This window comes from Ensifer adhaerens (assembly GCF_002940685.1).
Classification (GTDB): Bacteria; Pseudomonadota; Alphaproteobacteria; order Rhizobiales; family Rhizobiaceae; genus Ensifer; species Ensifer adhaerens_E.
Window position 1 is genome coordinate 224,833 of sequence record NZ_PNFP01000005.1, and the last position, 191,780, is coordinate 416,612.

The 191,780-nt window shown below is 63.7% G+C and carries 172 protein-coding genes, 1 tRNA gene and 2 pseudogenes (1 of these 175 running past the window's edge); 88 read left to right on the top strand and 87 right to left on the bottom strand.

Annotated features, from left to right (window positions below):
• Together C1A35_RS12110 and C1A35_RS12115 are read left to right on the top strand one after the other, a co-directional pair.
• Positions 1-459 carry the 3' portion of a lytic murein transglycosylase gene (locus tag C1A35_RS12110; protein WP_104664562.1) on the top strand. It extends 762 nt beyond the left edge of the window, so only the last 459 of its 1,221 coding nucleotides appear in the window; its start codon lies off the left edge, out of view; the stop codon is at positions 457-459.
• A 136-nt stretch (positions 460-595) separates the two neighbouring features.
• Positions 596-1,846 (top strand): SGNH/GDSL hydrolase family protein, encoded by a 1,251-nt coding sequence (locus C1A35_RS12115; protein ID WP_234822854.1) that lies wholly within the window; start codon positions 596-598, stop codon positions 1,844-1,846.
• Between the two features lie 192 nt (positions 1,847-2,038).
• Here the strand turns inward: C1A35_RS12115 and C1A35_RS12120 are convergent, their stop codons facing one another.
• Positions 2,039-3,496, bottom strand: a complete 1,458-nt coding sequence (locus tag C1A35_RS12120) for a glutamate synthase subunit beta (protein ID WP_104664563.1) — start codon at positions 3,494-3,496, stop codon at positions 2,039-2,041.
• A 108-nt stretch (positions 3,497-3,604) separates the two neighbouring features.
• Positions 3,605-8,329: a glutamate synthase large subunit gene (gene gltB, locus C1A35_RS12125; protein WP_104664564.1), complete on the bottom strand. Its 4,725-nt coding sequence runs from the start codon at positions 8,327-8,329 to the stop codon at positions 3,605-3,607.
• Between the two features lie 554 nt (positions 8,330-8,883).
• Between gltB and C1A35_RS12130 the strand changes: the two genes are divergently transcribed.
• Positions 8,884-9,930, top strand: coding sequence for a threonine aldolase family protein (locus C1A35_RS12130; RefSeq protein WP_104664565.1), 1,047 nt, complete (start codon positions 8,884-8,886; stop codon positions 9,928-9,930).
• A gap of 72 nt (positions 9,931-10,002) precedes the next feature.
• On the opposite strand, the gene C1A35_RS12135 is transcribed toward C1A35_RS12130, so the two are convergent.
• The gene (locus C1A35_RS12135; protein WP_104664566.1) at positions 10,003-10,860 is read right to left on the bottom strand and encodes a LysR family transcriptional regulator; all 858 of its coding nucleotides are present in this window, start codon (positions 10,858-10,860) and stop codon (positions 10,003-10,005) included.
• Between the two features lie 96 nt (positions 10,861-10,956).
• Here C1A35_RS12135 and C1A35_RS12140 point away from each other — a divergent pair, with 96 nt between their 5' ends.
• Positions 10,957-11,949, top strand: coding sequence for a bile acid:sodium symporter family protein (locus C1A35_RS12140; protein ID WP_104664567.1), 993 nt, complete (start codon positions 10,957-10,959; stop codon positions 11,947-11,949).
• An 84-nt stretch (positions 11,950-12,033) separates the two neighbouring features.
• Here C1A35_RS12140 and C1A35_RS12145 read toward each other — a convergent pair whose 3' ends face one another.
• A complete protein-coding gene (locus C1A35_RS12145) occupies positions 12,034-12,495 on the bottom strand; it encodes an Hsp20 family protein (protein WP_104664568.1) in 462 nt (153 codons plus the stop codon).
• 387 nt (positions 12,496-12,882) lie between these two features.
• On the opposite strand from C1A35_RS12145, the gene C1A35_RS12150 reads away from it, so the two are divergent.
• Positions 12,883-13,848 carry an alpha/beta fold hydrolase gene (locus tag C1A35_RS12150; RefSeq protein ID WP_104664569.1) on the top strand — a complete coding sequence of 322 codons (966 nt, stop codon included), beginning with the start codon at positions 12,883-12,885 and terminating at the stop codon, positions 13,846-13,848.
• A 71-nt stretch (positions 13,849-13,919) separates the two neighbouring features.
• Here C1A35_RS12150 and hisN read toward each other — a convergent pair whose 3' ends face one another.
• Both hisN and C1A35_RS12160 read right to left on the bottom strand, forming a co-directional pair.
• Positions 13,920-14,693 (bottom strand): histidinol-phosphatase, encoded by a 774-nt coding sequence (hisN, locus tag C1A35_RS12155; RefSeq protein WP_104664570.1) that lies wholly within the window; start codon positions 14,691-14,693, stop codon positions 13,920-13,922.
• 480 nt (positions 14,694-15,173) lie between these two features.
• Positions 15,174-16,055 (bottom strand): N-formylglutamate amidohydrolase, encoded by an 882-nt coding sequence (locus C1A35_RS12160; protein ID WP_104664571.1) that lies wholly within the window; start codon positions 16,053-16,055, stop codon positions 15,174-15,176.
• A gap of 200 nt (positions 16,056-16,255) precedes the next feature.
• On the opposite strand from C1A35_RS12160, the gene cpdR1 reads away from it, so the two are divergent.
• From cpdR1 to C1A35_RS12175, 3 genes are all read left to right on the top strand, one after another.
• The gene (cpdR1, locus tag C1A35_RS12165; protein ID WP_034786813.1) at positions 16,256-16,621 is read left to right on the top strand and encodes a response regulator CpdR1; all 366 of its coding nucleotides are present in this window, start codon (positions 16,256-16,258) and stop codon (positions 16,619-16,621) included.
• Positions 16,622-16,881: 260 nt separating this feature from the next.
• Positions 16,882-16,956, top strand: a tRNA-Val gene (locus C1A35_RS12170).
• A gap of 579 nt (positions 16,957-17,535) precedes the next feature.
• Positions 17,536-18,228: an alpha/beta fold hydrolase gene (locus C1A35_RS12175; protein ID WP_104664572.1), complete on the top strand. Its 693-nt coding sequence runs from the start codon at positions 17,536-17,538 to the stop codon at positions 18,226-18,228.
• 90 nt (positions 18,229-18,318) lie between these two features.
• On the opposite strand, the gene C1A35_RS12180 is transcribed toward C1A35_RS12175, so the two are convergent.
• The 4 genes from C1A35_RS12180 to C1A35_RS12195 form a co-directional block, all read right to left on the bottom strand.
• Positions 18,319-18,594: a hypothetical protein gene (locus tag C1A35_RS12180; protein WP_104664573.1), complete on the bottom strand. Its 276-nt coding sequence runs from the start codon at positions 18,592-18,594 to the stop codon at positions 18,319-18,321.
• A 32-nt stretch (positions 18,595-18,626) separates the two neighbouring features.
• Positions 18,627-18,821, bottom strand: a complete 195-nt coding sequence (locus tag C1A35_RS12185) for a hypothetical protein (protein ID WP_158665055.1) — start codon at positions 18,819-18,821, stop codon at positions 18,627-18,629.
• A gap of 77 nt (positions 18,822-18,898) precedes the next feature.
• A complete protein-coding gene (gene dapA / locus C1A35_RS12190; protein WP_104664575.1) occupies positions 18,899-19,837 on the bottom strand; it encodes a 4-hydroxy-tetrahydrodipicolinate synthase in 939 nt (312 codons plus the stop codon).
• Positions 19,838-19,849: 12 nt separating this feature from the next.
• Positions 19,850-20,338 (bottom strand): hypothetical protein, encoded by a 489-nt coding sequence (locus tag C1A35_RS12195; protein ID WP_104664576.1) that lies wholly within the window; start codon positions 20,336-20,338, stop codon positions 19,850-19,852.
• A gap of 303 nt (positions 20,339-20,641) precedes the next feature.
• Between C1A35_RS12195 and ilvD the strand changes: the two genes are divergently transcribed.
• A complete protein-coding gene (gene ilvD, locus C1A35_RS12200; RefSeq protein WP_104664577.1) occupies positions 20,642-22,480 on the top strand; it encodes a dihydroxy-acid dehydratase in 1,839 nt (612 codons plus the stop codon).
• A gap of 159 nt (positions 22,481-22,639) precedes the next feature.
• A complete protein-coding gene (locus tag C1A35_RS12205; protein WP_104664578.1) occupies positions 22,640-23,068 on the top strand; it encodes a lipocalin-like domain-containing protein in 429 nt (142 codons plus the stop codon).
• 18 nt (positions 23,069-23,086) lie between these two features.
• Here the strand turns inward: C1A35_RS12205 and C1A35_RS12210 are convergent, their stop codons facing one another.
• Both C1A35_RS12210 and C1A35_RS12215 read right to left on the bottom strand, forming a co-directional pair.
• Entirely contained in the window at positions 23,087-23,491 is a 405-nt protein-coding gene (locus C1A35_RS12210; protein ID WP_104664579.1) for a GFA family protein, read from the bottom strand.
• 143 nt (positions 23,492-23,634) lie between these two features.
• A complete protein-coding gene (locus C1A35_RS12215) occupies positions 23,635-24,042 on the bottom strand; it encodes a GFA family protein (RefSeq protein ID WP_104664580.1) in 408 nt (135 codons plus the stop codon).
• A 96-nt stretch (positions 24,043-24,138) separates the two neighbouring features.
• Between C1A35_RS12215 and C1A35_RS12220 the strand changes: the two genes are divergently transcribed.
• Positions 24,139-24,612: a MarR family winged helix-turn-helix transcriptional regulator gene (locus tag C1A35_RS12220; RefSeq protein WP_104664581.1), complete on the top strand. Its 474-nt coding sequence runs from the start codon at positions 24,139-24,141 to the stop codon at positions 24,610-24,612.
• 11 nt (positions 24,613-24,623) lie between these two features.
• Here C1A35_RS12220 and C1A35_RS12225 read toward each other — a convergent pair whose 3' ends face one another.
• Positions 24,624-25,070 (bottom strand): MarR family winged helix-turn-helix transcriptional regulator, encoded by a 447-nt coding sequence (locus C1A35_RS12225; protein ID WP_104664582.1) that lies wholly within the window; start codon positions 25,068-25,070, stop codon positions 24,624-24,626.
• Positions 25,071-25,131: 61 nt separating this feature from the next.
• Between C1A35_RS12225 and C1A35_RS12230 the strand changes: the two genes are divergently transcribed.
• The 4 genes from C1A35_RS12230 (at position 25,132) to C1A35_RS12245 (ending at position 29,508) form a co-directional block, all read left to right on the top strand.
• Positions 25,132-25,860: a DUF899 domain-containing protein gene (locus C1A35_RS12230; protein ID WP_104664583.1), complete on the top strand. Its 729-nt coding sequence runs from the start codon at positions 25,132-25,134 to the stop codon at positions 25,858-25,860.
• A gap of 103 nt (positions 25,861-25,963) precedes the next feature.
• Entirely contained in the window at positions 25,964-26,440 is a 477-nt protein-coding gene (locus tag C1A35_RS12235) for a DUF1579 domain-containing protein (RefSeq protein ID WP_104664584.1), read from the top strand.
• A gap of 134 nt (positions 26,441-26,574) precedes the next feature.
• Complete coding sequence (locus tag C1A35_RS12240) at positions 26,575-27,342, top strand: VOC family protein (protein ID WP_104664585.1); 768 nt, start codon at positions 26,575-26,577, stop codon at positions 27,340-27,342.
• 348 nt (positions 27,343-27,690) lie between these two features.
• Positions 27,691-29,508, top strand: coding sequence for a GGDEF domain-containing protein (locus tag C1A35_RS12245; protein WP_104664586.1), 1,818 nt, complete (start codon positions 27,691-27,693; stop codon positions 29,506-29,508).
• Here C1A35_RS12245 and C1A35_RS12250 read toward each other — a convergent pair.
• Positions 29,480-30,391 carry a LysR family transcriptional regulator gene (locus C1A35_RS12250; protein WP_104664587.1) on the bottom strand — a complete coding sequence of 304 codons (912 nt, stop codon included), beginning with the start codon at positions 30,389-30,391 and terminating at the stop codon, positions 29,480-29,482. The genes C1A35_RS12245 and C1A35_RS12250 overlap by 29 nt on opposite strands.
• Before the next feature lie 132 nt (positions 30,392-30,523).
• On the opposite strand from C1A35_RS12250, the gene C1A35_RS12255 reads away from it, so the two are divergent.
• The 14 genes from C1A35_RS12255 to nudI all read left to right on the top strand — a co-directional run bounded on the left by C1A35_RS12255 (position 30,524) and on the right by nudI (position 52,745).
• The gene (locus C1A35_RS12255) at positions 30,524-31,558 is read left to right on the top strand and encodes an aldo/keto reductase (RefSeq protein ID WP_104664718.1); all 1,035 of its coding nucleotides are present in this window, start codon (positions 30,524-30,526) and stop codon (positions 31,556-31,558) included.
• Positions 31,559-31,720: 162 nt separating this feature from the next.
• The gene (locus C1A35_RS12260) at positions 31,721-35,047 is read left to right on the top strand and encodes a transglutaminase family protein (RefSeq protein WP_104664588.1); all 3,327 of its coding nucleotides are present in this window, start codon (positions 31,721-31,723) and stop codon (positions 35,045-35,047) included.
• Complete coding sequence (locus C1A35_RS12265; RefSeq protein ID WP_104664589.1) at positions 35,048-37,456, top strand: circularly permuted type 2 ATP-grasp protein; 2,409 nt, start codon at positions 35,048-35,050, stop codon at positions 37,454-37,456. It begins immediately after the preceding gene.
• Between the two features lie 2 nt (positions 37,457-37,458).
• The gene (locus C1A35_RS12270; RefSeq protein ID WP_104664590.1) at positions 37,459-38,337 is read left to right on the top strand and encodes a transglutaminase family protein; all 879 of its coding nucleotides are present in this window, start codon (positions 37,459-37,461) and stop codon (positions 38,335-38,337) included.
• Between the two features lie 179 nt (positions 38,338-38,516).
• Positions 38,517-39,749, top strand: coding sequence for a vWA domain-containing protein (locus tag C1A35_RS12275; protein WP_104664591.1), 1,233 nt, complete (start codon positions 38,517-38,519; stop codon positions 39,747-39,749).
• A gap of 205 nt (positions 39,750-39,954) precedes the next feature.
• Positions 39,955-42,420 carry a glycogen/starch/alpha-glucan family phosphorylase gene (locus C1A35_RS12280; RefSeq protein ID WP_104664592.1) on the top strand — a complete coding sequence of 822 codons (2,466 nt, stop codon included), beginning with the start codon at positions 39,955-39,957 and terminating at the stop codon, positions 42,418-42,420.
• Positions 42,417-44,627 (top strand): 1,4-alpha-glucan branching protein GlgB, encoded by a 2,211-nt coding sequence (glgB, locus tag C1A35_RS12285; protein WP_104664593.1) that lies wholly within the window; start codon positions 42,417-42,419, stop codon positions 44,625-44,627. The genes C1A35_RS12280 and glgB overlap by 4 nt, the downstream gene beginning before the upstream one ends.
• Positions 44,628-44,705: 78 nt before the next feature.
• Positions 44,706-45,968 carry a glucose-1-phosphate adenylyltransferase gene (gene glgC, locus C1A35_RS12290; RefSeq protein ID WP_077959708.1) on the top strand — a complete coding sequence of 421 codons (1,263 nt, stop codon included), beginning with the start codon at positions 44,706-44,708 and terminating at the stop codon, positions 45,966-45,968.
• Between the two features lie 7 nt (positions 45,969-45,975).
• Positions 45,976-47,418 (top strand): glycogen synthase GlgA, encoded by a 1,443-nt coding sequence (gene glgA / locus C1A35_RS12295; protein ID WP_104664594.1) that lies wholly within the window; start codon positions 45,976-45,978, stop codon positions 47,416-47,418.
• Between the two features lie 6 nt (positions 47,419-47,424).
• Entirely contained in the window at positions 47,425-49,053 is a 1,629-nt protein-coding gene (locus C1A35_RS12300) for an alpha-D-glucose phosphate-specific phosphoglucomutase (protein WP_104664595.1), read from the top strand.
• A 99-nt stretch (positions 49,054-49,152) separates the two neighbouring features.
• Positions 49,153-51,117, top strand: a complete 1,965-nt coding sequence (glgX, locus tag C1A35_RS12305) for a glycogen debranching protein GlgX (protein ID WP_104664719.1) — start codon at positions 49,153-49,155, stop codon at positions 51,115-51,117.
• A gap of 73 nt (positions 51,118-51,190) precedes the next feature.
• Positions 51,191-51,679, top strand: coding sequence for a MaoC family dehydratase (locus C1A35_RS12310; protein WP_104664596.1), 489 nt, complete (start codon positions 51,191-51,193; stop codon positions 51,677-51,679).
• Between the two features lie 23 nt (positions 51,680-51,702).
• Entirely contained in the window at positions 51,703-52,242 is a 540-nt protein-coding gene (locus C1A35_RS36705; protein WP_104664597.1) for a GNAT family N-acetyltransferase, read from the top strand.
• 68 nt (positions 52,243-52,310) lie between these two features.
• A complete protein-coding gene (gene nudI / locus C1A35_RS36710; RefSeq protein WP_104664598.1) occupies positions 52,311-52,745 on the top strand; it encodes a nucleoside triphosphatase NudI in 435 nt (144 codons plus the stop codon).
• 69 nt (positions 52,746-52,814) lie between these two features.
• Here nudI and soxG read toward each other — a convergent pair whose 3' ends face one another.
• The 5 genes from soxG to C1A35_RS35915 are packed head-to-tail and all read right to left on the bottom strand — an operon-like array spanning position 52,815 to position 58,203.
• Positions 52,815-53,366 carry a sarcosine oxidase subunit gamma family protein gene (soxG, locus tag C1A35_RS12325; protein ID WP_104664599.1) on the bottom strand — a complete coding sequence of 184 codons (552 nt, stop codon included), beginning with the start codon at positions 53,364-53,366 and terminating at the stop codon, positions 52,815-52,817.
• Positions 53,359-56,352 (bottom strand): sarcosine oxidase subunit alpha, encoded by a 2,994-nt coding sequence (locus C1A35_RS12330; RefSeq protein ID WP_104664600.1) that lies wholly within the window; start codon positions 56,350-56,352, stop codon positions 53,359-53,361. Before C1A35_RS12330 ends, soxG begins: the two co-directional genes overlap by 8 nt.
• Positions 56,349-56,669 carry a sarcosine oxidase subunit delta gene (locus C1A35_RS12335; RefSeq protein WP_104664601.1) on the bottom strand — a complete coding sequence of 107 codons (321 nt, stop codon included), beginning with the start codon at positions 56,667-56,669 and terminating at the stop codon, positions 56,349-56,351. Before C1A35_RS12335 ends, C1A35_RS12330 begins: the two co-directional genes overlap by 4 nt.
• 10 nt (positions 56,670-56,679) lie before the next feature.
• Positions 56,680-57,933, bottom strand: coding sequence for a sarcosine oxidase subunit beta family protein (locus C1A35_RS12340; RefSeq protein ID WP_104664602.1), 1,254 nt, complete (start codon positions 57,931-57,933; stop codon positions 56,680-56,682).
• A gap of 3 nt (positions 57,934-57,936) precedes the next feature.
• Entirely contained in the window at positions 57,937-58,203 is a 267-nt protein-coding gene (locus tag C1A35_RS35915) for a hypothetical protein (RefSeq protein ID WP_158665056.1), read from the bottom strand.
• A gap of 60 nt (positions 58,204-58,263) precedes the next feature.
• On the opposite strand from C1A35_RS35915, the gene rpsU reads away from it, so the two are divergent.
• From rpsU to C1A35_RS12360, 3 genes are all read left to right on the top strand, one after another.
• On the top strand, positions 58,264-58,476 hold the full coding sequence (rpsU, locus tag C1A35_RS12350; RefSeq protein WP_034786884.1) for a 30S ribosomal protein S21: 213 nt from the start codon (positions 58,264-58,266) through the stop codon (positions 58,474-58,476).
• Positions 58,477-58,739: 263 nt separating this feature from the next.
• On the top strand, positions 58,740-59,627 hold the full coding sequence (locus C1A35_RS12355; RefSeq protein WP_104664603.1) for a tetratricopeptide repeat protein: 888 nt from the start codon (positions 58,740-58,742) through the stop codon (positions 59,625-59,627).
• 146 nt (positions 59,628-59,773) lie between these two features.
• Entirely contained in the window at positions 59,774-60,250 is a 477-nt protein-coding gene (locus tag C1A35_RS12360) for a DUF992 domain-containing protein (RefSeq protein ID WP_104664604.1), read from the top strand.
• A 74-nt stretch (positions 60,251-60,324) separates the two neighbouring features.
• Here C1A35_RS12360 and C1A35_RS12365 read toward each other — a convergent pair whose 3' ends face one another.
• The 6 genes from C1A35_RS12365 to C1A35_RS12390 all read right to left on the bottom strand — a co-directional run bounded on the left by C1A35_RS12365 (position 60,325) and on the right by C1A35_RS12390 (position 67,447).
• Positions 60,325-61,725, bottom strand: coding sequence for an NAD(P)(+) transhydrogenase (Re/Si-specific) subunit beta (locus C1A35_RS12365; protein WP_104664605.1), 1,401 nt, complete (start codon positions 61,723-61,725; stop codon positions 60,325-60,327).
• A gap of 10 nt (positions 61,726-61,735) precedes the next feature.
• Positions 61,736-62,146: an NAD(P) transhydrogenase subunit alpha gene (locus C1A35_RS12370; protein WP_104664606.1), complete on the bottom strand. Its 411-nt coding sequence runs from the start codon at positions 62,144-62,146 to the stop codon at positions 61,736-61,738.
• A complete protein-coding gene (locus C1A35_RS12375) occupies positions 62,146-63,291 on the bottom strand; it encodes a Re/Si-specific NAD(P)(+) transhydrogenase subunit alpha (RefSeq protein WP_104664607.1) in 1,146 nt (381 codons plus the stop codon). Before C1A35_RS12375 ends, C1A35_RS12370 begins: the two co-directional genes overlap by 1 nt.
• A 386-nt stretch (positions 63,292-63,677) precedes the next feature.
• A complete protein-coding gene (locus C1A35_RS12380) occupies positions 63,678-63,902 on the bottom strand; it encodes an aa3-type cytochrome c oxidase subunit IV (RefSeq protein WP_077959693.1) in 225 nt (74 codons plus the stop codon).
• A 231-nt stretch (positions 63,903-64,133) separates the two neighbouring features.
• Complete coding sequence (locus C1A35_RS12385; RefSeq protein ID WP_234803923.1) at positions 64,134-64,856, bottom strand: N-acyl amino acid synthase FeeM domain-containing protein; 723 nt, start codon at positions 64,854-64,856, stop codon at positions 64,134-64,136.
• Between the two features lie 281 nt (positions 64,857-65,137).
• Complete coding sequence (locus C1A35_RS12390) at positions 65,138-67,447, bottom strand: putative bifunctional diguanylate cyclase/phosphodiesterase (RefSeq protein WP_104664608.1); 2,310 nt, start codon at positions 67,445-67,447, stop codon at positions 65,138-65,140.
• A gap of 429 nt (positions 67,448-67,876) precedes the next feature.
• Here C1A35_RS12390 and C1A35_RS12395 point away from each other — a divergent pair, with 429 nt between their 5' ends.
• On the top strand, positions 67,877-68,635 hold the full coding sequence (locus C1A35_RS12395; RefSeq protein ID WP_104664720.1) for a gamma-glutamyl-gamma-aminobutyrate hydrolase family protein: 759 nt from the start codon (positions 67,877-67,879) through the stop codon (positions 68,633-68,635).
• 8 nt (positions 68,636-68,643) lie between these two features.
• On the opposite strand, the gene C1A35_RS12400 is transcribed toward C1A35_RS12395, so the two are convergent.
• From C1A35_RS12400 to C1A35_RS12415, 5 genes are all read right to left on the bottom strand, one after another.
• Positions 68,644-68,985 carry an ankyrin repeat domain-containing protein gene (locus C1A35_RS12400; RefSeq protein ID WP_272939261.1) on the bottom strand — a complete coding sequence of 114 codons (342 nt, stop codon included), beginning with the start codon at positions 68,983-68,985 and terminating at the stop codon, positions 68,644-68,646.
• The gene (locus C1A35_RS37265; RefSeq protein ID WP_369126477.1) at positions 68,883-69,449 is read right to left on the bottom strand and encodes an ankyrin repeat domain-containing protein; all 567 of its coding nucleotides are present in this window, start codon (positions 69,447-69,449) and stop codon (positions 68,883-68,885) included. Before C1A35_RS37265 ends, C1A35_RS12400 begins: the two co-directional genes overlap by 103 nt.
• Before the next feature lie 11 nt (positions 69,450-69,460).
• Complete coding sequence (locus C1A35_RS12405) at positions 69,461-70,426, bottom strand: 2-hydroxyacid dehydrogenase (protein ID WP_104664610.1); 966 nt, start codon at positions 70,424-70,426, stop codon at positions 69,461-69,463.
• Positions 70,427-70,453: 27 nt separating this feature from the next.
• Positions 70,454-71,476 (bottom strand): LacI family DNA-binding transcriptional regulator, encoded by a 1,023-nt coding sequence (locus C1A35_RS12410; RefSeq protein WP_034786913.1) that lies wholly within the window; start codon positions 71,474-71,476, stop codon positions 70,454-70,456.
• A 168-nt stretch (positions 71,477-71,644) separates the two neighbouring features.
• Positions 71,645-72,142, bottom strand: coding sequence for a MarR family winged helix-turn-helix transcriptional regulator (locus C1A35_RS12415; protein ID WP_077959689.1), 498 nt, complete (start codon positions 72,140-72,142; stop codon positions 71,645-71,647).
• 114 nt (positions 72,143-72,256) lie between these two features.
• On the opposite strand from C1A35_RS12415, the gene C1A35_RS12420 reads away from it, so the two are divergent.
• From C1A35_RS12420 to C1A35_RS12430, 3 genes are all read left to right on the top strand, one after another.
• Positions 72,257-73,048 carry a creatininase family protein gene (locus C1A35_RS12420; protein WP_104664611.1) on the top strand — a complete coding sequence of 264 codons (792 nt, stop codon included), beginning with the start codon at positions 72,257-72,259 and terminating at the stop codon, positions 73,046-73,048.
• Positions 73,049-73,125: 77 nt separating this feature from the next.
• Positions 73,126-74,517: a hypothetical protein gene (locus C1A35_RS12425; RefSeq protein WP_104664612.1), complete on the top strand. Its 1,392-nt coding sequence runs from the start codon at positions 73,126-73,128 to the stop codon at positions 74,515-74,517.
• Between the two features lie 63 nt (positions 74,518-74,580).
• On the top strand, positions 74,581-75,459 hold the full coding sequence (locus C1A35_RS12430; protein WP_104664613.1) for a glycosyltransferase family 2 protein: 879 nt from the start codon (positions 74,581-74,583) through the stop codon (positions 75,457-75,459).
• A gap of 24 nt (positions 75,460-75,483) precedes the next feature.
• Here the strand turns inward: C1A35_RS12430 and C1A35_RS12435 are convergent, their stop codons facing one another.
• Complete coding sequence (locus C1A35_RS12435; RefSeq protein ID WP_104664614.1) at positions 75,484-76,578, bottom strand: glycosyltransferase family 4 protein; 1,095 nt, start codon at positions 76,576-76,578, stop codon at positions 75,484-75,486.
• Between the two features lie 183 nt (positions 76,579-76,761).
• Between C1A35_RS12435 and C1A35_RS12440 the strand changes: the two genes are divergently transcribed.
• The 4 genes from C1A35_RS12440 to C1A35_RS12455 all read left to right on the top strand — a co-directional run bounded on the left by C1A35_RS12440 (position 76,762) and on the right by C1A35_RS12455 (position 81,087).
• Positions 76,762-77,883 carry a CobW family GTP-binding protein gene (locus C1A35_RS12440; protein ID WP_104664615.1) on the top strand — a complete coding sequence of 374 codons (1,122 nt, stop codon included), beginning with the start codon at positions 76,762-76,764 and terminating at the stop codon, positions 77,881-77,883.
• Entirely contained in the window at positions 77,883-78,872 is a 990-nt protein-coding gene (locus C1A35_RS12445) for a WD40 repeat domain-containing protein (RefSeq protein ID WP_104664616.1), read from the top strand. The genes C1A35_RS12440 and C1A35_RS12445 overlap by 1 nt, the downstream gene beginning before the upstream one ends.
• A gap of 10 nt (positions 78,873-78,882) precedes the next feature.
• A complete protein-coding gene (gene cysE / locus C1A35_RS12450; protein ID WP_104664617.1) occupies positions 78,883-79,710 on the top strand; it encodes a serine O-acetyltransferase in 828 nt (275 codons plus the stop codon).
• A 168-nt stretch (positions 79,711-79,878) separates the two neighbouring features.
• Entirely contained in the window at positions 79,879-81,087 is a 1,209-nt protein-coding gene (locus tag C1A35_RS12455) for an MFS transporter (protein WP_104664618.1), read from the top strand.
• Between the two features lie 15 nt (positions 81,088-81,102).
• On the opposite strand, the gene C1A35_RS12460 is transcribed toward C1A35_RS12455, so the two are convergent.
• The 3 genes from C1A35_RS12460 to C1A35_RS12470 all read right to left on the bottom strand — a co-directional run bounded on the left by C1A35_RS12460 (position 81,103) and on the right by C1A35_RS12470 (position 84,167).
• Positions 81,103-82,290 (bottom strand): metal transporter, encoded by a 1,188-nt coding sequence (locus C1A35_RS12460; RefSeq protein ID WP_104664619.1) that lies wholly within the window; start codon positions 82,288-82,290, stop codon positions 81,103-81,105.
• On the bottom strand, positions 82,287-83,414 hold the full coding sequence (locus C1A35_RS12465; protein ID WP_104664620.1) for a multicopper oxidase domain-containing protein: 1,128 nt from the start codon (positions 83,412-83,414) through the stop codon (positions 82,287-82,289). Before C1A35_RS12465 ends, C1A35_RS12460 begins: the two co-directional genes overlap by 4 nt.
• 306 nt (positions 83,415-83,720) lie before the next feature.
• The gene (locus tag C1A35_RS12470; RefSeq protein WP_104664621.1) at positions 83,721-84,167 is read right to left on the bottom strand and encodes a glyoxalase superfamily protein; all 447 of its coding nucleotides are present in this window, start codon (positions 84,165-84,167) and stop codon (positions 83,721-83,723) included.
• 271 nt (positions 84,168-84,438) lie between these two features.
• Here C1A35_RS12470 and C1A35_RS12475 point away from each other — a divergent pair, with 271 nt between their 5' ends.
• The 3 genes from C1A35_RS12475 (at position 84,439) to C1A35_RS12485 (ending at position 86,184) form a co-directional block, all read left to right on the top strand.
• Positions 84,439-85,071, top strand: coding sequence for a LysE family translocator (locus C1A35_RS12475; protein ID WP_104664622.1), 633 nt, complete (start codon positions 84,439-84,441; stop codon positions 85,069-85,071).
• Position 85,072: 1 nt separating this feature from the next.
• A complete protein-coding gene (locus C1A35_RS12480) occupies positions 85,073-85,645 on the top strand; it encodes a hypothetical protein (protein ID WP_104664623.1) in 573 nt (190 codons plus the stop codon).
• A gap of 131 nt (positions 85,646-85,776) precedes the next feature.
• Positions 85,777-86,184, top strand: a complete 408-nt coding sequence (locus tag C1A35_RS12485; RefSeq protein WP_104664624.1) for a VOC family protein — start codon at positions 85,777-85,779, stop codon at positions 86,182-86,184.
• 6 nt (positions 86,185-86,190) lie between these two features.
• Here the strand turns inward: C1A35_RS12485 and C1A35_RS12490 are convergent, their stop codons facing one another.
• The 4 genes from C1A35_RS12490 to C1A35_RS12505 all read right to left on the bottom strand — a co-directional run bounded on the left by C1A35_RS12490 (position 86,191) and on the right by C1A35_RS12505 (position 89,526).
• Positions 86,191-86,817 carry a LysE family translocator gene (locus C1A35_RS12490; RefSeq protein WP_104664721.1) on the bottom strand — a complete coding sequence of 209 codons (627 nt, stop codon included), beginning with the start codon at positions 86,815-86,817 and terminating at the stop codon, positions 86,191-86,193.
• 192 nt (positions 86,818-87,009) lie between these two features.
• Complete coding sequence (locus C1A35_RS12495; RefSeq protein ID WP_104664625.1) at positions 87,010-87,600, bottom strand: GNAT family N-acetyltransferase; 591 nt, start codon at positions 87,598-87,600, stop codon at positions 87,010-87,012.
• 88 nt (positions 87,601-87,688) lie between these two features.
• Positions 87,689-88,828: an ornithine/lysine decarboxylase gene (odc2, locus tag C1A35_RS12500; protein WP_234822855.1), complete on the bottom strand. Its 1,140-nt coding sequence runs from the start codon at positions 88,826-88,828 to the stop codon at positions 87,689-87,691.
• A 488-nt stretch (positions 88,829-89,316) separates the two neighbouring features.
• Positions 89,317-89,526 (bottom strand): hypothetical protein, encoded by a 210-nt coding sequence (locus C1A35_RS12505; protein ID WP_104664626.1) that lies wholly within the window; start codon positions 89,524-89,526, stop codon positions 89,317-89,319.
• Between C1A35_RS12505 and C1A35_RS12510 the strand changes: the two genes are divergently transcribed.
• The 3 genes from C1A35_RS12510 (at position 89,525) to C1A35_RS12520 (ending at position 92,228) form a co-directional block, all read left to right on the top strand.
• Entirely contained in the window at positions 89,525-90,418 is an 894-nt protein-coding gene (locus C1A35_RS12510; protein WP_104664627.1) for a LysR family transcriptional regulator, read from the top strand. The genes C1A35_RS12505 and C1A35_RS12510 overlap by 2 nt on opposite strands.
• A 101-nt stretch (positions 90,419-90,519) precedes the next feature.
• Positions 90,520-91,164 carry a DUF1007 family protein gene (locus tag C1A35_RS12515; RefSeq protein WP_104664628.1) on the top strand — a complete coding sequence of 215 codons (645 nt, stop codon included), beginning with the start codon at positions 90,520-90,522 and terminating at the stop codon, positions 91,162-91,164.
• Positions 91,158-92,228 carry a nickel/cobalt transporter gene (locus tag C1A35_RS12520; protein ID WP_104664629.1) on the top strand — a complete coding sequence of 357 codons (1,071 nt, stop codon included), beginning with the start codon at positions 91,158-91,160 and terminating at the stop codon, positions 92,226-92,228. Before C1A35_RS12515 ends, C1A35_RS12520 begins: the two co-directional genes overlap by 7 nt.
• Before the next feature lie 25 nt (positions 92,229-92,253).
• Here the strand turns inward: C1A35_RS12520 and C1A35_RS12525 are convergent, their stop codons facing one another.
• From C1A35_RS12525 to C1A35_RS12540, 4 genes are all read right to left on the bottom strand, one after another.
• Positions 92,254-92,460 carry a hypothetical protein gene (locus C1A35_RS12525; protein WP_034786975.1) on the bottom strand — a complete coding sequence of 69 codons (207 nt, stop codon included), beginning with the start codon at positions 92,458-92,460 and terminating at the stop codon, positions 92,254-92,256.
• A 41-nt stretch (positions 92,461-92,501) separates the two neighbouring features.
• Positions 92,502-93,197, bottom strand: coding sequence for a GNAT family N-acetyltransferase (locus tag C1A35_RS12530; RefSeq protein ID WP_104664630.1), 696 nt, complete (start codon positions 93,195-93,197; stop codon positions 92,502-92,504).
• 120 nt (positions 93,198-93,317) lie between these two features.
• Positions 93,318-94,031, bottom strand: coding sequence for a tellurite resistance TerB family protein (locus C1A35_RS12535; protein WP_104664631.1), 714 nt, complete (start codon positions 94,029-94,031; stop codon positions 93,318-93,320).
• A gap of 204 nt (positions 94,032-94,235) precedes the next feature.
• Positions 94,236-94,874 carry a 2-dehydro-3-deoxy-phosphogluconate aldolase gene (locus C1A35_RS12540; protein ID WP_104664632.1) on the bottom strand — a complete coding sequence of 213 codons (639 nt, stop codon included), beginning with the start codon at positions 94,872-94,874 and terminating at the stop codon, positions 94,236-94,238.
• Between the two features lie 200 nt (positions 94,875-95,074).
• On the opposite strand from C1A35_RS12540, the gene C1A35_RS12545 reads away from it, so the two are divergent.
• From C1A35_RS12545 to trhO, 3 genes are all read left to right on the top strand, one after another.
• Positions 95,075-95,548, top strand: a complete 474-nt coding sequence (locus C1A35_RS12545; protein ID WP_104664633.1) for a CYTH domain-containing protein — start codon at positions 95,075-95,077, stop codon at positions 95,546-95,548.
• Positions 95,545-96,453, top strand: coding sequence for a CHAD domain-containing protein (locus tag C1A35_RS12550; protein ID WP_104664634.1), 909 nt, complete (start codon positions 95,545-95,547; stop codon positions 96,451-96,453). Before C1A35_RS12545 ends, C1A35_RS12550 begins: the two co-directional genes overlap by 4 nt.
• Before the next feature lie 97 nt (positions 96,454-96,550).
• On the top strand, positions 96,551-97,507 hold the full coding sequence (gene trhO / locus C1A35_RS12555) for an oxygen-dependent tRNA uridine(34) hydroxylase TrhO (RefSeq protein ID WP_104664635.1): 957 nt from the start codon (positions 96,551-96,553) through the stop codon (positions 97,505-97,507).
• Between the two features lie 4 nt (positions 97,508-97,511).
• Here trhO and C1A35_RS12560 read toward each other — a convergent pair whose 3' ends face one another.
• The 5 genes from C1A35_RS12560 to C1A35_RS12580 all read right to left on the bottom strand — a co-directional run bounded on the left by C1A35_RS12560 (position 97,512) and on the right by C1A35_RS12580 (position 101,175).
• Positions 97,512-97,961: a hypothetical protein gene (locus C1A35_RS12560; protein ID WP_104664636.1), complete on the bottom strand. Its 450-nt coding sequence runs from the start codon at positions 97,959-97,961 to the stop codon at positions 97,512-97,514.
• A gap of 143 nt (positions 97,962-98,104) precedes the next feature.
• Complete coding sequence (locus C1A35_RS12565) at positions 98,105-98,512, bottom strand: GFA family protein (RefSeq protein WP_234822856.1); 408 nt, start codon at positions 98,510-98,512, stop codon at positions 98,105-98,107.
• Positions 98,513-98,623: 111 nt separating this feature from the next.
• The gene (locus tag C1A35_RS12570; protein ID WP_104664637.1) at positions 98,624-99,400 is read right to left on the bottom strand and encodes a MetQ/NlpA family ABC transporter substrate-binding protein; all 777 of its coding nucleotides are present in this window, start codon (positions 99,398-99,400) and stop codon (positions 98,624-98,626) included.
• A gap of 37 nt (positions 99,401-99,437) precedes the next feature.
• A complete protein-coding gene (locus C1A35_RS12575) occupies positions 99,438-100,103 on the bottom strand; it encodes a methionine ABC transporter permease (protein WP_104664638.1) in 666 nt (221 codons plus the stop codon).
• Positions 100,093-101,175 carry a methionine ABC transporter ATP-binding protein gene (locus tag C1A35_RS12580; RefSeq protein ID WP_104664639.1) on the bottom strand — a complete coding sequence of 361 codons (1,083 nt, stop codon included), beginning with the start codon at positions 101,173-101,175 and terminating at the stop codon, positions 100,093-100,095. The genes C1A35_RS12575 and C1A35_RS12580 overlap by 11 nt, the downstream gene beginning before the upstream one ends.
• 416 nt (positions 101,176-101,591) lie before the next feature.
• On the opposite strand from C1A35_RS12580, the gene C1A35_RS12585 reads away from it, so the two are divergent.
• A complete protein-coding gene (locus tag C1A35_RS12585; protein WP_104664640.1) occupies positions 101,592-102,464 on the top strand; it encodes an NAD-dependent epimerase/dehydratase family protein in 873 nt (290 codons plus the stop codon).
• 54 nt (positions 102,465-102,518) lie between these two features.
• Here C1A35_RS12585 and C1A35_RS12590 read toward each other — a convergent pair whose 3' ends face one another.
• From C1A35_RS12590 to xylA, 4 genes are all read right to left on the bottom strand, one after another.
• Positions 102,519-103,886, bottom strand: coding sequence for a GH1 family beta-glucosidase (locus C1A35_RS12590; RefSeq protein WP_104664641.1), 1,368 nt, complete (start codon positions 103,884-103,886; stop codon positions 102,519-102,521).
• 148 nt (positions 103,887-104,034) lie between these two features.
• The gene (locus C1A35_RS12595) at positions 104,035-105,216 is read right to left on the bottom strand and encodes a Gfo/Idh/MocA family protein (protein WP_104664642.1); all 1,182 of its coding nucleotides are present in this window, start codon (positions 105,214-105,216) and stop codon (positions 104,035-104,037) included.
• 235 nt (positions 105,217-105,451) lie between these two features.
• Positions 105,452-106,504, bottom strand: a complete 1,053-nt coding sequence (locus tag C1A35_RS12600) for a sugar phosphate isomerase/epimerase family protein (RefSeq protein ID WP_104664643.1) — start codon at positions 106,502-106,504, stop codon at positions 105,452-105,454.
• Positions 106,505-106,830: 326 nt separating this feature from the next.
• A complete protein-coding gene (gene xylA, locus C1A35_RS12605; RefSeq protein ID WP_104664644.1) occupies positions 106,831-108,141 on the bottom strand; it encodes a xylose isomerase in 1,311 nt (436 codons plus the stop codon).
• A 142-nt stretch (positions 108,142-108,283) separates the two neighbouring features.
• On the opposite strand from xylA, the gene C1A35_RS12610 reads away from it, so the two are divergent.
• Entirely contained in the window at positions 108,284-108,646 is a 363-nt protein-coding gene (locus C1A35_RS12610) for a nuclear transport factor 2 family protein (RefSeq protein WP_104664724.1), read from the top strand.
• A gap of 35 nt (positions 108,647-108,681) precedes the next feature.
• Here the strand turns inward: C1A35_RS12610 and xylB are convergent, their stop codons facing one another.
• The 5 genes from xylB to C1A35_RS12635 form a co-directional block, all read right to left on the bottom strand.
• Positions 108,682-110,136, bottom strand: a complete 1,455-nt coding sequence (xylB, locus tag C1A35_RS12615; protein ID WP_104664645.1) for a xylulokinase — start codon at positions 110,134-110,136, stop codon at positions 108,682-108,684.
• 50 nt (positions 110,137-110,186) lie between these two features.
• Positions 110,187-111,224, bottom strand: a complete 1,038-nt coding sequence (locus C1A35_RS12620) for a LacI family DNA-binding transcriptional regulator (RefSeq protein ID WP_104664646.1) — start codon at positions 111,222-111,224, stop codon at positions 110,187-110,189.
• A 163-nt stretch (positions 111,225-111,387) separates the two neighbouring features.
• Positions 111,388-112,503, bottom strand: a complete 1,116-nt coding sequence (locus C1A35_RS12625; protein WP_104664647.1) for a metallophosphoesterase — start codon at positions 112,501-112,503, stop codon at positions 111,388-111,390.
• 84 nt (positions 112,504-112,587) lie between these two features.
• Positions 112,588-114,177, bottom strand: a complete 1,590-nt coding sequence (locus C1A35_RS12630; protein WP_104664648.1) for a DHA2 family efflux MFS transporter permease subunit — start codon at positions 114,175-114,177, stop codon at positions 112,588-112,590.
• A gap of 148 nt (positions 114,178-114,325) precedes the next feature.
• Positions 114,326-115,540 carry an HlyD family secretion protein gene (locus C1A35_RS12635; protein WP_104664649.1) on the bottom strand — a complete coding sequence of 405 codons (1,215 nt, stop codon included), beginning with the start codon at positions 115,538-115,540 and terminating at the stop codon, positions 114,326-114,328.
• Between the two features lie 158 nt (positions 115,541-115,698).
• Here C1A35_RS12635 and C1A35_RS12640 point away from each other — a divergent pair, with 158 nt between their 5' ends.
• The 3 genes from C1A35_RS12640 (at position 115,699) to C1A35_RS12650 (ending at position 118,261) form a co-directional block, all read left to right on the top strand.
• Positions 115,699-116,397, top strand: a complete 699-nt coding sequence (locus tag C1A35_RS12640; RefSeq protein ID WP_104664650.1) for a TetR/AcrR family transcriptional regulator — start codon at positions 115,699-115,701, stop codon at positions 116,395-116,397.
• Between the two features lie 111 nt (positions 116,398-116,508).
• On the top strand, positions 116,509-117,348 hold the full coding sequence (locus C1A35_RS12645) for an AraC family transcriptional regulator (RefSeq protein WP_104664651.1): 840 nt from the start codon (positions 116,509-116,511) through the stop codon (positions 117,346-117,348).
• A gap of 163 nt (positions 117,349-117,511) precedes the next feature.
• Positions 117,512-118,261, top strand: coding sequence for a TerC family protein (locus C1A35_RS12650; protein WP_104664652.1), 750 nt, complete (start codon positions 117,512-117,514; stop codon positions 118,259-118,261).
• A 235-nt stretch (positions 118,262-118,496) separates the two neighbouring features.
• On the opposite strand, the gene C1A35_RS12655 is transcribed toward C1A35_RS12650, so the two are convergent.
• Complete coding sequence (locus C1A35_RS12655; protein ID WP_104664653.1) at positions 118,497-118,877, bottom strand: VOC family protein; 381 nt, start codon at positions 118,875-118,877, stop codon at positions 118,497-118,499.
• Positions 118,878-119,103: 226 nt separating this feature from the next.
• Positions 119,104-119,451, bottom strand: a complete 348-nt coding sequence (locus C1A35_RS12660; protein ID WP_104664654.1) for an ArsR/SmtB family transcription factor — start codon at positions 119,449-119,451, stop codon at positions 119,104-119,106.
• Positions 119,452-119,708: 257 nt separating this feature from the next.
• On the opposite strand from C1A35_RS12660, the gene gltX reads away from it, so the two are divergent.
• On the top strand, positions 119,709-121,166 hold the full coding sequence (gltX, locus tag C1A35_RS12665; protein WP_104664655.1) for a glutamate--tRNA ligase: 1,458 nt from the start codon (positions 119,709-119,711) through the stop codon (positions 121,164-121,166).
• Between the two features lie 12 nt (positions 121,167-121,178).
• Positions 121,179-122,675: a lysine--tRNA ligase gene (gene lysS, locus C1A35_RS12670; protein ID WP_104664656.1), complete on the top strand. Its 1,497-nt coding sequence runs from the start codon at positions 121,179-121,181 to the stop codon at positions 122,673-122,675.
• A 101-nt stretch (positions 122,676-122,776) separates the two neighbouring features.
• Here the strand turns inward: lysS and C1A35_RS12675 are convergent, their stop codons facing one another.
• Positions 122,777-123,436, bottom strand: coding sequence for a hypothetical protein (locus C1A35_RS12675; protein ID WP_104664725.1), 660 nt, complete (start codon positions 123,434-123,436; stop codon positions 122,777-122,779).
• Between the two features lie 197 nt (positions 123,437-123,633).
• Positions 123,634-123,957: a hypothetical protein gene (locus C1A35_RS12680; RefSeq protein WP_104664657.1), complete on the bottom strand. Its 324-nt coding sequence runs from the start codon at positions 123,955-123,957 to the stop codon at positions 123,634-123,636.
• A 201-nt stretch (positions 123,958-124,158) separates the two neighbouring features.
• Between C1A35_RS12680 and C1A35_RS12685 the strand changes: the two genes are divergently transcribed.
• The 11 genes from C1A35_RS12685 (at position 124,159) to mnhG (ending at position 137,199) form a co-directional block, all read left to right on the top strand.
• Positions 124,159-125,112: a nucleoside hydrolase gene (locus tag C1A35_RS12685; protein WP_104664658.1), complete on the top strand. Its 954-nt coding sequence runs from the start codon at positions 124,159-124,161 to the stop codon at positions 125,110-125,112.
• 88 nt (positions 125,113-125,200) lie between these two features.
• Entirely contained in the window at positions 125,201-126,211 is a 1,011-nt protein-coding gene (locus tag C1A35_RS12690; protein WP_104664726.1) for a ligase-associated DNA damage response exonuclease, read from the top strand.
• Positions 126,212-126,214: 3 nt separating this feature from the next.
• A complete protein-coding gene (locus tag C1A35_RS12695) occupies positions 126,215-127,834 on the top strand; it encodes a cisplatin damage response ATP-dependent DNA ligase (RefSeq protein WP_104664659.1) in 1,620 nt (539 codons plus the stop codon).
• A 78-nt stretch (positions 127,835-127,912) separates the two neighbouring features.
• Positions 127,913-128,098, top strand: coding sequence for a DUF3008 family protein (locus C1A35_RS12700; RefSeq protein WP_104664660.1), 186 nt, complete (start codon positions 127,913-127,915; stop codon positions 128,096-128,098).
• A 134-nt stretch (positions 128,099-128,232) separates the two neighbouring features.
• Positions 128,233-130,872, top strand: coding sequence for a bifunctional diguanylate cyclase/phosphodiesterase (locus C1A35_RS12705; RefSeq protein WP_104664727.1), 2,640 nt, complete (start codon positions 128,233-128,235; stop codon positions 130,870-130,872).
• A 284-nt stretch (positions 130,873-131,156) separates the two neighbouring features.
• Positions 131,157-134,108, top strand: a complete 2,952-nt coding sequence (locus tag C1A35_RS12710; RefSeq protein ID WP_104664728.1) for a monovalent cation/H+ antiporter subunit A — start codon at positions 131,157-131,159, stop codon at positions 134,106-134,108.
• A complete protein-coding gene (locus C1A35_RS12715; protein ID WP_104664661.1) occupies positions 134,108-134,455 on the top strand; it encodes a Na+/H+ antiporter subunit C in 348 nt (115 codons plus the stop codon). Before C1A35_RS12710 ends, C1A35_RS12715 begins: the two co-directional genes overlap by 1 nt.
• Positions 134,448-136,064 carry a monovalent cation/H+ antiporter subunit D gene (locus C1A35_RS12720; protein ID WP_104664662.1) on the top strand — a complete coding sequence of 539 codons (1,617 nt, stop codon included), beginning with the start codon at positions 134,448-134,450 and terminating at the stop codon, positions 136,062-136,064. The genes C1A35_RS12715 and C1A35_RS12720 overlap by 8 nt, the downstream gene beginning before the upstream one ends.
• Before the next feature lie 3 nt (positions 136,065-136,067).
• Positions 136,068-136,553: a Na+/H+ antiporter subunit E gene (locus C1A35_RS12725; RefSeq protein ID WP_104664663.1), complete on the top strand. Its 486-nt coding sequence runs from the start codon at positions 136,068-136,070 to the stop codon at positions 136,551-136,553.
• Positions 136,550-136,831, top strand: coding sequence for a K+/H+ antiporter subunit F (locus tag C1A35_RS12730; RefSeq protein WP_034787089.1), 282 nt, complete (start codon positions 136,550-136,552; stop codon positions 136,829-136,831). The genes C1A35_RS12725 and C1A35_RS12730 overlap by 4 nt, the downstream gene beginning before the upstream one ends.
• Positions 136,828-137,199: a monovalent cation/H(+) antiporter subunit G gene (gene mnhG, locus C1A35_RS12735; protein WP_104664664.1), complete on the top strand. Its 372-nt coding sequence runs from the start codon at positions 136,828-136,830 to the stop codon at positions 137,197-137,199. Before C1A35_RS12730 ends, mnhG begins: the two co-directional genes overlap by 4 nt.
• A gap of 54 nt (positions 137,200-137,253) precedes the next feature.
• Here mnhG and cobM read toward each other — a convergent pair whose 3' ends face one another.
• A complete protein-coding gene (gene cobM, locus C1A35_RS12740; protein ID WP_104664665.1) occupies positions 137,254-138,015 on the bottom strand; it encodes a precorrin-4 C(11)-methyltransferase in 762 nt (253 codons plus the stop codon).
• Positions 138,016-138,031: 16 nt separating this feature from the next.
• Positions 138,032-139,273, bottom strand: coding sequence for a precorrin-6y C5,15-methyltransferase (decarboxylating) subunit CbiE (gene cbiE / locus C1A35_RS12745; RefSeq protein ID WP_104664666.1), 1,242 nt, complete (start codon positions 139,271-139,273; stop codon positions 138,032-138,034).
• Here cbiE and C1A35_RS12750 point away from each other — a divergent pair.
• Positions 139,242-140,027 carry a cobalt-precorrin-6A reductase gene (locus C1A35_RS12750; protein WP_104664729.1) on the top strand — a complete coding sequence of 262 codons (786 nt, stop codon included), beginning with the start codon at positions 139,242-139,244 and terminating at the stop codon, positions 140,025-140,027. The genes cbiE and C1A35_RS12750 overlap by 32 nt on opposite strands.
• On the opposite strand, the gene C1A35_RS12755 is transcribed toward C1A35_RS12750, so the two are convergent.
• From C1A35_RS12755 to ung, 6 genes are all read right to left on the bottom strand, one after another.
• Positions 140,006-140,770: a precorrin-3B C(17)-methyltransferase gene (locus C1A35_RS12755; RefSeq protein ID WP_104664667.1), complete on the bottom strand. Its 765-nt coding sequence runs from the start codon at positions 140,768-140,770 to the stop codon at positions 140,006-140,008. The two genes, C1A35_RS12750 and C1A35_RS12755, sit on opposite strands and share 22 nt — an antisense overlap.
• Positions 140,767-141,504, bottom strand: a complete 738-nt coding sequence (locus C1A35_RS12760; RefSeq protein ID WP_104664668.1) for a precorrin-2 C(20)-methyltransferase — start codon at positions 141,502-141,504, stop codon at positions 140,767-140,769. Before C1A35_RS12760 ends, C1A35_RS12755 begins: the two co-directional genes overlap by 4 nt.
• Positions 141,501-142,133, bottom strand: coding sequence for a precorrin-8X methylmutase (locus tag C1A35_RS12765; protein ID WP_077959631.1), 633 nt, complete (start codon positions 142,131-142,133; stop codon positions 141,501-141,503). Before C1A35_RS12765 ends, C1A35_RS12760 begins: the two co-directional genes overlap by 4 nt.
• Before the next feature lie 2 nt (positions 142,134-142,135).
• Positions 142,136-143,503: a precorrin-3B synthase gene (gene cobG, locus C1A35_RS12770; RefSeq protein ID WP_104664730.1), complete on the bottom strand. Its 1,368-nt coding sequence runs from the start codon at positions 143,501-143,503 to the stop codon at positions 142,136-142,138.
• Between the two features lie 110 nt (positions 143,504-143,613).
• Positions 143,614-144,384, bottom strand: coding sequence for a precorrin-6A synthase (deacetylating) (gene cobF / locus C1A35_RS12775; RefSeq protein ID WP_104664669.1), 771 nt, complete (start codon positions 144,382-144,384; stop codon positions 143,614-143,616).
• Between the two features lie 102 nt (positions 144,385-144,486).
• On the bottom strand, positions 144,487-145,191 hold the full coding sequence (gene ung, locus C1A35_RS12780; RefSeq protein WP_104664670.1) for a uracil-DNA glycosylase: 705 nt from the start codon (positions 145,189-145,191) through the stop codon (positions 144,487-144,489).
• 235 nt (positions 145,192-145,426) lie between these two features.
• Here ung and modA point away from each other — a divergent pair, with 235 nt between their 5' ends.
• The 3 genes from modA to modC all read left to right on the top strand — a co-directional run bounded on the left by modA (position 145,427) and on the right by modC (position 148,156).
• A complete protein-coding gene (gene modA / locus C1A35_RS12785) occupies positions 145,427-146,218 on the top strand; it encodes a molybdate ABC transporter substrate-binding protein (protein ID WP_104664671.1) in 792 nt (263 codons plus the stop codon).
• 166 nt (positions 146,219-146,384) lie between these two features.
• The gene (gene modB, locus C1A35_RS12790) at positions 146,385-147,086 is read left to right on the top strand and encodes a molybdate ABC transporter permease subunit (RefSeq protein ID WP_104664672.1); all 702 of its coding nucleotides are present in this window, start codon (positions 146,385-146,387) and stop codon (positions 147,084-147,086) included.
• Positions 147,083-148,156 carry a molybdenum ABC transporter ATP-binding protein gene (gene modC, locus C1A35_RS12795; RefSeq protein ID WP_104664673.1) on the top strand — a complete coding sequence of 358 codons (1,074 nt, stop codon included), beginning with the start codon at positions 147,083-147,085 and terminating at the stop codon, positions 148,154-148,156. The genes modB and modC overlap by 4 nt, the downstream gene beginning before the upstream one ends.
• A 100-nt stretch (positions 148,157-148,256) precedes the next feature.
• Here the strand turns inward: modC and C1A35_RS12800 are convergent, their stop codons facing one another.
• Positions 148,257-148,652 (bottom strand): winged helix-turn-helix domain-containing protein, encoded by a 396-nt coding sequence (locus tag C1A35_RS12800; protein WP_104664731.1) that lies wholly within the window; start codon positions 148,650-148,652, stop codon positions 148,257-148,259.
• A gap of 183 nt (positions 148,653-148,835) precedes the next feature.
• On the opposite strand from C1A35_RS12800, the gene C1A35_RS12805 reads away from it, so the two are divergent.
• The 7 genes and pseudogenes from C1A35_RS12805 (at position 148,836) to C1A35_RS12830 (ending at position 156,762) form a co-directional block, all read left to right on the top strand.
• Positions 148,836-150,167, top strand: coding sequence for an NAD(P)/FAD-dependent oxidoreductase (locus tag C1A35_RS12805; protein ID WP_104664674.1), 1,332 nt, complete (start codon positions 148,836-148,838; stop codon positions 150,165-150,167).
• Positions 150,168-150,495: 328 nt separating this feature from the next.
• Positions 150,496-151,728: a 3-methyl-2-oxobutanoate dehydrogenase (2-methylpropanoyl-transferring) subunit alpha gene (locus tag C1A35_RS12810; RefSeq protein WP_104664675.1), complete on the top strand. Its 1,233-nt coding sequence runs from the start codon at positions 150,496-150,498 to the stop codon at positions 151,726-151,728.
• 1 nt (position 151,729) lies between these two features.
• The gene (locus tag C1A35_RS12815) at positions 151,730-152,743 is read left to right on the top strand and encodes an alpha-ketoacid dehydrogenase subunit beta (protein WP_104664676.1); all 1,014 of its coding nucleotides are present in this window, start codon (positions 151,730-151,732) and stop codon (positions 152,741-152,743) included.
• 1 nt (position 152,744) lies between these two features.
• Positions 152,745-153,015 (top strand): annotated as a pseudogene (locus C1A35_RS37335) (biotin/lipoyl-containing protein); the annotation flags it as partial.
• A 158-nt stretch (positions 153,016-153,173) separates the two neighbouring features.
• A pseudogene (locus tag C1A35_RS12820) lies at positions 153,174-154,043 on the top strand (dihydrolipoamide acetyltransferase family protein); the annotation flags it as partial.
• Between the two features lie 7 nt (positions 154,044-154,050).
• Entirely contained in the window at positions 154,051-155,445 is a 1,395-nt protein-coding gene (gene lpdA, locus C1A35_RS12825; RefSeq protein WP_104664678.1) for a dihydrolipoyl dehydrogenase, read from the top strand.
• Positions 155,446-155,580: 135 nt separating this feature from the next.
• The gene (locus C1A35_RS12830; RefSeq protein ID WP_104664679.1) at positions 155,581-156,762 is read left to right on the top strand and encodes an acetyl-CoA C-acyltransferase; all 1,182 of its coding nucleotides are present in this window, start codon (positions 155,581-155,583) and stop codon (positions 156,760-156,762) included.
• Between the two features lie 99 nt (positions 156,763-156,861).
• Here the strand turns inward: C1A35_RS12830 and purU are convergent, their stop codons facing one another.
• From purU to hmgA, 5 genes are all read right to left on the bottom strand, one after another.
• A complete protein-coding gene (gene purU / locus C1A35_RS12835) occupies positions 156,862-157,746 on the bottom strand; it encodes a formyltetrahydrofolate deformylase (protein WP_065776187.1) in 885 nt (294 codons plus the stop codon).
• 198 nt (positions 157,747-157,944) lie between these two features.
• Positions 157,945-158,583, bottom strand: coding sequence for a maleylacetoacetate isomerase (gene maiA / locus C1A35_RS12840; protein ID WP_104664680.1), 639 nt, complete (start codon positions 158,581-158,583; stop codon positions 157,945-157,947).
• Between the two features lie 19 nt (positions 158,584-158,602).
• A complete protein-coding gene (locus C1A35_RS12845) occupies positions 158,603-159,619 on the bottom strand; it encodes a fumarylacetoacetate hydrolase family protein (RefSeq protein WP_104664681.1) in 1,017 nt (338 codons plus the stop codon).
• Positions 159,620-159,675: 56 nt separating this feature from the next.
• Positions 159,676-160,545 (bottom strand): MBL fold metallo-hydrolase, encoded by an 870-nt coding sequence (locus C1A35_RS12850; RefSeq protein ID WP_104664682.1) that lies wholly within the window; start codon positions 160,543-160,545, stop codon positions 159,676-159,678.
• Positions 160,542-161,909: a homogentisate 1,2-dioxygenase gene (gene hmgA / locus C1A35_RS12855; RefSeq protein WP_104664683.1), complete on the bottom strand. Its 1,368-nt coding sequence runs from the start codon at positions 161,907-161,909 to the stop codon at positions 160,542-160,544. Before hmgA ends, C1A35_RS12850 begins: the two co-directional genes overlap by 4 nt.
• A gap of 174 nt (positions 161,910-162,083) precedes the next feature.
• On the opposite strand from hmgA, the gene C1A35_RS12860 reads away from it, so the two are divergent.
• Entirely contained in the window at positions 162,084-162,548 is a 465-nt protein-coding gene (locus C1A35_RS12860; protein ID WP_104664684.1) for a MarR family winged helix-turn-helix transcriptional regulator, read from the top strand.
• A gap of 4 nt (positions 162,549-162,552) precedes the next feature.
• Here C1A35_RS12860 and C1A35_RS12865 read toward each other — a convergent pair whose 3' ends face one another.
• Positions 162,553-163,032 carry an Lrp/AsnC family transcriptional regulator gene (locus C1A35_RS12865; RefSeq protein WP_065797834.1) on the bottom strand — a complete coding sequence of 160 codons (480 nt, stop codon included), beginning with the start codon at positions 163,030-163,032 and terminating at the stop codon, positions 162,553-162,555.
• Between the two features lie 131 nt (positions 163,033-163,163).
• On the opposite strand from C1A35_RS12865, the gene hppD reads away from it, so the two are divergent.
• On the top strand, positions 163,164-164,276 hold the full coding sequence (gene hppD, locus C1A35_RS12870) for a 4-hydroxyphenylpyruvate dioxygenase (protein WP_104664685.1): 1,113 nt from the start codon (positions 163,164-163,166) through the stop codon (positions 164,274-164,276).
• Positions 164,277-164,427: 151 nt separating this feature from the next.
• On the opposite strand, the gene C1A35_RS12875 is transcribed toward hppD, so the two are convergent.
• The 7 genes from C1A35_RS12875 to C1A35_RS12905 all read right to left on the bottom strand — a co-directional run bounded on the left by C1A35_RS12875 (position 164,428) and on the right by C1A35_RS12905 (position 173,414).
• Positions 164,428-165,384: a glycoside hydrolase family 26 protein gene (locus C1A35_RS12875; protein ID WP_104664686.1), complete on the bottom strand. Its 957-nt coding sequence runs from the start codon at positions 165,382-165,384 to the stop codon at positions 164,428-164,430.
• A 23-nt stretch (positions 165,385-165,407) separates the two neighbouring features.
• The gene (locus C1A35_RS12880) at positions 165,408-165,923 is read right to left on the bottom strand and encodes a DUF995 domain-containing protein (RefSeq protein WP_234822857.1); all 516 of its coding nucleotides are present in this window, start codon (positions 165,921-165,923) and stop codon (positions 165,408-165,410) included.
• A 45-nt stretch (positions 165,924-165,968) separates the two neighbouring features.
• A complete protein-coding gene (locus tag C1A35_RS12885) occupies positions 165,969-167,900 on the bottom strand; it encodes a glycosyltransferase family 2 protein (RefSeq protein WP_104664732.1) in 1,932 nt (643 codons plus the stop codon).
• Between the two features lie 29 nt (positions 167,901-167,929).
• Entirely contained in the window at positions 167,930-168,913 is a 984-nt protein-coding gene (gene galE / locus C1A35_RS12890) for a UDP-glucose 4-epimerase GalE (protein WP_104664688.1), read from the bottom strand.
• 1 nt (position 168,914) lies between these two features.
• Positions 168,915-169,943 carry a UDP-glucuronic acid decarboxylase family protein gene (locus tag C1A35_RS12895; RefSeq protein ID WP_104664733.1) on the bottom strand — a complete coding sequence of 343 codons (1,029 nt, stop codon included), beginning with the start codon at positions 169,941-169,943 and terminating at the stop codon, positions 168,915-168,917.
• A 550-nt stretch (positions 169,944-170,493) separates the two neighbouring features.
• On the bottom strand, positions 170,494-171,294 hold the full coding sequence (locus tag C1A35_RS12900) for a helix-turn-helix transcriptional regulator (protein ID WP_104664689.1): 801 nt from the start codon (positions 171,292-171,294) through the stop codon (positions 170,494-170,496).
• A gap of 1,193 nt (positions 171,295-172,487) precedes the next feature.
• Positions 172,488-173,414, bottom strand: a complete 927-nt coding sequence (locus tag C1A35_RS12905) for a siderophore ABC transporter substrate-binding protein (protein ID WP_104664690.1) — start codon at positions 173,412-173,414, stop codon at positions 172,488-172,490.
• A 252-nt stretch (positions 173,415-173,666) separates the two neighbouring features.
• Between C1A35_RS12905 and C1A35_RS12910 the strand changes: the two genes are divergently transcribed.
• From C1A35_RS12910 to C1A35_RS12920, 3 genes are read left to right on the top strand one after another with little or no spacing between them, the layout of a single operon-like run.
• Positions 173,667-174,611, top strand: coding sequence for an ABC transporter permease (locus tag C1A35_RS12910; protein ID WP_104664691.1), 945 nt, complete (start codon positions 173,667-173,669; stop codon positions 174,609-174,611).
• Positions 174,601-175,569, top strand: a complete 969-nt coding sequence (locus C1A35_RS12915; protein ID WP_104664692.1) for an iron chelate uptake ABC transporter family permease subunit — start codon at positions 174,601-174,603, stop codon at positions 175,567-175,569. Before C1A35_RS12910 ends, C1A35_RS12915 begins: the two co-directional genes overlap by 11 nt.
• The gene (locus C1A35_RS12920) at positions 175,566-176,324 is read left to right on the top strand and encodes an iron ABC transporter ATP-binding protein (protein WP_077959605.1); all 759 of its coding nucleotides are present in this window, start codon (positions 175,566-175,568) and stop codon (positions 176,322-176,324) included. Before C1A35_RS12915 ends, C1A35_RS12920 begins: the two co-directional genes overlap by 4 nt.
• 98 nt (positions 176,325-176,422) lie before the next feature.
• Here the strand turns inward: C1A35_RS12920 and C1A35_RS12925 are convergent, their stop codons facing one another.
• Both C1A35_RS12925 and C1A35_RS12930 read right to left on the bottom strand, forming a co-directional pair.
• On the bottom strand, positions 176,423-179,521 hold the full coding sequence (locus tag C1A35_RS12925) for an efflux RND transporter permease subunit (RefSeq protein ID WP_104664693.1): 3,099 nt from the start codon (positions 179,519-179,521) through the stop codon (positions 176,423-176,425).
• Positions 179,518-180,675 (bottom strand): efflux RND transporter periplasmic adaptor subunit, encoded by a 1,158-nt coding sequence (locus C1A35_RS12930; RefSeq protein ID WP_104664694.1) that lies wholly within the window; start codon positions 180,673-180,675, stop codon positions 179,518-179,520. The genes C1A35_RS12925 and C1A35_RS12930 overlap by 4 nt, the downstream gene beginning before the upstream one ends.
• Before the next feature lie 269 nt (positions 180,676-180,944).
• Here C1A35_RS12930 and C1A35_RS12935 point away from each other — a divergent pair, with 269 nt between their 5' ends.
• Positions 180,945-181,544: a TetR/AcrR family transcriptional regulator gene (locus tag C1A35_RS12935; protein WP_104664695.1), complete on the top strand. Its 600-nt coding sequence runs from the start codon at positions 180,945-180,947 to the stop codon at positions 181,542-181,544.
• 102 nt (positions 181,545-181,646) lie between these two features.
• Here the strand turns inward: C1A35_RS12935 and C1A35_RS12940 are convergent, their stop codons facing one another.
• Positions 181,647-182,690, bottom strand: a complete 1,044-nt coding sequence (locus C1A35_RS12940) for a class I SAM-dependent methyltransferase (RefSeq protein WP_104664696.1) — start codon at positions 182,688-182,690, stop codon at positions 181,647-181,649.
• 313 nt (positions 182,691-183,003) lie between these two features.
• Here C1A35_RS12940 and C1A35_RS12945 point away from each other — a divergent pair, with 313 nt between their 5' ends.
• Entirely contained in the window at positions 183,004-185,004 is a 2,001-nt protein-coding gene (locus tag C1A35_RS12945; RefSeq protein WP_199772923.1) for a putative bifunctional diguanylate cyclase/phosphodiesterase, read from the top strand.
• A gap of 294 nt (positions 185,005-185,298) precedes the next feature.
• Positions 185,299-187,068, top strand: coding sequence for a hypothetical protein (locus C1A35_RS12950; protein ID WP_104664698.1), 1,770 nt, complete (start codon positions 185,299-185,301; stop codon positions 187,066-187,068).
• On the opposite strand, the gene C1A35_RS12955 is transcribed toward C1A35_RS12950, so the two are convergent.
• Positions 187,069-188,220 carry an AI-2E family transporter gene (locus C1A35_RS12955; protein ID WP_104664699.1) on the bottom strand — a complete coding sequence of 384 codons (1,152 nt, stop codon included), beginning with the start codon at positions 188,218-188,220 and terminating at the stop codon, positions 187,069-187,071.
• Positions 188,221-188,538: 318 nt separating this feature from the next.
• Between C1A35_RS12955 and C1A35_RS12960 the strand changes: the two genes are divergently transcribed.
• Both C1A35_RS12960 and C1A35_RS12965 read left to right on the top strand, forming a co-directional pair.
• Positions 188,539-189,918 (top strand): DUF3300 domain-containing protein, encoded by a 1,380-nt coding sequence (locus C1A35_RS12960; protein ID WP_104664700.1) that lies wholly within the window; start codon positions 188,539-188,541, stop codon positions 189,916-189,918.
• Between the two features lie 21 nt (positions 189,919-189,939).
• Positions 189,940-190,965 (top strand): DUF2950 domain-containing protein, encoded by a 1,026-nt coding sequence (locus C1A35_RS12965; RefSeq protein WP_199772924.1) that lies wholly within the window; start codon positions 189,940-189,942, stop codon positions 190,963-190,965.
• Between the two features lie 352 nt (positions 190,966-191,317).
• On the opposite strand, the gene C1A35_RS12970 is transcribed toward C1A35_RS12965, so the two are convergent.
• Entirely contained in the window at positions 191,318-191,509 is a 192-nt protein-coding gene (locus C1A35_RS12970) for a hypothetical protein (protein ID WP_104664701.1), read from the bottom strand.
• Positions 191,510-191,780: the final 271 nt, after the last annotated feature.

The window sequence follows — 191,780 nt, forward strand, 5'->3', positions numbered from 1 at the left end:
GCCGCGAAATACTCCGGCCAGACGAAGACGCTCAAGGAATGGGCGTCGCTCGGTTTTGCCCGGCCGAACGGCAAGGGCTTCCGCAACGGCAGCACGCGCGCCGAACTCAAGCTGCCGAGCGGTGGCAACGGCCCCGGCTTCCTGATGACCAAGAACTTCTTCGTCATCAAGCGCTACAACGCCTCGGATAGCTACGCGCTCGGCGTCGGCCTGCTCGCCGACCAGATCGCCGGCTACCAGGGCATGCAGCAGCGCTGGCCGCGCCCGGACGGATCGCTTGACATCAGCGAGAAGTTCGAGCTGCAGAACCGGTTGAAGGAGCTTGGCTACTACAGCGGCGAAGTCGACGGCAATTTCGGCTCCGGTTCGAAGGCTGCGATCCAGGCTTTCCAGTCGAAGAACGGACTGGCGCCGGATGGAGAACCGACGCAGATGCTGCTGCGGGCGCTCCGCAACTAGCAGGCTCGAAACGGTTTCACGATCCGAGTATCCGTGAGATACAATAGGCCAAGCGCGCTGCACCCCCCGTGCGGCGCGCTGAAACTTTCGAGCGGCAAGACCGCCCGGACGCGCGATGAACGGGGCAGAGAAGCAGATGATCAGCAGGCGCCGCAGGCAAATTGGCCGAACGCCGTTCGGGGTTGCCACGATCTGCATCGCGCTTATGGCGATGCTCACCGTCGGCCTATTTGCGAGCTTTGCCGAGGCGCAGGAGCGCGTTCAGCGCCGCACCTTGTTTCAGATGCTCTTCGGCGGCTTGACCCGCGAACGTCCGACCTACCAGGATCGCGACTATTATCCCGAACAGCCGCGCCCAAAGCGCCAGCGCCAGCCGCAGCAGAGACAGAAGGGCCAGGGCCAGCAGAAGCAGAAGCCGAAGGTTGCCGACACCCCTGCCCCGGCGCCGGTGGTGGTGGAGAAGGCGCCGGATGCCAAGAAGGTGCTCGTCGTCGGCGACTTCATGGCCGGCAGCCTCGGCGACGGCCTGAAGACGGCCTTCGAGATGACGCCCGGCATCACCATCGAGACGCGGGCGAACGGCTCATCCGGCCTCGTGCGCGAAGACTATTTCAACTGGCCGGGCACGCTGCCGGGCTATGTCGGCGAAGTAAAGCCGTCGGTCATCATCATCAGCCTCGGCGCCAACGATCGCCAGCAGATGCAGATCGGCAGCGCCAAGGAGAAATTCCGCTCCGACCTTTGGACGGAAGAATATCGCAAGCGCGTCAACGCGCTGGCCGCCCTTGCGCGCAAGGAGAAGCTGCCGGTTCTCTGGGTCGGCATGCCGCCGTTCCAGTCGGCCGCGATGACGGCCGACATGGTCACCTTCAACGGCATCTACCGCGAGGAGATCGAGAAGGTGGGCGGCCAGTTCGTCGACATCTGGGACGGCTTCGTCGACGAAGGCGGCAAGTTCGTGCTGACCGGCTCCGACATCAACGGCCAGCAGGTGCGCCTGCGCGGCGCCGACGGCGTCAACCTCACCAAGGCCGGCAAGCGCAAGCTCGCCTTCTATGTCGAAAAGGACATCCGCCGGCTGCTCGGCGATGCCGCCGCCACCGACAAGAACGTACCGGGCGCCGACGAACTCAAGGACCTGGTGGTGACGGCGCCGCTCGGCAACGAGGATATCGTCAAGACCCAGCCGATCGGGCTCACCGATCCGGCGCTCGATGGCGCCGCGTCCCTGCTCGGCAGCGCCGCACCGGACAAGGGCAACGGCAAGAGCCCGCGCGATCTCTTGGTGGGCAAGGGCGACGTCGCCACCGCCCCGGCCGGCCGCGTCGATGATTTCCGCCTGTCGAAGCCGAGTACGGTCATCAGCAACCCGGTGATCCGCAACTAGAGCATGTCGCGCAAAAGTGCGCAGCGATTTGCGATAACGACATGCGCCAAATCAATAACTTAAAGCGCACGGAGCCAATCTGAAAGATCGCGATGCGCTTTAGATCGACGGTCACCATTCGGCCGACTGACCCGGCCATGAAAAAAGCCCCGCATCGCTGCGGGGCTTTTTCATGCTTGGGAGTAAGCTTGTTTAGCGCGGCAGGGTGGTGGAGCCCATCAGCGCCTCGTCGATCGCGCGCGCCGCCTGGCGGCCCTCGCGGATCGCCCAGACGACGAGCGACTGGCCGCGGCGCACGTCTCCGGCGGTCCAGAGCTTGTCGAGCGAGGTCTTGTAGTCGCGCTCGTTGGCAACGACGTTGGTCGAGCCGCGGCGGTCGGTGTTGAGCGTCAGCTTGTCACCGAGGTCCTTGAGCACGCTGTTGGTGAAGGGCCCGCGGAAACCGATGGCGATGAAGGCGAGGTCCGCCTTGATGATGAACTCCGTACCGGCGACCGGCTTGCGGCGGTCGTCCACCTGGCAGCACTTCACGCCGGTGAGGTTGCCGTCCTCGTCGCCGATGAATTCGAGTGTCGCCACCTGGAACTCGCGGATGGCGCCTTCGGCCTGGCTGGAGGAGGTGCGCATCTTCGTCGCCCAGAACGGCCAGACGGCGAGCTTGTCTTCCTTTTCCGGCGGCTGCGGGCGGATGTCGAGCTGGGTCACCTTGACCGCGCCCTGGCGGAAAGCGGTGCCGACGCAGTCGGACGCGGTGTCGCCGCCGCCGACGACGACGATGTGCTTGCCGCCGGCAAGGATCGGCTGCGACGGCCAGCCGACGCTGTCGATGTTCTCGCGGCCGACGCGGCGGTTCTGCTGCACGAGGTACGGCATCGCGTCATGGACGCCGGCGAACTCGACGCCCGGGATGCCCGCGTCGCGCGGCGTCTCGGAGCCGCCGCAATAGAGCACGGCATCGTGATCGTCGAGCAGGCGCTGCATCGGCACGTCGACGCCGACATTGATGCCGCAGTGGAAGGTGACGCCTTCGCCCCGCATCTGATCGACGCGGCGGTCGATGAAGTTCTTCTCCATCTTGAAGTCCGGGATGCCGTAGCGCAGCAGGCCACCGGGCTTGGTCTCGCGCTCGTAGACGTGAACCTCGTGGCCGGCGCGGGCAAGCTGCTGGGCCGCCGCCATGCCGGCAGGGCCAGAGCCGATCACCGCGACCTTCTTGCCGGTTTTGGTGACGGCCGGCTGCGGCACGATGTAGCCCATCTCATAGGCCTTGTCGGCGATCGCCTGCTCGACGGTCTTGATCGCGACCGGCGTGTCTTCGAGGTTCAGCGTGCAGGCTTCCTCGCACGGCGCCGGGCAGACGCGGCCGGTGAACTCCGGGAAGTTGTTGGTCGAATGCAGGTTGCGGATCGCCTCGTCCCAGTTGCCGTTGTAGACGAGATCGTTCCAGTCCGGGATCTGGTTGTGCACCGGGCAGCCGGTCGGACCGTGGCAATAGGGGATGCCACAGTCCATGCAGCGAGCGGCCTGCTTCTGCACTTCCGGTTCTGACATCGGAATGGTGAATTCGCGAAAATGGCGGATGCGATCGGATGCCGGCTGGTACTTTGCCACTTGCCGGTCGATCTCGAGAAATCCAGTTACCTTACCCATCGTATCATCCTGAAAGCTTTGCGTCTGAACAGGCGCTTTTGACAAGCGCGCGTGAGGGGCCCCCGAACCGATCTGTGATGAACCGGGAGCCTTGGTCACCGGGGCCTCCTATTCGGCCGCCTCTGCCATTTTCATGCGTTCCATATCCTCGAGCGCACGGCGGTATTCGACCGGCATGACCTTGCGGAATTTCGGCCGGTAATCCGTCCAGTGATCGAGGATCTCCTTCGCCCGGGGCGAACCCGTATGGTGAAGGTGATTGGAGATGAGCTGGTAGAGCCGCTCCTCGTCGTGGCGCGTCATGTCGCCGGAGACATCCACCATGCCCTTGTGCATGATGTCGCCGCCGTGATGGTGCAGCTTCTCCAGCATATCGTCCTCTTCCGGAACCGGCTGCAGCTCGACCATCGCCATGTTGCAGCGACGGGCGAAATCGCCCTCCTCGTCGAGCACATAGGCGACACCGCCCGACATGCCGGCCGCGAAGTTGCGGCCCGTTCCGCCGAGCACGACGACGACACCGCCGGTCATGTATTCGCAGCCGTGGTCACCCACGCCCTCGACGACCGCCACTGCGCCGGAGTTGCGTACGGCGAAGCGCTCGCCGGCGACGCCGTTGAAGTAGCACTCGCCCGAAATCGCACCGTAGAGCACGGTGTTGCCGACGATGATCGATTGCTCAGGAACGATCGTCGCGTTTTCCGGCGGCCGGACGATGATGCGTCCGCCCGAGAGACCCTTGCCGACATAGTCGTTGCCGTCACCCACGAGGTCGAAGGTGATGCCGCGGGCGAGAAACGCGCCGAAGGACTGTCCCGCCGTGCCCTTGAGGGTCACGTGGATGGTGTCGTCCTTCAGGCCCTTGTGGCCCCAGCGCTTGGCAAGCGCACCGGCAAGCATCGCACCCGCCGAGCGGTCGACGTTCTTGATCTCGGCTTCGATCTTCACCGGAGCCTTGGTCTCAAGGGCTGTGGCTGCTTCCTTGATCAGCTTGCGATCGAGAATGTCGTCGATCGGGTGCTTCTGGCGCGTGGTCCAGTAGGTCTCTTCCTTCTTTGCTTCCACCTTGTGGAAGATCTTCGAGAAGTCGAGGCCGTTCGCCTTCCAGTGCGCAAGCGCACCGTCCTTTTCGAGCAGCTCGGACGCGCCGATGATCTCGTCGAGCTTCTTGACGCCGAGCGACGCCAGGATCTCGCGCACTTCTTCGGCGACGAAGAAGAAATAGTTGATCACGTGCTCGGCCGTGCCCTTGAAGCGCTTGCGCAGCACCGGATCCTGGGTGGCGACACCGACGGGACAGGTGTTGAGGTGGCACTTGCGCATCATGATGCAGCCGGCGGCGATCAACGGTGCGGTGGCGAAGCCGAACTCGTCGGCACCGAGCAGCGCCCCGATGATGACGTCGCGGCCGGTCTTCAGGCCACCGTCGACCTGAAGGGCGACGCGCGAACGCAGACCGTTCAGCACCAGCGTCTGCTGGGTCTCGGCCAGGCCGATTTCCCATGGGCTGCCGGCGTGCTTCAGCGAGGTCAGCGGCGAGGCGCCGGTGCCGCCGTCGAAGCCGGCAACGGTGATGTGGTCGGCACGCGCCTTGGCAACGCCGGCGGCAACCGTTCCGACGCCGACTTCCGAGACGAGCTTGACCGAGACGTCCGCTTCCGGATTGACGTTCTTCAGATCGTAGATCAGCTGCGCCAGGTCTTCGATCGAATAGATGTCGTGGTGCGGCGGCGGCGAGATCAGGCCGACACCGGGCGTCGAGTGGCGGGTCTTGGCAACCGTCGCATCGACCTTGTGGCCGGGCAGCTGGCCGCCTTCGCCGGGCTTGGCGCCTTGCGCCACCTTGATCTGCAGCATGTCTGCATTGACCAGGTACTCCGTGGTCACGCCGAAGCGGCCGGACGCGATCTGCTTGATCGCCGAGCGCTCGGGGTTAACAGAGCCATCCGGCAGCGGCAGGTAGCGGTCGCTTTCCTCGCCGCCCTCGCCGGTGTTCGATTTGCCGCCGATCCGGTTCATGGCGATGGCCAGCGTCGTGTGCGCCTCGCGGCTGATCGAACCGAAGGACATGGCACCGGTCGAAAAGCGCTTGACGATATCGGCAGCCGGTTCGACCTCGTCGACCGAGATCGGCTTGCGGCCGAGAGCCTCGGCGCCTTTCACCGTGAAGAGACCACGGATGGTGTTCATGCGCAGCGCCGAGTTGTTCACCATCTCGGCGAATTCGCGGTAGCGATCCTCAGCGTTGCCGCGCACGGCATGCTGCAGCGAGGCGATCGCGTCCGGCGTCCAGGCGTGGCTTTCGCCGCGCATGCGGTAGGCATACTCGCCGCCGATATCGAGCGTGTTGGCAAGAACCGGGTCGGCACCGAAGGCTGCCTTGTGACGGGCGACGGTTTCGTCGGCGATCTCTTCGAGGCCGATACCCTCGATCGTCGTTGCCGTGCCGAAGAAGAACTGGTCGACGAGCTTCGAGGACAGGCCGACCGCGTCGAAGATCTGCGCGCCGCAATAGGACTGGTAGGTCGAGATGCCCATCTTGGACATGACCTTCAGGATGCCCTTACCGACGGCCTTGATGTAGCGGTAGACCACCTCGCTGCCGTCGACTTCCTTGGGGAAGTCGCCGCGCTTGTGCATGTCGGTCAGCGTGTCGAAGGCGAGATAGGGATTGATCGCCTCGGCGCCATAGCCAGCGAGCAGGCAGAAGTGGTGCACTTCGCGCGGTTCGCCGGATTCGAGCACGATACCGACCGAAGTGCGCAGGCCCTTGCGGATCAGGTGGTGGTGCACGGCGGCGGTTGCGAGCAGCGCGGGAATAGCCACACGGTCCGGGCCGACCTGACGGTCCGAAAGCACGATGATGTTGTAGCCGCCCTTCACCGCCGCTTCCGCGCGCTCGCAGAGGCGGTCGAGCATTTCCGGCATGCCTTCGGCACCGCGCGAAATGTCATAGGTGAAGTCGAGCGTCTTGGTGTCGAAGCGATCCTCGGTGTGACCGATGGAGCGGATCTTTTCGAGATCGCCATTGGTGAGAATCGGTTGGCGCACCTCGAGCCGCTTGGCATGCGCCATGCCTTCGTGGTCGAGGATGTTCGGGCGCGGACCGATGAAGGAGACGAGGCTCATCACCAGCTCTTCGCGGATCGGGTCGATCGGCGGGTTGGTGACCTGCGCGAAGTTCTGCTTGAAATAGGTGTAGAGCAGCTTGCGCTTGTCCGACATCGCCGAAATCGGCGTGTCGGTGCCCATCGAGCCGATCGCTTCCTGGCCGGTCGTCGCCATCGGCGACATCAGGATCTTGGTGTCTTCAAGCGTGTAGCCGAAGGCCTGCTGGCGGTCGATCAGCGACACATCGCGACGAAGTGCGCGCGGCTCCACCGGCTTCAGCTCTTCAAGGATCAGCTGGGTGTCTTCGAGCCACTTGCTGTAGGGGTGCTTTTGCGCGAGCGAGGACTTCACCTCCTCGTCGGAAATGATGCGGCCCTGCTCCATGTCGATCAAGAGCATCTTGCCCGGCTGCAGGCGCCACTTCTTGACGATCTTGTCCTCATCGACCGGAAGCACGCCGGCTTCCGACGCGAGGATGACGCGATCGTCTGAGGTGACGATATAGCGGGCCGGACGCAGACCGTTGCGGTCGAGCGTCGCGCCGATCTGGCGACCGTCGGTAAAGGCAACGGCGGCCGGTCCGTCCCACGGCTCCATCAGTGCTGCATGGTATTCGTAGAACGCCTTGCGCTCCGGCGACATCAGCTGGTTGCCAGCCCAGGCCTCCGGGATCAGCATCATGACCGCATGCGACAGCGAATAGCCGCCCTGGACCAGGAATTCGAGCGCGTTGTCGAAACAGGCGGTGTCCGACTGGCCTTCGTAAGAGATCGGCCAGAGCTTGGAGATATCCTCGCCGAAGAGCGGCGAAGACACCGACGCCTGGCGCGCCGCCATCCAGTTGACGTTGCCGCGCAGCGTGTTGATTTCGCCGTTATGCGCCACCATCCGGTAAGGGTGCGCGAGCTTCCACGACGGGAAGGTGTTGGTCGAGAAGCGCTGGTGAACGAGCGCCACCGCACTTTCGAACCGCGGATCGGACAGGTCCTTGTAGTATGCGCCGACCTGATAGGCGAGGAACATGCCCTTGTAGACGATCGTCGAGGACGACAGCGACACGGGGTAGAAGTTGCTCTCCTCGCCCTTGTATTCGTCATAGATGCGGTTGGAGATCACCTTGCGCAGAGTAAAGAGACGGCGCTCGAACTCCGGATTCGTGGCGGCATCGCGACCGGCACCGACGAAGATCTGCACATGGCGCGGCTCGGTTGCAGCGATTTCCGGCGCCTTCGACAGCGAGGAATTGTCGACCGGCACGTCGCGGTAGCCGATCAGCACCTGGCCTTCTTCGGCAACGACGTCCTTGATCACCTGCTTGAAGTGTTCGACCAGCGCATCGTCCTGCGGCATGAAGATGTGACCGACGGCATACTCGCCGGCCTTCGGCAGGGTGATGCCTTGCTTGGCCATCTCCTCGCGGAAGAAACGGTCGGGAATCTGCACGAGGATGCCCGCACCGTCGCCCATCAGCGGGTCGGCGCCGACGGCACCGCGGTGCGTCAGGTTTTCGAGCATGAAGAGGCCGTCGCGCACGATCTGGTGCGACTTCTGGCCCTTCATATGGGCGACGAAGCCGACGCCGCAGGCGTCATGTTCGTTGCGCGGATCGTAGAGCCCCTGTTTTCGCGGCAGGCCAGTCGGGAATGCGGGCGTTTTTTCAGCCGTCGCAACGCCGTGTGCGAGGTTGAGCCCAGATTGCTGTGATGGCGAATGATCCGTCATCGTTTTCCCTCCTGTTGAACCCGGCACCGCCGGGCATGGCACCGCCCGCGCATGACTCTTCGTTGCGTGCAAAGGCACGCCAAAAAGCCGGGGCACTCATCGTCTCATGATCCTGATCAGGTCGCAAATAAGCACGGCATCATCAGGCATTGATGTCTGCGACCATCCTGACGGCGGGCGATAACAACCGGATGAAATCCGGCGAATCCCCCCGCTGCGCACGCCCGGTGCCATTTTTTTAGGCACTCGCGGCGATTGTTCCGGTCCCTAGACCGAAATAGGACAGCAAACCTGTCCTATTTCATGTGCTCTATGCCAGAAACCACCCCCCTCCGCAAGAGGCATATCAGCAAATAATAGAGAAGATTTTGCCGAACATTGCCGGAAATTTCCGGCTTTTATAATTTAATTACGGCTTGCGGGCGTTTTCTTCCTTTTGGTTTCAAACTGGTCTCCGGTTGGCCCTGAGGCCGCTGACCGTGATTGATCCGGCTATAAACTCGGCTAAGGTCGGCAAAAGCCGTCGAAATGACGGTGAAACAGGGTGAGAAGTGATGATTTTTTCGTCTGATAACTGGGCTGGCGCCCATCCCGCGATTGCCGAAAGCCTGATGGCGCATGCTGGCGGTTATGCGTCCGCCTATGGCACCAGCGAGCTTGACCGGAAGGTGGAAAAGAAGTTCGCGGAAATTTTCGAAAGGGACGTCGCCGTCTTCTTCGTCGGCACAGGCACCGCGGCCAATTCGCTGGCGCTTGCGAGCGCCCATCGCGCCGGTGGCGTCGCCTTCTGCCACCGCGAGGCCCACGTGATCGCCGACGAATGCGGCGCACCGGAATTCTTCTCGCACGGCTCCAGGCTGAAGCCCGTCGACGGTCCCCGCGGCAAGATGGACGCGGTACGGCTCGAAGCCGAAATCCGCCGCTACCCGCTCGACAATGTCCACGGCGGCCAGCCGGCGGCGGTATCGCTGACCCAGGCGACGGAAAGCGGCACGGTCTATTCGCTCGCCGAAATCGAGGCGATCGCGGCCGTGGCCAAGGGACACAAGCTGCCGCTGCACATGGACGGCGCCCGCTTCGCCAATGCGCTCGTCAGCCTGGGCGCGACGCCGGCAGAAATGACCTGGAAACGCGGCGTCGATCTCGTCTCCTTCGGCGGCACGAAGAACGGCTGCTGGTGCGCCGAGGCGCTCGTGCTTTTCGATCTCTCGAAGGCGCATGAGATGCATTTCCTGCGCAAGCGTGGAGCCCAGCTCTTCTCCAAGTCGCGCTTCGTCTCTGCCCAGTTCGACGCTTACTTTGCCGGTGATCTTTGGCTGAACCTCGCCCGCCACGCCAACGCCATGGCAGCGCGCCTGGCCGAAGGGATCGCCGCATCGAAGACGAGCCGGCTTGCCTGGCAGGCCGACGCCAACGAGGTCTTCGCCATTCTGAAGAAGGACGTGACCGCAAAGCTTCGGCAACAGGGTGCCGTCTTCTACGACTGGCCGGTGCCGCACGACCTCGACGGCAAGCTCGCGGACAACGAAGGTCTCTATCGCCTGGTCACCAGTTTTGCGACGAAGGTTGACGACGTCGACCAATTCGTTGCCGGCTGCTGACCTCTACCGGCAAGGCGCATTTTCCCCGCCAGCGGCTCCCGGTCAAGCCACGGCTGCGCCAGCCGTGGCCGCTCAGCCCTGTCCTTGCAGAGTCCCTAAGTTGGCGAGGATCTCGACCGAAAGCGCCGCACTCAGCTTTCGGTCGACGCCCTTGCTCGGCACCAGCACGAATTCCACGTCTTCGAGCGGCGGCAGCCAGCCGGCCGGGATTTCCTTCAGCCCAGCGGGCACCATGCTGCGCGGCTGCACCAGCACGCCCATGCCGGCGCGGGCAGCCGCCGTCAGGCCGCTGAGGCTGCCGCAGGTGCAGACGATACGCCACGGCAGGCGGTGCCGGTCGAGCACCTCGAGCGCAACGCTGCGGGTGATGCTCGGCGGTGGAAAGGCGATCAGCGGCAGCACCTTGTCGCGCTTGATCCTTTCGGGATCGCGGGCGAGCCAGACCAGCGGTTCGCGATAGACGAGCTCTCCCCTCACGTCGCCGAGCCTGCGCTTGGCGAGCACCAGGTCGATCTCGCCGTTGTCCTGCATCTGGTAGAGCACGCCGCTGAGCGCGACGGTGAGTTCCAGATCGACCGACGGATGGGCACGCACGAAATCTTCGAGCACAGCCGGCAGCCGGCTCATGACGAAATCCTCGGAAACCCCGAGCCTCAGGCGACCTCTGAGGCTGCTTTCGGCAAACAGCGCCCTGACCTCGCCATCGATCGCCAGCATCGAGCGCGCATGGGCAAGCAGCGCCTGCCCGTCCGCGGTCAGCGAAACGCGGTGGGTGTCGCGGTCGACGAGTATGCGCCCGAGCGAGGCCTCAAGCCTTTGAATATGCTGGCTGACCGTCGATTGCCCGAGCGAAAGCTTTTCCGCCGCAAGCGTGAAGCTGCCCATCTGTTCGAGGGCGACGAAACTGCGCAACTGCACGAGATCCAACATGGCTCATCTCATTTCATGATAACTGTTATTCCTTGCATCCTGCTTCACAATGAGCGATCCCGGCAAGACGTTTGATTGACGAGCCAGTGACCCGACATGCGCCGCTACCTTCCCGATACCTTCACGATCCTGCTTCTGGCGACGGTGCTGCTCGCTTCCGTACTGCCGATCCATGGCGAGGCAACCGAATGGTTCGGATTGGCGACGAAGGTGGCTGTCGGCATGGTCTTCTTCCTTCACGGCGCGCGCCTGTCGCGCGACGTGGTGATATCAGGCATCCTGCATTGGCGCTTGCACCTGACGATCCTTGCCTCGACCTTCGTGCTCTTCCCGCTGATCGGCCTTGCGATCGGCTTCTTGCCGGAATCGATCCTGCCGCAGTCGCTCTATACCGGCATTCTGTTTCTCTGCGTGCTGCCCTCGACAGTGCAGTCGTCGATCGCCTTCACCTCCATGGCCGGTGGCAATGTGCCGGCGGCGATCTGCTCGGCGTCGGCCTCCAACATTTTCGGGATGTTCCTGACGCCGCTGCTCGTCGGGTTGCTATTTTCCGCCGGCGGCCATGGCACCGTCACGCTCGATGCGGTCAAGCAGATTCTGTTGCAGCTGCTTGCCCCCTTCGTCATCGGCCAGATGCTGCAGCCTTTGATCGGCAACTGGATCCGCGCCCGCAAGGGACTGTTGGCGCCGGTCGATCGCGGCTCGATCCTGATGGTCGTCTACCTCGCCTTCAGCCAGGCGGTCACCTCCGGCCTGTGGCAGACGTTTTCTCTGACCGATCTCGGCGTGCTCGTCGTCATCGAAATCGTCATGCTGGCTATCGTGCTCGCCGTCACCATGTACGGCAGTCGCCTGCTCGGTTTCGACAAGGCCGATGAAATTGCCATCACTTTCTGCGGCTCGAAGAAGAGCCTTGCGAGCGGCGTTCCGATGGCGAGCGCTATCTTCGCCGGCCAGAACATCGGCGCCATCGTGCTGCCGGTCATGCTCTTCCACCAGATCCAGCTGATGGCCTGCGCGGTGATCGCCCAGCGTTATGCAGCAAGGAAAGCGGCGGCTTCCGCCGTGCCGGTACCGGCCCAGCCCTGATTGATCCGACAACAAAAAACGGCGCCCGTGAAAGACGCCGTTCTTTGTGGGAGGTCTGTTTCATGCCCTGTTCGGGCGTGATGTTTAGAGGGTCTGAGCCTCGATCTGCTTCGGCTGCGATGCGACCGACGCGATCTCGATCCGACGGGGCTTGGCAGCTTCCGGAATCTCGCGGGTAAGATCGATGTGCAGCAGGCCGTTCTTCAGCGAAGCGGACTTGATCTCCACGTGATCGGCGAGCTGGAAGCGGCGCTCGAAGGCGCGCTTGGCAATGCCGCGATGGAGAAACTGGCTTTCCTCACCCTTTTCATCCGCCTTTTCGCCCTTGACCGTCAGCGTGTGCTCACGGGCCTCGATCGAAAGCTCGCTCTCGTCAAAGCCGGCAACGGCCATGGTGATGCGATAGGCGTTCTCGCCGGTGCGCTCGATGTTGTAGGGCGGATAGGTCTGAGCTTCGCCCGGCTGGCCGAGGCTGTCGAGCATGGTGAACAGGCGGTCGAAGCCAACGGTGGAGCGGTAAAGGGGAGAGAAATCGAAGTGACGCATGGTGTCCTCCTTGGAGCAACGATTTGCGATGTCTGGTCGGCCACCCCATTCTGGCAGTGGCAGGACCGGTGAACGGACCCGTCTTCGGCGCCCGTGACCCTGATTTGGGGAGGCGATTTGACGACTTCAAGACGCCCCCGCCGACGATTTTTCCGTGAACCCGACATGAACGCCGGCTTCGGCTGCCGTTCAGCCGGGCGGGACTAAAACAAAATCCTGGGCCGCAAAGCCCAGGCTGAAGTGACATGTCCCTTCCCCTTCAGCGGCCGGAAACGGTGATCGTCCGGATTTCACCCACCGTTTCCGGCTTTTTTCTTTGACGGCGAAGACCCTCCCGCCTATCCCTGATGTTATCGATCAACCCGCTCACTTGGCCGCCACGACGTCATGACCTCGATCCTCCACGCGACACCGGACAATCCGATCCCGGACAATCATGTCGCTGGCTTTTTCGATGGCGTCGGCGGCCGCAAGATCCGCTATGCGATCTTCAAGACGAAACTGCCGGTGGCGCGCGGCACCGTCGTGCTCCTGCAGGGCCGTAACGAATCGATCGAGAAATATTTCGAGACGATTGCCGACCTGACGGCCGCCGGCCTCTGGGTCGCAACCTTCGACTGGCGCGGCCAGGCGGGCTCCGAGCGGCTGTTGCCGCACGCCGGACGCGGCTATGTCGATCACTTCTCCGACTATGAACGCGACCTCAGCACCTTCCTCGAACAGATCGTGCTGCCGGATACGCGCCTGCCCTTCTCGATCGTCGCCCATTCCATGGGCGCGCTGGTGGCACTATCCCTGGCGCCGATGCTCGCAAGCCGCATCGATCGGCTTGTCGTTCTGGCGCCCTTCGTCGGCCTCGGCGGTCAGGCGCTGGGCGAAAAGAGCATCGCGACGGTCGCCACCCTCATGCGCCTGGTTGGGCTCGGCGCGCTGCCGGCGCATCCCGACAAGGGCAACCGCCCCTTCGAAAACAACGTGCTGACGGCAGATCGCCGCCGCTATACCCGCAACATTGCGCTGACCGACGCTCATCCGGAACTGAGGCTTGGCCCGCCAACGGCGCGCTGGCTGAGCGAGGCATTCCGCGCCATGCGCCGGATCATTCGTCGCGAACATCTGACGCGCATCACCCTGCCGACGATCATTCTGGCGCCGACGGCCGATCGCCTGGTGCCGCATCTTGCTGTCGAGTGGCTGGCGCGCAACTTCCGCGCCGCGCAGATGATCCCCATCGACGGCGCCCGCCACGAGTTGCTGCACGAGGCCGACCGCTATCGCGCCCAGGCCATGGCGGCGATCCTCGCCTTCGTCATCCCCGAAGAAGGCGACGCGCGCGAAACCACCGCAGCCTGAAGCAAGCGGCGCTTCGCCAATCCCTAGATGTCATCGACCTCTTCGTCCGCCGCGCGACTGCGCCGGAGGCATCAGCCCTTGAGGATTTCCAGCGCCTGTGCGTGCAGTTCGGCGTTGCCGGCAGCGATAACCTCGCCGCCCATTTCCGCCGGGCCGCCCTGCCAGTTCGTGACGATGCCGCCGGCCTGCTCGATCAGCGGGATGAGCCCGCCGACATCGTAAGGCTTCAGCCCGCATTCGATTACCAGATCGACGTGACCGGCGGCGAGAAGCGCGAACGCGTAGCAATCGCAGCCGTAGCGGAAGAGCCGGACCTTGCCTTGCAGCGTCTCGTAACGGGTCTTGAGATCGCCGGCATAGAGATGCGGCGACGTGGTGAAAAGCACCGCGTCGTCAAGCGATCGGCAGGCGCGGGTCGAAAGCACCTGTTCGCCGCCGGGGCCGCGATAGATCGATTTCGTGCCGTCGGCAAAGTAGCGTTCGCCGGTGAACGGCTGATCCATCAACCCCATGACCGCTTCGCCGTTGCGATAGAGGCCCACCAGCGTGCCCCAGACCGGCAGGCCGGAGATGAAGGCGCGGGTGCCGTCGATCGGATCGATCACCCAGACATATTCGCGATCGAGACCGACATTGCCGTGCTCTTCGCCAAGGATGCCATGGTCCGGAAAATGCGCCTCGATCAGCGCCCGGATCGCCGCCTCCGCCGACTGGTCCGCTTCCGTTACCGGATCGAAGCCGCCTTCCAGCTTGTTGACGACGCTGGTGCCGATGCGGAAGCGCGGCAGGGTTTCCGCCTTGGCGGCATCGGCAAGACGATCGAAGAAGGCGCGGTCGGGCAACATGGCGATCTCTCAAGGAAGGAACAAAGGAAGAGCTTGTTCTGCATAGCCGATATTCGGCGAAAGGCAACGAGGTCCGACGAGCGCATGTCGCGCAAGAATGCGCAGCGGTCTTGCGATAACGACGTACGACAAATCAGGAACTTAAAGCGCATGGAGCGAATCTGAAGGATCGCCGCGCGCTTTAGCCATCCGGCTCCGGACGCCGCTATTGACCGATTCAATCGGTTCAGACTGCATTTGCGCGTGAAAATCTTTTGACGCAGCGCAAAAGTTTTCAGCGCTCCAACTTGACAATTGTGCAGTGCAATATTAAGGTTTGGGTACAGTCACCTGTGACTGTAAATACCCTCCTTGGGTGTTTCCTCCCTAGACTTGACCGCGCCGTTGGCGCGGTTTTTTTTGAAGCTCCCCGACACAAGAATGCGTAGCGCCTCCAGGATGTTGCTGGACGCCATCACGCGTGAATTCGCTGGGAAAAGGCTACTCGGCAGCCAGCGGGAGGTAAGCGCCATAGTCTTCGACATGGCGTGCAAGGGACCCGATGAAGGTCGTGAGGTCAGCGACCAGCGCACCGAAACCGGGCTTGCGCACCAGCGTCGTCTCGTCGACATAGAGCGCCCGGTTGATCTCGATCTGCAGCGCATGCAGCCCGCGCGTCGGACGTCCGTAGTGCTCGGTGATGAAACCGCCCGCATAGGGCTTGTTGCGCACGACGCTGTAGCCGAGTTGCTGCAGCAGATCGACCGCGGCGCGCGACAACTCGCCGGCGGCACTGGTGCCATAGCGGTCGCCGATGATGAAGTCGGGGCGCTGGGCGCTGCCCGGCAGATGCACGTTTCCGGGCATCGAATGGCAATCGATCAGCACCGAGAGACCGAACTGAACATGGGTGCGCGCGATCAGCTTGCGCAAGGTCGCGTGGTAGGGCTTGTAGATCGTCTCGATCCGCGTCAGCGCGTCCTCGACCGGAAAACGCCGGCGATAGATTTCCATGTTCTCGGCGACGAGCCGCGGGATCGTTCCGAGACCGCCGGCGACGCGCATCGAACTGATGTTGGCATGCGGCGGCAGCGGCCCCTCGAACATGCGCGGGTCGAGCTCGTAGGGTTCGCGGTTGACGTCGAGAAAGGCGCGCGGGAAATGCGCGAGCAGCATCGGCGCGCCGAGGAACGTCGCGTTCTGGAACAGCTCGTCGACATAATGGTCTTCCGACCGGCGTATAGAAAGCGCGTCAAGTCGTGACTGGTCGAGGAAGCTCTGGGGATAGCAGCGGCCGCTATGCGGCGAATTGAACACAAAGGGAATGCGCTGGATTGGAGGTTCCAGGACCTCGAACAGTTCCCTCTCCGCGATTTCCCCCATCTGAACCCTTTTTTACCATATGCGGTTCTTGCAATTGTCATCATGTTGCCAGTTGGCCCGCTCTGTGTCCATAGTGGCCAATCACAGCATTCAGGGGAATTGACGTCCCCCGTTCACGAGATATTTACCGCGTTGCGGTTTGGATAAAACGCCGCAATCTACGCGCAATGAACTGAATAAAGAGAAGCACGGCCCAATTCATGACTGCGAAAATCCTTCTTGCCGAAGACGACAACGATATGCGCCGATTCCTGGTGAAGGCGCTGGAAAAGGCCGGCTACAAGGTCATGTCCTATGACAATGGCGCCAGCGCTTACGACCGGCTTCGCGAAGAGCCCTTCTCGCTTCTCCTGACCGACATCGTCATGCCCGAGATGGACGGCATCGAACTGGCGCGTCGCGCCACCGAACTCGATCCGGACCTCAAGGTCATGTTCATCACCGGCTTTGCCGCCGTGGCGCTGAACCCGGACAGCAAGGCGCCGAAGGATGCCAAGGTGCTGTCCAAGCCCTTCCACCTGCGCGACCTCGTCGACGAGGTCAACAAGATGCTGGCTGCTGCCTGATCACGACAGTTTTCCACAGGCGCGCCCTTCCGCGACTGTACGGAATGCGACTTCGAACCGACCGCCGCGATCCACAAGGGATCTCTGGCGGTCTTTTCGTTTCAATGCCTTAGCGCAAACCCAGGAAATCCAGGGCTTTGCCGATGTCTCATCGACGCCGTCCAATGAGGAAAATCATCGGCTCGAAATTTCTGTCAAAAAACCTTCGAAAACCCTATTGACGCGGCAACGGCTTTTGTGGTCTATGCGCCACATCGGATGGGCGTGTAGCTCAGCGGGAGAGCACTACGTTGACATCGTAGGGGTCACAAGTTCGATCCTTGTCACGCCCACCATTCGAATTCAGAAGGCCTTTCGAGAAATCGAGAGGCCTTTTTCGTTTCCTCATTTCTTTCTGGCTGCAGCAACCGAACAGCATGCTTGAAGGAGCGTCGATCGAAACGCTGCGCGCCAAGTTGCCCACAGCCGACGCTCAGACTTTGGTCCGACGGGGGCCGGCAAAGGTCCGGGGCGCATTGTCGAATCGGCTTCGCGGTGACTTGATGCCGAAGCGCCCGGAAGCACAGCCCGCCTCCTGGGTGCAACCGGTCCCAGAGCGATGCCCCGTAGCCCCAATACGCCGCTCTGGGACCCCGCCTCCTCCTCATTCTGTCGCCATCGCCGCTATCCTGGTCGCCCGGTCTCCACGGACGCGTGGGGTTGGCCTTGCTGTCACGAATATTTGTGGCTTTCGTCATGGAAGGCACGCCTTCCCGCCCTAATTTGCATCTGCAATCTCAACGCCTTGCCGCGCGCCCGGCGCAAAGCAGAGGACCCCATCAGACAGACGACGGGCAGCATTCCTCGCGTGCCTCGCAACGAGCGCGTGAGATGCCGAACCGAGCACCTCTCCATTCGAGCGAAAGGAACTGATCATGCCGGCAGTCAAGAACATCGTGCTTGTGCACGGCGCCTGGGGCGACGCCTCCCATTGGCGTCACGTCATCCCGCCGCTGCATGCCAATGGATACAGAATTGCAGCGGTACAGAACCCGCTCACCTCACTTGCCGATGACGTCGAGCGCACCCGCAAGCTTGCCGAATCGCTCGAGGGTCCGACCCTGCTCGTCGGCCACTCGTATGGTGGTGCTGTGATCAGCGGCGCCGGTCATGCGGCCAACGTCGTCGGCCTCGTCTATGTCGCAGCCTTCGCGCCGGACGAAGGCGACAGCCTCGGCAGCATCTTTGCAAGGCGCGAGCCGCCGTCCGGGGCCGCCAGCATCCGTCCTGACCAGGACGGCTTTCTCTGGCTTGCACAGGACACGTTCCGTGAGAGTTTCGGACAGGACCTGAGCGAGACCGAGGCGCTGGTGATGGCGGTCGCCCAGAAGCCGATCGCCGGGCGTTGCTTCGAAGACAAGGCAGGCGCTCCGGCCTGGAAGACGAAACCGAGCTGGTATCAGGTCTCGCGCCACGACAACATGATCCCGCCTGAAACCGAGCAATGGATGGCCGAGCGCATCAAGGCGAAGAAGATCGTCACGCTCGACGCCAGCCACGCCTCGCTTGCGTCGCATGCCAAGGAGATCGTGACGCTGATCGACGAGGCGATCGCTTCACTCGGCTGAACGTCCGAGACCACCGGATCCTGACGAGAAAAAACCCGTCGGCGCCGAGCCGACGGGACTTCCTTCTTCAGCCTCAACCGGGATGAGGCGTCAGGCGTAGGCGCCGCGACGGCGCTGCCGCATGGATCGTGGCCCGCGTGAAAACGTATCGAGATCGATCGCTGCCCCTTCCGGCGCGCGGCACACCTCTTCCGGATGCCGGTCGCTCGCCTCGACGGCGAAGTGGATCGCGGCGCTTTCGTTGGTAAAGAGACCGCCGACCAGTCCCTTGCGATCGGACACGACCCACCAACCGTGCCGGTCGCGACCGACGACGAAACGTGCGCGCGCAAGAAAACCGCGGCGGATCTGCTGCATACTGCCCATGTGGAATGGTTCCTGTTGATGATCGGAAGGGGTTAGCCGGCGATCCACGGAATGGCGGCCTGGATGCCGTAGGCAAGACCGAGCACGATCCCGAGCCGAATACCGATACCGAGAAAGGCGTCGCGAACAGCCGTCTCGCTGCCACGATGGCTTTCGGCATGCTCGCCAGTTTGTGCCCGACGGCGCAGTTCGGCCTGGGCGGCAAGGTGAGGAAGGCGTGACATCATCTGTCTCCTTTGGTGTTCAGGGAAAAATCCGGCCAGGCCTGTTCAGGGCCGGAAGGTAGGTGCAGGCCGCCGCCCGTTCAGCTCGCGAGCGAGATACGCACGCTGCGGCCGATCAGGCTTTCGCCCCTGATTTCGGTGAGCGGTTCGAGCGCTGCGCGGATCTCGGCAGCCGTTTCGGGCGCAACACCCGTCAATGGCAGCCGAACATCCGGGCTCAGCGCACGCACCAGGTGCAGCGCGTATTTGATCGGTGCCGGATTGGTCTCGCGCTCCAGCGCCACAAACAACGGCCGCAGCCGTTCGTGGATGGCGATCGCCGCCGCCACATTGCCGGTCGCAATCGCCTGATGCATCGACACCATCAGCCGCGGAACCACATTCGACGCCACCGATATGCTGCCGTGGCCACCACAGAGATTGAACGGCAGCGCCGTCTGGTCATGACCCGAGAGCTGGCGGAGCCCGGTTTTCACCGCCGCCGGAGAAGAGAGGAAACGGCCGATGTCGCCGGTTGCATCCTTGATGCCGACAATGCCCGGAAGCGCCGCCAGCCGCTCGAGTGTCCGCGGCGCCAGATCGACGCCGACGCGCGACGGAACGTTGTAGACGATGATGGGAAGGTCCACCGCCCCGGCGACCGCCTCGAAGTGGCGATAGAGCCCCTCCTGCGACGGCTTGCTGTAGTAGGGCGTAACGACGAGCGCCGCATCGGCCCCAAGCGCCTTGGCTTCTGCCGTCAGTTCGATCGTCGTCGCGGTGCTGTTGGTGCCGGTTCCGGCGATGATCGGGATCTTCCGCTCCGCCACCTCGACGCAGCGTTCGATCACCAGGGCGCGTTCCGCCCGCGACAGCGTCGGCGCTTCGCCGGTCGTGCCGCAGGCAACGAGGCCGGAGATACCATGGCGGATCTGCCATTCGACCAGCGACATCAGGCCGACGACATCGACCTTGCCGTCGCGAAACGGCGTGACGAGCGCCGTGATCGCCCCGTCGAGGCGCAGCAAATTCTTGTTCATGGAAAGTGTCCTTCAGGTGGGAAGACGGCCGCAGCGCGCAGCGGCAAGCCGGTGGCCACGGCAGGAGCGCAGGAACGCGCCAAGGATCGCCGCCGCCAGATCGGCGTGCCGCGCTTTGAAGGTGATGCGGCCTGCTCCTGGCGGCTGGTAGCGCAGTGCGCAGGTCCACAGCCCGAACTCGTGGCTGAGCGTTCGAAGGCACAGCTTCGCCTCGGTTGCGGACGTCAGGTGGATGACGGCATCGACCAACGCATCGGCAGCCATCAGGTCACGGAAGCGACGCGACGGCCATTCGCCGGGCGCGATATCCGGCAGTTCGGCGATCACCCGCACCGCCTCCCAGACATGGTGCTCACGCAGGCGGCGAACCGCCGTCAGCCGCAGGAGCAAGGCATCCAGCGCATCGTAGGCACGCTCGTCACCATCAAGCGGCTCGTGCGCTGCCGAACTGGACGGGCCGCCGAGGGTATGAACGGAAAGGCTGAAATCGTGCAAAGACATGACACTCATCCGTATTCGATGGGTGAGAAGCTACCGCCGCCCGGCGTCCGGATTCGATTCCGACTTCAGTTGCCCGGCATAAGATTTCCGTAAAGCTCCCGGATTGCCGCTGTGCAAGGTGCCGCCGCGCCGTTAGATTGGCGCCGAAAGAGACGAAAACCGCACAAAATGCAGGCGCGCGGCGTCGAAATAATCTGACGCGAAAGATGACGTGCACGCAATTTTGCGCTAGTTAGCCCCTTCGGTGGCGATCCGGGATCGCCATTTCCCGAGCAATACCCCTTGTCCGTGAAGGAACATGCCATGCCTGCCTATCGCTCACGTACCACCACCCACGGCCGCAACATGGCCGGTGCCCGCGGCCTCTGGCGCGCGACGGGCATGAAGGACAGCGATTTTGGCAAGCCGATTATTGCGGTGGTAAACTCGTTCACCCAGTTCGTGCCCGGCCACGTGCACTTGAAGGATCTCGGCCAGCTCGTGGCCCGCGAGATCGAGGCTGCCGGCGGTGTCGCCAAGGAATTCAACACGATCGCCGTCGACGACGGTATCGCCATGGGTCACGACGGCATGCTTTATTCGCTGCCGTCGCGCGAAATCATCGCCGATAGCGTCGAGTACATGGTCAATGCCCATTGCGCCGACGCCATGGTCTGCATCTCCAACTGCGACAAGATCACCCCCGGCATGCTGATGGCGGCACTTCGCCTCAACATCCCCGCCGTCTTCGTTTCCGGCGGCCCGATGGAAGCCGGCAAGGTCGTTCTGCACGGCAAGACGCACGCGCTTGATCTCGTTGACGCCATGGTCGCTGCCGCCGACGACAACGTGTCGGACGAAGACGTCAAGGTCATCGAGCGCTCCGCCTGCCCGACCTGCGGTTCCTGCTCCGGCATGTTCACCGCCAACTCGATGAACTGTCTGACCGAAGCGCTCGGCCTGTCGCTGCCCGGCAACGGCTCGACGCTCGCCACCCACGCCGACCGCAAGCGCCTGTTCGTCGAAGCCGGCCACCTGGTCGTCGACATTGCCCGCCGCTACTACGAGCAGGAAGACGAAAGCGTGCTGCCGCGTAGCGTCGCCTCGAAGCAGGCGTTCGAGAACGCCATGGCGCTCGATATCGCCATGGGCGGCTCGACCAATACCGTGCTGCACATTCTCGCCGCCGCCCACGAGGGCGAAGTCGATTTCACCATGGCCGACATCGACCGACTGTCGCGCAAGGTGCCCTGCCTGTCGAAGGTGGCGCCGGCCAAGAGCGACGTGCACATGGAAGACGTGCACCGCGCCGGCGGCATCATGTCGATCCTCGGCGAACTCGAAAAGGGCGGCCTCATCAACCGCGATTGCCCGACGGTTCACAGCGCCACGATCGGCGAGGCCATCGACCGCTGGGACATCACCCGCACGTCGAGCGAGACGGTTCGCACCTTCTTCCGCGCAGCACCGGGCGGCATCCCGACCCAGGTCGCCTTCAGCCAGGAAGCCCGCTGGGACGAACTCGACACCGACCGTGAAAAGGGCGTCATCCGCTCGGTCGAGCATCCCTTCTCCAAGGATGGCGGCCTTGCGGTTCTCAAGGGCAACATCGCCATCGACGGCTGCATCGTGAAGACCGCCGGCGTCGATGAGAGCATCCTGAAGTTCTCGGGCCCGGCCCGCGTCTTTGAAAGCCAGGATGCGTCGGTCAAGGCGATCCTCGGCAACGAGATCAAGGCCGGCGACGTCGTGGTCATCCGCTACGAAGGCCCGAAGGGCGGCCCGGGCATGCAGGAAATGCTCTATCCGACGAGCTACCTGAAATCGAAGGGTCTCGGCAAGGCCTGCGCGCTGATCACCGACGGCCGCTTCTCCGGCGGCACCTCGGGTCTTTCGATCGGCCACGTTTCACCGGAAGCGGCAAACGGCGGCACGATCGGCCTCGTGCGCGAAGGCGACATGATCGACATCGACATTCCGAACCGCACCATCAGCCTGCGCGTCGACGAGGCGGAGCTTAGCCGCCGCCGCGCCGAGCAGGACGCCAAGGGCTGGAAGCCGACCGAACAGCGCAAGCGCAAGGTGACGACGGCGCTGAAGGCCTATGCCGCCTTCGCCACCTCCGCCGACCGCGGCGCGGTGCGTGACCTCGGCGAGCACTGACCAGCTACGTTCTGGCAGCGCCCGAGCGGCGCAGAAACAACGAAGGGCTCCCGCGCGTCGGGGGCCCTTTTCTTTGATCCCGTCCTAAGGATAGGTCCGGCTTTGCCGGACAGGAACCATCTGTTATTTTAGATTACCCTAAAATCACACAGGTGGATCATGGCGGACGAGTCTGGATTGCTCGGCACCTGGAAGATGCTTTCCTGGACGCGCGAGGTCGTCGCCACTGGCGAGGTCACCGATGCCATGGGCCCTGACCCCATCGGCTATCTCTCGTATTTTCCGGACGGCCGTATGACAGCCGTGGTGGTGAAACGCGATCGGCCGCCGCTCAAAGGACTCGTACCCTCTCACGACGAAAAGGCGGCACTGTTTGATTCCATGCTCGCCTATTCCGGCTCCTATTCGCTCAAGGACGGCCGGATCATCCATCATGTCGAGGCAAGCTGGAACCCGGCCTGGGGCGTCTCCGATCTGATCCGCCCCTTTGTCCTGCAAGGAGACAAGTTGGTGATCTACGGTGCGCCGGGCGTGGACCCGGCAACCGGCGAGGAGGTCATCTACCACCTCGAGTTTCGCAAGATGTAACCAGCTTAGCTATGGGTTTTAGAGGTGGCGCGTCTCCGCCGGTGCGTGGAACCAGTTGTTGTTGCGTCCGTCCATGTATTGCACCGGCGCCTCGGCCAGAACCGCCGGGTCGAGGTCGTCGAGACAGGCGACGTTGACCGAATAATAGGCGCCCCCGATTTCCTCGATATAGCCGTGACCGAAGGCGGCGACGCCGCAGGTCCTGCAGAAGCGGTGGTGCACGCTGTTGCTGCCGAACTGGTAGTCGGCGATGTCGGCCTCGTCGCACTGCAGCCGGAAGGAATCGGGCTTCACGATCGCTCCCCAATAGCGCCGTTTCCAGCAGATCGAGCAGTTGCATTTTCCGGTGCCGGCATCGAGGTCGATATCGGCCTCATAGCGGATGTTTCCGCAATGGCAGCTTCCTTTGTAGGTCAGTTTCATAGCCGTCGCTCCTGCTTTTCGGGGCCAGCCAGGCCCATATCGCCGTCACCCGGTTGACAATGTGCTGCCAGATGAAGCCCATGCAGTGCATGTGCCACATTGACAACATATTGTCAAATAAAAGCAAGATCCCGATGTGCCGGTCAGAGATGACGAAACGCGGCGGGGGTTTCATCCCACCGGTCGTTGCGGCCATCAAGATATTGCACCGACACCGCGGCGAGGACGGACGGATCGACATCGTCGAGGGTCGCGACATTGATGCTGCAATAGGCGCCGCCGAGTTCCTCGACGTATCCATGGCTATAGGAAACGACGCCGCAGGTCGGGCAGAAGCGATGATGGCCGACCTTGGCGCCGAACTGATAGAGCCCAACCTGGTCCTCCGTCGACAGGAGGCGAAAATCCTCCGGCCGAACCTGCGCACCCCAGTAGCGGGCCTTGGCACAGAACGAGCAGTTGCATCTTGTCGTCCCGTCATCAAGATCGAACGTCGCCTCGTATCGCACCTTGCCGCAATGGCAGCCGCCCGTGTAAGTCCTTCTCGCCATGCTCTCTTCTCCCTTGCTGAAATGACTTGCTCAAACGAACTCTAAATGACAACATGATGTCATATAGAACATCCACACAAAGGTGGTGCTGTCAATATGAAAGACCCTGACCGGACGCCCGCCGGCGACGCCTTTGCGGAGTTTGCCATATCCGTTCTGCGGCTTGCCGGCCCGCTGACGCAGGCGGGCGACGCGCTCGCCAAGCCTTCCGGACAGACGAGCGCCCGCTGGCAGGTGCTCGCCGCGGCAAACCACGCCCCGATGTCGGTTGCCGATGCCGCCCGCGCACTCGGCCTTGCGCGCCAGGGCGTGCAGCGCATTGCCGATCTGCTGGAGGCGGAAGGCCTGATCGCCTACAGGGACAACCCGACCCACCAGAGAGCAAAGCTCATGGTCCTGACTGCGACCGGCGAAACGGCGCTGCACGAAATCAAGGAGCGGCAGGCGAGCTGGGCGGACAGCCTTGGCGGGGCGCTGGGCGAAAGACGGCTGCGGCAGGCCTCCGCCCTGATCGCGGAGGTGATCGAGGTGCTCAAGGAGCGCCCATCGCCAGAGGCGCCGGAGGACTGACCCGGCGCCGGTCAAGCGAGGCTGAGGAGATCTGCGCGCAGGCGATCCGGGCCACCGTCACCGAGCACCGGATCGATCGCCGTATGCAGGTCCCGCCAGATCGGCACGGCACGCGCCAGCAGCGCCTGTCCCTCCGGCGTCAGCCGCAACCGCCGCGACCGCCGGTCGTCGGCATCCGGAAAACTCTCCACCAGGCTGCGCCGCTCCAGCGGCTTCAGGGCCGCCGTCAATGTCGTCCGGTCCATGGCCAGCAGCGATGCCACCGCGCCCATGTTTGGCGGCGCCGGGCGGTTGAGCGACATCATGAGGGAGAACTGTCCGTTGGTGATATCGAGCGGGCGCAGCGCCTCGTCGAAACGGCGGGCAAGGGCGCGAGCGGCGCGCTGCACATGCAGACAAAGACAAGTGTCCTTCACATGCAGGGTGGTATCGAACGAAACGAGCGGCATCTTTGACATGCCCGATTAATGTTGATATCAACATAAATAGTCAAGTGCAACGTTGGAAGGAGGAACGGGCATGAGACAGGACCACGCAGTGGTATCGCCTGGAGAGTGGCTGAAAGCGCGCAAAGATCTGCTTGCGCTGGAAAAGGAACACACCCATGCGCGCGACAGGGTCAATGCCGCCCGGCTGGCTTTGCCCTGGGTGAAGATGGAAAAGACCTACGTCTTCCACGCGCCGGCGGGCCCGAAGTCGCTGTCCGAGCTTTTCGACGGTCGCAGCCAGCTCATGGTCTACCATTTCATGTTCGGCCCCACCTGGGAGGCCGGCTGCCCGGGCTGCTCCTTCCTGGTCGATCACTTCGACGGCATGCTGTCGCACCTCAACCACCATGACGTGACGCTGATCGCCGCATCGAATGCGCCGCTGGCAAAAATCGAAGCCTACAGGAAACGCATGGGCTGGCACTTCCCTTGGGTCTCGGCGGAAGGCAACGGCTTCAACCACGATTTCCATGTCGCCTTTTCGGCGGACGAGCTTTCAAGCGGCAGGGTCGGCTACAACTTCACGGACATCGAAAGCGCCAATGCGCATGAGGAACTGCCCGGCCTCAGCGCCTTCCAGAAAGCCGAGGACGGCACGATCTACCACACCTACTCGTGCTATGCCCGCGGGCTCGAGGAACTGGTGGGTACGCTGATGCTGCTCGACCGTGCGCCGAAGGGCCGCAACGAGGACGGCACCATGAGCTTCGTCCGCCGTCACGACGAATACGATCGGGAACCCGGGCGCAAGGCGGGCTGACCTCGGCATTGTCGGCGGGCGGAACCTTTCGCCCGCGAGATCGTTTTGACAACGCTCGCATGCCGGGTCGATGACCTGCGCCCGGCTCCAAGAAGGAAATCCCGTGGAAGCAGAACCGGAAGAAGCGCACCGCTGGCTCGAACAATTGCTGGGCGACTGGCACATTCGCTCGGCCGGCTCCGACGGCAAGCCCGATGGCAGCGGCCCCTGGACCGAGCACGTCCGTTCGCTCGAAGGCATGTGGATCGTCTGCGAGGGTCAGGGAACGATGCCGGGCGGGAGTTTCGGCCGGACGCTGATGACCCTCGGCTACAATCCGCAGACGCGGCGCTACGTCGGCACCTGGGTCGGCTCGATGATGAGCCATATGTGGGTCTATGACGGTGAACTGGACCCAGACGGAACGTCCCTGTCCCTCTATTGCGAGGGGCCGGACTTCGAGAACGCCGGCAGGACCGCGCGCTATCGCGACGTCATCACCCTCGCCGGCCAATCCCGTCGCCTGCTGACGTCGCAGGTGCAGTCAGCGGACGGAAGCTGGAAAGGCATGATGACCGCGGAATACACGCGTCGGGATTGAAGGCGGGGCCCGGCCTGACCACGGCCCTCGGCTTTCCGTCCGCGCCCTCTGTGACCCTGACCCGAAGACAGTTCACTCGAACAGGAAACAAGCGGCACCAGATACGCCGCGCCAGACCAACCCGGAGGAAGGCAATGGCAGATCACGGCAAATTCGTTTGGTACGAACTGATGACCACCGACATGGCGGCCGCCGAAACGTTCTACAAGGACGTGGTCGGCTGGGACGCCAGCGATGCCGGCATGGCCGGCATCAGCTACACGCTGTTCAACGTCGGCGAGATCCCGGTGGCGGGACTGATGACGATGCCGGAAGGCGCGCTCGAAATGAAGGTGCCGCCGGCCTGGCTCGGCTATGTCGGCGTCGACGATGTCGATGCGACCGCCGCCAACATCGCCGCCAAGGGCGGCAAGGTGCACCGGGCGCCGGACGATATCCCGGGCATCGGGCGCTTTGCCGTCGTCACCGACCCGCACGGTGCAGTGTTCGCGATCTTCAAGGGCACGGGCGATCCGCCGCCGGTCACCGACCCGATGGCGCCCGGGCTGATCGGCTGGCACGAACTCGCCTCGGGCGATCTCGACACCGCCTTTCCCTTCTATTCCGAACTCTTTGGCTGGACGAAGGATCAGGGCATGGACATGGGCGAGATGGGCATCTACCAGATCTTCGCCCATGGCGGCGCCCCGATCGGTGGGATGATGACCAAGCCGAAGGAAGTGCCCGCGCCTTACTGGCTCTACTATATCAACGTGCCGGCCATCGATGCCGCCATCGAACGCATCAAGGCCGGCGGCGGTAAGATCGTGCTGGAGCCGATGGAAGTCCCCGGCGGGGCCTGGATCATTCAGGCGCTCGACCCGCAAGGCGCCCTCTTCGCACTGGTCGGAGCGAAGCGCTGAGGCCAGGCGGCAGCACAGATCACGTTGCCGTGAAGAGTTGCTGAAGTAAAATGACAGCAGACAAAGTCCAGGCCCGCTTTCCGCAAGAAAACGGGCCTGATTTGTTGCGATCATGGACCGGAAAGCGAACACCGAGGTGGCCAAAGCCGAGGCCTGCCGTGCGCCGGGCGCATCCCTCGGTTGCGGATTGGCCCCTAGTATTTCAGGGTATTTCAAGCTTATTTAACATCTTATACGATAACAGGGGTGGCAAGCACACTGATTTCGGATGGGTTTCTTGCCGGGGCAAGAATTTGTCGCGATTGTCGAGCAGACGAGCGGCGACATGAGTGGAGCAACTTCGCGCACATGAGCAACAAGGGCAGCAGCTATGCGTCCCCTCAAAAGGGCGCTGGGGAAGCGCGCACGGCCAAGGCCCTGCGACGCAAGCTGCAATGGCTGGTGGCCATCGTCGTTGCCTGCACGGGCATTCTTGCCACCGAAATCATCGCCGCATCCTATAGCGATTTTGTCATCGCGCGCCGCAACCTGACAGAGGTCATGGCTTTTTGCCGTGTGCTCGACGCCGCCAACTATCTGTCGGCCGAGCGCGGCCCCTCCAACGGCGTGCTTGGCATCGGGGTCGCGCCCGGGTCTCCGGTCGAGGCGCGCCTTGCAGAGTTCCGTGCCCGCAGCGATGCGGCACTTGCCCAGCTCACCGCCGACATCGACAATTCCAGCCGCTCGGAGCCTGCCGGCGCGCTTTCGCCTATCCTTGCCGAGGTCCATCGGCGGCTGACGCTTGCGCGGGCCGAGGTGGACCGTATTGCCGCACTCCCTCCCGAGAAGCGGAACCTTGCCGAAATCCAGGCGACGATCGAAGCGATGTTCGGCGTGATCGACGCGCTTCGCCCCGCGATCGACTGGAACGTTCAGCGCCTGACCAACACGGACCCGAACCTTGCCGGCATCGCCCTTGCAGCCCAGATGCTTTCCAATCTGCGTGAAGACGGCGGCCGGCTCGGCTCGCACGTCATGGCGCCGGTTGCCGTCGGTCAGCCGCTTGCGGCGAAGAACCTGGCCGACAGCGAACGCACGCGTGGCAGGCTGCAGGAAGTCTGGGCCATCGTCGGCAAGCCGGGCGCGCTTCCGGGTCTCGACCCGGTGAAGATCGGCGACCTCGCCAAGATCGACCGCGAGTTCTTCGGCGAAGGCTTCGCGATCATCGACGGCATCGTCGCCGTGGGCAAGCACTCTGGCGCTTACCCGATGACGGCCGAGCGACTGACCGACCTCTTCGTTCCGAAAATGAAGCCGCTCGAGGATCTGCGTCGCGCCTTCATGGATTCGACCGTCGAGCGCCTGTCCACCAACAAGACGCGGGCGTCGATCAAGCTCGCAGTCGCGAGCCTTGCGACATTCTCGCTCTTCCTGGTGCTGTTGATCTTGATGCGACGCGCCCGCTCGCTGGTCTTCGAACCCTTGCTGATCGCCCGCCACAGCATCATCGAGCTTGCAAACGATCGCCCGATCACGCGCCTTCAGGGCAAGGGCGGAGAAGGCGAGATGGGGCGCCTGTTCGATGCAATCGACATTCTGCGCCAGCGCCTCGACGAGCGCACCCTGCTGATGCAGCATCTGGAACGCCAGGCGGAAACGGACGAGCTGACCGGCCTGCTCAACCGCCGCGCCCTGGAACTCATCGGCGGCGCGGAAGAGGCGGCCGGCAAGGATCAGGACGCCTGTCTGATCCTGATGGACATCGACCACTTCAAGCAGATCAACGATACCCATGGGCACCTGATCGGCGACATCGTTCTTCAGGAAACCGCCCGCATTATCCGCAACTCCGTGCGCAACTCCGATCTTGTCGCCCGTTTCGGCGGCGAGGAGTTTGCCGTGATCACGCCCGGCGACAGCATCGAGTCCGCCCTTGCCCTTGCGGAAAGGATCAGGGTCAACCTGGCACGCGAGCCGATCGTCCTTGCCGACGGACAGGAGCTGAAGGTCACCGCCAGCTTCGGCGTGGCCGAAGGGCGCAGCGCGAACGGTGGCTGGAAGCACCTGATCGAACTCGCCGACACGCAGCTCTATCGCGCCAAATCCGAAGGTCGCAATCGGGTCTGCGGCCAACCGGACGAAGCGACCGGCACACCTTTCAAGGCGATGAAATCCGCCCGCGCGTAGCCAGGAAATCGAGCACCGCACGCATGCGCGCCGGCAGCGCCCCACCCTGCCCATGAAACACCGCGTGGAAGGATTCGGTGTCGCCCGGGTTCAGATGCTCGGCAACCGCCACCAGGCGGCCGCAACGGATATCCTCCTTGACCGTGAAGGCCGGCAGCCGCGCCAGGCCCACACCGGCGAGCGCGAGCTGGCGCAAGCCCTCGCCGTCGCTGACGCGAACCCGCTCCGTCGGCGCCAGCGTGACCGGCTCCCCGTTCGACATGAGCGGCCAGCCATCGACCGAACGCGCGTAGCTGTGGCTCAGCCTGTTCATCGCTTCGAGGTCGCCGACGCTCTCGGGGGCGCCGAACGGTTCGAGATAGGACGGCGCGCCGACGATCATCTTCGACGTGCTGCCGAGCTTGCGCGCAATCAGGCCCGACGACTTCAACGGGCCGGCACGCACGGCGATATCGGCCCGCTCCGTCATCAGGTCGACCACGGCGTCCGTCTGCAGAATATCGATCGAGACCGACGGAAAGGCCGAGAGAAACGCCGGCAGTACCGGCATCAGCACATGGGTCGCATAGGAAGCACTGACGTTCAGGCGCACCCGCCCTTCCGGCACCTCGCCAGCGCCCGCCTCGCGCTCCGCCTCGTCGATGTCGGCAAGGATGCGCACCGCCCGTTCGTAGAAGGCGCAGCCTTCCGCCGTCATCTGCAGCCGGCGTGTCGACCGGTTGACGAGCCGGACGCCGAGCCTTTCCTCCAGCCTCTGGACGAGTTTGCTGACGGCAGAGGGCGTCATGCAGAAGGCTGCGGCCGCGGCGGAGAAACCGCCGAGCTCCACCACCTTGGCAAAGACCGCCATCTCTCCCGAACGATTGATCGGCAATCGCGACATGTGACTTCAACTCACAAATGATGTTCTTTCATTCGGTCTACATCGCAAATGGCCGCAACACCACCTTCTCCTCATCGGCGCGTGGCCGACATCTGGTCTCGCAAAGGCAAAACCAACGAGGAGTTTGACGACATGGAATACAGACGGCTTGGATCATCCGGATTGAAGGTGCCGGCCTTGAGCTTTGGCGCAGGCACGTTCGGCGGCAAGGGGCCGCTCTTCAGCGCCTGGGGCAACAGCGACGAGACGGAAGCCCGGCGGCTGATCGACATCTCGCTGGACGCCGGCGTCAACCTCTTCGACACGGCCGACGTCTATTCCGACGGGGCGTCCGAGAGCGTGCTCGGCGCGGCGATCAAGGGACGGCGCGATGCCGTGCTTCTCTCCACCAAGATGGCATTGCCCATGGGCGACGGGCCGAATGACGCCGGCACGTCGCGCGCGCGTCTGGTCAAGGGTGTCGACAATGCCCTGAGGCGGCTCGGCACTGACTATATCGACCTGTTGCAACTGCACGCCTTCGACGCCGGAACGCCGGTCGAGGAAACCCTCTCGGCCCTCGACGGTCTCGTAACCGCCGGCAAGCTGCGCTACGTCGGCGCTTCCAACTTCGCCGGCTGGCAATTGATGAAGTCCCTGGCGGCCTCCGAAAAGCACGGCCTCGTGCGCCATGTCGCCCACCAGGTCTACTATTCGCTCGTCGGCCGCGACTACGAATGGGAATTGATGCCGCTTGCCGCCGACCAGGGCGTCGGCGCACTCGTCTGGAGCCCGCTTGGCTGGGGACGCCTGACCGGCAAGATCAGGCGCGGCAAGCCCTGGCCTGAAGGCAGCCGCCTGCACGACACTGCGGCCTTCGGCCCGCCGGTCGATGACGAGAAACTCTACGATGTCGTCGACGTGCTCGATCAACTCGCGGAGGAAACCGGCCGAACGGTCCCGCAGATCGCCATCAACTGGCTCTTGCAGCGCCCGACGGTGTCGAGCGTCATCATCGGCGCGCGCAACGAAGAACAGCTCCGCCAGAACCTCGGCGCCGTCGGCTGGTCGCTGTCTGCGGACCAGATCGCCCGCCTCGACGAGGCGAGCAAAACGACTCCGGCCTATCCCTACTTCCCCTACTATCGCCAGGAAGGTTTTGCGCGGATCAACCCACCGATTGTCTGAACGAGAACGGCCGATATTTCGCACGCCCGTCCGGGCGTGCGAAAGCGTTGTGGCGCCTCGATTTTCCCTGCGCTCTTTCGCGCTTGCTTTCTCGATTTGCATTGCACAAACTTCGTGACGATGGAGGGCGCAAGACCCGCCACGAAGGGGATCAAGTCCGGCATGTCGATCAAGGCCAGCATCTATCACCTGACCCACTATACCTATGACCGTCCCGTCAGGCTTTCGCCGCAGATCATCCGGCTGAAGCCCGCGGCCCATTCCAAGACCAAGGTCATCAGCCACTCGCTGAAGGTTTCGCCCGGCAATCATTTCGTCAACCTGCAGCAGGACCCGTACGGCAACTATCTCGCCCGTTTCGTCTTTCCCGATCCGGTCAGCGAATTGAAGATCGAGGTCGACCTCGTCGCCGACATGACGGTCTACAATCCCTTCGACTTCTTCGTCGAAGAGGAGGCCGAGCACTGGCCCTTCGCTTACCCCGAAGATCTGAGCGACGACCTGAAGATCTACATGACGCCGGAGGCGATGGGGCCGGCGCTCGCCGCTTTCATGGCGACGGTCGATCGCTCCCGCCAGCGCACCGTCGATATGGTCGTGGGCTTGAACGCGCGTCTTCAGCAGGAAATCGGCTACGTCATCCGAATGGAGCCGGGCGTACAGAGCCCGGAACAGACGTTGACGTCGGCTAGGGGATCCTGCCGCGATTCCAGCTGGCTGCTCGTGCAGATCCTGCGCAATCTTGGCTTGGCCGCCCGTTTCGTCTCCGGTTATCTCATCCAGCTCACACCAGACCTCAAGGCGCTCGACGGCCCCTCCGGCACCGACCATGACTTTACCGACCTGCATGCCTGGGCCGAGGTTTATCTGCCCGGCGCCGGTTGGGTCGGTCTCGACCCGACCTCGGGCCTGCTGACCGGCGAGAGCCACATTCCGCTTGCCGCCACGCCCCATTACCGCAACGCCGCCCCGATCTCCGGCGGCTTCTTCGGCGATCCCGAAACCCGCACCGACTTCGCCTTCGACATGAAGGTGAGGCGCGTCGCCGAGCATCCGCGCATCACCAAACCCTTCTCCGACGAGAGCTGGGAGGCGCTGAATGCGCTCGGCGAGACAGTCGATCGGGTGCTTGAGGAAAACGACATCCGCCTGACGATGGGCGGCGAGCCGACCTTCGTTTCCATCGACGACTTCGAATCCGAGGAATGGAACACTGGTGCCGTCGGTCCGACCAAGCGCGAGAAGGCGGATGCCTTGATCCGCCGTCTGCGCGAGCGCTTCGCGCCCGGTGGCTTCCTGCATTACGGCCAGGGCAAGTGGTATCCGGGCGAAAGCCTGCCGCGCTGGACCTTCTCGCTCTACTGGCGCAAGGACGGTCTGCCGATCTGGCGCCGGCCCGATCTCATCGCCGAGGAGGCAGGCCGCCACGACGTCACCGAGAAGGACGCCGAACGGCTGCTGAAGGCGATTGCCGGCGACTTGCAGGTGGACACTGACATGGTCGTTCCCGCCTTCGAAGACCCGGCCGAGTGGCTGCTGAAGGAGGCAAACCTCCCCGACAATGTCGACCCGGCCAATTCCAAGCTCAAGGATCCCGAAGAGCGCAGCCGCATGGCCCGCGTCTTCGAGCGCGGCCTGACGACGCCGACCGGCTACGTGCTGCCGGTGCAGGCCTGGAACGCCCGGGCTTCGGGACGACAATGGATGAGCGAGAAGTGGCAGACGCGCCGCGGCCGCATCTTCCTCGTTCCCGGTGACAGCCCCGTCGGCTATCGTCTGCCGCTCGGCGCCTTGCCCTATGTCGCGCCCTCCGCCTACCCCTATATCCATCCGGTCGACCCGACCGTCCTTAGAGACGACCTGCCGGACTTCTCCGAAGCGATCAGCCGGCCGCAGCAGGCGCGTTTCCAGCCCGCGCAGACGCCGGAAACACCGCTGCCGGCGGCACGCGACGAGATCGCCGGTCTGGTGCGGACGGCCATCAGCGTCGAGCCGCGCGACGGCCGGCTCTGCGTCTTCATGCCGCCGACGACGAGTATCGAGGAGTATCTCGACCTGATCGCGTCTGCGGAACGCGCAGCCGCCGCCATCGGCCTGCCCGTCCATATCGAGGGCTACGCGCCGCCGCAGGATGAGCGCATCAACGTCATCCGCGTGGCACCCGACCCGGGCGTGATCGAGGTCAACATCCATCCGGCCGCCCATTGGCGCGACTGCGTCGACATCACCACCGCAGTCTACGAGGAAGCGCGGCAGAGCCGGCTCGGCGCCGACAAGTTCATGATCGACGGGCGCCACACCGGCACCGGGGGCGGCAACCACGTGGTTGTCGGCGGCGCCAATCCGAACGACAGCCCGTTCCTGCGTCGCCCGGACCTGCTGAAGAGCATGGTGCTGCACTGGCAGCGCCACCCCTCGCTCTCCTACCTGTTCTCCGGCCTGTTCATCGGCCCGACGTCGCAGGCGCCGCGCATCGACGAAGCCCGCCACGACCAGCTCTATGAACTCGAGATCGCGCTCGCCCAGGTGCCGATGCCCGGTTCGGCGACACCACCGCCCCTGCCCTGGCTGATCGACCGGCTGTTCCGCAACCTGCTCGTCGACGTCACCGGCAACACCCACCGGGCGGAGATCTGCATCGACAAGCTGTTCTCGCCCGACGGCCCGACCGGTCGCCTCGGCCTCGTCGAGTTCCGCGGTTTCGAGATGCCGCCCAACGCCCGCATGTCGCTTGCCCAGCAATTGCTCGTGCGCGCCCTCATCGCCCGCTTCTGGAAACACCCTGTCGATGGCCGCTTCGTGCGCTGGGGCACGGCGCTGCACGACCGCTTCATGCTGCCGCACCACGTCTGGCAGGATTTTCTCGAAGTGCTCGCCGACCTCCGGGCGCATGGTTTCGACCTCAAGCGCGAATGGTTCGAGGCACAGCTCGAGTTCCGCTTCCCCTTCTGCGGCGAGGTGGAATACGAAGGCGCAAGGCTCGAAATCCGCCAGGCGCTCGAACCCTGGCATGTGATGGGCGAGCAGGGCGCGATCGGTGGCACGGTGCGCTATGTCGACAGCTCCGTCGAACGCCTGCAGGTCAAGCTCGATACCGCCAATCCCGAGCGTTACACGGTTGCCTGCAACGGCCGGCCGGTGCCGCTGACGCGCACCGGTTCGAACGGTACGGCGGTCGCCGGCGTGCGCTACAAGGCCTGGCAGCCGGCCTCGGGCCTGCATCCGGTGCTGCCGGTCAACACTCCCCTTACATTCGACATCTATGATACATGGTCGAATCGGGCGATTGGCGGATGCATCTACCATGTTGCCCATCCGGGTGGGCGCAACTACGACACGTTTCCGGTCAACGGCAACGAGGCGGAGGCGCGCCGCCTGGCGCGGTTCGAGCCCTGGGGCCACACAGCCGGCGGCTACCCGCTTCGCCCGGAATGCCCTTCGATGGAATTCCCGATGACGCTGGATCTCCGGCGTCCGCCAGGAGCGTAAATGCCGAAGAAGCAGACAGCGGCCGCGGACCATCCGGGCACCGACGACGACCCGGTCTTCGGCTACCGTGCCCTTCCGGGCATTGCCGACGAAATGCTCGACCAGGAGGGCAATGTCCGCCCGGTCTGGCAGCGGCTGCTTGCGACGCTTGGGCGGCTCGACGAGACCGAGCTTGCCAACCGCTTCGCGCGTGCCGATCGCTATCTGCGCGATGCCGGCGTCTTCTATCGGGTGTACGGCGCCAAGGAGAGTTCCGAGCGAAGCTGGCCGCTCTCCCACATCCCGGTCCTGATCGACGAGAAGGAATGGGCGCACGTCTCGCAAGGGCTCGTGCAGCGCGCCGAGCTTCTGGAAAAGGTGGTCGCCGACATCTACGGCGAGAACCGGCTGGTCGAGGAGGGACTGCTGCCGCCGGCGCTCGTCGCCTCCAATCCGGAATTCCTGCGCCCGCTCGTCGGTGTGAAGCCGGCCGACGGCCACTTCTTGCATTTCGTCTCCTTCGAGATCGGCCGTGGTCCTGACGGCAACTGGTGGGTCCTGTCCGACCGCACCGAGGCCCCCTCGGGTGCCGGCTTCGCGCTGGAGAACCGGGTGGCGACCACGCGCGCCTTCTCCAATCTCTATGCCGAAAGTCACGTCCACCGGCTGGCCGGCTTCTTCGGCGAGTTCCGCGACACGCTTCAAAGCCGCCGGCTGCATCCGGACGACCGCATCGCCGTTCTGTCGCCCGGCATCGCCAACGAGACCTATTTCGAGCATGCCTATATCGCCCGTTATCTGGGCTTCATGCTGCTCGAAGGCGAGGATCTGACCGTCGTCGGCGGCCGCGTGATGGTGCGCACCGTTGCCGGCCTCAAGCCGATCGGCGTGCTCTGGCGCCGCCTCGACGCCGCCTTTGCCGATCCGCTGGAGCTCAACCAGTCCTCGCACATCGGCACGCCCGGCATCGTCGAGGCGCTGCGGGCCGGTTCCGTCTCGATCGTCAATGCGCTCGGCTCCGGCATCGTCGAAACCCGCGCCTTCCTCGCCTTCATGCCGGCGATCTGCCGCCATCTGCTCGGCGAGGAGCAGAAACTGCCCTCGATCGCCACCTGGTGGTGCGGCCAGAGTGCCGAACGCCAGCAGGTCGCCGCCAATCTCGACCGTATGGTCATCGGCCCCGCCTACCAGACCCGCCCGTTCTTCGACGACAACGGCCAGTCCGTGCTCGGCCGCACGCTTGATGAAGAGGCACGGGCCTCGATCGCGGACTGGCTCGACGCCGAAGGCGGCAAGCTCGTCGGCCAGGAAGCCGTGACGCTTTCGACCACGCCGGCCTGGGTGCGCGGCCGGCTGGCCCCCCGGCCGATGAGCCTGCGCGTTTTTGCGGCACGCAGCCGTGACGGCTGGCACATCATGCCGGGCGGCTTTGCGCGCATCGGCTCCGGCGACGACGTCGCGGCGATCGCCATGCAGGCCGGCGGCACCGCCGCCGACGTCTGGATCGTCAGCGACCGGCCGGTCGAGCGCACGACGCTGCTTCCGGCCGAGGAGAGCTTTACCCGCAACATGCCGGGGAGCCTGCCGAGCCGGGCCGCCGACAATCTCTTCTGGCTCGGCCGCTACATCGAGCGCGCGGAAGGGGCGCTGCGCATCCTGCGCGCCTGGCATGGCCGCTTCGCCGAAACGGCGGATCCGGACCTGCCGCTCTTGAAGGATGTCAGCGACTATCTCTCCGCCCTCGACATCGATGCGCGCCAGCCGGTACCCGACAGCCTGCTTGCCAATATCTCCAGCGCCCTTTTCAGCGCCGGCAACATCCGCGACCGGTTCTCGCCGGATGGCTGGCTGGCGCTCAACGACCTCTCGCAGACGGCCCGCAAGTTCCACGCGACGGTGCAGGCCGGCGACGACGCGACCCGGGCGATCACCGTGCTCCTGCGCAAGCTTGCCGGCTTTGCCGGTCTCGTTCACGAAAACATGTACCGCTTCACCGGCTGGCGCTTCCTTTCGATCGGCCGTTACATCGAGCGCGGCCTGCACATGACGCGGCTGCTCGGCCACATGTCGGGGCCGGATGCGCCCGATGGCGCCTATGACATGCTGCTTGAAATCGGCGACAGCGTCATGACCCACCGCCGGCGCTACAATGTCAGCACTGCCGCCTTGACCGTCACCGACCTTTTGGCGCTCGACGCCCTCAATCCGCGCTCGGTGCTCTATCAGGTGAACGAGATCAAGACCGAGGTGGAACTGCTGCCGAATGCGCTCGTCAACGGCCAGATGTCGCCCTTCTATCGCGAAGCGATGCGCCTGCATTCGGGCCTGGCGGTGATGACCCCGGAAGCAATGAACCTCGACGTCTACAACCGGTTGGAACGAGACCTCGAAAACCTGTCCGACCTGCTCGCGCGAACCTATCTCGGCTAGCCATGCTCTACGATATCAGCCTGAAGATCACCTATGACTACGAAGTGCCAGTATCCGGCGGGCGCCACCTCGTGCGCGTGCTGCCGGCGACGCTGCCGGGCCGCCAGCGCCTCGTCGTCGGCTCGCTGAGCTGCCACCCGGCGCCGGCCGAGCGCACCGAGAGCATCGACTTCTTCGCCAACCCGTTTACGTCGATCCTCTTTCGCGCCTCCCATGCCGACCTGACGATCCGCATGCAGGCGCGCGTGCAGGTGGAGGCGCAAGCCTTGACCGCGGACTTTTCCCCTGACCTTGCCGGCCTGCCGGCCGAGCTTGCTGCCTGCTGGTCCGTCGATGCGGAGGCGCCGCATCACTTCGCCGGCCCGAGCCCGCTCTTGCCCGAGGCCGCCGACATTGCCGCCTACGCGCGCGACACCGCCACCGACACGATGACCGTGCGCCAGATCGCCGTGGCGCTGTGTGATCGCATCCATCGGGACTTCACCTATGACGGCGAGGCGACGACCGTGAACACGACGCCGGCAGAAGCGTTCAAGCTGAAACGCGGCGTCTGCCAGGATTTCGCCCATGTCATGATCGTGGCGCTCCGCAGTCTTGGCATCCCTGCCGGCTATGTTAGCGGTTTCCTAAGGACGATTCCCCCACCCGGAAAGGAACGCCTGGAAGGCGCCGATGCCATGCACGCCTGGGTGAGCGTCTGGTGCGGCACAACCGCTGGCTGGATCGAACTCGATCCGACCAACAACATTCCGGCTGGAACCGACCACATCGTCGTCGGCCATGGACGCGACTATGGCGACGTCGCACCCGTGATCGGGATCCTGAAGAGCTATGGCAGCCAGAAGACCAAGCAGGCGGTCGACGTCATTCCGGTACCGTGACCCGATTTGAGACAGCCCATTTCCCGTTTTCACACACGGCAATTGCCGCAGAACCCGCTGTAAGCACTGGTTTTCCCGAATTCCGTTAAAATTGCAGCGATTGGCGGAACGATATCGTAAGCCATCGCCGCTATTGATGCCCCCCAAGCTTGCAACGTGTTCCTCTGGGGTGTGCAAAGATGGGAAGACGATACACTGTAGGCCGGTCCTTCTTGGCTATGCTCAAGGACCGGGGTGGCAATTTCGGCATTATGGCAGCGCTCGCCGCGCCATTGGTATTGGGCGCTGGCGGCGTCGCCGTCGATTTGGCCAGCATGATGACCATGAAAACCCGCATGCAGGACGAAGCGGATGCCGCCGCGCTGGCGGCGGCATCGGCCCTGGTGACGATGACCTCGACGACGCCGGAGAAGGCCAAGGAGGACGCCACAAAAATCGCGCTGAACTTCCTTAAGGCACAATCTGCAGCCACTCCGACAGATGGCGTCAGCAAGAGCGCGGCCGCTGCAAGCGTGGGCGATACCGACACAGCAAACCGGGCAACGGTCGATATCGCCGAAAGCGCCAACGGCGCCACCGGCAAGATCTTCAAGGTGACCGTTCTCAACAAGCAAACGCTCCAGTTCAATGCGCTGACGCGCCTGCTTGGACAGGAATCGATCGCTATTGAAACCCGCGCCACTGCTGAAAGCGCTACCGAGAGCAAGAATGCGCTCTCCATGTATCTGGTGCTCGACCGGTCCGGTTCGATGGCCTGGAAAACCAATACGCCAAACACCGCGAAATCGTCCTGCCCGAACTACACGGAATCGAACTGGAGCAAGTATCCCAACCTGAAGGCAACCAGCCCCTGCTACGTGACGAAGATCGACGCGCTGAAGACCGCCGTCGGCGATCTGCTGAAGCAGTTGAACACCGCCGACCCGACTACGCTCTACGTCCGCACGGCAGCCGTTTCCTACAACTCCGCTCAGGACACAGCCGGCAACATGGCCTGGGGTACGTCTGGAACCTCGACCTACGTGAACGCCCTCGTTGCAACGGGCGGCACGGCATCCGGCAACGCGTTCAAGACGGCCTATAGCCGCGTAACCGCAACGACCGAAGACACGGCCCACAAGGCCAAGAACGGCCAGGTTCCGACGAAGTACATCGTATTCATGACCGACGGCGACAACAACAACACGAGCGACGACACGACGACGCTGGCCTGGTGCGATACGGCTCGCAAGAACAAAGTGCAGGTTTATACCGTCGCCTTCATGGCGCCCGACCGCGGCAAGTCGCTGCTCAAGGCCTGCGCCACGACCGAAGCCAACTACTTCCAGGCGGAAGAAGCCGCCGATCTGATCGCAGCCTTCAAGGCGATCGGCGAGCGGGCATCGGCCATGGCGACGCGCCTGACCAAGTAATGGAAAAGATCTGAGACCTACCACGCCGCCCGGTTCGCCGGGCGGCATTTTTCAGTTTCGCGGCGGTCGCAATCCACCGTTTGAGACAAGTCTAATCCATTTAAAAACATCTATTGCAAGCGCTTCGGATCGATGCATAAATTGCCTTTATCCCCGGTCGGGTCCGGCCTGCGATCTCCCAACGCAAAAGGGTAAAGACAGTTTCATGATGAACAGGCTCTCCACCAACGACGTGCCGCAGCCAGCCCCACGGTCGTCAGAACCCGGTCAGCTCGCCGTCGAAATCCTCGAACGCCTGAAGTACCGCATCGGCAAGGATCCGAAGGTCGCAAAGCCTCACGACTGGCTGACTGCGGCGATTCTCGTTGCGCGCGACCGCATCACCGACAAGTGGATGGACTCCACCCGGAAAACCTACGCGACCGGCGCCAAGCGTGTTTATTACCTCTCGCTCGAATTCCTCATCGGCCGGCTGATGCGCGATGCCATGACCAATATCGGCCTGATGGACGAGATGCGCGATGCGCTCGCTTCCCTCGGGGTCGATATCGACGTCGTCGCCCAGCTCGAGCCGGACGCAGCACTCGGCAATGGCGGCCTCGGCCGCCTTGCCGCCTGTTTCATGGAATCGATGGCGACCGTCGACGTGCCGGCCTATGGCTACGGCATCCGCTACATGCACGGCCTCTTCCGCCAGCAGATGGCGGACGGCTGGCAGGTGGAATTGCCGGAGACCTGGCTTGCCCACGGCAACCCCTGGGAATTCGAGCGGCGCGAAAGCTCCTACGAAATCGGCTTCGGCGGCGTGGTCGAAACCGCCAATATTGACGAGGAGATCCAGCGCTTCGTCTGGAAGCCGGCCGAGCGCGTAATCGCCACCGCCTTCGATACGCCCGCCGTCGGCTGGCGGGCCAAACGCGTCAACACGCTGCGCCTATGGACAGCCCAGCCGATCGATCCGATCCTGCTTGCCGCCTTCAACGCCGGCGACCACATCGGCGCCCTCAAGGAAAGCAACAAGGCGGAAAGCCTGACGCGCGTTCTTTATCCGGCCGACGCGACGCCGGCCGGCCAGGAACTGCGGCTGCGCCAGGAGTATTTCTTCTCCTCCGCCTCGCTGCAGGACATCCTGCGCCGCCACCTGCAACAGTATCCGGATTTCAACTCGCTGCCGGACGCGGTCGCCATCCAGCTCAACGACACCCATCCGGCCATCTCGGTCGCCGAACTGGTGCGACTCTTGACGGACCTGCACGGCCTCGATTTCGAACAGGCCTGGGACATCACCCGCCGCACGATCTCCTACACCAACCACACGCTTCTACCCGAGGCGCTCGAAAGCTGGCCGGTGCCGCTGATCGAGCGGCTGCTGCCGCGCCACATGCAGATCGTCTATGCGATCAACGCCAAGATCCTGATCGAGGCCCGCCGCCAGAAGGGCGCCACCGACGACGAGATCCGCAACATCTCGCTGATCGACGAAAGCGGCGAACGGCGGGTGCGCATGGGCAACCTCGCCTTCGTCGGCTCGCACTCGATCAACGGCGTTTCGGCGCTGCACACGGAGCTGATGAAGGAAACGGTCTTTGCCGACTTGCACAAGCTCTATCCGGACCGCATCAACAACAAGACCAACGGCATTACCCCGCGCCGCTGGCTGATGCAGTGCAATCCCGGGCTCTTCGGGCTGATCCGTGATGCGATCGGCGACGAGTTCATGGACAACACCGAGGCGCTGCAGGCGCTCGATGCCTTCGCCGACAAGCCCGATTTCCAGGAGCATTTCGCCGCCGTCAAGCGCGCCAACAAGGTGCGTCTTGCACAGCTCGTGCAGAGCCGGCTCGGCATCCGGCTCGATCCGTCGGCGATGTTCGACATCCAGATCAAGCGCATCCACGAATACAAGCGCCAGCTCCTCAACATCATCGAGGCGGTGGCGCTCTACGACCAGATCCGCTCGCATCCGGAGCTCGACTGGGTGCCGCGCGTCAAGCTCTTCGCCGGCAAGGCGGCGCCGAGCTATCACAATGCCAAGCTGATCATCAAGCTCGCCAACGACGTCGCCCGCGTCGTCAACAACGACCCGGCCGTGCGCGGCCTCTTGAAGATCGTCTTCGTGCCGAACTACAACGTCTCGCTCGCCGAGATCATGGTTCCGGCCGCCGATCTCTCCGAGCAGATCTCGACCGCCGGCATGGAAGCGTCCGGCACCGGCAACATGAAATTCGCGCTGAACGGCGCCTTGACGATCGGCACGCTCGACGGCGCCAATGTCGAGATGCGCGACTGGATCGGCGAGGAAAACATCAAGATCTTCGGCATGACCGCCGAGGAGGTGACCAAGGCACGCGCCGAGGGCCACAATCCGCGCGCGATCATTGAAGGTTCGCGCGAACTGTCGCAGGCGCTGCAGGCGATTGCCTCGGGCGTGTTCTCGCCCGATGACCGCAACCGCTTCTCGGGCCTCGTCGACGGCATCTACAATCACGACTGGTTCATGGTCGCGGCCGACTTCGAGGCCTATGCCAAGGCCCAGCGCGAGATCGACCAGCTCTGGACGACGCCGTCCGACTGGTATGCGCAGGCCATCCGCAACACGGCACGGATGGGCTGGTTCTCGTCCGATCGCACCATCCGGCAATATGCCGGGGAAATCTGGAGAGCCGGATGACGCCTTCGGCCGGCAAGGACCCGGAACCCGCAGCTTCAGGTCTGCTGTCAGCGCCGGAAATCGCGGCCATCCTTCAGGGCATGCATGACGACCCCTTCGCGGTTCTCGGCTTGCACCCCGCTGGCAAGGTCATCCTTGCCCGCTGCTTCGTCCCCGATGCCGAGACCGTGGCGGTCGAGACACTCGCCGGCAAGGAGCTGGGCACGCTTGAACGGCGCGACGATGCCGGCTTCTTCGAAGGCCCGGTCGCGCTGAAGAAACCCCAGCCGGTGCGCTACCGCGCCCGCAACGAGGGCGGCGAATGGGTCGTCGTCGATCCCTACAGCTTCGGGCCGGTGCTCGGGCCGATGGATGACTACTACATCCGCGAAGGGTCGCACCTCCGCTTGTTCGACAAGATGGGTGCGCATCCGATCCATCACGACGGTGCCGACGGCTATCACTTCGCCGTCTGGGCGCCGAACGCAAAGCGCGTCTCGGTCGTCGGGCAGTTCAACGACTGGGACGGCCGGCGCCACGTGATGCGGCTGCGGGCCGACACCGGCATCTGGGAAATCTTCATTCCCGGCGTCGAAGGCGGGCTTGCCTACAAATACGAGATCCTCGACCGCAACGGCACGCTGCTGCCGCTGAAGGCCGATCCCTTTGCCCGGCGCTCCGAGCTTCGCCCGAACACCGCCTCGATGACGACCCCGGAGATCGCCCAGACCTGGGAAGACGAGGCACATCGCAAGCATTGGGCCTCGGCCGACGCAAGACGGCAGCCGATCTCGATCTATGAGGTCCACGCCGGCTCCTGGCAGCGCCGCGACAATGGCGATATGCTCTCTTGGGACGAGCTTGCCGACCGGCTGATCCCCTACTGCGTCGACATGGGTTTTACCCATATCGAGTTCCTGCCGATCTCGGAATTCCCATTCGATCCGTCCTGGGGCTACCAGACAACGGGTCTCTACGCCCCGACCGCCCGCTTCGGCGAGCCGGAGGGCTTTGCCCGTTTCGTCAACGGCTGCCACAAGGTCGGCCTTGGCGTCATCCTCGACTGGGTGCCGGCGCATTTCCCGACCGACGAGCACGGGCTTCGCTGGTTCGACGGCACCGCCCTCTACGAGCACGAAGACCCGCGCCAGGGCTTCCACCCTGACTGGAACACGGCGATCTACAATTTCGGCCGCCAGGAAGTGCTGTCGTTCCTCGTCAACAACGCGCTCTATTGGGCCGAAAAATTCCACGTCGACGGCCTGCGCGTCGATGCGGTCGCCTCGATGCTCTATCTCGACTATTCGCGCAAGCACGGCGAGTGGGTGCCGAATGAGTATGGCGGCAACGAGAACTTCGAAGCTGTCCGCTTCCTGCAGACGATGAACACCCAGATCTACGGCCTGCATGGCGGCATCCTGACGATCGCCGAGGAATCGACCTCCTGGCCGAAGGTCTCCCACCCGGTCCATGCCGGGGGCCTTGGCTTCGGCTTCAAGTGGAACATGGGCTTCATGCACGACACGCTGCAATATCTGTCGCGTGAACCGGTACATCGCAAGTTCCATCACAACGACCTGACCTTCGGCCTGCTCTACGCCTTCAGCGAGAACTTCGTGCTGCCGCTCTCCCATGACGAAGTCGTGCACGGCAAGGGCTCGCTGATTGCCAAGATGGCCGGCGACGACTGGCAGAAGTTCGCCAATCTCCGCGCCTATTACACCTTCATGTGGGGCTACCCCGGCAAGAAGCTTTTGTTCATGGGTCAGGAATTCGCGCAATGGCGCGAATGGTCTGAGGACCGCGCGCTCGACTGGAACCTGCTCGAATACCACCTGCACGAGGGCATGCGGCGGCTGGTGCGTGACCTCAACGGCACCTACCGCGCCAAGCCCGCCCTCCATGCGCGTGACTGCGAGGGCGAAGGTTTCGAGTGGCTGCTGGCCGACGACCGCGACAACTCCATCTTTGCCTGGCTACGCAAGGCGCCCGGCGAGAAGCTCGTCGCCGTCATCACCAATTTCACCCCCGTCTACCGGGAGAGCTACGCCATTCCGCTGCCGGTCACGGGTCGCTGGAAGGAGATCCTCAACAGCGACGCGGAAATCTATGGAGGAAGCGGCAAGGGCAACGGCGGCGCCGTTTTTGCCGAGAAGAACAGCACGGGAGCGATAATGGCCAACATCACGCTGCCGCCTTTGGCGACGCTGATGCTGGAGCAAGAGTAACAGCTGAAAATCGAGGGCCGCAAGGCGTCGCCGAAAAGCCGCCTTGACGACCCCGAGGTCAATGTATGGGGAGGACAAATGGTGGAAAAGCGCACGCAACCTCTGGCACGTGATGCCATGGCCTATGTTCTCGCTGGCGGTCGCGGCAGTCGCCTGAAGGAACTGACCGACCGACGGGCGAAGCCGGCGGTCTACTTCGGCGGCAAGGCCCGTATCATCGACTTCGCGCTTTCGAATGCGCTCAACTCCGGTATCCGCCGCATCGGCGTCGCCACCCAGTACAAGGCGCATTCGCTGATCCGCCACCTGCAGCGCGGCTGGAACTTCTTCCGCCCCGAGCGAAACGAAAGCTTCGACATCCTGCCCGCCAGCCAGCGCGTTTCCGAGACGCAATGGTACGAAGGCACGGCCGACGCCGTCTACCAGAACATCGACATCATCGAGGACCATGGCGTCGAGTACATGGTGATCCTGGCCGGCGACCATATCTACAAGATGGACTACGAGTTGATGCTGCAGCAGCACGTCGATTCCGGCGCCGACGTCACCATCGGCTGCCTGGAAGTGCCGCGCATGGAAGCGACCGGCTTCGGCGTCATGCATGTCGACGAAAAGGACCGCATCATCGCCTTCGTCGAAAAACCCGCCGATCCGCCGGGCATTCCCGGCAATCCGGAGATGGCCCTCGCCTCGATGGGCATCTATGTCTTCCACACGAAGTTCCTGATGGATCTTCTGCGCCGCGACGCCGCCGATCCGAAATCGAGCCGCGACTTCGGCAAGGACATCATTCCCTACATCGTCGACAACGGCAAAGCGGTTGCGCACCGCTTCGCGCAGTCCTGCGTGCGCTCCGATTTCGAGCGTGAGGCCTACTGGCGCGACGTCGGCACGATCGATGCCTACTGGCAGGCCAATATCGACCTCACCCATGTGACGCCGGAACTCGACATCTACGACAGCACCTGGCCGATCTGGACCTTTGCCGAGATCAAGCCGCCGGCGAAATTCGTGCATGACGACGAGAACCGCCGCGGCTCCGCGACATCGTCGCTGATCTCAGGCGACTGCATCATCTCCGGCGCTGCGCTTAACCGCAGCCTGTTGTTCACAGGTGTCCGGGTAAATTCATATTCCCGTCTGGAGAATGCCGTAGTTCTTCCCGATGTGAAGATCGGTCGCCATGCGACGCTGCGCAACGTGGTCATCGACAGCCGTGTCGTGATCCCGGAGGGCCTCGTCGTCGGCGACGATCCGGAGCTAGACGCCAAGCGTTTCCGGCGCTCGGAAAACGGCGTCTGCCTGATCACGCAAACGATGATCGACAAGTTGGGAATGTAGGCACTTCATGAACGTCCTGTCCGTTGCGTCCGAAGTCTATCCGCTGATCAAGACCGGGGGGCTCGCCGATGTCGTCGGCGCGCTTCCGGCAGCGCTTTTGCCGCACGGCGTCAAGACCCGCACTCTGGTGCCCGGCTATCCGGCCGTGCTGCAGAAGCTCAAGAAGAAAAAGAAGGTCGGCAGTTTCGACAACCTGTTCGGCAAACCGGCCGCCATCCTTCAGGCAGAGATCGACGGGCTGGATCTGCTCGTCCTCGACCAACCGGCGCTCTATGCACGCGACGGCGGTCCTTATGTCGACGCGACCGGCCTCGATTACGCCGACAATTTCCGCCGTTTCGCAGCGCTTTCGCTGGCGGCCGCGGAGATTGCCGCCGGCGACATCGTCCCCGGCTGGAAACCCGATATCGTCCACGCCCATGACTGGCAGACGGCACTGACGCCGGTCTACATGCATTTCGGCCGCGCGGCCGGAACCCCGACGGTCATGACGATCCACAACATCGCCTTCCAGGGCCAGTTCGGCGCCTCGGTGTTCCCTGAGCTTGCCCTCCCTCCGGAAGCCTTCTCGATGCAGTTCGTCGAATATTATGGCGACGTCGGTTTCCTGAAGGGCGGCCTGCAGACTGCCGACGCCATTACCACCGTCAGCCCCTCCTATGCGCAGGAGATCCTGACGCCGGAATTCGGCATGGGTCTCGAAGGCCTGTTGAAGAGCCGCGTCGCCGACCTCTCGGGCATCGTCAACGGCATCGACGCCGACATCTGGGACCCTCAGACCGACCCGCATATCGCCCAGCATTTCACTGGCACGAGCCTGAAGCAGCGTGCCGGCAACCGGCGCGCGCTCGAGGAACGCTTCGGCCTTGAAAGGGGCAACGGCCCGATCTTCTGTATCGTCAGCCGGCTCACCTGGCAGAAGGGCATGGATCTGGTCGCCGAGGTGGCCGATGAAATCGTCGCCATGGGCGGCAAACTTGTCGTGCTCGGCTCCGGCGACGCGGCGCTCGAAGGCGCGCTGCTCGCCGCCGCATCCCGCCATCGCGGCCATATCGGCATGGTCACGGGCTACAACGAACCGCTGTCGCATCTGATGCAGGCAGGCTCGGACGCCATTCTCATCCCGTCGCGGTTCGAGCCCTGCGGGCTCACCCAGCTCTATGGCCTGCGCTACGGCTGCGTGCCGGTCGTCGCTCGCACCGGCGGCCTGGCCGATACGATCATCGATGCGAACGAAGCAGGGCTTGCGGCCAAGGTCGCCACCGGTTTCCAGTTCACCCCTGTCAATGCCGACGGGCTGCGGCTTGCGATCCGGCGCGTGCTGCGTGCATACAGCGAGCCCAAGGTCTGGTCGAAAATTCAGACCCAGGGCATGAAATCGGACGTTTCCTGGGCCACAAGTGCCGAGCGTTACGTCTCTCTCTATTCCGGACTTCTCGGGAAAGGTTAAGTCAGCATGACAAGAACGGTTACCACCACCCCCTACGGCGACCAGAAGCCTGGCACGTCAGGGCTGCGCAAGAAGGTCCCGGTCTTCCAGCAGAAGAACTATGCCGAGAACTTCATCCAGTCGATTTTCGATTCGCTTGAGGGCTTTCAGGGCGAAACGCTTGTCATCGGCGGCGACGGCCGCTTCTACAACCGTGAAGTCATCCAGATCGCCATCAAGATGGCAGCCGCCAACGGCTTCGGCCGCGTGCTCGTCGGCCGCGGCGGTATTCTGTCGACGCCGGCCGCCTCCAACGTTATCCGCAAGTACAAGGCATTCGGCGGCATCGTGCTTTCCGCCAGCCACAACCCCGGTGGCCCGACCGAGGATTTCGGCATCAAGTACAATATCGGCAATGGCGGACCGGCGCCGGAAAAGATTACCGACGCGATCTTCGCCCGCAGCAAGGTGATCGACAGCTACAAGATCTCCGACGCAGCCGACATCAATCTTGATGCCGAGGGCACGCAGGAACTCGACGGCATGACGATCACCGTCATCGATCCGGTCGCCGACTATGCCGAATTGATGGAAAGCCTGTTCGACTTTAACGCCATCCGCAAGATGATCTCGGGCGGCTTCCGCGTCGTTTTCGACGCGATGAGCGCCGTCACCGGCCCCTACGCCAAGGAGATCATCGAGAAGCGTCTCGGCGCGCCCAAGGGCTCGGTAATGAACTTCATACCGCTGCCGGATTTCGGCGGCCATCACCCGGATCCGAACCTCGTGCATGCCCGCGCGCTCTATGAGACGATGATGGCGCCGGACGCACCGGATTTCGGCGCCGCCTCCGACGGCGACGGCGACCGCAACCTCGTCATCGGCCGCGGCATCTTCATCACGCCGTCCGACAGCCTTGCGATGCTCGCCGCCAACGCACATCTGGCGCCCGGCTACGCCAAGGGCATCGCCGGCATCGCCCGCTCGATGCCGACCAGCGGTGCCGCCGACCGCGTCGCCGAGAAGCTCGGCATCGGCCTCTACGAGACGCCGACCGGGTGGAAGTTCTTCGGCAACCTGCTCGATGAGGGCGTGGCGACGATCTGCGGCGAGGAAAGCGCCGGCACCGGCTCCAACCACGTGCGCGAAAAGGACGGCCTCTGGGCCGTGCTGCTCTGGCTCAACATCCTTGCCGCGCGCAAGGAAAGCGCGCTCGACATCGTCCAGAAGCACTGGGCGACCTACGGCCGCAACTACTACTCGCGCCACGACTATGAAGAAGTCGACAGCGACGCCGCCAACGGCCTGATGGCGAACCTGCGCGAGCAGCTTGCGAGCCTGCCCGGCAAGTCCTTCGGCGCGCTCAAGGTCGAGACCGCTGACGACTTCGCCTACAACGACCCGGTCGACCACTCCGTCAGCAAGAACCAGGGCATCCGCATCCTGTTCGAAGGCGGCTCGCGCGTCGTATTCCGTCTCTCCGGCACCGGCACCTCGGGCGCGACCCTGCGCGTCTATATCGAGCGCTTCGAGCCGGACGCCGCACGTCACGGCATCGACACGCAGGAGGCGCTCGCCGACCTCATCGCCGTTGCCGACGAAATCGCCGCCATCAAGACCCGCACCGGCCGCACCGAGCCAAGCGTGATCACCTGAGATGCTGAACGATCGGGCCGCTTGATGCGGCCCTTTCTTTTTGCCGCTTACCCTCCTCTGCCCCGCCGGGCACATCCCAAGAACAAGAGGGCCGCCACGATGCCGACCACCGGACTGCCACGCCTGGGTGCAACCATCACGTCAGAAGGCACCGTGTTTGCGGTCTGGTCGCGAAACTCCGCCCGTATCGATCTCTGCCTGTTCGACAAGACTGGTGCCAAACAACTGCGCCAGCTGCCGATGGCGCGCAACGGCGACGTCCACAGCCTGACGGTCACCAACGCGCCGAAGGGAACACGCTACGGCTTTCGTGCCGACGGCGTCTATTCCCCCGACCACGGTCTCTGGTTCGATCCGTCCAAACTGCTGGTCGACCCCTATGCGGTTGAACTCGATCGGCCGTTCCAACATGATCCGCGCCTGACGATCTTTGGCGAGGACACCGCCGATCTGGTGCCGAAGGCAATCGTCACCGAGGTGAAAACAGCCAAGCTGAGGGCGCCCCGGTTCAAGGCTGGCGGCCTGGTCTATGAGATCGCCGTCAAGCCCTTCACCATTCTTCATCCTGATGTGCCGGAGGCCAAACGTGGCACGGTGGCAGCGCTGGCCGAACCTGTCATCATCGAACATCTGAAGCGCCTCGGCGTCTCGGCGGTGGAATTGATGCCGATCGTTGCCTGGATCGACGAGCGCCATCTGCCACCGCTGGGATTGAAGAATGGCTGGGGCTACAATCCGATCGCGCCCATGGCGCTCGATCCGCGTTTGGTCCCGGGCGGCATCAAGGAGTTGCGCAAAACCGTCGAGGCGCTGCGCAAGGAAGGCATCGGCGTCATCCTCGATCTCGTCTTCAACCACTCCGGCGAAAGCGATCGCTTCGGTACGACGTTGTCGATGCGTGGCCTCGACAACCTCACCTATTACCGCCATGTCACCGACCGGCCGGGCGAACTCATCAACGACACCGGTTGCGGCAACACGATCGCCTGCGACAACCCGGCGGTCGAGGCGCTGATCCTCGATAGCCTGCGCCATTTCGTGCGCGCCGCCGGCGTCGATGGTTTCCGCTTCGACCTCGCCTCGATCCTCGGCCGCGACATGGGTGGCTTCCATCGCGACGCCAGGCTCTTCCAGGCGATCGCAGCCGATCCGCTGCTTGCCGACCGGGTGCTGATCGCCGAGCCCTGGGACATTGGCCCCGGCGGCTACCAGCTCGGCAACTTCCCCGCCCCTTTCCTCGAGTGGAACGACCGCGCCCGCGACGACATGCGCATCTACTGGCGCGGCGATCGCCATTCGATCGGCGCGCTGGCGACAGCCCTTGCCGGCTCCTCAGGCAGTTTCGCCCGCTGGGGTGAAAGCGGCACGCGCACGGTCAACTTCATCGCCGCCCATGACGGCTTCACGCTTACCGATCTCGTCTCCTATGCCGGCAAGCACAACGAGGCCAACGGCGAGGAGAACCGTGACGGCCACAACGAGAATCACTCCTGGAACAACGGCGCCGAAGGGACGACCGCAGATCCGGAAATCATGGCGGCGCGCCGCCATGACGTGATGGCGCTGATCGGCACGCTGTTTGCCACCCGCGGCACGATCATGCTGACGGCGGGAGACGAAGGTGGCCGAAGCCAGCAGGGCAACAACAACGCCTACTGCCAGGACAACGCCATCACCTGGCTCGACTGGGCTGCGATGGACGACGAGATCGTCGCCCACACGGCCGCCCTTTCCGCCATGCGCACGCGCTTCAGCGTTTTCGACGAGACCGCGTTCCTGACAGGGAACGGTGATGTCGAGTGGTGCCGTCTCGACGGTCACCCGATGACCGTGGCCGACTGGGAGCATCCGGCAACGGACAATCTGATGATGGTGCTCGCCACCCGTGACCGCATCCAGAGACGGATGACGCGCCTTGCCGTCGTCATCAATCGCAGCCACGCGCCGCATCCCGTCAGGCCTCCTGACAGCATCGACGGAAAGTGGCAGCATGCGCTTGCGGGAACCACCATCCCGGACCATGTCGCGCCCCGCTCCGTCGCCTTCCTCGTCGAAGTTTTCTAAAGCTTTTCCGGCGCTTGCAGGTTGCAACGGGCAGGCCTATATCGTTTCGGGGGGCTTGTTTCGGGGCGTTCACATGCTTGAACACATTTCACTTTCTGAGATCAAAGTTCTGGTCGGCAAGGAGGTCGGCGTTTCCGACTGGATCACGGTCAGCCAGGAAACGATCGACAAGTTCGCCGAGGCGACCAGGGATTACCAGTACATCCACGTCGACCCGGTGCGGGCCGCTGCCGAAACGCCCTTCGGCGGCACGATCGCGCATGGCTTCCTGTCGCTCTCGCTGCTTTCGGCGATGAACTACAATTGCCTGCCGAAGATCCGCGAACAGACCATGGGCATCAACTACGGCTTCGAGAAGGTGCGCTTCATCGCGCCGGTGAAAAGCGGCGCCAGGGTGCGCGGCCACTTCACCATGGCCGACGCACGCTTCCGCGGCGCCAGCATGCTGATGATCACCTACGACGTCAGCGTCGAGATCGAAGGCGAACGCAAGCCGGCGCTGACGGCCACCTGGCAGACGATCATCCAGTTCGATCCCAAGGATCGGCCCGCCGATGCCTGACGCGGCTTGAGCGAACGGACCCCATGACAACAACAGTCATCGTCGAGCCGGCCGACGCGCGCTTCGTCAGCGATTTTGCCGGTTGCGATTTTTCCTTCGAGATCACGTCCGAGGCACTGCCGCCCTTCACCGGCCCCGGCCTTGGCGCCATCGCTTTCGTCGAGAGCTATATCAAGAGCTATCAGTCCGATCCGCAAGAGCTTGTGGACGCTGCCGCGGAACCGGATACCACCCTCCTTGCCGCACGCATCGACGGCAGGCTCGCCGGCTACATCGCGCTGTCGAAGGCATGGAACGGCTTTGCCGAGGTGGACGACATCACCGTCGACAAGGATGCACGTCGAGCCGGCGTCGCCCGGGCGCTCATGGATCGAGCCGTGGTATGGGCAAAGGACCGGGACCTGCCGGGGCTCCGGCTCGAAACCCAGTCGAACAATGTCGCCGCCTGCCGCTTCTACGAGCGCTACGGCTTCGAGCTTTCCGGCTACGATCGCCATCTCTATTCCGCGCTCACGCCCGGAACCCGCGAGATCGCGCTCTACTGGTATTTCCATTTCGTCTGAGAAAATCAAACAGGCGTCCGAAAGCCAACTCGGCTGTCGTGGTCGCCAGATCAGTTAAGGAGAGGCAAGTGCGCCAGCGTATCATCGTGTGCCCGCTCATTCAGAACCAAGGTGCTTACCTGCTCTGCAAGATGCCGCTCGATCGCGGCGTGTTTCCCGGACAATGGGCCCTTTCCGGCGGCGGCCTCGAGCCGGGGGAACGTCTCGAAGAAGGCCTGCGCCGTGAAATACGGGAAGAACTTGGCGACCGCCTGGAGATCGGAGCCATCAAGCCATGGACGTTCCGGGACGACATCAGGACAAAAACCTATGCCGATGGCTCAACCGAAGAGCTTCACATGATCTATCTGATCTTTGACTGCGAGGCCGAAAATCGCGACGTCACCCTCAACGACGAATTCGTCGAACATGCCTGGGTCGAACCGGAAGACCTTCGGGACTACGACCTGAACGAGGCGACGAGGCGCACGTTTCTGGAAAAAGGCATGCTGCTGGCCGAGTAATGGGAGCCAGCCTTTACCGGTAGTCTTGGAAGGCCGGGAAGCGCTTGCACGCACCCCCGGCCTTTTCATTTAGTGGCCGGCGTCGGCAGCACCTTCAGACAGCAGCCCGAAGACGAAGGGCGAGAACGACCGCCAGCACTCGACCCGGAACTGGTCTTCGGCCGTGCGGAAGAGGATGATCTCCGCCTTGCCGAAGATGGTGCGCGAGCAGGCTCCAACAGGAAAGATCGGCAGCGACAGATCCTGCGGGCAGCCGCTGTTGATGGCCACGTCCACGCCCGGACCGCTGACGATGACGGCAACGTTGCGATGCGAGATGTCGACCGCGGAATGCAGCGTGCCGCTGGAGGCGGCGGCCGCCATCAGGTCGGCTTCGCCTTCGTCGAACACCAGCCACTCGTCGGGTCCGATCCACAGTGCATGACGCTGGCCTGAGGACGCCGAGGTCTTCGGCCGCGTCGGCAGCGTTACGCCGAGTGCGGCCGAAAGTGCCGGCAGCGCGTCGGCGCCGGCCCGCAGCGAGATGCGCGTTGCCGCCGGTGCCGGCGTCAGGATCGCTTCGGCCGAGCCGCCGCGCGCGGTAAGCGCCGCCTTGCGGCTTGCAGTAACCTGGTCAGCCATGGAGGCGGCCCCCTTCCTTGTCAAAGAACACCATGTCGCTCACTTCGACAGCGATGGTGCGATCGGTCATCGGCACATAGAGCGTCTGTCCGAGACGCGCGCGGCCGCCGGCGACCATGGCGAGCGCGATCGAACGGCCGCAGTTTTCGGACCAGTAGGACGACGTCACGTGGCCGAGCATTGTCATCGGCTTCGGCTGGTTCGGATCGGCGACGATCTGTGCGCCCTCCTCCAGCACCACCTTCGGGTCCTTGGTGAGAAGACCCACAAGCTGCTTGCGGTCGTCCTTGACGAGATCCGGGCGCTTCAGGCCGCGGATGCCGACGAAGTCGGGCTTCTTCTTGGAAACCGCCCAGGAGAGGCCGGCATCGTCGGGCGTGAGCGTCCCATCGGTGTCCTGGCCGACGATGATGTAGCCCTTTTCGGCGCGCAGCACGTGCATGGTTTCCGTGCCGTAGGCGCAGGCGCCCATCGACTCGGCCCGTGCCCAGATCGCTTCCCAGACGGCCTGGCCGTAGTCGGCCGGGACGTTGACTTCGAAGCCGAGCTCGCCGGTGAACGACATGCGGAAGAGCCTTGTCGGCACGCCGCAGATCTTGCCCTCGGCAACGCTCATATGCGGGAAGGCCTCGTTCGAGAGGTCGATGCCTTCGACGAGCGGCGCAATGATCTCGCGCGCCTTCGGTCCCTGAACGGCGATGACCGCCCACTGTTCCGTCGTCGAGGTCAGCCACACCTTCAGATGCGGGAACTCGGTCTGCAGATAGTCTTCCATGTGGTTCATGACGCGCGGCGCACCGCCGGTGGTCGTCGTCACGTGGAAGCGATCCTCGGCCAGGCGGCCGACAACGCCGTCGTCATAGACGAAACCGTCGTCGCGCAGCATGATGCCGTAGCGGCAGCGGCCGGGCTTCAGGTTGTCCCAGGCGTTGGTGTACATCAGGTTCAGGAACTGCGCCGCATCCGGCCCGACCACTTCGATCTTGCCGAGCGTCGAGGCATCGAAGACACCGGCGACGTCACGCACCGTCTTGCATTCGCGGGCGACTGCCTCATGCATGCCTTCGCCGGAGCGCGGATAGAACCAGGCGCGCTTCCAGTTTCCGACATCCTCGAACTCGGCGCCATGCGCTTCTTCCCAGGCGTGCATCGGTGTCTTGCGCGCCGGATCGAAGAGGGGCCCACGCGAATGGTTGACGATGGCGCCGAAGGTCACCGGCGTATAGGGCTGGCGGAAGGTGGTGAGGCCCACCTGCGGGATGTCCTTTCCGAGCGCTTCCGCGGCGATCGCCAGGCCATGCATGTTGGAAAGCTTGCCTTGGTCGGAGGCCATGCCGTTGGTGGTAAAGCGCTTGATGTGCTCGATCGAGTGCATGCCTTCGCGCACCGCCAGGCGAATGTCCTTGGCGCAGACGTCGTGCTGGAAGTCGATGAAGGCCTTGACCGTCGTGTCCGGGCCGGCGCCCTCGGCAGCGCCGATCATGCCGCCGGTCCAGCCGAAGCGGTTTTCGCCTGACAGAGCCACCTGCGCACCGCCTTCGGCACCGGCCGCCCGTGCGGTCAGTTCGCCTGCGGCCAGCGCCTCGTCGATGGTGGCCTGCAGGTCGTCGGTGCCGTTGCAGGCGCCGATCGACAGGCAATCCTGCAGATAGGTGCCCGGCAGGAAGCGCTGCGTCGCCGCGTCGAATTTCACCTTGCCGCGCGACTGCGAGAACAGATGCACCGACGGCGTCCAGCCGGCCGAGACCAGCAGCGCGTCGACGGCGATCTTGCGCGCCGAGCCGCCGCCATTGCGGGCAACGCTGATCGAGTTGACCCTGAGCTTGCCGCCGGCCTTGATGACAGAGTGGCCGGTCAGCACTTCGATGCCGAGCTTGCGTGCTTCCGAGAGCACCGCCTCGCCGGGGTTCTCGCGGCAATCGACGATGACAGGAACCGAGACACCGGCACGCTTGAGGTCGAAGGCGGCTTCATAGGCCGAGTCATGGGCGGTGTAGACGCCGACCTTCGAGCCGACGGCAACGCCGAAATGGTTGAGGTAGGTGCGGCCGGCCGAAGCGAGCATGATGCCCGGACGGTCGTTGTTGGCAAACACCATGTGCCGCTCGATCTGGCCGTTGGCAAGGATCACCTTCTTGGCGCGCACCTGCCACAGCCGCTCGCGCGGCAGCGACTTGTCGAGCGCTGCGAGATGATCGGTCACCCGTTCGACCAGGCCGACGAAATTGTGGTTGTAGTAGCCAAAGCCGGTGGTGCGGGTGAGAAGCGTGACATTGTCCATGGCGGCAAGCGCCTTGGCGGTGTCCTGCGCCCAGTCCCAGCCGTCCTTGCCGTCGATCGTCGTGCCGCTTTCATAGCGAAGCGCGCCGCCGACTTCCGGCTGCTCGTCGCAGATGATCACCTTGGCGCCGGCCTTGGCCGCGGCAAGCGCTGCCGAAAGGCCTGCGACACCCGCTCCGATGACGAGCACGTCGCAATGGGCGTAGCGGCTGGCATAGTGATCCGGGTCGGCTTCCGTCGGCGCGACGCCGAGACCGGCGGCACGGCGGATGAAGGGCTCATAGATCGCGTGCCAGGCCGCCTTCGGCCACATGAAGGTCTTGTAGTAGAAACCGGCGGCAAAGAACGGCGACAGGAGATCGTTGAAACCGCCGACGTCGAAGGCGAGCGACGGCCAGCGGTTCTGCGATTCCACCTTCATGCCGTCGAAGACTTCCTGAACCGTTGCGCGCACGTTCGGCTGGCGCCGGGCGGCATCCCGCGACACGTCGATCAGCGCATTCGGCTCCTCGGCGCCGGCCGACAGGATGCCGCGCGGGCGGTGATACTTGAACGAGCGGCCGACGAGGTGAATGCCGTTGGCAAGCAGCGCCGAGGCGACCGTGTCGCCTTCGAGCGCCGTCAGCGTGCGGCCGTCGAAGGTAAAGCGCGCGGTGCGGGCGGGTGTCAGGCGGCCGACGCCTGGAATGCGATTGGCCCCCATCATTTCGCGGCTCCCTTGTTCTGCTCGCTCTGAAGAATGTCCGATATGTCCGGCTTCGGCTCACCGGCCTTGTAGGTGGTGTAGAAGCGGTCGCTGACCGTGTCGCGCGCGGCATTGAAGAAACGGCCGCAGCCGTGGATATGGCGCCAGCGTTCGAAGATCAGACCCTTCGGGTTCTGACGCAGGAAGAAGTACTCCTCGAACTCTTCGTCGGTGATGTCGGCGATGTTTTCCGGGCGGGCGATATGCGCGTCGCCGGCGCCGCGGAATTCGAGCTCGGAGCGCTCTTCCTCGCAATAGGGGCAGTAGATCAGAAGCATCTCGAAATCCTCAGTGCGCAACGGCGGCAGCAGCCGCCTCGTCGATGAGCCGGCCGGTGCGGAAGCGCTCCAGCGTCAGTCCTGCGGCGAGACGATGTGGTTCGCCCTTGGCGATCAGATGGGCGAAGAGGTGAGCCGAGCCAGGCGTTGCCTTGAAGCCGCCCGTACCCCAGCCGGCATTCAGGTAGAGGCCCGGTACCGGCGTGACGCCCTGGATCGGCGAGCGGTCCTGGGTGACATCGACGATGCCGCCCCACTGCCGCATCATCTTGACCCGGCGGAACATCGGGAAGAGCTCGCAGATCGCGTCCAGCGTATGGGTGATGATCTGCAGGCCGCCGGTCTGCGAATAGGAGTTGTACTGGTCGGTGCCGGCGCCGATGACGAACTCGCCCTTATCCGACTGCGAGATATAGGCATGCACCGAGTTCGACATGACGACACAGGGGAAGATCGGCTTCAGCGGCTCGGAGACCAGCGCCTGCAGCGGCTGGCTCTGCAACGGCACGCGCACGTCGGCCATCTGCATCAGTACCGAGCTGTGGCCCGCGGCGGAAATGCCAACCTTCTTCGCGCCGATATAGCCGCGATTGGTATCGACGCCGACCACCCGGCCGGTCTCGTCGCGGCGGATGCCGGTCACTTCGCAGTTCTGGATGATATGCACGCCGCGGTCGGAGGCGGCACGCGCATAGCCCCAGGCGACGGCGTCGTGGCGGGCCGTGCCGCCGCGGCGCTGCAGCGCTGCGCCGTTGATCGGGTAGCGCGCCGTCTTTGCGATATCGAGCGGCGGGCAATAGGCCTTGGCCTGCTCCGGCGTCAGCCATTCGTTGTCGATGCCGTAGAGACGGTTGGCATTGATATGGCGCTTGAACGACTGCTGGTCATGGATGTTGTGCGAGAGCATCATGACGCCGCGCGGCGAATACATGACGTTGTAGTTCAGATCCTGCGACAGGTTTTCCCAGAGCTTCAGCGAATGCTCGTAGATGTCCATGCTCTCTTCATAGAGATAGTTGGACCGGATGATCGTGGTGTTGCGGCCGGTATTGCCGCCGCCGATCCAGCCCTTTTCGAGCACCGCGACATTGGTGATGCCGTGTTCCTTGGCGAGATAATAGGCGGCACCCAGGCCGTGGCCGCCGCCGCCGATGATGATCGCATCATACTCCTTGCGCGGCTCAGGCGACGCCCAGTGCGGGCCCCATCCCTTGTGGCCGCGCAACGCCTCGCGCGCCACGGCGAAAACTGAATATTTGCGCATCGCCTAAACTCCATGAACCCCGGTAATCATTCTCTTGGGCGTTAGAAATCGCAAATCCGAGACCTGCGCAACGTTTCTTTTGCGACGCAATTGCGCGGACTTGCGCGCAGTTGCGACATGACCATGGATCGATTGAGCGGCAGACGCGAAGCAGCGCCAGGCCTGCATCTCAGGATTTTTCAGCGCCTCCTCATGTCGTCGCTGGACTTTCACCTGACGATCTGGTATCCGCTCACCTAATCGTAAAGCTTCCAGCTTAGCGAATGTCATTCTTTTGCCTCCGCACCTGACGGAGCTGCAAAACAACTCGAACTAAGGAACGGGATTCACGTGCAGGTACTTGTCCGCGATAACAATGTCGATCAGGCGCTCCGCGCTCTCAAGAAGAAGATGCAGCGCGAAGGCATTTTCCGCGAAATGAAGATGCGTGACTACTACGAAAAGCCGTCCCAGAAGCGCGCCCGCGAAAAGGCTGAAGCTGTTCGCCGCGTACGCAAGCTGGCACGCAAGCGTGCACAGCGCGAAGGCCTCCTGGCCCGCTGATTTGTCGTTTTTTCGACGCTATTCGATGTAAGTCGTGGCGGGGGCGAAATATCGCCACCGCCTTTTTTTGGTATGGACATCTTTTCCGCCGACAGGCTAGCGTGCTCGACGCTGCCAACGGCGGACGACCGACCGGAGTGTTTGGACCGGTGGTCTGCCACGGCCGACTTTGGCCCGGCTTGAGGAGCCCGCGGGGAGTTCAGCGGCTCCAGAAACGGAAAGCCGATGGCTTTCGAGACCTTGTCGATTTGAGGGATCAACCTTTGACACTTGCTGCCATGACTGCGGACGTCTCCGGTTTTAATGTCCATGAGGCGTCTCGCCGCCACCAGCGCAAGCCGCGGCTTGCCGCCATGCTGCTTCTCGGTTCGGCCCTTCTCATCGCCGGTTGCACGACCGATGGTCCGGACTCCGTCACCAACAAGGTTGAGCGCGAACAGGGATCGCAGGAAAACATCGCCTCGCTCTCGAGCGTGATCGCCTCCAATCCGAGCGATCCGGAAGGCTACAACGTCCGTGGATCGGCCTACGGCCGCGCTGGCGAATATCGCCGCGCCATTGCCGATTTCGACCAGGCGATCCAGCTGAACTCGCGCTTCTACCAGGCCTATGCCAACCGGGCGTTGGTTCACCGCAACATGGGCAACACCCAGGCAGCGCTTGCCGACTACAACATGGCGCTGCAGCTCAACGCCAACTATGACGTCGCCTATATCGGTCGCGGCAATCTCTATCGCCAGGCCGGCCAGCTCGATTCCGCCTTCAACGATTTCAACAAGGCGATCCAGCTCGACACGACCGATCCGCGCGCCTACCACAATCGCGGCCTGATCTATCAGGCGCGCAACCAGCACGGTCAGGCGATCGAGGACTTCTCCACCGCGATCTCGCTGTCGCCGAGTTCGCCCGAACCCTATAACGGCCGCGGCATTTCCTATGTCGCTCAAGGGGACGACGACAACGCGTTTTCCGACTTCAACACCGCGATCAACCTCAACGGCAAGGTTGCCGAGTCCTGGGCCAACCAGGCGCTGGTCTACGAGCGCAAGGGCGACAAGGCCAAGGCCTCGAAGTCCTATTCGCATGCGCTGCAGCTCGACCCGAAATACGAGCCGGCGCGCGCCGGCCTTGCCCGCGTCAAGGCGTCTTAACCGCTCCAATCCCTTATTGTGAACGCCCGCGATCGACCCGCGGGCGTTTTTGTTTGCGCAGGAGCGACCCGTTCTCTTACGCCGGCAACGGAACATTCCGGGCCATCGTCCGTTTGCCAACAGGCATCAAGAACGGAGACTGAGCCATGATCAAACGAACCCTCGTCACCGCGCTGGCGCTCGCCGCGCTTGCCACGGGCCCGGCCGCCGCGCAGAACTATGTCGCGCTCGGCCGCCTCGTCTGCGGCTCCGAAGGCGGCACCGGCATGATTGTGACCTCGACGAAAAACCTGATGTGCACCTTCACGCCCGCCAATGGCGCACCGAAGGCCGTCTACGCCGGCACGATCCGCAAGATCGGCATCGACATCGGCAAGACCGGCAAGAGCACCATGATCTGGGATGTCTTTGCCAAGACCGGCACGCCGATCAGCGAATTCGCCCTTGCCGGTGAGTATTACGGGGTCGGTGCCGATGCGAGCCTCGCCGTCGGCGGCGGCGCCAAGGTCATCGGCGGCGGCACCAACAAGGCCTTCATGCTGCAGCCGGTCAATGTCCAGGTCCAGGAAGGCGTGAACGTCGCGGTCGGCATCGACGAACTGACGCTGGCGCCCGCCGGCTGAGGCACGTTCAGGACCGCCCGAAACGAAAACGCCCGCCGGATGGCGGGCGTTTCAGCATTCTCTGTGTGATGGGTTCAGGCGTGCAGCGCCTTGACGATGTCTTCCGTCACCTTCTTGGCGTCGCCGAGCAGCATCATCGTGCCGTCCTTGTAGAACAGCGTGTTGTCGATGCCGGCATAGCCGGAGCCGAGCGAGCGCTTGACGAAGAGGCAGGTCTTGGCCTTGTCGACGTCGAGGATCGGCATGCCGTAGATCGGCGAGGACTTGTCGTCGCGCGCCGCCGGGTTGGTGACGTCGTTGGCGCCGATGACATAGGCGACATCGGCCTGCGCGAACTCGGAGTTGATGTCCTCGAGTTCGAACACTTCGTCGTAAGGCACGTTCGCTTCGGCGAGCAGAACGTTCATGTGGCCGGGCATGCGGCCCGCGACCGGATGGATCGCGTACTTGACCTCGACGCCGGCGGCCTTGAGCTGGTCGCCCATTTCGCGCAGCGCATGCTGCGCCTGGGCGACCGCCATGCCGTAGCCCGGCACGATGATCACCTTGGAGGCGTTCGCCATCAGGAAGGCCGCGTCATCAGCCGAGCCCTGCTTGACCGTGCGCTGGACACCGTCGTCGCCGCCGGCCACCGCCGTCTCGCCGCCAAAGCCGCCGAGGATGACCGAGATGAACGAGCGGTTCATGCCCTTGCACATGATGTAGGAGAGGATCGCACCGGAGGAGCCGACGAGCGCACCGGTGATGATCAGCGCCAGATTGCCGAGCGTGAAGCCGATACCGGCTGCCGCCCAACCCGAATAGGAGTTGAGCATCGAGACCACCACCGGCATGTCGGCGCCGCCGATCGGGATGATGATCAGCACGCCGAGAACCAGCGACAGCGCAACGATCAGCCAGAACACCGTGGTGCTCTGGGTGAACACCAGCATGACCACCAGCACGACGAGCGCGATCGCGAGCCCCGCATTGATGGCGTGACGGCCCGCAAGCATGATCGGCTTGCCGGACATGCGGCCGTCGAGCTTCAGGAAGGCGATGACCGAGCCGGTGAAGGTGATCGCACCGATGGCGACGCCGAGCGACATTTCCACCAGCGCCTGCGCATGGATGTCGCCGATCGTGCCGATGCCAAAGCTTTCCGGCGCATACATGGCGGCAGCCGCCACCATGACGGCGGCAAGACCAACCAGCGAGTGGAAGGCTGCGACGAGCTGCGGCATCGAGGTCATGGCGATGCGGCGCGCAATCACCGCGCCGATACCGCCGCCGATGGCAAGGCCGAGCACGATCAGCATCAGGCCGCCGAAGCTCGGCTTGGCGAGCAGCAGCGTCGTGACGATGGCGATGCCCATGCCGACCATGCCGTAGGTGTTGCCCTTGCGGCTGGTGGTCGGGTGCGAAAGGCCGCGCAGCGCCATGATGAACAGGACGCCCGAGACGAGATAGAGGAAGGCTGCGAAGTTAGCGTTCATCGTGCCGGCCTCACTTGTCTTTTTTCTTGTACATGGCGAGCATGCGCTGGGTGACGAGGAAGCCGCCGAAGATGTTGACGGCGGCCAGCACCAGCGCGACGAAGCCGAAGCCGGTTGCAAGGCCCGAGGCCGAGATGCCGACCGCAAGCAGCGCACCGACGACGATGACCGAGGAGATCGCGTTGGTGACTGCCATCAGCGGCGTGTGCAGGGCCGGCGTCACCGACCAGACGACGTAGTAACCGACGAAGATCGCCAGCACGAAGATCGCCAGGCGAAAGACGAAGGGATCGATCGCGCCGCCGGTGGCGCCATGGGCAACCGCGCCGGCCGCATCGGGCAGGTATTCGGCAGCGGTGCGGACCGCTTCCACCGCCCGGTCGAGATCGGCGAGCGCCTTGTCGAGAAGTTCATTCGCCATCACTTGTCCCCCTTGCTGGCGCCGAAGTTCGGATGCACGACCTGACCGCCATGGGTAAGCGCCGTCGCCTTGACGAGCTCATCTTCCATGTTGAGCGCGAGCGCCTTGGTCTCCTTGGAAACCATGGTCTCCAGGAAGGTGACGAGGTTCTTGGCATAAAGGCCGGAGGCGGAAGCCGCGATGCGGCTCGGAACGTTGAGATGGCCGATGACCTTGACGCCTTCGACTTGCGCGACCTTGCCGGCCTCGGCGCCTTCGACGTTGCCGCCGCGCTCGACCGCCAGGTCGACCGCGATCGAACCGGGCTTCATGTTCTTCAGCATCTCGCGGGTGACGAGCCGCGGGGCCGGACGGCCCGGGATCAGCGCCGTGGTGATGACGATGTCCTGCTTGGCGATATGCTCGGCGACGAGCGCCGCTTGCTTCACCTGATACTCCCTGGACATTTCCTTGGCGTAGCCGCCGGCGGTTTCGGCCGCCTTGAACTCCTCGTCCTCGACGGCGATGAACTTGGCGCCGAGCGAGGCGACCTGTTCCTTGGCCGCGGGACGAACGTCGGTCGCCGAAACCACGGCGCCGAGACGACGCGCTGTCGCGATCGCCTGCAGACCGGCAACGCCGGCCCCCATGACGAAGACCTTGGCGGCCGGAACCGTACCTGCCGCTGTCATCATCATCGGCAGCGCCCGATCATATTCACAGGCCGCGTCGATCACCGCCTGATAGCCGGCAAGGTTGGCCTGGCTCGACAGCACGTCCATCGATTGCGCGCGGGTGATGCGCGGCATCAGCTCCATGGCAAAGGCGCTCAGGCCCGCACTTGCCATCTCGGCGATCGCCGCCTCGTTGCCGTAGGGATCCATGATCGCGATGACGATCGCCCCGGACTTGTAGCCGGCGATCTCGGCGCTGGTCGGCCGTCGCACCTTGAGCACGACATCGGCGGTCTTGGCGTCGGCGATCGCGCCGATGCGGGCTCCCGCCTTCTCATACTCAGCGTCCGGGATACGCGACAAAAAACCGGCATCCGCCTCGACGATGACGTCGAAGCCGAGCGCTTTCAGTTTCTTCACGGTATCCGGTGATGCGGCAACGCGACCCTCGTTCGGGTCCGTCTCCTTGGCGACAAAAACAATCTCGCTCACAAATCCCCCTCCTGGCCGCAATCGAGCCAGGGCCGGAATGCGGGCATTCTCTCCGACTGCAAAGCGGGCGGCCCTTACCGAGCCAGCGCGCCCCCATGTGTCAGGCGCGGGCGCCCGGCACAATCTCCTGGAGCAAGCCATCGCCTGGATGCGCGGACCGTTGACGATCCGCCGGCATCGAGCCTCGATCGGGCTCTGCGGGCCTGCTATCCACTCCTCCCTCACGCAGTGAGGATAATCTCCCCCTGCCCTTCGACGGGCTTCCGGGGCTCAAGCCACATGCGTCGGCGCCTCCAGCCGGCGACATGCAGCTTCATCCGGGCAAGCGCCCGGTCGCCGAGGGAGCACGTTCAGGGCTCCCTCAACGGTGGGTTCGGTCGCGCCGATTAGCGAAGGAAAAAGAAACCGGCGACGTTGAGCAGGATGAAAAGCACGATCGAGGAGAACAGGCCCATCGTCGTGAAGAAGCCGGCAGCCATGGCGATCAGCAGGGCGACGCAGAAAAGCGTGCCGTACTTCGATGCGCTCAGGAACATGAGGTAGGTCTTCTCGTGTTCCGGATAGTCCATCGGCGCGCCCACATCGACCGGTCCGGAATGATGCTCAGCCATCGTTCAAATTCTCCCTGAATGCCACGGCGCGACCTCAAGGTCATCGCCGCCCCTATCGAAGCTGGGTCCGCGAAACGCGCGAAAACCCTTGTAGCTGCCCTTACACAATGCTTGAGCCCGGCGCAACGAAAACCCGTCCTTTAGCAGTGCCTGATGGGGCGAAATGTCGCGCCTTGCGGCAGGGGCGGCGCGCATGGGCGCGCGCCGATCCGGGAGCGCAATCCGAGCCGCCTACCGGAACACGGACGTCCGGTAGGAACGGCCGTAGCCGGTCTGCGCCATGCGCGCGGTCGGCAGGATCGTCAGCGGCGCGAACGGCACCTCGCTACGATCGGCAAACATCATGCGGCGCTCGAAAGGCTCCGAATCGAAGATCGGGTAGCGGTCGAGGATCGACGGCCGTTGCCCCCGCACCTGCGCCACCAGAAGCGCGCCATCGGCATTGTAGACGCCAAGGTTCTCGCGCTTGGCAACGACCGTCTCCGAGGCAAAGATGCGCTTGTAGAAAGCCGTGTGGCGCGGACGGCAGGCCGTCAGGCAGCGATCGGCGGAGAAATACTCGCAGGCCATCGCCACCGGGCGCAGCGTCAAGTAGGGAAGCGCCCGCATCTCGTCGCCGATGACATCCGGATCGACCGCCAACCGGCCGGGATCCACCAGCACCATGCCGGCATCGAGAAACGCGTCGATCTCCGGACCGAAGATCATGCCCGACGTGCTGGCGCGATGATCCGGCGTCACATGATGAACGCGCACCGTGCTGACGAGCACTTCGTCGAGATAGAGGCCGAAGACATAGGCGTGACTGTCGAAATCGAGATCGTCGATCAGCGTCGAGCCGGTCAACTCCATCAGATTGACGGACTTGTAGGACTTGTAGCGCAGCCGCGCGATGTCCTCCATGTCCTCGCCGGTTTCGACCCGCCGGTATTCGACGCGATCGAGCAATTGCATCAGTTTTTCAGAAAAACGCCCAGGCTCCGCCTGGTGGCCCGTCTCACCCATACTCAACACCTCATGGTTAACGAATCGTTAACCTATTGAGCGGAAAGGGGGCTGCAACCACAAAACGAAACAGTTCACCGTTAACTTTTTGTTAACCCTAAAAATACGTGAACTTTTTCGGTCGATTTGGAATCAAGCGCGCCAAAGCGGGATGAATTTGCCGCGCCTGATCAATGGCTTGCCATCGGAGGGACGGTAGCAAAACAGGACGGATTCTGAAGATTTCAGCGTCAGGCGATACGCTTGCTGGTGGGCTTGGCGCCTCGTTTTGGCACACCATTCTTGCAAAGCGTGGCAATGGCCGAGGCCGGCATGGGCGCGGCGAAAACAAAGCCCTGTATCAGATCGGCACAGTTGTGCTCGTTGATCAGTTGCAACTGATCCGCGGTCTCGACGCCTTCGACGACGATGCGCAGACCGAGCGCGCGGGCAAGGTTGGCTGTCCCGCGCAGAAGCTTGAAGCGCCGCGAATCCTCGCGGATGTTGCGCACGAAGGAACGGTCGATCTTGATAATGTCCACGGGCAGAGCATCGAGATAGCTGAGGCTCGAATAGCCGGTGCCAAAATCGTCGATCGCGATGGTGATGCCGAGGCCGCGCAATTCGCGCAGAATCGCCTGCACCTTGAGCGGCTCGTCCATCAGGTAGCTCTCGGTCACTTCCAGATGCAGCCGCGCGGCGTCGAGACCGGTTACGCGAAGCGCGTCCGTCACCATGACCACGACGTCGCTGCTGCGAAGGTCGAGCACCGACAGGTTGACCGACACGGACACGTCGCCCGGCCAGTCCATGCAGTCCCGGCACGCCTGGTCCAGCACGAAGCGGGTGATTTCCGTGACGAGACCAAGCTCTTCGGCAAGCTGGATGAACACGTTCGGCGGCACCGGCCCGCGCTCGGGATGCGTCCACCGCGCCAGCGCCTCGCAGCATTCGACGCGCCCGCCGTTCGGCGCGAACATCGGCTGGTAGGACAGCGTCAGGCTGCGGGCGTTGATCGCCTCGCGCAGGTCGGCTTTCAGCTTCTGGCGGTCGACGTAGCGGGCATCCATCTCGACTTCGAAGGCGGTGCAGCCGCCGCGATTGCGCAGCTTGGTTTCCGAAAGCGCAAGATCCGCCTTGATCTGCAGGTCTTCGAGCTTGGGGTCGGCGCTCGAAGCGATGACGAAGCCGGCGCTCATCGTCATGCTGAAGGTGAAGCCGCCAGCTTCGTAGGTACCGCGCAGGTCGGCATGAAGTCCGCGCATCCGCTCTTCCAGTCCGGCCGCCTCGGTGGCGTTCGGAAAGAACACGACGAACTCATCGCCCATCAGCCGGGCGGCGATCGCATCGTCGCCGGCGAGCGCCTTCAGCCGGCCGGCAATGGCCTGAAGCAGCTTGTCGCCGACAATGTGTCCGCGCATGTCGTTGACGTGCTTGAATTCCGTCACGTCGAGGACCATCAGCCCGACCAGTCGATCGCCCGTGTCGTCCGCGCTCATGGTCGCCTGCGCCAGTTCCCCGAAATAGTCGCGGCTCGGCAGCTGTGTCAGCTTGTCGAACCGCACCATATGCAGGATCTGCTTTTCCGCCTGGACGCGCGCTGTCACGTCTTCAAAGATCAGCACCGTATCGCCGTTGTCGCGGCGGCTTGCCGAGAACTCGAGATGCAGCTCTTCGCTGACCGGGATCAGCACCTGCGGCCGCTTGCCCTTGAGCAGGAGGTCGAGCTGCCGCAGGATGGCCTTGGTCTTGTCCTGGTCGAGCCGCATGCGCCGCGCGCCACGCCGGATCACGTCGTCGAGCAGCCAGCTCTTGAGTTCGGTCCGGTCGCCAAGGGCCAGCAATTCGCAGGCCCGCTCGTTGGCGACGACCACCCGGCCATCGCCGTCGAGCATGAACAGCCCATGCGTCATGTTGTTGAGTGCGGTGTCGAACTGGCCGGCGATCGTCGCGATCTCGCGCGCCGCCATGACATTCTCATAGAGAAAGGCGCGAACGTTGTTGGCCATCATCCAGGTGGACAGGATGAAGGGCAGGATCAGCACGGCAAGCGCCAGCATGAACACGTCCTGCAGCGTGATCAGGCCGATGACGATCGGCAGGCAGGCCGAGGAGGACAAGAGGAGGACGGCCCGCTCCGAGCCGTAATTGCGGCCGACGAGCGAGATCATCGACGCAAGCGTCACCGAAATGATGGCGAGTTCGGAAAAGGAGTCCCGGCTGACGGCGATGGCGTAGCCGCAGGCGATCCCGCAGGTGAGCGTGACGCTGACGCCGCCGACGATGTAGCGGTTCTCCCATTTGCGGACCATCGCCCGATCGGCATTGGAGAAATCCTGCCGGTCGAACCGCGCCATGTCGAGATTGCGCAGCGCCCAGAGGACGAAGATCACGCCGGAGCAGGCGAGATAGAGCGGATCACTGGTCTTCAGATAGACGAGCAGGAACGTCACGACATGCGACAGCATGCCGATCACCAGCGTTTTGCGATGTTCGTAGAGCGAGCTCACGGATGACAGATACACGTCAGTCGGAAGAGCGCTCTGTCCAAGTCGCATCATGAACCAAGCTCCGGTTTACCGGATTGTTAGGGGTGATGACTTAACGAAAGATTTCGTCTAACGCCCCGAAAAATGTATCGAATCCCAGCAAAATCACGGGCTTTCGCCAGCATCACCCAAGAGTTCAACTCAGGTGTGCGAACCGCATGGGACAATACTCGGTTTCTACAACCAAACATAGGCATTCGCACAATAGAAGGGCTCGCCCGCAACTTCGGCAATTCTGCGACGCCCGGAGATGATCCCAAACTTGCGCCCGTGATGGTTACCCGTTCTTGAAGAATTACCTGTGATTTCCTGCCGTTTCGGCTCGCTCCTCCTGTCTTTTCACCCTGGATCGGCGCGGCAACCGCGCTCACCACCTTCTCAGTTGACTTTCATCTGCAACTGAAGGCAAGGCTTTTCTCAAGCATCCAACGGAGCCTGATGATGTCGAAACCTGTCGTTGCCATCCCCTGCGATTTCCGCGAATTCGACGGCAATGTCTGGCATGTCGTTGCCCATCAATATGTGCGCGCCGCCGTCGAAGGCGCCGGCGTCATGCCCTTCCTCATCCCGGCGCTCGAAACCGGCAACGACATCGACGAGATCCTCGACCGCGTCGACGGCGTACTGGCAAGCGGCGCCCGCTCGAACGTCCATCCCTCGCTCTACGGCCGCGAGGCCAAGGAGAGTGACGGTCCCTTCGATCCCGGCCGCGATGCGACCAGCTTGCCGCTCATCACCCGGGCAATCGAGCGCGGCGTGCCGCTGCTTGCCATCTGTCGCGGTATTCAGGAGCTGAACGTCGCTCTCGGCGGCACGCTTGCCACCGAAATCCAGGACCAACCGGGAATCTGGGATCACCGCAAGCCCGATGTGAAGGAACTCGACGCCGCCTATGGCATTCGCCAGGACGTGATCGTCAAGGAAGGAAGCTGCCTCGCACCGGTACTCGGCGCCGGCCGCATTCGCGTCAACTCGCTGCACCGCCAGGCGATCGGCGCGGCGGCACCCCGTCTTGCGGTCGAGGCGGTTGCCGACGACGGCACGATCGAGGCGGTTTCAGTGATCGGCGCCAAGGCGTTTGCCGTCGGCGTGCAATGGCATCCGGAGTACTGGGTGCGCACGGATACGCCGTCCGCAAGCCTGTTCAAGGCATTCGGCGAAGCCGTCAGGACCTACGCCGCCGGCCGCCTGGCCGCCTGAGGCATAGGTTACGGTTTCATTGCACTCCGAATTTCTGCGATAACATCGCTCTTGGCCAGCGCTTCGTTTGGCGTCTTGTCCACGACATCAAGCACTGTGTGCCCAAGATTGTTTCTAGCCTCGATGTTAGCGCCAGCGTCGAGCAGAGTTCGTATGACCTCTGGACTTTTGCTGAACGCGGCTGCGATCAACAGCGAGGTATTTCCTTCCAATGGGCTGCGCGCTTCTGCGTCAGCACCGGCATCGATCAGCATTCGAACGACCATCGGATCTTCTTGATTTGCGGCAGCTGACATGAGCGCCGTCCAGCCGGCAGTGTTCTTGCCCCCAAATCGACGCCAGCCTCTAATAGGATCTGTATAAGTGCAGGACTCACGTCCGAGCGCTCCAGTGCGCTCAACAACAGCGTATTGCCGAACAGTGGATCCTGCACGTCAATTCTGCCACCAGCGTCAATCAAGTCTTTCACGACCGACGCATCTCCTTGTACTGCCACAGCAAACATGAGTGGTGTCCGGCCATAACGGTCCGACGCGTTGACATCCGCCCCAGCTCGCAAAGCAGATCTTACGTCGTCGGCGGTCCCACTTCTGATGACTTCAAAGAAATCACCGCCGGCACGCGCCGGCCCAGATAGAAAGGACAGCACAAGTAGAACCCACACGATAAATGGCAAGATGCTACCTCTGATAGATAGATTAGCTCCCGGAAAACGTGGGGGCTTCCGCATTTGGGATAGACACGCCAGCGGGTGCCTTGTCCCGACCCGCGACTGGGGGCGGCGAGCTGGCTGTTTTGACAACGCTCGGTCCATGGTGACGGATTTTAGGCGCTACGCCGCGTGAACGGCGTCTCCGGCACCGGCGTCAGCGCCCTGCCGGTTTCAAACCACGCCTCGATGTTATCGACGACGAGATCGGCCATGGCGTTGCGCGTGACCATCGAGGCCGAGGCCACATGCGGCAGGAGCGAAACATTCGGCAGTGCCATTAGCGCCTGGGGCACCTGCGGCTCACTTTCGAAGACATCGAGACCGGCACCGGCGATCACGCCCGCCTGAAGCGCCGCGATCAAGGCCTGTTCGTCGACAGTCGAGCCGCGTCCGACATTGATCAGCACCCCATTGCCGCCAAGCGCGGCAAGAACCTCGGCATTGACCGTCCGCCGCGTCGCCTCGGTGCCGGGTACGATGACAACAAGCGTGTCGACCGCAGCTGCGAGCCCCGTCAGCGTCGAATGGTAGGCATAGGCAAGGCCTTCGCGCGGGCTGCGCGTATGATAGGCGATCGATACGCCGAAGGCTTCGAGCCGCTTGGCAATCGCGAGACCGATGCGTCCAAGACCGTAAAGACCGACACTTCGACCCCGCAGCGACAGTGGCGATAGCGGGAACGCGCCCTCGCGGCTCCAGCGACCTTGGCGCAGCCATTGCTCCGCCTGCGGCAATTGACGGAGCGTGTTGAGCAGCAACCCGACCGCGGTGTCGGCCACTTCTTCCGTCAGGACGTCGGGCGTATTGCTGACGGCAATTCCCTTGGACGCCGCGTGTCCAACCTCGACGCCGTCGTAACCGACGCCGAAATTGGCGATGATCTCAAGTTCAGGCAGGGCATCCATCAGCGCAGCCGGCACGCGCCCGGAAACGGCGATCGCCTTGACGGCCTGCATCTGCGGCGTCACCAGCGTCGCATCGGCACCTTCGATCCGCACCACCTCGAACCGGTCCGCCAGACGATCGATCACTCGCGGATTGATTTTTCCGGGCACGAGAACGCGAATGCGGGCAGACATGGCAATTTTCCTTGCGGGTGATGGACCTCAGGCGATGACCCGCAAGGGGCCCGTCGACTGCCGGATGCGCATCTCCGGCTTGATCAGGTGAATACCATCGGGCTCGTGGCTGCCGGAGAGCTTGTCGAGCAGCGCGCGGGCAGCACTGCGGCCGACGTCGGCCTGCCCATTCCAGACGGTGGTGAGCGCCGGTGTCGCGATCGACGCCTCTTCCAGGTCGTCGTAGCCGGTAACCGAGATGTCGACGCCCGGCACGAGACCGGCGCGCGCGATGCCGTTCATCATGCCGATCGCCACCAGGTCGTTCCAACAGACGACCGCGGTCGGCTTCTGCGGCAGCGAAAGCAGGTGCACGGCGGCTTCGAAGCCGCCCTGCTTCGTGCGAGGGCCGGGAATGCGCAGCTCCGGATCGACCTCGATATTGGCCTTGCGCAGCGCGTTGACGTAGCCCTGGTATCGGTCGCGTCCGGTGGAGGTCTCGTCCGTGCCGCCGACCATGGCGATGCAGCGGTGGCCAAGGCCGATCAGGTGGTTGGCGGCAAGCGAGATGCCGTAGGCGTCGTCGCCGCGGAAGATCGGCACGTCCACGCCCTCAATCGAGCGGGCGATCAGGATCGCCGGCATGCCGTTGTCTTCGGCAAGCTGGATGTCCTCCAGCGGCGTGCCGATCGCCGGCGACATGATCACGCCGTCACCGCCGAGCTGCAGCAGCGTCTCGATGAAATCGCGCTGCTTGTCGACGGAATCGTAGTGATTGGAAAGAATGAAGGTCTGCTTGTCGCGGTCGAGTTCGGCCTCGATCGCCTTCAGGATTTCCCCGTAGAACGGGTTCATGATGTCGTGCACGACGACGCCGATGATGCCGGAGCGCGATGTTCTAAGGCTCGCGGCGCGGCGATTGTAGATATAGCCGAGCGCGCGCGCCTGTTCCTTGATCTTGTCGCGGGTGACCGTCGCCACCAACGGGCTGTCACGCAGGGCCAGGGATACCGTCGCCGTCGAAAGACCGAGTGTTTCCGCGATCGTCGAAAGCTTGACCTTTTGCGCCACGATGCCCCCTGTAAGCCTGTTTCGCCCCATCCGCACGAACCCCAGCCAGGAGTGATGCGGCAAACCGTTCGGCATCCTTCGCGCGCCTTTGAGACGGCACGCGTGCCATAATTTTAAATCCCTATTTAAACTGTTTAAATCGCCGCTGCAATATGCCGCAACGCCGGCTCAGTCGGCAGCGCGCGCAGCCTGGAGATTGCTGTCGACGGCGCGCAGCAGTTTCATCAGCGTGCGAACCTGCTTGTCGGTCAGGCCGCGTGTCGCGAGCTTTTCCGAATGCTGGCCAGCCTCGGCGATCGTCTGCAGCCGGTTGCGGCCGGGCTCGGTGAGATAGACCTTGGTGAGCCGTGCGTCATCGTCGTCCGGACGCCGCTCGAGAAAGCCCTGGGCTTCCATGCGGCCGATGGTGCGGGTCATGGTCGGCGCCTTGACGCCGAGCTTGGCGGCGAGCCCGCCGGCCGTCAGGCCATCGGTTTCGGCCAGCGCCAGCATGACGCCATCCTGTCCGGCATAGAGGCCGCTTTCGAGCAAATTGCGGGAGAGCACGGTGCGCATGGACCGCGCAGCCTGGACAAGGACGGCGGCAAGATCGTGGGGCTCGATCAGGAGCTCGTCCTTCTTCTTGCCGTTCTTGCCCTTCTTTTCGGCCTTGTTCTTCTTGCCCATTGGACCTCCTGCCGAATCCGCGTCTCGCACACTTATAACAATACAGCTTGCGATTACGAACTGTATGACTCAAATAACAATTTTACGACAATTGACGTGGAGGATCGAAGAGAAATGTCGATGCCCGAGCCGCGATGGCAGGACAATCCGGCCGACCTTCCCGAGAGCGCCCGCCACGACTGGATCGCGGTGCTGCCGCTCGGCGCGCATGAGCAGCACGGGCCTCATCTGCCCTTCGAAACCGACACGCTGATTGCCGAAGGCATCGTCTCGCGCGCGATCGCTGCCCTGCCCGCCGACCTGCCGGTGACTTTCCTTCCGGTCGAGCCGATCGGCTACTCGATCGAGCACATGGACGCTGCCGGCAGCCGCACGCTCGCCTATGGCGAGGCGGTCGAGCGCTGGCTCGGTATCGCCGCCAACGTCCATCGGCAAGGCATCCGCAAGTTCGTGATGCTGAACGCCCATGGCGGCAACGCGCCTTTGATGACGATCGTCGCCACCGAGGCGCGGGTGCGCTTCAACATGCTGGCGGTCGCGACGAGCTGGACCCGCTTCGGCCAGCCGGACGGCTGGATTTCGCCCGAGGACAAGGCCCTCGATATCCATGGCGGCGATATCGAGACATCGGTGATGCTGGCGCTCCATCCCGACAAGGTCGACATGGCCAAGGCCGCACGCTTTTCCTCGCGCCAGCAGCAATTCGCGGAACGCTTCAGGCATCTGCGCGCCTACGGTCCCCACGCCTTCGGCTGGAAGATGCGCGACCTCAATCGCGACGGCGTTGCCGGCAATGCCGCCGCGGCGACGGCCGCGCGCGGCGAAATCCTGATCGCCCACGCGGTCAGGGGGTTTATCGAACTTCTCGAAGACATCAGGGATTTCGATCCGGACGATCTGACCTGAGGGGGCCGGCAAAACACTTTCTTTGCGCTTTTGCGCTATCAGAACTGCGAAGCTGACAGCGTCCGACAGAGAACCCCATGGCGAAGATCATTGCGCTCGGCGCCTATTTCTACCAGGCCGTCATCGCCTTCGGCCTGCTGATCGTCGTCGCCCACTGGCTGGCACCGGTCGACTATGCCAGCTACTCGCTCTTCATCTCGATCTGCCAGTTCGCTGCCATCGCCGCCTTCGAATGGGTGCGCTTCGCCTGCACGCGTTTCTACCCCGGACCGGACGCGACAAGCGAAGCGGCGGAACGGCGGGCGATCCTGGTCGAAGCGCTTGCCTGTGCCGTCCTGTGCCTGATCGCGGCGGGACTGTCGCTGCTCTTCGGCGTACCGCCCGTCGTCGCCCTTGTCGGCGGCCTCGTCTCGATCGCGCAAGGCGGCAGCGACCTGCATCTGACCATGCTGCGCTTCCGCCAGAATTTTCGCGCCTTCTCGGTGTTGCAGGGCTCGCGTGCCACCATTCTTGCCGCCGGCACGCTTGCGGGCGCGCTGGTCTCGCCCAGCTTCCTCTCGACGGTCGCCGGCCTTCTCGCCGGTTACGCCGCCTACGGCCTGCTCGCGCTTCTACTGTCGCGCCGCGCCGAGAGCCGCCCTGCCGCAGCGCTCGACAGCACCCGCGTCCGCAAGCACCTCGTCTATGGCAGCGTTTCTGCCGGCGCAGCGACGGCCGCCATGTTTGCACCTTTGGCGCTGAAGGCCATCTTCACCACGGCGCTCGGCACGGCGGGTGCCGCCGGCGCGCTGCTTGCGCTCGACCTGCTGCAGCGCCCCTTCGTGCTGATCGTTTCCGCCCTGCAGGCGATCCAGTACCCGGAAATCGTTGCGGCGCACGACCGGAGCGAGGATCGCACCAGCCTTTCCCGCCAACTCGGACACTACTACGCACTGCTGACGAGCTTTGCGCTGATGATGGCGGCCGGCATTTTTGCCGTCCTTCTGCCCGCGGCCTGGCTCGTCGTCAGTCCCGACCTGCAGCAAGGTTTTCTCGCCACCGCACCCGCCATCATCGTGCTTTCGCTCGTTCGCACGCTGACGCAGATCATGCTGCCGACGCCGCTGCACCTGAGGCAGCGCCTGGCGCTGATCCTGCTCCTGGCGGTAATCGACTGTGCGTTCCTCAATCTCGGCGCTTTGACCGCCCTCGTCGCGGTCGGGCCGGACGGTGCGGCGCTGGCCTGGGGCGGCGCCATCGGAGCCATCCTCGCCGCATTGGTTGGCGTGCGGCTGATGTCCTCACTCGATTTCGATTTTTCCTGGCCGCCCGTCCTCTTCGCCGCCGCCGGACTTGGCGCGGCGATGCTCGCCTTCTTCCTCTCCGGCGATGCCAGCTACGCGACGATCGGCGCCGGCATCCTCATCGGTGGCCTGCTCTGCCTGCTTTCGCTCAACCAGCTGCAGCTGATGATGCGAGTGCCGGCCTAGGCGCTAACAGAAACTGCACGAATTTCCGGTTAGATCGCCGTCGAAACGAGCGGGGAGCGCATCATGAACATCGTCGTCGGCATAGCGACCGCGGGCCGCCGCGAAGTCCTGTCCGAGACCTTGCTGCATCTGACGCGGCAGGCGCGCCTGCCCGACGCGATCTTCGTCTGCCCGAGCGCGGCCGATGATGTCGACGCGGCATTCGCCAAGACGTTACCGGTCCCGGTCACCGTCGTTCGCGGCGAACGGGGGCTGACCAAACAGCGAAACGCCATTCTCGCGTGCGCCGGTGCCGCCGAACTGCTCGTGTTCTTCGACGACGACTTCCTGCCGCGCGGCGATTTTCTCGCAGAAGCTGAGAAGCTCTTCGAGGCAGCGCCCGATATCGTCGTTGCAACGGGGCTCGTTCTTGCCGACGGCATTCACGGCCCGGGCATTCCCGTCGGGGATGGTCTGGAAATCCTCCGACGCGACGGCGTGACAACCACAGGCAATCCGCCGGTCCCGGTCTACAACGCCTATGGCTGCAACATGGTCTTCCGCTTCTCGGCCATCGCGGCCGACGGAACCCGCTTCGACGAGCGTCTGCCGCTCTATGGCTGGCAGGAGGATGTCGATTTCTGCCGCCGTCTTGCCGAACGGGGGCGGATCGTGAAATCCGACGCCCTGCGCGGCGTGCATCTCGGCAACAAGCGCGGCCGCACCTCCGGCCTGCGGTTCGGCTACTCGCAGGTCGCCAACCCGCTCTATCTCTTCCGCAAGGGCACCGTCAGCCTGAAATGGGCCCTGCGCCTGATGGGCGGCAACATCGCCGCCAATCTCGCAGGCAGCCTCAAGCCGCAGGGCCTTGTCGATCGGCGCGGCCGCCTCAAGGGCAACGTCATCGCCTTTCTCGATCTCCTGCGCGGCCGCATGGATCCGCAACGCATGCTGGAGCTTTGATCGTTCCTGCCGTCGTCCGCAAGGCTATGACGACCGGCCAGCCGCCAGCATGTTGAGCAGCATCACCGCACTTCCGTCCCAGGAAAAGCGTTTGGCATTGTCGTAGCCGGCACGCGTCAGCGCGCGACGAAGATCTCCATCGGCCGAAATCGTCCGCATAGCCTCGACCAGCGTATCCGTCTTTGTCGGATCGAAGTAGCGGACCGCATCGCCACAGGCCTCTCGCACCGGCGGAATGTCGGCGGCCAGCACCGGGCAGCCCTGTGTCATCGCCTCGAGCGGCGGAATGCCGAAACCTTCATAGAGGCTTGGGAAGACGAAGGCGACGGCGCGGCGCTGCAGCCCGGCGACCTCTTCGTCCGTCAGGCGCCCCGGAAAGATCAGGTTTCCCTTCGATGTCGGCGCGATGTCGCGAAACACCGTCGGGTCGGTGCCCCCGACGACGACGAGCTTGTGATCACCGGCACCAAACGCCTCGAAGGCCTTGACCGCGAACTCGACATTCTTGTTGGGCTTCAGCGTGCCAACCAGGAGGAAGAAGGGCGTATCGGCAAGCCCCAGCCGCGCGATGATGCCGTCGTCCGGCTGAAGTCCGGCAAAATGATCGGTCGCATTGTAGATCACGTCGATACCGACCGCCGGCACACGGAAGACCTCGGCGAGTTCGCGTCGCGAGAAGTTGGAAACCGTGCCGATCTTCGCCCGCCACGTAAGAAGATAGCCCAACGTTCCATGGAACAGCCGGTAGCCGCGCCCGAACGAGGCCGGATGGCGAAACAAGGTGACATCGTGGATCACCACCACCTGATCGCCATGCAGCACCGGTCCGCTACCGCCGAAACCGATGAGCGTGTCGCGTCGCGCGCGCCAGCAAAGCGGGCCCTGCTCCCAGACATGGCCAGGCCCTGCGCCAAAACGCTCGAGCGAAATCGCCTTGAGGCCGAGATCGTCAACCGCCTTGCCCGGCGCAAGCAGCCGCCAGCGCACATCCTTCAGCGCATGCGGCACGGCGCCGGAGGCGATGCGGGCATCAAGTGCCCGGGTCATCTCCCGGGCAAAACGCTGCACGCCGGTAAGCGGCTGGGTCAGGAACCGGCCATTGATGGAAATCGTCTTCACGCACGCCCCCTCGATGTGCCCGCACTGTCGCCGATCTTGATGAAGGGACGGTTATCGGCGCGGCAGCAGAGGCCCGTTCCAGCCGGCAAAATCGTCGGCGCCATTTGCGCATCGTCGCCGCATCTCCTATATGAAACGCAACTAGGATGCCCGCTCCCGCATCCGGAAATCCCAGAGGTTCCCATGACCGAAACATCCCCGCAGAAGCCGATCCCCGTCACCGTGCTCACCGGCTATCTCGGCGCCGGCAAGACGACGCTTTTGAACCGCATCCTCAGCGAGAACCACGGCCGCAAATACGCCGTCATCGTCAACGAGTTCGGCGAGATCGGCATCGACAACGACCTGATCGTGGAATCCGACGAGGAAATCTACGAGATGAACAACGGCTGCGTCTGCTGCACCGTGCGCGGCGACCTGATCCGCGTGGTGGAAGGCCTGATGCGCCGCCCCGGCCGCTTCGACGCGATCATCGTCGAAACCACCGGCCTTGCCGACCCGGTGCCGGTCGCCCAGACCTTCTTCATGGATGACGATGTTCGCGCCAAGACCGAGCTCGACGCCGTCGTCGCCCTCGTCGACGCCAAGCACCTGCCGCTCCGCCTCAAGGACAGCCGCGAGGCCGAAGATCAGATCGCCTTTGCCGATGTCGTTCTGCTCAACAAGACCGACCTCGTCACCCCCGAGGAGCTGGAGCGCATCGAAGCGACCGTGCGCGTCATCAATCCGTCGGCCCGCATCTACCGCACGCAGCGCTCCGACATCGATCTCGCCAAGGTCCTCGATCAGGGTGCCTTCAACCTCGAACGGGCGCTGGAAAACGATCCGCATTTCCTCGACCAGGACGAGCACGAACACGACCACACTTGCGGTCCGGACTGCGGCCACGACCATCATCACCACCATGATCACGATCACCACCACCATGATCATGATCATGATCATGACCACGATCACGACCATCATCACCATCACCACGACGCCCCCTCGCCGATCCATGACGTGACGGTGCAGTCGATCTCGCTGCGCGGCGGCGAGATGAACCCGGACCGCTTCTTCCCCTGGATCCAGAAGATCACCCAGACAGACGGCCCGAACATCCTGCGCCTGAAGGGCATCATCGCCTTTGCCGGCGACGCCGAGCGCTATGTCGTCCAGGGCGTGCACATGATCATCGAAGGCGATCACCAGCGTGCGTGGAAGGAAGGCGAGAAGCGCGAAAGCCGCCTCGTCTTCATCGGCCGGGATCTCGACCGTGAAAAGCTCGAGCGCACCTTCAAGGCCTGCGAGGCGCAGCCGAACTGATGCCGACTGTCGCTCCCCTCGATCTCGAAGGTCACGTCGTCGGCGTGACCTTTCTCAGAGGCGTCCCCTTCTTCGCCGAAGCCACCGGTGCCATTCACCGCCTCGACCTCGGTCACAAGACGACCAAGGTTCACGAAGGCCTTTTGTCGCTCGTCGTCGACGAAGCGAACGATACGCTTTTGACCGGCGGTGAAGACGGCAAGGTCATGCGCACCGCCGCTGACGGCACGACGGCACTCGTCGCCGAGGCACCACGCAAGTGGATCGCCCAGGTTGCCGCCGGCCCGCAAGGCGCCGTTGCCTACGCCTATGGCAAGACCAGCCATGTTCGTCTCGCCGATGGCACCACCAAGGAATTTGCCGAGGAACGCACCGTCGAGGGGCTCGCCTTTGCGCCAAAGGGCCTGCGTGTTGCCGCAGCCCGCTACAATGGCGTCTCCTTGCATTGGGTCGGCACATCCGGCCAGCCGATCGACCTCGAATGGAAGGGCGCCCATACCGGCGTCACCTTCTCGCCGGACGGCCGCTTCCTCGTCACGACGATGCAGGAAAACGCGCTGCATGGCTGGAAGCTCGACGCCAAGCCCGGTGCCGAGGCGCGCCACATGCGCATGACCGGCTATCCGGCCAAGGTGAAATCGCTCTCCTGGTCGGCCAAGGGCAAGTGGCTCGCCTCCTCAGGCGCACCGGCGGCCATCGTCTGGCCCTTCCAGGGCAAGGACGGTCCGATGGGCAAGGCGCCGCTGGAACTCGGGACACGCGCCGACATCATGGTGACATCCGTCTGCTGCCATCCGGCCGAAGACATCGTCGCAATCGGCTATCAGGATGGCATGATCCTCGGCGCGCGCTTTGCCGACAGCAAGGAAGTGCTGCTGCGCCGTCCGGGCAAGGGCGCCATCACCGCGATGGCCTGGAACAAAGACGGCAAGCAGCTCGCCTTCGGCTCGGCCGAGGGCGACTGCGGTGTCGTCGATATCGCCGGATAGCGGGTGGCGCATGACCGCATTGATTGAGACCCAGCGCTACGAAGGCGCGCTCGCCGCACCGCTCGCCGATGGCCAGGTCTGGAGCCTGATCCGGTTGGAGGCACGCGCGCTTGCCGCACGTGAGCCGGTCATGGCGCAGGCTCTGGCGCTGGTCACCGATGCCGGGTCCGATGCCGCGCTGCTGGCTGGCGTTCTCGCCGCCCCGCTCGCCGTCGCGCGCGTGGACGAGCTGGCGCTTGCGTCCCTGCTTGCGGAGGTTTTCAGCGCCAACCCGCAGGTTCTGCTTGCAACCGAGGCCGATCTCCAGGCGGTCAAAGAGCGCGACCCGGCCTGCCCGGGGCTCTTGCATGTCCTCTTGAACCTCAAGGGTTTCCAGGCGCTGCAAACCTATCGGGCGGCCCACCAGCTCTGGTCGGAGGACCGCAGGGAGGTGGCCAGTTGGTTGTCCAACCTCGCCTCGCTCGTTTTCGGCCCGGACATTCATCCGGCCGCCTGCATCGGCAAGGCCGTGATGCTGGATCACGGTTCCGGCATCGTCATCGGCGAGACCTCCATCATCGAGGACCAGGTCTCGATCCTGCAGAATGTCACCCTCGGCGGCACCGGCAAGGAAACCGGCGACCGGCATCCGAAGATCCGCCGCGGCGTGATGATCGGCGCCGGCGCCGAGATCCTCGGCAATATCGAGGTCGGCGCCTATAGCAAGGTCGCGGCCGGAAGCGTCGTCCTGAAATCCGTGCCGCCGCGCACCACGGTCGCAGGTGTGCCGGCGACGGTCGTTCGCATCCACCGCGTCGACGAGGTACCGGCGGCCGAAATGGATCAGACGATCGTCTGATCCGAGGCGAGACCGCACGCCGGCGTCGCAGGCTATGGCATGGCGACCGGTGGTCCGGTGAAGGCGCGCCCCAAGGGCGCTGTGCCAGCCGGTTGCCCCCTCGCGCAACACGCGATAACTGGAGTTCCTGACCTCCCGAAATCTCTGCCGCTTTGATCAGGATCACCGATGACGCTTGCCTCCCAACGCTCCCGTTCGGCTCCATCGATCCCGGGCACCGTGTGGTTGCTCGGTTTCGTCAGCATGCTCATGGACATCTCCTCGGAGATGGTCCAGACGCTGCTGCCGCTCTACCTCGTCAGCGGTCTCGGCGCGTCGGCTGCCATGGTCGGGCTGATCGAGGGCCTGTCTGTTGCGGTGGCGACCGTGACAAAGTTCTTTTCCGGCGCCTTCTCCGACATCACCCGCAACCGCAAGCACCTGGCAACCTTGGGCTACGGCCTGGCGGCGCTATCGAAGCCGCTCATTCCGCTTGCGGATTCGCTGACGATGGTCGCCGGCGCCAAGTTTCTCGACCGGGTCGGCAAGGGCATTCGCGGTGCGCCGCGCGACGCGCTGATCGCCGATGTCACGCCGCCGGAGATCCGTGGCGCAAGTTTCGGCCTGCGCAAGTCGCTCGACACCGTCGGCGGCTTCGTCGGCCCGTTGGTCGCAATCGGCCTGATGCTGGCCACCGGCGGCAGCTTCACCACGGTCTTCTGGATCGCCGTCGTGCCGGCGTTTCTCGCCGTCTTCCTGCTCGCCGTGGCCGTGCGCGAACCGAAAGCCTCGGAGGGCATGCGCAAGCCAGCACCCGGTTTCAAGGATATCGCCTTGCTGGCACCGGCCGTATGGCTCGTCATCGCCGTTTCTTCGGTGCTGACGCTTGCCCGTTTCAGCGAGGCGTTCCTGCTGTTGCGCGCCGGCGAGGTCGGCTTCTCGCTCGCCTGGATCCCGATCACCATGGTCATCATGCATCTGGTCTACGGGCTTGCCGCCTACCCGGTCGGCATCCTCTCGGACCGTGTCGGCCGGCGCGGCCTGCTTGCCGTCAGCCTCGTCTTTCTCGTTGCCGCAGATCTCCTGCTGGCAACGACCGAAAGCGTCGGCTTCTTCCTGGTGGCGATCGTGCTCTGGGGCCTGCACATGGGCTTCTCCCAGGGCATACTGGCAACGCTCGTCGCCGACACCGCTCCCGCCAATCTGCGCGGCAGCGCCTTTGGCCTGTTCAACCTCACGACCGGGGCAGCCGTGGTCGTCGCCAATCTCGCGGCCGGGCTTCTGTGGGACGGATATGGCGCCGCCGCCACCTTCGTCATGGGTGCGATTTTCAGCGCTGCCGCGCTGCTTGCCCTTCCGCTTCTGCCACGGAGCAATCGCAACATTCACCACCCCTGATCGAGGCGGAACACCTCAGATCTTCACGAGCGCCGCCGTCAGATACATGAAGGCGGCACCGGCCGCGAGCCCGGCCAGAACCGGCGGCGTCAGGAAGACGTCGCGCCCGCGATCGCTCTGGCGCATCAGATAGGCACCGACCTCGATGATCACCTGCAGGATCGCGCCCGCGCCGACCGCCAGCGCCAGCGCCGACCATTGCGCCGAGGTCGCCAGGCTCCCGAGCCACATGCCGATGACAGCCGGACCACCGGCAAGCAGCGTCAGGCCGACAAAAACCCCGGCAGACGGCCTCTTGTTCAGGATGGGAGCGGCAATGCCGATGCCTTCGGTGACGTTGTGAAGCGCAAAGCCGAGCACCAGGAAAGTGCCGAGCCCGGCCGAGCCCGCGGCAAAGGCGGCACCAATCGCCAGCCCCTCGCCGAGATTGTGCAGCCCGATGCCGAGCGCGATATAGGTGGAGAGCGCCAGCCCCGCCGGAGCGCCGCTTCGCCTGCCGATCGCCATCAAGAGGAGGAAGCTGCTCAAGCCCGCCAGCACCACCATGACCGGCCCCTGGAAGACCGCTGCCGCCTCGCCGGCAAGCTCGAGCGCCTCGCCGCTGGCATCGACCAGCAGGAAGCCGAGCAGGCCGATCGTCAGCGACAGCAGGAAGGCCATGCCTTCGCGGCCGACCCCGCGCAGCACCGGGTAGAACATCAGGCCGACGGCCACAGGCACGATGCCGACGATGATGCCGACCAGAGCCTGCAACCGCAACTGGCCTGACATCGCCTGCGGCGTCGGCACGGCGACGGCAATGTCATGCGCAAAGGTGGCGCCGGTGTTGGTTACCACCTTCACCGCATGCGCTTCACCGAGCATCCAGGGGAACGGCAGCTTCAGCCACGCAGCCCTCCCCCGCGCGATCGGACCCGGCGGGTCCTGGGTGAATTGCCAGTAGGCGTCGTCCACCTGGACCTGCGCCACCGTCATCGGTTCCGATCCGCCGGCGCGAACAAGAAGGCTGAGGCCGCTTTCGTCGAGCACCGTCCGTTCGAAGGTCAGGTTTTCGACGGGGGGTGCACCGTTGCGGAAGCCCGACAACGGATCGGTCGACAGAATCCAGGCAACGGCGATGCCGAAGACGATGAGGGGCAGCGCCAGCCACACCAGGTTGGTCCTCGCCGCGCGGAAGGCGGCTCTCGGCAGGGTCTCGTTCATGCCAGCGCCTCCACCACATCGAACATGCCGACCCAGCCGAGTTCTGTGAACTCGGTCTGGTGCGGGTGGAACATGTAAAGTCCGGGTTCGTGCTCGGCGAAGGTAAACTCCAGAATGCCACGCTGCGCCTGGCACTGGGTGATGAGATCGACGGTCTTCAAGGTCGGCGTCAGCGTCGTGCCCTGATCGAAGTAGTCGAAGAAATTGGCGTGCAGGTGGAACGAGTTGATCGGGTCGAACTCGATGACGTTGATGAGATAGATGCGCACCGGCTTGCCCTTCACGATCCGGATCGGACGCTTCATGAAGGCGTGGGCGACGGTGTTGACGGCATAGAACTCGTTCTCGGCATCGAAGTTGGTGTCGAAGGCGTTCATCACCATCACCAGTTCCTGCCAGCCGGCATTCTCCGGCGTGCCGAGCAATCGCGACCGGGCGACGTCGGCATGCTCCGGCCGGCGCTCCGGATCCGGGTCGATGACGAAGGCGCCGTACATGCCCTTGTGGATGTGCCGGCGCAGCGGCATGGCGTGGCAATGATAGAGATGGCAGCCGAAGGGCTTGGCATCGAATTCATAAGTAAACTCGTCACCGGGATCGACCATGCCGGCGCCCGGCACGCCGTCCATGCGCGCCGCGTGAATGCCGTGAAAATGGATCGAATGCGGATGCGAGGCGTAATTGCGAAAGACGATCCTCAGCCGCTCGCCCTCCTTCGCCCGGAGCGCCGGCCCCGGTACGCGACCGTTGTAGGTCCAGGCGGGGAACTTGATGCCGGGCGCGATCTCGATCTCGCGGTCCTCGGCCGTCATTTCGAAGGTGCGTAGCGTGCGCCCGTCCGGCAGCGTCGAAACGGTGCCCGTGTCCCAATCGGTCAGCATCTCCGTCGGATCGAAACCATTGACGGCGCTATCGACCTCGCCGACCGTCATCATCGCGCCATGCCCCATGGCCGGCATCGGCTCCTGGCCCGTCGCTCCCGATGGCGCGGCATGACCGACATGGCTCGCCTGCTGCTGGCCCAAGGCGGCGCTGGTACAGATCGCCGTCCCGCCTGCTGCAGCCAGCCCGCCCATCAGCAGACTGCGCCTTCGCAGCAGATCCGGTCTCGTCGGCTTGTCCATGTTCGCCCCTCTTCCTCATTGAATGACGCGCCCCGCACAACGCCTGACCGAGGCCAGCAAAGCGCCCAGATGCTTCTGCAAATCATTTGCATCACATCTTCAATGCAAATGCAACTCATTCGCAACTAACTTGGAGCGTGATTTCCCGGTCCGGGGGCCGGCAGGGCCACTCCGCCAACGCGCCGCCCTGCCATCGACCCTGAAGCAAGAACGTCCCCGAAAGGCGCTGGCCCGGGGACGTTGAGCGGAACCCGGCCCATGGACCGGAAAAGGCGGCCGCGTGGCCAGGGCGAGCGGCCGCCGGCCTCACCATTCGAGTTCGAGTTGCGGTCGCCCGTTCGAGGTCTTCTCGAGCGTTCGTCCCGTTTCGTCGACGGTCGCGACCACCCTCTGGCGAAAAGCCGAAAAGCTTTCGAAGGTGACGACGTCGACCGGCTCGTCGAATTTCATCGTCAGGCGGTAGCGTCCCGGCTGCGCCGCGATCGCCTGGACGCCCAGGATCTCGCCTTCAAAGGGCTGGCCGAGATAATGGCCCTTGACCCGGGATCCGAGCATCCAGGGATTGAAGGGTGGCCGGTTGCCGACAGCGGCATGCAGCGTGTTCCAGTCGCGATAGCCGTATTGCGCGGCGACGAGCTCGAGCGCGCGAGAATGGCCGATGGTTTCGCCTTCGGATGCAAGGCGGGCGCGCAGGCGTTTTGCCTGGTCTTTCAGGGCGTCGAGCGAGGGAAGCGTGGTTGATCCGCGCGTCATGAGAAGGTCTCCTCAGGCGGCATGCATTCCTTGAAGATGGGAGCCCGCATTGCCACCGGTTCGCATGCCGTTTCGGCTGACCGTGTCTCGAAAGAAGGACTTCACCAAAGCATGACGCTCGCGGACGGCAGGGACCTTCACCCTGCGGTCTCCATAGGGGATGCCGCCCTGCCTGTCAAACCTGCCGCGGAACTGGCACCCCCGCGCGAAAGGCGATTGCGCACGCGCAAAAGCTGTGGGACGACTACCGGAGACCACGAGGGAGGACATCATGACCGACATGACGATACTCGCATTCGCACTGGTTGCCTTCATCGGCATCGCGACACCGGGCCCGACGGTCCTGCTCGCGCTCACCAACGGCTCACGCTACGGCGTGCGGCGCGCAACCGCCGGCATGGTCGGCGCCGTGCTGTCGGATTTCGTGCTGATCGGGGCGGTCGCGCTTGGCCTTGGCGCGCTGCTGGCGGCTTCCGAATTCTGGTTCACCGTCGTCAAATGGCTGGGCGCCGCCTATCTCGCCTTTCTTGGCATCATGCTGCTCAGGTCGAAGGGGACGATCCAGGTTTCGGGCGCGTCCGGCAGCTCCAGTCCCGTTTCCTCTGGCGCGATCTTCCTCAAAAGCTTTCTCGTTGCCGTCACCAATCCCAAGGGCTACCTGTTCTTCACCGCCTTCCTGCCGCAGTTCATCGACCCGGCAGCACCACAGGCGTCGCAATACGCCATGCTTGCGCTCGTCTTTGCCACCGTCGATTTCATCGTGATGTTCGGCTATGCGCTGCTCGGCGCGAAAGCCGCGGCGTTCCTCAAGCGCTCCGGCGCCATCTGGCTCGACCGCCTCTGCGGCGGCGCATTGCTAGCGCTGGCTGGTTCGCTCGCCCTCTATCGCCGCGCCACCGCCTGAGATGCTGCTTCGCCAAAACGTGCTCGCCAGCATTGCCAGCGGCGACGTGACCTTGGCCTTCCGGCGCTGGACCAAGCCGACGGTCAAGGCCGGCGGTCGCTTGCGCACCGCAATCGGGGTTCTCGCCATCGATGCCGTCGACGAGATCGAGCAGGGCGCGATCATCGACAGCGACGCCCACAAGGCCGGCTTTGCCGATCTCGGCGATCTCTTGAAAGAGCTTGCCGCTCGCCCGGAAGGGCGCTGCTATCGCATCGCCTTCCACCGGATCGGCGACGATCCACGCATCGCCCTGCGCCAAGCGGCAGACCTCGACCGTGAAGGGCGGGCAGAGATCGGTCGCAAGCTCGCTCGTTTCGACCACAGCGCCGGCCTGGCCTGGACCGGTCCGGTGCTGCGGCTGATCGCCGCCCGCGACGGAACGACGGCGGCGGAGTTGAGTGCCGCCATCGGCATGGAAAAACTGAAACTCAAGGCACTGATCCGCAAATTGAAGGAGCTCGGCCTGACCGAAAGCCTTGAGGTCGGCTACCGCCTGTCCGGGCGCGGGCGCGCCTATCTCGACGGCGAATAGCCGGCAGGAGAAAGTGGACGGTGGCGAGGGACACCGTCGGTCAAACCTCCCAATCCCGATCGCCGCTGTTGCACCGCCGATAGAGGTGTGAGACGACTTGCCACCCCATCAGGCAAGGCGAGGAGACAGGCATGATCGGCTACACCATGGTCGGGACGACGGACCTGAGGCGAGCGGAGCGCTTCTACGATCCGGTGATGGCGCTGATCGGCCAGGAGCGCTGCTATTGCGACGAGCAGGTTTCGTCCTGGGGCCGAAAGCACGACGGCACGGCGCCGCGTTTCTTTGCGTGCCACCCGTTCGATGGAAAACCCGCCTCCATCGGTAACGGCGCCATGACCGCCTTCCTGGTGGATAGCGCCGAGGTCATCGATCGCGTGTTCGAGACCGCCATGGCGCGCGGCGGCAGCGAAGAGGGAAAACCGGGCTTCCGCCCGCAATATGGCGAAGGTTTCTACGCTGCCTATGTGCGCGACCCCGACGGCAACAAGCTTGCCTTCGTCTGCTACGACGCCCGCAAGGCCGGGAGCACGTCCTGACCGGTCCTAGCGGCGCGTCGACCAGCCAAACCAGATCGCCACGGCCGCGAGCATCAGTGCCAGCACGCGCCGCACCAGCCGTTCGCGCGCCGGCGAGTTGAGGACCGGCTCCAGCGTCCCGGCCAGAAGCACGATCGCGGCATGCACCGCGGTCGCGACGCCCACATAGAGTGCGGCAAGCGTCAGGTTCTGCGGCAGCAGCGGCCGGGTATCGTCGACGAAGGTCGGAAGCACCGTGACGAAGAACAGCGCCGCCTTCGGATTGAGCAGATTGGTGATCAGGCCGCGCCGGAAATAGAAGGTTGCGGGCTTGCCGCTCGGCCCCGCCTCCTCGCCGTCGCCATTCCAGGCCTCGAAGGCGAGATAGAGCAGGAAGCCGACGCCGGCCCAGCGAAGCGCCCCATAGAGCATGTCCGACTGGCCGACGAACTCGGCAACGCCGAAGGAGGCGGCAAGACCCACGAGCGCGAGGCCGAGCGCCACGCCGGCAACGGTCGCCATGCCCGGCCGGCGCCCCTCCGAGGCAGCAACCATGGCGAGGTAGGCCATGTTCGGCCCTGGCGTCAGTTCGATGATGAAGGATGTCAAGAGAAAGGGCAGCAGGGTCGCTACCCCGAAAATGAACGGATCCATGCGCGAGATTTCCATCCGCTTGCAACAAGGCCTTGCCCGCAAGCACAGGTCAGCGCGGCGATGTTGTCAAGCGAGACCGGTGATCCGGGAGGAGATCCTCCGCTGATGGGCGCAACCGCCCCCTCCCCGGCCGGTTCGCCTGGAGAGGGGGCGGCGAAAAATCCGCCCCCGCAGGGTTGGAGGCGGAAAGCGTCAGGCCGCCCGGCGAACCGGCGGCATCGCAAGCTTGCGACCGCTGGCGACGATCAGGCCGGCCGCACCTTCGAGCCAGTTGTCCTTGAGTTCGAGCGCCAGGAAGCGGTCGCGCTCGAACGGGCCCGGCATGACAAGGTGCTGGGTGCGGCTGGCGAAAAAGCCGAAGCGTTCGTAATAGGCAGCGTCGCCGACGAGCAGGATGGCGCCATGGCCGCGGTTCTTGGCCGCCTCGATCGCCGCCCGCATCAGCATGCCGCCGATGCCCTTGCCCTCGTGGCCCGGGTCTACGGCGAGCGGGCCGAGCAAAAGCGCCGGCACGGCATGGCCCTCGCGGCTGACGCCGGCCTCGACGTTCCAGAGCCGAACCGTGCCGATCACATGACCGTCGATATCGCGGGCGACGAAGGCAAGGCCTTCGGCCGGCAGCCGGCCGCTGCGCAGCTTCTCCGAGGACTTGCGGCGGCGCTCAGGCCCCATGGCACGGTCGAGCAGGTTTTCACGGGCGACGACGTCACCCGGATTTTCGGCATCGATTACAAATGTGGTGGGCGCGAAGAATGCGCGCAGGGCGTCAACAACAGCGGCCATCGGGGCCTCCCGTCATCAAAACCGCTTCAGGCGGACCGAACGAAAATTGTGAAGTGGCGCTCCCGTTTGAGGACGGGAGCAGGCCGGATCAGATCACATAGGCCTTCAGCGGCTCGAAGCCGTTGAAGGCGACGGCCGAGTAGGTCGTCGTGTAGGCGCCGGTGCCTTCGATCAGAACCTCGTCGCCGATCGAGAGCGTGATCGGCAGCGGATACATGTTCTTCTCGTAGAGCACGTCGGCCGAATCGCAGGTCGGGCCGGCGAGCACGCAAGGCTCCATCTCGTCGGCGTCGCGCGCCGTGCGGATCGGGTAGCGGATCGCCTCGTCCATGGTTTCGGCGAGACCGCCGAACTTGCCGATATCGAGGAAAACCCAGCGATGGGCGTCGTTGTCCGACTTCTTCGACACGAGCACCACTTCAGCCTTGATCACGCCGGCATTGCCGACCATGCCACGACCCGGCTCGATGATGGTCTCCGGGATGTTGTTGCCGAAGTGCTTCTTCAAGGCACCGAAGATCGCCTGGCCGTAGGCTTCGGCCGTCGGCACGTCCTTCAGGTACTTCGTCGGGAAGCCGCCGCCCATGTTGACCATCTTCAGCTCGATGCCACGCTTGGCAAGCTGAACGAAGACGCGCTTGGCATCGGCGAGAGCCGCATCCCAGGCGTCGAGCTTCGTCATCTGCGAGCCGACATGGAACGAGACGCCGTAGGAGGTAAGGCCATGCTGGTGGGCGTAGACGAGCACGTCGACGGCCATCTGCGGCACGCAGCCGAACTTGCGCGACAGCGGCCATTCGGCGCCTTCGCCATCGGTGAGCACGCGGCAGAACACGCGAGCGCCGGGGGCCGCACGGGCGACCTTCTCGACTTCCTCGTGGCTGTCGACCGCAAACAGATTGACCCCCAGCGCAAAGGCGCGCGCGATGTCGCGTTCCTTCTTGATGGTGTTGCCATAGGAAATGCGGCTCGGGGTCGCACCGGCGTCGAGCGCCATTTCGATTTCAGCGACGGACGCGCAATCGAAGGACGAGCCGAGACCGGCGAGAAGGCGCAGGACTTCCGGCGCCGGGTTGGCCTTGACGGCATAATAGATCGAGCTGTCGGGCAGCGCGTGGCGGAAGGCCTTGAAATTGTCGCGCACGACGTCGAGGTCGACAACGAGGCACGGGCCGTCGGGTCGTCGGGTGTTGAGAAAGTCGATGATGCGAGCCGTGGTCATGGCCATATTCCCCTGATCCAAGATGCTCCGCTTTCGCGGAGGACAAAGGGCATACGCGCACATGCTCTGGAACCAGCCGGTGGAGACCCCGGAACCATGCATGCGCTCGATGCGCGAACGGTGAATCAAAGCCCGCCTAGGCTTCAATTCGGCTTTGTCTGCCATGGATTGGAGGGAATAACCCAACCGCACTTCCGGCAATGAAGGTGTGCCTCTTCAGTAACCCCGGCTGTTGGAAAGCCGGCAGACACCAGAAAGGCCCGCACCGTCGTTGCTTCAAGATGTCCTCGCATTTCCCGGTTGGCCGGAATAGCGACTGGAGGGGTTAGTTCCAGGTACCTTACCGATACCCTCACCTAATCGAGGGTCGGCGGACACCCACAGGCACGTGCGACTTTGGGCAAGGGCGTAGGTAAGAAAAAAGCCTGTCGTAATCAAGAGTTTTTTCGCGCCGGCAGTTGAATTTTTTTCCAGGCGGGCAAAACTGTCGGCGTTCACAAATCCTGAACGACAAGGACCGCATCGGTCACCGTGATAAGGCATTGAAAGAACGCTATTATTTCGGGAATCCTGCGCGGACAGCCAGAGGCCGGCGCGATGACGCAAGCGACGGACAATTTGCCGTCGGCATCATCGAGGCGGAAACAGGCCTTCGCCGGCGAATCGGCGAAGCGCGATTGAGAGCACGAAAGAAAGACCGCCATGGACACACTCACCCGCATCCGCGCCTTTATCGATGTCGTGGACGCCGAGGGGTTCTCGGCCGCCGCAAGGCGCGTCGGCAAGTCGAAGGCACTGCTTTCGAAATATGTGCGCGAGCTGGAGGACGAGCTCGGCGCGCTGCTCCTCAACCGCACGACACGGCAGTTCTCGCTCACCGAAGCCGGCCACACCTATTATCGCACCGCGTCGGAAATCCTGAAGGAGATCGACAATCTCGCCGACCTGGTGCGCGCCAACAATTCCGACCTGAAGGGACGGCTGCGCATCACCGCGCCGCGCACCTTCGTCGATGCCGAGATCGGCCAGTCGCTGGTCGACTTCGGCAAGCAGCATCCCGAACTCTCGCTTGAGATCATCTCCGACGACCGCTTCGTCGATCTCGTCGAGGAAGGCTTCGACGTCGCGATCCGCATTACCCGGCTGGAAGATTCCACCCTGATCGCCCGCAAGCTCGACGACTTCCAGGTGCTGATCTGTGCCGCGCCCGAGTTTCTGGAAAAGGCCGGCCCGATCGACCACCCGACAGACCTGGCGAAAATCCCCTGCATCCTCGACACCAATGGCCGTTCCTATTCCAACTGGCGGTTCGTCGAGCCCGACGGTTCGGCCTTCACCGTACCGGTCAGCGGCCCGATCGAGGTCAACAGCCCGCTTGCGGCCTTGAGGGCCGCGGTTTCCGGCATCGGTGTCTCGATCATTCCGGATTTCATCGCCCGCCCGAAGATTGCGACCGGCGAACTCGTGACGCTGTTCGACGATTTTCTGCCGCGCGACCGCGGCATCTATGCGATCTATCCGCACCGCCGCTATCTGCCGGCCAAGGTCAGGACCCTCGTCGATTTCCTGCACGCCTGGTTCCGCAGGCCCCGCTGAGCGGGAGCGAGCGCCGCAAAGTCCCAATTCCGTCCCATTTCCGGTACATTCCCGGAAACGAATCGCGGAGCGATTGCTCCAGCCGAAAGGATTGCCGCCACATGAGAACCAAACACCTCGTCATGGCCGGCCTTGCCACCTTGGCTGCGCCGACCCTGGCCTTTGCCCATCCGCATATCTTTGCGGAAGCGCGTCTCGAGGTGGTCTCCGACGACAAGGACGAGATCAGCGAACTCCGGAACGTCTGGCGCTTCGACGAACTGTTCTCCTCCAGCGTCGTGCTCGATTTCGACAAGAACTCGAATGCGACGCTCGATCCGGACGAACTGGCGGAAGTCGGCCAGACCGTGATGGAGTCCTTGTCTGAGTACAATTACTACACGACGATCCTCGACAACGGCAAAACCATCAAGGTCAACAAGCCGGATCATATCACCGTCGACTACAAGGACGGCCAGCTCCTGATGATGTTTGCGGTCAAGCCGGCCGAGCCGATGCCGCTCAAGGGCAAGCTCTCCTTCGGCGTCTACGATCCGACCATGTATACGGCGATGGATTTCGCCACCGATACCGACCTGACCGTCGTCGGCGACAAGATCAATGCCTGTGAACACAAGGTCGTCCGCCCCGATCCCGACGAAGTTCTCGCCGAGAACAAGGACACCCTGACCGATGCCTTCTGGAACGATCCGACGGGCACCGACATGTCGAAGCTCTTTGCAACCAGGATCGAGATCACATGCTGAACACTCGCGGGATCGGGCGTCTGGTCACGGCAGCGCTTGTCGTCACGGCGCTCTCGGCAACCTTCGCCGCGGCCCAGTCGCCGCTCGGCATCGGCACGGCCGAGCCCGCATTCAAGACGACCGGTTTTCTCGGCGGCTTCTTCGCCTGGGTCAATGTCGAGCAGCAGAGCTTCTACCGGCTGATGACCGGCGCGCTCAAAGGCATGCGCGAGAACCCCTGGCAGCTCTGGTCGCTGGTCGGGCTTTCCTTCACCTATGGCGTGCTGCACGCCGCAGGCCCCGGCCATGGCAAGGCGGTGATCTCCTCCTACATGATCGCCAACGAGACCGAACTGAAGCGCGGCGTGCTGCTCTCCTTCCTGTCCTCACTCCTGCAGGGCGTGGTCGCGATCCTGTTGATCGGCGCCGTCTACCTCGTCCTGCGCGGCTCCTCGATCAGCATGACCAGCGCAACGCGCTGGCTGGAGATTGCAAGCTACGCGCTGATCGCCGCCTTCGGCGGCTGGCTGCTCCTGCGCAAGCTGCGCTCGATGCTGCGACCGGTTGCCGTGGCCGCCGTTGCCGGCGGCGGGCACGTCCAGCTCGCGCCGGATCACCATCATCATCGCCACGATGACAGCCATCACCACCATCACCACGGACACGAACACGGCGGGCACCATGGGCACAGCCATGGCCCAGGCGAAGTTTGCGCAAGCTGCGGCCATGCGCACGCGCCCGATCCGTCGATGCTGAAGGGGGACCGTTTTGCGCTCAGGGAAGCGTGGTCGGCGGTCATCGCCGTCGGCCTTCGCCCCTGCTCCGGCGCACTCATCGTGCTGTCCTTCGCGCTGCTGAACGGGCTTTACCTCGGCGGCGTGCTCTCGGTCCTTGCCATGTCGATCGGTACGGCGATCACCGTCTCGATCCTCGCCACAATGGCGGTCACCGCCAAGAGCGTTGCGCTGCGCTATGCGTCGAGTAACTCTGCGGCGACCCGAATCTCGAATGGCATCGAGATCGCCGGTGCGGCCCTGGTTCTGTTGCTGGGATTGGTTCTGCTCGGCGCGGCGCTGCAGAGCTGATGCCTGCCGCGCCGGCGCCTGACCGTCAGAGCCCGCGCTTGCGCTGATAGCGGGCGCGCAGCCAGAAGAGCAGGAAGAAGCCGAGCACGAAGATCACGCCGAACGCGGCGGCAAGCCAGGGCGAGATGTCGCCGAGCTTGAGCATGATCGACGGCAGCACGAAGAAGCCGAGGCCGGCGACGACGAGAATGATCGCAGCGGCGATCGCCGGTGACTTTTCCTTGTTCTGCATGACTTCCCTGCTGTTGTCTGCTTGGGCGTGGCGTCCGGCGCCTATTTCGACGCCCGCCGCTCCAACTCCGAACGTATATCTTCAAGCCGCCGCTTCTGGCGACCGTCTTCATCGAAATTATCAGCTGCGAGCCAGGTTTCGAATGCGGCATTGAGCAGCGGCCATTCGCTGTCGATCATCGAGAACCAGGCGGTGTCGCGATTGCCGCCCTTGGAAATCATGTGCTGGCGGAAGATGCCTTCGAAGGTAAAGCCGAGGCGCGCGGCGGTCTTGCGGCTCGCCATGTTCTCGCTGTGGCATTTCCATTCATAGCGGCGATAGCCGAGATCCTCGAAGACGTGTTTCGCCATGAGGTAATGGACTTCGGTCGACAGCGGCGAGCGTGCCATGGCGGCGCCGTGCGCCACGGAGCCGACTTCCACGACGCCGTTGGCCGGATCGGCGCGCATATAATTGGCCATGCCGACGACGATGCCGGTCGCCTTGTCGCGGAAGACCTCAGTGACCCAGCCGGACTTTTCCTGGGCCGCCGTCAGCCAGGCATCGAAAGCCTCGATGTCCCTGAAATCCGGCTGCGTGAAATACTTCAGCAGCGGGTTGATCGCCAATCCGCCGAGGCCGTCCCAGAGGTCCTGCAGATGCCGGTCGCGCTCATAGGCCTCGAGCTTGACGAAACGCCCTTCCAGCGCGACGCCCTTCGGCGCCGGGCACCCTTTCCAGTTCTTCAGATCCCGCATCGGCCGCTCCTCCCGTCGTTGCCATCTGGAATAGGCCAGAGTGGCGACCGAGACAAATTCAAAGTGGTTATGGACCCTGTTCGAATTGGTGATGCACCGATGAGGCGCAGCCCCGGAATGCTAGGCCCTGGCCGGCATTTTGGCGGCCGATACCGTCGCCTCGATGTGATCGACCAGCGCGTCGGCAAGTCCGAGGCGGCCGGCGAGCAGGTCGAGATAGCCGCGCTCCGCCCGGGTTTCCGGCTCGATCGTCAGGCGCGAGGCGGTGTAGATCTCCACGCGCTCCTCCTCGGTCTTGGCCGCACCGACGATCGCGTCGATATCGACCGGATTGGCAAGCTCGCCTTGGAGGAAAGCCGCAGCATCGGCCGAGAGGCCCGACACCGAGAGCTTGTCCATGATGTGCTGGCGCTCGGCCTCGTCGATATGACCGTCGGCGCGTGATGCGGCGATCATGGCGCGCACCAAAGTCAGCGCGAAATCATGGCTGACGGCCTCGGGAGCGGAAGCAAAACCTGAATCGGCCGGCGGCGGCAGAAGCTCCGGCTCGCCCTTGGCGACCGTCGCACCACCCGGCGTCGTGCCGGCCTGATAATTCTTGTAGGCCTGGTAACCGAGACCGGCGATCGCCGCGAGACCACCTAGCACGGCGGCGTTGCCGGCCAGCTGGCGACCCGACTTGGTGCCGAGCAGAACCGCGGCGATCGCGCCGGTCGCCAGCGGATTGTCCTTGGCAAGCTGCGTCGCCTGGGTCGCGCGATCGCGCACCGTGCCGCCGGCACCGGGCACCTGCGATCCCAGAAACTGATCCAGCAATTTCTTCGCGTCGAACATCGGGTTTCGCTCCTTGTCGGTTCCGGGCGGTTGAAGACGAACGCAAGGGTGCGCCGCCCGCGCGCCCATCGCCGAATGGATTGAGACATAGGAACGTTGCAGGGAAAATACAAATTCGCGCCAGAGGCGAGAGACGCCATGCGGCCAAAAGAAAAAGCCGGGCTTTCACCCGGCTTTCGAAATCAGACCGCGGTCGCTTGCCGCTCAGCCCTTGAGAGTAAAGGCTTCTGCCGCAAGCTTGGTGATGCCGGCCCAGTCGCCCTTGGCAACCAGTTCCTTGGGCGCGACCCAGGATCCGCCGACGCAGACGACGTTCGGCAGCGTCAGATAGTCGCGCGCGTTGGAAAGCGAAATCCCGCCCGTCGGGCAGAACAGCGTGCCAGCGAGCGGCGAGGACAGCGACTTGAGGTAGGCAGCGCCGCCAGCCTGCTCGGCCGGGAAGAACTTCATGACGTCGTAGCCCTCTTCGCGCAGGCCCATGACTTCGCTCGCCGTCGCCGCACCCGGCAAAAGCGGCACGTCGTGGTCATTGGCGACGTCGATCAGTTCCTGCGTGGTGCCGGGGCTGACGATAAACTTCGAGCCGGCTTCCACCGCCGCTTCGAACTGCGCGGCGTTGAGGATCGTGCCGGCGCCGGCAACCGCACCTTCCACTTCGTTGGCAACCGCGCGGATCGCTTCGAGTGCGGCCGGCGTGCGCAAGGTGATCTCGATCGCCTTCAACCCGCCGGCAACGAGCGCGCGCGCCAGGGGAACGGCGGTCGCCACGTCGTCGATCACCAACACCGGAACGACCGGCGCCAGTTTGAGGGTTGAAAGAAGCCTGTCGGATTTCGCGCTCATGCCGATCGTCCTTTTTAAAACGATTGAATATGCCCCCCGCATACTCCCCCGGCCACCGGTTGTCGAGACCCAAGGCGGCGGCAGCGTGGCTTTCGCCCGTAAGGCAACGGTAATATGCAACTTGCGACAAAGAGATGACTTGAGCCTTTGCGCGAAAGCGATAGGTTGGTGGCCGCGGGCCTCGAAATGGCGGATTTTCCATGGCGAAGGAAATAGAGCGCAAGTTTCTGGTCGCTTCCGACGGATGGCGGGAGCGTGCCGACAAGGGCATTGACCTCAGGCAGGCCTATGTCGTGACCATGGACGACCGCTCGCTACGCGTGCGCATCCACGGCGACAAATGGGCGCGGCTCACCATCAAGATCGGCAAGTCGGCGCTGGTCAGAAATGAGTATGAATACGACCTGCCGATGGACGATGCCCGCGAGATGTTGACCCAGGCTGTCGGCATCGTCATCGAGAAAAGGCGCTACCGCGTGCCGCACAAGGGCTTCACCTGGGAAGTCGACGTTTATGAAGGCGCGCTCAAGGGCCTCGTCGTTGCGGAAGTCGAGATGAAGCGCGAGACCGACATGCCGGCGCTGCCCGATTGGGTCGGACGGGAGATCACGGGCGATCGCCGCTACTCCAACCAGTCTCTCGCCACCGAAGGGCTGATGGAAGCGCAACCATGACCTACGCCTTCGAACCTGGACGGCCTTTTTCGGAAGACTTCCGCGCGATCGCCGCCGAGCAGCTGACACAAGCGGTCATGACGCTCGAAGATCGGCCCGACGGCATGCACGAGGCGATCCACGAGGCCCGCAAGAACTTCAAGCGCCTGCGCTCGCTCTACCGTCTCGTGGCAGCGGACGCACCGCTTTTTCAGAAACATGAGAACGCGCGCATCCGCGACATGGCCCGAAACCTGTCAACCGTTCGGGACGCAGCGGCACTGGTCGAAAACGCCCTTTACCTCAAGGCGGCCGCCTGCAACGAGGAGGAAGAACGGGCGCTGACCCATGTCTGCGAGCGGCTGACAACGCGCCGGGACCGCATCACTGAAAGCGCAACGGATATCGAGGACCGCGTGTCAGCCACCATCGTGCGCTGCGAGCAGGCACTGCAGGCCCTTAGCCAGGTGACATTCGACGATCGACGCCGCAAGACCGCAAACCGGCTGACGAAGGGATGGCGGCGCACTCTGAAGCGGGCCAAGCGCGCCAGGCAAGCCTGCAGCGAGACTTCGGAAGCCCCGGCGTTCCACGAGCTGCGCAAGCGGGCGCAGGACTATCGCATGCATCTCGGCCTGATGCGCGCGGTCTGGCCTTCGGCCCTGCAGGCCAAGCGCGTCGAGGCCAAGGCGCTGGTCGACACGCTCGGCCACCTCAACGATCTCGCGGTCATGACCCAGCTGATCAACGAGGATCCGGGCCTTGCCGGCAACAGCCAGGATCAGGCGCACCTCATCGCCGCCGTCATCGACCGACAGGGTAGCTTGCGAAAGCACGCTCTCGACCTCGCCGCCGAGGTCTTCCAGGAGGAACCGGACGACGAGAGCCGGACGATCCGGCTGCTCTGGCTTGACGCTGTGCGTTGACTGCATGTCCAGTCGCGCGAGGCGTCCTGCGCGACAGAGTGGCCTTGCCTCCCCCCGCGATTGCGCTTGAGCCGCGAAAGCTGTATTTGCTCGGGCCATGACCGACATCTCCACCACCCCGCGCGCTCAGACCCATGGCGAGACGCATGGCCAGTTCCTGGTCGCTGCGCTCTATCATTTCGCGAGCTTCCCGCGTTACGCCGATTTCCGCGCGCCGCTGCAGGCCGTCTGCGACGAAAACGGCGTCAAGGGAACGCTGCTTGTCGCCCATGAAGGCATCAACGGCACGATCGCCGGCACCGATGCCGGCATCGCCGCGGTGCTCGCGTTTCTGCGGGCGCAGCCGGAACTGAAGGCGCTTGAGCACAAGGAAAGCCGCGCGTCGTCGATGCCGTTCCTGCGCATGAAGGTCAGGCTGAAAAAGGAAATCGTCACCATGGGCGTCGAGAACATCGACCCCAACAAGATCGTCGGCACCTATGTCGAGGCGAAGGACTGGAACGCGCTGATCTCCGATCCCGATACGATCGTCATCGATACGCGCAACGACTATGAGACGGCGATCGGCATCTTCAAGGGCGCGGTTGATCCGCAGACCAAGACCTTCCGCGAGTTTCCGGACTGGGTGCGCAACCACACCGGCCTGCACAACAAGCCGAAGATCGCGATGTATTGCACCGGCGGCATCCGCTGCGAGAAGGCCACCGCCTTCATGAAGGAGCAGGGCTTCGACGAGGTCTACCACTTGAAGGGCGGCATCCTCAAATATCTGGAAGACGTGCCGCAGGAAGAAAGCCTCTGGGAAGGCGCCTGCTTCGTCTTCGACGACCGCGTCTCCGTGACCCATGGCCTCGAGGAAGGCGAGCACACGCTCTGCCACGCCTGCCGCCAACCACTGACCCCGGCCGATCTCCTCTCGCCGCACCACGAGGACGGTGTCTCCTGCATCCATTGCCACGAGGTCCGCACCGACGAGGATCGCGAGCGCTACCGCCAGCGCCAGAGGCAGATCGAGCTTGCCAGAAAGCGCGGCGAACGCCACCTCGGCAGCTGAAAAGTCAAAGCTTGATATCCGGTCCAGCGGCCGAAGGGTTGCCGTCCGCAGCAAACTTCAGAATCACACTGCCTATGGGGCGGCGTATGCGGATGACAAGTTCCTGACCAAAATCAGACGGCGAACGTTCAAGCACGACAAACTCTTTCAACATGCGGTCATCCTTTGACCACTGACGCGGGAACGCAAAACCGCAATCGGTGGCTCCGCAGCGGACCTCTACCGTTCCGGGGTCACCATTTCTGCCCGAACGCAAGCTCAGTTCCACGCCATTTTGGTCGGTGAACAAAGGGCAGATCTTTCCTTGGTTGCATGTGATTTCGGCGTGGGAGAGAAGCTTGCCGTGCAACAAAAACACATAGCGAACGCGAAAGGTGCCCTCGTCAATCGACTCCGCAGGCACCGCCTCCGCCTGCAGAAGCATGGCAAGCGATACAGCGAGCAGCCGGCTCATTCCACGGTCCCAATATTTCATTTGCGCCTCGAATGCGGACACGGTCTCACCGTAACGAACACGACTCTGAGGCGCATTTGTGAAGACGAAAACAATCCTAAAGAGAAGTCTTTCACGTCAACACAGCGGCGCCTTGGGTCCTGTCAGCCTGGCAACGCCTCGCACTCGTCAAGCGCCAGCGTGCTGCGGTCCCACTCATGGCGGCTGCGGGTGAAAATGGCGTCGGTCGGGCGAAACGCCGAGGGGTCGTCGAGCGTGCCGGCATAGATCGACACACGCGGATCGTCCGGCGGACCGGAGCCGTAGACCTGGCTGCCGCAGGTTTCACAGAAATAGCGAACCGATGGATTGCCGTTTTCGGCGCGTGTCTGATAGCCGCGGCCTGTGCCCGACATCGCCACATCGGCACGATCGAAGATCATGTAGCAGCAATGGCCGGTGCCGGTCGTGCGCTGGCAGTCGCGGCAGTGGCAGAAGCCGGAAAAGAGAGGCTGCCCTTTCGCCTCGTACCGGACCGCGCCGCAGAGGCATCCACCTTTCATGACACTCATGGTTCGTCCTCCTCGAAGAGCAGGAGGATAGCCAAGCAACAATCGCGGTCAAAGAAAAACCGCGCGCCGGGATTGCAGCGCGCGGTTCAGATTTCCTGTCGAAGGGAGAGCTTACCAGCTCGGGATCAGCGCGCCCTTGAAGGTGTCGTTGATGAAGGTCTTCACCTTCTCGTCGTGGTAGGATTCGACCAGCGTCTTCACCCACGGCGCGTCCTTGTCGGCCTTGCGCACGGCAATGACGTTGGCATAGGGCGACTTCTCGCCTTCGATCGCGATCGCGTCCTTCTTCGGATGCAGACCGGCCTCCATCGCGTAGTTGGTGTTGATGACGGCGGCGTCGACGTCCTGCAGCGAGCGCGGCAGCTGGGCGGCGTCAAGCTCGGCGAAGGTGATGTTCTTCGGGTTCTCGGTGATGTCGGCGGGCGTCACCTTCAGGCCGGCTTCTTCCTTGACCTTGATCAGGCCCTTGGAGGCGAGAACGAGCAGCGCGCGGCCGCCATTGGTCGGGTCGTTCGGGATGGCGATCGTCGCGCCGTCCTGAAGTTCGTCGAGGCTCTTCACCTTCTGCGAATAGACACCCATCGGCGTGGTGATGGTGGTGCCGACGCTGACGATCTCGAAGCCGCGATCGGCGATCTGGTTGTCGAGATAGGGCTGGTGCTGGAACGAATTGGCGTTGAGGTCGCCATCGGCCAGCGCCTGGTTCGGAACGACGTAGTCGGAGAATTCGAGGATCTCGATGTCGAGGCCCTTCGGCGCTGCGACTTCCTTCACCTTCTCCATGATCTGGGCATGTTCGCCCGGCGTGACGCCGACCTTGATGGTTTCGGCAAGCGCCGTGCCGGCGGAAAGAGCGGCGATCGCTGCCGCGATGATGAGCTTCTTCATGGTCGTCTCCTTGTTCACGTTCAGTCTTGGGAGGAAATCAGGTCTTGCGGTTTTTCTTGTCGAAGCGTCGCGCCAGACCGTCGCCGGCACTCTGGACGAGCTGCACCAGCACGATCAGCACGACGACGACGACAAGCATTACGTCGGGCATGAAGCGCTGGTAGCCGTAGCGGATGCCGAGGTCTCCGAGCCCGCCGCCACCGACGGCGCCGACCATGGCCGAATAGCCGATGAGGCTGACGGCTGTCATGGTGAGCGCCAGCGTCAGCGCCGGACGCGCCTCGGCAAGCAGCACCTTGAAGACGATCTGCATCGGGGTCGCGCCCATGGCGCGCGCCGCTTCGATCAGCCCCTTGTCGATCTCGCGGATCGCGGCTTCCACCAGACGCGCGACGAACGGGATCGTCGCGATCGTCAGGGGCACGATCGCCGCCTTGGTGCCGATCGAGGTTCCGGTCAAAAGCCGGGTGAAGGGAATGATGGCGACGACAAGGATGATGAAGGGCGTCGAGCGCGTGGCGTTGACGATCAGCCCGACGATGCGGTTGATGGTCGGCGCCGGGAACAGTTCGCCCTTGCCGCTGGTCGCAAGAAAGATGCCGATCGGGCCGCCGATCAGCGAACCGATCAGGCCGGCGATGGCGACCATGTAGATGGTGTCGACAGTGGCGCCGGCGATGCGCAGGAGAATATCAGGCGACATAACCGAGCACCTCCGTGACCAGGCCGTTTTCGACAAAGAAGCGTTCGGCGCGGCCGGACGTCTCGGGGTCCGCGCCATAGGCAACGACCAGCGAGCCATAGGGCGCCCCGCCGATCTCGTCGATCGTGCCAGCGATAATGTTGACCTCGGCGCCGACAGACTTGATGAGCTGCGAGATCAGCGGCTTTTCGGCGGCAGCCCCGAAGAAGGTCAGCCGCACGACGGCGCGATCGCCGGCCGCAGGTGCAGGCTTCAGCGCGCGGGCGACCGCGTCTGGAAGCTTCGAGCCCGGCAGGCCCGAGAGCAGCGCCCGCGTCGTCTCGTGCTTCGGATGGGTGAAGACGTCGAAGGTGTGGCCACGCTCGACGATCCGGCCATGATCGATGACGGCGACGTCTGACGTCACCGCCTTCACCACTTCCATCTCGTGAGTGATGAGCAGCACCGTCAGGCCGAGATCGGCATTGATGCGCTTCAAAAGCTCCAGGATCGACTGGGTCGTTTCCGGATCGAGCGCCGAGGTCGCCTCGTCGGAGAGCAGGAGCTTCGGCTCGGTCGCAAGCGCGCGGGCAATGCCGATGCGCTGCTTCTGGCCGCCGGAAAGTTCGGCCGGATAGCGCCCGTGCTTGTCGGCGAGACCGACGAGATCGAGCAGCGGCCGAACGCGCTGTTCGATCGCACGCTTGTCCATGCCGGATATTTCGAGCGGCAGCGCGACGTTTCCGAACACGGTGCGCGAGGACAGCAGGTTGAAGTGCTGGAAGATCATGCCGACGGAGCGGCGAAGGCTGCGCAGCGCCGCCTCGTCGAGCCCGCCGACATCGACGCCGTCGACCAGCACCTTGCCGCCCGTCGGCTTTTCAAGCCCGTTGACCAGCCGGATCAGCGTCGACTTGCCAGCGCCGGAGCGGCCGATGATGCCGGTGATCGAACCACGGTCGACGGTCAGCGAGACCTTGTCGAGCGCAGTGAAGGCGTCGCTGGTGCCGGAAGCGGGGAAATGCTTGGAAACGCCGTCGAAGACGACTGCCGCGTCAGCCGATGGCGTGGTGTTTTGGGCGGAGACGCTCATCGTTCGGAAATCCCCGAATGAGGCGCAGTCGGAATGTGCGGGTACATAAGTGCTCTCGGATGTTCAAAACTCATGATCCCGGGCCCGGCCGGGATGGAACGCGCGTCTGGTCAGGCCGACATTCGACAACGCATTCGGAACAGGGAGCACTTCTCTAACATCAAGAAACCAGTCAGTTCAACTTTGGCGCCGCATGGCCCGCATGCGACATAATCTACGGCTCTTATGGAGAACTGCCGCACCCTTTCACAGGCATGATTTTTCCGAATTTGCCAAGCCGCGGCAAAACCATGCTCTTTTGCTGCGCAACGCGCCGTCATTCCGCAAATCGCCATCTTGGATATCCTTGTTCAGGCGGACTGTGCCGGATCGCGTTTCGTGCTAACGGGCAGGTCCCACGGAGCCAAGAGGTAGAAATGCGCATCGTCTTGACCGGAAGTTCTGGCCGCATCGGCCGGGCGATCTATAACGCGCTCGCCGCCGCCGACCACGACGTCATCGGCATCGATCGCACGCCGTTCGGCACCACCACCATCGTCGGCGATCTCGTTGACGGGGAACTGCTGGAGCGGGCCATGGAGGGGGCGGACGCCGTCATCCACACGGCGGCCCTGCACGCGCCGCATGTGGATGCGGTCGCCGACCAGGAATTCGAACGCGTCAACGTAATGGGTACCCACCTGGTGATTGCCGCAGCCCAAGCCGCCGGTGTCGGCCGCATCGTCTTTACCAGCACCACGGCGCTCTACGGCCATGCGGTAACAGACGGAGGCTGCACCTGGATCACCGAGGAGACGCCGCCGAAGCCGCACACCATCTACCACCACACCAAGCTTGCCGCCGAAGCTCTGCTCGAAAACGCCGCCGATCGTGCTTTGCATGTGCGGGTATTGCGCATGTCGCGCTGTTTCCCGGAGGCCGCCAATCGTATCGCAAGCTACCGCCTGCACCGCGGCATCGATGCGCGCGACGTGGCTGCCGCGCATGTGGCAGCACTCGACAATGGCGGCCCGGCTTTTCAGCGCTACATCATCTCGGGCGAAACGCCGTTGCTTCAGACCGATTGCCGCCGGCTGGCGGAGGATGCCGCGGGGCTCCTGCGTGAGCGTGCGCCAAAACTGTCGCAGGCCTTTGCCGATCGCGACTGGCCGCTGCCCGCAACGATCGACCGGGTGTATGACCCGAGTGCTGCGATCGAAAAGCTCGACTGGAAGCCGCGCTACGGTTTCAAGGAAGTGCTGGCCCAGCTCGACCGGCAGAGCCTGGAAGTCCTGCCGGTCCGGCGGTGAATTGACCGAGCCGCACGGAAGCGTTGCGGGCGGGTGAGCCCGCCCGCGCAAGCGTCAGATGTGGTTGCCCTTCGGGAACTGTTCGGCCAGCGCCTTGTACCATGCACCGCTCTTCTTGATGGTGCGCACCTGGGTGTCGTAATCGACATGGACGATGCCGAAACGCATCTTGTAACCCTCGGCCCATTCGAAATTGTCCATCAGGCTCCAGGCGAAGTAGCCGCGCATCGGATAGCCCTCGGAGATCAGATCCGCCGTAACCGACAGGTGATCGGCGATGTAGTCGAGCCGCGGCTGGTCGTCGACGATGCCGTTCTCCACGCCCATGTTGTAGCAAGCGCCGTTCTCGGTGATGTAGCAGTCCGGCAGTTCGTACTTGGCGTTGAGGGTCTTGACCAGGCTGCCCAAGGCCGGGGCGTAGACCTCCCAGCCGATATCCGTCTTCACCTCGCTCACAGGCTTGGCGTTGATCGTCGCCGGGTATTCCGCGCCCTTGGCCGGGTCCGCACTGACGCGCATCGGGGTGTAGTAGTTGAGCCCCCACCAGTCGAGCGGCCGGGAGATCGTCTCCATGTCCCCGTCTTCGATCGCGGGCATGCGGTCACCGAGCGCGCTCATGAAGCTCTCCGGGTACTCGCCTTTGAAGATCGGACCGAAGAAGACGCCGTTGTGGAAGTCGAAGGCGCGCTCGGCCGCCGCCTTGTCGGCCTTGCTGTCGCTGCCGGGATAGACCGAATGGGCGTTGATGACGATCCCGGCGGGCAGGTTCGGCCGCTCGGAGCGGATGGCATCGACGCCGAGGCCGTGCGCCAGATTGGTGAAGTGCAGCGCGTGAAGGGCTGCGTCCATGTTGCGCTCGCCCGGCGCATGAATGCCATAGAGGTGGCTCAGCCACACCGAGCACCAGGGCTCGTTGAAGGTGGCAACCGCATCGAGCCGATCGCCGAGGCGGGCGATCACGGTCTTGGCGTAGCGCTGGAAGGCGTAGGCCGTCGTGCGCGACGTCCAGCCGCCATCGCCCATCAGCGCCAGCGGCAGGTCCCAGTGGTAGAGCGTGGCGAAGGCCTTGATGTTGCGCGCCTTCAGGCCGTCAACGAGACGATCGTAGAAGTCGAGACCCTTTTCATTGATCGGACCGGTGCCTTCGGGAATGATGCGCGGCCAGGCAATCGAAAACCTGTAGGCATCGACGCCGAGGCTCTCGATCAGATCGAGGTCTTCTTCCAGCCGGTTGTAGTGATCGCAGGCGACATCGCCGTTGTGACGCCCGAAAACCCGGCCCGGCATATTGGAGAAGGCGTCCCAGATCGACGGCTTGCGCCCGTCAGCCTTGGTGGCGCCTTCGATCTGGAAGGAGGCGGTCGCCACCCCGAATACGAAATCGCCCGGGAAACGCTCAGCCAGGATCTTGGGATCGGTCATCTCTTTGTCTCGTCTCGTTCCGGCCCCGCCGTCGGCGGGACCACGTTGTTTTCTCTTGTCTGAAGGCCGACCTAAAGCCGCGCCTGCAGATGTCAACTCGCGAAAAAGGGCGGGAGAGCCCGCCCTTCCGCCTCGCTTGAGGCTTCGCTTACACCTTTACCCACGCACCATTTCGTTTGGATGACTGGACGCAGGCATCGACAAAAACCATGCCCTTCATGCCGTCGTCGATGGTCGGATAGGTGACGGCCGGATCGATCTTTTCGCCCTTGCGCTTAGCAAAGATGGCGCGGGCCGCTTCGGTGTAGATGTTGGCAAAGCCTTCCAGATAGCCTTCCGGGTGGCCCGACGGCACGCGGCTGACACGGTTTGCGGCCGCACCGGCTCCGGCGCCAGCCCGGGTGAGCAAGCGCTTCGGCTCACCGAACGGCGTGTACCAGAGATAGTTCGGATCCTTCTGCGTCCATTCGAGCCCGCCCTTGGTGCCGTAGACGCGCACCATCAGGCCGTTCTCGTGACCGGGCGCCACCTGGCTGCACCAGAGCATGCCCTTGGCGCGCTCGCCGTCCTTCGCCTTGAAGCGCATCATGACGTGCGCATTGTCGTCGAGCTGCCGGCCGGGCACGAAGCTGTCGAGATCGGCTGAAAGCTCCTCCAGCTCGAGGCCGGAAACGAAGGCGCCGAGATTGTAGGCATGCGTGCCGATGTCGCCGGTCGAGCCGCCGGCGCCGGAGCGGGCCGGATCGGTGCGCCAGGCCGCCTGCTTCTGGCCGGATTGTTCGATGTTCTCCGTGAGCCAGTCCTGCGGATACTCCATCTGCACCAGCCGCACCGCGCCGATCTCGCCATTTTCGACCATCGCGCGCGCCTGCCGGACCATCGGATAGCCGGTGTAATTATGCGTCAGCACGAACAGCGCATCGCTCTCGTCGGCCGCCTTCTTCAGTTTCTTCGCGTCTGCCAGCGTCGAGGTCAGCGGCTTGTCGCAGATCACATGGATGCCGCGCTTCAGGAATTCCTTGGCGGCGGCGTAATGCACGTGGTTCGGCGTGACGATCGCCACGGCCTCGATGCCGTCCTTCAGCTTCGCCTCGCGGATCGCCATCTGCTTGAAGTCGGAATAGACGCGCGAGGGGTCGAGTCCGAGTTCGCGGCCGGAGCTCTCCGCCTTTTCCGGCGTCGACGACAGCGCGCCGGCGACCAGCTCATACTGGTCGTCGAGCCGGGCTGCGATGCGGTGCACCGCGCCGATGAAAGCGCCGGAGCCGCCACCCACCATGCCGAGCCGGATGCGGCGCTCGCGCTTCTCGCTCGTTCCTTCGATTGCCATAGTCTTCTCCCCTGTTTCCGTTTGTGTGTTGTCTTGTTTGTCGCGGCTTTCGCCCCTCATCCGCCTGCCGGCACCTTCTCCCCGCTTGCGGGGAGAAGGAACGATGTGGCCCCCGCTCGCCATGCGAATGGCAATGCGAACCATGAGATCAGCCGCCGTCCGCGTCCCCTCTCCCCGCCTGCGGGGAGAGGGTTAGGGTGAGGGGCAAACGGTCAAGGCTCTGTAAGGGGCAAACTCAGATCCCGAGCATCCGCCGGTTGGCCGCGTCATCCGTGCCGGCGTCGGCGAAGTCGTCGAAGGCCCTCTCGGTGACGCGGATGATGTGGTGCTTGACGAAGTCGGCCCCCTCGCGCGCGCCATCCTCCGGATGTTTCAGCGCGCATTCCCATTCGACCACCGCCCAGCCGGAAAAATCGTTGGCCGCCATCTTTGAGAACACCGCGCCGAAATCCACCTGGCCGTCGCCGAGCGAGCGGAACCGGCCGGCGCGATTGACCCAGCCCTGGTAGCCGCCATAGACGCCCTGACGCCCGGTCGGGTTGAACTCCGCATCCTTGACGTGGAACATCCGGATGCGGTCCTTGTAGATGTCGATGTTGTCGAGATAGTCCAGGCACTGCAGCACATAGTGCGAGGGGTCGTAGAGCATGCAGGCGCGGGCATGATTGCCGGTGCGCTCCAGGAACATCTCGTAGGTGATGCCGTCGTGCAGATCCTCGCCCGGATGGATCTCGTAGCAGACGTCGACGCCGTTCTCCTCGGCGTGGTCGAGGATCGGCTTCCAGCGCCTTGCAAGTTCGTCGAAGGCGGTCTCGACGAGGCCGGCCGGCCGCTGCGGCCAGGGGTAGACGAAGGGCCAGGCAAGCGCGCCGGAGAAGCTCGCCATGGCGTTCAAGCCCAGATTCTTCGATGCGGTCAGCGCCAGCTTCACCTGTTCCACCGCCCAGGCCTGGCGCGCTTTCGGATTGCCACGCACCTCAGGCGCCGCGAACCCGTCGAAGGCTTCGTCATAGGCCGGGTGCACGGCAACAAGCTGGCCCTGCAGATGGGTCGAAAGTTCGGTTACTTCGACGCCGTTTTCGCGCGCCTTGCCGGCAAACTCGTCGCAATAGGCCTTCGAGGTCGCAGCTTTTTTCAGGTCGATCAGCCGCGCGTCCCAGCTTGGCACCTGCACGCCCTTGTAACCGCAATCGGCCGCCCATTTGGTGATCGCATCCCAGGAATTGAATGGTGCTGCATCGCCGGCAAACTGTGCAAGAAAGAGCCCTGGCCCCTTGATGGTCTTCATCCCGATTTTCCTCCCGATGGAACGGCCGCAATTGGTGTTGGCCTTGTCCTGACAGCCGGCATGAAAGGCGATTGCACGCCTTTGTTTTCTCCCAGAACTGCCGGATCTGAAACGTTGCAGGCGCCGAAGCTAGCAGATTTTCAGCGAGGGGCAACAGCGCACGACCCAATTCCGAAGAGTTTTGTAATCGATTTCATTACAAACGGCATTGGGCCGGCCACGGCATGCCCTTGCTGCAAAAATACGCGACATAAATCACCGCCTCCCGTGCGCGTCGACGAAGCGAAAGGGCGCTTTCGAGGCGCCCTTTCAATATCCATCTCCGCTCAGACGTAGCGGTTGACGACGTTTTCCAGCAACTCCTGCTTGCCGGACTTCGGTTGCGGGTTGAGGTCGGACTTCAGCACCCAGGCCTCGATCTCCTCCAGCGAGAAGCCGCCATCGAGCATCTTCTTGGCTTCCGGCACCTGCCAGCCGGCATAGCGGCTTTCGAGCGGCGCAGACAACGCCTTGTCCTCAATCATTTTTGCCGCTGCCTTCAGGCCACGCGCGCAGCAATCCATGCCGCCGATATGGCCGATCAAGAGGTCCTCCGGATCGATCGACTGACGGCGCAGCTTGGCGTCGAAATTGGTGCCGCCGGTCTTGAACCCGCCGCCGGCGAGAACCTGGTAGTAGGCGAGCGCCATCTCCGGCACGTTGTTCGGGAACTGGTCGGTATCCCAGCCGGACTGGTAGTCGTTGCGGTTCATGTCGATCGAGCCGAAGATGCCGAGCGCGTTGGCAAGCGCCAGCTCGTGCTCGAAGGAGTGGCCGGCAAGGATCGCATGGCCCTGCTCGATGTTGACCTTCACCTCGTTTTCCAGGCCGTAGTTCTTCAGGAAGCCGTAGACCGTCGCGACGTCGTAGTCGTACTGGTGCTTGGTCGGTTCCTGCGGCTTCGGCTCGATCAGGATCGCGCCCTTGAAGCCGATCTTGTGCTTGTACTCGACGACGAGGTTGACGAAGCGGCCGAGCTGGTCGAGTTCGCGCTTCATGTCGGTGTTGAGCAGCGTCTCGTAGCCTTCACGCCCACCCCAGAGCACGTAGTTCTGGCCGCCAAGGCGCTTGGTCGCGTCGAGGCAGGTCTTCACCGTTGCTGCGGCAAAAGCAAAGACATCCGGATCCGGATTGGTCGCCGCACCCGACATATAGCGCCGGTTGGAAAAGAGGTTGGCGGTGCCCCAAAGCAGGTTGACGCCGGTCTCGGCCTGCTTCTTTTCGAAGTGATCGACGATCTCGTTGAGGTTTTTGGTGTTCTCCGCGAAGCTCTTGCCTTCCGGGCGCACGTCCGCGTCGTGGAAGCAGTAGAAGGGCACGCCGAGAAGATCGAAGAATTCGAAGGCGACGTCGGCCTTCAGCTTTGCCGCGTCCATGGTGTCCTTGAACCAGGGGCGCTCGAAGGTCTGGCCGCCGAACGGGTCGCCGCCCGGCCAGACAAAGGTGTGCCAATAGGCAACCGCGAAGCGCAGGTGGTCTTCCATGCGCTTGCCGAGCACGACCTCGTCCTTGTCGTAGTGGCGGAAGGCGAGCGGATTGGTGCTGTCGGGCCCCTCATATTTGATCTTGGCGATATCGCCGAAAAATCCTGTGCTCACGGGTCTTGCTCCTCTTTCAAGAGTGATGTCGGCCGGTATCGCCTATGCGACAGGCGCGGCCATTACGTGGAAGGTAATTGGTTTCATTCCCTCGCCCGGCGATACCGGAAGCATCGAAACGCCAAACGAAAGGAACACTTCGATGCATGACTTCAACGCCATCGCGAGAGCCTACATGGCCGCCTGGAACGCCACCGACGCCGCAAAGCGCGCGGGCCTGATCGAGAAGGCCTTCACCGCCAAAGCCAGCTACCGCGACCCGGTCATGCAGGGCGATGGCCATGCCGGTATCGATGCGCTGATCGCCGGCGTGCACGGCCAGTTCCCCGGCTTCCGCTTCACGCTGAAGGGGTCTGCCGACGGCTACGCCGACACGATCCGCTTTTCCTGGGCGCTTGGCCCGGACGGTGCTCCCTCTGTTATCGAAGGCACCGATGTCTGTGAGATCGAGAACGGTCGCCTGAAGTCGATCACCGGCTTCCTCGACAAGGTGCCGGCCCGCTGAGCGCGAGACACCTGAATGGGGCATCGGGCGCCGTATCATGACACGGCGCCCTTGATTGCCGGATAGAGCCGGCGGTAGCGCCGGTAGCTCTCCTCATAGGCCGAGATCAGCGACGCCTCGGGCGCGATGGTTTCGGCCGTGCGCGGCGCGTAGCAGGCCGCGACCGGATCGGCCCCCGTCGCGGCGATGAGGCCAAGACGCGCCGCTCCGAAGGCAGCACCGAAATCGCCGTCGGCGGGCAGGTCCACCGGAAGGTTCAGCGCGGTTGCGATCGACTTCAGCCAGTAGCGCGAACGCGAGCCGCCGCCGATCGCCGTCACCCGCGACAGCGTCGTACCGGCGGCGCGCAGCGCCTCCAGGCTGTCGCGAATGGCGAAGGAGACACCTTCCATCACCGCCTGCGTCAGCACCACCCGGCTGCTTTCGTGGCCAAGTCCGACGAAGGCGCCGCGGATCGCCGCATCGTTGTGCGGCGTGCGCTCGCCCGAGAGATAGGGAAGGAAGGTGACGCCTGAGGGCGCCTTCAGATTGTCGCCGAGTTCGGCGCTCAGGTCCGCGGCACTGCGCCCGGCAATGCCCGAATACCAGTTGAGCGCATCGGTCGCCGACAGGATGACGCCCATCTGGTGCCAGGTGTTCGGCAACGCGTGGCAGAAGGCGTGCACGGCGCTTTCCGGGTTGGGCAGGTAACTGGCGTTGGCGGCAAAGAGAACGCCTGACGTGCCGAGCGAAACGAAGGCATTGCCCTCGCCGACCGTGCCCATGCCGCAGGCGGACGCCGCATTGTCGCCGGCGCCGCCGGCAACGATGACGTCACCGGAAATCCCCCAGCGTGCGGCAAGTTCCGAGCGCAGCTTGCCGGCCGGATCGGTTCCCTCGACCAGGCTCGGCATCTGCGTTTGATCCATGCCGCTGGCCGCAAGCAGGCTTTCCGACCAGCGGCGCTTGCCCGTGTCGAGCCAGGCTGTGCCGGCCGAGTCAGACATTTCCGACATGTGTTCGCTGGTCAGCCACAGGCGCAGATAATCCTTCGGCAGCAGCACCCAGCGCACTTTGGCGAAGATCTCGGGCTCGTTGGCCCGTACCCAGGCAAGTTTTGGCGCGGTAAAGCCGGGGAAGACGATGTTGCCGGTGATCGCACGGAACTCAGGATCGGCGTCAAGCGCGGCCGCCTCGCGAAAACTGCGGGTGTCGTTCCAGAGAATGCAGGGCCGAAGCACCCGGTCGTCGGCATCGAGCAGCGTCGCACCGTGCATCTGGCCGGAAAGACCAATACCGCGCACCGCCGAAAGCTCCGCCGGGTGTGCCGCCTTCAGCCCGGCAATTGCCTCTTCGGTGGCGCGCACCCAATCGGCCGGGTCCTGTTCCGACCAGCCGGGATGCGGCCGCGAGACGTCGAGCGCGCCGGAAGCCGAGCCGACGATGCGCTGGTCGCCATCGACAAGCATCGCCTTGACGCCCGAGGTGCCGAGATCCAGTCCGAGATACATGCTAACCTCCCTTGGGCAATTCCTCGAAAGAATTGCGAAAATCTAGAGCACTACGCCGGATCGACCGGCAGGTTGTCCTTCAGGAAAATCTCGATGCGGATGCGCTCCTGCGCGCCGATGACGGCGAGACCATCGGCACGGGCCTTCAGCACCCGGATGGCGCTGCGCACCTCGTGACCGGCGTCCTGATTGAGGAGCGCGTCGAGCGTGCCGGAAAGAAGTGCTGTGCGGCTATGTGGCGTCAGTTCATGCGCGATGGCGCAGACGGTCTTGTCGCGACCGGTCCTTTCGAGCGCTGCGATCAGGCCGCGATTGCCGGCACCGAGGCTGTAGATGCCGGCGAGATCCGGGTGATCGGCGAGCAAATTGGAGACGAGGCGATCGACCTCGCCCGGATCGTCCTGTCCCTCGACGACGGGCAGCAGCCGGCGGCCGGGCGCGCTTTCCGCCATGGCCGCGCCAAAACCTTCAAGCCGGTCACGATGGTCGCGCACCAGCATCGAGCCGGCAACAACCGCGACCGGGCCTTCTCGGCCGCCAAGGAAACGGCCCATCAAGGTACCGGCCGTCCGACCGGCGGCGACGTTGTCGACACCCGCGAAATGATCGCGCGACGATCCCGGCAGATCGGAAACCAAAGTCACGACGGCGATGCCGTCCTCACGCAGCCGATCGACTGCCCTGACGACCTCCGTCGCATCGATCGCCACCACGGCGACACCAGCGGGATCGAGGCCACGCGCCTCTTCCAGCGCCTGCGCGAGAGCAGGCGCATCGAAAGCCGGCACGGACAAGACCGTGATCGCCGTGCGCTCGACGGCGGAGCGCGCCTTGGCCGCCTCCACCTCGGCCGCAAGGCCGCGCATGAAGGTGTTATCGCCTTCCGGCAGGATGAAGACCAGCGGGTAGATGCGGCTCTTGGCAAGGTTGGCGGCGGCGACATCGCGCACGTAGCCGAGCGCCTCGATGGCGCGCTCGACCTTGTCGCGGGTGACGCCGCGCACGCCCGGACGGTTGTTCAAAACCCGGTCGACGGTCGCGAGGCTGACCCCGGCCTTGGCGGCGATATCGTGAACTGTCGGGCGCATGTTTTCCTCCGGGCTCTGCCTTTAGAGGAATTTTTGATGTACGTAAATCAAAAATCCTCGGCGATCGCGAATCCGGACCCGATGCGGCGGTGCGAAAGCCCGGAGAGCGTTTCGCAACAGGTTGATAAAGCTTGATTTTTCGACAAATTTCCGGACGCGGCGATCAGCCGAGCCGCCTGCTGAAGGCGTCGGTGAAGACGACTTCGCCATGCGCCGCCCCGGCTTCGGCCAACGCCACATCCATGAAGGCGTCGGTGACGCGCACAAGCGCAAATCCGCCCATATAGGCCGCCTTCGGCTTGAAGAGGTCGAGCCCGCCCTGGCGATAGATCATCGCCGTTTCGTGCTGGTGCCCATGGAACAGGCCGATGACGTTGCTGCCCTTGATGACGTCTAGCAAAGCCTGCCGTTGGGCAACGCTCCACCAGTGCGGGGCGCCGTCGCCTTCGTCGTCGAAAGTCCTCGCCTTCGCATCCCAGACCTCGGTCGAAAACGCGTCCCAGCCATAGTGCTGGAACAGAATGACCGGCCGGCCGTCGCCGGCATAGGACGCAAGATCCTGCTTCAGCCAGGGTAGCGCATTGACCGCGCCCTTGGTCTGGTCGCCGCCGAAGCGCTGCAGCTGCACGAGATGCAGCCCGCCCCAATCCCAGGAGTAGCAATCCGAAAGCGGATCGTAGTTCGTCACCGGCACCGGCGGCTTGTAGAACACCGTCTGGCGATGATTGAGCTCGACATAGTCGCGCAGTTCGCGGCGGTACCAGTCGACATGCGGCGGCGGACCGTCCTGGTCGAGGTCGTGGTTGCCGAGGCCGACATAGACGGGCATGTGGACGTGGTCGGGCCCTGCCCCTTCCTGGTAGCGGCTGGAGAACTGCTGCAGCTGCCGCCCTTCGCGCGGCTGGCGCACCTGACCGCCGCCATCGTCGGTAATGTCGCCGCCGAGCACCAGCCCGAGTGGCTTGCTGATTTCGCGGCCGGCGCTTGCAAGACCACTCGGCTTGCCGGCAATCGTCGCCGGCCAGCGCATCGCATGCACCGCATTGAGGGCCGCCACATGGTGCAGCAGGTTGGCGTCGGTCTTGCCTTCGGCGGCACAATTCGGGGCCAGCCCCTCGATCGAAACGAGGCAGGCGTGGATGTCGTTGGAAAACAGGAAGGTCGCATCGGTCGCTGGAACTGCAGCTCGGGCGCGCGGTGTCGCAAGCGCTGCTCCCAGACCGGCAAGGCCCGCGACGAACGATCTCCTGGATATGCCGTCAGAACCCGATCGCCGCATACCACCGCCCTCAACTTTTGCGGACGGGAGTGTGCAGCAAGGCGCAGCTCACGTAAACCGCGAGCCGCGCCTTGCCCTGGGGGACTAGTGTCCGCCGCCGCTCGGGCCGACGCCCTGCGGCTTCTTGATCATCATCACGCCGAGGACCAGCGACAGGAACAGCACCGTCAGCAGCATGAAGATATCGCCGAAGGACAGGATCACCGCCTGCTGCTGCGCCATGGCGGCGAGCTGCTTGATCGCGATCGTCGTGCCGTCCAGGCCGTGGGCGTTGAAGTTGGCAGCCATGTTGTTGAACCGCTCCATCGCCTCCGGATTGCCCCACTGCACGTGCTCGGCAAGCCGCGCATAATGGAAATCCTGGCGCTGGGTCAGGATCGTGTTGATGACCGCGAGCCCCACCGCACCGCCGAGGTTGCGGGTGAGGTTGAAGAGGCCGGAGGCGCCGCGCATGCGCGCCGGCGGCATGGTGCCGAGCGCGATGTTGTTGATCGGCACCATGCACAGCATCAGCCCGACGCCGCGCAGGATCTGCGGGATGAACAGCTCGTAGAAATCCCAATCGGCCGTCAGGTGGCCCATGATCCAGGTGCCGCTGGCAAAGCTGGTGAAGCCGATCGTCATCAGCACGCGCGGATCGAGCTTGCCCGAGAGAATGCCGGCGACCGGCGCCGTGAAGAACATCGCAAGACCCGAGACGAACATGGTCTCGCCGATCATCAGCGAATCGTAGCCGCGGATGCGCCCGAGATAGAGCGGATAGAGATAAGTCAGGCCATAAAGGCCGATGCCCATGACGAAGGAGAACATCGAGCCGAAGGCGAAGTTGCGGTTGGCAAAGGCCCTGAGATCAACGACCGGGAATTCCACCTTGAAGGCCCGGTAGAAGAACACGATCGCCGCCAGCGCTGACGCGACCGCACCGATGACGATGTGCTCGTCGTTGAACCAGTCGTTGGTGTTGCCCTCTTCCAGCACGTATTCGAGCGCGCCGAGGAAGATCGCCATCGAGGCCAGGCCCCACCAGTCGAACTTTTTGAACAGCCCGAGCTCGGGCTTGTCGAAGTCGATGAAGGTCCAGGTGAGCGTCGCGACGATGATGCCGGGAATTACGTTGACGAGGAACAGCCAGTGCCAGGAGAAGGCGTGGCTGAGATAACCGCCGACCGTCGGGCCGATCGTCGGCGCCAGGGTCGCGATCAGGCCGATGATCGGCGAGACGATGTTGCGCTTCGACGGCGGAAAGATGGTGAAGGCGGCTGCGAACACCGACGGAATCATGCCGCCGCCGATGAAGCCCTGGATGGCGCGATAGACGATCATCTGGTCGATGTTCGTCGCGGTTGCCGCAAGCGCGCTGGCAGCGGTGAAGCCGGCGGCCGAAACCGAGAACAGCACGCGCGTCGAGACGATGCGCGCCAGCGTCCCCGACAGCGGGATCATGATGACTTCGGCAATGAGATAGGAGGTCTGCACCCAGCCGATCTCGTCTGAACCGGCCGAAAGGCCGGCCTGGATTTCGGCAAGCGAGGCCGACACGATCTGGATGTCGAGGATCGCCATGAACATGCCGACGACCATGGCGAAGAAGGCGATCAGCCTCTTCGGATCCATATGTTCCTCGACCTTCGGTGCGGCGGCCGCCACCGAGCCTGCTGTTGCCGTTGCGGCCATCTCAGCCACTCCTTGCATGGGCGCACTTGGGCGCCAGCGTTCTGGACATGCGCGTTTCGCCGCGCCGGCGTTCCGGACTTGACCGCGCTCCGTGGCGCCGGGGTCTCGACAAAAGGCGCGCCCAAGGGCGCGCCGGCATTTCGTCAGCTTACTTGGTCGCGGCGACCTTGGTTGCGTCGGGCGCCGTGCGCGTGTCGACGTCGACGACGACGCTCAGTCCCGCGCGCAGGTGACCTTCCGCCAGCACGTCGGCCGGCAGCGTGATGCGCACCGGCACGCGCTGGATCACTTTGGTGAAGTTGCCGGTAGCGTTTTCCGCCGGCAGCAGCGAGAAGACCGAGCCGGAGGCCGGCGAGATCGAGGCGACGGTGCCTTCGATCGCGTGATCCTCATAGGCATCGACATGCACCTTGACCTTGGAGCCCGGCACCAGATGGGCGATCTGGGTCTCCTTGAAGTTGGCGTCGATATAGAGTTGGTCGACCGGAACAAGGGCGGCAAGTCGCTGGCCGGCCGACACGAGGTCGCCAACCTGCACCGCGACGTTGCCGACGATGCCGTCATAGGGCGCCTTCAACACGGTAAAGCCGAGGTCGCGGTCAGCCTTGTCGCGCGCAAGCTCCAGCGAACGGATCTCGCTTTCGGCTTCCGTGCGCTGCGCTTCGAGGACCGTGATGCTGGCATTGGCGGCGGCGATGTTGGCATCCGCCCCGGCCAGGTTTGCCCGTGCCTGGTCGAGCGCCACATCAGCGTTGTCGAGCGAAGCGACGGTGCCAACGGCCTTGGACTGGAGGTCGCTCGCGCGCTTCTGCGCGAGTTCGGCGCCGCGCACCGTCGCTTCGAGAGCCTTCTTCTGCGCTTCGGTCTGGGCAAGGCTCGCCTTGGCGCCGGCGATCTGCGCATCGAAGCGGCTGAGCGCCAGCTTCTGGGTGGCGATCTTCGCCTCGGCCTGTTCGGCAGCGATGCGGTAGTCGCCGTCATCGAGCGTGACGAGCGGATCGCCTGCCTTCACCTTCTGGTTGGCGACGGCGTCGACCTTGGCGACATAGCCCGAAACCTTCGGCGAGATCGTCGCGATGTCGCCTTCGATATAGGCGTCGTCGGTGGAGACCATGAAGCGGCCATTGGTCCACCAGTCGTAGCCGTACCAGCCACCGGCAGCCAGAAGCGCCAGGCCGAGGACCGGGAGGATGGGCTTGCGCGCCTTCTTCTGCGGCGGCGCGGCGTCCGCGACCGGGGCGGGAGCGACTGCGGCCTGCTCTGCGGCAGGCACCTTTGCCTCAGGCGCGGTTTCCTGCTGCACTTCGAAATTCTCGTCTACGGGACGGACGCGGGCAGCGCTGGACGTGTTGGATGCGGACATTGGGCACCGGCCTGGTTAAGGATTGCTGAACGAACTGAACCGTTCGGTTCGATTGGAACTTGACATAAGCCCTTTCTGGCCGCATATCAAGAGGAAATCGAACCACGCGGTTCGATGACTAATATTTAATGCAAGCAGGACGGAAACAAGCGACCATCATGAGCGGGGCAAAGACCGGAACCCAGGACGCGGTAGAGCCGACTGTCGACATCGACGAAGATCTCTCGTTGGGGGGTGGCCGGCATGCGGCCGGCGAAGACCCAGCCAAGCGCGAGCAGATCCTCGAAGGCGCACGGCGTGCCTTCCTCAGCCAGGGTTTTGATGCCGCCAGCATGAACGACATCACCCGCGAGGCCGGCGTTTCCAAGGGCACGCTCTACGTCTATTTCGAGAACAAGGAAGACCTGTTCAAGGCGCTCATCGTCAAGGGCAAGACCCGGGTGGTCCAGACCGCCAAGCACGCGCTCAACGATCACGACGACGTCGAGGAATCGCTCTACGATTTCGGCGTGACGCTGACGACGAGCATGACGGCGGAAGAGACCATCCGCTCCATGCGCATGGTGATCGGCGTGATCGACCGCATGCCGCATCTGGCCGAGCGCTTCTTCAGCGAAGCGCCCGAGAACGGCTACACCGTCCTGAAGTCCTATCTCGACCGCCAGGTTCCGGCTGGCACGCTCGACATCGAAAACACAGAGATGGCTGCCCGCCAGTTCATCGAGATGGCGCAGGCCGGGCTCTTCAAGCACCGTCTGTTCGGCGGCATGTGCTCTGCGCCGCCCAAGGAACAGATCGAGGCGACGGTCACCGCCGCCGTCCGCGTCTTCATGGCCGCCTACGGACCGAAGAAATAGACCGGCCGACGCCGAACTCCTGGCGACCATCCGGAGTTACAATCCAGCAATTGCGATCAAGCGCGCCTTGAGGCAACACCCTATCACCAGGGCACTGCCAAGGGAGTGAGGATGAGTGCCATCGGACGGGCGGTCTGGTTCATCGAGAGCCATTTCGCCAGGGACATATCGCTGGATGAGATCGCCGGGGCCGCAGGCCTCTCGCGCTTCCATCTTTCGCGCGTTTTCGGGCTGGTCACCGGCCGCTCGATCAGCGCCTATATTCGCGGCCGGCGGCTGAGCGATGCCGCCCGGGCGCTTTCCAACGGCTCCATCAGCATTCTCTCGGTGGCGCTCGATGCGGGCTACGGCTCGCACGAGGCTTTCACCCGTGCCTTTCGCGACCAGTTCGGCGTGACGCCCGAAACCGTGCGCAAGCAGAGGCACGTTCGAAACATCGAACTGATGGAGCCTTTGAGAATGGACGACACCCGCCTCTTGAAGATCGACCCGCCGCGCTTCGAAGACAGCCCTCCGCTGCTGCTCGCGGGCCTTTCGGAAACCTACGCCTATAGCCGCACGGAGGGCATTCCGTCGCTCTGGCAGCGGTTCAACCGCCATTTCGGCAATGTTCCCGGACAGAAAGGCAACGTCGCCTATGGCGTTTGCAACGAGAGCGACGACGAGGCCGGCACCTTCCGCTACATGGCGGCCGTGGAAGTCAGCGACGCCGGCGATCTGCCCGAGGGCTTTTCGACGCTGAAGCTGCCGAAGCAGCGCTACGCCGTCTTCCTGCATCGCGGCCATATTTCGGCGATCGCCAAGACCGCGGACCATGTCTTCGGCACATGGCTGCCGGAGTCCGGGCTTCAGCACGGCGAAACGCCTGATCTCATCGAGCGCTATGACGATCGCTTCGACCCGCATTCGGGCATGGGCGTCGTTGAAATGTGGGTTCCCATCAAATCGTAAACGGTAAAGCGCCGCCGCAAATGGGCGGCGGCGCTTGTCACGTCCGCAATGTTTCTTAAATACTTTCGGCGATTCTGCGCGACGACGCGCCACCTTCAGCGCCCGAGCGTCTTGCAGACGCACAAAGGTCGCTGCGGAACCTTTGAAGAGAGAAAGATCGCTGATGCAGGACCTCCTGTTGCTTGCCCAAGACCCCGCCGCCTGGGTCGCCCTCGTCACCCTGGTCGTCATGGAGGTGGTTCTCGGCATCGACAACCTGATCTTCATCTCGATCCTCACCAACAAGCTGCCTGTCGAGCATCGCGAAAAGGCCCGGCGCGTCGGTATCGGCCTCGCGCTCGTCATGCGCCTTGCCCTCCTCGGCACCGTCGCCTGGATCGTCAAGCTGACGACGCCGGTCTTCGAAGCCTTCGGCCACGGCTTCTCCTGGAAGGACATGATCCTCATTGCCGGCGGTTTGTTCCTCGTCTGGAAGGCGACCAAGGAAATCCACCACAATGTCGATCCCGCCGATCATGGCGAGGACTTCATCGCGTCTTCGGCGATCAACAGCTTCGGCGCCGCGATCGCCCAGATCCTGCTGCTCGACCTCGTCTTCTCCGTCGACAGCATCATCACCGCGGTCGGCATGACGCCGCATTTGCCGATCATGGTCATCGCCGTCATCGCCGCCGTCACGGTCATGCTCGTTGCCGCCAATCCGCTCGCCAACTTCATCGAGAAGAACCCGACGATCGTCATGCTGGCGCTCGCCTTCCTCCTGATGATCGGCACCACGCTGATTGCCGAAGGCATGGGTCTGCACGTGCCGAAGGGCTACATCTACGCCGCCATGGCCTTCTCGGCCGGCGTCGAGATCCTGAACATGGTCGCGCGCAACGCGCGCCTCAGGAAAGCCGGCAAGCTCGACTGACAAGCAAGACCAGACGATCTCAGCCGAAAAAGGCCCGCATCGACGATGCGGGCCTTCTGCTTGCGGGAGTTCTGGAAGACGCGGGGTTCGGCGACCGGCCGTCAACCGCGAGCCATCAGCGGCAAGACAAACGGGGTCGTTTGCTCTTTCCGCCGAGCCTGCCGGGGCCGTTCCCCACGCCTTCTGGTTGGACAACGCATCTCCTCAGGAAACGTTCCGATCCGGTTTCAGCTCGTCAAGCATCCGGCCGATGACCGACCTCGACCAGGATGTTGCCGGGTATCACCGTGTAGAAGACATAGGCGCCGTGCCGCTCCTGCGGCGCATTCATCTGAATGCCGGCGGCGCGCAGCCGCTGGTGGACGTCGTCGACCGCGCGGCGCGTCGGCACCAGGAAGCCGATATGATAGGTCTGGACGCCGAGGCTCACCTGGTCGCCGCCGCCAAGTGCGGCGATCGGCGGACTGACGACGAGCACGAGCCCAGAACCGTCCGTCAGGCGATAGAAGGAATCCTTCCCGCGCTTTTCGACCAGCGTCAGGCCGAAGTGATCGACGAGGAAGGACGCCGTTTCTGAAACGACGGGGCTATGAAGATCGATATGGTTCAGTTGCATGTTGCTGTCTCCGTGTTTTGACAAACGCGGCGGACTGCGTCGATTGCATACACCCCGCCGCGGACCGATGCGATTGCATCGGAACCACGTCGCGGGTTCGAACGGGACGTTCGAGCAGAGCTTCGTTTAAAAAACCGAAGGGACCGGGCTTACCATATCCGGTCCTGCCTTTTTCGACCGGATCTGCTTAGCCTAGAACGGCTGAAGACGGAAGCCGGTGGCGCGATCAGTTTTTGCCGGCGCCGGGATCGATGTGCTGAAGTTCCTGCAGATAGGCGTCGAGACGGTCGAACTTCTGCTCCCAGAAGCGACGATAGCTGTCGAGCCAGCTGTTGACGTCCTTGAGCGGAGCGGCTTCGAGCTTGCACGGGCGCCATTGCGCTTCGCGGCCGCGGCTGATCAGCCCGGCGCGCTCAAGGACCTTCAGGTGCTTGGAGACTGCCGGCAGGCTCATTTCGAAGGGCTCCGCCAGCTCGCCGACCGAGGCTTCTCCGAGCGCGAGACGGGCGAGGATCGCCCTGCGCGTTGGGTCGGCCAGGGCTGAGAGCGTCGTCGACAAGCGATCTTCCGGCATTTTCTAAAAAACCTTTCAGTTAAATAACCTTTCGGTTCATTACCGCCCGCCAGAGGCGGTGTCAACAAAAACTGGCGTGATCCGGTTTCCGTTGACATGACCGGCGTTCTATGGTCTCACCCGAGCCTATTGGAATAGCCTGCCGATACCGCAGTTGCGGCACCCTTGCGGGCCTTTCCTTCCCATAAAATGCGCGCCCCCGGCGGCCGGTTTCTTCTCCGGCAAGGGGCGAAAAGCACGTCAGACGGGCAAAGACCATGGCAAATTCAGCAGTCCGGGTACGCATCGCACCCTCCCCCACCGGCGAGCCGCATGTCGGCACGGCCTATATCGCTCTGTTCAACTACCTCTTTGCGAAAAAGCACGGCGGCGAATTCATCCTGCGCATCGAAGACACCGATGCCACCCGGTCGACGCCGGAGTTCGAACAGAAGGTGCTGGACGCGCTGAAATGGTGCGGGCTCGAATGGTCGGAAGGTCCTGACGTCGGCGGCCCCTACGGGCCCTATCGCCAGAGCGACCGCAAGGACATGTATCGCCCTTACGTCGAGAAGATCGTCGAGAACGGTCACGGCTTCCGCTGCTTCTGCACGCCCGAACGGCTGGAACAGATGCGCGAAAGCCAGCGCGCCGCCGGCAAGCCGTCGAAGTATGACGGCCTGTGTCTTCACCTGTCCGCCGAAGAGGTAACCTCGCGCGTTGCCGCCGGCGAGCCGCATGTCGTGCGCATGAAGATCCCGACCGAGGGCTCGTGCAAGTTCAACGACGGCGTCTATGGCGACGTGGAAATCCCGTGGGATGCCGTCGACATGCAGGTCCTGCTCAAGGCCGACGGCATGCCGACCTACCACATGGCAAACGTCGTCGACGATCACCTGATGAAGATCACCCACGTCGCGCGCGGCGAGGAGTGGCTGGCTTCCGTTCCGAAGCACATCCTGATCTACCAGTATCTCGGCCTCGAGCCGCCGAAGTTCATGCACCTGTCGCTGATGCGCAATGCCGACAAGTCGAAGCTGTCGAAGCGCAAGAACCCGACGTCGATCTCCTACTACACCGCACTCGGCTACCTGCCGGAAGCGCTGATGAACTTCCTCGGCCTGTTCTTCATCCAGATCGCCGAGGGCGAGGAGCTGCTGACGATCGAGGAACTGGCGGCAAAGTTCGACTCGGAGAACCTCTCCAAGGCCGGCGCGATCTTCGACATCCAGAAGCTCGACTGGCTGAACGCCCGCTGGATCCGCGAGAAGCTTTCGGAAGAAGAATTCGCCGCCCGCGTCCTTGCCTGGGCCATGGAAAACGACCGCCTGAAACAGGGCCTGAAGCTCAGCCAGTCGCGCATTTCGAAGCTCGGCGAACTGCCCGATCTCGCAAGCTTCCTGTTGAAGTCCGACCTCGGCCTCAAGCCCGAAGCCTTCGCCGGCGTCAAGTCGACGCCCGAAGAACTGCTCGAGATCCTCAACACCGTTCAGCCGGATCTCGAAAAGATCCTAGAATGGAACAAGGAATCGATCGAAGCCGAACTGCGCGCGATCGCCGAGCGCATGGGCAAGAAGCTGAAGGTGATCCTGGCGCCGCTTTTCGTGTCCGTGTCGGGCTCGCAGCGCTCGCTGCCGCTGTTCGACAGCATGGAGATCCTCGGCCGCGCCGTGGTCCGCCAGCGTCTGAAGGTGGCCTCCCAGGTGGTTGCCTCCATGGTTGGCAGCGGAAAGTAAGGAGAGCACGAGATGAACGACAAGACCGAAACCACTGGCCTCTCCTCCGACGCAACGGAAGTGCGCGCGCAGAAGCTGAAGCTTTTGCGCGAGCAGATCGGCGACGTCTACCCGGCGCATTTCCACCGGACGATGAGCAATGCCGAGCTGACCGCCAAGTACGAAGGCCTGGAACCGGACACCGAGACGCAGGATGTCGTGACCGTTGCCGGCCGCGTCTACTCCTCGCGCAACTCCGGCATGTTCATGGACATCCATGACGCGTCGGGCAAGATCCAGATCTTCAGCCACAAGGACGTGACCAGCGAAGAGGCCCGCGGCCTGCTGCCGATGATCGACATCGGCGACATCATCGGCGTCACCGGGATCGTGCGCCGCACCAAGCGCGGCGAGCTGACGATCAATGCGCAATCAATCACCATGCTGACGAAGTCGCTGCTGCCGATGCCGGAGAAGTGGCATGGCCTCTCCGACATCGAGATCCGCTACCGCAAGCGTCACCTCGACATCATGACCAATGAAGAGTCGAAGCTGCGCTTCCAGCAGCGCAGCCGCATCGTCTCCGGCATCCGTCGCTTCATGGAAAACGACGGCTTCATGGAAGTCGAGACACCGATGCTGCACTCGGTCTATGGCGGCGCCACCGCCGAGCCGTTCAAGACGCATCACAACACGCTGAAGCTCGACATGTTCCTGCGCATCGCGCCGGAACTGTACCTGAAGCGCACGCTGGTTTCGGGCCTGACCGACAAGGTGTTCGAGATCAACCGCAACTTCCGCAACGAAGGCGTCTCCACCCGGCACAATCCGGAATTCACCATGATGGAGTGCTACTGGGCCTATGCCGACTACGAGGACATCATGGACCTCGTCGAGCGCCTGTTCGGCGAGCTCGCCTTGGCGATCCACGGCTCGACCGAGTTTGCCTACGGCGACAAGGAAATCTCCTTCAAGGGTCCGTTCCGCCGCGTGCCGATGCCCGACGCCGTCAAGGAAGCGACCGGCATCGACTTCCTGGCGATGAAGACCGACGCGGAAGCCCGTGACGCCGCCAAGGCTGCCGGCTTTGAGGTCGAGAAGGACTGGACCTGGGGCGAGTGCCTCGCCTTCCTCTTCGAGGAGAAGGTCGAGCCGACCCTCATCCAGCCGGCCCATGTCACCCACTTCCCGAAGGACATCTCGCCGTTTGCCAAGGAAGTGCCGGGCGAGCCGCGCCTCGTCGAGCGTTTCGAGACCTATTGCAACGCCTGGGAACTGGGCAACGCCTTCTCCGAACTCAACGATCCGGAAGAGCAGCGCGCCCGCATGGTCGAGCAGCTGGAACAGGCGCATGCGCGCGGCGAAAAGGCCAAGCAGCTTGACGACGAGTTCCTTGATGCCATCGACCAGGGCATGCCGCCGGCCGGCGGCCTCGGCATCGGCGTCGACCGTCTGATCATGCTTTTGACCAACGCGCCGTCGATCCGCGACGTCATCCTCTTCCCGGCCCGCCGCCAGAAGGCTGACTGACCGGGAGCGGCGTTGCCACCAACAGGAAAGCCCGGCGCGAGAGCACCGGGCTTTTTTTTGATTTCGGATCTATCTTCCGGCTGCCGGAAACGGAGCCCCGCTCAGTGCCCCGCGGGCGCCTCGGCGGTCTCGGCCGGTTTGGCCTCCTGGTCCGCGGCGCCGCCCTCGGCCGTTACGGCCCCGGTCGCTTCCGCCGACGGGTCGATGCAGGAAGATTGGTCGTCCATGGCCGCCATCATCGTGCGGATATCGCCCATCGACAGGTCGACGATCTTGCCATGGAAGGCACCGACGGAATTTGCCGTGCCCTCATTGTAGGACGCGCGAAACGTCTCGCTCATGCCGGGTACGCTCTGCGGGCCGGGCGCGAAGAGCACTTCCGCGCCGATCGCCGCACCGCGCACGTCGGCCCGGTTTTCAGGGCCGGCGGAATCGAGCACGACGACCTGATAGAGATCTGCCTTTTCTGTCTTCGCCAAGGCGCCGACGACCCGCAGCGCCGTGCGCATGCGGCTCTCGCCGTCGGCGCGATCGGTCTTGATGTGCATGCGGATCCAGCGCTGGCCGTTATGGCCGAGCTTCAACGTGCGGATGGCCGTGCATTCGAGGCCGGAGGTCTTCGGCTCGGACATCCGCGCCATCAGCGCATCGCGGCTGACATAGACGGCGGCAGCGCCCGAGGCGGCAGAAACACCGAAAGCCGCAGTGAGAATGACGAGCAGTCTCTTCGATGGCTTGATCTTGCCGAGGATAGCCTTCACGAGCGTGGACTCCGCCATCATATCCAGAAATTGCAAAAAGCCCGGAACGGGCAGCACAACATTAGGCGCGCGACCTTTCGGAAAGTTTAAATTGCGGTGGCGATCTGCCGGCAACCCGCAGCAGACCAGCGGCAGGGGATCAACAAAAAGGAGGCAGGCGATTGCGCGCCTGCCTCCCTCTCAAGCCTGTACGTCGATCAATCCACGGCGATATCGATGCGGTCGCGGCACTCGCGGTAAGGCGAAAGATGCACCTTGCCCGAGGCGTCGACCCATCTACGGTTTTCGACGCAATAGGCGCCCGATTTCGTCAGGATGACCTTGGGGCGCCGCCGGTTGTAGCTGTCGTTGGCATGGGTGAAGGAGCCGATGCCGGCGTACCAGTCGCTGCTGTCAGAAGAGCCGTGTCCGCCACCACCGCCGCCGCGGCCCTTGCCGCCGGCGCTTTGGGCAAAGGAGGGAGCGGCAAACGACGTTGCCGCGGTGACGACGATCATGGAAACAAGGACCAGCCTATGCATGACATTACCTCCCGGTTGACTGGATGAGCCGTTCCCATCCACACGCAGAGCTTGCCATGCTCGCCCGGTTGGCGGTGTTCCCATGGAAACCGGTCAGAGGCGCGGCCGCTCCCCCATCAACCCGGATGGCGATTGACATTCGCGGCCATCTTGCCTCCATTGCGAGCCGTCAAACACAAGAACAAGAAAAGAAGAACGAGAATGCATAAAGTTATCTTCGATACGGATCCGGGCATCGACGATGCGATGGCGCTGCTCTTCCTGCACCGTCACCCGGCCATCGACCTGATCGGCATCACCACCGTCTTCGGCAATGCCTCGGTCGAGACCACCACCCGCAATGCGCTCTTCCTGAAACAGCGCTGGGGCATCGACGCGCCGGTCGCCAAGGGCCTCGACAAGACCTTCAATCCCGACCGCCCGCATGTCGGCTGGCCGACCTTCATCCACGGTGACGACGGTCTCGGCAACATCGACGTGCCCGAGACGGTCGACCTGCCGGTCGACCCGCGTCCGGCCCACCGCTTCATCATCGACACCGTTCGCGCCCACCCCGGCGAAGTGACGCTGATCGCCGTCGGCCGCATGACCAACCTGGCGCTGGCGCTGCGCGAGGATCCGGAGTTCGCGGCCCTCGTGCGCGAAGTCGTCATCATGGGGGGCGCCTTCGACGTCAACGGCAACATCACGCCCGCTGCCGAAGCCAACATCCACGGCGACCCGGAAGCCGCCGACGTTGTCATGACGGCGCCTTGGCCGGTGACGGTCGTCGGTCTCGACGTCACCACGCAGACTGTCATGACCAAGGCGATGATCGCCGACATCGCCGAACGCGGCGGTGACGCCGGCAGGCTGCTCGCCGACATCTCGAAGTTCTACGTCACCTTCTACGAGCAGCACGTGCCCGATGGCATGGTCGTGCATGACAGCTGCGCCTGCGCCTATGTCGTGGCGCCGGACCTCTTCACCGTCAGAAGCGGCTCGATCCGCGTCGTCTGCAGCGGCATCGCCGACGGCCAGACGATCCAGAGCCCCGACAACCGGCTGTTCCCGCCGAGCCCCTGGGACGATCTGCCGAGCCAGAAGGCCTGCGTCGACATCGATGCCGCCCGCACGCTGAAGCTGATCAGCGACACGCTGGTTCTCGGCGGCTGAACCTTATCGAGGTGCGACCGTTGTTGCGCCTCGAAAAACTTGGACAAGATGGCTGGCGGACCCGCGTTCGCCGGCTATCTTTATGTCCATGAAACCGGACGCCCTGCTCTATCCCGCCCCCAAAGGTCTCTACTGCCCGATCGGCGACTTCTACATCGACCCGGTGCAGCCGGTCGAAAGGGCGCTGATCACCCATGGCCATTCCGACCATGCCCGCGCCGGCCATGGCCAGGTGCTCGCGACGAGCGAAACCCTCGACATCATGCGCATCCGCTACGGCGATGGCCTCTGCGGCACGAGTCAGCCGATCGAACTCGGTGAAGCACTTGTCTTCAATGGCATCGAGGTGGGCTTCCATCCGGCTGGCCACGTGCTCGGCTCGGCGCAAATTTCGGTTCGCGCGGGCGGCACCCGCATCGTCGTGTCAGGCGATTACAAGCGGAGGCGGGACCCCACCTGCGCCGGCTTCGAACCGGTCGCCTGCGACGTCTTCATCACCGAGGCGACCTTCGGCCTGCCGGTCTTTCACCATCCCGATGACCGGATCGAGACCCGCAAGCTGCTGACGTCGCTCGCGCAATTCCCCGAGCGGACCCATGTGGTCGGCGCCTATGCGCTCGGCAAGGCGCAACGGGTCATCGCGCTGCTGCGCGAACAAGGCTACCACGAGCCGATCTTCATCCACGGCGCCCTGCAGCGGCTCTGCGACTACTATCAGAGCCAGGGCATCGACCTTGGCGAACTGCGCCCGGCAACGCTTGCCGCCGAAGAAAAGCAGGATTTTCGGGGCACGGTGGTCGTCGGCCCGCCCGCCGCCTTCGCCGATCGCTGGTCCCGGCGCTTCGCCGACCCGATCGCCATCTTCGCATCCGGCTGGATGCTGATCCGGCAAAGGGCAAAGCAGCGCGGCGTCGAGCTGCCTCTGATTATCTCCGACCATTGCGACTGGGCCGAACTGACCGAGACGATCACCGAGATCGCACCGGCCGAGGTCTGGGTCACGCACGGGCGCGAGGAAGCACTCGTGCGCTGGTGCGAGATCAAGGGCATCGCGGCCCGCCCGCTGCATCTCGTCGGCTACGACGACGAGGGAGAGTGAGCGATGCGCGCCTTTGCCGAACTGCTCGACCGTCTCGTCTTGAGCCCGCAGCGCAATGCCAAGATCCGGCTGCTCGTCGATTACTTTCGCGCCGCGCCGGATCCCGATCGCGGCTATGCGCTCGCCGCGATCGCCGGCACGCTCTCGCTCAACACCGTCAAGCCGGCGATGATCCGCGACCTCTTGCTCGAACGTATGGACGCGGTGCTCTTCCAATACTCCTACGATTATGTCGGAGACCTCGCCGAGACGGTATCGCTCGCGTGGGAGCCGCCTGCCGGGTCAGTGCAAACTGATATCCCCTTGGGCGCCGCAATCGAGCGCCTGCAAAGAACCGGGCGCGCGGAAGTGCGCAGCGTCGTGCGCGACATGCTCGACCATCTGGACACCTCGGCGCGCTTCGCCTTTCTCAAGCTGGTGACGGGAGGCCTGCGCATCGGCGTATCGGCGAAACTCGCCAAGCAGGCGCTTGCCGACATGGGCGACAAGGATGTCGCCGAGATCGAGACCCTCTGGCACGGCCTGTCGCCGCCCTATCTGCCGCTCTTTCGCTGGCTATCGGGAGAAGCGGAGAAACCCGCGCTTTCGACACCCGCAGTCTTCCATTCGGTCATGCTCGCCAACCCCGTCGGCGAAGGCGATCTCGACGCGCTCGACCCCAAGGATTTCGCCGCCGAATGGAAGTGGGACGGCATCCGCGTGCAGCTTGCCAACATCGGCGGCGTCAGACGCCTTTACTCCCGCAGCGGTGACGAGATATCGGGCGCCTTTCCCGACGTGCTGGACGCCGCCGACTTCACCGGCGTCATCGACGGCGAACTGCTCGTCGGCGGCACCGCGCGTACCAATCGCGCTACCCGAACTTTCGCCGACCTGCAGCAACGCTTGAACCGCAAAACGGTCAGCCCTAAGCTCATCGAAACCTATCCGGCCTTCGTCCGCGCCTATGACATTCTCTTCTCAGGCGAAGAGGACGTTCGCCCACTGGGCTTCGTCGAACGACGCGCGCTGCTCGCCGACATCGTCGAGCGCGCCTCGCCGCAGCATTTCGACCTGTCGCCGCTCGTGCCGTTTTCGTCCTGGGAAGAACTCGACCGGCTGCGCGCCGATCCGCCCGATCCGGTAATCGAAGGCATTATGCTGAAGCGGCTGGATTCGCCCTATACGCCGGGCCGCGTCAAAGGCCCGTGGTTCAAGTGGAAACGCGCGCCCTTCAACATCGACGCGGTGCTGATGTACGCCCAGCGCGGCCACGGCAAGCGCTCGAGCTACTATTCCGACTACACCTTCGGCGCCTGGACCGCCGTCGACGGAAAGGAAACGCTGGTGCCGGTCGGCAAGGCCTATTTCGGCTTCACCGATGCCGAACTGGAAATCCTCGACCGTTTCGTCCGCGACAACACGATCGAGCGCTTCGGGCCGGTCCGGGCCGTGCGCGCCGAGCCCGATTTCGGCTTCGTGGTAGAGGTCGCCTTCGAGGGCATCAACCGCTCGACCCGGCACAAGTCCGGTGTCGCCATGCGCTTCCCGCGCATCGCACGTCTGAGGCAGGACAAGCTGCCACGCGATGCCGATCGCCTGGAGACGCTGCAGGCGATGATCGAAGCGCGCGAGAGCACATAACAACACCTGCGAAGATCAAGGGAACACTGACGACGGCTGCGCGTTGGGATCGGACCACCAACCGAAAGGCCAAGCATCATGCCAGCAAAGTCGAAAGCCCAGCAGCGTGCGGCCGGCGCCGCGCTTGCCGCAAAGCGCGGAGACATCAAGAAATCCAGCCTGAAGGGCGCCTCGCGCGAAATGGAAGAATCCATGAGCGAAGGTGAGCTCAAGGAGCTTGCCGAAACCAAGGGCAAGACGCTGCCCGAACGGAAGGGCAGTTAATTGCACGCCTCGAACAAAAGCGACGCCTAAAGCAAGAATTATTAAGACCCTTTTGGGAAAATCCCTGTCGTTACATAGCCATTCGCGTGCCGCCGGGGTGTTTTGTGCCTGCCAGACATGCTTTGAACCTCGGAATAAAAAGGCTCTCGAGGGTTTTGACGCCAAGCTATCTTCCGGCGATCATCGCCGCCGTCGTGGTTCTGGTCGCCGGCATCCTTGCGGACAACCAGAATCAGGTGGTCGACGAGGCGCGCCAGCGCGCGCGCGTCGCCGAGGAACTCAATCCCATCCGCTCCAAGCTCGAGGCCAACGTCAACGGCAACATCCAGCTTGTGCGCGGGCTGATCGGCACGCTCGTCACCGAGCCGGCAATGGATCAGCAGCGTTTCGCCGCGCTATCGCGCAGCGTCTTTACGGAACGCTCGCAATTGCGCAGCATCGCGGCGGCACCCGATCTGATCGTCTCGCTCGTCTATCCGCTCGAAAATAACCGCAGGGCGCTCGGCCTCGACTACCGCAAGAACGAGGCGCAACGCGCCGCCGTCATGCGGGTGAAGGACACCGGCCAGATGGTGCTTGCCGGCCCCGTCGATCTTGTCCAGGGCGGCGAGGGGCTGATCGGTCGCTTCCCCGTGTCGATCGACGCGGGCGGCGGCAGCAACCGTTTCTGGGGCATCATCTCTGCAATCATCGACATGGACCGGCTCTATCGCGACAGCGGCCTTTCTTCCGATGAGCTCGGGATTGACGTCGCCATTGCCGGTCGGGACGGCACGGGTTCGCAAGGTCCGGTCTTTTACGGCGACCCGAAGATTTTCCGCGATGCGCCGGTGGACATCACCGTGCTTCTGCCCGGTGGCTCCTGGCATATCGCAGCCGTTCCGAAGGGCGGCTGGCCGACGACTGCGGGCAATGCCTGGCTCATCCGCGGCCTCATCGTCATCGGCGGCCTGATGATCATCCTGCCGATGGTGCTGACCGGGCGCCTCTTGAGTGAGCGGCAAGGCAATGTTCGTGCCCTCAGGCATGGCAAGGCGCAGCTCCAGGAACTCTCCCATCGCCTGAAGATCGCCCTCGACTCGTCGCAGATCGGCATCTGGGAACTCGACGTCGCAAGCAGGAAGCTGCTCTGGGACGACCGGACCAAGGAACTTTATGGGCAAAAGGCGTCGCTGCGTCAGGCCTATGACGACTGGAAGCATGCGCTGCATCCTGATGATCTCGACCGCGCCGAACGGGAGTTTGCCGAGGCGCTGGAATCCGGGCTTGCCTACAGTTCCGATTTCCGTGTCCGCCTGCCCGATGGCGGCACGCGTCACATTCGCGCCAATGGCTCCTTCTACGTCGGCGCTGACGGACGCCGGAAGATCGTCGGGGTCAATTGGGACGTGACCGCCGACTTCGAGACCCGCGAAACGCTGTTCGAAGCCAAGCGCACGGCCGAGGCGCACAGCGCCGAGCTCGAGGCGGCGCGCCATCGCATGGAGTTCAATGCGCTGCACGATCCGCTGACCGGCCTGCCGAACCGCCGGTTCCTCGACCAGGTCCTGGCCGATCGCGACCGGCATTTCACCCCCGGGGCGAAGCTCAGCATCTTCCACATGGACCTCGACAGGTTCAAGCAGATCAACGACACGCTCGGCCACGCGGCCGGCGACGAGATCCTCAGGCACGCCGCCGAACTCCTGCGCAGCAATGCCGATGGGAAGGACTTCGTCGCCCGCATCGGCGGTGACGAATTCGTCCTCGTCCGCCAGGACGGCGGCGTGGAGCCCGATGCCCGGCTGGCCTCGCGCATCATTGAGGCAATGAGCGTGCCCGTCCGCTACAAGGACCAGGAATGTCGCATCGGCGTCAGCATCGGCATCGCCGCCCAGAGCCAGGCGAGCGAAGAGCTGTCGCACGTGCTCGTCAATGCCGACATCGCGCTCTACGAGGCCAAGCGGCGCGGCCGCAACCGCCACGAGATCTTTACCGGCGAACTGAAGACGGCCGTCTTCAAGACCAAGCAGACCGCCGACGAGATCCTGCGCGGGCTCGAGCACAACGAGTTCATCGCGCATTTCCAGCCGCAGTTCTGCCCGCGCTCGCTCGACATCATCGGCGTCGAGGCGCTGGCGCGCTGGGACCATCCGACCAAGGGCCTGCTCGGCCCGCACACCTTCCTGAAGACGGCGGAAGACATCAACGTGGTGGCGGCGATCGACCAGGCGATCCTGGAGCAGGCGCTGTTCCAGATCTACCGCTGGGAAGCGAGCGGCATCCATATCCCGAAGGTCTCGGTCAACCTCTCCTATGCCCGGCTTCACGACGAAAACCTGATCGATCGCCTCGAACAGTTGCAGATCCCGGCAGGCCGCCTGTCGTTCGAACTGCTGGAATCGATCTCCTTCGACGAAAGCGACATGACGGTTCTGTCGAACATCCGTCGGATCAAAGAACTCGGCATCGACATCGAGATCGACGATTTCGGCACCGGCTACGCATCCATCGTCAGCCTTCTGAAACTGACGCCACGGCGCTTGAAGATCGACCGCCAGCTCGTCCTGCCAATCCTCAAGTCGCCAACCGAAAAGCGTCTGGTCGAGTCCATCATCGACATCGGCACGTCGCTCGGCATCGAGGTGATCGCCGAGGGCGTCGAAACCCTCGAACACGCGGCCATCCTGCAGGAACTCGGCTGCCACGGGCTGCAGGGCTATGCCTTCGCCCGGCCGATGAGCGCCAATGATCTTGCGACCTTCGCCTTCGAGCGCCGGTGGCTCGCAGCCTGAGATACGCCTCAACGTCTGTTAAAAACGCAGGTGCGTGCATTTTTCGCACACTCAAGGCTTGGCAGCCCTGCCGCGAATCGCCATAAAAACAATTGCCTGCCTCCGCTTTTTGGGAATGGCGGCATCACCTGCGGCAGTCGCTGATGCGATCGCCCTTTCGGGCCTCTAGAGTGTCCCGCTTCAAGTGGAACCACTGAAAGCGGAAAAGATGCTCTAGAAACAAAATCCTGGTGCGTCCCTTGTGCATTCTTTCGGAAAGCACGGCGCTCTGGTGCCCGCTCTCCATGAACCCGAACGAAGGGAACGGTACGATCGAATACGCGGGAAAATTGCTTTCTGTCTTCATTCTCGCCCCATTTGCGGGAAGCCTCCTTGCAATCTTCTTCCCGCCCGATCAGCGCGGTGCAACGGCCTGGTTCGCAGGCGCCATCGCGCTTCTGTGCTTCCTTGTCGCCGCCGGCCTCTATCCCTTTGTCACCTCAGGCGGCGTGCTGCGCTACGACATCGCCTGGCTTCCGGAACTCGGCCTCAACTTCACGCTGCGGATGGACGGGTTCGCCTGGCTTTTCACCGTCCTGGTAACCGCGATCGGCGTGCTCGTCGTGCTTTACGCGCGCTATTACATGGCCGCGGAAGACCCGGTGCCGCGCTTCCTGGCTTTGTTTCTCGCCTTCATGGGATCGATGCTCGGCGTCGTGCTTTCGGGCAACCTCATCCTGCTTGCGGTCTTCTGGGAGCTGACGAGTATCGTCTCGTTCCTTTTGATCGGCTACTGGCATCACAATGCGCACGCCCGCGACGGCGCCCGCATGGCGCTGACCGTGACCGGCACCGGCGGCCTCTGCATGCTTGTCGGCCTCCTGCTGATGGGCCGCATCGTCGGCAGCTATGATCTCGACGTCGTGCTTGCCTCCGGCGATCTCATCCGCAACTCGCCGCTCTACATGCCGGTGCTGATCCTCGTGCTGCTCGGCGCGCTGACGAAGAGCGCGCAGTTCCCGTTCCATTTCTGGCTGCCGCACGCGATGTCGGCACCGACGCCGGTCTCGGCCTATCTGCATTCGGCGACCATGGTGAAGGCCGGCGTCTTCCTCTTGGCGCGCCTCTGGCCGGTCATGGCCGGCACCGAGGCCTGGTTCTGGATCGTCGGCCTCGCCGGGCTTTCGACGCTGCTTCTCGGCGCCTATTTCGCCATCTTCCAGCAGGACCTCAAAGGCCTGCTTGCCTATTCCACCATCAGCCATCTCGGCCTGATCACCGTGCTCCTGAGCCTCGGCAGCCCGCTGGCCGCCGTGGCCGCCGTCTTCCACATCGTCAACCACGCGACCTTCAAGGCGTCGCTGTTCATGGCGGCCGGCATCATCGACCACGAGACGGGAACGCGCGACATGCGCAAGCTCGGAGGGCTGATCAGGTACATGCCGGGAACGGCGGTGCTCGCCATGGTCGCAAGCGCCGCCATGGCCGGCGTGCCGCTCCTGAACGGCTTCATCTCGAAGGAAATGTTCTTCGCCGAAGCGATCGAAACGCACCAGGCCAACATCCTCGATACGATGACGCCCTATGTCGCGACGCTCGCCGGCATGTTTGCGGTCACCTATTCGCTCCGCTTCATCCACAGCGTCTTCTTCGGCAAGGCGCCGGAAGACCTGCCGAAGGTGCCGCACGAGCCGCCGCGCTGGATGCGCGTGCCGATCGAGTTCCTGGTGCTCGCCTGCCTCGTCGTCGGCATCATCCCGGCGATCACCATCGGCCCCTTCCTGCACACCGCAATCGTCTCGATCCTTGGTGCCAGCACGCCCTCCTACAGCCTGTCGGTCTGGCACGGCTGGAACCTGCCGCTGATCATGAGCTTCGTTGCGCTGGCGGGTGGCGTCGGCCTTTATTTCCTGATGCGCAACTACCTTGCGACCAGCGTCGAAGGCCCGCCAATCTTCCGTTTGCTGCACGGCCAGCGCATCTTCGAACGCGTGCTGGTGACGCTGTCATGGAAGTGGGCGCGCGCGCTTGAGCAGAACCTCGGCACGCGGCGGCTGCAGCCGCAGATGCGTTTCCTCGTCTTCATCGCGGTCACCGCCGGCGCGCTGCCGCTCCTGTTCAATCATTTCGAACTGCCGCCGCTTCTCGTGCGCAGCATCGATCCGGCCTTCGCCCTCCTCTGGGCGGTCGGTATCGCCTGCGCGATCGGCGCGGCGATCCTTGCAAAGTTCCACAGGCTGGCGGCACTCGTGCTGCTCGGCGGCGCCGGGCTCACCACCTGCCTCACCTTCGTCTGGCTTTCGGCGCCCGACCTGGCCGTGACCCAGCTCCTCGTCGAGATCGTCACGACCGTGCTCATTCTGCTCGGTCTTCGCTGGTTGCCGAAGCGCATCGAAGACACCCAGGAAAATGAGCTGCTTTCGCTCAAGGTCCGCTTCCGCCGCCTACGCGACTTCCTGCTGGCGGTCGTAGCCGGCGGTGGCGTGGCGCTCATTGCCTATACGATGATGACCCGCCCGATGCCCGAAACGATCGCCAGCTACTTCCTCGAGCGCGCCTACAAGGAAGGCGGCGGCACCAACGTCGTCAACGTCATCCTCGTCGACTTCCGCGGCTTCGACACCCTCGGCGAGATTGCGGTTCTCGCAATCGTCGCGCTCACGGTCTTTGCCCTGCTGCTGCGCTTCCGCCCGCAGGCAGACAGCCTGGAGGCCCCGGAACAGCAGCGCGTCCAGAACGCCTTCGACGACGACCACCCTGATCGCAACAAGGGCGACAGCGTCGCCGAATACCTGTTCGTGCCGTCGGTAATCATGCGCTGGATGTTCCCGGTCATCGGCATGCTGGCAGCCTACCTGTTCCTGCGCGGCCATGACCTGCCGGGCGGCGGCTTTGCCGCCGGCATCGCCATGTCGATCGGCTTCATTCTGCAATACATGTCCGGCGGAACCCGCTGGGTCGAGGAACGGCTGCGCATCCATCCGCTGCGCTGGATGAGCATCGGCCTTCTGGTCGCCGCCGCGACTGGCATCGGTTCCTGGTTGTTCGGCTATCCGTTCCTGACCTCGCATGCACAATACGTCACGCTGCCGATCGTCGGGAAGTTCCCGCTCGCAAGCGCCCTGTTCTTCGATCTCGGCGTCTTCTCGCTGGTGCTCGGCGCAACGGTGCTGATCCTCATCGCGCTCGCCCACCAGTCGGTCCGCGCGCCGCGTGCCCAGGCCCGCGCGATGCGCAGCGGAAAGGAGGCGCGCTGATGGAGATCATCCTTTCTGCCGCGATCGGCGTTCTCACGGCATCCGGCGTCTACCTGCTTTTGCGCCCGCGCACATACCAGGTGATCATCGGCCTCTCCTTGCTGTCCTATGCGGTCAATCTCTTCATCTTCGGCATGGGACGCCTTCGCGTGAACGCGCCGCCGGTGCTGGAACCCGGTGGCGTCGGCGATCTCGGCCGCTTCACCGATCCGGTGCCGCAGGCTCTCGTCCTGACGGCGATCGTCATCGGCTTTGCGATGACCGCGCTCTTCCTCGTCGTGCTGCTCGCCTCGCGCGGCTTCACCGGGACCGACCACGTCGACGGCCGGGAGCAGCGCCATGACTAACTGGATGCACCATCTGCTGATCCTGCCGATCCTGCTGCCGCTGATGGTCGGCGCCGCGATGATCCCGATCGACGAGCGCAACCGCATGGCAAAGGGGGTGATGGGCTTCGTCTCGACGCTCGCCCTCTTCATCCTCTCGATGGTGCTGATGCGCATCGCCTCGATGGACGCAGCACCCGCCGGCAGCGGCGTCTACCAGCTCGGCAACTGGCCGGCCCCCTTCGGCATCGTGCTCGTGCTCGACCGCCTTTCGGCGCTGATGCTGTGCCTGACGAGCGGACTGGCGCTGGCCGCCCAGGCCTATTCGATCGCGCGCTGGCACACGTCGGGTCATCACTTCCATTCGCTGTTCCAGCTGCTGATCGCCGGCCTCAACGGCTCGTTCCTGACCGGCGACCTCTTCAACCTCTTCGTCTTCTTCGAGATCATGCTGGCGGCATCCTACGGCCTGCTCCTGCATGGCTCCGGGCCGCTGCGCGTCAAGGCGGGGCTGCATTACATCGCGATCAACCTTGCCGCCTCGTCGCTCTTTCTGATCGGCGTCAGCCTGATCTATGGCGCAACCGGCACGCTCAACATGGCCGACCTCTCGATGAAGCTGGCGGCGCTCTCGCCGGACGATCGCCAGATGGTCGAGGTCGGCGCCGGGGTGCTCGGCGTCGCCTTCCTGGTCAAGGCCGGCATGTGGCCCTTGAGCTTCTGGCTGCCGACCGCCTATGCGGCCGCGACGCCGCCGGTCGCCGCCGTCTTTGCGATCCTCACCAAGGTCGGCATCTATGTCATCCTCAGGCTTTCGCTGCTGGTCTTCGGCGCGAGTGCCGGCGCCTCCGCCGGCTTTGGGCAATCGGTTCTGCTTGCGGGCGGGCTGCTGACCATCGCTTTCGGCGCCATCGGCGTGCTTGCATCGCAGGCGATGGGCCGCCTTGCCGCCTATTCGGTACTGGTTTCCTCCGGCACCTTGCTTGCCGCCATCGGGCTTGGCCATCCGAGCATGATCGCCGGCGCACTCTTCTACCTCGTCAGCTCGACGCTGACGATCGCCGCCTTCTTCCTGCTGATCGAACTGGTCGAGCGCGGCCGCGACGCCGGCGCCGACGTTCTGGCGGTGACGATGGAGGCCTATGGCGATGCCGACGAGGACGAGGAGGAGGAAGAGGCCGGCGCGGCGATCCCCGGCACCATGGCGATCCTCGGCCTCTGCTTCTGCCTCAGCGCCTTGCTGCTCGCCGGCCTGCCGCCGCTCTCCGGCTTCGTCGCCAAGTTCGCGATCCTTAGCGGTCTCTTTGGTCTCTCCGGGACGGACGCCGCCCCCGCCATTTCCGCAGCCGACTGGACCTATGTGACGCTGCTGATCGTCTCGGGTCTCGCCGCGATGATCGCCATGAACCGCGTCGGCATCCGCACCTTCTGGGCGTCGATCGAAAACACCGTGCCGCGCGTCGTCGTCATCGAGATCACGCCCGTCGTCGTGCTGCTTGCCGCCTGTATCTTCCTGAGCCTGCAGGCCGGGCCGGCGATGCGTTACATGCAGGCGACGGCGGATTCGCTGTTCGATCCGGCGGGCTATACGGAACGGGTGCTTTCGGCACCGCGGGCGGGAGGGCAATAGGCGATGCGCACCTGGTTTCCCTATCCGCTGCTTTCCGTCGGGCTGCTCCTCATCTGGCTGCTGCTCAATCAGTCGGTTGCGCCCGGCACGTTCATCATGGGCACGGTGCTTGCGACCGGTCTCGGCTGGGTGACGCTGAAGCTCGGCCTCGTGCGCTCGCATCCGCGCAGGATGCTGTTGATCGTGCGCTTCGGCTTTGCCGTCGCACTCGACGTCATCCGCTCGAACATCGCGGTCATCGCCGTCATCCTGCGAGGCCAGCGCCGGCCGCCGAACTCGGGTTTCCTGACCATCGATCTCGATCTCGATGACGAAAACGCCCTGGCGCTGCTTGCCTGCGTCATGACGGCGACGCCGGGAACGGCCTGGCTCGAATACGACCGCCACCGCAAGTCCCTGCTCTTCCACGTGCTCGACATGGAGAACGAGGATGTCTGGCTCGATACGGTCAGGCGCTATGAGACCGCCCTGAAGGAGATATTCGGATGATGGAACTTTCAATCATCTGGTCGATCCTGATTGCCCAGATCATGCTCGGCCTGGCGATGGCCTTCGCCTTCTATCGCATGGTGAGGGGACCGCGCGCACAGGACCGCATCCTCGGTCTCGACACGCTCTACATCAACGCCATGCTGATGCTCTTGACCTTCGGCATCCGCACCGCCAACTCGCTCTATTTCGAGTCCGCCCTGATCGTCGCGCTGATCGGCTTCGTCTCGTCGATCGCCTTCGGCAAGTTCCTGATGCGTGGGGAGATCATCGAATGAGCCACCTCACCGATCTTCCTGTCTGGGCGGCCATCATCGTCTGCGGGCTTGCGGTTCTCGGCGCTCTCGTTGCGCTGATCGGCTCGGTCGGACTGCTCCGGTTTACGAGCTTCTACGAACGCCTGCATGCGCCGACGCTCGCGACCAGCGGCGGCGTGCTGATGATCTGCACCGCCTCGATCATCTGCTTTGCCGTGCTGCAGAGCCGCTGGGTGTTCCACGAAATCCTGATCATCGTCTTCGTCGTCGTCACCACGCCGGTGACGCTGATGCTGCTCGGGCAGGCCGCACTTTATCGCGACCGCGTCGAGGAAAAGCGCGGCGTCCCGCTCAAGCAGCGGCCGCCACGCGAAGAACCGGCGGAATAGACTTCAAACCGTGTTGCAGCGAAAAACTCAGGACAGTTCGCCGATGACCGCGGCCTATTCGCCGCGGCCTCTGAAGCGCCGCTGATAGGCGGGGTCATAGAGCGAACTCTCGCGGAAATCGGCGGCTTCGAGCCCCGGGCCGACGAAGATCAGCGCCGTGCGCTCGATCGGCTCCTCCGCCACCTTGGCGGCGATATCGCCAAGCGTTCCGCGCACCACCCGTTCGTCCGGCCAGGACGCCTTGACGACGATGGCAACTGGGCAATCAGCACCATAAATCGGCGTCAGTTCCTCGACCACCTGCGTGAGCGCATGGATCGCGAGATGGATCGCCAGCGTCGAGCCGGTCGCACCGAAGGCGGCGAGCGTCTCGGTGTTGGGCATCGGCGAGGCGCGTCCGGAAACGCGGGTCAGCACCAGGCTCTGGGCGACGGCCGGAATGGTGAGTTCACGCCCAAGCGCTGACGCGGCCGCCGCAAAGGACGGCACACCCGGCGTCATCGTATAGGTGATACCGTTCTTCTCCAGCCGGCGGATCTGTTCGGCCACCGCACTCCAGACCGAAAGGTCGCCGGAATGCAGCCGCGCCACGTCGAGCCCTTCGGCCTCCGCCTTCACATATTCCGCCTCGATCTCGTCGAGCGACATCGGTGCAGTGTCAATGATACGCGCGCCCGGCGGGCAGTATTGCAGCAGTTCCGGCGAAACGATCGAGCCGGCATAGAGGCAGACCGGGCAACGCCCGATCAGGTCGCGCCCGCGCACCGTGATCAGATCCGCAGCGCCAGGGCCCGCGCCGATGAAATGTACCGTCATAGGCTACTCCAAGAATTTAGATCTTCGTCCAGGACCATTGCGTCACCGGCATGGCTGGCCGCCAGCCGGTCATTTCGCCGACCGGTCCGGCCCTGGCGATATCGATGCGGATCAGCGAGCCGCCGAGGCGCGCATGATGATCGAGCAACACCCTTTCCATGTCGGTCGTCACGGCATTGGCAACCAGACGCCCGCCGGGCCCGAGTGCTGCGATCGCCGCTTCCATCACGCCCCTTTCGCTGCCACCACCGCCGATGAAGATCGCATCCGGCTGCGGCAGGCCGGCAAGGGCCGCCGGCGCTTCGCCTTCGACCACCGCCAGCCCGGGAACGCCGAACATTGTCGCGTTATGGCCGATGCGGGCGGCGCGCTCCGGCGACACTTCGATGGAGATCGCCTGCATGGTCGGGTCGGCCAGCATCCATTCGATGCCGATCGAGCCGGAACCGCCGCCGATATCCCAGAGCAGTTCGCCCTTGCGCGGCGCAAGCGCCGACAACGTCAGCGCGCGCACCTCGCGCTTGGTGATCTGCCCGTCGTGCTCGAACAGCGCGTCGTCGCGGCCGGCTGCCAGCGGCAGGATGCGCGCCCCCTCGTCTGCCGTCACTTCGATGGCGCAGACGTTGAGCGGATGCACAAGGCCGAGCATGAAGCGCGAGGCGATCTGCGTCGTCACCCGTTCGCCGGCGCCGCCAAGCGCCTCGAGAACCGTCAGCCGCGACTGACCGAAGCCGCTTGAAACCAAGAGCTCGGCAAGGTCCCTGGGGCCGGCGCCATCGGAGGTCAGCGTCAGCACCTTGGCGCCCGGATGAAGGTGCGGCCGGACGAGATCGAGCGGACGGCCGTGCACGGAAACAAGCGTTGCATCCTGCAGCGCCCATCCGAGCCGCGAGGCGGCGAGGCTGATCGACGACGGCGCCGGCAGCGTGCGGATTTCGGCAGAGGCGATCCGGCGCGCCAGCGTCACGCCGACGCCGAAGAAGAACGGGTCGCCCGAGGCAAGCACCACGACCGGCGTGCCGCGGCGCGCGACGATCTCGACGACCGAGCGCTCCAGGGGACTCTCCCAATTGTGCGCTTCGCCCGTGATCAGGGAGGCGGCAAGCTCCAGATGACGATGGCCGCCATAGACGACGGGCGCTTCGGCGATCAGCCGCTTGGCCTCGTCTCCGAGACCGGCTACACCATCCTCACCGATACCGATGACGGTCAGCCAGGGGGAGACGATGGCGGGTTCGCCGTTCGACACGTCAGCCATGGAAAAACCTCGCATTCTGATCCTGGGTGGCACCACCGAGGCGCGCGAACTCGCGAGCCGGTTGGCCGAAGATGCCCGTTACGACACCGTTATCTCGCTTGCCGGCCGCACCGCCGACCCACGACCGCAGCCGGTCAGGACCCGCATCGGCGGTTTCGGCGGTGTCGATGGACTGGCGCATTACCTGCGTGAACAAAGGATTGCGCTGCTGGTCGATGCGACGCATCCCTTTGCCGCGCGCATTTCGCACAATGCCACCGAGGCGGCGCAACGAACACGAATTCCGCTGCTGGCGCTTCGCCGACCGGAATGGCTGCCCTTGCCCGGCGACCGCTGGACCCCCGTCGACAGTATTGTCGAAGCGGTGAACGCGCTTGGCGATCGCCGGCGCCGCGTGTTCCTCGCCATCGGCCGGCAGGAGGCCTTCCACTTCGAGGTCGCGCCGCAGCACAGCTACGTCATCCGCAGCGTCGATCCGGTCACGCCGCCGCTCAAGCTGCCCGACCAGGAAGCGATTCTGGCGACCGGCCCCTTCAAGGAGGCGGACGAGGCCGCGCTGCTGACGAGCCGGAAGATCGACGTGATCATCGCCAAGAACAGCGGCGGCAGCGCCACCTACGGCAAGATCGCCGCCGCGCGTCGGCTTGGCATCGAGGTGATCATGGTCGAGCGGCGCAAGCCCGCTGATGTGCCGACGGTGGGCACTTGCGACGAGGCGCTCGACCGCATCGCTCACTGGCTCGCTCCCGCATAGAAGCGTGGCGTGTAGACGAGATCGGGCTGCCCGTCGCGCTCGACGATGCGTGTTTCCGCCGAGCCGATGATGACGCAGGTCGCCATGTCGGCGCGGTTGGCATCGGCTTCGCCGAGCGGCATCACCGTCATACGCTCGTCCGGCCGTCCGGCAGCGCGGCCGAAGATGACCGGAACAGTTGCCGGCAACACGCCGCGCAGGATCTCGAAGGCCTCGCCGAGCTGCCAGGGCCGCGCCTTGCTGATCGGATTGTAGAGCGCAATCACCAGCCCCGCTTCCGCTGCCAGCCGCAGACGTCTTGTGATGACCTCCCAGGGCTTCAGGTTGTCGGAGAGCGAGATCGCGCAGAAATCATGGCCGAGTGGCGCGCCGATGCGGGCTGCGACGGCGAGCATCGCCGTCACGCCCGGCGTGATCACCAGTTCGACCGACTTCCATTCCGAAGGTCCCTTGTCGATCGCTTCGCAGACGGCGGCCGCCATGGCAAAGACGCCGGGATCGCCGCCCGAGACCATGCAGACCTTCACGCCGGCTGCCGCCCGCGTCAGCGCGACCTGCGCCCGGTCGAGCTCCTCGCGGTTGTCGGAGGCAACGCGCACCTGATCAGGACGCAGGTTCAGCCGGTCGAGATAGGGAAAATAGCCGTAGAACTCTTCAGCCGCCTGAACGGCTTCGGCCGTTTCCGGCGTCATCTGCTTGGCGCTGCCGGGACCTGTGCCGACGACATAGAGCGTGCCGGTCATGGCCTGTCCTTCCAGCCGGGCACGAGCACCAGCGAGAAATAGGGCGCGTCATCGTCGGCCTTTTCGGCAAGCGCCGTCATTGCCGCATTCTTCATCGTGCCGCGCTCGACATAAACCGCCTGTTCGAGACGGCCGGAAGCGGCAAGCGCCCGGCGGATCTTCGGCAGGTTGCGGCCGACCTTCATGATGACGGCCGCCTCTGTATCCTTCAGCCGGCGCCCAAGCTCGGCCTCGGCCATGGTACCCGGAAGCACGGAGAGCACGTCGTCGCCCTGCACCAGCGGCAGGCCGGCAAGCGACCAGCAGCCGGACATCGCGGTAATGCCCGGAATCACTTCGACCGGGAAGCGGTTGGCGAGCCGCACATGCAGGTGCATGTAGGAGCCGTAAAACAGCGGATCGCCTTCGCTGAGCACGGCCACCGTGCGGCCGGCGAGCAGATGCGCCGCCACGGCTTCCGCGGACGCATTGTAGAAATCGGTGATCTGGCTCTTGTAGGCGCCGTCGTCCTTGTCGATCTCGGTCGTCACCGGATAGTAGAGCGGCAGTTCGACAAGCCCGGGATTCAGCAGGCCCTCGACCACGGCACGGCCATTGCCGCTGCGCCCGGCCTTGGCGAAATAGGCAAGCACATCGGCTTGCCCGAGCGCTTTGACCGCCTTGACCGTCAGGAGCTCCGGATCGCCGGGGCCGGTTCCAACGCCGATCAGGCGTCCAACGCCGCCGCCGCTCACAGGCCCGGCCTCGCGAGCGAATTGAGAGCCGCCGCCGTCATAGCGCTGCCGCCGAGGCGGCCGCGCACGATGGCGAAGGGAACGCCGTAGGAATTTTCCGCGAGCGCATCCTTCGATTCCGCCGCGCCGACGAAACCGACGGGCATGCCAAGGATCGCCGCCGGCTTCGGCGCGCCGTCACGCAGCATTTCAAGCAGGAAGAACAAAGCGGTCGGCGCGTTGCCGATGGCGACGACCGACCCGGCCAGGCGCTCGCTCCAGAGCTTGAGTGCTGCGGCAGAGCGGGTATTGCCGATCTCGGCGGCAAGTGCGGGCGTGCGCGGATCGCGCAACGTGCAGATCACCTCGTTGCCGGCCGGCAGCCGGGCGCGGGTAACGCCGTGCGCGACCATCTCGGCGTCGCAGAGGATGGGCGCACCGGCCTTCAACGCCGCGCGGGCCGAGCTCACGAAATCGGGAGAAAAGACGAACTGCCTTGTCGCTTCGACGGAACCGCAGGCATGCACCATGCGCACCGCAAGATCCGCTTCCTCCTCGGAGAAGCCCGAAAGATCGGCCTCGGCGCGGATGATGGCGAAGGAACGCTCGTAGATGGCGTTGCCATCGCGAATGTAATCATACTCAGGCATGTCTATCCCTGTTCGAACGCTGCCGAGACGCGCGCAGCTCCGAGCCGTGTAAGACAGGACTGCGCCGATTCGCCAGCGTCTTTGTTTTGCCGCACCAGCCGGCCGAGCCGGGTTAGTGCGGATCCTATTCCATTCTCATCGGTGTAGGCGCTTGGCAAGCCATTGGCAGCCCCATTTACGACAAGCCCGTATCCTGATGGCGCACCGACGAGCGTCAGTTCCGACGGCCTCGGCCGGGCGCAGCCCTTGGCACAGCCCGAGAGATGCACGGCAAGCGATCCGTCGAGCAGTTCGGGGGCCGTCTCGATGAGGCGCTGCGCCATGCCCTTGGTTTCCATCCACGCCGAGGCGCAGCCCTTGCTGCCGGCGCAGGTGGCGATCGCGTTGCGCGGATCTTCTTCGGCGATGCGAAAGCCGTGTGTTGCCGCCAGGCTCTGCGCCATAGTCGCCGTCTCGTGGCGAAGGCCGAGCGCGAAGAAGGCATGCCCGGGCGCAAGGCGGATCGCATGGGCGCCGAGCTCCTGGATTTGATAGAGGAAAACCGCCAGCACGGAAGCCTCCACCTGAGCAAATGCCAGGCCGAGGCCAAGGACGGTGCCGGCTTCACCCAGATCGTGAATGCCGGGTATGGCCGCTGAAGTCGGAACGGCCGGGCGTTCGACGCTTGCGTCGCAGCGACAGAGGGCGCGAAGTTCCGCAGCATCCAGATCGCGCCCGCGCGCCGCCGTACCGAGGCCCGCCAGTTTTTCGAGAATGGTGACCAAGGCCGGGACGACCGTGTCGCCGGCAAACGCCCCGACGATCGATGCCTTCGCTGCCGTGCCGCCAAGCGACAGCACCCAGGCCGCACCCTCGACAGTCGAAACAGCCTGCAGGCGAATGTCGGCAACGACGGCGCCGAGACCGAAGCGGCCGCCACCGTCGATGACGACGGAAAGCTTGGGAGCGAGCGTCAATGGCAGGTGACGCGCGCGCAAGGCTTCACGAAGCTCAGCGGCGATCGGCCGGGGATCGGCAATCTCGTCAGGGTCGATGCCGGCCAAGGGCGGCACCTCGATCGCAAGGCCCTCGGCAATGGTGATTTCCGCCTCGCCGATCGCCTGCGCCAGCGCCGGCACCGTCGCCGCGGTCAGCCCACGCAGCTGGAGATTGCCGCGCGCGGTGATCTCGACGATGCCGTTGCCGAAGGTTTCGGCGGCGGCGGCAAGCGCAGCGACCTTGGGAATGGTCAGGCTGTCATCGTCTGGCCGGAGCCTGACGAGCAGGCCGTCGCCGGTCTGCATCGGTGCCGCCAGCGACGGGCAGGCGCCGCGCCGCATGGAAGCAGCGGCACCGGTTTCTCCGGTCGATGGAAGGGCGCAGGTGCTCATCAAATCCGTCATCGCTTGAGGTTCTCCTCCCTGAAGAAGCCTCTTAAGACGCTATAACACAGCCCCAAACCTTGAGTGAGATCAAACACGACGCCGATCGGTCCGCGCCGTCACTCGTCGAAGTCGGCACCCTTGCGCAGCAGATAGATGTCCATGATCCACCCCATCTTCGCGCGCGCCGCCGCCCGCGTTTCGAGGATACGGTCCTTCACCTCGGCAAGACGGCCGGAAATGACGATCTCGTCCGGCGTGCCGAGATAGGCGCCCCAATAGATCTCCGCCTCCGGATCCTCGACCCGCTGAAACGCCTGTTCGCCATCGAGCATGACGACCGAGGTCTGGCTCTTCTCTGGAAAGCTTTCGTGCAGCCGGCGGCCGGTGGTGATCTCCACCGGCTTGCCGACGAGGTTCAGCGGGATGCGGTGGCTGGCGCAAAGCGCCTGTAGACTGGTGATCCCGGGAATGACGTCGTAGTCGAAGGCGACCTCACCGCGTGCCTTGACCCGCTCGACGATGCGAATGGTGCTGTCATAGAGCATCGGGTCGCCCCAGACGAGAAACGCGCCAATTCCCTCTTCGCCCAATTCCTTAGACAAAAGTCCTTCGTAGATCGCGGCGATCTGGGCGTGCCAGTCATCGACGCTGCCGTCATAGCTGACGCCTTCGGTACGACGCACCGGTACCGCGAACTCGACGGTGCGGCTGTCCTTGCGCGTGACATAGCGGGCGCAGATGTCGCGGCGCACTTCGGCAAGCTCGGTCTTCTTCGCACCCTTAGTCGGGATGAACAGCACATCGGCCCGGTTCAGCGCATTGATCGCCTGCACCGTCATATGTTCCGGATTGCCCGAGCCGATGCCGATGATCAGAATTTTGCGCATGCCCTCGCCTCCGCCTGTCTATTCCGGCGTCTTAGGCGCATCGCTATCGAGGGCGCAAGCTCCTCGCGCGACAGCAAGACCGCCAGCAGCGTCAATGCAGCCCTAGTTCACCTCGGCAGCGGGATTTTCCGGTAGCCGCCAGTCGATCGGATCGAAGCCCTTGCTTTCGAGAAAGGCATTGGCCTGGGAAAAATGCCGGCAGCCGAGAAAGCCGGAATGGGCCGAGAGCGGCGACGGATGCGGAGCCCTCAGGACCAGATGGCGTGAGCGGTCGACGAACGCCGCCTTCTTCTGCGCATAGGAGCCCCAGAGCATGAAGACGACAGGATGCTCGGCCTCGTTGACCGCACGGATGATCGCATCCGTGAATTTTTCCCAACCGCGGCCTTGGTGTGACGCCGCGTTGCCGCGCTCTACCGTCAACACGCTGTTCAAAAGCAGCACGCCCTGCTTCGCCCAGCTTTCGAGAAAGCCGTGGCGCGCCGGAGGAATGCCGAGATCGGTATTCAGTTCCTTGTAGATGTTGACCAGCGACGGCGGCGTCCGGACACCGGGGCGAACACTGAAGCAGAGCCCGTGCGCCTGGCCGTCCCCGTGATAGGGATCCTGGCCGAGGATGACCACGCGCACCTTGTCGAGCGGCGTCAGGTCGAGCGCGCGAAAATACTCGGGCCCGCGAGGGAAAATCTGCCGTCCCTCGTTCTTCTGGGCCACGAGGAACTGCTTGAGGTCAGCCATGTAGGCGCTGGCGAACTCTGGCGCCAACACTTCCTTCCAGCTTTCTTCAAGCTTCACTGCCGTTTCCATTGCACGTCCGCTCCATGTCAGGGGATCGAGGCCGCAATTTAGGCCGCCCGGACATCATCGCAAGCCCAATCGCGCCCGCCGCAGGAATGCTGCACCGGTTTTGCCGGGCGGTCGCAACCATAGGGGTAATACGCTAGCCCTTTTGAGGAGCATTGTATTTCAACAGATACAACGGTAATCAGGAGGCGATATCGTTGTATCCTAAGAGATATCACGCATCGTTGGAGGGAAATCGATGATCAAGAGAAGAGACTGGCTGAAGGGCCTGGTGCTGACGCTCGGCCTCGCCTGGGCCGGCGCAAACGTCCTGCCGGCATCCGCGCAGGCCGAAGAGAAGGTGACGGTGTTTGCGGCCGCAAGCCTGAAGAACGCGCTCGATGCGATCAATGCCGAGTGGCAGAAGGAAAGCGGCAAGGAAACGACCGTTTCCTACGCGGCAAGTTCGGCGCTCGCCAAGCAGGTGGAACAGGGCGCGCCCGCCGATGTCTTCATCTCTGCCGATCTCGCCTGGATGGACTATCTCGCCGAAAAGAAGCTGATCAAGGACGACACCCGCGCAAACCTGCTCGGCAACCGCATCGTGCTCGTTTCCGGCAAGCAGGATGCGGCACCGGTCGAGATCAAGGAGGGTTTTGACCTTGCCGGCATTCTCGGTGACGGTCGCCTGGCCATGGGTGCGGTCGATTCCGTTCCGGCCGGCAAGTACGGCAAGGCCGCGCTCGAAAAGCTCGGCGCGTGGAAGGCCGTGGAACCGAAGGTCGCCGGCGCTGAAAGCGTGCGCGCCGCCCTCCTGCTCGTTTCGCGCGGCGAAGCGCCCTACGGCATCGTCTACCAGACCGACGCCGCCGCCGACCCGGGCGTGAAGGTCGTCGGTACCTTCCCGGAAAAAAGCCATCCGCCGATCATCTATCCGATCGCGATCACGGCCGAGAGCAAGAGCCCGAATGCCGCCGCCTATATCGACTTCGTCAAGTCGGCGAAGGCTGCAGAACTCTTTGAAAAGCAGGGCTTTACGGTTCTGAAGTAGCCGGTCTCGAAAGACGTTGGATCTCGGCTGTCCAGAGGCAGGCGAAGCATCTATCGTCATCATTGCGTCGCCCGCGCCCAAACGCGGGCGACGCGATTATTTGTCAGAGGCAGCGATGGGCGGGCAACCCTATCCCAAAAGGCCTCGTATCGGGGAGCGATATCCGTTGGACTGGCTTGCGGTGAGCGATGCGGAGTGGACAGCGATCCTTCTGAGCCTGCGCGTGGCAACCGTCGCGATGATCTGCAGCCTGCCCTTTGCACTCGTCGTCGCCATGTTGCTTGCCCGCGGACGCTTCTGGGGCAAGACGCTGCTCAACGGCCTTGTCCATCTGCCCCTGATCCTGCCGCCCGTCGTCACCGGCTTTTTGCTGCTTCTGCTCTTCGGGCGCCGCGGTCCGCTCGGCGCCTTCTTCGCCGACTATTTCGGCCTCGTCTTTTCCTTCCGCTGGACCGGTGCGGCGCTCGCCTGCGCCGTCATGGCCTTCCCCTTGATGGTGCGCAGCATCCGCCTGTCGATCGAAGCGGTGGACCGCAAACTCGAAGACGCGGCCACCACGCTTGGCGCCAGCCCGCTCTGGGTCTTTGCCACCGTCACCCTTCCGCTGATCATTCCCGGCATCATTGCCGGCATGATCATTGCCTTTGCCAAGGCGATGGGCGAGTTCGGCGCGACCATCACCTTCGTCTCCAATATCCCCGGCGAGACGCAGACGCTTTCGGCCGCCATCTACACCTTCACCCAGGTGCCGGGCGGTGATGCCGGCGCGATGCGGCTGACGATCATCTCGATCATCATTTCCATGGCGGCGCTCATCTTCTCCGAACTGCTGGCAACCTTCGCCGCGCGCCGGGTGGCGGCCCAATGAGCCTCACCGTCGAAGCCCGCCATCAGCTTGGCAATTTCTCGCTCGATGCCGCCTTCACTTCGGATGGCGGCGTGACGGCGCTGTTCGGCCGCTCCGGTTCGGGCAAGACATCGCTGATCAACATCATCGCCGGCCTGTTGAAGCCCGAGAGCGGTCGTGTCCTGCTCGATGGGGACGTCATCGCCGACAGCGAACGGCGGATCTTCACGCCGGTGCATCGCCGCCGCTTCGGCTATGTCTTCCAGGAGGCGCGGCTGTTTCCGCACCTGAGCGTGCGCCGCAACCTCGCCTATGGCCGCTGGTTCGCCGGCAAGAGCGGCTCGGGCAGCGACTTTGCCCGCATCGTCGACCTGCTCGGCATCGGCCATCTGCTTGAGCGCAGCCCTTCGGCCCTTTCTGGCGGCGAAAAGCAGCGCGTCGCCATCGGCCGCGCCTTGCTGGCAGCTCCGCGCCTGCTTCTGATGGATGAGCCGCTCGCAGCGCTCGACGAGGCACGCAAGGCCGAAATCCTGCCCTATCTCGAACGGCTGCGCGACGATGCCCGCATCCCGATCGTCTATGTCAGCCATTCCGTCGGCGAAGTGGCGCGGCTGGCGCGGCGCGTGGTCGTGCTCGAAAACGGCCGCGTCACCGCGTCCGGTGCGGCCGCCGAAGTGTTGAGCGCGCCTGCCGCCACGCTCGCGACCGGCCGGCGCGAAGCCGGCGTTTTGCTGGAGGGCGAGGTCGAAGGGACCGATCCGACCCACGAACTGACAACGGTCAGGGTCGGACGGGAACGGCTGCGCATCGCTGGCGTTACCGCGACAGCCGGCAGCAGGCTTCGCCTGCACATCGCCGCCCGAGACGTCATGCTGGCGACCTCGAGACCGGTGGAGATCAGCGCGCTCAACGTGCTCGAAGGGCGCATTCTCACCTTGACGTCGGAGGAAGACGGCAGCGTCGATGTCAGGGTGAATTGCGGCGATGCGACGATTGCCGCCCGCATCACCCGCTTTTCCCGCGACACGCTGCAGCTTGTTCCCGGCAAGACGGTCTATGCCATCATCAAGTCGGTCGCGATCGACCATTAAAGCGCGTCGCGATCTTTCAGATTCGCTCCATGCGCTTTAAGTTATTGATTTGGCGCATGTCGTTATCGCGAAACCGCTGCGCACTTTTGCGCGACATGCTCTAGGCCTTTTTGGAGACAGTCTCGGCCGTATCGGACGGTCCGCTGCTCCGAACGGATTCGAGCCAGGCGAGGTCTTCGCCGATGGCAACCCGCGCCTTCTCCTCCATCTCGCGGTAGCGCCGGATAAGCTCCTCGCCGAACGGCGTCACCAGGGCTCCACCGCCCTGCTTGCCGCCGCGCTGGGTATCGACCGAAGGTTCGCTGAACATCCGGTTCAAGGCATCGACCAGAAGCCAGGCGCGCCGATAGGACATGTCCATCGCCCGGCCGGCGGCCGAGATCGATCCGGTCTCGCGGATCAATTCGAGCAGCAGGATCTTGCCACGGCCGAGCCGGTCGGCGGGCGGGAAATCGATGCGCAGGACGGGGCGAAGATCGGGGCGGCTCTCACTCATGCCGGCGAGCATAGAAGCTCGGCGCGAAAACCGGAAGTCCGTCCGATGGCGAGACGCGCCCGGTTTCCCGATCAAATTGCGCCGGTCCACGCATTCGATCGATGGCCAGATAGCAGGTCTTGATCTCGCGGCGGCGGCATGCACCGATGACCGCGACACGCCCCTGCCCGAAAGTACCTCTCCATGCCCGGTCCGACGCTCGATCCCATCGCCACAGACACCACCCTGCCCGCCAGGGCCGACGTCGTCATCGTCGGCGGCGGTATCATCGGCGTCAGCGCCGCCCTCTTCCTCGCCGAACGCGGCATCGACGTCGTGCTCTGCGAGAAGGGCATGCCGGGCGCCGAGCAGTCGAGCCGCAACTGGGGCTGGGTGCGGGTCATGGGCCGCGACGAGCGCGAAATCCCGCTGGCGATCGAGGCGCTGAAGATCTGGGATACGCTCGACGCCCGTGTCAGTGGCGAGACCGGCTTTCGCCGAAGCGGCATTCTCTATATCTCCGAGAACGAACGCGACGTCACCAACCGCGATGCCTGGCTTGCCATGGCAAGGCCTTACGGCGTCGATAGCGTACAACTCGGCTCCGACATCACCGAAGCGATGATGCCGGGTGCCGCAATCCGCTACGAAGGCGGGCTCTTCACGCCAAGCGACGGCCGGGCCGAACCGCAAAAGGCCGTGCCCGCGATCGTTGCCGGGGCCCGTCGCGCCGGTGCCCGTATCCTTACCGGTTGCGCCGTGCGCGGCGTCGAAAGGGCCGCCGGCCGGATCTCCGCCGTCGTCACCGAGAGAGGCCGTATCGAGACATCGACGGTCATCGTCGCCGGCGGCGCCTGGTCCAGGCTGTTCCTCAAAGGGCTCGGCATCAGGCTGCCGCAGCTCAAAGTCCGCAACACGGTCTTGAGAACCGGACCGGTCTCCGGCGGTCCGGATGGGGCGGGCGCAACTGCGACCTATGCCTATCGCAAACGCCTCGATGGCGGCTACACGATTGCCGATGGTGCCGCCAACCTGCATGCGATCGTGCCCGACAGCTTCGCCTTCTTCCGCGACTTCCAGCCGGCGCGAAAGGCGGAGGGCGAAGCTGTGCAGATCGGCATCAGTGCCCAGAGCTGGAACGAACTGTTCGAGATCGGCGTCGTGCCGCTCGACCGTCCCGGCGCCTTCGAGCGTCACCGTGTGCTCGATCCCAATCCGGATTCGCGCCGCGCCCTGCAGGCGCTCGACGCCGCGGCAAACGCCCTCCCGTTCCTGCGCGAAACCAAGGTACAGCAGATCTGGGCCGGCCTGATCGACGTGACGCCCGACGCCGTTCCGGTGATTTCAGCGGCAGAAGACGTCCCCGGCCTTACCATCGCAACGGGCTTTTCCGGCCACGGTTTCGGCATCGGGCCGGGCGCCGGTCATCTTGTCGCCGATCTCGTGACCGGCGCGAAGCCGATCGTCGACCCGACCCCGTTCCGCCTCTCCCGCTTCCTCGACGGCACGCCGATCACCATCGCGCCGCCAGTCTGAGCGCCGCGGCTGTGCACCGGTCGCGAAAGAAAATTACAAGCCGCGACCGGCAAGACCATGCGCGACACAACGCGTGAGCGCACTCCCGGCAGGATTCTATCTTTCTTCGCTCGAACCCGCCTCGGCGCGCTGAAAGACCTTCATAAGCCCCGGAACTCATGGCAGTCTGAGAGCATTCCCGTCGGGAGAGCGGGGCTTTGGAGGAGTGTGCGTAGACCTTGGCAGAGGAGCCTTGTGGGTCTTATCGCACGCCTTGGCATAGTTCGGTCCTGGTTCTCCCGCTTCACGATTTGGTGCACTGTGCACTCCGGAGGAGGCCGGAAACCGCATGAGCGATCTCGATCGACTTAGCCTGCATGTCCCCGAACCCGCCGTTCGGCCCGGCGGCCAGCCGGATTTCTCCAACGTCAAGATTCCGAAGGCCGGCTCCGTGCCGCGGCCGGACGTGGACGTCGCGCCGGAAGAGATGCGCGATCTCGCCTATTCCATCATCCGGGTCTTGAACCGCGACGGCGAGGCGGTCGGCCCCTGGGCCGGGCTGCTCTCGGATGACGAACTGCTCTCAGGCCTCCGGCACATGATGCTGCTGCGCGCCTTCGATGCGCGCATGGTCATGGCCCAGCGCCAGGGCAAGACCTCCTTCTACATGCAGCATCTCGGCGAAGAAGCCGTCAGCTGCGCCTTCCGCAAGGCGCTGGTGAAGGGCGACATGAACTTCCCGACCTATCGCCAGGCGGGCCTGCTCATCGCCGACGGTTATCCGATGGTCGAGATGATGAACCAGATCTTCTCGAACGAGAGCGACCCGCTGCGCGGCCGGCAACTGCCGATCATGTATTCCTCCAAGGAGCATGGCTTCTTCACCATCTCCGGCAACCTCGCGACCCAATATGTGCAGGCGGTCGGCTGGGCAATGGCGTCGGCCATCAAGCGCGACACCAAGATCGCCGCCGCCTGGATCGGTGACGGCTCGACGGCGGAATCGGATTTCCACTCGGCGCTCGTCTTTGCCTCCACCTACAAGGCGCCAGTCATTCTCAACATCGTCAACAATCAGTGGGCGATCTCCACCTTCCAGGGCATTGCCCGCGGCGGCTCCGGCACCTTTGCCGCCCGCGGCCTCGGCTTCGGCATTCCGGCGCTGCGCGTCGACGGCAACGACTATCTCGCCGTCTACGCCGTCGCCAAATGGGCGGCCGAGCGCGCGCGCCGCAATCTTGGCCCGACGCTGATCGAATACGTCACCTACCGCGTCGGCGCTCACTCGACGTCCGATGACCCGAGCGCCTACCGCCCGAAGACGGAATCCGAGGCCTGGCCGCTCGGCGATCCGGTCCTTCGGTTGAAGAAGCACCTCATCCTGCGCGGCGCCTGGTCGGAAGAGCGCCACGCCCAGGCGGAAGCCGAGATCGTGGACGAGGTGATCCAGGCCCAGAAACAGGCCGAAGGACACGGCACGCTGCATGCCGGCGGCAAGCCCTCGGTGCGCGATATCTTCGAGGGCGTCTATGCCGAGATGCCGCCGCACATTCGCCGCCAGCGGCAGAAGGCAGGATACTGATATGGCCAGAATGACAATGATCGAAGCCGTGCGCAGCGCCATGGACGTGTCCATGGAGCGCGACGACAATGTCGTCGTCTTCGGCGAGGACGTCGGCTATTTCGGCGGCGTCTTCCGCTGTACGCAGGGACTGCAGGCGAAGTACGGCAAGACCCGCTGTTTCGACGCGCCGATCAGCGAGAGCGGCATCGTCGGCACCGCGATCGGCATGGCCGCCTACGGGCTGAAGCCCTGCGTCGAGATTCAGTTCGCCGACTACATGTACCCGGCCTACGACCAGATCACCCAGGAAGCCGCCCGCATCCGCTACCGCTCCAACGGCGACTTCACCTGCCCGATCGTCCTGCGCATGCCGACCGGCGGCGGCATCTTCGGCGGCCAGACGCACAGCCAGAGCCCGGAAGCGCTGTTCACCCATGTCTGCGGCCTGAAAGTGGTCGTGCCCTCCAACCCCTATGACGCCAAGGGCCTCTTGATCGCCTCGATCGAGGATCCGGATCCGGTGATGTTCCTGGAGCCGAAGCGGCTCTACAACGGCCCCTTCGACGGCCACCATGACCGGCCCGTCATCCCCTGGTCGAAACACGATCTCGGCGAGGTGCCGGAAGGCCATTACACCGTCCCGATCGGCAAGGCGGAAGTCCGCCGGCAGGGTTCCGCCGTCACCGTCGTTGCCTATGGCACCATGGTGCATGTGGCGCTGGCAGCGGCCGAGGAAACCGGCATCGACGCCGAGGTCATCGACCTGCGCAGTCTGCTGCCGCTGGACCTCGACACGATCGTCAAGTCGGTCGAAAAGACCGGCCGCTGTGTCGTCGTGCATGAAGCGACGCTGACGTCGGGCTTCGGCGGCGAAGTGGCGTCTCTCGTGCAGGAGCACTGCTTCTACCATCTCGAAGCGCCCGTCGTGCGCGTCGCCGGCTGGGACACGCCCTACCCGCACGCCCAGGAATGGGACTATTTCCCCGGCCCCGCGCGCGTCAGACGCGCGCTCGTCGAAGTGATGGAGGCCTGAGATGGGCGAATTCGTAATCAAGATGCCCGATGTCGGCGAAGGCGTGGCCGAGGCCGAACTCGTCGAATGGCACGTGAAGCCCGGTGACCCCGTGCGCGAGGACATGGTGCTCGCCGCCGTGATGACCGACAAGGCGACCGTCGAAATCCCCTCGCCCGTCACCGGCACCGTGCTCTGGCTCGGCGCTGAAGTAGGTGACACCGTTGCGGTGAAGGCGCCATTGGTGCGCATCGAAATCGCTGGCGAAAGCGGAGCGGCCGCTCCCGCGGAAGAAAAGCCGGCTGCCAAGGCGGAAGAAAAGCCCGCAGTGAAGGCTGAGGCGCCCGCGCCGGTCGCCAAGGCGACCCAGCCCGCGAAGGTCGAGGTGAAGGCACCGGCCACGAACGGCGCCCACGCCAACGGCGTGCACCAGCTGGGCGAACGCCTGAAAAAGGCGCTGGCCTCACCGGCCGTGCGCCTGCGCGCCAAGGAAAGCGGCGTCGATCTGCGCCAGGTGACCGGCACCGGCCCGGCCGGCCGCATCACCCATGACGACCTCGACCAGTTCATCGCCCGCGGCGCCCAGCCGGCGCTGGCGCCGGCAGGTCTGCAGCGCAAGACCGCCGTCGACGAGATCAAGGTGACCGGCCTTCGCCGCCGCATCGCCGAAAAGATGTCGCTTTCGACCTCGCGCATTCCCCACATCACCTATGTGGAAGAGGTCGACATGACCGCGCTCGAGGACCTGCGGACGACCATGAACCGCGACCGCAAGCCCGATCAACCGAAGCTGACCATCCTGCCTTATCTGATGCGCGCGCTGGTGCGCACCATTGCCGATCAGCCTGCCGTCAATGCCACGTTCGACGACGGCGCCGGCATCATCAGCCGCCATCACGCCGTCCATATCGGCATTGCGACGCAGACGCCGGCCGGTCTTACAGTTCCAGTCGTGCGCCATGCCGAAGCGCGCGGCATCTGGGATTGCGCCAACGAGCTCAATCGCCTGGCGGAAGCTGCCCGCACCGGCACCGCCACCCGCGACGAGCTCACGGGCTCAACGATCACGATTTCGTCGCTCGGCGCCCTCGGTGGCATCGTCTCCACGCCTGTTATCAACCATCCGGAGGTGGCGATCATCGGCGTCAACAAGCTGGCCTTCCGACCGGTCTGGGACGGCACGCAGTTCGTGCCGCGCAAGATCATGAACCTGTCGTCGAGCTTCGATCACCGCGTCATCGACGGCTGGGATGCGGCCGTATTCGTGCAGCGGCTGAAGACCCTGCTCGAAACGCCGGCGCTTATTTTCGTGGAGGCGTGAGGCGATCATGAAGGAAATTTCCTGCAAGCTGCTCGTCATCGGCGCAGGCCCCGGCGGCTACATCTGCGCCATCCGCGCCGGCCAGCTCGGCATCGACACCGTCATCGTCGAAAAAGCCAAGGCCGGCGGCACCTGCCTCAATGTCGGCTGCATACCTTCGAAGGCGCTGATCCATGCGGCGGAGGAGTTCCACAAGCTGCGTGCTGCCGCTTCCGGCCGCAGCCCGCTCGGCCTGTCGCTCGCCAACCCGACTGTTGATCTCGCCCGCACGATTGCCTGGAAGGACGGTATCGTCGGCCGGCTGAACGGCGGCGTCACCGGCCTTTTGAAGAAGGCCGGCGTCAAGGCGGTGATCGGAACCGCCCGTTTCGTCGACGGCAAGACCGTCGACGTCGAGACCGAAACCGGGCTGCAGCGCATCCGCGCCGAAGCGATCGTTATTGCGACCGGCTCGGCGCCGGTCGAACTGCCGGACCTGCCCTTCGGCGGGTCGATCATTTCCTCGACCGAGGCCCTGTCGCTGAAAAGCGTGCCGAAGAGCCTCGCCGTCATCGGCGGCGGTTACATCGGTCTCGAACTCGGCACCGCTTTCGCCAAGCTCGGCAGCCACGTGACCGTACTCGAAGCTCAGCCCCGCATTCTGCCGCTCTATGATGCCGACCTGACGAAACCGATCGGCAAGCGCCTCGGCGAACTCGGCATCGAGGTCTTCACCCGGACGGTCGCCAAGAGCTACTCCGCCGAAACCGGCAGCCTGCAAGCCGAACACAACGGCCGCGCCATCGATGTCGCCGCCGAAAAGGTGCTTGTCACCGTCGGCCGCAAGCCGGTGACCGAAGGCTTTGGCCTCGAAGAAATCGACCTCGACCGCACCGGCCGCTTCATCCGCATCGACGACCAGTGCCGCACCTCGATGCGCGGCATCTACGCGATCGGCGACGTCACCGGCGAGCCGATGCTGGCGCACCGCGCGATGGCGCAAGGCGAGATGGTGGCGGAGATCGTCGCCGGCCACAAGCGCAACTGGGACAAGCGCTGCATTCCGGCCGTCTGCTTCACCGACCCGGAAATCGTCACCGCGGGCTTGTCGCCCGACGAGGCGCGCGCAAGCGGCATCGAGATCAAGATCGGCCAGTTCCCCTTTCAGGCGAACGGCCGAGCCATGACGACGCTTGCCGAAGACGGTTTTGTTCGTATCGTTGCGCGCGCCGACAACCACCTGGTGCTCGGCATCCAGGCGGTCGGCCATGGCGTCTCGGAACTTTCGGCGAGCTTCGGCCTGGCGATCGAAATGGGCGCGCGGCTCGAAGATATCGCCGGTACGATCCATGCGCACCCGACGCAATCGGAAGCCTTCCAGGAGTCCGCGCTGAAGGCGCTGGGGCACGCGCTGCATATCTGACGCCGCGCGGCGGTTGGGGCAAAAGTGCCCCTCATCCGGCCTGCCGACCACCTTCTCCCCGCCACACGGGGAGAAGGACACATGCGGGGCACCCGCTCGCGCCAACCATTGCCGTTTGCCGTAGGAGAGAAAGACATGAGCAGAATTGACCCGATCGTCATCGTTTCGGCGGCACGTACACCGATGGGCGCCTTTCAGGGCAGCCTCAAGGATCTGACGGCGCCGGAACTCGGCGCCATCGCATTGAAGGCCGTACTCGATCGCGCCGGCCTTGACGCCGTCGATGAGGTGCTGATGGGCAATGTGCTGCCGGCTGGCATCGGCCAGAACCCGGCGCGCCAGGCGGCCCTTGGCGCAGGGCTTGGCAAGGAAACGCCGTCGACGACCATCTCCAAGGTCTGCGGCTCCGGCATGAAGGCGCTGATGCTTGGCCACGACGCGCTGCTTTCGGGCAGTGCGTCTGTGCTTGCCGTCGGTGGCATGGAGTCGATGACCAACGCACCCTATCTGCTGCCGAAGGCGCGCGGCGGCTTCCGCCTGGGACATGGCGAGGTCAAGGACCACATGTTCTTCGACGGCCTTGAAGACGCCTATTCCGGCCGGCTGATGGGCACCTATGCCGAGGATACGGCCGAGCACTATCAGTTCTCGCGCACCGATCAGGACGCCTTCGCTTTGCGCTCGCTGGAGCGCGCAACCCGCGCGGCCGAAGATGGTTCCTTTGCCGAGGAAGTCGTGGCAGTCGCCGGCGCCGGCAAGCGCCAGACCGCCAACCTTGAGCGCGACGAACAGCCGACCAAATCGGATCCGGCAAAGATCCCGAAGCTCAAACCCGCCTTCCGCGATGGCGGCAGCGTGACGGCGGCCAACTCCTCGTCGATATCGGACGGGGCTGCGGCGCTGATCCTGATGCGGGCGAGCGAGGCGGAAAAGCGCGGCCTGACGCCGCTGGCGATCGTCGCGGGCCATGCCGGCCATGCGCAGGAGCCGGCCTGGTTCACGACAGCGCCGATCGGCGCAATCGACAAGCTGCTGGCCAAGCTTGCCTGGGACAAGGGCAGCGTCGGGCTCTACGAGATCAACGAGGCCTTCGCCGTCGTGGCGATGGCGGCAATCCGCGACCTCGGCCTGACCGACGACATCGTCAACATCAATGGTGGCGCCTGCGCGCTCGGCCACCCGATCGGCGCCTCCGGCGCCCGCATCATCGTGACGCTCCTGCATGCCATGCGCGCCAAGAACGTCAAGCGCGGCATTGCCTCGCTCTGCATCGGCGGCGGCGAGGCGACGGCGGTCGGGCTGGAGCTGTTGCAGTAGCGTCGTGCGTTCCGGTCGCCTCGCGGTCCAACCTACGAAAAACGCCGCCGGTCGAACCGGCGGCGTTTCTCGTTTTCAGCATGCGATTTGCCTGGCGCCTCAACCCATGCGCTCGGAGGCATAGGAACCCGGGCTCGGCGGGAAGACGACGACGCGGTTGCCGTTGATGAAGCAGCGGTTGTGGATATGGGCGTGCACGGCGCGCGCCAGCACCTGGCTTTCGACGTCGCGGCCGATCGAGACATAGTCTTCCGCGCTCTGGGCGTGCGTGATGCGGGCGATGTCCTGCTCGATGATCGGACCTTCGTCGAGGTCGGCGGTGACGTAGTGCGCGGTCGCGCCGATCAGCTTCACGCCGCGCTCATAGGCCTGCTTGTAGGGGTTGGCGCCCTTGAACGACGGCAGGAAGGAGTGGTGGATGTTGATGATGCGGCCCGACATCTTCTTGCAGAGCGCATCCGACAGAACCTGCATGTAGCGGGCAAGCACGATCAGCTCGGCACCGGTCTGATCAACGAGTTCGAGTAGCTGCGCCTCCGCCTTCGGCTTGTTCTCCTTCGTCACCTTGATGCAGTGGAAGGGGATGTCGTGGTTGACCACCACCTTCTGGTAATCGAAGTGGTTGGAGACGACGCCGACGATGTCGATCGGCAGCGCGCCGATCTTCCAGCGATAGAGCAGGTCGTTGAGGCAATGGCCGAAACGCGACACCATCAAGAGCACCTTCATGCGCTCTTCGCTGTCGCGGATTTCTGCGTTCATGTCGAAGCGCTTCACCACCGCTTCGAAGCCCGCCTTCAGCTCGTCGAGTTTAGCGCCTTCCTGGCTGATGAAGGTGAGCCGCATGAAAAACAGGCCGGTTTCGAGGTCGTCGAACTGCGAACTGTCTGAAATGTAACAGCCCTTTTCGGCGAGATAGCCGGTGATCGCGGCAACGATGCCACGGGTGGTCTTGCAGCTGACGTTCAGCACATAGCTTTTCATCGGTAGGTCTCTCGCTCCAGAGGTTTTTCCGGCCCCCCTTATACGGCCAGTCCTACAAAAACTAGCGCGGCCTTTGTCCCCCCGTCGATCCATTCGCGACATTCGCTTGACGGAACCGGCCAGCGGAGTGGCTCAGCAAAGCAGCTGCGATTCTGGAGACACCTGGAGAGAGGTTCGAGCACAAAGCCCGGGGCGGCGCTAGCGCGGCGTGCGATCCGGGTGCGCGCGGGCAAACGCCTCGATCTCGGCGCAGTTCTGGTCGATCGCCACAAGCCGAGGGCAGGCCGAAAGATCGACGTCCCAGCGGCGGGCGTTGTAGACCTGCGGCACCAGGCAGAAATCCGCCATCGTCGGGCTGTCGCCATGGCAGAAGCGTCCGGTGGCGGGATGATCGAGCAGCCGTTCGAAGGCTAAGAGCCCCTCGCCGATAAACTTGCGCATCCAGTTGCGCCGCGCCGCCTCGCCGTCCTCGGCACTCGCCATGACATAGGAGACGACGCCGAGATTGCAGGTCGGGTGGATGTCCATGGCGATCGCATAGGAGAGCATGCGCACCCGTTGGCGCCCAATGGCGTCATCCGGCAGGAAACCGGAAGCCGCCCGGGTCTCGGCGAGATATTCGACGATGGCGAGCGATTGCGTGAAGCGCTCGCCATCGATGTCGAGAACAGGCACAAGCCCTTGCGGGTTGCGGGCAAGATGCTCCGGCTGCCTGTGCGCCTTGGCGAGCAGGTCGACCGGCACCGAACGATAACTCTCGCCGAGGCTGTTGAGCGCAATGCGTACCCGATAGCTCGCCGACGAACGCCAGTAGTCGTAAAGGACGGTCTCGCTCATGCCCTTGCCCGTTCTGCCTTCAGGCCCTGTCGTAGGCTTCGACGGTCTGCTCGATCGCGCCGAAGATGGAGTGACCGGTCTTGTCCTTCATCTCGATGCGCACGACATCGCCGACCCTGAGGAAATGTGTCTTCGGCGCGCCGCCGACGATCGTCTCGATCATCCGGAGTTCCGCGATGCAGGAATAGCCGGCGCCGCCCTCGGCGACCGGCTTGCCCGGTCCGCCGTCGAGCTTGTTGGAGACGGTGCCGGAGCCGATGATGGTGCCGGCGGAAAGCGGCCGGGTCTTGGCCGCATGCGCCACCAGTTGCGCGAAGTCGAAGGTCATGTCGATGCCGGCATTGGCGCGGCCGAAGGGCTTGCCGTTGAGGTCGACGTGGAGCGGCAGGTGCAGCTTGCCGCCGTCCCAGGCATCGCCCAGTTCATCCGGCGAGACGGCAACCGGCGAGAAGGCCGACGAGGGCTTCGACTGGAAGAAGCCAAAACCCTTGGCAAGCTCGGCCGGGATCAATCCACGAAGCGACACGTCGTTGACGAGCATGACGAGCTGGATCGCCGCGCGTGCTTCTTCGATCGTCGCGCCCATCGGCACGTCGTCGACGACGACGGCAACCTCGCCCTCCATGTCGACGCCAAAGCTTTCGTCGGCCAGCGGGATAGGATCGCGCGGCGCGATGAAGCTGTCGGAGCCGCCCTGGTACATCAGCGGATCGGTCCAGAAGCTCGAGGGCATCTCGGCATTGCGGGCCTTGCGCACCAGCTCGACGTGATTGACGTAGGCCGAACCATCGGCCCATTGGTAAGCGCGCGGCAACGGCGACAGGGCGTCGTGCTCGTGGAAACGGATCGTCGGCTGCGAGCCGGTCTCGATCCCCTCGGCGACGCGCGCGAGACGCGGGCCTGCGTGCGCCCAGTCGTCGAGCGCTGCCTGCAGCGTGCGAGCGATGTGCCCGACCTCGGAGCAGCGGGTGAGATCACGGGAGACGACCACGAGCTTTCCGTCGCGCGTACTGTCCTTGAGTGTCGCCAGTTTCATGCAGTCCTCCCTCTCAATCTTTTCATTGTTTCACGCGGTTTCGGAGGAAACCGCGCCTAGACGGACGAATCGTCCGCTATCTTCACAACAAGGCCGTCGGCGGCGATCGTCAAGGCGCCCGTCCAGCTTTTCCGGGTCGCCGCAATCCAATGCTCTTCCGATATCTCGTGGTCGTCGGCCGGTATCAGGTGATGCAGCACCAGCCGCCCGACGCCGGCAGCTGCAGCGATCGCCCCCGCCTGTTCGGCGAATGTGTGGCTTGCCAGCAGGTGCTCCTTCAGCCGCGCGCCATTGCCGGTGCGCGCCACCAGCCGGTCGACCCCTTCGGCAAGCATCGCCTCGTGCACGAGAATGTCCGCGCCCCTGGCGAAATCGGCAAGCGGCGGAAAGTAGGCGGTATCGGCGGAAAAGACCACCGAGCCCTCGGCATGGTCGAAGCGCAGCGCAAAACAGTCGGTGACCGGCGGGTGGTCGACGCGCAAGGCCGAAAGCGTCAGGCCGTTCTGCGAGAAGATTTCGCCCTCGGAGTATTCGACGACCTCGACCAGCGCGCGCAGGTCCGGCCTGCCCTCGTCGACGATACGAATGTCGATGTCGAAAGCCATCGACTGCAGGAAGCCCCGCCAATAGGCGTGGGTGCCGGCGGGACCGAAGACGCGCACGGGATGCGCAAGCCCTGCGGTCCAGGCCGTGTGGATGAGCGGCCCCAGCTCCAGCACGTGGTCCGAATGCAGGTGGGTGATGACGATGAGATCGAGGGCCTTCAACGGCAGGCCGGCGTCGGTCACCCCACGGGTAACGCCGAGGCCGCAGTCGATAACGATCGAACGGCCGCCGATTTCAAGCAGTGACGACGTCGGCCACGGGCCGCCCGGCCGGATCGCCGGACCACCCTTGCTGCCGAGCAAAACCAGGCGTGAACTCAAGACCAATCGCCTTCCGGCGTCCCGTTGAACCGCTTCTTGAGATCGCTCCAGCAGTCGATGTAGTTGTCCTGCAACGTCTCCAGTTCGGCGGCGTAGCGGGTCAGCTGCTGCGGGAAGCGGGTCTCGAACATGAAGGCCATGGTATGGTCGAGCTTCACCGGTTTCAACTCACTGTTTGTCGCCTTGTCATAGCCCGATGCATCGGGGCCATGCGCCAGCATCATGTTGTGCAGGCTCATGCCGCCGGGCACGAAACCCTCTTCCTTGGCGTCGTAGCGGCCGTAGATCAGCCCCATGAACTCGCTCATGATGTTGCGGTGGTACCAGGGCGGCCGGAAGGTATGTTCGGCCACCATCCAGCGCGGCGGGAAGATGACGAAATCGATGTTTGCCGTGCCCTCCTCGCCCGAGGGGGCCGTCAGCACCGTGAAGATCGACGGATCCGGATGGTCAAAGAGGATGGCGCCGACAGGCGAGTAGGTTTTCAGGTCGTACTTGTAGGGCGCGTAATTGCCGTGCCAGGCAACCACGTCGAGCGGCGAATGGCCGATCTCGGTGACGTGGAAGCCGCCGCACCACTTCACATGCACGCGGCAGGGCGTCTCCTTCTCCTCGAAGGCGGCGACGGGCGTCTTGAAATCGCGCGGATTGGCAAGGCAGTTTGCGCCGATCGGACCGCGGTCCGGCAGCGTGAACTTGGCACCGTAGTTCTCGCAGATATAACCGCGCCAGACCTTCTCCTCGCCGAGCCGCGTCACCTTGAACATGGTGCCGCGCGGCACGATGCAGATTTCCGAAGGCGCCACATCCATCTTGCCAAGCTCGGTGAACACCTGGATGGCGCCCATCTCCGGAACGATGAGCAGTTCGCCGTCGGCGTTGAAGAAGTAGTCATCCACCATGTCGGCATTGAAGGCATAGGCGTGCGCGGCCATGCCTGAATGCGTCGGCGCATCACCCGCCGTCGTCATCGTGCGGATGCCCTGAAGAAAGTTCAGCTTTTCCGTCGGCGCCGGCAGCGGGTTCCAGCGCAGCTGGCCAAGCGCCAGCGAATGCTCGGCGACATGCGGCGCCGTCTTCCAGTGCGGATAGTCTATTGTGCCGAAGCGGCCGGTGTGACGGACGCTCGGGCGGATGCGGTAGAGCCAGGAGCGCTCGTTGGTGCCGCGCGGCGCGGTGAAGGGCGAGCCTGAAAGCTGCTCGGCATAGAGGCCGTAGGCGCATTTCTGCGGGCTGTTCTGGCCCTGCGGCAGGGCGCCAGGCAGGCTCTCGGTCTCGAAATCATTGCCGAAGCCGGGCATGTAACCCAGCGCTTCGCCTGCCTTTACCGGCACCTCGGCCTGCTTTTCTGCCTTGTCCAGCATCGTCGATCCTCCTCCTCATGGCGCCCGCTTCGGCTTTTCGAAGCGACCTCTGGAAAGGTCCGGCGCAATCCCAAATACCGCGGCAACGCGCTTTTCCCAGATGGACGAAAGCGCCACCTTCGGCATATTAGTTGCAATCGTAACTATCGATTTTGTAACTATCAAGGATGCCCGATGGTCGCCGTTGGTTTCGAACTCAACGCCTTTCTGCCCTATCGCCTCAACCGAGCGGCCGAGTTCGTCGCATTGCGCTTTGCCGCACAATACAAGGCGCGCTACCAGCTCACCCGGCCTGAGTGGCGCACGCTCGCGGCGCTTGGCAGCAACAACCGTCCGATGACGGCGACCGAGGTCGGGACCCACTCCGCCATGCACAAGACCAAGGTGAGCCGCGCCGTCGCGGCGCTTGAAAAGCGCCGCTGGCTGACACGGCGCGAAGACGAAGGCGACCGCCGCATCGAGCATCTGGAACTGACAAAGGCAGGCATTCGGGCCTATGGCGAACTGACGGAACTTGCCGCCCGCTATCAGGCAGAACTCGATACGCTGATCGGCGCGGCCGGCATGCAGGCACTGGCAACCGGCCTGGAAGCGGTGGAACGCGCCATCGGCAGGTTCGAACCCCCGCCATCGATTTGAGGCTTCAGCCCTTCATCCGCTCGGGGATCGGCACGCCTTCGAAACTCTTCAGCGTTTCGAGCACGATCGACGTCTTCACATGCTGCACGCTGTCATGCGGCAGAAGCACGTCGTTGACGAAGCGGGACAGGCCCGCGAGGTCGGGCGTCACCACCCGGAGGTGATAATCCATCTCGCCGGTCAGCGCATAGGCCTCCAACACCTCAGGCAGGCCCGAGATCAGTTTGCCGAAGCGCTTGGCATTGTCGCGATTGTGGGTAGCGAGCGTCACCGAGATCACCACCATCAGATCGAGGCCGAGCTTCTGCCGGTCGATCTGCGCCTGATAGCCGGTGATATAGCCTTCCGCTTCAAGCCGGGTGCGCCGCCGCGAGCATTGCGACGGCGAGAGCGCGATGCGTTCCGACAACTCGTTGTTGGTCAGATGCCCGTCGCGCTGCAATTCGCTGAGGATCTTGAGATCGAACCCGTCAAGCTGCTCCATTCGTGCATCCTAATACGCAATATTGCATGATTCGTGCGTCATCCTGTCCAAACTGCGCAAGAATACAAGCATCATGCATGGGAATTGCGTCATACTCCAGCAAAGTTTGGAAGAATAAGAGGAGACTTCCGATGGGCCCCTTCCCGCATGACGCCCCGCCGGCAACGATTACCGCTGATAATCCCGCCGGCACCGACGGCTTCGAGTTCGTCGAGTTCGCCCATCCGGAACCGGAGAAGCTCGCCGAACTCTTTACCCGCATGGGCTACAGCCCGGTCGCCAAGCATAAAACCAAGAACATCACCGTCTGGCGGCAGGGTGACATCAACTACATCCTGAATGCCGAGCCCGGCTCGCACGCCATGCGCTTCGTCGACGAGCACGGCCCCTGCGCCCCGTCCATGGCCTGGCGCGTCGTCGATGCCAAACATGCCTTCGACCATGCCGTCTCCAAGGGCGCGATCCCTTACGAAGGCAAGGACAAGTGTCTGGACGTCCCGGCGATCGTCGGCATCGGCGGCTCGCTGCTCTATTTCGTCGAGACCTACGGCGCCAAGGGTTCAGCCTATGAGGCCGAGTTCGAGTGGACCGGCGCGCGCAACCCGAAGCCCGAGGGTGTCGGCTTCTATTATCTCGACCACCTGACCCACAACGTCTATCGCGGCAACATGGACAAGTGGTGGGCCTTCTACCGCGAACTCTTCAACTTCACCCAGATCCATTTCTTCGACATCGACGGCCGCATCACCGGCCTCGTCAGCCGAGCGATCACCTCGCCCTGCGGCAAGATCCGCATCCCCTTGAACGAATCCAAGGACGATACGAGCCAGATCGAGGAATATCTGCGCAAGTACAAGGGCGAAGGCATCCAGCACATCGCCGTCGGCACCGAAGGCATCTACGACGCCACCGACAAGCTGTCGGAGAACGGCCTGAAGTTCATGCCGGGCCCGCCGGATACCTACTACGACATGTCGCACGACCGCGTGCACGGCCATGACGAGCCAATCGACCGCATGAAGAGGCACGGCATCCTGATCGACGGCGAAGGCGTGGTGAACGGCGGCATGACGAAGATCCTGCTGCAGATCTTCTCGAAGACCGTCATCGGACCGATCTTCTTCGAGTTCATCCAGCGCAAGGGCGACGAGGGCTTCGGCGAAGGCAACTTCCGCGCCCTGTTCGAATCGATCGAGGCCGATCAGATCCGTCGCGGCGAACTGGGGCCGCAGGCGGCCGAATAATCTCAAGCCGGTCCGGCAGTCTCGGCCGGACACCGGCCTATCGGATCCTCAAGCCTCTCGCCGCGAGCGAGGGGCTTTTCTACAGGCGGAGCCATCAGCTCCGACGCGACCGCATCCAGCATGCTTCAAGGGGCACGCATGGGCGAGAACCTCAGTTCGTAGGCTCGTTGACCACCCGCCAGTTCGGCCGGCCAAGGTCGTGCGGCCACTCGATCACGTCGCGGTCGTTGAAGTAGACGACCTCGGCGAGGTTGGGGAACTGCGGATCCGATTGCGTCGCCGCGTTCATCCAGGGCTGCATATAGGTCTGGCTGCCCTCCCATCCGACTTCGGCCACCCAAATCGGCTTGTTGTACTTGGCCACCAGGTCGTAACCGGGCTTCAGCGCTTCGGTGAAGGTTCTCGGCGCGCCGTACTCGATCTTGTCGTACGGCTCGAGCCCGAAGACCGAGAGCCCGACAAGATCGACGTAGTCGTCACCCGGATAATAGTCGCCGAGGTTCGGCAATCCCTTGGGCGACCACATGATCTGGGCCTTCGGCGCCTTCTTGCGCACGATATCCATCGCGTGCTTGTAGGCCCTTATCCAGTCCTGAGGCTCCCAGCCGGCCCAGGAGAAGCGACCGGACGTGTCTTCCATCTCCTGTCCCCACCGCACGATGACAGGGCTTTTCAGTCCGGCGATGACATCGGCGATCGCTTCCATGTTGGCGTCATATTCGCCTCTGAGCATCCGATCGCGAAGCTGCGCCGGCGTCAGTTTCCAGTCGAGCGACCAGGACCAGGGCTCGATGGTGATCAGCAGGTTGCGATTGCGCTGAAGCGCATATTCGTCGGCAATCTGAAGAGAGGCGAGATCCACGTCTTCCCACGGAAGGAACAGCGCTTCCGTCGAAACGTCGCTCTGGGCGCCGAAATCGCCATGCGGATCATAGGCCCCGAACCTCGTTCCGCCCGGGTGAATGACCGGACGCTTGTCGATCGTCGTCTGCTCCGCATTGGTCGCAGGATTGGCTTGCTCCTGCGCCAACGCGGATACCAAGCTTGCACCGAGATCCAGCTGGAGAGCCAGAGCGGTGCATAGGGCGAATGCCAATTTGCGTTTCATTTCATCCTCCTTCGGCAGAGCCTTTATTTCTTGGCCAGGAACTGTTCCTTCAGCCGTAAGGCCCTGGCCGTGATGTTGTCGCGGGTGACGAACTTCCTGTACTCGTCACCGGACCGAGGCCTGGCGTGGCTGAAGACGTACCACTTCCCGTTCGGCACTTTGCGTTGGTAGACCGTGTCGCCGATCCGGGCATGACCGAAGCAGCTCCGGGCCCTGCCGGCGTTGGCCGCGGTCGTCCAGGTGGCCTGCATGCACATCATGCCGAGGTCGCTGACGTACCAATTGCCTTCGGCAAAGGACCGGTCGCCTTTGCCCTTGTCGACGAACGCGACGAGCTTGCGGCCGTGTGCGGTGAACCGGGCGCCGCCGGTCGACCATTCCCAGGTCTTGTTTCGGTAGAGCGAATAGACCTCATAGGCGCTGAGAGGCGTGGGCTTGACTTGCATCTTCGCCCGGACCGGCTCCGCGCCCAAGTAGACAGCGACCGCTACCATCGGCACCAGCAGCGGAAGAACCATGACTTTCAACGACCCTTTCATTGCTTTTCTCCTTGGATACCAAACAAACTCGACTGCTCGCCGTCGTCATGACGGCACATGAAAGCGACCGACCTTTTTCGTCGTCATCGTCTCCCTGTTACTCTGCTGGCTGACATTCGATGCACTGATTTCGCCGCGCCAACTGCCGTCGGACGGTTGTGAAAACCCTCTCCATTTCAGCCGGAACAAGACGGTCTTCAGATTGGTGCCACTCCCGGCGCCGGCAACCGCGTACCTCGTTTCGGTGAAGCTCACGAACTGCAGGCCGTGCGACAGTGCCTGCGTTGCCTCCGCCCCGTGGCGCACGGCCGATTGAGCCGAGAGCACCGAGACCAGCACCAGGCAGCCGGTCGTCGCCGCCGTCATCGTCGACCGCGAGATCAGCGCCAGCCGATTTTCGCGTGCGTGGCAGATGTGGATCACCGCCACCAGCCCCGCATAGACGAGCGCGTTGATGCCGGCGAAGATGTAAAATCCGCGCGCCGTGCCGGCATCGGAAATCACCCAGGCGACCAGCGCCGACGCCAAGGCGAGCACGAGATAGGGCATCAGCACCCGCACGGGCAGAGGTGCGGCAACCCCGCCCCCCTTCGGCGTGATGCGAAAGTCGACGAAGGATCCGGTCAGGTGATCGCGCACCGCCGCAAGGCAACCGAGCAGCGACCAGGGCCAGCGCGCAAACAGGAACAGCGTGCCTTCCCAGCTTAGAACGCGCGCGTCATAGGGCCGGAACGTGCCCGTCGAGCGCCAGAAATAGGCAAGCGCGATCAACACCAGCGACAGCGGCACAAAGTGCAGCAGGAATTCCGGATAGGTGACGGCGACGAAGGTCCGCCCGGCCATCAGCGCCACGATCGGCATCAGGAACATCAGCGCCATGAAGGACGAAAACAGCGGGTACCAGAGCTGCGAAAACAGGAACTGGAACTTCAGCCGCGGCGACAGCTTCGGCACGTAGACCGGCGAATACTTCAACAGGATCGTGACGAGGCTTCGCGACCATTGAAACTCCTGGACCACGAGGTCGGCGAAGTTCGCCGGTCCGTCGCCATGGGCGATCGCGTTCAGCGCATGCACGCCGCGCCAGCCATGGGCGTTCATCATCAGTGTCGTCGAATGGTCTTCTGCAAGCTCCGGCCCCAGCCCGCCGATCTGCTTCAGCGCCGTGGTCCTGACGGCATAGTGCGAGCCGATGCACAGCGGCGCCCAGCCATTGTTGTAGCCGGCCTGCAGCGAGCCGTGCATGCTGGCCTCCGCATGGAGCCGCCCGCGTGCCGCCCAACTCGTGGCGGCATTGGCGTCGCAGATGCTCGGCGCCGAGACATAGCCGACCGACGGATCGTTGAACGGACGCAGCACCTCTGAAAGGTAGGTGGTCTCCGGCACGTGGTCGGCATCGAACTGGGCGACGAAATCATAACCCTCGTAGCCATAGTGATCGTAGAAATAGGCGAGGTTTCCCTCCTTGCACCGGGTCCGGCGCGGCCAGGAGGCGCGGTGGTAGTCTGCGACGCCCTTTCGCGTCGAGATCATCACCCCGTGCGCCGCGCACCAGGCAACTGTATCCGGCGCGGGATCTTCGTCGGCGAGCCAGACATCGAACTCGCAGCCGGTCTGGTCAAGCATGGCAAGCAGCGTCTTGCGCACCACGGAAAAGGGCTCGGAAGGCGCCTTCGTCACCACCATCGCAACCCGACCCTGCGGCACGGGACCAGCGCTCGCCGCCGCCACCTTGGCGCCGGAAAAGATCACGATGAAATAGACCGGCAGCAGGGTAATCCATCCGGCGACGACCGTAATCAGCACATAGGACGGCCAGTCGACGACATGGGTGGGATCAAGCCACCACTGCCAGAAGTACAGGAGGGCAACGAACCAGGCGGCGACGCCCAGCACATGGAGCCATCGCAGCCGGCCCGAAAAGAGGGCAGTCGGCGCCGATGCGGCCTTCCGGCTCGGCTTGAGGCCGATGTTCATGCCGGGTTTCGCGACTGTCGACGACCAGATCATGAGCGCACCTCCAGGCCGAAGCTCGGCGCGGCGGTCGCGATGATCGTGTCGATGTCCGAAAGCTGCGGGCGGAAGCCCAGTCTTTGACGTGCCCAATCCGTGTCGGCATAGAGAACCGGCGGATCTCCCGCCCGGCGCGGCAGCATCTGCACCGGAACCGATCGCCCGGTGACCCGGTCGATGGCCGCCAGCACCTGCCGGACCGACGTTCCGTGGCCCGAACCGAGATTGGCGTTAAGGACCTCGCCGCCGTCGCGCAGGTAGTTCACGGCTGCCACATGCGCGTCGGCAAGGTCGGTCACGTGGATGTAGTCGCGGATGCAGGTGCCATCCGGTGTCGCATAGTCGTCGCCGAAGACATCAAGCCTTTCGATCCGGCCGGCCGCGGCCATCAGCGCGCGCGGAATGAGATGCGTCTCCGGATCGTGCCGCTCGGTGAGTTCCCCGTCCGGATCCGCACCCGCCGCATTGAAGTAGCGCAGCGCCACCGAGCGGATGCCATAGGCCCGGGCATAGTCGCCAAGCATCAGCTCGATCATCAGCTTCGTGCGCCCGTAGGGATTGATCGGCAACTGCACCATGTCCTCGGTAATCGGCAGGCGCGGCGGTATGCCGTAGGTGGCGCAGGAACTGGAAAAGACGATGCGTCCAAGTCCGGTCGCCCGGCAGGCTTCGAGGAGCGCGATGCTGCCCGCCACGTTGTTGGTGTAGTATTTTCCGGGATCTTCGACCGATTCCCCGACATAGGCGGAAGCGGCAAAGTGGATGAGACAGTCGGGCGAAAAGGTCCGGATTGCCGTTGCCAGCCGTTCCTTGTCCTCGATCGCCCCCTCCACGAAGGGGCCCCATTTCACGTTGTTGCGATGCCCCGTCGAGAAATTGTCGTAGACGACGGGAACGATGCCCTGCTCAGCCAGACGCTTGCAGGTGTGGCTGCCTATGAAGCCGGCTCCGCCGGTGACGAGTGCGACGCGCGACATGTCATACCGCCTCTCCGGCGGCCACGGTGCGATCTGCCGCACTGAGGCGCTCGTCAAAATGGGCGATAGTGCGCTCGAGGCCCTCGCGCAGCACCACTTTCGGCTCCCATTCGAGCTCGGTCCGTGCCTGCGTGATGTCGGGCCGCCGCTGGCGGGGATCGTCGGTGGCCGCCGCCAGGTGCACGATGCGCGAGCGCGAGCCCGTCATCGAAAGCACCATCTGCGCAAGCTCCAGAACCGTGAACTCTCCGGGATTGCCGAGATTGATCGGCCCGATGCATGGGTCGGGCGAGACCGAGAGACGAAGGAACCCGTCGATCAGGTCGTCGACATAGCAGAAGGACCGGGTCTGATGCCCGTCGCCGTAGATCGTCAGATCCTTGCCGCGGAGCGCCTGGACGACGAAGTTCGAGATGACCCGCCCGTCATCGGGGCGCATGCGCGGACCGTAGGTGTTGAAGATACGCGCGACCTTGATCTTCACGCCGTGGGTCCGATGATAATCGAAGAACAGCGTTTCAGCCGAGCGTTTGCCTTCGTCGTAGCAGGCACGCGGACCGGTCGGGTTGACGTTGCCGAAATAGGTCTCCCGCTGCGGGCTGGTCAACGGATCGCCGTAGACTTCCGAGGTCGAGGACTGGATGACGGTGGCGCCGGTGGCCTTGGCGTTTTCGAGCGCATGCAGCGCGCCGAGAACATTTGTCATCAACGTTCCGACAGGATCGGCCTGATAGTCCGGTGGTGATGCTGGAGAGGCAAAGTTGAAGATGACATCGGCATCGATCAGATAGGGCTTTCGAACGTCGTGATCGATGATGTGGAGGTGGGGGTCCTGCGCCAGATGAGAGAGATTTTCGCGCCGGCCGGTCGAAAAGTTGTCAAGACAGATGACCGTATGCCCCAGGGAAAGAAGTCTTTCACAAAGATGAGATCCGAGAAAACCACTTCCACCCGTTACTAGTATTCTCTTCGGTATTCCTGCGATCTTCTTAAGAAACTCCCGCTGTCCGGCCACGGACAGCGGCCCCATGACGACCTTTCGCATGCGCACCTCCAATTATTGTGCTCACCATTTTCGCTGGTGATTTGGAGACGGGATGCGAGCGCAATAGATAATAAAAAACGTATTTATTATAAAGACACGCACAACCCGACAAAAAATAAACTATTCAATCTCAATCAATATTTTTCAGGTTTTCAATTTCAATATTAGCTAACTATCAAATACGTGACATTCAGTCAATATGTACGGAATACATTTCCAGTAAATAATCCAAAATTACAACAAATTACTATTGACATAACCATATATGATTACTTTCGGCCCAATCTAGGCCGAAAGTAACAAGATATTGACCACGATGTTCTAAGGTAACCTGCACTGTGAACTTCAGGGCTTCACTGACCGGTCGCAAGACATTGCCACAGCTGCCCCGCCCGGATTTCGCCGGGCAGGTTCAAGGCAGCATCTGATTTCGGGGACACCCCCAGGAGATCTTGCCCTGGGGTTGAGCAGGGACCTGCCGCGCCGTCGCCGACACCCAGGCCCGCGGCAGACAAATGCCTGCCTTACGTCACGCCTAGTTCTTCCAGCGCGAGAGGATGACGTCGCCATTGCGCTCCGTTGCCGCATCGTTGGTGAAATAGCGAGACGCCGCTTCCGTCCGGTTGCGAACGTTCATTTTCTTATAGATGTTGCGGACGTGAACCTTGACGGTGTTTTCCGACAGCCCGAGCCGATCGGCGATGATCTTGTTCTGCGTCCCTTTGCAGATCAGATCGAGGATCTGGACCTCGCGTGTCGTCAGGCCGTCCGGGCCTGCATCGCGCTTGCGCCGTCCCGTTCCCGACACAGCGGCCTGACCCGGGGCTTCCCCGCGCCTGCCGTAAAGGCCGGTCGCCGCGAAAGGCTCGGGAGAAAGCCGCCGCAGCAGGGCCGCCGGGAAATGTTCGCCGCCCTTCATCAGTAAATCGATGGCGGCAAGGCAGACGTCCAGATTGAGGTTCAACGGCAGGACGCCATGGATCAGGCGCTCCTCCACGAAGCCCGCAATCGACGGGTCGAGTTCTTCGGCATTCTCCACCACCAGGCCGATCGATGCCCGCGGGTGGAACTCGTGAATGGTCCGCAAGATAGCCGGAAAGGATTTGGGAGGCATCCGGTAAAGCATGATCAGCGTGACATCGACGAGACTGCCATCAAGCAGATTGTCCGGGTCGGAAAAGCTGACGATATCGTGCCCTTGAAACCTGGAGCCGACGGCCTGCATCAGGCATTCGGCGAACAGGTCGATCTTGGCAAGCATTACGATCTTTTTCTTTTGTGACAAAGCCTTGTTGTTATCTTCAAAATCACTCACTTTGGAGCTTCCAGGATACATTACGCCCTCCTAGGATTTTTCCATTTGTTTTTATGGGTGCCCCGGTTTCCCTGTCGGCACGCCCGATTCTCAAAAAATTTATTCGGAACCATTTATGCGTCACGATTTTTCCTGCGCGATAAAATTCGCGATAGCTAATGTAACGTAAAGATCTCCACAACGAAACAACCCAAAAGGATTAGAGGGGCGCCAGAGGGGCACTTAAATCGTTATAAATCGAACCATCTTTGGGTTATATTGTAGAAGTTCCGTTTACCAAGTCTCGGAAAGCCTCCAAAAACAAGCCGCTAGGATACCTCCGCCGGGATGGGATGTCCTGGGCGTTTCTGAGAAGGGGCGCCTCACGGAAGGCGATCGATGGATTAGTTAAGCCGTCCCGTGCGGCAGTGCTCAACCCCATTCTGGTTAGGATATACCTGGGAATACTTAGTAAGGACTAGGCAGTCTCCCGTTTGTTGTCGACAAGCGGACGCGACCCTGCACAAACGGCGGACGACACGAGGGAACGGGCCGGTGGATGGCTCTGAAAAAGCTCGGGTTTTCCTCGCCGCCACAAGGGCTTGCCGCCGATGATTAGGCGAGAAAGACTCAGTACTTACAAACCACTAACTAGAATTGGTATCTTCCACGCCGGCACATTTGGAGTCAAATTGGATGTTCGTTCCGGATGGATCAAAAGGGCCGGCTGGGCGCGACCAAGCGCTTTCAGGCGAAAGAACCGTGTCCTCCCGGAGAGTTGCGTCAGCATTCCCCTGAGTAAGCGTAAAGCAAGTAGAGATACTGACAGCTCGAATTCCGGGCGCACATTGCGTGTAGATGTAAAAAGAAATCAATTTAACAAAAAAGCGAAAATCTCTAAGTCAAGATATTGCTCGTTTCTCCAAAAGGAGCCAACACCGGAAAAATACCGTAAGAGTTAAGGGTATTTGGTGTTGGCTTCCCTTTGTCCAAATCCGCTCCATCTCCGAAAATCGTGCCCGACGAGGTCAGACGGTCTGCGAAAGCGGTCGGCCGCCACAGACGCGCCCGAAACCATGCCGCGCAAGAATTCGCAGTGGGTTTTGCGATAACGCGTGACGCGTATTTAAGCGGCTATGACAAAGGATCCGTGCAGCAGCACAGAGCGGCTTCCTGTAGCACCCGCCTTAAGGCTGCAAGCGGCGACCCCGCGGGGCGGGTCGCCGCTGCGATCACTACTTGCTCAGCGCCTGGGTCAGCTGATCGACAATATCCTGCTGCGACTTCAGCCCGGACGCCGTCAGATAAAGCTTGGCGGAGTCGAGATAGACGACATGGCCGTCCTTCCAGGCTTTGGTCTGCCGCACCAGCTCGTTGTCGAGCAGGGCCGCTGCCGGCTGTGCCTGCTGGCCGATGGCCGCATCGCGATCGACGACGAAGATCCAGTCGGGGTTGGTTTCGAGGATATATTCGTAGGAAACCGCCTGGCCGTGGGTCGCCACCTGCAGCGCCGGATCGGCCGGCTTGATGCCGAAGACGTCGTGCAGCGCGCCGAAACGCGATCCCTTGCCATAGGCGCTGATCTTGCCGCCGGTCGTCAGCAGGATGAGTCCCGTCCCCTTTTCGGCCGCAAGGCCGCGCAGCGCCTCGATCGAGGCATCGAGCTTGGCAATGCTTGCCTTGATCTCGGCGTCCTTGCCAAAGATCTGGCCGAGGATCTCTGCATTCTTCTTGACGCTGCCGATCAGATCGTTGTCGTCCGAGGTCAGGTCGATCGTCGGCGCAAGCTTTGCGACTTCGGCATATTTCGCCTGCGACCGCCCGCCGACGATGACGAGATTCGGCTCCGCCGCATTGATGGCTTCGAAATCGGGTTCAAACAGCGTGCCGATCTTCGCATAGCTGTCGGCCTTGTACTTTTCGAGCGACGGAGGAACGGCCGATCCGGGAACGCCGGCAACGGGAACGCCGAGCATATCGAGCGTTTCCAGCATGCCGAAATCATAGACCAGCACCGTCTTCGGATTTTTCTCCACTTCGGTGACGCCGCTGCTGTGTTCGATCTTCAATGTTTCGGCGATCGCCACCGACGCGCCGCCGATCGTCAACGCGGCGGCAAAGACCAGGCTGCGCAGACCATTAGAGAAGGGAGATATATTCATGACTATTTACCTCATGTTTTCTTTTTCTCCCTAGCGCGATTTTGCCAAGAGGGCAATGCGCGCATTCTGCCGCGTTGCGCACGCACAAAACTTGACGAAGTCGATCATATATATGACTAAGGCGAGCCTTCGATCGTGCACCCCACAGGCAGCCGCAAGCCGGGGGGTCCCGTCGCGACGGCGATGGGAAATACAGCCACGGGATACGAGAGCGGTGGTCGAACCGAAACGCAGCTGGAGAGTGACGGAATAATGAGGCCGGTCCTGTTTGCCATCCCGGTCGTCCTGTTGCTTGCCGCCGTCAGCGTTCTCACCGGTGTCGGCAGTCTTGCCGCCAGCGACGACGGGCGCGGCTGGCTTCTGGTCGTCGAAAGCCGCCTGCCGCGCACGCTTGCGCTGATGCTTGCGGGCGCCGGTCTCGCGGTCTCCGGCACGATCATGCAGATGCTGGCGCGCAACCGGTTCGTCGAGCCGTCCACCGCCGGCACCGCCGAATCCGCCGCCCTCGGAATGCTCTTGGCCATGCTGATCGCGCCCAGCCTGCCGGTCGCAGGCAAGATGGCATTCGCCGCCCTGAGCGCGCTTGCAGGAACCGCCCTGTTCCTGCAGATCCTGCGCCGCGTCCCGCTGCGCTCGGCGCTTATGGTGCCGCTGATCGGTCTCATGCTCGGCGGCGTCGTCAATGCCATCACCACGTTCATCGCCTATCGCTACGACCTGATGCAGTCGATGGGCGCCTGGATGTCCGGTGACTTCTCGGTCGTCCTGCGCGGACGCTACGAACTGCTGTGGATCGGCTTCGCGCTGACGCTGGTCGCCTACGCGACCGCCGCGCGCTTCACCGTCATCGGCATGGGCGAGGCGATCGCGCGCAATGTCGGGCTCGACTACGACAAGGTGGTAACCCTCGGGCTCGCCATCGTCTCCATGGTCACGGCAACGGTGGTTGCCACCGTCGGTATGATCCCGTTCCTCGGCCTCGTCGTTCCCAACATCGTCAGCCTGATCCTCGGCGACAACCTCCGGCGCACATTGCCGGTCATCGCCATCTCGGGCGCCGGGCTGGTGCTCGTCTGCGACATCATAGGGCGGATCGTGATTGCGCCCTATGAGGTGCCCGTCGGCACGGTCATGGGCGTGATCGGCAGCCTCGTCTTCCTTCATCTCCTGTTGTCGAGGCGGTCCCATGCAGGCTGATGCCAAGCGGATCTCTCCGTCGACCGTCCTGATTGCGTCCGCGGCATTGGCGCTGCTATCGATGATCGCCTTCATGACCATCGGCGCCAAGGGAAGCTGGAGCTTCATCCTCTCCTTCCGCGGAACGAAGCTGATCGGCATGGTGCTGGTCGCCTATGCGATCGCCGTTTCGACCGTGCTGTTCCAGACGATTTCCGGCAACCGGGTGCTAACGCCGTCGATCATCGGCTTCGACGCCATGTATACGTTGCTGCAGACGGTCATGGTGTTCTTCCTCGGCGCGGCGGGGGCCGCAAGCGTCAACCCGCAGGCGCAGTTCACGCTCGAAACCGCCGTGATGGTCGGTCTCTCGCTTCTCCTGTTCCGCGCCCTGTTTTCCGGCGGCAGCCGCAGCCTGCATCTCCTGATGCTGGTCGGCGTCATCCTCGGCGGCCTGTTCCGCTCGCTCTCTTCCTTCCTGCAGCGCGTTCTCGACCCCAACGATTTCATCGTCCTGCAGGACCGGTTGTTTGCAAGCTTCAACAGCATCGATGCCAACCTGCTCGGCATCGCCGCCGCAGCAACGCTTGCCGTGACCTTCGTCCTGTGGCGGCTGTCCCCCACCTTCGACGTGCTCTCGCTCGGGCGCGAGGCGGCGATCGGGCTCGGCGTCGATCACCAGCGCATCGTCACCCTTCTGCTCGTGCTGATCGCCGTGCTGGTCTCGGTTTCGACCGCACTCGTCGGACCAGTCACCTTTTTCGGCCTGCTCGTCGCCAGCCTCGCCTGGCAGCTGACGCCCACCGCCAGCCACCGCTTCGTGCTGCCGGTCGCCGTCTCCATCGCCATCGCGACCCTTGTCGGCGGCCAGGTCGTCCTCGAACGGCTGTTTGCCTTCAACACAGCGCTCAGCATCGTCATCGAATTCTTCGGTGGCCTGGTGTTCATCTTCCTGCTTATCCGAGGCTCCGCGCGATGATAGAGATCCAAGAGGTAACGAAATCCTATGGCGGCACCGCGGTCGTCGACCGGGTGTCGCTGACCCTGCCTTCCGGCGGCCTGACCTCGATCATCGGCCCAAACGGCGCCGGCAAGTCGACACTGCTGTCAATCGTCAGCCGGCTGATGCCGATGGACACGGGCAAGGTGCTGGTCGATGGCCTCGACGTCAGCCGCGCCGCCGGCGACGTGCTTGCCCGGCGGCTTTCGATCATGCGCCAAGACAATCACATCACCGCGCGCCTCAGCGTGCGCGACCTCGTCGCATTCGGCCGCTATCCCTATTCCAAGGGACGGCTGACAGCGGCCGATGCCGAACATATCGACCGTTCGATCGCCTATCTCGGGCTCGAGCCCTATCAGAACCGCTTTCTCGACGAACTTTCCGGCGGCCAGCGTCAGCGCGCCTTCATCGCCATGGTGCTGTGCCAGGACACCGATTACATGCTGTTCGACGAGCCGCTCAACAATCTCGACATCAAGCACGCGGTCGAGACGATGAAACTCTTGCGCCGTCTGGCGGACGACTTTGCCAAGACGGTCGTCGTCGTATTGCACGACATCAACTTCGCCTCCGCCTATTCCGACCGCATCGTTGCCATGCAGGGCGGCCGCCTCGCCTTCGAGGGGCCGCCGCAAGACATGATCGTGCCATCGCGGCTGCAGGCGATCTTCGACGTCGACTGCCGCGTCCACGCCGTCGGCGACACGCGCCTCGTCAACTACTTCGATTAGACATCGGCGAGCATGCCTTGGCCGGATGCGCAAAGCGCGCTGCACGGAACCCATGCAGCGCGCTTCGACGATGATCATTCCAGACAGCGGCCGATGCGCTAACCGGCGGCGCCGCGGGTGGCCTCCTTGCCGATCCGGACTGCATCCGCTGCGTGATCCTCGTCCGTGACCGAGGAGAAACGCTTCAGCCAGCGGCCCAGTTTCGTGTTGAGGTCGTCCATCACCGTGAACATCACAGGCACGAAGACGAGGCTCAGCATCGTCGAGGTGATCAGGCCGCCGATCACCGCAACCGCCATCGGCGCGCGGAAGGCGGCACCCGCCCCGACGCCGATGACCGCCGGAACCATGCCCGCCACCATGGCGATGGTCGTCATGATGATCGGCCGCGCGCGGGTGACGCCCGCCGTCAACAGCGCCGTGCGCCGGTCGGCGCCCGCGTTGCGGCACTCGATCGCATAGTCGACGAGCAGGATCGAGTTCTTGCAGACGATCCCCATCAGCATCAGGATGCCGATCATCGACGAAAGGTCGAGCGCCGCACCGAACAGGATGAGAGCCAGTGCCGCGCCGCCGATCGACAACGGCAGGGCCACCAGGATAGTCACCGGCTGCAGGAAGTCCTTGAAGAGCAGTATCAGAACCGCCACGACCATCAGGATGCCGGCAAGCAGCGCTAGGGCAAAATTGCGGAACATCTCCGCCATGTACTCCGCGTCGCCATAGTTGGCCTGTGACACGCCCGCAGGCAGTTCCTTCATGGCCGGCAATGCCGAAATCGCCTCGAAGGCCGTACCGAGCGTCATGCCGTTGAGATTGGCCTCGACGGCGATCAGCCGCTTTCGATCGAGCCGTTCGACGCTGCTTTCCTCGGCCCCGAAGGATAGGTCGGCGACCGAGGTCAACGGCACCAGCGCACCCGCGTTCGTGCCCACCTTGAGGTTGCGCAACGTGTCGAAGTCGCCGCGCGCCGACCGGTCGAGCATTACCCGGATCGGCACCTGGCGGTTGCCGAGGTTGAACCGCGCCGAGTTGCTCTCGTTGTCGCCCATCGTCGCAATGCGGGCGACGGTGCCGATCGACGTCACCGACACGCCGAGCCTTGCCGCCTCGTCGAAGCGCGGCTTGACCAGGAGCTCGGGCGAAAGCAACGGCTCTGTCGACCGGACACTGACCAGCCCGGGGAGCGCACGCATCTCGCTCTCCAGACGCCGCACCGAAGCCATCAGCGTTTCCGGATCATCGCCCGTCAGGTAGACGGAAAGGTCCTTCGTTCCCTCGGTCGAGGAGAAGGTCGCCTGAATGTCGGGGGTCTCCGCCAGCAAGGACCGCAACGACAGCTCGAAGGACTTGCGGTCAAGTTCACGCTCCTTGCGCGGCTTGAGCTTGATGCGCAGCGATACCTCATTGAGACTGTCTGTCGTCGCCAGAACGTTCTCGACTTCCTTTCGCGCCTTGAGCTTGGCGACCAGATCGTCGGAAATGCGCGCTGTCTCTTCGAGCCTCGTGCCGGGTGGCAGCGTGATCTTGAGCTGCGAGACATTGCTGTCGCTCGTCGGCATGAATCCCGTCGGCAGCATGCTCAGAAGGGCGATCGAGCCGATGAAGATCAGCGCGACCAGCGAAAGTGCAGTCTTGCGGTGATCGAGGGTCCAACCGAGCATGCCGCGATAGGCGTCGGCGATGCGCGACGGCTTGGTGGCATGGCCGTGACCATGTTTCGGCCGCAGCAGATAGGCCGCCATCAAGGGCGTCAGCAGACGTGCGACCAGCAGCGAGAACAAAACGGCGATCGCGACGGTCAGGCCGAACTGCTTGAAATACTGCCCGACCGCGCCGCCGATGAAGCTGACCGGCGCAAAGACGGCGACGATCGTCAGCGTCGTTGCGACGATCGCAAGGCCGATCGCATCGGCCGCATCGATCGCCGCAAGGAACGGGCGCTTGCCCATGTCGACATGCCGCTCGATGTTCTCGATCTCGACGATCGCATCGTCGACCAGAATGCCGATGACGAGCGTCAGCGCCAATAGGCTGATGCCGTTGAGCGTGAAGCCGAGCAGGTCCATGACCGCGAAGGTCGGCAGGATGGAAAGCGGCATGGCAAGCGCCGAGATCAGCGTCGCCCGCCAGTTGCGCAGGAATGCGAAGACGACGACGACGGTCAGCAGCGCGCCCTCGATCAGGGCCGTGACGGCGGCATCGTAGCTCTCCTGCGTATACTCGACGAGAGAGATCAGCTCGGTCATCTCGACGCCGGGGGTGCGCGCCTGGATCTCCTTCAGCCGCTCGATCACGCGCTCGGCAACGACCGTGTCGCTCGCCCCCTTGCTGCGCGAAACCGAGAAGCTCACGACAGGCTCGCCATCGAAACGGGCAAAGCTGCGCGGTTCGGAGGATGTGTCCTCGATCGTCGCAATGTCGGAGAGCTGCAGCCAGCGGCCGCCGGCGAGCGGAATCGCAAGCTGCCGCAGCTCGTCCACCGAGCCGGCGCTGCCGACGGTGCGGATCGATTGCTCACGTCCGCCGATTTCACCGCGACCGCTCGGAATGTTGATGTTGATTTCCCTGAGCGCGGTGTTCACCTGGTCGGCCGTGACGCCAAGCGCCAGCAGCCGTTCGGGATTGAGCGAAACGCGCACTTCGCGGCTGACACCGCCGAGGCGCTGCACCTTCTGCACGCCGGGCAGCGTCAGCAATTCGCTGGTGATCGTGTCATCGACGAACCAGGACAGCTCCACTTCCGACATGTGAGGCGCCCGCACGGCGTAGTAGACGATGGCGCTGCCGTCGACGTCGAGGCGCGAGACGATCGGCTCCTGAATGGACTGCGGCAGGTCGGCGCGGATCTGCGCCACAGCCTCGCGCACGTCGTTTGCGGCCCGGTCCGGATCCGTGCCGATCTTGAATTCGACCGTGGTCGTGGAGACGCCGTCGGCAATGGTCGAGCGGATGTGACTGACCCCGACGAGGCCGGAGGCGACCCCTTCGACGCGGCGCGTCACCTGCGTTTCCATTTCGCCCGGCTGTGCGCTCGGCTGCGTGATCGTCACCGTCACGATCGGGAAGGATACGCTCGGATTGGCGTTGACCGGCAGCCGCAGAAACGAGGCGATGCCCACCAGCGTGAGCACGACGAAGAGGACGATCGTCGGAACGGGCTTTCGGATCGCCCAGGCGGAAATGTTGCTCGTCATTGCTGGCCGCCCGTCTGCGTCGGCTGGACGTCTTTCGTTGCGACCACTTCACCTTCGCGCAGCGACGCCCCGGACTTGAGAACGACCCGCTCGCCGGCAGAAAGGCCCGAGGTGATCTCGACCTTGCCGCCCTGGCGCATGCCCGCCTTGACCGGCTTGCGCACGACCTGGCCGCCATCGACGACGAAGACCGAGACGGCGCCATCCGGCGCACCGAAGAGCAGGGCGGAATCGTCGACCATGATCGCCTTGCGCTCGGCCACCACGACCTCCGCCCGGCCGAACGTGCCCGCAAAGGGCGGGCGGGCGGTCGACATCGTGACTTGCGCGGTCCCGAGGCGGGTCTCGCGGTCGATCTTCGGGTTGATCACCCGCACGCGCCCCTCGATCCAGTCGTTGCGACCCGAAAGTTTGACCTTCACCGTCTGGCCGACCGCCAGCAACGGCAGTTCCGTTTCCGGCACTTCGGCCGCGAACTCGATTTCGCCGCCGCGAATAAGCTTGAGCAGCGGATCCGAGCCGGCAAGCGCACCGGCGCGCGCAAACCGCTCCGAGACGATCCCGGCAGCAGGCGCGAGGATTACCGCGCGATCGAGCCTGCGTCGCGCTTCCGCTTCGAGCGCTTCCGCCTGCTCGTAGTCGGCTCGCGCGACCTTGACCGCCTGCTCCGCAAGGGCGAGGGCCGAGACGCGTTCCTCGAGAATGGTGGCGGCCTGAAGGTGGCTCAACTGGCGGGCACGGGCGAGTTTCTTCCGTTCCTGCGTGACCGTCTCTTCCTCCCGCGCCATCGCTGCGCCGGCGCGCGCAACGCGGCCCTTGGCCTCGCGCAAAAGGTTCTCCAGCATCTCGGTTTCCAGCCGGGCGAGCACCTGGCCCGCCGCGACCCGATCGCCGATCTCGACCTCGACACTGGCGATACGCTGGTCGGTCAAGGCCGTGCCGACGGCAACTTCCTCGCGGGCGACGAACATGCCGGCAAAGGAGCGTGTCCATTGCTGGGGGCGGTTGTCGGCAACCAGCGTCGTTACCGTGCGGTTCACGGACGGGGCAGGAACGGAGGCTGCGGCCTCCCCGGAGGCCTCAGCCTGGCCGGCGGACGCCGCGAACGCGAGCAGGGCCGCGAGAACGACGTTCAACTCAACTGTACGTCTCATTTCATTGGCTTTCCATTGGCGGGACCGGCTGCGGCATGATGCGCCTGCGGTACCGGTTCCCGGGTCGGGCAAAGGGCGTCGATTATTTATTAGATCATTCAATCTAATAATAAGAGTAATCAAACGCGACAATTGTAAGGCAGATCACATACGAGCATTGCGGGAAGATGGCGGAGATCCTGCGAGCAGTTGCCTTGACACCGATCGGCCGCCCAACGAAATTAGAGCGCTTGATCTAATAATCGAATGGCCTGCAAGGAGAACCGGCGATGCGCAAGATCGACCCCGAAAAACACGCCGCCAGACGTCAGCTGATTCTCGATGCGGCTATCGCCTGCTTTTCGCGCAAGGGCTTCCATGGCACGTCGACAGCTGAGATCTGCGCCGAGGCAGGCATGAGCCCGGGCAATCTTTTCCATTATTTTCCGACCAAGCACACCATCATCGCTGCGATCGTGGAAGAGGAGCGTCAAGAAACGGCGGAGATTTTCCGAAAGCTGGGCGAAGAGGAGGATCTGTTCGCCGCAGTGCTGGGCTTCATGGATAGCGTCCTCGAGCTGGCGGGCGATCCTGCCTATTCGAGCCTCGCGCTCGAAATCGCCGCCGAGGCGATGCGTGACGAGCGCATCGGAGCGCTTGCCACGGCAAATGATGCCGAACTCCAGTCGGCGCTCGTGGCACTCCTGCGCAACGCGGCCAGCCGAAACCAGATCGACCGGGCGATCGACGCGGAAGGTGCTGCCCGCTGGATCGCCGCGATCATCGACGGCATCTTCAGCAGGGTCGCGGTCGATCCCGGCTTCAGGCCGAAGGAAGAAGGCGTGCTGATGCGGCGCCTTGTGAGCCGCTTTCTGCGCGCAGGAGACTGAGCCCGTGATGCGAGAAGACCGCAACGGCCTTTCGGCCGATTGCGGTCTTCGGTTTCCCGGCCTGCCCCGGCTTGACCCAGAGGCAGGCTCGCCGAGGCGATCTCAGGAATGTTTCTGGATGATGCCGTAGACGATGTTCCGGTTGGCCCCGAAGAACACGCGCGCATCGATGGCGGACTTTCCGGCGCTCTTGTGGATGATGTTCCACATGTCCGCCTCGGAACGCAGCAGCAAGGCCCAGTTCATGAAGCTTTCCATGTAGCCGTCGACACCGATGTCCTGGGCGAAGTTGGCGAAGAGGAAGACACCGTTCGGCTTCAGCATCTGCAGGCAGCGGTGCGTCAGCTTGATGGCCACCTTGTCGGCGAGATAGTCATAGAGGCCGGCCGCATAGATGAAGTCGAACTTGCCGAGCTTCTGATCCCTGCCGAGCAGGCTGCGGACGGAGCCGTCGACCGCCTCGATCGCGGTGCCGCGGAAATCCCGGCTGATCGATCCGACACTGAGAGGATCCTGATCGAGCGCCACCCAACGCTTGACCCGGCCTTCCTGGAGTGCCGCCGAGCGATTGGCTTCGCGAAGGTGACCGGCGGCGATCGTCAGGATTTCCGCCTGACCGCCCCGACCCGCCGCGATCTCGTCGACGTGGCGCGTCAGGATATCGCGACGCTCGCGCACCGCCACCGAGGAGGAGGCGTCCTTCGTGTATTCGTAAAGGGCGCGCCCGACCGGCGAAGCCCGTTCGATTTCGCCGGCAACGCTCGCATGGCCGTAGATAAAGTCGAGCAACTGCGCGTCACCCGAATATCCCCTGGGCTTGTCGAACGACCACCGCGTGAACGGATCCTGCAGGAAGTAATCAGCGACCGGGTGGTCCTGGGCAAGAGGAATTAGCTCCTGCCACACGCTGGGGTGGTACTTGGCGCGGGTCTCATGGAGGGACGCGGCGAGCCGGTGGATAATTTTCGACGGCTCCGTCCCTTGAATGAATTGTTCCTGAGCGACCCTGAGAATCAATGCGAGCTCGGCCTTTGCGGTCGAAAGCTGTTCGTCATGCCGTTCGCCCCGGGGCGAAACGAACTCATCGGCCATTGCCTTGGGAGTTATGAGGCTCTGACCGTCGAAAACAGTCTGAAATTGGCGCACGCGAGACCATCCATTAAAGGTTTGTTAACAATAGTCGCGAAGATGCGCGCATTACGGCTCGGATTGCAAGTTTTTGTATATAATAAGGTAAATACTGGAGGCTCACCCCTTTGGGTTATGCCGATTCGCAGATGCCCTGACCCATTAATTTAACAAAACTTAATGGACACCTCCTATCATGCCTCGCAGCGTTTCCCGCCCTTGTTGCAGATAGGGTGTGGCAAACACGCAGGGAGTGTCCGAAACAACGTCCATTGATGGAAAAGCGACGACAGATTTCCGTTGAACGTGACGAAACTCGATGGATCAGTGCATGAAGCACACGTTGGCCGACGTAGTTGACATCGACCTACACAAGCAGCCGCACAGGCCGCACCTGGCTGAGCTTCAGACTCTCTATCGCATGGAGGGCGAGGCCGGCCGACGCGCTTCGACCCGACAAGGCTTGTGGGTTGCCGTTGTCGTTTACCTGCTCTTCTTCATCCCGGACATTCTGCTCGTCCCCGACGTCGCCTTCTATACGATCGTGGCGCGCCTCTTCGTCGGTATCGGCTCGCTTCTGACCTTCGAGGTCCTGTTTCGGCTGAAGGCCCAGACCAAATGGCTCGACGGCACCTGCGCCGCAGCGCTCGTCTTCGGTTACATCGGCTGGCTCGTGCCTGCGATGATGACGGCCGATACGAACAGCATGTCCTACTACATGATCTTCGGCGCCATTTTCATGATGGGCGCCAATCTCTTCTTCAGCCTTCGGTTCCGCCTCTCGGTGATCGCCTCCAGCATCGTGCTGGCGACGTTTTTCATCGCACTGTCGTTCTTTTCCGAACACGACCCCGCCTATCTGATCGCCTTCGGGACGTTCTACGTCTCCTGCTTCGTCTTCACCTCCTATGTGAACTGGAAACTCAACCGCGAGCGCTACAAGGTATTCCTCAACGCTTTCGAGGCGAAGATCCAGCAGAACGAAGCCTCGGAACGGGGCATGGCGCTTCTGCGGCTGTCCAACACCGATCCGCTTACCGGTCTCGACAATCGCCGCGCCATCGATCAGCAGCTGCGCGACTACTGGAACGATTGGCAGAAGTTCGGCAAGAACTTCACCGCCATGCTGATCGACGTCGATTTCTTCAAGAAATACAACGACTGCTACGGCCATCAGGAGGGCGATCGCTGCCTCATTCTCGTGGCCAATGCGCTCGGCGAAGCGATCAGGGACTATCATGGCTCGATCGGCCGCTACGGCGGCGAGGAGTTCATCGTCCTTGCCCGCCTGGACACGCGCGAGCAGGCGGCCGAGCTTGCGGAAGTCATCTGCCGCACCGTTGAAAACATGGGGCTGATCCATGAGCAGCGGCGCGACGGCGTGTCCATCGTCACCGTCAGCGTCGGCGCGGCGTTCACCCGTAACCACACCGGCGCCAAGCTCGAAAAGATCATCCACGAGGCCGACCGCGCCCTTTACGCCGCCAAGGCGAGCGGGAGAAACTGCTCGAAACTGTTCGACCCGAACGATCCGCAGAGCAGCGACGAGAGCGAAAACATCGCGGCGCTCCTGAAGATCGCAATCGACCAGAATCTCGTGTCCCTCGTCTATCAGCCGATCATCAACGTGACGACCGGCGAGGTCGATGCGGTCGAAGCCCTCATGCGCCTGACGATGCTCGACGGCACATCTGTGCCGCCGAGCCTGTTCATCCCCGTGGCCGAGCGGACCGGCGCCATTCTCGATCTCGGCCGCTGGGCGATCAAGACCGTCTGCCGCGAGCTTCTGGTCGACAATCACATCCCTCTCGTCAGCGTCAACGTCTCGCCGATCCAGTTGAAGACACCGGGCTTTGCGACGTCGGTCGCCGCGATCCTCGGAGAGACAGGGGTCGCCGGCAGCCGGCTCGCCTTCGAGATCACCGAGGGGCTCGAGATGGAGATGCATTCGGGTATCCTGCGCTGCATCAGCGACCTGGAGACGCTCGGCATCCGGATATGGCTCGACGATTTCGGAACCGGTTTCGCCGGCCTCTCCTGGCTGCGCCTGATCGATTTCGACACCGTGAAGATCGACCGGTCTTTCCTGCACGATTGCTCGACGCCGAAAGGCCGCGCGATGCTGCAGGACATCATCGGGCTCGTGCGCAACCGCGGCCACAAGATCCTGATCGAGGGCGTGGAAACCGACGAGCAGCTGGCCCTGATGCGGCGCTTCCGCATCGACCATGTGCAGGGTTTCCACGTCGGGCGCCCTGCGCCTGCGGACATGTTCCGCAGCACGCCCACCGACAAGCCACGCATCCCGCTCAGAAATAGCGTCCGCTCCTAGCGGTCGTTTCGCTTCACACGCCGCACGTTTCGTGCGGCGCGTGACGGAGCCGCGACCGACGGGAATGCGCCGGGCTGCTCTGCTGTTTGGCGCCGATCGATGACGGCGCGACAAGAGCGCGGATGAACTCCGCGCCCTGAGGATTTTCGGCGCAGGTCCCGAACGCTCTCGTCGGCAAGAGGACGATGAAGGCGGCACGAATAGATGTTGCACTCCGGCGGAACAGGTGCGTAGGATACGGGAGTTTACACTGCCGCTGGATGCAATCTCGCATTGTGCCCATGGAGGCGCGTGATGACCACCGGGGATCAGCAGGACGTCGGCGTCGAAGCGAGCACATCGCCGCCCAGCAGCGCGGACGTTCTGGCGCAGCTCGAACGCATTCGCCTGAGCGCCGAATTCGACGCTCCTGACCGCGACCGCAAGTTCCTCGCCTATGTCGTCGAGGAAACGCTGGCCGGGCGCGGCGACCGCATCAAGGCATATTCCATCGCCACCGAGGTTTTCGGGCGCGGCTCCTCGTTCGACCCGCAGACGGATCCGGCCGTTCGGATCGAGGCGGGCCGTATTCGACGGGCGCTCGAACGCTATTACCTCGTTGCCGGCCGCAACGACCCGATCGTCATCAGCATGCCGAAGGGCGCCTATGTGCCGACCTTCGAAAGGCGGGCCGACAACCGGCCCGCAACCGTCAAGGCAAGTGCAGCACCGTCGCAAGAAATGCCGCTCAGCCGGCGTGATCGCCGCCCGGTCATGTTCGGGGCCGCGGCGCTCGTCTGCGGCCTCGCCGGGCTGTTGGCGGGCTTGCCGTTTCTTCCGGGCAGCAATGCAGCGACGGGCGGTTCCGACCGGCCGAACATCCCGAAGCTGATCGTCACGCCGTTCGAGGACCTCTCGGGAACCCGGCAATCGGCGATGATGGCGCGCGGTCTGACGGACGAAGTCGTCGGCAACCTTGCCAGGTTCAAGGAGATCGTCCCGGTCACCCGCGACGATCCGGCACGCAAACCGGGCGATCGCGCCTATGCACTGGAGGGACGGGTAAGGCTTGAGGGCGAGCGGCTCCGGCTGGTCGTGAGGCTCGTCCAGCGATCCGACGGGTCCGTGGTCTGGGCGAACACCTACGACGAACGACTGCAATCCGGAGAGGTCATCGATCTGCAGGCGAGGACCGCGGCCGCGGTATCGAGCGCCGTGGCAGAACCCTATGGCGCGGTCTTTCAGGCAAGCGCCGCCGAGCTCAGACGTTCCGTTCCCAAGGAGTGGCAGGCCTATGCCTGCACGCTCACCTACTACGACCATCGCGGCGACGCCGATCCGCAATCCCATCGCTCCGTCCAGGACTGCCTGCAGCGCACGACCCGGCAATTCCCGACTTACGCGACCGCCTGGGCGCTTCTGTCGATGAGCTATGTCGATGCGCTCCGCAATCGCTTCGATCCCGCGACATCAACGGGCATGCTGGCGCTGGCCGGCGAAGCGGCGGCGCGCGCGGTTGATCTCGCCCCCCTCGACGTGCGCGCCCTCGAGGCGCAGATGCTCGTCCTCTTCGATCGCGGCGAAGTCGATGCCGCTCTCGCCGTCGGCGCCCGCGCGCTCGCCATCAATCCCAACGACACCGAGCTTGCGGGCGCGTATGGCCTCCGGCTGGCACTTTCGGGCGAATGGGAGACCGGCTGCAAACTTCTGTCGGATGCCACCGCGCGCAGCCTCGGACAGACCGGGGTTTTCGAGGCAGCGCTGGCTACCTGCTCCTATTTCGCGGGCGACTATGCTGCCGCCGAGCGATGGGTGCGCCTTGTCAAACCGGACGCCAGTCCGGCCGACCGGCTCCTTCTGCTTGCTATTCTCGGCAAGCTCGGCAAGACGGACGAGGCTAGGCAGCAGCGACAATGGTTGGAAACCAACGCCCCGGCCCTTCTCGGTGATCCCGGGCAGGCGCTTGCCTTTCAGTTTCGCCGTCCCGAGGATCAGCACCGTCTGTTCGACGGCCTGCGCGCCGCCGGCGTTCCCGTCCCCGAAGCCGAGTATCAACAGGCAGGTGGCGCCGGCGCGATACGCTGATCAGATATTGCCGGGCTCCAGCCCGGTGTCGTGGGTCGCGGGGTCGGGCGGGATTTTATCCGGCGCCGCATCCGAGCGCGCCCAGACCATCAGCAGATCATGCACGACACTCAGCACGATCGGCCCGAGAAAAAGGCCGATGAGGCCATAGGACAGCGTACCGCCGAGCACGCCGAGCAGAATGACCAGCGTCGGCGTCGACAGCCCGCGCGCCACCAGGATCGGCTTCATCACATTGTCGATGACAAAGAGCGGGATCAACAGGATCGTGAGCAGCAGCGCCGGGCCGAAGTCCATGGTGGCCCAGGCCCAGATCATGACGGGCAGCAGCACCAGCGCCGGGCCGATCTGGATGATGCAGAGAACGAGCACGACGAAGGCGATTGCACCGGGAGCCGGCACGTCGAACAGGCTCAGCACCAGTCCGCACAGGAATGCCTGCAGCAGCGCGACACCGATGACGCCGCGCGCCACGTTGCGGATCGTCGCGGTCGCGAGCTTGAGGAAGCCGATGCCGCGCTGGCCGCCGATCCGGCCGGCAAAACGCTGCGCCATTTCCGCCAGCCGTTTCGCGGAGCCGAACAGAAAACCCGCGATCAACACGGAGACGACGAAACTCAGAACCTCGGCGCCAACGCTCGCGACCTTGCCGAGCACCTTGCTGCCCGCCTGCATGAGCGAGGGCTCGAGCTTGCTCAGCAGCGCTTCGATATTGCCCGATGCCATGCTCCAGGCGGCATGGATGCGTTCTCCGACGACCGGCCACTCGCGGATGTAGTCCGGCGGTACCGGCACGCGCAGCGAACCGTCCGCAAGTCTTGCAAGCAGCGCCTGCAACCCTTCGGCAAAGCTGATCGCGATGGCGGTCAAGGGGGCGACGATGACGGCAAGGCACGTCAGCGTGATCAGGAATGAGGATAGCCGTCGCGAGCCGAGCAGGCGCCCAAGCCGGGCGTAGGCCGGAAAGAGCGCCACCGCAAGAATTGCCGCCCAGATCAGAATGATCGCGAAAGGCGCGATCAGCGTGAGTGCCCAGTAGGCCAGCAGCCCGACGATGCCGATTCTGGCGATATCCGTGATCTTCGCCTCGATGGAGGGAGATCCGCTCGTCCCGTCACGGATCGCATTCGTTCGGGGAGGATCCTCGACCATTTTCGTCCCCTTCCCTCCTCGCAAAACCGCAGACAGCTGCAAGCCCTGTGCGCCCGACACCTTGCAGGCGTTCTACCGTCACGTGGATGGCACGCTGCCGGCAACCGCTGGGCAGTAACATACAGTAGAATACGCCTGCCGGACTTCCCGATCCGCCGGCCTCCTCTAGAGATTCCAATGACTGACGGCGACAGGATCAGGAACTGCCGCGCGATCAGCTTGCCATTGCAAGATCAGGAAGCGTCGACAGGGGGCTGTCCCGCGCACGTTGAAAGCGCCCGCGCCACCGCCAGGCAGTACACGAGGGAGGCTGGATAGATGGTCAAGAAGACGCTCATCGCGCTCGGCGGCGCAATCGCGGTTCTGGTCGCAACACCCGTTACGGCGGTTCTTGCGCAGCAGACGGCAACGGCGCCGGCCGCGCAGGAACAGACGGCCCCCGAGCCGCTCAGCGATGACGAACTCGAGGTCCTGGTGGCGCGCATCGCACTTTACCCGGACGAGTTGGTGGCGCTGATCTCGGCCGCCGCACTCTATCCTCTGCAGATCGTCGAGGCGGAGCGGTTCCTGGAGGCCCGCGAGAAGAAACCCGACATGAAGCCGAAAGACGACTGGGACGGCAGCGTCATATCGCTGCTGAACTACCCCCAGATCGTCAAGATGATGAGCGAGGATCTTGAGTGGACGCAGTCCTTCGGCGACGCGATCGCCAATCAGCAGAAGGACGTGCTGATGGCCATCCAGCAACTGCGCGACGAGGCGGTCGCCAAGAACATCATCAAGACCGACGACAAGGTGAAGGTGGTCCAGGAGGGCGACAACGTCGTTATCCAGGCGGCAAACCCGGAAACGATCTATGTGCCGCAGTATCCGCCGGAAATGCTCTACGAGCCGAACTATGCGCCGGCCCCGATCGGCTACTATGACGAGCCCTATCCCGCCTACTGGTATCCGGGTGCGGCCTTCTTCGCCGGTGCGGTCACGGGCGCCGCCTTTGCGGCGATCGTCGACTGGGATGACTGGGGCGTGTGGGGCGGCGGCTGGAACGGCGGCGACATCGATATCGACTGCGACAACTGCTTCAACAACATCAACGGCAAGCTCAAGTGGAACGACGTCGACTGGAAGAACGTCGATCGCAGCAAGATCAAGTTCGACCGCGACCAGCTCCAGAAGTTCGACCGCAACAGCATCAAGAACAACATCAAGGCGAACGGCAACAACAACCTGCGCAACCGCGCCGCCGAGATCAATCGCGACCGGCCGAACGCGCGTCCCGGCGGTGGCGGCGGCGGCCAGATCAGGGATGTGCGCAAGAGCACGCTCGAAGGGCTGAAGGCGCAGCAGAGACCGGCCGCCCGTCCCGGCGGCGGTGGAGGCGGGCAGGCGATCGCCAAGGCGCGCGCCGGGGATGGAAAGCCAAGCATCAATCGCGCGGGCGGCAACAAGCCGTCCCAGGTCAACCGCAGCGGCGGCAAGAAGAAGATGGCGGCAAAGGCGCAGAACCGGCCGAAGAAGCCATCGGGCCTTGGCAACGTCAATTCCGGACGGCGCGAGGTCGCTTCGTCACGCCGCGGCGGTCAGAGCCTGGGTGGCGGCCATCGTGGCGGCGGGCGCCCGCAGATGAGTCGTGGTGGCGGCCGGCCGCAGATGCACCGCGGCGGCGGCGGGCGCGGCGGCGGCGGCCGCAGACGTTGATCGGATCACAGGAGAACGACGATGACAAAGCTCTTTAATTCGCTTCTCCTGGGATCAGCGATGGCGCTGGTTCTGGTAGCAACGCCGATCGGCTCCGCCTATTCCCAGGACAAGCCGCCAGCAGATCAACCTGCCGGAGATCAGCCTGCAGGAGATCAACCGGCGGCCGATCAGCCGCCGGAAGACCAGATGGTGGGCGGCCTCGATGCCTATGCCGCCGCCGAGGATCCGCCGGCCTTCGACGATCCGGCGAAAGCCATCGACGAATTCAAGGCAAAGCTTGCGGCGGATGATTTCGACGGTCTGGCCAAGCTTTTGGGGCTGAATGCCGAGAAGCTGAAAGACAGCGAAGGTGTGAGAGATACGTTCGCCCTTATCCGCGAGGGGGCGGCCCGCAATGTCGTCGTCCGCGATCTGGAGGGCCGCAAGATCCTGCAGATCGGCGACCGGCTCTGGCCCTTGCCCTTCCCGCTCACCAAGGGCGATGACGGCAAATGGGCCTTCGATACCTATGTCGGGCTTGAGGAGATCGTCAATCGCCGTGTCGGCGAGAACGAACTGCAGGCGATCGACACGGTCGAGGCCTATGTCGATGCCCAGAAGGAATACGCCTCCGAGGATCGCGACTCCGACGGCGTGCTCGAATATGCCCAGAAGCTGATCAGCACGCCCGGGCAGACCGACGGTCTCTACTGGCCGGCCGATCAGGGTGACGGCGAAAGCCCGGTCGGCGACGCGATCAGCGAAGCGGCTCTGGAAAAGGCAAAAGCCGGCGAAGGCTATTTCGGCTACCGCTTCCGCATCCTGACATCGCAGGGCGACAACATAGCCGGCGGCCGCTATGACTATGTGATCAACGACAACATGATCGGCGGCTTTGCCCTGATCGCATGGCCGGTCACCTATGCGGAGACAGGCGTGAAGACCTTTGTCGTCAACCAGCAAGGCATCGTCTACGAGCGCGATCTCGGGCCGAGCACCGAAGCGATCGTGCCGTTCATCGACCGCTTCGATCCCGACGACAAGTGGAACGTCGTGGCAGACTAGGCGAAGGGCACTTCGAGACGCCGTTGGCTGAAGCGAGCGACGGATCGCTTTGCTCGACCGGTCCTAAAGTGGTTCTTGGGCGCTTCTTAGGGGCCATCAAGAGACCCGATATCTTCGCGGCCCGACCGGGCCTGCGGTGAAGGAGGTGCGCTCCGGGAAATGGGTCCCGACACGGTGGGCGACGTTGGCAGGGCCGAGGCCGAGCCGCCGCGCCGGCCCCACGGGGGCGCGGCATTCGCGACGGTCAGGTTGAGCCTGTCCCCGAACTTGCCGCACGGATCAGCATTTCGACCTTGCCGCTGGAGCGGTCGCCGCCGCGTTGACGGCGTTCTCGACCAAGGGCTCTGCCGGATCAGGCTTGGAACATTGGCATTCCCGAGTACGCGCGGAACATCGATACGAACGGCCATCCGGTCCGAAAGCCGCGCTCCTTCTCGATGTCGCGATATTCCTTCCGCAAGGCGATCTCCTCGGCGAACCTGAGCTCGCGCATCGGATCGGGTTGCAACGTCGGGCGTAGGAACGCCGAAAGCGGCATGGTCATCCGCTCCGCCCGCTCCGTTTGCGCCGCCGTTGCCCGCGCTTGTCCGTTAGCGCGCCCTGCCGCTGCCGCTGCCCCTGCCCTGGCAGTGCTGGGTTTTACGGCTGACGTCTCCGGCTTTTGGGTTGTTCTGGTTTATGTTTTGTGTTGTTTGAACGTCAAAAGCCCGCCGGATTTCTCTCGGCGGGCTTTTTTTGATTTGGTTGCGGGGGCAGGATTTGAACCTGCGGCCTTCAGGTTATGAGCCTGACGAGCTACCGGGCTGCTCCACCCC

Coding starts and splice junctions, on each gene's coding strand:
- C1A35_RS12115 (WP_234822854.1), top strand. CDS start 596: ATGATCAGCAGGCGCCGCAGGCAAATTGGCCGAACGCCGTTCGGGGTT.
- C1A35_RS12120 (WP_104664563.1), bottom strand. CDS start 3,496: ATGGGTAAGGTAACTGGATTTCTCGAGATCGACCGGCAAGTGGCAAAG.
- gltB (WP_104664564.1), bottom strand. CDS start 8,329: ATGACGGATCATTCGCCATCACAGCAATCTGGGCTCAACCTCGCACAC.
- C1A35_RS12130 (WP_104664565.1), top strand. CDS start 8,884: ATGATTTTTTCGTCTGATAACTGGGCTGGCGCCCATCCCGCGATTGCC.
- C1A35_RS12135 (WP_104664566.1), bottom strand. CDS start 10,860: ATGTTGGATCTCGTGCAGTTGCGCAGTTTCGTCGCCCTCGAACAGATG.
- C1A35_RS12140 (WP_104664567.1), top strand. CDS start 10,957: ATGCGCCGCTACCTTCCCGATACCTTCACGATCCTGCTTCTGGCGACG.
- C1A35_RS12145 (WP_104664568.1), bottom strand. CDS start 12,495: ATGCGTCACTTCGATTTCTCTCCCCTTTACCGCTCCACCGTTGGCTTC.
- C1A35_RS12150 (WP_104664569.1), top strand. CDS start 12,883: ATGACCTCGATCCTCCACGCGACACCGGACAATCCGATCCCGGACAAT.
- hisN (WP_104664570.1), bottom strand. CDS start 14,693: ATGTTGCCCGACCGCGCCTTCTTCGATCGTCTTGCCGATGCCGCCAAG.
- C1A35_RS12160 (WP_104664571.1), bottom strand. CDS start 16,055: ATGGGGGAAATCGCGGAGAGGGAACTGTTCGAGGTCCTGGAACCTCCA.
- cpdR1 (WP_034786813.1), top strand. CDS start 16,256: ATGACTGCGAAAATCCTTCTTGCCGAAGACGACAACGATATGCGCCGA.
- C1A35_RS12175 (WP_104664572.1), top strand. CDS start 17,536: ATGCCGGCAGTCAAGAACATCGTGCTTGTGCACGGCGCCTGGGGCGAC.
- C1A35_RS12180 (WP_104664573.1), bottom strand. CDS start 18,594: ATGGGCAGTATGCAGCAGATCCGCCGCGGTTTTCTTGCGCGCGCACGT.
- C1A35_RS12185 (WP_158665055.1), bottom strand. CDS start 18,821: ATGATGTCACGCCTTCCTCACCTTGCCGCCCAGGCCGAACTGCGCCGT.
- dapA (WP_104664575.1), bottom strand. CDS start 19,837: ATGAACAAGAATTTGCTGCGCCTCGACGGGGCGATCACGGCGCTCGTC.
- C1A35_RS12195 (WP_104664576.1), bottom strand. CDS start 20,338: ATGTCTTTGCACGATTTCAGCCTTTCCGTTCATACCCTCGGCGGCCCG.
- ilvD (WP_104664577.1), top strand. CDS start 20,642: ATGCCTGCCTATCGCTCACGTACCACCACCCACGGCCGCAACATGGCC.
- C1A35_RS12205 (WP_104664578.1), top strand. CDS start 22,640: ATGGCGGACGAGTCTGGATTGCTCGGCACCTGGAAGATGCTTTCCTGG.
- C1A35_RS12210 (WP_104664579.1), bottom strand. CDS start 23,491: ATGAAACTGACCTACAAAGGAAGCTGCCATTGCGGAAACATCCGCTAT.
- C1A35_RS12215 (WP_104664580.1), bottom strand. CDS start 24,042: ATGGCGAGAAGGACTTACACGGGCGGCTGCCATTGCGGCAAGGTGCGA.
- C1A35_RS12220 (WP_104664581.1), top strand. CDS start 24,139: ATGAAAGACCCTGACCGGACGCCCGCCGGCGACGCCTTTGCGGAGTTT.
- C1A35_RS12225 (WP_104664582.1), bottom strand. CDS start 25,070: ATGTCAAAGATGCCGCTCGTTTCGTTCGATACCACCCTGCATGTGAAG.
- C1A35_RS12230 (WP_104664583.1), top strand. CDS start 25,132: ATGAGACAGGACCACGCAGTGGTATCGCCTGGAGAGTGGCTGAAAGCG.
- C1A35_RS12240 (WP_104664585.1), top strand. CDS start 26,575: ATGGCAGATCACGGCAAATTCGTTTGGTACGAACTGATGACCACCGAC.
- C1A35_RS12245 (WP_104664586.1), top strand. CDS start 27,691: ATGAGCAACAAGGGCAGCAGCTATGCGTCCCCTCAAAAGGGCGCTGGG.
- C1A35_RS12250 (WP_104664587.1), bottom strand. CDS start 30,391: ATGTCGCGATTGCCGATCAATCGTTCGGGAGAGATGGCGGTCTTTGCC.
- C1A35_RS12255 (WP_104664718.1), top strand. CDS start 30,524: ATGGAATACAGACGGCTTGGATCATCCGGATTGAAGGTGCCGGCCTTG.
- C1A35_RS12260 (WP_104664588.1), top strand. CDS start 31,721: ATGTCGATCAAGGCCAGCATCTATCACCTGACCCACTATACCTATGAC.
- C1A35_RS12265 (WP_104664589.1), top strand. CDS start 35,048: ATGCCGAAGAAGCAGACAGCGGCCGCGGACCATCCGGGCACCGACGAC.
- C1A35_RS12270 (WP_104664590.1), top strand. CDS start 37,459: ATGCTCTACGATATCAGCCTGAAGATCACCTATGACTACGAAGTGCCA.
- C1A35_RS12275 (WP_104664591.1), top strand. CDS start 38,517: ATGGGAAGACGATACACTGTAGGCCGGTCCTTCTTGGCTATGCTCAAG.
- C1A35_RS12280 (WP_104664592.1), top strand. CDS start 39,955: ATGATGAACAGGCTCTCCACCAACGACGTGCCGCAGCCAGCCCCACGG.
- glgB (WP_104664593.1), top strand. CDS start 42,417: ATGACGCCTTCGGCCGGCAAGGACCCGGAACCCGCAGCTTCAGGTCTG.
- glgC (WP_077959708.1), top strand. CDS start 44,706: ATGGTGGAAAAGCGCACGCAACCTCTGGCACGTGATGCCATGGCCTAT.
- glgA (WP_104664594.1), top strand. CDS start 45,976: ATGAACGTCCTGTCCGTTGCGTCCGAAGTCTATCCGCTGATCAAGACC.
- C1A35_RS12300 (WP_104664595.1), top strand. CDS start 47,425: ATGACAAGAACGGTTACCACCACCCCCTACGGCGACCAGAAGCCTGGC.
- glgX (WP_104664719.1), top strand. CDS start 49,153: ATGCCGACCACCGGACTGCCACGCCTGGGTGCAACCATCACGTCAGAA.
- C1A35_RS12310 (WP_104664596.1), top strand. CDS start 51,191: ATGCTTGAACACATTTCACTTTCTGAGATCAAAGTTCTGGTCGGCAAG.
- C1A35_RS36705 (WP_104664597.1), top strand. CDS start 51,703: ATGACAACAACAGTCATCGTCGAGCCGGCCGACGCGCGCTTCGTCAGC.
- soxG (WP_104664599.1), bottom strand. CDS start 53,366: ATGGCTGACCAGGTTACTGCAAGCCGCAAGGCGGCGCTTACCGCGCGC.
- C1A35_RS12330 (WP_104664600.1), bottom strand. CDS start 56,352: ATGATGGGGGCCAATCGCATTCCAGGCGTCGGCCGCCTGACACCCGCC.
- C1A35_RS12335 (WP_104664601.1), bottom strand. CDS start 56,669: ATGCTTCTGATCTACTGCCCCTATTGCGAGGAAGAGCGCTCCGAGCTC.
- C1A35_RS12340 (WP_104664602.1), bottom strand. CDS start 57,933: ATGCGCAAATATTCAGTTTTCGCCGTGGCGCGCGAGGCGTTGCGCGGC.
- C1A35_RS35915 (WP_158665056.1), bottom strand. CDS start 58,203: ATGACATTCGCTAAGCTGGAAGCTTTACGATTAGGTGAGCGGATACCA.
- C1A35_RS12360 (WP_104664604.1), top strand. CDS start 59,774: ATGATCAAACGAACCCTCGTCACCGCGCTGGCGCTCGCCGCGCTTGCC.
- C1A35_RS12365 (WP_104664605.1), bottom strand. CDS start 61,725: ATGAACGCTAACTTCGCAGCCTTCCTCTATCTCGTCTCGGGCGTCCTG.
- C1A35_RS12370 (WP_104664606.1), bottom strand. CDS start 62,146: ATGGCGAATGAACTTCTCGACAAGGCGCTCGCCGATCTCGACCGGGCG.
- C1A35_RS12380 (WP_077959693.1), bottom strand. CDS start 63,902: ATGGCTGAGCATCATTCCGGACCGGTCGATGTGGGCGCGCCGATGGAC.
- C1A35_RS12385 (WP_234803923.1), bottom strand. CDS start 64,856: ATGCAATTGCTCGATCGCGTCGAATACCGGCGGGTCGAAACCGGCGAG.
- C1A35_RS12390 (WP_104664608.1), bottom strand. CDS start 67,447: ATGATGCGACTTGGACAGAGCGCTCTTCCGACTGACGTGTATCTGTCA.
- C1A35_RS12395 (WP_104664720.1), top strand. CDS start 67,877: ATGTCGAAACCTGTCGTTGCCATCCCCTGCGATTTCCGCGAATTCGAC.
- C1A35_RS37265 (WP_369126477.1), bottom strand. CDS start 69,449: ATGGACCGAGCGTTGTCAAAACAGCCAGCTCGCCGCCCCCAGTCGCGG.
- C1A35_RS12405 (WP_104664610.1), bottom strand. CDS start 70,426: ATGTCTGCCCGCATTCGCGTTCTCGTGCCCGGAAAAATCAATCCGCGA.
- C1A35_RS12415 (WP_077959689.1), bottom strand. CDS start 72,142: ATGGGCAAGAAGAACAAGGCCGAAAAGAAGGGCAAGAACGGCAAGAAG.
- C1A35_RS12420 (WP_104664611.1), top strand. CDS start 72,257: ATGTCGATGCCCGAGCCGCGATGGCAGGACAATCCGGCCGACCTTCCC.
- C1A35_RS12425 (WP_104664612.1), top strand. CDS start 73,126: ATGGCGAAGATCATTGCGCTCGGCGCCTATTTCTACCAGGCCGTCATC.
- C1A35_RS12430 (WP_104664613.1), top strand. CDS start 74,581: ATGAACATCGTCGTCGGCATAGCGACCGCGGGCCGCCGCGAAGTCCTG.
- C1A35_RS12440 (WP_104664615.1), top strand. CDS start 76,762: ATGACCGAAACATCCCCGCAGAAGCCGATCCCCGTCACCGTGCTCACC.
- C1A35_RS12445 (WP_104664616.1), top strand. CDS start 77,883: ATGCCGACTGTCGCTCCCCTCGATCTCGAAGGTCACGTCGTCGGCGTG.
- cysE (WP_104664617.1), top strand. CDS start 78,883: ATGACCGCATTGATTGAGACCCAGCGCTACGAAGGCGCGCTCGCCGCA.
- C1A35_RS12455 (WP_104664618.1), top strand. CDS start 79,879: ATGACGCTTGCCTCCCAACGCTCCCGTTCGGCTCCATCGATCCCGGGC.
- C1A35_RS12460 (WP_104664619.1), bottom strand. CDS start 82,290: ATGAACGAGACCCTGCCGAGAGCCGCCTTCCGCGCGGCGAGGACCAAC.
- C1A35_RS12465 (WP_104664620.1), bottom strand. CDS start 83,414: ATGGACAAGCCGACGAGACCGGATCTGCTGCGAAGGCGCAGTCTGCTG.
- C1A35_RS12470 (WP_104664621.1), bottom strand. CDS start 84,167: ATGACGCGCGGATCAACCACGCTTCCCTCGCTCGACGCCCTGAAAGAC.
- C1A35_RS12475 (WP_104664622.1), top strand. CDS start 84,439: ATGACCGACATGACGATACTCGCATTCGCACTGGTTGCCTTCATCGGC.
- C1A35_RS12480 (WP_104664623.1), top strand. CDS start 85,073: ATGCTGCTTCGCCAAAACGTGCTCGCCAGCATTGCCAGCGGCGACGTG.
- C1A35_RS12485 (WP_104664624.1), top strand. CDS start 85,777: ATGATCGGCTACACCATGGTCGGGACGACGGACCTGAGGCGAGCGGAG.
- C1A35_RS12490 (WP_104664721.1), bottom strand. CDS start 86,817: ATGGATCCGTTCATTTTCGGGGTAGCGACCCTGCTGCCCTTTCTCTTG.
- C1A35_RS12495 (WP_104664625.1), bottom strand. CDS start 87,600: ATGGCCGCTGTTGTTGACGCCCTGCGCGCATTCTTCGCGCCCACCACA.
- odc2 (WP_234822855.1), bottom strand. CDS start 88,828: ATGGCCATGACCACGGCTCGCATCATCGACTTTCTCAACACCCGACGA.
- C1A35_RS12510 (WP_104664627.1), top strand. CDS start 89,525: ATGGACACACTCACCCGCATCCGCGCCTTTATCGATGTCGTGGACGCC.
- C1A35_RS12505 (WP_104664626.1), bottom strand. CDS start 89,526: ATGGCGGTCTTTCTTTCGTGCTCTCAATCGCGCTTCGCCGATTCGCCG.
- C1A35_RS12515 (WP_104664628.1), top strand. CDS start 90,520: ATGAGAACCAAACACCTCGTCATGGCCGGCCTTGCCACCTTGGCTGCG.
- C1A35_RS12520 (WP_104664629.1), top strand. CDS start 91,158: ATGCTGAACACTCGCGGGATCGGGCGTCTGGTCACGGCAGCGCTTGTC.
- C1A35_RS12525 (WP_034786975.1), bottom strand. CDS start 92,460: ATGCAGAACAAGGAAAAGTCACCGGCGATCGCCGCTGCGATCATTCTC.
- C1A35_RS12530 (WP_104664630.1), bottom strand. CDS start 93,197: ATGCGGGATCTGAAGAACTGGAAAGGGTGCCCGGCGCCGAAGGGCGTC.
- C1A35_RS12535 (WP_104664631.1), bottom strand. CDS start 94,031: ATGTTCGACGCGAAGAAATTGCTGGATCAGTTTCTGGGATCGCAGGTG.
- C1A35_RS12540 (WP_104664632.1), bottom strand. CDS start 94,874: ATGAGCGCGAAATCCGACAGGCTTCTTTCAACCCTCAAACTGGCGCCG.
- C1A35_RS12545 (WP_104664633.1), top strand. CDS start 95,075: ATGGCGAAGGAAATAGAGCGCAAGTTTCTGGTCGCTTCCGACGGATGG.
- C1A35_RS12550 (WP_104664634.1), top strand. CDS start 95,545: ATGACCTACGCCTTCGAACCTGGACGGCCTTTTTCGGAAGACTTCCGC.
- trhO (WP_104664635.1), top strand. CDS start 96,551: ATGACCGACATCTCCACCACCCCGCGCGCTCAGACCCATGGCGAGACG.
- C1A35_RS12560 (WP_104664636.1), bottom strand. CDS start 97,961: ATGAGCCGGCTGCTCGCTGTATCGCTTGCCATGCTTCTGCAGGCGGAG.
- C1A35_RS12565 (WP_234822856.1), bottom strand. CDS start 98,512: ATGAGTGTCATGAAAGGTGGATGCCTCTGCGGCGCGGTCCGGTACGAG.
- C1A35_RS12570 (WP_104664637.1), bottom strand. CDS start 99,400: ATGAAGAAGCTCATCATCGCGGCAGCGATCGCCGCTCTTTCCGCCGGC.
- C1A35_RS12575 (WP_104664638.1), bottom strand. CDS start 100,103: ATGTCGCCTGATATTCTCCTGCGCATCGCCGGCGCCACTGTCGACACC.
- C1A35_RS12580 (WP_104664639.1), bottom strand. CDS start 101,175: ATGAGCGTCTCCGCCCAAAACACCACGCCATCGGCTGACGCGGCAGTC.
- C1A35_RS12585 (WP_104664640.1), top strand. CDS start 101,592: ATGCGCATCGTCTTGACCGGAAGTTCTGGCCGCATCGGCCGGGCGATC.
- C1A35_RS12590 (WP_104664641.1), bottom strand. CDS start 103,886: ATGACCGATCCCAAGATCCTGGCTGAGCGTTTCCCGGGCGATTTCGTA.
- C1A35_RS12595 (WP_104664642.1), bottom strand. CDS start 105,216: ATGGCAATCGAAGGAACGAGCGAGAAGCGCGAGCGCCGCATCCGGCTC.
- C1A35_RS12600 (WP_104664643.1), bottom strand. CDS start 106,504: ATGAAGACCATCAAGGGGCCAGGGCTCTTTCTTGCACAGTTTGCCGGC.
- C1A35_RS12610 (WP_104664724.1), top strand. CDS start 108,284: ATGCATGACTTCAACGCCATCGCGAGAGCCTACATGGCCGCCTGGAAC.
- xylB (WP_104664645.1), bottom strand. CDS start 110,136: ATGTATCTCGGACTGGATCTCGGCACCTCGGGCGTCAAGGCGATGCTT.
- C1A35_RS12620 (WP_104664646.1), bottom strand. CDS start 111,224: ATGCGCCCGACAGTTCACGATATCGCCGCCAAGGCCGGGGTCAGCCTC.
- C1A35_RS12625 (WP_104664647.1), bottom strand. CDS start 112,503: ATGCGGCGATCGGGTTCTGACGGCATATCCAGGAGATCGTTCGTCGCG.
- C1A35_RS12630 (WP_104664648.1), bottom strand. CDS start 114,177: ATGGCCGCAACGGCAACAGCAGGCTCGGTGGCGGCCGCCGCACCGAAG.
- C1A35_RS12635 (WP_104664649.1), bottom strand. CDS start 115,540: ATGTCCGCATCCAACACGTCCAGCGCTGCCCGCGTCCGTCCCGTAGAC.
- C1A35_RS12640 (WP_104664650.1), top strand. CDS start 115,699: ATGAGCGGGGCAAAGACCGGAACCCAGGACGCGGTAGAGCCGACTGTC.
- C1A35_RS12645 (WP_104664651.1), top strand. CDS start 116,509: ATGAGTGCCATCGGACGGGCGGTCTGGTTCATCGAGAGCCATTTCGCC.
- C1A35_RS12650 (WP_104664652.1), top strand. CDS start 117,512: ATGCAGGACCTCCTGTTGCTTGCCCAAGACCCCGCCGCCTGGGTCGCC.
- C1A35_RS12655 (WP_104664653.1), bottom strand. CDS start 118,877: ATGCAACTGAACCATATCGATCTTCATAGCCCCGTCGTTTCAGAAACG.
- C1A35_RS12660 (WP_104664654.1), bottom strand. CDS start 119,451: ATGCCGGAAGATCGCTTGTCGACGACGCTCTCAGCCCTGGCCGACCCA.
- gltX (WP_104664655.1), top strand. CDS start 119,709: ATGGCAAATTCAGCAGTCCGGGTACGCATCGCACCCTCCCCCACCGGC.
- lysS (WP_104664656.1), top strand. CDS start 121,179: ATGAACGACAAGACCGAAACCACTGGCCTCTCCTCCGACGCAACGGAA.
- C1A35_RS12680 (WP_104664657.1), bottom strand. CDS start 123,957: ATGCATAGGCTGGTCCTTGTTTCCATGATCGTCGTCACCGCGGCAACG.
- C1A35_RS12685 (WP_104664658.1), top strand. CDS start 124,159: ATGCATAAAGTTATCTTCGATACGGATCCGGGCATCGACGATGCGATG.
- C1A35_RS12690 (WP_104664726.1), top strand. CDS start 125,201: ATGAAACCGGACGCCCTGCTCTATCCCGCCCCCAAAGGTCTCTACTGC.
- C1A35_RS12695 (WP_104664659.1), top strand. CDS start 126,215: ATGCGCGCCTTTGCCGAACTGCTCGACCGTCTCGTCTTGAGCCCGCAG.
- C1A35_RS12700 (WP_104664660.1), top strand. CDS start 127,913: ATGCCAGCAAAGTCGAAAGCCCAGCAGCGTGCGGCCGGCGCCGCGCTT.
- C1A35_RS12710 (WP_104664728.1), top strand. CDS start 131,157: ATGAACCCGAACGAAGGGAACGGTACGATCGAATACGCGGGAAAATTG.
- C1A35_RS12715 (WP_104664661.1), top strand. CDS start 134,108: ATGGAGATCATCCTTTCTGCCGCGATCGGCGTTCTCACGGCATCCGGC.
- C1A35_RS12720 (WP_104664662.1), top strand. CDS start 134,448: ATGACTAACTGGATGCACCATCTGCTGATCCTGCCGATCCTGCTGCCG.
- C1A35_RS12725 (WP_104664663.1), top strand. CDS start 136,068: ATGCGCACCTGGTTTCCCTATCCGCTGCTTTCCGTCGGGCTGCTCCTC.
- C1A35_RS12730 (WP_034787089.1), top strand. CDS start 136,550: ATGATGGAACTTTCAATCATCTGGTCGATCCTGATTGCCCAGATCATG.
- mnhG (WP_104664664.1), top strand. CDS start 136,828: ATGAGCCACCTCACCGATCTTCCTGTCTGGGCGGCCATCATCGTCTGC.
- cobM (WP_104664665.1), bottom strand. CDS start 138,015: ATGACGGTACATTTCATCGGCGCGGGCCCTGGCGCTGCGGATCTGATC.
- C1A35_RS12750 (WP_104664729.1), top strand. CDS start 139,242: ATGGCGGGTTCGCCGTTCGACACGTCAGCCATGGAAAAACCTCGCATT.
- cbiE (WP_104664666.1), bottom strand. CDS start 139,273: ATGGCTGACGTGTCGAACGGCGAACCCGCCATCGTCTCCCCCTGGCTG.
- C1A35_RS12755 (WP_104664667.1), bottom strand. CDS start 140,770: ATGACCGGCACGCTCTATGTCGTCGGCACAGGTCCCGGCAGCGCCAAG.
- C1A35_RS12765 (WP_077959631.1), bottom strand. CDS start 142,133: ATGCCTGAGTATGATTACATTCGCGATGGCAACGCCATCTACGAGCGT.
- cobG (WP_104664730.1), bottom strand. CDS start 143,503: ATGAGCACCTGCGCCCTTCCATCGACCGGAGAAACCGGTGCCGCTGCT.
- cobF (WP_104664669.1), bottom strand. CDS start 144,384: ATGCGCAAAATTCTGATCATCGGCATCGGCTCGGGCAATCCGGAACAT.
- ung (WP_104664670.1), bottom strand. CDS start 145,191: ATGGAAACGGCAGTGAAGCTTGAAGAAAGCTGGAAGGAAGTGTTGGCG.
- modA (WP_104664671.1), top strand. CDS start 145,427: ATGATCAAGAGAAGAGACTGGCTGAAGGGCCTGGTGCTGACGCTCGGC.
- modC (WP_104664673.1), top strand. CDS start 147,083: ATGAGCCTCACCGTCGAAGCCCGCCATCAGCTTGGCAATTTCTCGCTC.
- C1A35_RS12800 (WP_104664731.1), bottom strand. CDS start 148,652: ATGAGTGAGAGCCGCCCCGATCTTCGCCCCGTCCTGCGCATCGATTTC.
- C1A35_RS12805 (WP_104664674.1), top strand. CDS start 148,836: ATGCCCGGTCCGACGCTCGATCCCATCGCCACAGACACCACCCTGCCC.
- C1A35_RS12810 (WP_104664675.1), top strand. CDS start 150,496: ATGAGCGATCTCGATCGACTTAGCCTGCATGTCCCCGAACCCGCCGTT.
- C1A35_RS12815 (WP_104664676.1), top strand. CDS start 151,730: ATGGCCAGAATGACAATGATCGAAGCCGTGCGCAGCGCCATGGACGTG.
- lpdA (WP_104664678.1), top strand. CDS start 154,051: ATGAAGGAAATTTCCTGCAAGCTGCTCGTCATCGGCGCAGGCCCCGGC.
- C1A35_RS12830 (WP_104664679.1), top strand. CDS start 155,581: ATGAGCAGAATTGACCCGATCGTCATCGTTTCGGCGGCACGTACACCG.
- purU (WP_065776187.1), bottom strand. CDS start 157,746: ATGAAAAGCTATGTGCTGAACGTCAGCTGCAAGACCACCCGTGGCATC.
- maiA (WP_104664680.1), bottom strand. CDS start 158,583: ATGAGCGAGACCGTCCTTTACGACTACTGGCGTTCGTCGGCGAGCTAT.
- C1A35_RS12845 (WP_104664681.1), bottom strand. CDS start 159,619: ATGAAACTGGCGACACTCAAGGACAGTACGCGCGACGGAAAGCTCGTG.
- hmgA (WP_104664683.1), bottom strand. CDS start 161,909: ATGCTGGACAAGGCAGAAAAGCAGGCCGAGGTGCCGGTAAAGGCAGGC.
- C1A35_RS12860 (WP_104664684.1), top strand. CDS start 162,084: ATGGTCGCCGTTGGTTTCGAACTCAACGCCTTTCTGCCCTATCGCCTC.
- C1A35_RS12865 (WP_065797834.1), bottom strand. CDS start 163,032: ATGGAGCAGCTTGACGGGTTCGATCTCAAGATCCTCAGCGAATTGCAG.
- hppD (WP_104664685.1), top strand. CDS start 163,164: ATGGGCCCCTTCCCGCATGACGCCCCGCCGGCAACGATTACCGCTGAT.
- C1A35_RS12875 (WP_104664686.1), bottom strand. CDS start 165,384: ATGAAACGCAAATTGGCATTCGCCCTATGCACCGCTCTGGCTCTCCAG.
- C1A35_RS12880 (WP_234822857.1), bottom strand. CDS start 165,923: ATGAAAGGGTCGTTGAAAGTCATGGTTCTTCCGCTGCTGGTGCCGATG.
- C1A35_RS12885 (WP_104664732.1), bottom strand. CDS start 167,900: ATGAACATCGGCCTCAAGCCGAGCCGGAAGGCCGCATCGGCGCCGACT.
- galE (WP_104664688.1), bottom strand. CDS start 168,913: ATGTCGCGCGTCGCACTCGTCACCGGCGGAGCCGGCTTCATAGGCAGC.
- C1A35_RS12895 (WP_104664733.1), bottom strand. CDS start 169,943: ATGGGGCCGCTGTCCGTGGCCGGACAGCGGGAGTTTCTTAAGAAGATC.
- C1A35_RS12900 (WP_104664689.1), bottom strand. CDS start 171,294: ATGTATCCTGGAAGCTCCAAAGTGAGTGATTTTGAAGATAACAACAAG.
- C1A35_RS12905 (WP_104664690.1), bottom strand. CDS start 173,414: ATGAATATATCTCCCTTCTCTAATGGTCTGCGCAGCCTGGTCTTTGCC.
- C1A35_RS12910 (WP_104664691.1), top strand. CDS start 173,667: ATGAGGCCGGTCCTGTTTGCCATCCCGGTCGTCCTGTTGCTTGCCGCC.
- C1A35_RS12915 (WP_104664692.1), top strand. CDS start 174,601: ATGCAGGCTGATGCCAAGCGGATCTCTCCGTCGACCGTCCTGATTGCG.
- C1A35_RS12920 (WP_077959605.1), top strand. CDS start 175,566: ATGATAGAGATCCAAGAGGTAACGAAATCCTATGGCGGCACCGCGGTC.
- C1A35_RS12925 (WP_104664693.1), bottom strand. CDS start 179,521: ATGACGAGCAACATTTCCGCCTGGGCGATCCGAAAGCCCGTTCCGACG.
- C1A35_RS12930 (WP_104664694.1), bottom strand. CDS start 180,675: ATGAGACGTACAGTTGAGTTGAACGTCGTTCTCGCGGCCCTGCTCGCG.
- C1A35_RS12935 (WP_104664695.1), top strand. CDS start 180,945: ATGCGCAAGATCGACCCCGAAAAACACGCCGCCAGACGTCAGCTGATT.
- C1A35_RS12945 (WP_199772923.1), top strand. CDS start 183,004: ATGAAGCACACGTTGGCCGACGTAGTTGACATCGACCTACACAAGCAG.
- C1A35_RS12950 (WP_104664698.1), top strand. CDS start 185,299: ATGACCACCGGGGATCAGCAGGACGTCGGCGTCGAAGCGAGCACATCG.
- C1A35_RS12955 (WP_104664699.1), bottom strand. CDS start 188,220: ATGGTCGAGGATCCTCCCCGAACGAATGCGATCCGTGACGGGACGAGC.
- C1A35_RS12960 (WP_104664700.1), top strand. CDS start 188,539: ATGGTCAAGAAGACGCTCATCGCGCTCGGCGGCGCAATCGCGGTTCTG.
- C1A35_RS12965 (WP_199772924.1), top strand. CDS start 189,940: ATGACAAAGCTCTTTAATTCGCTTCTCCTGGGATCAGCGATGGCGCTG.
- C1A35_RS12970 (WP_104664701.1), bottom strand. CDS start 191,509: ATGACCATGCCGCTTTCGGCGTTCCTACGCCCGACGTTGCAACCCGAT.